The organism is Wenxinia marina DSM 24838 (assembly GCF_000379485.1).
GTDB classification, from domain to species: domain Bacteria; phylum Pseudomonadota; class Alphaproteobacteria; order Rhodobacterales; family Rhodobacteraceae; genus Wenxinia; species Wenxinia marina.
Genome location: NZ_KB902314.1, coordinates 1 through 193,930, shown reverse-complemented (window position 1 = coordinate 193,930; position 193,930 = coordinate 1). Strand labels below are relative to the sequence as shown.

The 193,930-nt window shown below is 70.7% G+C and carries 189 protein-coding genes, 2 tRNA genes and 2 pseudogenes; 108 read left to right on the top strand and 85 right to left on the bottom strand.

The window, feature by feature from the left end:
* The coding region (locus tag A37W_RS0119135) for a transposase (RefSeq protein WP_018302275.1) at positions 1–265 on the top strand (265 nt) is incomplete at its 5' end.
* Positions 266–355: 90 nt separating this feature from the next.
* Here A37W_RS0119135 and A37W_RS0119130 read toward each other — a convergent pair.
* The 3 genes from A37W_RS0119130 to A37W_RS0119120 form a co-directional block, all read right to left on the bottom strand.
* Positions 356–1,006: an outer membrane beta-barrel protein gene (locus tag A37W_RS0119130; RefSeq protein ID WP_018304666.1), complete on the bottom strand. Its 651-nt coding sequence runs from the start codon at positions 1,004–1,006 to the stop codon at positions 356–358.
* 92 nt (positions 1,007–1,098) lie between these two features.
* Positions 1,099–1,524, bottom strand: a complete 426-nt coding sequence (locus tag A37W_RS0119125) for a GFA family protein (protein WP_018304665.1) — start codon at positions 1,522–1,524, stop codon at positions 1,099–1,101.
* Positions 1,502–1,912: a GFA family protein gene (locus A37W_RS0119120; protein WP_018304664.1), complete on the bottom strand. Its 411-nt coding sequence runs from the start codon at positions 1,910–1,912 to the stop codon at positions 1,502–1,504. The genes A37W_RS0119125 and A37W_RS0119120 overlap by 23 nt, the downstream gene beginning before the upstream one ends.
* Positions 1,913–2,087: 175 nt before the next feature.
* Between A37W_RS0119120 and petA the strand changes: the two genes are divergently transcribed.
* From petA to A37W_RS0119095, 5 genes are all read left to right on the top strand, one after another.
* On the top strand, positions 2,088–2,672 hold the full coding sequence (gene petA / locus A37W_RS0119115) for a ubiquinol-cytochrome c reductase iron-sulfur subunit (RefSeq protein WP_018304663.1): 585 nt from the start codon (positions 2,088–2,090) through the stop codon (positions 2,670–2,672).
* A 13-nt stretch (positions 2,673–2,685) separates the two neighbouring features.
* Complete coding sequence (locus A37W_RS0119110; RefSeq protein WP_018304662.1) at positions 2,686–4,029, top strand: cytochrome b; 1,344 nt, start codon at positions 2,686–2,688, stop codon at positions 4,027–4,029.
* Between the two features lie 20 nt (positions 4,030–4,049).
* The gene (locus A37W_RS0119105; RefSeq protein WP_018304661.1) at positions 4,050–4,964 is read left to right on the top strand and encodes a cytochrome c1; all 915 of its coding nucleotides are present in this window, start codon (positions 4,050–4,052) and stop codon (positions 4,962–4,964) included.
* Between the two features lie 112 nt (positions 4,965–5,076).
* Entirely contained in the window at positions 5,077–5,565 is a 489-nt protein-coding gene (locus A37W_RS0119100) for a GFA family protein (RefSeq protein ID WP_018304660.1), read from the top strand.
* A complete protein-coding gene (locus A37W_RS0119095; protein ID WP_018304659.1) occupies positions 5,565–6,188 on the top strand; it encodes an FMN-binding negative transcriptional regulator in 624 nt (207 codons plus the stop codon). Before A37W_RS0119100 ends, A37W_RS0119095 begins: the two co-directional genes overlap by 1 nt.
* Here the strand turns inward: A37W_RS0119095 and A37W_RS0119090 are convergent.
* The 3 genes from A37W_RS0119090 to mutY form a co-directional block, all read right to left on the bottom strand.
* Positions 6,179–6,604, bottom strand: coding sequence for a PACE efflux transporter (locus tag A37W_RS0119090; protein WP_018304658.1), 426 nt, complete (start codon positions 6,602–6,604; stop codon positions 6,179–6,181). The genes A37W_RS0119095 and A37W_RS0119090 overlap by 10 nt on opposite strands.
* Positions 6,605–6,713: 109 nt before the next feature.
* A complete protein-coding gene (locus A37W_RS0119085) occupies positions 6,714–7,865 on the bottom strand; it encodes an alkane 1-monooxygenase (protein ID WP_018304657.1) in 1,152 nt (383 codons plus the stop codon).
* A 49-nt stretch (positions 7,866–7,914) separates the two neighbouring features.
* The gene (mutY, locus tag A37W_RS0119080) at positions 7,915–8,967 is read right to left on the bottom strand and encodes an A/G-specific adenine glycosylase (protein ID WP_018304656.1); all 1,053 of its coding nucleotides are present in this window, start codon (positions 8,965–8,967) and stop codon (positions 7,915–7,917) included.
* Between the two features lie 70 nt (positions 8,968–9,037).
* On the opposite strand from mutY, the gene A37W_RS0119075 reads away from it, so the two are divergent.
* Together A37W_RS0119075 and A37W_RS0119070 are read left to right on the top strand one after the other, a co-directional pair.
* Positions 9,038–9,541, top strand: coding sequence for a DUF721 domain-containing protein (locus A37W_RS0119075; protein ID WP_018304655.1), 504 nt, complete (start codon positions 9,038–9,040; stop codon positions 9,539–9,541).
* Between the two features lie 49 nt (positions 9,542–9,590).
* Positions 9,591–10,301, top strand: coding sequence for a DsbA family protein (locus A37W_RS0119070; protein WP_018304654.1), 711 nt, complete (start codon positions 9,591–9,593; stop codon positions 10,299–10,301).
* A gap of 20 nt (positions 10,302–10,321) precedes the next feature.
* Here A37W_RS0119070 and lpxK read toward each other — a convergent pair whose 3' ends face one another.
* The 4 genes from lpxK to hspQ all read right to left on the bottom strand — a co-directional run bounded on the left by lpxK (position 10,322) and on the right by hspQ (position 13,249).
* The gene (gene lpxK, locus A37W_RS0119065) at positions 10,322–11,341 is read right to left on the bottom strand and encodes a tetraacyldisaccharide 4'-kinase (RefSeq protein WP_018304653.1); all 1,020 of its coding nucleotides are present in this window, start codon (positions 11,339–11,341) and stop codon (positions 10,322–10,324) included.
* Entirely contained in the window at positions 11,341–12,543 is a 1,203-nt protein-coding gene (locus tag A37W_RS0119060; RefSeq protein ID WP_018304652.1) for a 3-deoxy-D-manno-octulosonic acid transferase, read from the bottom strand. Before A37W_RS0119060 ends, lpxK begins: the two co-directional genes overlap by 1 nt.
* Positions 12,544–12,556: 13 nt before the next feature.
* A complete protein-coding gene (locus A37W_RS0119055; RefSeq protein ID WP_018304651.1) occupies positions 12,557–12,799 on the bottom strand; it encodes a DUF4170 domain-containing protein in 243 nt (80 codons plus the stop codon).
* 123 nt (positions 12,800–12,922) lie between these two features.
* Positions 12,923–13,249, bottom strand: a complete 327-nt coding sequence (hspQ, locus tag A37W_RS0119050; protein WP_018304650.1) for a heat shock protein HspQ — start codon at positions 13,247–13,249, stop codon at positions 12,923–12,925.
* Between the two features lie 84 nt (positions 13,250–13,333).
* On the opposite strand from hspQ, the pseudogene A37W_RS22480 reads away from it, so the two are divergent.
* Together A37W_RS22480 and A37W_RS0119040 are read left to right on the top strand one after the other, a co-directional pair.
* Positions 13,334–14,214 (top strand): annotated as a pseudogene (locus tag A37W_RS22480) (AEC family transporter).
* Positions 14,215–14,282: 68 nt separating this feature from the next.
* Positions 14,283–14,867 carry a transglycosylase SLT domain-containing protein gene (locus A37W_RS0119040; protein WP_018304649.1) on the top strand — a complete coding sequence of 195 codons (585 nt, stop codon included), beginning with the start codon at positions 14,283–14,285 and terminating at the stop codon, positions 14,865–14,867.
* A gap of 4 nt (positions 14,868–14,871) precedes the next feature.
* Here the strand turns inward: A37W_RS0119040 and A37W_RS0119035 are convergent, their stop codons facing one another.
* Both A37W_RS0119035 and A37W_RS0119030 read right to left on the bottom strand, forming a co-directional pair.
* Entirely contained in the window at positions 14,872–15,261 is a 390-nt protein-coding gene (locus tag A37W_RS0119035) for a VOC family protein (protein ID WP_018304648.1), read from the bottom strand.
* Position 15,262: 1 nt separating this feature from the next.
* Positions 15,263–15,874 carry a LolA family protein gene (locus tag A37W_RS0119030; RefSeq protein ID WP_018304647.1) on the bottom strand — a complete coding sequence of 204 codons (612 nt, stop codon included), beginning with the start codon at positions 15,872–15,874 and terminating at the stop codon, positions 15,263–15,265.
* Between the two features lie 246 nt (positions 15,875–16,120).
* Here A37W_RS0119030 and dps point away from each other — a divergent pair, with 246 nt between their 5' ends.
* Complete coding sequence (gene dps, locus A37W_RS0119025; protein WP_018304646.1) at positions 16,121–16,600, top strand: DNA starvation/stationary phase protection protein Dps; 480 nt, start codon at positions 16,121–16,123, stop codon at positions 16,598–16,600.
* A 110-nt stretch (positions 16,601–16,710) separates the two neighbouring features.
* On the opposite strand, the gene A37W_RS0119020 is transcribed toward dps, so the two are convergent.
* The 3 genes from A37W_RS0119020 to A37W_RS0119010 all read right to left on the bottom strand — a co-directional run bounded on the left by A37W_RS0119020 (position 16,711) and on the right by A37W_RS0119010 (position 23,536).
* On the bottom strand, positions 16,711–20,004 hold the full coding sequence (locus A37W_RS0119020; protein WP_018304645.1) for a DNA translocase FtsK: 3,294 nt from the start codon (positions 20,002–20,004) through the stop codon (positions 16,711–16,713).
* Between the two features lie 13 nt (positions 20,005–20,017).
* The gene (locus tag A37W_RS0119015; protein WP_018304644.1) at positions 20,018–21,193 is read right to left on the bottom strand and encodes an aminotransferase class I/II-fold pyridoxal phosphate-dependent enzyme; all 1,176 of its coding nucleotides are present in this window, start codon (positions 21,191–21,193) and stop codon (positions 20,018–20,020) included.
* Positions 21,194–22,207: 1,014 nt separating this feature from the next.
* A complete protein-coding gene (locus A37W_RS0119010) occupies positions 22,208–23,536 on the bottom strand; it encodes an amidase (RefSeq protein ID WP_018304643.1) in 1,329 nt (442 codons plus the stop codon).
* Positions 23,537–23,621: 85 nt separating this feature from the next.
* Here A37W_RS0119010 and A37W_RS0119005 point away from each other — a divergent pair, with 85 nt between their 5' ends.
* Positions 23,622–24,836 (top strand): FAD-dependent monooxygenase, encoded by a 1,215-nt coding sequence (locus tag A37W_RS0119005; protein ID WP_018304642.1) that lies wholly within the window; start codon positions 23,622–23,624, stop codon positions 24,834–24,836.
* Positions 24,837–25,011: 175 nt separating this feature from the next.
* Here A37W_RS0119005 and A37W_RS0119000 read toward each other — a convergent pair whose 3' ends face one another.
* The 4 genes from A37W_RS0119000 to trxA (A37W_RS0118985) form a co-directional block, all read right to left on the bottom strand.
* Positions 25,012–25,473, bottom strand: a complete 462-nt coding sequence (locus A37W_RS0119000) for a hypothetical protein (protein ID WP_018304641.1) — start codon at positions 25,471–25,473, stop codon at positions 25,012–25,014.
* Positions 25,474–25,824: 351 nt separating this feature from the next.
* On the bottom strand, positions 25,825–26,037 hold the full coding sequence (locus A37W_RS0118995) for a Trm112 family protein (protein ID WP_018304640.1): 213 nt from the start codon (positions 26,035–26,037) through the stop codon (positions 25,825–25,827).
* Complete coding sequence (locus tag A37W_RS0118990; protein ID WP_018304639.1) at positions 26,034–26,678, bottom strand: LON peptidase substrate-binding domain-containing protein; 645 nt, start codon at positions 26,676–26,678, stop codon at positions 26,034–26,036. Before A37W_RS0118990 ends, A37W_RS0118995 begins: the two co-directional genes overlap by 4 nt.
* Positions 26,679–26,754: 76 nt before the next feature.
* Entirely contained in the window at positions 26,755–27,678 is a 924-nt protein-coding gene (gene trxA, locus A37W_RS0118985) for a thioredoxin (RefSeq protein WP_018304638.1), read from the bottom strand.
* Between the two features lie 136 nt (positions 27,679–27,814).
* Here trxA (A37W_RS0118985) and A37W_RS0118980 point away from each other — a divergent pair, with 136 nt between their 5' ends.
* Positions 27,815–28,453 (top strand): SGNH/GDSL hydrolase family protein, encoded by a 639-nt coding sequence (locus A37W_RS0118980; protein WP_018304637.1) that lies wholly within the window; start codon positions 27,815–27,817, stop codon positions 28,451–28,453.
* 64 nt (positions 28,454–28,517) lie between these two features.
* Here the strand turns inward: A37W_RS0118980 and A37W_RS0118975 are convergent, their stop codons facing one another.
* The 4 genes from A37W_RS0118975 to A37W_RS0118960 form a co-directional block, all read right to left on the bottom strand.
* Complete coding sequence (locus A37W_RS0118975) at positions 28,518–29,402, bottom strand: DMT family transporter (protein ID WP_018304636.1); 885 nt, start codon at positions 29,400–29,402, stop codon at positions 28,518–28,520.
* A gap of 323 nt (positions 29,403–29,725) precedes the next feature.
* Positions 29,726–30,016, bottom strand: a complete 291-nt coding sequence (locus A37W_RS0118970; RefSeq protein WP_040754367.1) for an HU family DNA-binding protein — start codon at positions 30,014–30,016, stop codon at positions 29,726–29,728.
* 129 nt (positions 30,017–30,145) lie between these two features.
* Positions 30,146–31,642, bottom strand: a complete 1,497-nt coding sequence (locus A37W_RS0118965) for an AMP nucleosidase (protein WP_018304634.1) — start codon at positions 31,640–31,642, stop codon at positions 30,146–30,148.
* A complete protein-coding gene (locus A37W_RS0118960; protein ID WP_018304633.1) occupies positions 31,639–33,477 on the bottom strand; it encodes an adenine deaminase in 1,839 nt (612 codons plus the stop codon). The genes A37W_RS0118965 and A37W_RS0118960 overlap by 4 nt, the downstream gene beginning before the upstream one ends.
* 118 nt (positions 33,478–33,595) lie before the next feature.
* Between A37W_RS0118960 and A37W_RS0118955 the strand changes: the two genes are divergently transcribed.
* The 3 genes from A37W_RS0118955 to A37W_RS23925 are packed head-to-tail and all read left to right on the top strand — an operon-like array spanning position 33,596 to position 36,238.
* A complete protein-coding gene (locus tag A37W_RS0118955; protein ID WP_018304632.1) occupies positions 33,596–34,576 on the top strand; it encodes a DNA topoisomerase IB in 981 nt (326 codons plus the stop codon).
* Between the two features lie 40 nt (positions 34,577–34,616).
* Positions 34,617–35,486 (top strand): SDR family oxidoreductase, encoded by an 870-nt coding sequence (locus A37W_RS23930; protein WP_018304631.1) that lies wholly within the window; start codon positions 34,617–34,619, stop codon positions 35,484–35,486.
* A complete protein-coding gene (locus tag A37W_RS23925) occupies positions 35,483–36,238 on the top strand; it encodes an ion transporter (protein WP_018304630.1) in 756 nt (251 codons plus the stop codon). The genes A37W_RS23930 and A37W_RS23925 overlap by 4 nt, the downstream gene beginning before the upstream one ends.
* Here the strand turns inward: A37W_RS23925 and dxs are convergent.
* From dxs to A37W_RS0118925, 4 genes are all read right to left on the bottom strand, one after another.
* On the bottom strand, positions 36,235–38,172 hold the full coding sequence (gene dxs / locus A37W_RS0118940; RefSeq protein WP_018304629.1) for a 1-deoxy-D-xylulose-5-phosphate synthase: 1,938 nt from the start codon (positions 38,170–38,172) through the stop codon (positions 36,235–36,237). The two genes, A37W_RS23925 and dxs, sit on opposite strands and share 4 nt — an antisense overlap.
* Positions 38,173–38,288: 116 nt before the next feature.
* Positions 38,289–39,164 (bottom strand): polyprenyl synthetase family protein, encoded by an 876-nt coding sequence (locus tag A37W_RS0118935; RefSeq protein ID WP_018304628.1) that lies wholly within the window; start codon positions 39,162–39,164, stop codon positions 38,289–38,291.
* Between the two features lie 5 nt (positions 39,165–39,169).
* On the bottom strand, positions 39,170–39,421 hold the full coding sequence (locus tag A37W_RS0118930) for an exodeoxyribonuclease VII small subunit (protein ID WP_018304627.1): 252 nt from the start codon (positions 39,419–39,421) through the stop codon (positions 39,170–39,172).
* Entirely contained in the window at positions 39,418–40,341 is a 924-nt protein-coding gene (locus tag A37W_RS0118925; protein ID WP_018304626.1) for a histone deacetylase family protein, read from the bottom strand. Before A37W_RS0118925 ends, A37W_RS0118930 begins: the two co-directional genes overlap by 4 nt.
* 51 nt (positions 40,342–40,392) lie before the next feature.
* Between A37W_RS0118925 and A37W_RS23020 the strand changes: the two genes are divergently transcribed.
* The 8 genes and pseudogenes from A37W_RS23020 to A37W_RS24450 all read left to right on the top strand — a co-directional run.
* Positions 40,393–40,917 (top strand): hypothetical protein, encoded by a 525-nt coding sequence (locus tag A37W_RS23020; protein ID WP_018304625.1) that lies wholly within the window; start codon positions 40,393–40,395, stop codon positions 40,915–40,917.
* 109 nt (positions 40,918–41,026) lie between these two features.
* Entirely contained in the window at positions 41,027–41,812 is a 786-nt protein-coding gene (locus tag A37W_RS0118915; RefSeq protein ID WP_018304624.1) for a ThuA domain-containing protein, read from the top strand.
* On the top strand, positions 41,809–42,864 hold the full coding sequence (locus tag A37W_RS0118910; RefSeq protein WP_018304623.1) for a Gfo/Idh/MocA family protein: 1,056 nt from the start codon (positions 41,809–41,811) through the stop codon (positions 42,862–42,864). Before A37W_RS0118915 ends, A37W_RS0118910 begins: the two co-directional genes overlap by 4 nt.
* A 134-nt stretch (positions 42,865–42,998) precedes the next feature.
* Positions 42,999–43,790 carry a hypothetical protein gene (locus tag A37W_RS0118905; protein ID WP_018304622.1) on the top strand — a complete coding sequence of 264 codons (792 nt, stop codon included), beginning with the start codon at positions 42,999–43,001 and terminating at the stop codon, positions 43,788–43,790.
* Positions 43,787–45,184: a tetratricopeptide repeat protein gene (locus A37W_RS0118900; protein ID WP_018304621.1), complete on the top strand. Its 1,398-nt coding sequence runs from the start codon at positions 43,787–43,789 to the stop codon at positions 45,182–45,184. Before A37W_RS0118905 ends, A37W_RS0118900 begins: the two co-directional genes overlap by 4 nt.
* Positions 45,177–45,578 carry a DUF6165 family protein gene (locus A37W_RS0118895; protein ID WP_018304620.1) on the top strand — a complete coding sequence of 134 codons (402 nt, stop codon included), beginning with the start codon at positions 45,177–45,179 and terminating at the stop codon, positions 45,576–45,578. The genes A37W_RS0118900 and A37W_RS0118895 overlap by 8 nt, the downstream gene beginning before the upstream one ends.
* Position 45,579: 1 nt before the next feature.
* Positions 45,580–46,350 carry an FkbM family methyltransferase gene (locus A37W_RS0118890; RefSeq protein ID WP_018304619.1) on the top strand — a complete coding sequence of 257 codons (771 nt, stop codon included), beginning with the start codon at positions 45,580–45,582 and terminating at the stop codon, positions 46,348–46,350.
* Positions 46,351–46,426: 76 nt separating this feature from the next.
* Positions 46,427–46,516, top strand: a pseudogene (locus A37W_RS24450) (chemotaxis protein MotB); the annotation flags it as partial.
* Between the two features lie 232 nt (positions 46,517–46,748).
* On the opposite strand, the gene A37W_RS22470 reads toward A37W_RS24450, so the two are convergent.
* Positions 46,749–47,090 carry a hypothetical protein gene (locus A37W_RS22470; protein WP_018304618.1) on the bottom strand — a complete coding sequence of 114 codons (342 nt, stop codon included), beginning with the start codon at positions 47,088–47,090 and terminating at the stop codon, positions 46,749–46,751.
* On the bottom strand, positions 47,083–47,355 hold the full coding sequence (locus A37W_RS23915) for a rod-binding protein (protein WP_018304617.1): 273 nt from the start codon (positions 47,353–47,355) through the stop codon (positions 47,083–47,085). Before A37W_RS23915 ends, A37W_RS22470 begins: the two co-directional genes overlap by 8 nt.
* 1,471 nt (positions 47,356–48,826) lie before the next feature.
* Between A37W_RS23915 and A37W_RS23910 the strand changes: the two genes are divergently transcribed.
* Both A37W_RS23910 and A37W_RS0118870 read left to right on the top strand, forming a co-directional pair.
* Positions 48,827–49,708, top strand: coding sequence for a flagellar hook-length control protein FliK (locus A37W_RS23910; RefSeq protein WP_157236507.1), 882 nt, complete (start codon positions 48,827–48,829; stop codon positions 49,706–49,708).
* A gap of 18 nt (positions 49,709–49,726) precedes the next feature.
* A complete protein-coding gene (locus A37W_RS0118870) occupies positions 49,727–50,398 on the top strand; it encodes a flagellar hook capping FlgD N-terminal domain-containing protein (RefSeq protein WP_026198607.1) in 672 nt (223 codons plus the stop codon).
* Here A37W_RS0118870 and ubiB read toward each other — a convergent pair.
* Positions 50,395–51,924, bottom strand: coding sequence for a 2-polyprenylphenol 6-hydroxylase (gene ubiB, locus A37W_RS0118865; RefSeq protein ID WP_018304614.1), 1,530 nt, complete (start codon positions 51,922–51,924; stop codon positions 50,395–50,397). The two genes, A37W_RS0118870 and ubiB, sit on opposite strands and share 4 nt — an antisense overlap.
* Before the next feature lies 1 nt (position 51,925).
* The gene (gene ubiE, locus A37W_RS0118860) at positions 51,926–52,678 is read right to left on the bottom strand and encodes a bifunctional demethylmenaquinone methyltransferase/2-methoxy-6-polyprenyl-1,4-benzoquinol methylase UbiE (RefSeq protein ID WP_018304613.1); all 753 of its coding nucleotides are present in this window, start codon (positions 52,676–52,678) and stop codon (positions 51,926–51,928) included.
* Positions 52,679–52,782: 104 nt separating this feature from the next.
* Between ubiE and mutM the strand changes: the two genes are divergently transcribed.
* The 14 genes from mutM to A37W_RS22460 all read left to right on the top strand — a co-directional run bounded on the left by mutM (position 52,783) and on the right by A37W_RS22460 (position 67,565).
* Complete coding sequence (mutM, locus tag A37W_RS0118855) at positions 52,783–53,634, top strand: bifunctional DNA-formamidopyrimidine glycosylase/DNA-(apurinic or apyrimidinic site) lyase (protein WP_026198606.1); 852 nt, start codon at positions 52,783–52,785, stop codon at positions 53,632–53,634.
* Positions 53,635–53,709: 75 nt separating this feature from the next.
* The gene (locus A37W_RS0118850) at positions 53,710–54,486 is read left to right on the top strand and encodes an enoyl-CoA hydratase (RefSeq protein ID WP_018304611.1); all 777 of its coding nucleotides are present in this window, start codon (positions 53,710–53,712) and stop codon (positions 54,484–54,486) included.
* 160 nt (positions 54,487–54,646) lie between these two features.
* Positions 54,647–54,910, top strand: a complete 264-nt coding sequence (gene rpsT / locus A37W_RS0118845) for a 30S ribosomal protein S20 (RefSeq protein WP_018304610.1) — start codon at positions 54,647–54,649, stop codon at positions 54,908–54,910.
* 679 nt (positions 54,911–55,589) lie between these two features.
* The gene (dnaA, locus tag A37W_RS0118840; protein WP_018304609.1) at positions 55,590–56,930 is read left to right on the top strand and encodes a chromosomal replication initiator protein DnaA; all 1,341 of its coding nucleotides are present in this window, start codon (positions 55,590–55,592) and stop codon (positions 56,928–56,930) included.
* 115 nt (positions 56,931–57,045) lie between these two features.
* Positions 57,046–58,164 (top strand): DNA polymerase III subunit beta, encoded by a 1,119-nt coding sequence (gene dnaN, locus A37W_RS0118835; protein WP_018304608.1) that lies wholly within the window; start codon positions 57,046–57,048, stop codon positions 58,162–58,164.
* 46 nt (positions 58,165–58,210) lie between these two features.
* Positions 58,211–59,308: a DNA replication/repair protein RecF gene (gene recF, locus A37W_RS0118830; RefSeq protein ID WP_018304607.1), complete on the top strand. Its 1,098-nt coding sequence runs from the start codon at positions 58,211–58,213 to the stop codon at positions 59,306–59,308.
* Positions 59,305–59,733: a VOC family protein gene (locus A37W_RS0118825; protein ID WP_018304606.1), complete on the top strand. Its 429-nt coding sequence runs from the start codon at positions 59,305–59,307 to the stop codon at positions 59,731–59,733. Before recF ends, A37W_RS0118825 begins: the two co-directional genes overlap by 4 nt.
* 10 nt (positions 59,734–59,743) lie before the next feature.
* The gene (locus A37W_RS23015) at positions 59,744–60,274 is read left to right on the top strand and encodes a GNAT family N-acetyltransferase (RefSeq protein ID WP_018304605.1); all 531 of its coding nucleotides are present in this window, start codon (positions 59,744–59,746) and stop codon (positions 60,272–60,274) included.
* 7 nt (positions 60,275–60,281) lie between these two features.
* The gene (locus tag A37W_RS0118815; protein ID WP_018304604.1) at positions 60,282–60,902 is read left to right on the top strand and encodes a LysE family translocator; all 621 of its coding nucleotides are present in this window, start codon (positions 60,282–60,284) and stop codon (positions 60,900–60,902) included.
* An 82-nt stretch (positions 60,903–60,984) separates the two neighbouring features.
* Entirely contained in the window at positions 60,985–63,402 is a 2,418-nt protein-coding gene (gene gyrB / locus A37W_RS0118810) for a DNA topoisomerase (ATP-hydrolyzing) subunit B (RefSeq protein ID WP_018304603.1), read from the top strand.
* 122 nt (positions 63,403–63,524) lie between these two features.
* The gene (locus A37W_RS24445) at positions 63,525–65,387 is read left to right on the top strand and encodes a PAS domain-containing HWE histidine kinase family protein (RefSeq protein ID WP_018304602.1); all 1,863 of its coding nucleotides are present in this window, start codon (positions 63,525–63,527) and stop codon (positions 65,385–65,387) included.
* 106 nt (positions 65,388–65,493) lie between these two features.
* On the top strand, positions 65,494–65,988 hold the full coding sequence (locus tag A37W_RS0118800; RefSeq protein WP_018304601.1) for a gluconokinase: 495 nt from the start codon (positions 65,494–65,496) through the stop codon (positions 65,986–65,988).
* Positions 65,985–67,049, top strand: a complete 1,065-nt coding sequence (locus A37W_RS0118795; RefSeq protein WP_018304600.1) for an AbrB family transcriptional regulator — start codon at positions 65,985–65,987, stop codon at positions 67,047–67,049. Before A37W_RS0118800 ends, A37W_RS0118795 begins: the two co-directional genes overlap by 4 nt.
* 39 nt (positions 67,050–67,088) lie before the next feature.
* A complete protein-coding gene (locus A37W_RS22460; RefSeq protein ID WP_156169127.1) occupies positions 67,089–67,565 on the top strand; it encodes a thermonuclease family protein in 477 nt (158 codons plus the stop codon).
* A 17-nt stretch (positions 67,566–67,582) separates the two neighbouring features.
* On the opposite strand, the gene A37W_RS0118785 is transcribed toward A37W_RS22460, so the two are convergent.
* The 4 genes from A37W_RS0118785 to A37W_RS0118770 form a co-directional block, all read right to left on the bottom strand.
* Positions 67,583–67,658: transfer RNA gene (locus A37W_RS0118785), tRNA-Thr, on the bottom strand.
* A gap of 43 nt (positions 67,659–67,701) precedes the next feature.
* Positions 67,702–69,231 carry a heme biosynthesis protein HemY gene (locus A37W_RS0118780; RefSeq protein ID WP_018304598.1) on the bottom strand — a complete coding sequence of 510 codons (1,530 nt, stop codon included), beginning with the start codon at positions 69,229–69,231 and terminating at the stop codon, positions 67,702–67,704.
* Positions 69,232–69,243: 12 nt separating this feature from the next.
* Complete coding sequence (locus A37W_RS23010; protein WP_018304597.1) at positions 69,244–70,716, bottom strand: mitofilin family membrane protein; 1,473 nt, start codon at positions 70,714–70,716, stop codon at positions 69,244–69,246.
* A 71-nt stretch (positions 70,717–70,787) separates the two neighbouring features.
* Positions 70,788–71,480 (bottom strand): uroporphyrinogen-III synthase, encoded by a 693-nt coding sequence (locus tag A37W_RS0118770; protein ID WP_018304596.1) that lies wholly within the window; start codon positions 71,478–71,480, stop codon positions 70,788–70,790.
* A gap of 99 nt (positions 71,481–71,579) precedes the next feature.
* Here A37W_RS0118770 and tsaD point away from each other — a divergent pair, with 99 nt between their 5' ends.
* The 4 genes from tsaD to A37W_RS0118750 are packed head-to-tail and all read left to right on the top strand — an operon-like array spanning position 71,580 to position 74,491.
* A complete protein-coding gene (gene tsaD / locus A37W_RS0118765; protein ID WP_018304595.1) occupies positions 71,580–72,674 on the top strand; it encodes a tRNA (adenosine(37)-N6)-threonylcarbamoyltransferase complex transferase subunit TsaD in 1,095 nt (364 codons plus the stop codon).
* The gene (locus tag A37W_RS0118760; protein ID WP_018304594.1) at positions 72,671–73,624 is read left to right on the top strand and encodes an NAD(P)H-dependent glycerol-3-phosphate dehydrogenase; all 954 of its coding nucleotides are present in this window, start codon (positions 72,671–72,673) and stop codon (positions 73,622–73,624) included. Before tsaD ends, A37W_RS0118760 begins: the two co-directional genes overlap by 4 nt.
* 4 nt (positions 73,625–73,628) lie before the next feature.
* Complete coding sequence (locus A37W_RS0118755; RefSeq protein WP_018304593.1) at positions 73,629–74,048, top strand: EVE domain-containing protein; 420 nt, start codon at positions 73,629–73,631, stop codon at positions 74,046–74,048.
* Positions 74,049–74,092: 44 nt separating this feature from the next.
* Positions 74,093–74,491 (top strand): DUF1761 domain-containing protein, encoded by a 399-nt coding sequence (locus A37W_RS0118750; protein WP_018304592.1) that lies wholly within the window; start codon positions 74,093–74,095, stop codon positions 74,489–74,491.
* A gap of 263 nt (positions 74,492–74,754) precedes the next feature.
* Here A37W_RS0118750 and A37W_RS23005 read toward each other — a convergent pair whose 3' ends face one another.
* Together A37W_RS23005 and ahcY are read right to left on the bottom strand one after the other, a co-directional pair.
* Positions 74,755–75,456: a hypothetical protein gene (locus A37W_RS23005; protein ID WP_018304591.1), complete on the bottom strand. Its 702-nt coding sequence runs from the start codon at positions 75,454–75,456 to the stop codon at positions 74,755–74,757.
* A 131-nt stretch (positions 75,457–75,587) separates the two neighbouring features.
* Positions 75,588–76,976: an adenosylhomocysteinase gene (ahcY, locus tag A37W_RS0118740; RefSeq protein WP_018304590.1), complete on the bottom strand. Its 1,389-nt coding sequence runs from the start codon at positions 76,974–76,976 to the stop codon at positions 75,588–75,590.
* 138 nt (positions 76,977–77,114) lie between these two features.
* On the opposite strand from ahcY, the gene A37W_RS0118735 reads away from it, so the two are divergent.
* Complete coding sequence (locus A37W_RS0118735) at positions 77,115–77,705, top strand: HD domain-containing protein (protein WP_040754352.1); 591 nt, start codon at positions 77,115–77,117, stop codon at positions 77,703–77,705.
* Positions 77,706–77,848: 143 nt separating this feature from the next.
* Here A37W_RS0118735 and A37W_RS0118730 read toward each other — a convergent pair whose 3' ends face one another.
* Complete coding sequence (locus A37W_RS0118730) at positions 77,849–78,058, bottom strand: hypothetical protein (protein ID WP_018304588.1); 210 nt, start codon at positions 78,056–78,058, stop codon at positions 77,849–77,851.
* Positions 78,059–78,160: 102 nt separating this feature from the next.
* Between A37W_RS0118730 and A37W_RS0118725 the strand changes: the two genes are divergently transcribed.
* Positions 78,161–79,027: a LysR substrate-binding domain-containing protein gene (locus A37W_RS0118725; protein ID WP_018304587.1), complete on the top strand. Its 867-nt coding sequence runs from the start codon at positions 78,161–78,163 to the stop codon at positions 79,025–79,027.
* 22 nt (positions 79,028–79,049) lie between these two features.
* Here the strand turns inward: A37W_RS0118725 and A37W_RS23905 are convergent, their stop codons facing one another.
* Positions 79,050–79,235: a hypothetical protein gene (locus tag A37W_RS23905; protein WP_157236506.1), complete on the bottom strand. Its 186-nt coding sequence runs from the start codon at positions 79,233–79,235 to the stop codon at positions 79,050–79,052.
* A gap of 6 nt (positions 79,236–79,241) precedes the next feature.
* Positions 79,242–79,370 carry a hypothetical protein gene (locus A37W_RS24605; protein ID WP_018304585.1) on the bottom strand — a complete coding sequence of 43 codons (129 nt, stop codon included), beginning with the start codon at positions 79,368–79,370 and terminating at the stop codon, positions 79,242–79,244.
* A 94-nt stretch (positions 79,371–79,464) separates the two neighbouring features.
* Between A37W_RS24605 and A37W_RS0118710 the strand changes: the two genes are divergently transcribed.
* Positions 79,465–80,346 carry a LysR family transcriptional regulator gene (locus A37W_RS0118710; protein WP_018304584.1) on the top strand — a complete coding sequence of 294 codons (882 nt, stop codon included), beginning with the start codon at positions 79,465–79,467 and terminating at the stop codon, positions 80,344–80,346.
* Between the two features lie 3 nt (positions 80,347–80,349).
* Here A37W_RS0118710 and A37W_RS0118705 read toward each other — a convergent pair whose 3' ends face one another.
* Positions 80,350–80,907: an ActR/PrrA/RegA family redox response regulator transcription factor gene (locus tag A37W_RS0118705; protein ID WP_018304583.1), complete on the bottom strand. Its 558-nt coding sequence runs from the start codon at positions 80,905–80,907 to the stop codon at positions 80,350–80,352.
* 73 nt (positions 80,908–80,980) lie between these two features.
* The gene (locus A37W_RS0118700) at positions 80,981–81,601 is read right to left on the bottom strand and encodes an SCO family protein (RefSeq protein WP_026198605.1); all 621 of its coding nucleotides are present in this window, start codon (positions 81,599–81,601) and stop codon (positions 80,981–80,983) included.
* Positions 81,602–81,684: 83 nt separating this feature from the next.
* Here A37W_RS0118700 and regB point away from each other — a divergent pair, with 83 nt between their 5' ends.
* The 10 genes from regB (at position 81,685) to hslV (ending at position 94,793) form a co-directional block, all read left to right on the top strand.
* Positions 81,685–83,082, top strand: coding sequence for a sensor histidine kinase RegB (gene regB, locus A37W_RS0118695; RefSeq protein WP_018304581.1), 1,398 nt, complete (start codon positions 81,685–81,687; stop codon positions 83,080–83,082).
* An 84-nt stretch (positions 83,083–83,166) separates the two neighbouring features.
* Positions 83,167–84,723 carry a PAS-domain containing protein gene (locus A37W_RS22445; protein WP_018304580.1) on the top strand — a complete coding sequence of 519 codons (1,557 nt, stop codon included), beginning with the start codon at positions 83,167–83,169 and terminating at the stop codon, positions 84,721–84,723.
* A gap of 48 nt (positions 84,724–84,771) precedes the next feature.
* Positions 84,772–85,239, top strand: coding sequence for a tRNA (adenosine(37)-N6)-threonylcarbamoyltransferase complex ATPase subunit type 1 TsaE (gene tsaE / locus A37W_RS0118685; protein WP_018304579.1), 468 nt, complete (start codon positions 84,772–84,774; stop codon positions 85,237–85,239).
* Positions 85,236–86,198 carry an aminoglycoside phosphotransferase family protein gene (locus tag A37W_RS22440; RefSeq protein ID WP_018304578.1) on the top strand — a complete coding sequence of 321 codons (963 nt, stop codon included), beginning with the start codon at positions 85,236–85,238 and terminating at the stop codon, positions 86,196–86,198. Before tsaE ends, A37W_RS22440 begins: the two co-directional genes overlap by 4 nt.
* The gene (locus tag A37W_RS0118675; protein WP_018304577.1) at positions 86,195–86,866 is read left to right on the top strand and encodes a nucleotidyltransferase family protein; all 672 of its coding nucleotides are present in this window, start codon (positions 86,195–86,197) and stop codon (positions 86,864–86,866) included. The genes A37W_RS22440 and A37W_RS0118675 overlap by 4 nt, the downstream gene beginning before the upstream one ends.
* On the top strand, positions 86,866–89,796 hold the full coding sequence (addB, locus tag A37W_RS0118670) for a double-strand break repair protein AddB (RefSeq protein ID WP_018304576.1): 2,931 nt from the start codon (positions 86,866–86,868) through the stop codon (positions 89,794–89,796). The genes A37W_RS0118675 and addB overlap by 1 nt, the downstream gene beginning before the upstream one ends.
* A complete protein-coding gene (addA, locus tag A37W_RS0118665; RefSeq protein WP_018304575.1) occupies positions 89,793–93,176 on the top strand; it encodes a double-strand break repair helicase AddA in 3,384 nt (1,127 codons plus the stop codon). Before addB ends, addA begins: the two co-directional genes overlap by 4 nt.
* Before the next feature lie 49 nt (positions 93,177–93,225).
* Positions 93,226–93,546 carry a thioredoxin gene (trxA, locus tag A37W_RS0118660; RefSeq protein WP_018304574.1) on the top strand — a complete coding sequence of 107 codons (321 nt, stop codon included), beginning with the start codon at positions 93,226–93,228 and terminating at the stop codon, positions 93,544–93,546.
* A 404-nt stretch (positions 93,547–93,950) separates the two neighbouring features.
* Positions 93,951–94,121, top strand: coding sequence for a hypothetical protein (locus tag A37W_RS24075; protein ID WP_169337595.1), 171 nt, complete (start codon positions 93,951–93,953; stop codon positions 94,119–94,121).
* Between the two features lie 111 nt (positions 94,122–94,232).
* A complete protein-coding gene (gene hslV / locus A37W_RS0118650) occupies positions 94,233–94,793 on the top strand; it encodes an ATP-dependent protease subunit HslV (RefSeq protein ID WP_018304572.1) in 561 nt (186 codons plus the stop codon).
* A gap of 153 nt (positions 94,794–94,946) precedes the next feature.
* On the opposite strand, the gene A37W_RS0118645 is transcribed toward hslV, so the two are convergent.
* Positions 94,947–97,436, bottom strand: coding sequence for an NAD-dependent epimerase/dehydratase family protein (locus tag A37W_RS0118645; protein ID WP_018304571.1), 2,490 nt, complete (start codon positions 97,434–97,436; stop codon positions 94,947–94,949).
* A gap of 134 nt (positions 97,437–97,570) precedes the next feature.
* On the opposite strand from A37W_RS0118645, the gene hslU reads away from it, so the two are divergent.
* Complete coding sequence (hslU, locus tag A37W_RS0118640) at positions 97,571–98,881, top strand: ATP-dependent protease ATPase subunit HslU (protein ID WP_018304570.1); 1,311 nt, start codon at positions 97,571–97,573, stop codon at positions 98,879–98,881.
* Here the strand turns inward: hslU and A37W_RS0118635 are convergent.
* The gene (locus tag A37W_RS0118635) at positions 98,869–99,660 is read right to left on the bottom strand and encodes a metallophosphoesterase family protein (protein WP_018304569.1); all 792 of its coding nucleotides are present in this window, start codon (positions 99,658–99,660) and stop codon (positions 98,869–98,871) included. The genes hslU and A37W_RS0118635 overlap by 13 nt on opposite strands.
* Positions 99,657–100,586 (bottom strand): diacylglycerol/lipid kinase family protein, encoded by a 930-nt coding sequence (locus A37W_RS0118630; RefSeq protein ID WP_051081073.1) that lies wholly within the window; start codon positions 100,584–100,586, stop codon positions 99,657–99,659. Before A37W_RS0118630 ends, A37W_RS0118635 begins: the two co-directional genes overlap by 4 nt.
* 128 nt (positions 100,587–100,714) lie before the next feature.
* On the opposite strand from A37W_RS0118630, the gene A37W_RS0118625 reads away from it, so the two are divergent.
* Entirely contained in the window at positions 100,715–101,941 is a 1,227-nt protein-coding gene (locus A37W_RS0118625) for an MFS transporter (protein WP_018304567.1), read from the top strand.
* On the opposite strand, the gene A37W_RS0118620 is transcribed toward A37W_RS0118625, so the two are convergent.
* Genes A37W_RS0118620 through A37W_RS0118610 form a run of 3 tightly spaced genes read right to left on the bottom strand, consistent with a single transcriptional unit; the run spans position 101,924 to position 104,216 of the window.
* Positions 101,924–102,517: a Smr/MutS family protein gene (locus A37W_RS0118620; protein ID WP_018304566.1), complete on the bottom strand. Its 594-nt coding sequence runs from the start codon at positions 102,515–102,517 to the stop codon at positions 101,924–101,926. The genes A37W_RS0118625 and A37W_RS0118620 overlap by 18 nt on opposite strands.
* Complete coding sequence (gene mltA / locus A37W_RS0118615; protein ID WP_047772178.1) at positions 102,517–103,497, bottom strand: murein transglycosylase A; 981 nt, start codon at positions 103,495–103,497, stop codon at positions 102,517–102,519. Before mltA ends, A37W_RS0118620 begins: the two co-directional genes overlap by 1 nt.
* 56 nt (positions 103,498–103,553) lie before the next feature.
* Positions 103,554–104,216: a Tim44/TimA family putative adaptor protein gene (locus A37W_RS0118610; protein WP_018304564.1), complete on the bottom strand. Its 663-nt coding sequence runs from the start codon at positions 104,214–104,216 to the stop codon at positions 103,554–103,556.
* 112 nt (positions 104,217–104,328) lie between these two features.
* Here A37W_RS0118610 and A37W_RS0118605 point away from each other — a divergent pair, with 112 nt between their 5' ends.
* Both A37W_RS0118605 and secB read left to right on the top strand, forming a co-directional pair.
* Positions 104,329–104,844, top strand: a complete 516-nt coding sequence (locus A37W_RS0118605) for an FxsA family protein (protein WP_018304563.1) — start codon at positions 104,329–104,331, stop codon at positions 104,842–104,844.
* 90 nt (positions 104,845–104,934) lie between these two features.
* Entirely contained in the window at positions 104,935–105,477 is a 543-nt protein-coding gene (secB, locus tag A37W_RS0118600; protein ID WP_018304562.1) for a protein-export chaperone SecB, read from the top strand.
* Positions 105,478–105,481: 4 nt separating this feature from the next.
* Here secB and dnaQ read toward each other — a convergent pair whose 3' ends face one another.
* From dnaQ to A37W_RS0118580, 4 genes are read right to left on the bottom strand one after another with little or no spacing between them, the layout of a single operon-like run.
* A complete protein-coding gene (gene dnaQ / locus A37W_RS0118595; RefSeq protein WP_026198602.1) occupies positions 105,482–106,174 on the bottom strand; it encodes a DNA polymerase III subunit epsilon in 693 nt (230 codons plus the stop codon).
* A complete protein-coding gene (gene coaE, locus A37W_RS0118590) occupies positions 106,167–106,763 on the bottom strand; it encodes a dephospho-CoA kinase (protein ID WP_018304560.1) in 597 nt (198 codons plus the stop codon). The genes dnaQ and coaE overlap by 8 nt, the downstream gene beginning before the upstream one ends.
* Positions 106,760–107,593: a shikimate dehydrogenase gene (locus A37W_RS0118585; protein WP_018304559.1), complete on the bottom strand. Its 834-nt coding sequence runs from the start codon at positions 107,591–107,593 to the stop codon at positions 106,760–106,762. The genes coaE and A37W_RS0118585 overlap by 4 nt, the downstream gene beginning before the upstream one ends.
* Positions 107,590–108,186, bottom strand: a complete 597-nt coding sequence (locus A37W_RS0118580; protein WP_018304558.1) for a Maf family protein — start codon at positions 108,184–108,186, stop codon at positions 107,590–107,592. The genes A37W_RS0118585 and A37W_RS0118580 overlap by 4 nt, the downstream gene beginning before the upstream one ends.
* Before the next feature lie 402 nt (positions 108,187–108,588).
* On the opposite strand from A37W_RS0118580, the gene hemJ reads away from it, so the two are divergent.
* The 7 genes from hemJ to A37W_RS0118545 all read left to right on the top strand — a co-directional run bounded on the left by hemJ (position 108,589) and on the right by A37W_RS0118545 (position 115,935).
* Complete coding sequence (gene hemJ / locus A37W_RS0118575; RefSeq protein WP_018304557.1) at positions 108,589–109,035, top strand: protoporphyrinogen oxidase HemJ; 447 nt, start codon at positions 108,589–108,591, stop codon at positions 109,033–109,035.
* A gap of 186 nt (positions 109,036–109,221) precedes the next feature.
* Entirely contained in the window at positions 109,222–110,496 is a 1,275-nt protein-coding gene (gene rho / locus A37W_RS0118570) for a transcription termination factor Rho (RefSeq protein WP_018304556.1), read from the top strand.
* Between the two features lie 27 nt (positions 110,497–110,523).
* Positions 110,524–111,771, top strand: coding sequence for a tRNA uridine-5-carboxymethylaminomethyl(34) synthesis GTPase MnmE (gene mnmE / locus A37W_RS0118565; protein ID WP_018304555.1), 1,248 nt, complete (start codon positions 110,524–110,526; stop codon positions 111,769–111,771).
* A 4-nt stretch (positions 111,772–111,775) separates the two neighbouring features.
* Positions 111,776–113,644: a tRNA uridine-5-carboxymethylaminomethyl(34) synthesis enzyme MnmG gene (gene mnmG, locus A37W_RS0118560; protein ID WP_018304554.1), complete on the top strand. Its 1,869-nt coding sequence runs from the start codon at positions 111,776–111,778 to the stop codon at positions 113,642–113,644.
* Positions 113,641–114,243: a 16S rRNA (guanine(527)-N(7))-methyltransferase RsmG gene (gene rsmG, locus A37W_RS0118555; protein WP_018304553.1), complete on the top strand. Its 603-nt coding sequence runs from the start codon at positions 113,641–113,643 to the stop codon at positions 114,241–114,243. Before mnmG ends, rsmG begins: the two co-directional genes overlap by 4 nt.
* Positions 114,236–115,036, top strand: a complete 801-nt coding sequence (locus tag A37W_RS0118550) for a ParA family protein (RefSeq protein WP_018304552.1) — start codon at positions 114,236–114,238, stop codon at positions 115,034–115,036. Before rsmG ends, A37W_RS0118550 begins: the two co-directional genes overlap by 8 nt.
* Before the next feature lie 11 nt (positions 115,037–115,047).
* Complete coding sequence (locus A37W_RS0118545) at positions 115,048–115,935, top strand: ParB/RepB/Spo0J family partition protein (protein WP_018304551.1); 888 nt, start codon at positions 115,048–115,050, stop codon at positions 115,933–115,935.
* A gap of 55 nt (positions 115,936–115,990) precedes the next feature.
* Here the strand turns inward: A37W_RS0118545 and hemW are convergent, their stop codons facing one another.
* Genes hemW through rph form a run of 3 tightly spaced genes read right to left on the bottom strand, consistent with a single transcriptional unit; the run spans position 115,991 to position 118,465 of the window.
* Positions 115,991–117,154: a radical SAM family heme chaperone HemW gene (gene hemW / locus A37W_RS0118540; protein ID WP_018304550.1), complete on the bottom strand. Its 1,164-nt coding sequence runs from the start codon at positions 117,152–117,154 to the stop codon at positions 115,991–115,993.
* Entirely contained in the window at positions 117,147–117,758 is a 612-nt protein-coding gene (locus A37W_RS0118535; RefSeq protein WP_018304549.1) for a non-canonical purine NTP pyrophosphatase, read from the bottom strand. The genes hemW and A37W_RS0118535 overlap by 8 nt, the downstream gene beginning before the upstream one ends.
* Complete coding sequence (gene rph, locus A37W_RS0118530) at positions 117,755–118,465, bottom strand: ribonuclease PH (RefSeq protein ID WP_026198601.1); 711 nt, start codon at positions 118,463–118,465, stop codon at positions 117,755–117,757. The genes A37W_RS0118535 and rph overlap by 4 nt, the downstream gene beginning before the upstream one ends.
* A 121-nt stretch (positions 118,466–118,586) precedes the next feature.
* Between rph and hrcA the strand changes: the two genes are divergently transcribed.
* Together hrcA and A37W_RS0118520 are read left to right on the top strand one after the other, a co-directional pair.
* Positions 118,587–119,654 carry a heat-inducible transcriptional repressor HrcA gene (gene hrcA / locus A37W_RS0118525; RefSeq protein ID WP_018304547.1) on the top strand — a complete coding sequence of 356 codons (1,068 nt, stop codon included), beginning with the start codon at positions 118,587–118,589 and terminating at the stop codon, positions 119,652–119,654.
* An 18-nt stretch (positions 119,655–119,672) separates the two neighbouring features.
* Positions 119,673–120,260 carry a nucleotide exchange factor GrpE gene (locus A37W_RS0118520; protein WP_018304546.1) on the top strand — a complete coding sequence of 196 codons (588 nt, stop codon included), beginning with the start codon at positions 119,673–119,675 and terminating at the stop codon, positions 120,258–120,260.
* Positions 120,261–120,374: 114 nt separating this feature from the next.
* Here the strand turns inward: A37W_RS0118520 and mutS are convergent, their stop codons facing one another.
* Both mutS and A37W_RS0118510 read right to left on the bottom strand, forming a co-directional pair.
* Positions 120,375–122,978, bottom strand: coding sequence for a DNA mismatch repair protein MutS (mutS, locus tag A37W_RS0118515; RefSeq protein WP_040754391.1), 2,604 nt, complete (start codon positions 122,976–122,978; stop codon positions 120,375–120,377).
* Positions 122,979–123,075: 97 nt separating this feature from the next.
* Positions 123,076–124,302: an MFS transporter gene (locus A37W_RS0118510; RefSeq protein WP_018304544.1), complete on the bottom strand. Its 1,227-nt coding sequence runs from the start codon at positions 124,300–124,302 to the stop codon at positions 123,076–123,078.
* A gap of 94 nt (positions 124,303–124,396) precedes the next feature.
* On the opposite strand from A37W_RS0118510, the gene A37W_RS0118505 reads away from it, so the two are divergent.
* The 3 genes from A37W_RS0118505 to A37W_RS0118495 all read left to right on the top strand — a co-directional run bounded on the left by A37W_RS0118505 (position 124,397) and on the right by A37W_RS0118495 (position 128,037).
* A complete protein-coding gene (locus A37W_RS0118505) occupies positions 124,397–124,831 on the top strand; it encodes a MarR family winged helix-turn-helix transcriptional regulator (protein ID WP_018304543.1) in 435 nt (144 codons plus the stop codon).
* Between the two features lie 72 nt (positions 124,832–124,903).
* A complete protein-coding gene (locus A37W_RS0118500) occupies positions 124,904–127,159 on the top strand; it encodes an NADP-dependent malic enzyme (RefSeq protein WP_018304542.1) in 2,256 nt (751 codons plus the stop codon).
* The gene (locus A37W_RS0118495) at positions 127,159–128,037 is read left to right on the top strand and encodes a ribokinase (RefSeq protein ID WP_018304541.1); all 879 of its coding nucleotides are present in this window, start codon (positions 127,159–127,161) and stop codon (positions 128,035–128,037) included. The genes A37W_RS0118500 and A37W_RS0118495 overlap by 1 nt, the downstream gene beginning before the upstream one ends.
* A gap of 156 nt (positions 128,038–128,193) precedes the next feature.
* Here A37W_RS0118495 and msrA read toward each other — a convergent pair whose 3' ends face one another.
* Positions 128,194–128,823 (bottom strand): peptide-methionine (S)-S-oxide reductase MsrA, encoded by a 630-nt coding sequence (msrA, locus tag A37W_RS0118490; protein WP_018304540.1) that lies wholly within the window; start codon positions 128,821–128,823, stop codon positions 128,194–128,196.
* Between the two features lie 93 nt (positions 128,824–128,916).
* Here msrA and A37W_RS0118485 point away from each other — a divergent pair, with 93 nt between their 5' ends.
* From A37W_RS0118485 to A37W_RS0118475, 3 genes are read left to right on the top strand one after another with little or no spacing between them, the layout of a single operon-like run.
* Positions 128,917–129,816 carry a D-amino acid aminotransferase gene (locus A37W_RS0118485; protein ID WP_018304539.1) on the top strand — a complete coding sequence of 300 codons (900 nt, stop codon included), beginning with the start codon at positions 128,917–128,919 and terminating at the stop codon, positions 129,814–129,816.
* Positions 129,813–130,034 carry a hypothetical protein gene (locus A37W_RS0118480; RefSeq protein ID WP_018304538.1) on the top strand — a complete coding sequence of 74 codons (222 nt, stop codon included), beginning with the start codon at positions 129,813–129,815 and terminating at the stop codon, positions 130,032–130,034. The genes A37W_RS0118485 and A37W_RS0118480 overlap by 4 nt, the downstream gene beginning before the upstream one ends.
* Positions 130,031–130,738: a sulfotransferase-like domain-containing protein gene (locus tag A37W_RS0118475; RefSeq protein ID WP_040754390.1), complete on the top strand. Its 708-nt coding sequence runs from the start codon at positions 130,031–130,033 to the stop codon at positions 130,736–130,738. The genes A37W_RS0118480 and A37W_RS0118475 overlap by 4 nt, the downstream gene beginning before the upstream one ends.
* A gap of 7 nt (positions 130,739–130,745) precedes the next feature.
* On the opposite strand, the gene A37W_RS0118470 is transcribed toward A37W_RS0118475, so the two are convergent.
* Together A37W_RS0118470 and A37W_RS0118465 are read right to left on the bottom strand one after the other, a co-directional pair.
* A complete protein-coding gene (locus tag A37W_RS0118470; protein ID WP_018304536.1) occupies positions 130,746–131,159 on the bottom strand; it encodes a DUF1810 domain-containing protein in 414 nt (137 codons plus the stop codon).
* A gap of 46 nt (positions 131,160–131,205) precedes the next feature.
* On the bottom strand, positions 131,206–132,429 hold the full coding sequence (locus tag A37W_RS0118465; RefSeq protein ID WP_018304535.1) for an argininosuccinate synthase: 1,224 nt from the start codon (positions 132,427–132,429) through the stop codon (positions 131,206–131,208).
* Positions 132,430–132,562: 133 nt separating this feature from the next.
* Here A37W_RS0118465 and A37W_RS22435 point away from each other — a divergent pair, with 133 nt between their 5' ends.
* Positions 132,563–133,387: a hypothetical protein gene (locus A37W_RS22435; protein WP_018304534.1), complete on the top strand. Its 825-nt coding sequence runs from the start codon at positions 132,563–132,565 to the stop codon at positions 133,385–133,387.
* Here the strand turns inward: A37W_RS22435 and A37W_RS0118455 are convergent.
* Entirely contained in the window at positions 133,354–133,812 is a 459-nt protein-coding gene (locus tag A37W_RS0118455; protein WP_018304533.1) for an NUDIX domain-containing protein, read from the bottom strand. The two genes, A37W_RS22435 and A37W_RS0118455, sit on opposite strands and share 34 nt — an antisense overlap.
* A gap of 73 nt (positions 133,813–133,885) precedes the next feature.
* Here A37W_RS0118455 and hslO point away from each other — a divergent pair, with 73 nt between their 5' ends.
* The 6 genes from hslO to A37W_RS0118425 all read left to right on the top strand — a co-directional run bounded on the left by hslO (position 133,886) and on the right by A37W_RS0118425 (position 142,398).
* On the top strand, positions 133,886–134,893 hold the full coding sequence (gene hslO, locus A37W_RS0118450) for an Hsp33 family molecular chaperone HslO (RefSeq protein ID WP_018304532.1): 1,008 nt from the start codon (positions 133,886–133,888) through the stop codon (positions 134,891–134,893).
* Complete coding sequence (locus A37W_RS0118445; protein WP_018304531.1) at positions 134,880–135,491, top strand: CoA pyrophosphatase; 612 nt, start codon at positions 134,880–134,882, stop codon at positions 135,489–135,491. Before hslO ends, A37W_RS0118445 begins: the two co-directional genes overlap by 14 nt.
* Entirely contained in the window at positions 135,482–136,648 is a 1,167-nt protein-coding gene (locus A37W_RS0118440) for a CCA tRNA nucleotidyltransferase (protein ID WP_018304530.1), read from the top strand. Before A37W_RS0118445 ends, A37W_RS0118440 begins: the two co-directional genes overlap by 10 nt.
* Positions 136,649–136,820: 172 nt before the next feature.
* Positions 136,821–138,671 (top strand): ABC transporter ATP-binding protein, encoded by a 1,851-nt coding sequence (locus A37W_RS0118435; protein WP_018304529.1) that lies wholly within the window; start codon positions 136,821–136,823, stop codon positions 138,669–138,671.
* Positions 138,672–138,676: 5 nt separating this feature from the next.
* Complete coding sequence (locus A37W_RS0118430) at positions 138,677–140,536, top strand: ABC transporter ATP-binding protein (RefSeq protein ID WP_018304528.1); 1,860 nt, start codon at positions 138,677–138,679, stop codon at positions 140,534–140,536.
* Positions 140,533–142,398: an ABC transporter ATP-binding protein gene (locus tag A37W_RS0118425; RefSeq protein ID WP_018304527.1), complete on the top strand. Its 1,866-nt coding sequence runs from the start codon at positions 140,533–140,535 to the stop codon at positions 142,396–142,398. The genes A37W_RS0118430 and A37W_RS0118425 overlap by 4 nt, the downstream gene beginning before the upstream one ends.
* Positions 142,399–142,401: 3 nt before the next feature.
* Here A37W_RS0118425 and A37W_RS0118420 read toward each other — a convergent pair whose 3' ends face one another.
* Positions 142,402–143,151, bottom strand: a complete 750-nt coding sequence (locus A37W_RS0118420; protein WP_018304526.1) for a sulfite exporter TauE/SafE family protein — start codon at positions 143,149–143,151, stop codon at positions 142,402–142,404.
* A gap of 140 nt (positions 143,152–143,291) precedes the next feature.
* On the opposite strand from A37W_RS0118420, the gene A37W_RS0118415 reads away from it, so the two are divergent.
* Both A37W_RS0118415 and A37W_RS0118410 read left to right on the top strand, forming a co-directional pair.
* The gene (locus tag A37W_RS0118415; RefSeq protein WP_018304525.1) at positions 143,292–144,485 is read left to right on the top strand and encodes a class I SAM-dependent RNA methyltransferase; all 1,194 of its coding nucleotides are present in this window, start codon (positions 143,292–143,294) and stop codon (positions 144,483–144,485) included.
* A gap of 81 nt (positions 144,486–144,566) precedes the next feature.
* Positions 144,567–145,064, top strand: a complete 498-nt coding sequence (locus A37W_RS0118410; protein WP_018304524.1) for a L,D-transpeptidase family protein — start codon at positions 144,567–144,569, stop codon at positions 145,062–145,064.
* Positions 145,065–145,105: 41 nt separating this feature from the next.
* Here the strand turns inward: A37W_RS0118410 and dalA are convergent, their stop codons facing one another.
* Complete coding sequence (dalA, locus tag A37W_RS0118405) at positions 145,106–145,618, bottom strand: divisome-associated lipoprotein DalA (RefSeq protein ID WP_018304523.1); 513 nt, start codon at positions 145,616–145,618, stop codon at positions 145,106–145,108.
* Positions 145,619–145,787: 169 nt separating this feature from the next.
* On the opposite strand from dalA, the gene A37W_RS0118400 reads away from it, so the two are divergent.
* Entirely contained in the window at positions 145,788–146,381 is a 594-nt protein-coding gene (locus tag A37W_RS0118400; RefSeq protein ID WP_018304522.1) for a L,D-transpeptidase, read from the top strand.
* Positions 146,382–146,562: 181 nt separating this feature from the next.
* Here A37W_RS0118400 and A37W_RS24600 read toward each other — a convergent pair whose 3' ends face one another.
* The 3 genes from A37W_RS24600 to A37W_RS0118385 form a co-directional block, all read right to left on the bottom strand.
* Positions 146,563–148,803, bottom strand: coding sequence for a calcium-binding protein (locus tag A37W_RS24600; protein WP_018304521.1), 2,241 nt, complete (start codon positions 148,801–148,803; stop codon positions 146,563–146,565).
* 145 nt (positions 148,804–148,948) lie between these two features.
* Entirely contained in the window at positions 148,949–150,007 is a 1,059-nt protein-coding gene (gene hemH / locus A37W_RS0118390; protein WP_018304520.1) for a ferrochelatase, read from the bottom strand.
* Between the two features lie 65 nt (positions 150,008–150,072).
* Positions 150,073–150,903 carry a methyltransferase domain-containing protein gene (locus A37W_RS0118385; RefSeq protein ID WP_018304519.1) on the bottom strand — a complete coding sequence of 277 codons (831 nt, stop codon included), beginning with the start codon at positions 150,901–150,903 and terminating at the stop codon, positions 150,073–150,075.
* A gap of 23 nt (positions 150,904–150,926) precedes the next feature.
* Between A37W_RS0118385 and A37W_RS0118380 the strand changes: the two genes are divergently transcribed.
* The 4 genes from A37W_RS0118380 to A37W_RS0118365 are packed head-to-tail and all read left to right on the top strand — an operon-like array spanning position 150,927 to position 153,215.
* Positions 150,927–151,649: a ComF family protein gene (locus A37W_RS0118380; protein WP_026198599.1), complete on the top strand. Its 723-nt coding sequence runs from the start codon at positions 150,927–150,929 to the stop codon at positions 151,647–151,649.
* Between the two features lie 36 nt (positions 151,650–151,685).
* Positions 151,686–151,943 carry a glutaredoxin 3 gene (grxC, locus tag A37W_RS0118375; RefSeq protein ID WP_018304517.1) on the top strand — a complete coding sequence of 86 codons (258 nt, stop codon included), beginning with the start codon at positions 151,686–151,688 and terminating at the stop codon, positions 151,941–151,943.
* Positions 151,940–152,770: a carbon-nitrogen hydrolase family protein gene (locus tag A37W_RS0118370; RefSeq protein ID WP_018304516.1), complete on the top strand. Its 831-nt coding sequence runs from the start codon at positions 151,940–151,942 to the stop codon at positions 152,768–152,770. Before grxC ends, A37W_RS0118370 begins: the two co-directional genes overlap by 4 nt.
* A 1-nt stretch (position 152,771) precedes the next feature.
* Complete coding sequence (locus A37W_RS0118365; RefSeq protein ID WP_018304515.1) at positions 152,772–153,215, top strand: MarR family winged helix-turn-helix transcriptional regulator; 444 nt, start codon at positions 152,772–152,774, stop codon at positions 153,213–153,215.
* Between the two features lie 338 nt (positions 153,216–153,553).
* Here A37W_RS0118365 and ubiG read toward each other — a convergent pair whose 3' ends face one another.
* Positions 153,554–154,312, bottom strand: coding sequence for a bifunctional 2-polyprenyl-6-hydroxyphenol methylase/3-demethylubiquinol 3-O-methyltransferase UbiG (gene ubiG / locus A37W_RS0118360; RefSeq protein ID WP_026198598.1), 759 nt, complete (start codon positions 154,310–154,312; stop codon positions 153,554–153,556).
* A gap of 60 nt (positions 154,313–154,372) precedes the next feature.
* Here ubiG and pip point away from each other — a divergent pair, with 60 nt between their 5' ends.
* The 7 genes from pip (at position 154,373) to A37W_RS22430 (ending at position 164,806) form a co-directional block, all read left to right on the top strand.
* The gene (gene pip / locus A37W_RS0118355; protein WP_018304513.1) at positions 154,373–155,356 is read left to right on the top strand and encodes a prolyl aminopeptidase; all 984 of its coding nucleotides are present in this window, start codon (positions 154,373–154,375) and stop codon (positions 155,354–155,356) included.
* Entirely contained in the window at positions 155,353–156,732 is a 1,380-nt protein-coding gene (locus tag A37W_RS0118350) for an ABC transporter substrate-binding protein (RefSeq protein ID WP_018304512.1), read from the top strand. The genes pip and A37W_RS0118350 overlap by 4 nt, the downstream gene beginning before the upstream one ends.
* A gap of 151 nt (positions 156,733–156,883) precedes the next feature.
* Positions 156,884–157,468, top strand: coding sequence for a ribosome maturation factor RimP (gene rimP / locus A37W_RS0118345; protein ID WP_018304511.1), 585 nt, complete (start codon positions 156,884–156,886; stop codon positions 157,466–157,468).
* Between the two features lie 5 nt (positions 157,469–157,473).
* On the top strand, positions 157,474–159,246 hold the full coding sequence (gene nusA / locus A37W_RS0118340) for a transcription termination factor NusA (protein WP_018304510.1): 1,773 nt from the start codon (positions 157,474–157,476) through the stop codon (positions 159,244–159,246).
* Between the two features lie 26 nt (positions 159,247–159,272).
* Positions 159,273–159,890: an RNA-binding protein gene (locus A37W_RS0118335; RefSeq protein ID WP_018304509.1), complete on the top strand. Its 618-nt coding sequence runs from the start codon at positions 159,273–159,275 to the stop codon at positions 159,888–159,890.
* A 9-nt stretch (positions 159,891–159,899) separates the two neighbouring features.
* A complete protein-coding gene (gene infB, locus A37W_RS0118330; protein ID WP_018304508.1) occupies positions 159,900–162,398 on the top strand; it encodes a translation initiation factor IF-2 in 2,499 nt (832 codons plus the stop codon).
* A 74-nt stretch (positions 162,399–162,472) separates the two neighbouring features.
* Positions 162,473–164,806, top strand: coding sequence for a transglycosylase domain-containing protein (locus tag A37W_RS22430; protein ID WP_018304507.1), 2,334 nt, complete (start codon positions 162,473–162,475; stop codon positions 164,804–164,806).
* Between the two features lie 3 nt (positions 164,807–164,809).
* Here A37W_RS22430 and A37W_RS24595 read toward each other — a convergent pair whose 3' ends face one another.
* The 4 genes from A37W_RS24595 to A37W_RS0118305 all read right to left on the bottom strand — a co-directional run bounded on the left by A37W_RS24595 (position 164,810) and on the right by A37W_RS0118305 (position 167,682).
* Positions 164,810–164,935, bottom strand: a complete 126-nt coding sequence (locus A37W_RS24595; protein ID WP_018304506.1) for a hypothetical protein — start codon at positions 164,933–164,935, stop codon at positions 164,810–164,812.
* A 141-nt stretch (positions 164,936–165,076) separates the two neighbouring features.
* On the bottom strand, positions 165,077–165,475 hold the full coding sequence (gene mutT, locus A37W_RS0118315) for an 8-oxo-dGTP diphosphatase MutT (protein ID WP_018304505.1): 399 nt from the start codon (positions 165,473–165,475) through the stop codon (positions 165,077–165,079).
* A 4-nt stretch (positions 165,476–165,479) separates the two neighbouring features.
* Positions 165,480–166,700, bottom strand: a complete 1,221-nt coding sequence (gene argJ / locus A37W_RS0118310) for a bifunctional glutamate N-acetyltransferase/amino-acid acetyltransferase ArgJ (RefSeq protein ID WP_018304504.1) — start codon at positions 166,698–166,700, stop codon at positions 165,480–165,482.
* A 4-nt stretch (positions 166,701–166,704) separates the two neighbouring features.
* The gene (locus A37W_RS0118305; RefSeq protein ID WP_018304503.1) at positions 166,705–167,682 is read right to left on the bottom strand and encodes a peptidylprolyl isomerase; all 978 of its coding nucleotides are present in this window, start codon (positions 167,680–167,682) and stop codon (positions 166,705–166,707) included.
* A 187-nt stretch (positions 167,683–167,869) separates the two neighbouring features.
* Between A37W_RS0118305 and secA the strand changes: the two genes are divergently transcribed.
* The 3 genes from secA (at position 167,870) to A37W_RS0118290 (ending at position 173,513) form a co-directional block, all read left to right on the top strand.
* On the top strand, positions 167,870–170,599 hold the full coding sequence (gene secA, locus A37W_RS0118300; RefSeq protein WP_018304502.1) for a preprotein translocase subunit SecA: 2,730 nt from the start codon (positions 167,870–167,872) through the stop codon (positions 170,597–170,599).
* Between the two features lie 155 nt (positions 170,600–170,754).
* Positions 170,755–171,945, top strand: a complete 1,191-nt coding sequence (locus tag A37W_RS23000) for a hypothetical protein (RefSeq protein ID WP_018304501.1) — start codon at positions 170,755–170,757, stop codon at positions 171,943–171,945.
* 92 nt (positions 171,946–172,037) lie between these two features.
* Positions 172,038–173,513 carry a phosphate ABC transporter substrate-binding/OmpA family protein gene (locus A37W_RS0118290; protein ID WP_018304500.1) on the top strand — a complete coding sequence of 492 codons (1,476 nt, stop codon included), beginning with the start codon at positions 172,038–172,040 and terminating at the stop codon, positions 173,511–173,513.
* Positions 173,514–173,540: 27 nt separating this feature from the next.
* Here the strand turns inward: A37W_RS0118290 and radC are convergent, their stop codons facing one another.
* The 4 genes from radC to dnaK form a co-directional block, all read right to left on the bottom strand.
* Entirely contained in the window at positions 173,541–174,314 is a 774-nt protein-coding gene (gene radC, locus A37W_RS0118285; RefSeq protein ID WP_018304499.1) for a RadC family protein, read from the bottom strand.
* 34 nt (positions 174,315–174,348) lie between these two features.
* Positions 174,349–174,975 carry a DedA family protein gene (locus A37W_RS0118280; protein ID WP_018304498.1) on the bottom strand — a complete coding sequence of 209 codons (627 nt, stop codon included), beginning with the start codon at positions 174,973–174,975 and terminating at the stop codon, positions 174,349–174,351.
* 83 nt (positions 174,976–175,058) lie between these two features.
* Complete coding sequence (gene dnaJ / locus A37W_RS0118275) at positions 175,059–176,210, bottom strand: molecular chaperone DnaJ (protein ID WP_018304497.1); 1,152 nt, start codon at positions 176,208–176,210, stop codon at positions 175,059–175,061.
* A 73-nt stretch (positions 176,211–176,283) separates the two neighbouring features.
* Positions 176,284–178,194 (bottom strand): molecular chaperone DnaK, encoded by a 1,911-nt coding sequence (gene dnaK, locus A37W_RS0118270; RefSeq protein ID WP_018304496.1) that lies wholly within the window; start codon positions 178,192–178,194, stop codon positions 176,284–176,286.
* 206 nt (positions 178,195–178,400) lie between these two features.
* On the opposite strand from dnaK, the gene A37W_RS0118265 reads away from it, so the two are divergent.
* Positions 178,401–179,012, top strand: a complete 612-nt coding sequence (locus A37W_RS0118265) for an alpha-ketoglutarate-dependent dioxygenase AlkB family protein (protein ID WP_018304495.1) — start codon at positions 178,401–178,403, stop codon at positions 179,010–179,012.
* A gap of 13 nt (positions 179,013–179,025) precedes the next feature.
* Here the strand turns inward: A37W_RS0118265 and A37W_RS0118260 are convergent, their stop codons facing one another.
* Entirely contained in the window at positions 179,026–179,646 is a 621-nt protein-coding gene (locus A37W_RS0118260; protein WP_018304494.1) for an SH3 domain-containing protein, read from the bottom strand.
* Positions 179,643–180,464: an ABC transporter permease gene (locus A37W_RS0118255; protein ID WP_018304493.1), complete on the bottom strand. Its 822-nt coding sequence runs from the start codon at positions 180,462–180,464 to the stop codon at positions 179,643–179,645. Before A37W_RS0118255 ends, A37W_RS0118260 begins: the two co-directional genes overlap by 4 nt.
* Positions 180,465–180,602: 138 nt before the next feature.
* Between A37W_RS0118255 and cysQ the strand changes: the two genes are divergently transcribed.
* From cysQ to A37W_RS0118220, 7 genes are all read left to right on the top strand, one after another.
* Complete coding sequence (cysQ, locus tag A37W_RS0118250) at positions 180,603–181,400, top strand: 3'(2'),5'-bisphosphate nucleotidase CysQ (protein WP_018304492.1); 798 nt, start codon at positions 180,603–180,605, stop codon at positions 181,398–181,400.
* Positions 181,401–181,524: 124 nt separating this feature from the next.
* Positions 181,525–182,802: a glycosyltransferase family 2 protein gene (locus tag A37W_RS22420; protein WP_047772131.1), complete on the top strand. Its 1,278-nt coding sequence runs from the start codon at positions 181,525–181,527 to the stop codon at positions 182,800–182,802.
* 102 nt (positions 182,803–182,904) lie between these two features.
* A complete protein-coding gene (gene galU / locus A37W_RS0118240; protein WP_018304490.1) occupies positions 182,905–183,798 on the top strand; it encodes a UTP--glucose-1-phosphate uridylyltransferase GalU in 894 nt (297 codons plus the stop codon).
* Positions 183,799–183,811: 13 nt separating this feature from the next.
* On the top strand, positions 183,812–184,993 hold the full coding sequence (locus A37W_RS0118235; protein WP_018304489.1) for a glycosyltransferase: 1,182 nt from the start codon (positions 183,812–183,814) through the stop codon (positions 184,991–184,993).
* Between the two features lie 46 nt (positions 184,994–185,039).
* Positions 185,040–186,050 (top strand): glycosyltransferase family 2 protein, encoded by a 1,011-nt coding sequence (locus tag A37W_RS0118230; protein WP_026198595.1) that lies wholly within the window; start codon positions 185,040–185,042, stop codon positions 186,048–186,050.
* Positions 186,047–187,750 carry a DUF5927 domain-containing protein gene (locus A37W_RS0118225; protein ID WP_018304487.1) on the top strand — a complete coding sequence of 568 codons (1,704 nt, stop codon included), beginning with the start codon at positions 186,047–186,049 and terminating at the stop codon, positions 187,748–187,750. Before A37W_RS0118230 ends, A37W_RS0118225 begins: the two co-directional genes overlap by 4 nt.
* Complete coding sequence (locus A37W_RS0118220) at positions 187,750–189,165, top strand: hypothetical protein (RefSeq protein WP_018304486.1); 1,416 nt, start codon at positions 187,750–187,752, stop codon at positions 189,163–189,165. The genes A37W_RS0118225 and A37W_RS0118220 overlap by 1 nt, the downstream gene beginning before the upstream one ends.
* 3 nt (positions 189,166–189,168) lie before the next feature.
* Here the strand turns inward: A37W_RS0118220 and A37W_RS0118215 are convergent, their stop codons facing one another.
* From A37W_RS0118215 to A37W_RS0118180, 8 genes are all read right to left on the bottom strand, one after another.
* Complete coding sequence (locus A37W_RS0118215) at positions 189,169–189,633, bottom strand: PTS sugar transporter subunit IIA (RefSeq protein WP_026198593.1); 465 nt, start codon at positions 189,631–189,633, stop codon at positions 189,169–189,171.
* A 28-nt stretch (positions 189,634–189,661) separates the two neighbouring features.
* A complete protein-coding gene (gene hpf / locus A37W_RS0118210) occupies positions 189,662–190,240 on the bottom strand; it encodes a ribosome hibernation-promoting factor, HPF/YfiA family (RefSeq protein WP_018304484.1) in 579 nt (192 codons plus the stop codon).
* A 229-nt stretch (positions 190,241–190,469) separates the two neighbouring features.
* Complete coding sequence (gene lptB / locus A37W_RS0118205; protein ID WP_018304483.1) at positions 190,470–191,222, bottom strand: LPS export ABC transporter ATP-binding protein; 753 nt, start codon at positions 191,220–191,222, stop codon at positions 190,470–190,472.
* Positions 191,219–191,701, bottom strand: a complete 483-nt coding sequence (locus A37W_RS0118200) for an LptA/OstA family protein (protein WP_018304482.1) — start codon at positions 191,699–191,701, stop codon at positions 191,219–191,221. Before A37W_RS0118200 ends, lptB begins: the two co-directional genes overlap by 4 nt.
* The gene (locus A37W_RS0118195) at positions 191,698–192,306 is read right to left on the bottom strand and encodes a hypothetical protein (RefSeq protein WP_018304481.1); all 609 of its coding nucleotides are present in this window, start codon (positions 192,304–192,306) and stop codon (positions 191,698–191,700) included. The genes A37W_RS0118200 and A37W_RS0118195 overlap by 4 nt, the downstream gene beginning before the upstream one ends.
* 40 nt (positions 192,307–192,346) lie before the next feature.
* Entirely contained in the window at positions 192,347–192,958 is a 612-nt protein-coding gene (locus tag A37W_RS0118190; protein ID WP_018304480.1) for a ribonuclease D, read from the bottom strand.
* 58 nt (positions 192,959–193,016) lie between these two features.
* Positions 193,017–193,775: an ion transporter gene (locus tag A37W_RS0118185; RefSeq protein WP_018304479.1), complete on the bottom strand. Its 759-nt coding sequence runs from the start codon at positions 193,773–193,775 to the stop codon at positions 193,017–193,019.
* Between the two features lie 58 nt (positions 193,776–193,833).
* Positions 193,834–193,920, bottom strand: a tRNA-Leu gene (locus tag A37W_RS0118180).
* Positions 193,921–193,930 lie beyond the last annotated feature (10 nt).

Sequence of the window (193,930 nt, the reverse complement as noted above, 5' to 3'; positions counted from 1 at the left end):
GGGACTGGCGCCGGTCGCGCGCGACTCCGGGATGCGCAGCCCGCCCCGCAGGATCGCCGGCGGCCGACCGGTGATCCGCTCGCTGCTCTACCTCGCCGGCCTGCAGGCCTCGCGCCGGGACCCTGCCTTCGCCGCCTTCCGCGCCCGCCTCGAGGCCGCCGGAAAGCGTCCCAAGCAGGCCATCATCGCCGTCGCACGCAAGCTCCTCACCGTCCTCAACGCCATGCTCCGCGACGCCAAGGACTACGCGACAGCCAACCCCTGAGGTTACAGTTGCCGGGTCAGGCCCGGGGCGGGAGACACTGGAGCACGCCCCGGCCTTGAGCCGGGGCCTCGCGCAACCCAGAGCCTCGCCTCAGAAGCTGAAGCTCACGCCCACGTTCACCGCGTTCGTCACGATGTCGGTCTCGAGCGTGCCGCCATCCTCGAGCTCCGCCTCGTTCATCGAGTAGGTGCCCTTGTACTCGGCGAAGACCGAGACGCTGTCGCTGACGTCGTACTCGACTCCCGCGATCGCGGCGACGGCTGGGCCGGTCATCTGGTACTCGAACGTCTCGCTGCCGTTGGACGTCAGTTCCACGTGCGGGATCGCGACGCCGACGCCGCCGCCGACATACGGCGTCAGCTGCCCCAGCGCGCCGGGCCAGCGGTAGTAGGCGTTGGCGGTGACGATGTTCAGGCCGTCCGAGAATTCCAGCCGGTCGAAGCCCGTTTCGGCGAGCGTCTCGTCGTCGGCGTAGACCTTGGTGTGGTTCACGTCGAGGCCGAAGCCGAGGCGGTCGTTCGCCCACCAGGTCGCGCGGAGGCCGTAGTAGGGCGGCGTATCGGTCGATCGTCCCTCCCACCCGGCGGTCACGTCGGTGTCGGGGACGACGCGGTCGCCCTCGACCGTCAGGCCGGAGTGGGGAGAACTCTGCAGGCCGCCATACAGGCTGAAGCTCAGCTCCGCCGAGGCGCAAAGGGGCAAGGCCCCGAAGGAAGCCGCGAGGGCAATGGTACGCAACATGGGTCCGCCGGCCGTGAGTGGTCTTGCATCAGCGTATGCCGCCTGAGCCGAGAAGCAAGAGGCGGCGCGATCACGATTCTCCGGGCGCCGCGTCACAGCCAGTAGTCGCCGACGGTCCTCTCCGGCAGCCCCTCCGGCGCCGTCCAGCTGTCCGCGCCGTCGAACAGCCGGACCCGCACGCCCCGCACCGCGGCCGGGTCCGTCGCCATCCTCAGGTTCACCGCCGCCCGGGTGCGCCCGTCCTCGTGCGGCGAGAGGCCCGTCCAATGCATCAGGCAGCCGCAGGTGGGGCAGTGATGGAAGGCCAGGCCGCTGTCCTCGATCGGCCGGACATGGGGTCGGCTGACCCCCGTCAGGGCGATTTCCTCGTCGATCCAGCCGTAGGCCCACAAGGCGCCGTAGCGCCGGCAGGCGCCGCAGTTGCAGGATGTCGCGTGATCCGGCCGGCCGCGGTAGGTCCAGCCGCAGGCGCCGCACAGGCAGCGGCCCTCAATGTCAGAGCCAGAGGTCGCGGACATGGCGGGCCACCGTCCCGGTTTCGTCCGGCACGACATCCTCCATCGAGATCGCGCCCTCGAAATGGAAGATCTTCAGATCGCGGATCGCCTGCGGATCGTCCGCCATGCGCAGGTTCACGGCGCACTTAGTCCGGCCGTCCTCGTAGGACCACCGCGCGAGGTAATGGGTGACGCAGCCGCAGACCGCGCAATGGTGGAAATCGCAGCTCTTCTCGCCGGTGGCGAAGGCCGCCGTCTCGCCCCACGGCGTCAGTTCCTGGCCGAGGTGGCCGTAGGCCCAGATCGCACCGTAGCGGCGGCAGATCGAGCAGTTGCAGATGGTCGTGCCCTCGGGATCGCCGTCCAGCCGCCAGCCGGCGGCGCCGCACAGGCATCGTCCTTCGATCATGGCTTTCCCTCGCGCTCCGTCACGCCTCCGATGTGACACAAGTGCGCGCCTTTGTCCGCTGGACGCTAGGGATATTCGTGGCTAAACAGCGCCCGACGCGCCGCGGCCCAGCCCGCGGCCCGACTTATTCGCGCGGGCCGCATGCCGGCCCGGACAGGACGGAGAGATAGGGCCCATGTCAGACGCCGACCACCCCGCAGGCACGCGCCGGGATTTCATCTTCTACGCGACCGCCGGGGCCGGCGCCGTCGTCACCGGCGCCGCCGTCTGGCCGCTGGTCAACCAGATGAACCCGTCCGCCGACGTGCGGGCGCTGTCCTCGATCCGCGTCGACGTCTCGGGCGTGACCGAAGGCACGCAGCTGACGGTCCTGTTCCAGGGCAAGCCGGTCTTCATCCGCTACCGCACCCCCGACGAGATCGAGGCCGCGCAGTCGGTCGACGTCAGCAGCCTGAGCGACCCGCTGGCCGAGAACGCCAACCTCGAGGGCGAGGCGCCGGCGACCGACGCGAACCGCTCGATGCCGCCCTTCGGTGGCGAGGCCGAGGGCGAGACCTCGCCCTGGCTGGTGATGTCGGGCGTGTGCACCCACCTCGGCTGCGTCCCCCTTGGCGAGAGCGGCAATTTCGGCGGCTGGTTCTGCCCCTGCCACGGCAGCCACTACGACACCGCCGGCCGGATCCGCCAGGGGCCCGCGCCGCGCAACCTTCCCATTCCGGTCGCGTCCTGGGTGGACGAGACCACCATCCAGCTCGGCTGAGGAGGAGCGCCCGATGGCCGGTATCCCGCACGATCACTACGAGCCGAAGACCGGCGGCGAGCGCTGGCTGCACAGCCGCCTCCCCGTTCTCGGACTGCTCTACGACACGCTGTTCATCCCGACGCCGAAGAACCTGAACTGGATGTGGATCTGGGGCATCGTCCTGGTGTTCGCGCTGGTCCTGCAGATCGCGACCGGCGTGGTGCTGGTGATGCACTACACGCCGCACGTCGACCTCGCCTTCGCCTCGATCGAGCACATCATGCGCGACGTGAACGGCGGGCACATGATCCGCTACTTCCACATGAACGGCGCCTCGCTGTTCTTCTTCGCGGTCTACATCCACATCTTCCGCGGCCTCTACTACGGCTCCTACAAGACCCCGCGCGAGGTGACGTGGATCGTGGGGATGCTGATCTACATCCTGATGATGGCGACCGGTTTCATGGGTTACGTGCTGCCCTGGGGGCAGATGTCGTTCCACGGCACCGCGGTGATCACCGGCCTGTTCGGCGCGATCCCGTTCGTCGGCGACGCGCTGCAGACCTGGCTGCTGGGCGCCAGCGCGGTCGGCCAGCCGGCGCTGAACCGCTTCTTCTCGCTGCACTACCTGCTGCCGTTCATCATCGCGGGCCTGGTGATGGTCCACGTCTGGGCGTTCCACTCCACCGGCAACAACAACCCCACGGGCGTCGAGGTGCGGCGCGGCTCGAAGGAGGAGGCGGCGAAGGACACCCTGCCGTTCTGGCCGTACTTCGTGATCAAGGACCTGTTCGCGCTGGCGATCATCCTGGTCGGTTTCGTCGCCGTCGTCGGCTTCATGCCGAACTACCTGGGCCACCCGGACAACTACGTCCCGGCGAACCCGCTCGCCACGCCGTCGCACATCGTGCCCGAATGGTACTTCCTGCCGTTCTACGCGATCCTGCGCGCCTTCACCGCCGACGTCTGGGTCGTGATCTTCGCGAACTGGATCAGCTTCGGCATCATCGACGCCAAGTTCTTCGGCGTGCTGGCGATGTTCGGCGCGATCATCGTGATGGCGCTGGCGCCGTGGCTCGACACCTCGTCGGTGCGCTCGGGCCGCTACCGGCCGATGTTCAAGTGGTGGTTCGCGCTGCTGGTGGTCGACTTCATCGTGCTGATGTGGGTCGGGGCGCAACCGGCGGAGGGGATCTACCCCTACATCGCACTGATCGGCGCCGCCTACTGGTTCGGCTACTTCCTGGTCGTCCTGCCGCTGCTCGGCGTCTTCGAGAAGCCGCTGACGCCGCCGGCCACGATCGAGGAGGACTTCGCCGCCCACTACAACGCGCAGACCGGCGGCACGCACACGCTCGCCGGACCGGCGGAATGAGACGAGAAGGACGTCCGACGATGATCAAGACGCTCACCCTGTCCGCCGCCCTGGCCCTCGGCCTCGGCGGGGCCGCGCTGGCCGCCGAGAGCGGCGGCCACGTGGAGGACTTCGACTTCTCGTTCGAGGGACCGTTCGGCAGCTACGACCAGATGCAGCTGCAGCGCGGCCTGCAGATCTACACCGAGATCTGCGCCGCCTGCCACGGCCTCGAATACGTGTCGTTCCGCAACCTCTCCGAGGAAGGCGGGCCGATGCTGCCGGAAGAGCAGATGCGCGCCTATGCCCAGTACTACGAGATCTACGACGAGACCCTGAACGACGGCGAGGGCGACTACCGTCTCGCCACGCCGGCGGACCGATTCCCGCAATCGTCGCTGTCCAACGCGCCGGATCTCAGCCTGATGGCGAAGGCGCGGGCCGGGTTCCACGGGCCCTATGGCCTCGGGATCAACCAGTTCCTCTACGGGATGGGCGGCCCGGAATACGTTGCGACCCTGCTGGTCGCCTACGAGGAAGAGCCGGAATGCGCCGCGGACGCCGGGATGGAGGGCTACTACAACTCGGCCTTCACCGCGGGCGGCTATCCCGACAGCTGCAAGATCTTCGAAGAGGTCGAGACCGAGGTCACCGACGAGGACGGCAACGTCACCACGACGACCGAGCTGGTCGAGGTCGGCCGCCAGGTGCCCGGCAGCTGGATCGCGATGCCGCAGCCGCTGTACGGCGACGACGTGGAGTTCGCGGACGGCCACTCGACCGAGCTCCACCACGAGGCGGAGGACGTCGCCGCGTTCCTGATGTGGGCGGCCGAGCCGCACCTGAACGCGCGCAAGGCCGGCGGCCTGCAGGGCGTGATCTTCCTGGTCGTGCTGTCGGTGCTGCTCTACCTCGCGAACAAGCGCCTGTGGGCGCCGCACAAGGGCAAGCACTGATCCTGCCCTGAGGGGATCGACAGGCGCCGCCCCCCGGGGCGGCGCTTTTCGTTTGCGCGGCCGCCGTCCGCCCGGCAAGGCTCGCACCGTCGCCCCCGGCTGGAGGAGCCCCATGCACGGCCGCTGCACCTGCGGCGAGGTCGCCTACCGCCTGACCCGCCCGCCGCTCTTTGTCCATGCCTGCCACTGCCGCTGGTGCCAGCGCGAGACCGGCAGCGCCTTCGTGATGAACGCGCTGATCGAGACCGAAGCGGTCGAGATCGAGGCCGGCACGCCCGAGGTGATCCGCACCCCGTCCGCCAGCGGCAGGGGCCAAGACATCGCCCGCTGCCCGACCTGCCGCGTGGCGCTGTGGAGCGTCTATGCCGGCGCCGGCCCGCTGTTCCGCTTCGTCCGCGTCGGCACGCTGGACGCGCCCGGCGCCTGCCCACCGGATATCCACATCTTCACCGCCAGCAAGCAGCCCTGGGTGATCCTGCCGGACGGCGTGCCGGCGATGGCGGAGTACTACGACCGCCGCGAGCTGTGGCCCGCGGAGGCGCTCGCCCGGAGGCAGTCGGTGCTGGACCGCGCGGCGGCGGCGGCGCAGGAGGCGGGCTGATGCACCCCAATCCCGCTTTCCGGCCGGACGACCGCACCCGCAACCTCGCCTTCGCCCGCGACAGGGCCTTCGGTCTGCTGACGGCAAACGGTCCCGACGGCCCCCTCGCGTCGCACGTGCCGTTCGCGCTGGACGAGGCGGGCGCGCAGGCTGGCATGCACCTCGTCCGCTCCACCCCGCTTGCCCGGGCCCTGCGGGACGGCCCGGTGCCCGCGCTGCTCGCCGTGTCCGGCCCGGACGGCTACCTCTCGCCGGACTGGTACGGCGTGGCCGACCAGGTGCCGACGTGGAACTACGTCGCCGTCCACCTGCGCGGCACGCTGGAGCTGCGGCCCGAGGCGGAGATGCGGACGCTGCTGGACGCCCAGTCGGCCGCCTTCGAGGCGCGGCTCGCGCCGAAGCGGCCGTGGACGATGGACAAGATGCCCGAGGCCCTCGTCCACAAGCTGATGCGCCAGATCGTGCCGTGCCGGCTGACCGTCGCGTCGGTCGAGGGCACATGGAAGCTGTCGCAGAACAAGCCGGACGGCGTGCGCCTGCGGGCGGCGGACGCCGCCGCCGCCTCGACCTTCGGCATGGAGTTGGACGCGCTCGCCGCGCTGATGCGGGCCGGTCAGGCCTGACGGGCCGCGGGAATCGGGAAGACGAGGTCGTAGATCCACCCGAAGACGAACGCGTAGACGAGGTAGAAGGCGGCGAAGCCGAGATCCATCACCAGCGCCTCGACCAGCCCGATCCCCAGCCACCACGCGATGAACGGCAGCAGCAGCGCCAGCAGCCCCGCTTCGAACAGCACGGCATGCAGGACGCGCAGCGCGGGCGTCTTGGCGGTGTGGCCCAGCCGGTGCTGCATCGCGCGGTCGAAGATCAGGTTGTAGACGTAGTTCCACGCCGTCGCCGCGGTCGCGCCGACGATGGCGACGACCCCGATCTCGTCCACCGGATGATGGAACGCGATCGCGCCCAGCGGCACGACGAGAAGAAGCCCGATGATTTCGAAGCTGACGGCGTAGCGGATTCGATCTGCGGTGCGGCGCATGGGGGCCCCTCAGTTGCCGGGCCGTCCCGCTGGCGGCTCCCGTTCCCGGGCGCGGGGCCGTCCCCGCCTTTCGGGGCCTAACTATGCGCCCCCGCCCGGGCCGCAAGGCCTAACGCGGCGGCGGGTTCAGCGCCTTGTTGTAGGGCCGCCAGTCGGTGATGTCGGGATAATGCCGCGCCCGCCACGCGCGGACGCGCGGGTTCATCACCCGTCGCCAGAGCGGCGGCACAAGCGCCGCGAGGGTCATCACCGGGTAGCCGTAGGGCAGCTGCGGCGCCTCCTCGTCGGCGTAGGTCTGCAGCAAGGGGAAGCGGCGGTCGGGCTTGTAGTGGTGGTCGGAATGGCGCTGCAGGTTGATCAGCAGCCAGTTCGACGCCTGGTGGTCGGCGTTCCAGGAATGGCGCGGCAGGACGTGCTCGTACCTGCCGTCGCCGAGGTGCCGGCGGGTCAGGCCGTAATGCTCGACGTAGTTCACCAGCTCCAGCTGGAAGATTGCCCAGAAGGCCTGCGTCAGGAACAGGAACAGCCCCCACCCCCCGCCGATCAGCAGCGCCAGCAGCAGGAAGCCCCCTTGCAGCGCCCAGTAGCGCCAGAACGGGTTGCGCCGGTGCCACCACGGCAGGTCCTTCCGCGCCAGCATCGCCGCCTCGGCATGGAACGCCGAGGCGAGGCTCTGCCGCAGGACGCGGGGGAAGAACCGCCAGAACCCCTCGCCGTAGCGCGCCGTCACCGGGTCGCGCGGGGTGCCGACATGGCGGTGGTGGACCAGCAGGTGCTCGGACCGGAAGTGCGAGTAGAGGACCGAGGCGAGCAGGATGTCCGCCAGCCACCGCTCGCCCCGGTTCCGCTGGTGCATCAGCTCGTGGCTGTAGTTGATGCCGATGGTGCCCGACAGGATGCCGATGGCGGCGAAGACGGCCCATTCCTGGAAGGCCGTCAGGTGGTCGCTGCGGCTCAGCCAGAAGAGCACGCCGTAGACGGTCAGCAGCTGCAGCGGCGTCCAGACAAGCGTGACCAGGCGGTACCAGCGCAGCTGCCGCTCTTCCGTCTGCGGGTCGAGGTTGGACGGGTTCGTGCCGAGCGCGGCGTCGAGTGCGATGAACAGCCACCAGGTGGAGAGCGGCACGAGGGCGATGAAGAACCCGCCCTTCGCGGCTGCGAGCCAGACCAGGGGGATCAGCCCCAGCGACGCCCAGAACGGCAGAGCCGCGCGGAGGCGGCCCGTCGGGGTCAGGAGGGGGGTGTCGGTCTCGACGCTCATCGCTCGCCTTTCTGCCCCGCCCCAACGTAAGGGCGACGGGGGGGCGGTTTCAATCGGGACGGAACGTCGCGCGGGCGAGGTCGTGGACCTTGCGCATCAGCGTCGGGAGCGCGGCGGGGCGGAACCGATCGTGCGGCAGGAACTCGCCGCGGGTCGGGACGGCGGAGTGGGGGAGATCGGCGACGCGGATCGCCAGCTGCAGGTGGAAATGGGTGAAGGTATGCCGCGCCTCGGCGCCGAGATCCTGCCAGTCGGCCTCGGCCGGCGGGGCGGGCTCGGGCGCGCCTTCGGCCCACGCGGTTGTCGGCCAGGCGAGCATCCCGCCCAGCAATCCCTCCGGCGGCCGCGTCTCCAGCAGCCAAGCGCCGTCGGCGCGGCGGCCGACATAGGCGATGCCCTGACGGACCGGCTTGGACTTCTTCAGCGCCTTCTTCGGCAGCTCTGCCTGCGTCCTCTCGGCGCGGGCGCGGCACGGCTCGCGCCAGGGGCAGATGCCGCAGGCGGGCGAGCGCGGGGTGCAGATCGTCGCGCCGAGGTCCATGACCGCCTGCGCGTAGTCGCCGGCCCTCTCCTGCGGCGTCAGGGCGGCGGCGAGGGCCGTCAGCTCGGCCTTGGCGGCCGGCAGCGGCGTATGGACGTCGTGCAGCCGCGCCATCACCCGCTCGACGTTGCCGTCGACCACGGTCTCCGGCCGGTCGAACGCGATCGAGGCGATCGCGGCGGCGGTGTAGGGCCCGACGCCCGGCAGGGTCAGCAGGCCCTCGCGGGTGTCGGGGAAGCGCCCGCCATGCTGCGCGGTCACGACCCGGGCGCATTTCAGCAGGTTGCGGGCGCGGGCGTAGTAGCCGAGGCCCGCCCATTCGGCCATCACGTCGGCATCGTCCGCGGCGGCGAGGGCCTCGACGGTGGGCCAGCGCTCGGTGAAGCGGCGGAAGTAGTCGCGCACGGCGGCGACGGTGGTCTGCTGCAGCATCACCTCGGAGAGCCAGACCCGGTAGGGATCGGGCGCGACCCCGGACTGCCGCGCATCCGGCGGCACCCGCCACGGCAGCGCACGGGCGTGCCGGTCGTACCAGGCGAGGAGGTCGTCGGGAAGGCTCACGGGTTCTCCACAGCTATCTCGCGGCCCCCGGCTGGCCCTGCCGCGGGGCGATGGAGTATCCTGCCCCGCGATGACAGACCAGCGCCGACGAGAGACGACCACCTACGGCTTCGCCGCCGCCTCGCGCCTGCTGGAGGGGCGGGTGCGCAAGGCGTCCGAATCGCGCGGCTTCGCCGAGAGCCGCCTCCTGACCCACTGGGCCGAGATCGTGGGCGAGGCGACCGCCGCGATCTGCCGGCCCGTCGAGGTCAGCTATGCCCGCGGCGGCATGGGCGCGACGCTGACGCTGCTGACGACGGGGGCGCAGGCGCCGATGCTGGAGATGCAGCTGCCGCAGCTGCAGGAGAAGGTGAACGCCTGCTACGGCTACCGCGCCATCGCCCGCATCCGGATCACCCAGACCGCGCCGACCGGTTTCGCCGAGGGGCAGGCGCGCTTCGCGCGGGCCGCGCCGCCGCCGCCCCCCCTGCCCGACCGCTCGCCCGAGGCGGCGGAGTTGACCGGGCACGTGACGGACACGCAATTGCGACTTGCGCTCGAGGCCTTGGGCACCAAAGTGCTGCGCAAGCCCTGACCGGCCCCTCCGGGCGCCGGCGCCGACCAGACTGACGAGGACCCGCCAGATGAAGACCTATCTCGCCACCGCCGCCCTCGGCGTCGCCTTCGCCGCCGGAGGCGCCTGGATGCTGACCCGGCCGGCCGAAACCGCGCTCGGCCAGACCGAGGTCCTGCCCGGCGCCGCGATGGCGCAGGAGGCGGACGCCGCCGAGATCGACACCTCGACCATCGAGGACATGGTCCTCGGCGATCCAGACGCGCCGGTGACGCTGACCGAGTACGCCTCCTTCACCTGCCCGCACTGCGCCGCCTTCCACGCCGAGCAGTGGCCGCAGATCAAGGAGAACTACGTCGACACCGGCAAGGTCCGCTTCGTCTACCGCGAGGTCTATTTCGACCGCCCCGGCCTGTGGGCGTCGATGGTCGCCCGCTGCGGCGGCGACATGCGGTTCTTCGGCATCGCCGACACGCTGTACGACACCCAGCGCGAGTGGGCGGGCTCGGGGGACCTCGGCTCCATCGCCGACAACCTGCGCCGGATCGGCCTGACCTCCGGCATCGATCAGGAGCAGCTGGACGCGTGCCTGAACGACGGCACGATGGCCCAGACCCTGTACACCTGGTATCAGGAGAACGCCGAGGAGTACGAGGTGAACTCCACCCCGACGCTGTTCATCGACGACGAGAAGTACTCGAACATGGCCTACGACGAACTTGCCGCGCTGCTGGACGCGCGGCTCGAGGAGGTGGGCTACGAGGAGCCGGCGGGCGAGTAGGCCGCCGCTTCGGGACCGGATCAGGGGGCGCCTTCGGGCGCCCCTTTGCGTTGCATCAGCGCGTCCATCGCCGCGCCGAAGGCGCCCCACTCCGCCACCAGCCGCACCGGCACCGTCAGCACCCGCCCCCGCGCCTCGGCCGGCAGGCGCACCGCGTCCTTCTCGGTCGTGACCAGCTGGGCGCCGACGGCGCGCGCCTCCGCCTCCAGCCGCGCGAACAGGGCTTTCGGGATCGGCTGGTGGTCGGCGAGAGGGACGGCGCGGACGATGTCTGCGCCAAGGCCGCGCAAGGTGGCGAAGGCCTTCTCCGGGTGGCCGATGCCGGCGAAGGCGAGGACGCGCATCCCCTGCCAGGGCATGCCGGTCGCCAGCGGCTCCAGCCGGCCGGTCAGGTGCGGCAGGCCGCCCATAGCGGCGCCCCAGCGGGAGGCGAAGCGGGTCTGCGCCTCGGGTCCGCCGATCGAGAGGACGGCGTCAGCGCGGGCGAGGCCGGCGGCGACCGGCTCACGCAGGGGGCCGGCGGGAATGGTCCGGCCGTTGCCGAATCCGACTTGCGCATCGACCACGACGAGGCTCAGATCCTTGGCCACCGCCGGGTTCTGGAACCCGTCGTCCATCAGGATCGCCCCCGCGCCCGCCGCCTCGGCGGCGCAGACGCCGGCCGCGCGGTCGCGGGCGATCCAGACCGGCGCGAAGGCCGACAGGAGCAGCGGTTCGTCCCCCACCTCCGACGCCTGGTGAGCCAGGGGATCGACCCGCACCGGCCCGGCCAGCCGGCCGCCGTGCCCGCGCGAGACGACGTGGACGTCCACACCGCTCTCCGTCAGGCGCTGCGCCAGCGCGATCACGGTCGGCGTCTTGCCGGTGCCGCCGGCATTGAGGTTGCCGACGCAGATCACCGGCACGCCTGCGCGATGACCCGGTCCCCGCGCCACCCGCCGGGCGGTGCCGGCGGCGTAGAGCGCGCCGAGCGGGGCCAGAAGGCGCGGCAGCAGGCCCGGCGCGGCCGGGTCGGCGGCCCAGTGCCGCGGCGCGCGCATCAGGCGACCTCGTCGAGGCTGTCCCGGATCAGGCCGAACAGGCGGTCGGCCGCTTCGGCCCCGCGGGTCGCCTCGTCCCAGGCGGCGTGGGCCAGCGCGGCGGCCCGGTCCGGCGACAGCAGCTCTTCCAGTTGCCGGCCGAGACCCGCCACGTCGGCCACGAGCCGGCTGGCGCCGCGCGCCTGCAGGCGCGCCACCTCGGCGCCGTGGGGCGCCGTGTCGGGCCCGTGCAGCAGCGCCGAGCCCAGCGCCGCCGCCTCGTACGGCGTGCGGCAGCCGCCGCCCGTCAGGGTGCCGCCGAGGTAGGTCACCGGCGCGAGGCGGTACCACAGGCCCAGCTCGGACGGCCCCTCGGCGATGTAGGCGGCGACCGTGTCGTCCGGCTCTTCGCCCTGGGCGCGGTCGGCGACGGTCAGCCCCTCGCGCCGCAGGCGGTGCGCGATGTCCTCGGCCTCCTCCGCGGTCCGGGGTACGGCGATCAACAGCAGGCGGTGCGTCCGCCCACCCGCGGCGCGGTGAGCGGCGGCGACGGCGGGCACCTCGTCCGGCGGCAGGCCGACGGCCAGCCAGACCGGCCGCGTCCCCAGCGCGTGGGCGAGATCCGCACGGTCGCGCTCGGAGCAGGGCAACGCGGGCAGCGCGGCATCGAGGGGGCCGGTCACCTGGATCCGGTCCGCCGACATTCCGGCGCGGCGCAGCCGGGCCGCCGCGCCGGCATCCGCCGCGAAGCCGCGCACGAACCCGTCGAGCAGCGCCCCCGTCAGGCCCGGCAGCCAGCTGCCCCCCTCCACCCCCACCTCGTCGCCGCGGACGTCGGCGAGGATGCGGCGGACCTCTCCCGCCTCGCTGAGGAGCGCGGGCCGCAGCTCGCCCCCCAGCCAGACGAGGAGGTCGGGGCGCCAATGGTCGAGGAACGCCCGCGCCGACGCCCGCAGATCCTGCGGCACGGCCTCGAGCCGCAGGCCCTCGGGCGCCGGCACGGGACCCGGCGGCGCGGTGACGAGGACCGAGGCGTCGAGCGCGGCCGACGCGAGCCGGGCGTTCAGCACCGCGGCGGCGGCGACGCGGCCGGGCGTCGTCGCATGGATCCAGACCAGCGGACCATCGGGCCGGGGCGGCGCGCTTCCGCCATTCTCGCCGTCCGTCCCGCCCCGGCGCAGCGCGAGGTAGGCGGCGAGAGACAGCGAGCGGGTCAGCGCCATGAGAGGAAGGGCGTCAGCCCAGTTCCTCGGTCGGCGAGGCCGGCTGCTCCTCGTCGCGGAGGCGGTGGATGTGGGCGATGAAGTAGCGCATGTGCGCGTCGTCCACGGTCCGCTGCGCCTCGGCCTTCCAGGCGGCGTAGGCGCTCTCGTAGTCGGGGAACATGCCGACGATGTGGATGTCGTCCACGTTGGCGAACGCGCTCTTCTGCGGGTCCACCAGCTCGCCGCCGAAGACGAGGTGCAGGCGCTGGGTCATGGGTGTGGCTCCGGGTCCGGGGACGTCGGGCGGAACCTAAGGGTCGGGCCGGAGGGGGGCAAGGGAGCCCGGAAAAGGCGATGGACCCGGGTGGCCGTGCAGGCCCGAACGGGGCGGCCCGCGTCAGTTCAGCTGAAGCTGCAGCGGGTAGCTGCCGTCCTCCATGGGGCCGAACAGGTCGGGCAGGTCGGGGTGATCGACCGGCTCGCCGGAATAGTCGGCGATCAGGTTCTGCTCGGACACGTAGGCGACGTAGTAGCTCTGGTCGTTCTCGGCGAGCAGGTGGTAGAACGGCTGGTCCTTGGCCGGCCGGCTCTCCGCCGGGATCGCCTCGTACCATTCGTCGGTGTTCGAGAAGGTCGGGTCCACGTCGAAGACCACACCCCGGAAGGGGTGCTTGCGATGGCGCACCACCTGTCCGATGTGAAATTTGGCGCGCGTCTTCAGCATATGGATAAGTGCCCCTCGGCCGTTCATACGCGCCGGGGGGGCCGTCTGTCCACGGTTGGGCCCGAAAAGCAGGGGAAACAGTCTGTGGACCTCGTCTGGACGGTGATTTCCGTGACGCTGCCGGTATTTCTGGTGGCCGGGGCGGGCTTCGCATGGGCACGGGCGGGCCTGGACTACCGGGTGGAGTTCGTCACGCGGCTGTCGATGACGCTGTCGCTGCCCTGCCTGATCTTCGCGGCACTGATGCAGACCGAGGTGGACCCGGGCGACCTGGCGGCGGTGTCGCTGGCCGCGCTCGCGGCGCATGGCGGGCTCGCGGTGACGATGGGCCTCCTCGTCGCGGTGGCCGGGCTGGACCGGCGGACGTACCTCGCGCCGCTGATCTTCGGCAATACGGGAAATCTCGGCCTGCCGATGGCGCTGTTCGCGTTCGGCGCGGCGGGGCTGGGGTTCGCGGTGGCGATCTTCGCGGTGTCCATCGTGCTGAGCTTCACGCTGGGCCTGTGGCTGGTCGCCGGCGGCGGCGGGCCGGGGCGATGGTCCGCGAGCCGCTGGTCTGGGCCACGCTCGCCGGCTCGCTGTTCCTGTGGCGAGGCTGGCAGACGCCCGAGCCGCTGACCCGCACGATCGAGCTGGTGGGCCAGATGGCGATCCCGATGATGCTGATGACGCTGGGCGTCGCGGTCGCGCGGCTGACGGCCGGGCGGATCGGGTGGTCGGTCGTCCTGTCGCTGATCAAGGCCGTGGCGGCGGCGGGGATCGCCTGGGCCGTCGGCCGGGCGTTCGACCTGTCGCCGGTGGCGCACGGGGTGCTGGTGCTGCAGATCGCGACGCCGGTGGCGGTCACGTCCTACCTGCTGGCCGAGAAGTACGGCGCCGATGCCGAGGCGGTGGCCGGCCTCGTCGTCGCCTCCACCGCCGTCTCTGTCGCAGGACTACCGCTGCTTCTCGCCGTCCTGCTCTGACTCAGTTTCCTCGCGGCGCGGTTTCGGCTAGGATGCCAGAAAAACATAACGCGACGAGCGAGAGGCAGATGAGCAGACTCCTTCGCGCCGCGGTCCTGATGTTGCTCGTGGCCTCGTGCGGGTCACGGAACTTCGAGGCCCCGCGCAACCTCGACGACGCCTGTTCGATATTGCAGCAGCGGCCGCACTACGCGCGGGCGTTCCGCGCGGTCCAGCGGGAATGGGGCGTTCCGACGCCCGTGCTGATGGCGATGATCTATCAGGAATCGAAATTCATCGGGAACGCCCGCACCCCGCACCAGTTCGCGCTGGGGGTGATTCCGATCGGCCGGCAATCGTCGGCCTACGGCTATTCGCAGGCGCTGGACGGCACCTGGGAAGAGTATCAGCGGATGCGGCCCGCCCCGCGGGCCCAGCGCGACGACATCGACGACGCCACCGATTTCATGGGCTGGTACATGCGGCAGACCCTGCAGGAGCTGGGTATCCCGCTGCACGACACCCGCAACCAGTACCTCGCCTATCATGAGGGGCGCACCGGCTATCGCAACGGCAGCTACCGGGCCAAGGCCTGGCTGATGCGCGTCGCGGGAGAGCTGGAGGCGCGGGCGGTGCTGTACGACACGCAGCTGAGGCGCTGCGGCCGGATCTGAGGTCTCAGAAGTCGGCCATGATCTCGACGAGGCAGCCGCCGGGCGCGCGGATGACCGCCTCGTAGTAGCCGTCGCCGGTCTCCCTCGGGCCCGAAACGAGTCGGCCGGCGGTCCGCATCCGGGCCGCCGCCGCGTCCACGGCCGCCCGGTCGCCCAGCGCCACGGCGACGTGGGCCCAGCCCTCGTCCTCGGTCGTGGCGGCCGCCCCGACCCACGGGCCGGTCATCAGCTCCAGCCGCGGCCCGTCGGGCAGGGTCGCGAAGACCGAGCGGAAGCCGGGCCTGTTCCGGCTCTCGTAGACCGGGCCGAGCGTGGCGCCGAAGACGTCGGCCCAGAAGGCCGCCTGGCCCTCCAGGTCGCGCGTCCACAGCGCCACATGCTCGACGCGGGCCACCTCAACCGTTCCAGTTGCGGGTCGCGGCCTGGATGTTGAACAGGATGTCGCCGACCGAGACGCCGGTCCGCAGGTCGTTCAGGATCACCGTCGTCTGGGTGCCGGTGTCGTCCGTGATGACCCACTGGCGCAGCTCGACCGGGTTGGCGGTGAACTTCAGCTGGATCGAGCCGTATTCGGGGTGCGCCGGGTCCTGCGCCGTCACCGTCGTGGTGGTGCCGTCCGAGGTGTGGCCGGTGACCATGTTAGCCTGCCCGAGGTTCACGTTCTGGGCGAGGATGATCGACAGCGGCGTCGTGTTCAGCGGGTAGCGCTGCGGGTTGTCGTTCGAGCGGCCGTCGAACACGGCGACCGAGCCGCCGCCGGCGACGGTCAGCGCGCGCTCGGGCGGGTTGTACTCGAACCGGACGCGGCCAGGCCGCTTGATGTAGACGGTGCCGGTGGAGATCGTTCCGTCCGCGTTGATCTGCGTGAAGCCGCCGGTCGCGGTCTGCATCCCGTTCAGGTAGGCCGAGATCTCGTTCAGCGACAGTTGCTGGGCATGCGCGGGCGCGGCGAGGCCGGCGGCGAGCGGCGCAGCCGCGAGAAGCGCAAGAAGGTGGCGTCGGTACATCGTGTCGGTGCCTTTCGGTCGTCGGGGGCCGGCCCTGCCGGCGCTGTGTCCCGGGGATATGGGGCGTCGTGCCGGAAAACCCTCGGCTAGACGATAACACCCCCGTGGCCGGGCGATAACCGTTCGTCCCTGCCGGGGTTCCGGCGCACTGCGCGCGAGCCGCGCCGGAACCGGGCGGAGCCGCCGCCGTTCTGCCCGCGACGGGGTCTCCCGCCCCGGACTGACGACAATGCAAGGAAGACCCCCATGCCCGAGAACTTTGCCGGCGGCCTGTCCGCCCAGACCCGCACCAAGGTCTGCGAGATCCTCAACGAGCGGCTCGCCGACCAGATCGCCCTGACCCTCGCGGTCAAGCAGGCGCACTGGACGCTGAAGGGGCCCGGCTTCATCGGGGTGCACGAGCTGCTGGACGAGGTGGCGGACCGCCTGCGCGAGGGCGCGGATCTGATGGCCGAGCGGGTGACGACCCTTTGCGGCTTTCCCCACGGCACGGCCGAGGCGGTGGCGGAGAAGGCGACGCTGAAGGCCTACCCGACCGAGGAGGAGGACATCGCCGTCCACGTCAGGACGCTGACCGATCTGTTCAAGGACCAGGGCGAGAAGGTCCGCAAGGCGATCGAGGCCGCGGGCGACGCGGGCGACAGCGATACCGAGGATCTGTTCACCGAGGTGAGCCGCCAGCTCGACAAGGACGCCTGGTTCATCGGGGCGAACGCCAAGCCGTAAGGTATCCGACTTCGGACGGCAGAAGGCCGGGGCAGTGTCCCGGCCTATGCCGTTGGGTGCACGGAAAATCGCGTGATTTCCGTGCACGATTTCCGCGCGGAAATCGTGGCTCAGTGCGGCTCCGGCACCAGGACCTCGCGCTTGCCGACGTGGTTCGAGGCCGAGACGACCCCCTGCTCCTCCATCTGCTCCACCAGGCGGGCGGCCTTGTTGTAGCCGATCGCCAGCTTGCGCTGGATATAGGAGGTGGAGCACTTGCGGTCGCGCGCGACGATCTGCACCGCCTGGTCGTACAGCGCCTCGTCCCCCGTCGCGCCGCCGTCGCCACCGCCGAGTCCCAGCACCGCGTCGATGTCGTTCTCGCGGTCCTCGTCCGGGCCTTCCACCACGCCGCCGACATAGTCCGGCGGGCCGAAGCCCTTGAGGAAGGTCACGATCTCCTCGACCTCCTCGTCCGAGCAGAAGGGCCCGTGGACGCGGGTGATGCGGCTGCCGCCGGCCATGTACAGCATGTCGCCCATGCCGAGGAGCTGCTCGGCCCCCTGCTCGCCGAGGATGGTGCGGCTGTCGATCTTCGACGTCACCTGGAAGGAGATCCGGGTCGGGAAGTTCGCCTTGATCGTGCCGGTGATGACGTCCACCGAGGGCCGCTGCGTCGCCATGATGAGGTGGATGCCGGAGGCCCGCGCCATCTGGGCGAGGCGCTGGATGCAGGCCTCGATCTCCTTGCCCGCGACCATCATCAGGTCCGCCATCTCGTCGACGATGACGACGATGTAGGGCATCGCCTCGGGCACGATCTCCTCGGTCTCGAAGATCGGATCGCCCGTGTCCTCGTCGAAGCCGGTCTGCACGGTGCGCTCGAAGCACTCGCCGCGGGCCAGCGCTTCCTTCACCCGGCCGTTGTAGCCGTCGATGTTGCGCACGCCCATCTTGGACATCTTGCGGTAGCGCTCCTCCATCTCGCCCACGACCCATTTGAGGGCCACGACCGCCTTCTTGGGGTCGGTGACGACGGGGGACAGGAGGTGCGGAATGCCGTCGTAGACCGACAGCTCCAGCATCTTGGGGTCAATCATGATGAGCCGGCACTCCTCCGGCGTCAGCCGGTAGAGGAGGCTCAGGATCATCGTGTTGATCGCCACCGACTTGCCCGAGCCGGTGGTGCCGGCGATCAGCAGGTGCGGCATCTTGGCGAGGTTCGCCACGACCGCCTCGCCTCCGATATCCTTGCCGAGGGCGAGGGGCAGCTTCATCTGCGTGTCGCCGAAGTCGCGGGCGGACAGGATCTCGCGCAGGACGACCTTCTCGCGGTTCGCGTTCGGCAATTCGATCCCGATGACCGACCGGCCGGGCACCGTCGAGACGCGGGCGGAGAGGGCCGACATCGACCGCGCGATGTCGTCGGCGAGGCCGATCACGCGGGAGGCCTTGAGGCCCGGCGCCGGCTCCAGCTCGTACATGGTGACGACCGGGCCAGGACGGACCGAGACGATCTCGCCCTTCACGCCGTAATCGTCGAGGACGGACTCCAGCATCCGCGCGTTCTCTTCCAGCGCCTCGTTCGACAGGTGGTGCCGCTGCACCTCGGCCGGGTCGGCGAGGAGGTTGAGGGGCGGCATCTCGTAGTCGGCGAACTTGTCCTCCAGCGGCAGCTTGGGCTGCGCCTCGGCCTTCGCGCGGGCGGAGGGGGCGGGGCGGGCGGCGCCGGTATGGACGACGGCCTTGCGCGGCTGCGCCTCGGGGGCGCGCGGCATCGGTTGCGGCGCGGCCTGCGGGGGCGGGGCCGGATCGTCCTCGGTCTCGAACAGCGGCGTGGCCGTGAGGGCCGGCTGCGGCGCCGGGTCTTCGGGCATCCAGCCATCGCCGGCGTCGAGGATGTCGTCCTCGGTATAGGGCGCGGCGTTCCAGTCCGGCGCCGGCGGCAGCGCGGCGCGGCGCGCCGGGGCGGCGCGGGACGGGCCGGTGAGCGGCGGCTCGGCGCGGGAGGCGGTCAGGGCGGGTTCGGCGCGGGAGCCGGCGAAGGTCGGCTCGGCCCGCGGCGCGGTCAGCGCCGGTTCCGTCCGGGCGGCGGCGAGCGGGGGTTCGCCGCGCAGGCGCGGGCGCGTGGTGTCGAGGATCAGCGGCCGGGGGCCCCGGGGCCGCTCCGCCACCGGAGGCGGAGGGGGTTCGACCGGCTGCTGCCGGGCGCGGATGGCGCTGGCGATCCGGTCGCGGATGCGCTCGCCGTCGGGCGCGTCGACCTGGGCGGCGCGCTCGGGGCTCTCGGGCAGTTCCGGGACCGGCATGCGCGGCCCTTCGTCCTCGCCGCGGCCGAACAGGCCGGACAGGAAACGGCGCGGCTGCGGCGCCTCGGGCTCCATCGCGCGGGCGGGCGCGGCCAGCGGCGCGGCAGGCGGCATCTTGGGCGCAGCCATGCGCGGCTGACCCGCCGGCCGCGCGGGCTGCGGCGCGGGAGAGGCCGCGCGCTCGGCGACCGGCGCCGCAATGCGGGCGGCGGGGACGGAATCCTGGGCGGCGGGCTGATAGCCCGGCGGCATGACCGGCTCGTGGCGGATCACCGCGGCGGCGCGGGACGCGGGGCGGGCCGCCTCGGCCGCCGCGGGGCGGGGACGCTCGTGCGGCATCGGCACCAGCCGCTCGGCCGCCTGCTCCTCGGCGATGCGGGCGCGGCGCTCGTCGGCGACGGCGCGGCGCTCGGCCATCTTGTCGGCGACGCGACCCTGCACCTCGCGGGCGGCGCGGCCCGACAGGTCGGCGGTGCGGCCCATGAGGCGCAGCGTCAGGTCGTAGCTGACGATGATCCCGTAGAGGATCCAGCGGACCCCCAGCTTGAGTTCGCGGTTGGTGAACCCCAGCGCGTAGGCGAGGACCGTCAGCATCGCGAGCCCGGCGATCAGGCTCATCAGCTTGGCCGCGATCCCGGCGCCGAAGGGCAGCACGGTAAGGATCACGGACAGGACGGTATCGCCGAACAGGCCGCCGACGCCGAACGAGTGCGGCCAGTCGACGCCGGGCGTCAGCGTCGCGCCGTAGACCGCGCCGAGGGCGACGGCGATCGGGGCGAAGATCACCCGGCCCAGCGCCCGCTCCTCGCCCCAGTGGCCGGCGAGGCGCACGCCCCAGGCGGCCAGCAGCAGGGGCACCAGCCACGCGGCACGGCCGACGATCATGATGAGGGGGTGGGACATCGACGCGCCGAACCGGCCGAGCCAGTTCTGCACCGGCGCGTCGGACGCCAGCAGCCAGTTCGGATCGTCCGGCGTGTAGCTGCCCAGCATCGCGGCGCAGAGGCAGGCGGCGCCGATCAGCGCCAGGCCGATCAGCTCCTTGCCGCGCTTCTCGATCGCCGCCTGCATGGAGCTGTCGATCAGCGGGTCCCGTCCCCTCGTCTGGTACGCCATCGTCGCCTCGTTCCTACCCGTATAGACAGTCGCGCAGGAGCGTCAGCCCGCGGGCCATCTCCTGCGTGGGGGCCACCATGGCGACCCGGATGAATTTCTTGCCGGGGTTGCCGTCCCCGGTGTCGCGGCCGAGATAGCCGCCGGGCAGCACCCGGACGCCGGTCTCGGTCCACAGCTTGAGCGCCGCCTGCTCGTCATCCTCCACCGGCAGCCACAGGAAGAAGCCCGCAGGCGGCGGCCGGTAGCCGTCCACGCCCTTCAGGATGCGGTCCGCCTCGCGGTACTTCTGCGCGTAGAGGGCGCGGTTCTCGGTCACGTGGCCGTCGTCGGCCCAGACCTTCTCGGCCACCTTCTGCAGCGGCAGCGGCAGCGGCGCACCCGCATAGGCCCGCAGCTGGCGCATCCGCGCGATCGACTGCGGCCCGCCGGCGGCGAAGCCCGCGCGCAGGCCCGGCAGGTTCGACCGTTTGGACAGCGAGTGGAAGACCACCAGCCGCTCGGGGTCGGCGCGCATGTCGCGGGCGACCTCCAGAGCGCCGGTCGGGGCGGCGTCGCGGTAGATCTCGGAATAGCACTCGTCGGCGAGGATGGTGAAATCGTGCCGCTCGGCGAGGGTCAGCAGTTCGGTCCAGTAGGCGGCGTCCGCGACCGAGCCCTGCGGGTTCGCGGGCGAGCAGACGTAGGCGAGCGCGGTGCGGTCGAGGACGTCCTTCGGCAGCGACGCGTAGTCGGGCAGGAAGCCGGTCGCCTCGGTCGCCGGGACGTAGACCGGCTCGGCGCCCACGGACAGCGCGCCGATGGCATAGACCTGGTAGAACGGGTTCGGGATCAGGACCGCGGGCCGGGCGCCGTTCTTGGTCTCGGGGCACAGCGCCATCGCGGCGTTGTAGAGGCCCTCGCGGGTGCCGTTCAGCACGATCAGCCGGTCGGGGCCGAGAACGACGGAATAACGGCGGGTCAGCCAGCCGGCGATCGCGGCCAGCAGCTCCGGCGTGCCCTCGTTGGGGGGATAGGCGCCGAATCCCTCCACCGAGTCGGCGAGGATGTCGCCGATCCATTCCGGGAACGGGTGCTGCGGCTCTCCGATGGTCATGGCGATCGGCTCGCCGCCCGCATCGTGGACGTCGAGCAGCTTCCGCAGTCGCGGAAACGCATAATCGGGGAGGTCCGCGAACCGGGTCGGGAACACGAGCGGGGTCCTGCTACTGCCTCTGGCGCGGGATCGTGACGCCCCGCTTTGGGGGTGAGAGTAGAGTGCCGGGGGCGGGAGTGTCCAGAAAAAGAGGCGGATTTGCGCGGGCTTGTGGCTTTCGGGACAACGGGGCGGGAGGGGCCGCGCGGCAGCGCCGCGCGGCGCATCGCGACGCACGCGCGACAGACCGGAGGGGCGGCGTCCGGCGCAGGCAGACGCCCGGACGCGGCGGCAAGGGTGGCATATTCCCCCTCCCCCGCATGACTTCGATCGTCTTCCAGGCGGCGAGGAAGCGTCTGGTCGGGGGGCGGCCAGACGCTGCCCGGGCCGCTCGCGCGGCTGTTCCGGGCGGGGGAGCCGAAACGGTCGGGTCCGGACGTACACCCGTCCCGGGCCTGACCCGGGACCCCGACGCTTCGACGCTGCGCAGGGACGACGGGAGGGCAGCGTCTGGCCGCGGGCAGACGCTCCGACGCCGCGGTAAGGGCGGTTTATTCCCCCTCCCCCGCATGACCTCGATCGTCTTCCAGGCGGCGAGGAAGCGTCTGGCCGGGGGGCGGCCAGACGCTGCCCGGGCCGCTTGCGCGGCTGATTCCGGGCGGGGTGGCTTGGCACCCGTCCCGAGCTTGACCCGGCGGACTTGCGCGGGGTTGTGACTTTCGGGACGACGGGGCGGAAGGGCCCACGAGGCAGCGCCGCGCGGCGCCATCGCGACGCAGACGCAACGGAACCGGAGGGGCGGCGTCCGGCGCAGGCAGACGCCCGGACGCGGCGGTGAGGGCGGTCGATCCCTCCACCCCCGCATGACTTCGAGCATCTTCCCAGGCGGCTGATTCCGGGCGGGGTGGCGTCGCTAGGGCTCCACCCCCCAGGGAACCCGTCCCGGGCTTGACCCGGGACCTCGCGAGTCAGAGCGCCAGAACGTCGAGGCCCCGGGTCGAGCCCGGGGCGGGTTCATCGGGGGGGGAGGCGACCTCCGTGCCTCCGACGTCCCTATCCGGACGTCGCCCTTCAGGCCAGCCCCCTCTCCGCCGCCGCCGCGAGGCGCAGCAGCCGCAGGTCGGACCCCGCCACGCCGTTCAGCATCAGGCCGCAGGCGGGCGTTCCGGTCGGCAGCGTCACCGACGGCAGGCCGAAGAGGTTGGCGAGGCGGGTGTTTCGCAGGGTCTTGAGGTTGGCGGCCTTGTAGGCGTCGCCGCCGCCGGCGATGTCCCGGACCTTCGGCGGCATCAGGGCGACCGTGGGGCAGAGGACCGCGTCCACGCCCCCGGTCGCCGCGGTCCAGTCGCGGCGCAGTTCGCGCAGGCGGTCCCACCCCGCGACGAAGTCGGCGGCACTCACTCCTGCCCCGGCCGAGACCCGCTCGTGGATCTCGGAGAACATCACGCCGGGCGACGGCTCGATCCGGCTGCGCCACCACGCCCACGCCTCGGCGGAATAGAGGATGCCGGCAAGGTCGTAGGCCGGCGCGACCATCGGCACGGACAGGCGGACGATCGTCGCCCCCGCCGCCTCCAGCCGCGCGACGGCGTCATCGAACGCCGCGGCGGGCGACGGGTCGAGGTCGTCCATCACCAGCGCCTCCGGCACGGCGAGGCGGACGCCGTCGAGGGACCCCCCGCGCAGGTCGGGCACCCGGCGCCCGGCGAGCAGGGCGAAGATCAGGCCCGCATCCTCCACGCTGCGGCAGAGCGGTCCGATCGTGTCGAACGAGGTGCAGAGCGGCACGGCGCCGGTGAGCGGCAGCGCGGCGTGGGTCGGCTTGAAGCCGACGAGGTCGGCCCAGGCGGCGGGCACGCGGACGGAGCCGCCGGTGTCCGAGCCGACGGCGGCGGGCGCGAGGCCGAACGCCACCGACGCGGCGGCGCCGGAGGACGAGCCGCCGGGCACCGCGTCGGGGTCGTGCCGGTTCGGCGGGGTGGCGGTGATGGGGTTGTAGCCGAGGCCGGAGAAGGCGATCTCGCTGAGGTGCGTCTTGCCGAGGCAGACCGACCCGCCGAGCGTCGCGGTCCGCAGGACGGCCGCGTCGGCATCCGGCACGCGGTCCTTCATCAGCGCGGTCCCCGCCTCGGTCGCGATGCCGGCGGTGTCGAACAGGTCCTTCCACGACAGCGGCACCCCGTCGAGCGGGCCGCGGCGGGTGCCAGTCCGGGCGCGGGCAGCGGCGGCCTTGGCCTCGGCGCGGGCGCGGTCGGGCGTGGCGCGGGCGTAGATGCGGGACGCCTCGGGATGGGCGCCGATGGCGTCGAGGAACGTCTCGGCCAGCGCCTCGGGATCGATCCCGCCCGCCGCGATGCCGCGGCCGAGCTCCGCCGCACTCGCCTGCCGCCACTCGTCCATCTCGCCTCTCCCCGGTGCCCGACCCAAGGCGTAGCGGCACCGCGCCCCATGGACAATCCCGGCCCCCGGACCATAGTCCGCCCCAATGGCCCATGATGCGGATATCCTGATCGTCGGCGGCGGCCTCAACGGCCCCGCGCTGGCTCTGGCCCTCGCGGGCGAGGGCCTGTCGTCGGTCGTGATCGACGCGCAGCCGGCGGCAGCGCGGGCGGCGGCGGACTTCGACGGACGGGCCTATGCGCTGGCCATCGCGTCGCGGCGGCTGCTGGCGCATCTGGGCCTGTGGGAGCGGGTCGCCGCGGAGGCGCAGCCGATCCTGGAGATCAAGGTCTCGGACGGCCGTGCCGGCGAAGGGCCGTCGCCGTTCTGGATGCATTTCGACCACGCCGAGATCGAGGAAGGCCCGATGGGCCACATGGTCGAGGACCGACACCTGCGCCCGGCGCTCCTGTCCGCGATGGAGGCCGCGCCGGACGTGACGACGCTGTCGGGCGAGACGGTGGCGTCGCAGGAGGTGGGGCCGGGCGGCGTGTCCGTGACGCTGGCCTCCGGCCGGCGGCTGACCGGGGCGCTGCTGGTCGGCGCGGACGGACGGTCGAGCGGCGTGGCGGAGCGGGCGGGCATCGGGCGCACCGCGTGGGGCTACGGCCAGACGGCGGTCGTCTGCGCGGTGGCGCACGAGCGGGACCACGGCGGAATCGCGCACCAGTTCTTCATGCCGGGGGGGCCGTTGGCGATCCTGCCGCTCGCCGGCCGGCGCTCGTCGATCGTCTGGTCCGAGCGCGAGGGCCGGGCGGCCGATCTGCTTGCGCTGGACGACGCGCCGTTCCTCGACGCGCTGCGGCCCGCCTTCGGCTCGTTCCTGGGAGAGATCGCGCCGGAGGGCGCGCGCTTCGGCTACCCGCTCGGCCTGTCGCTGGCACAGAGCTTCGCCGCTGCGCGGGTGGCGCTGGTCGGGGACGCCGCGCACGGGGTGCACCCGATCGCCGGGCAGGGCCTGAACGCCGGCCTGCGCGATGTGGCGGCGCTCGCCGAGGTGCTTGGCGCCGCGCGGGCGCGGGGCGAGGATGTCGGGGCGGAGGACGTGCTGGAGCGCTACGCCCGGTGGCGGCGGTTCGACACGGCCGCTCTTGCGATGGCGACGGACGGGTTCAACCGGCTGTTCTCGAACGACAATCCGATCCTGCGCGCGGTCCGCGACGTCGGGCTGGGCGTGGTCGGCGGGGTGCCGTGGCTGCGGCGCCTCGCGATCCGCGAGGCGGCCGGGCTGACCGGAGAGCTGCCGCGGCTGATGCGATAGGGGTCGAGACGGCCCGGCGCACATTCCGGTCGGGCCGAGATGTCCCGCGTCCTTTCCTGAAGCCACCGAAGGCCTCAAGTGCCGCCAGCCCCTCCGTTCCGGCCCCCGCCGGCCCAAGCCGATGACCAGCCCGGGCCGCGGCGTGTCGTGACGGCATCGCGCGGCCCCCGGCCGATCAGCAGCTGCGATACCCCAGCCGGATAAGCTCGACCCCGCTCACTTCGTAGGGTTGGCCGATCGAATACCGGGCCTCGGACATGAACCACTGCCGGAGAGACGGATTGTAGTGCCGCGCCATGACGTTCGAGAAGTGCTCGAACTGGCTCTGCGGCAGCGGCGTTCCGAAGCGGCTGGGCCCGTGGAAGCCGAACGTCGTCGACGGGCTGACGCAGACGTCCCGGGCACCGAGATACATGGTGCAGGACGAGATGCAGACGCTGCCCCGGATCTCCACCCGCGCCTGCGCCGCGTTCAGCTGCCGGATCTCCTGCGCCCGCGCACCGACGAAGCCGCCGCGGTCGTTGCCGACGACCAATGTCTGCTGCGCGTCGGCCCCTTCCGCCAGCGTCGCGGTTACCGCCAGGGCGAGAGCCATCGCCCGCGAAACGGCCCGCAGGCCGCGCGTGAAGGTCGTCATCGGTCGTATCCCTCTCCATCGGGCCGCGTGGTCCGGGCGGACCCGGCGAACCCCCGCGAGGCACTAGGATCGGGAGGGATTAACGGAAGCTTGCGGGCGTTCGGGGGGGGCACGCGGGAACCTGTGCCTCAGGCGGCGCTCAAGCCATTGACTTCGCTCGGCTTTACGCTCAAAGCGCAGGCGGCGGGTAGCTTCGCGTGTCTCGCATTCGACGGTCAGGTCACACGCTCGCCATCGGGAGGCGCGCAACCCGCCGGGCGGGCGCCAGAAACCGGCACGTCGGTCTGACCGCGAGGCTGCTGCCGCGCGTCCGTCCGAATCGCCGATCCCGGACCGGGGACCGGCGGCGGCTCAGTCCAGCTTGCGTGCCTCGTCGACCAGCATCACCGGGATTCCGCCGCGGATCGGGTAGGCGAGATGGGCGGCGCGGGACACCAGCTCCTGCCGTTCGGCGTCGTAGGTGAGGACGCCGTGCGTCTCGGGGCAGACCAGCGCCTCGAGCATGCGGCGGTCGAATACATCGCCGGGCGCGGGTCCCGTCGGCTCGCCGACACCGTCCGTCATTGCAGTGTCTCCTCGCCACCGGTTCCGCCGCGGAGGGCGAATTCGATCAGTGTCACCAGCGTCTCGCGCCGGACCGGCAGCGAGGGCGCTTCCAGGAGGGCCTGCTTGTCCTCCGGCTCGAACGGGCACAGCATCGACAGGGAATCGATCAGCAGCTCGTCCTCGGCCTCGCGCAGCGATCCCCAGTCGGTCGAGAGGCCCTGGTTGCGGAAGAAGCGCGACAGCAGGTCGAGAAAGTGGTCGCGGTCGAATTCCGGATCGTGCTCCACGCCGCCGAGATCGCGCGAGAAGTCGCCCCAGCGGACGGTGCAGCGGCGGTAGGGGGTGAACCCCTCGATCTCCTCCGTCACGCGGTACCGCGAGATGCCCGAGAGCGTGATCATATAGCGGCCGTCCTCGGTCTCGGAGAACGCGGTGAGCCGCCCGGCGCATCCGATGGCGTGCAGCCTGTTGGCGCCGTTGGCGGACTCGTAGGGCTGGATCATCCCGATCAGCCGGTCCCGCGTCTTCAGCACATCGTCGAGCATGGCGAGGTAACGCGGCTCGAAGATGTGCAGCGGCAGCCGCGTGCGCGGCAGCAACAGCGCCCCGGGGAGCGGAAAGACCGGGATCGTGTCTGGCAGGTCCGAGGCCTTGAGCATGATGCTCGGACCTAGTGTCCGGGGTCGGTCCGACAACCGGCGATCCGGCCCGATGCCGGGCCGGTGCCGGAGCGGGTCAGACGAAGATCATCGAGCTGAGCTTGCGGCGTCCGGCCAGGACGACCGGGTCCTTGGCCGGCAGGCTGTCGAAGATGGTGAAGAGCTGGGTCTTGGCCGCGCCGTCGTTCCAATCGCGATCGCGGCGGAACAGCTCCAGCAGTTCGGCCACGGCCTCGTCGACATGACCGGAGGCGTGCAGCGCGGTGGCGAGATCGAAGCGCGCCTGGTGGTCGGTCGGGTCGGCCTCGACCTTCGCGCGCAGCTCGGCGACGGGGCCGGCGTTGGCGGCCTGCCGGGCCAGCTGGATCGCGGCATGCGCGGCCTCCAGCTCGGGCGCCTTGGCGATGGCGGCGGGGGCGCCGTTCAGGATCGCCTCGGCCTGCTCCACCTCGCCCATCGCGAGATAGGCGCGGACGAGGCCGCCGTAGGCGGAGGCGTTCTCGGGCTCTTCCTGCAGGATCGCGGCGAAGGTCTCGGCCGCGCCGGCGGCGTCGCCCTGGGCCAGCATCTCGTCCGCGGCGGCCACCGCCTCGGCGAGGCCCGCGGCCTCGGCCCCGCCGTCGGCGAGGTCCGCCAGCTTCTTCACGAACTCATCCACCTGGCTTGGCGGCAGGGCGCCCTGGAAGGCGTCGACCGGCTGGCCCTGCCAGAAGGCGTAGACGGTGGGGATCGACTGCACGCGCAGCTGGCCGGCGTAGGCCTGGTTCTTGTCGACGTCGATCTTGACCAGCTTCACCTTGCCACGCGCCTTGGTCACCGCCGCCTCGAGCGCGGGGCCGAGGGTCTTGCAGGGGCCGCACCACGTCGCCCAAAAGTCGACGATGACCGGCACCGTCTGCGACGCCTCGACGACGTCCTGCATGAAGGTCTGGTCGGTGCCGTCCTTGATCAGGTCGGCGGCGGCGGGGGCGGCGTTGGGGCTGTCCGAAAGGCCGAGCATGGCAATGTCCTGTCGTCTGTCGTCCGCGGGGTCGGCCCCTATATGTGCGCCGCCGGGCCGAAGGCCAAGGGGCATTTCCTCCGCCCTTCGCTGCGGCTAGCGTCCCGGGCGAGGGGTTTAGGGGGAGGACAGGCCGGTGACACTTCTGCTGACGTTCGGGGACAGCAACACCCACGGCGCCCCTCCGATGACCTCGCGCACCGACCGCGCACCGCGGCTGGGGCCGGGCGTGCGCTGGCCCACGGTGGCCGCGGCGCGGCTGGGCTGGGACCTCGTCGAGGAAGGGCTGCCGGGGCGGACGACGCAGTGGCCGGACCCGGTGATGGGCGACGAGATGGACGGCCGGCCGGGGCTGAAGATCGCGCTGCGCAGCCACGGGCCGATCGACTGGCTGACGATCATGCTCGGGACCAACGACATGAAAACGCGGTTCGACCCGACGCCGGCGAGGGCCGCGGCGGGGCTGTCGGCCCTGCTCGACATCGCGCAGTCGGTGGAGTGGCAGGACCGGCACGGCGGTTTCCGGGTGCTGGTCATCGCGCCGCCGCCGGTGATCGAGACGGGGCCGCTGATCTGGGAGTTCACCGGCGCCCGGGCGCCCTCTCTGGGTCTGGCGGAGGCGTATCGCGGGATCGCCGAGGCGCGGGGCTGCGGGTTCCTGGACGCCGGGTCGGTGATCGAGTCAAGCGACGTCGACGGCATCCATTTCGGCGCCGACGCGCACGCGGCACTGGGCGAGGCGGTGGCGGAGTCGTTGCGAGGCCTCGGGGGGTAGCGCGAAGGAATTTCGACGCAATTCCCTCTGCCGCAGATGGAAATTCGTCGAATTTCCTTCGCGCTCAAGCCGGCGCGGGCACCCGTTCCGCCCGGCTCATCTGCACCGCGAGGATGCCGAAGCCGATGACGACGACGCCGATCACGTCGGTGAGCCGCAGGGACTCGCCGAGGATGATCGCGGCGATCGCGACCCCGAGGAACGGGTTCAGGAAGTGGAACGTCGCCGCCTTCACCGCGCCGATGCGGTTGACGAGGACGAACCAGACGAGCGTGGCAAGAAGGCCGGGTACCAGCGTCGTGTAGGTGAAGGCGAGGACCAGCTCGGCGTTCCAGTCCACCGCCGCGCCCCTCTCGAACGACAGCGCCGCCACGGCGAGTGCGGCGGAGCCGACGAGCATCTGCAGCCCGACGATCATCAGCACGTTCCCGCCCGAGGACGCCCCCCGCACGGCCAGCGTCGCGACGGTCAGCGAGACGACGCCCAGCGCGCAGAGGCCGAGGCCGTAGAGATCCACGCCGCCCGACAGCCGCGCCCCCATGATGAGCGCCACGCCCGCGACGCCCGCAATCAGCCCACCAACCGCCAGCGCGCGTGGGCGGTCGCCGAACAGCAGCCACCCGGCGAGCGCGACGAGCAGCGGCATGGTAGAGGCCACGATGGCGGCCAGCGAGGCCTCGATCGTCTGCATCGCGACGAAATTCAGGCCCAGATAGAGCGCGTTCTGGCACAGGCCGAAGATCACCACCGCCCGCCACTGCCGGGCGGTCAGGCGCCACGTCTGGCCCAGGGCCCGGGCGATGGCGATGCCGAGGAGGCCCGAGATCAGGAACCGCAGCGCCAGCGCCGACAGCGGCGGCGCGTGGGCGACCACGAGGCGTGCCGAGGTGAAAGCCGACGACCACATGACGGCGAAGGCGAGGCCCAGGAGAAGAGCGCGCAGGTCCATGCCGGCCCCTTTCGAGAATGTCGCGACCGTACCCTCGCGCGATGCCGGCACAAGGGGCGGCGGGGCGAGAAGGCAGCATTGCGGGTATGCACACAGCGGGTACGGCAAGGCCGGACCGAGCGGCAGGTCGTATCCGATCGGGGTCCCGGCTCGGGGGCCGGGACGTGGCCGGACAACCCGCCCCGGCCCTGAGCCGGGGCCTCCCCCAGCCTGGCGCGAGACGTCGGGCCAGTCATGCCCGACCACAAGGCGCGAATCCGATCCCCAGACGAAAAAGGGGCCGCCCCGGCGGACGGCCCCTGTCGTTTGGCGTGGCCGGACGGTCAGTCGTTGACGCTGTCCTTCAGCGCCTTGGCGACGGTGATCTTCACCACCTTGTCGGCCTCTTTCTTGATCTGCTCGCCGGTGGCCGGGTTGCGGACCATGCGCTCGGGGCGCTCGCGGCAGTAGATCTTGCCAACGCCCGGCAGGGTCACGGCGCCGCCGCCGGACACTTCGGACGTGATGATCTCGGTCAGCGCGTCGAGCGCGGCGCCGGCGGCCTTCTTGTCGTGGCCGGTCTTCTCGGCCAGCGCGGCCACGAGCTGGGCCTTGGTCATCGGTTTAGCAGCCATGTCACTGTCTCCTCTTGGCCCCCGGATGTTGGGGCTTTTCATCCGCTCCCAGCGGCATGTCGTTTACTCCCACAATCATTTGCGAGGCTTTGCAAGTGAAAAAGCCATGTTTTGTTGGCTTTTCGGGCCTCAGAGGAACGCCGTTTCCTCGAAGCTGCGCAATTTCCGGCTGTGGATCCGCTCCAGCGGCGCCTCGCGCAGCCGCTCCATCGCGCGGATGCCGATCATCAGGTGCCGCGCGACCTGCGTGCGGTAGAAGTCGGACGCCATGCCCGGCAGTTTCAGCTCTCCGTGCAGCGGCTTGTCGCTGACGCACAGGAGCGTGCCGTAGGGCACGCGGAAGCGGAAGCCGTTGGCGGCGATGGTGGCGCTCTCCATGTCCAGCGCCACGGCGCGGGACTGGCTGAGCCGCTTCACCGGGCCGGCCTGGTCGCGCAGTTCCCAGTTGCGGTTGTCGAGACTGGCGACGGTGCCGGTGCGCATGATGCGCTTCAGCTCGTAGCCCTCGAGCTCGGTCACCTCCTCCACCGCGTCCTCGAGGGCGACCTGGATCTCGGCCAGCGCCGGGATCGGCACCCAGACCGGCAGGTCGTCGTCCAGCACCTTGTCCTCGCGCAGGTAGGCGTGGGCGAGGACGAAGTCGCCGAGGCGCTGGGAATTGCGCAGCCCCGCGCAATGCCCCACCATCAGCCAGGCGTGCGGGCGCAGCACCGCGATGTGGTCGGTCGCGGTCTTGGCGTTGGACGGACCGACGCCGATGTTGACGAGGGTGATCCCCTGACCCTTCTCCCGCTTGAGGTGGAAGGTCGGCATCTGCGGCAGCTTCGCCGGCAGGGGCAGCGGCGCGTCGGGCTCGGTGATCTCGACGTTCCCCGGGCCGACGAAGGACGTATAGCCGCTGTCGGGGTCGGCGAGGACGTGGCGGGCGTAGGCTTCGAACTCCTCGACGTAGAACTGGTAGTTCGTGAACAGGACGTGGTTCTGGAAGTGGTCCGCCCGCGTCGCCGTGTAGTGCGACAGCCGCGCCAGCGAATAGTCGACGCGCTGCGCGGTGAAGGGGGCGAGCGGCTCGGCCCCGTCCGGGTAGCGGAAGCCGGAGCCGTTCACGATGTCGTCGTGGGTGGTGGAGAGGTCCGGCACGTCGAACACGTCGCGCAGCGTGAACGAGACGGCGCCTTCCTGCGGGACCGTCACCTCGGCGTCGCCCGCGACGGCGAAATGGATCGGCATCGGCGTGTCGCTGACCCCGATATGGACCGGGATCTGGTGGTTGCGGATCAGCAGGCCGATCTGCTGCTCGAGATAGGCCTCGAACAGGTCCGGCCGGGTGATCGTCGTGGCGTAGGTGCCGGGTGCGGTGACGTGGCCGAAGGACAGACGGCTGTCCGCGAGGGCGAAGGTCGTCGTGGAGAACCGCACTTCCGGGTAGAAGGCGCGGAAGCGCATGTCCGGCTGGCCGTGCCGGATCGCGGCGTTGAAGCGGTCCTTCAGGAACTCCGTCGCGGTGTCGTACAGCTCGCGCAGGCGGGCGACGGCGGCGGCGGCGTCGGTGAAGGCCTCGTGCGGGACCGGGTCGGGGGTCTCGACGCGCAGGCCGGGACCGAATTGCTGTCCATCGGCGGTCATGACGACTCCTCGATCAGGGGGACGATTTCGAAAGAGCGGACATCGACGAGGCCGAGGTCCGAGATGCGCAGCTCGGGGATCACCACGAGCGCGAGCAGCGAGTGCTGCATGAACGCGTTGTTGAGGCGGCAGCCGCAGGCCGCCATCGCCTCGCCGATGCCGCGGGCCTTTGCCGCCACCTCGGCGGCCGGGCGGTCGGACATCAGGCCGGCAATGGGCAGTTCGACGAGGCCGATCTCGGTGCCGTCCTTCCAGACGGTGACGCCGCCCCCCACCTCGCCGAGCCGGTTCGCGGCGGCGGCCATCATCGCGGCGTCGGTGCCGACGACGATCATGTGGTGGCTGTCATGCGCGACGGTGGAGGCGATGGCCATGCGGCCGGTATAGCCGAAGCCCTGGACGAAGCCGTTTGTCACCTGCCCGGTCGCGCGGTGCCGCTCGACCAGGGCGATGCGGGCAATGTCGCCCTCCGGCTGCACGGCGCCGTCCGCGACGGGCAGGTCGGCAGTCAGCGCCTTCGTCGGCGCCTGGTTCTCGACCACGCCGATGACCCTGGCGGTCACGCGGGAGGCCCCGGCTCGGGGGCCGGGGCGGGTGTCCGAGGGGAGGCGGACCACGAAATCCGCATCCGTGAGCGCGGGGCCAAGCCGAACGGTCTTCCGGGCGCTTTCGGGCCAGTCGTAGTGGGGGCACTCGGCCAGCAATGTTCCGCCTTCGGCCACCCGCCGCCCGCGCGCGAAAACCACCTCGATCGGCAGCTCCCGCAGGTCCGACGTCAATATGGCATCCGCCCGGCGCCCGGGAGCGATGGAGCCCAGCTCCCGCTCCAGACCGAAATGCGTCGCGGTGTTCACCGTCGCCATCTGCAGAGCCACGAGCGGATCGCAGCCGCAGGCGATGGCGTGCCGCACTACCCGGTTCATGTGCCCGTCATGGACCAGCGTGCCGGCGTTGCAGTCGTCGGTGCACAGGATGAAGTTCCGCGGGTCGAGGCCCTTCTCGGTGATCGCGGTGATCTGGCTCTCGACGTCGTACCAGGCGCTGCCGAGCCGCAGCATGGAGCGCATCCCCTGCCGCACCCGCGCCACCGCGTCTGCCTCGGCCGTCCCCTCGTGGTCGTCCGCCGGACCGCCGGCGACGTAGGCGTGGAACGGAATGCCCCGGTCGGGCGAGGCGTAGTGGCCGCCCACAATCTTGCCCGCCGCCATCGTCGCCGCCATCTCGGCCAGCATCTGCTGGCTGCCGTTCACGACGCCCGGATAGTTCATCATCTCGCCGAGGCCGACGATGCCAGGCCAGTCCATCGCCTCGGCCACGTCGTCAGGGCCGATCTCGTAGCCCGTCGTCTCCAGCCCCGGCGCGGACGGCGCGCAGGACGGCATCTGGGTGAAGATGCTGACGGGCTGCATCAGCGCCTCGTCGTGCATCATGCGCACGCCGGGCAGGCCGAGGACGTTGGCGATCTCGTGGGGGTCGGTGAACATCGTCGTCGTGCCGTGGGGGATCACCGCGGCGGCGAACTCGGCCGGCGTGAGCATGCCGGACTCGATGTGCATGTGTCCGTCGATCAGGCCGGGGATCAGGTAGCGGCCGGCGCCCTCCACCACCTCGGTGCCGTCGCCGATGCAGTGCGACGCGTCGGGTCCGACATAGGCGAAGCGTCCCTCGGCCACGGCGACGGCCCAGCCGTCCAGCACCTCGCGGCTCTGCACGTTCACGAGCCGGACATCGCGGATGACGAGATCGGCGGGCGCGCGGCCCGCGGCCACCGCGACGAGGCGGGGGGCGGCGTCGGCCCAGGTCCGGAGGGGTGTCGGGGAGGTCGGTCGTTCCATTGCCGAATCTGACACCAATCGGGTGTCGTCCGCAAGACAGGCGGACGCGGCGTCCCGCACTCCGCCAGCCGTGACCGGACGCGCCGGAACCGCGCACCACGGGCGGCGTTGCGCGATCATGACCCCGCCTCCCGGCCTCATCTACTACCCCGACAGCCGCCCCGGCATCTCGCGCCGGCGCGCAGGCCGCGGCTTCACCTACAAGGCCCCCGACGGCACCACGATCGACGACCGGCGCGAGCGCAAGCGGATCGAGCGGCTCGCCGTGCCGCCGGCCTACGAGAAGGTCTGGATCAGCCCCGAGGAGAAGGGCCACCTGCAGGCGACGGGCTATGACGCGCGCGAGCGCAAGCAGTACCGCTACCACCCCGAGTTCCGCGAGCATCAGGAGCGCAAGAAGTACGACGACCTCGCCGCCTTCGGCGAGGCGCTGCCGCGCATCCGCCGCGTCATCCGCGAGGACCTGCACGGCGAGGCGGGCGAGCGCGACTTCGCCATCGCCGCGGTGCTGGCGCTGATAGACCGGACGGCGATCCGGGTCGGGCACGAGGGCTACACCGTGCTGAACCGGACCTACGGCGCGACGACGTTGAAGCCGCGGCATCTGACGATGACCGAGGGCGCGCTGGAGCTGAAGTTCCGCGGCAAGGGCGGCAAGAAGGTCCGGACGATGCTGCGCGACAAGCGGCTGGCGAAGGTCCTCGGTCAGCTGCACGACCTGCCGGGCAAGGCGCTGATCTCCTGGGTCGACGAGGCCGGCGCGGCGCACTCCGTCCATTCCGAGGAGGTGAATTCCCGCCTCTCCGCCATCGTCGGGCAGCCGGGCATCACCGCCAAGACGTTCCGCACCTGGGCCGGCAGCGAGGCGGCGCTGGTCGCGGCGCTGCAGGACGGGCCGGCCACGATCAAGACGCTGTCGCAGGCGGCGGCGGAGCGGCTGTCGAACACGCCGACCATCGCGCGCAACAGCTACATCCACCCCCGCGTCATCGACCTCGCGGGGACGGAGGCCGACGAGCGGCTGGCGCTGCTGCAGGACCTTCCAGAGCGGGCGGAGCTGCGGCGGGCCGAGCGGGCCCTGCTGCGCCTGATCGGCTGAGGCCTTGCCGGCGGCGGACCGGCGGCGCATCTCTGGACCCATGGCAGGCACCCTTCTCGTCTTCGGTCACGGCTATTCCGCCACCGCGCTCAGCCGGCGGCTGGTCCCGCTGGGCTGGCAGATCTTCGGCACCACCCGCTCCGCCGACAAGGCGCCGGAGCTCGAGGCCATCGGCGTCACCCCCATCGTCTGGCCCGGCGGCGACGTCCTGCCGGCGCTCGCCGCCGCAGACCACCTCCTCGCCTCCGCCGCGCCCGACGCGGACGGCGACCCGGTCCTCGCCGCCCTCGCCCCCGAGATCGCAACCGCCGCGCCGCGCCTGCGCTGGGCCGGCTACCTCTCGACCACCGGCGTCTACGGCGACCAGGGCGGCGGATGGGTCGACGAGGAGACGCCCCCCGCCCCGTCCACCACCCGCGGCCGGCAGCGCGTCGCGGCCGAGGCGGAGTGGGCCGCGCTCGGCCTGCCTTTGCACGTCTTCCGCCTCGCCGGCATCTACGGCCCCGGACGCGGGCCGTTCGCCAAGGTCCGCGAGGGCACCGCCCGCAGGATCGTCAAGCAGGGACAGGTCTTCAGCCGCATCCACGTCGACGACATCGCGCAGGTACTGGAGGCGTCGATCGCGCGCCCCGACCCAGGCCGCGTCTACAACGTCTGCGACGACGACCCCGCCCCGCCGCAGGAAGTGATCGCCGAGGCCGCGCGCCTGCTCGGCCTGCCCGTCCCGCCCGCCGTCCCGTTCGAGGAGGCGGAACTGTCGCCCATGGCCCGCAGCTTCTACGCCGAGAGCAAGCGGGTCCGGAACGACCGAATCAAGGACGAGCTGGGGGTCGAACTGCTCTACCCGGACTATCGCAGCGGTCTTCGGGCCCTGCTCGAAGAGGAAGACCCGTCTTGCAGTCGCGATTGAGGACCATCGTCGAATCCCCACGCTTCACGCGCTTCATCATCGCGGTGATCTTGTTCAACGCAGTGATCCTGGGATTGGAGACGTCGGACGCTGTCATGGCGCTCGCGGGCGGGCCGATCCTCGCGCTCGACCGGCTCTGCCTCGCCATCTTCACCGTGGAGATCGCCGCCAAGCTGGTCGCCTGGGGACCGCGGTTCTTCCGCGACGGCTGGAACGTCTTCGACGCGGCCATCGTGGGCGTGAGCCTCGTTCCCGCCGGGGCGGGTCTCTCGGTCCTGCGGGCGCTGCGGATCCTGCGGGTGCTGCGCGTCGTCTCGGTCACGCCGCGGCTGAGGCGGGTGGTCGAGGGTCTGTTCGCCGCCCTGCCCGGCATGGCCTCGGTCTTTCTGCTGATGGGGCTGATCTTCTACATCGCCTCGGTCATGGCGACCAAGCTCTTCGGTGCGGCCTTTCCGGACTGGTTCGGCTCGCTGGGAGCGTCGGCCTACTCGCTGTTCCAGATCATGACGCTCGAGAGCTGGTCCATGGGGATCGTCCGCCCGGTGATGGAGGTCTTTCCACAGGCCTGGCTGTTCTTCGTGCCTTTCATCCTGGTCACGACGTTCGCCGTGGTGAACCTGGTCGTCGGCCTCATCGTGAACTCGATGCAGGACGCCCATGCCGAGGAAGAGGTCGCCGCGACGGATTCCTATCGCGACGAGGTGCTGACCCGGCTGCGGGCGATCGAGGAAAGGCTGGACCGGCGGGGTTAGGCGCGGCGCTCCAGCACCTTCGCGCCCATCACCTCCAGCACCTTGCGCTCGATGTCGCCGGCGTTCAGCCCGGCGACCGCGTACATGTCCGCCGGCGAGGCTTGGTCGATGAAGATGTCCGGCAGGCACATCGACCGGAACTTCAGCCCGGTGTCGAACACCCCCTCCTCCGCCAGCAGCTGCGCGACGTGGCTGCCGAATCCGCCGACCGCGCCCTCCTCCAGCGTGATCAGCGCCTCGTGCTCGCGCGCCAGCCGCAGGATCAGCTCGCGGTCCAGCGGCTTGGCGAAGCGGGCGTCGGCGACGGTGGGCGACAGGCCGCGGGCCTCCAGAGCCTCGGCGGCCTCCACCGCCTCCTTCAGCCGCGTGCCGAACGACAGCAGCGCGACGCCCCGCCCCTCGCGGACCACGCGGCCGCGGCCGATCTCCAGCGGCTCGGGCCGCTCGGGCATCTCGACCCCGACGCCCTCGCCCCGCGGGAAACGGAAGGCGATCGGCCCGTCGTCGTGCGCCGCGGCGGTGGCGACCATGCGCACCAGCTCGGCCTCGTCGGCGGCGGCCATGACGGTGAAGCCGGGGAGGTTGGAGAGGTAGGCGATGTCGTAGGCGCCCGCGTGGGTCGCGCCGTCGGCGCCGACGAGGCCGGCGCGGTCGATGGCGAAGCGGACCGGCAGGCGCTGCAGCGCGACGTCGTGGACGACCTGGTCGTAGCCGCGCTGCAGGAAGGTCGAGTAGATCGCGCAGAACGGCCGCATTCCCCCCGCGGCGAGGCCGGCGGCGAATGTGACGGCGTGCTGCTCTGCGATGCCGACGTCGAAGCAGCGCGAGGCGAAGCGCTCCATGAACCTGTTCAGGCCCGTGCCGTCCGGCATCGCGGCGGTGACGGCGCAGATGCGGGGATCGCGCTCCGCCGCGGCGATCAGCGACTTGGCGAAGACCGACGTGTAGGACGGCGCGTTCGACGCCGCCTTCTTCTGCTCGCCGGTCACCACGTCGAACTTGCCGACGCCGTGGCCGCGGTCCGCCGCGCTCTCGGCCGGGGCGAAGCCCTTGCCCTTCTTGGTGATCGCGTGGATCAGGATCGGCCCGTGCGCCCGCGCCTTCACGGTGCGCAGCACGGCGAGCAGGCTTTCCATGTCGTGCCCGTCGATGGGCCCGACGTAGGAAAAGCCCAGCTCCTCGAACAGCGTTCCGCCGACGGCGAGGTGCTTGAGGATGTCCTTCGCCCGCTTCGCCCCCTCGCGGAACGGCGGCGGCAGCAGCGACACGGCCCCCTTGGCGGCGGCCTTCAGCTCCTGGAACGGCGCGCCGGCGTAGAGGCGGGACAGGTAGGCGGACATCGCGCCGACGGGGGGCGCGATAGACATCTCGTTGTCGTTGAGGATGACGATCAGCCGCTTGCCGAGGTGGCCGGCGTTGTTCATCGCCTCGTAGGCCATGCCGGCGGACATCGCGCCGTCGCCGATCACCGCGATGCAGTCGCCGATGCCGCAGGCCGGCGTCTCGATCCCCGCGCCGCCGAGGTCGCGGGCGACGGCGAAGCCGAGGGCGGCGCTGATCGAGGTGGAGGAGTGGGCCGCGCCGAACGGGTCGTAAGGGGATTCCGAGCGCTTGGTGAAGCCGGACAGCCCGTCCTTCTGGCGCAGGGTGCGGATCCGGTCTCGCCGGCCAGTGAGAATCTTGTGCGGGTAGGTCTGGTGCGAGACGTCCCAGACGATCCGGTCCCGCGGCGCGTCGAAGATCGCGTGCAGCGCGACGGTCAGTTCGATCACGCCGAGCCCGGCGCCGAGATGGCCGCCCGTGACGGAGACCGCGCTGATCGTCTCGGCCCGCAGCTCGTCGGCCAGCTGCTCCAGCTGCTCGTCCGAGAGGGACTTGAGGTCGGCCGGCGAATGGATCCGGTCGAGGAGCGGGGTCGAGGGTCTGTCGGTCATGCGGGCCTTCCGGCAGGGGTCGCCTGCCCCGTCACCTAGGGCGTCCGGGGGATAGCGGAAGGGCCACCGTGTCGCAAGGCGGGCCCCGTGCAGCGCATGTGCAGGCGGCCCGTCGCTCAGGTGACGCGGGCGACCGCGAACCGGGCGAGGTCGCGCAGCGGGTCGGCCTCCGGCCCGAACCCCGCGAGTGCGGCGACCGCCTCGTCCGCGAGCGCCGCCGCGCGGGCGCGGGCGCCGTCGGCGCCCATCAGCTCCACGAACGTCGCCTTGCCGCGGCCGGCATCCTTGCCCACCGCCTTGCCGACCGCCGCTGCATCTCCGTCCACGTCGAGAAGGTCGTCGCGGATCTGGAAGGCGAGGCCGAGGGCGTCGGCATAGGCCGTCATCGGCGCGGGATCGGCTCCGGCGAGCATCGCGCCCGCCTCGGCCGACCAGCGGAACAGGGCGCCGGTCTTGAGGCGCTGGATATGGCTGATGTGCGCCATCGGGTCGGCCGGGCGGCCGCCCCGCTCGGCCGCGATGTCGCACCACTGGCCGCCGGCCATGCCCGCCATGCCGGACTGCCGCGCGAGGCGGCGGGCGAGGTCCACGACCCGCTCCGCCGGCACGCCGTCGATGCCGGCGACGAGGTCGAAGGCCAGCGACTGCAGCGCGTCGCCGACGAGGATCGCCATCGCCTCGCCAAAGGCGACGTGCACGGTCGGGCGGCCGCGGCGCAGGGCGTCGTCGTCCATCGCGGGCAGGTCGTCGTGGACGAGGGAATAGGCGTGCATCGCCTCGATCGCGGCGGCGGCGTCCAGCGCGGCGGCGGCGGGGACGCCGTGGATGCGGGCGCTTTCCAGCACGATGAGGCCGCGCAGCCGCTTGCCGCCCTCGACGGCGTAGCGCATCGCGCGGACGAGTTCGCCGATGTCGCCGCTTTCCTCCGGCAGCGCCGCGGCCAACCGGTCCGAGATCACCCGCGCGTCCGCGGCGCCCGGTCCCTCAGCCATCGCGATCAGCCATCGAGGGGCGCGGTCCCCGTCGGCTCGCCGCGGGCGTCGGTGGTGATGCGGGCCACCTTCTCCTCCGCCTCCTGCAGCTTCTTCTCGCAGCGGGCGCGCAGAGCGGCGCCGCGCTCGTAGAGGGCGATCGACTCGTCGAGGGCGACCTCGCCGCGTTCCAGCTGGCCGACCACGCGCTCGAGCTCGCGGATCGCCTCTTCGAAGGACATCTGGTCGACCGGCTTGGCCGCGGCCTGTTCGCTCATTGCCCCTGCTCCATCAGTACCGTCACGTGCGCCGCGGCGGCCTCGCCCAGCGCGTCGAGGTCATAGCCGCCCTCGAGCGCCGAGACCACCCGTCCGCCGCACACCCGGTCCGCCGCGTCGCAGATCGCCCGCGTCACCCAGGCGAAGTCCGAGGTCCTGAGCGCGATCGAGGCGAGCGGGTCGCGGACGTGGGCGTCGAAGCCGGCGGAGACGAGGATCAGGTCGGGTCGGAACGCCTCCATCCTCGCGAGGATGTCGGACCAGACCTGGCGGAACAGCTCGGACCCCGAGCCCGGGGGCAGCGCGACGTTCATCACCGTGCCATGCGGGCCGTCGTCGGACGGATCACCGGTGCCGGGATAGAGCGGCATCTGATGCGACGAGGCGAAGAAGATGCGCGGGTCGTCCTGCACCAGGTCCTGCGTGCCGTTGCCGTGATGCACGTCGAAATCGAGAATCGCGACCCGCTTCAGGCCGTGATGCTCCAGCGCGTGGGCCGCGCCGACGGCGACCGAGCCGAAGAAGCAGAACCCCATCGGCGTCTGGCGCTCGGCATGATGGCCGGGCGGGCGGACCGCGCAGAAGGCGTTCGCGACCTCGCCGCCGAGGACGAGGTCGACGGCCCGGACGACCGCGCCCGCGGCGCGCCAGGCGGCGGAGATCGAGCCGGGCGACAGCGTCGTGTCGGCATCCAGCGCCACGAACCCTTCCTCCGGCGCCGCGGCAGTGACGGCGTCGACATAGGGCGCGGGATGCACGCGCGTCAGGTCGTCCGCCGCCGCCATCGGGGCGGAGACGCGGACGAGGTCCATTCCCTCCAGCACCTCCAGCACGGTTTCGAGCCGGGCCACCTGCTCGGGGTGGCCCGGCGGATTGACGTGGCCGAGGCAGTCGGGGTGGGTGACGAGCGCGGTTGCCATGGGGCGGAGCAAAACGCACTCTGCCCGCGTCCACAACAACGGATCGCCGCCATGCGCCGCCTCCTCGCCCTGCTCTGCCTCGCCGCCCTGCCCGCCGCCGCGCAGGAGGCGACCGAGGTGCAAACCGATCTCGACGGCGACGGGACGATCGAGACGTGGGTTATGGAAACCGACGACGCGGGCGGCGCCCTGCTGACCGTCGATGGGCTGGACGGCATCCGCGTGTACCGGGACGTCGTGTGGTCCGGCGCGATGGCGGGCACCACGCCGTCCCTCGACGTTGCGCCGAATGGCTCGCTGCAAATCGTCTCGCAGAACGAGGCCATCGGCCGCGACCGCTGGAGGCAGGTCCTGACCGTGGCGTTCCGCGACGGCGCCTACCGCGTCGCCGGGTTCAGCTACGACTGGTACGACACCCTCAATCCGGACTCGCGCGGGCTGTGCGATCTCAACCTGCTGACGGGCCGGGGCGTCGTCATGGACGGCGATCACGAGGCGGAGGTGGACGCCTCGGTTCCGGCACTGCCGCTCGCGCAATGGACCTCGGACACCTTTCCCGGCGAGTGCCTGCCCTGACGTCGTTGCAACAGTCCGGACGCCGCCGAATTGCCCGTGTGCGGCCTTAGTTGAAAGCTGACTCTTCGGGACTAATGTCGGCGCCCGAAGGCGATCCGAGGAATATTTCATGCCGATCCGTGCCGTCGTGTGGGGCGAGAACCACCACGAACAGACGAACAAGGTCGTGGCCGACCTGTATCCCGAGGGGATGCACGGCACCATCGCCGGGGCGCTGAACGCCGACGATGGGATCGAGGCGACGACCGCCACCCTGCAGGAGCCCGAGCACGGCCTGACGGCCGAGCGGCTGGCGCAGACCGATGTCCTGCTGTGGTGGGGCCATGCCCGCCACAAGCAGGTCGAGGACGCCGTGGTGGAGCGTGTGGTCGAGGCCGTGTGGTCCGGCATGGGCCTGATCGCCCTGCACTCCGCCCACTTCTCCAAGCCGTTCAAGCGGCTGATGGGCACGCCCTGCAACCTCACCTGGCGCGAGGCGGGAGAGCGCGAGCGGCTGTGGCTGACCTCGCGCAACCACCCGATCGCCGCCGGCCTGCCCGACAGCTTCGAGCTGGAGAACGAGGAGATGTACGGCGAGCCGTTCGGCATCCCCGAGCCGATGGAGACGGTGTTCGTCAGCTGGTTCCAGGGCGGCGAGGTGTTCCGCTCGGGCGCGACGTGGAAGCGGGGGGCGGGCAACGTCTTCTACTTCCGCCCCGGGCACGAGACCTACCCGACCTACCACGACGGCAACGTCCATACCGTGCTGCGCAACGCGGTGCGCTGGGCGCACAACCCGGCGAAGCGGCTGGCCGACCCGACCAAGGCGCCGAACGTGCCCGTTGACAAGGCGCCCGAGAAGATCGAGGAGCGCGGCCCGAAGCTGCACGCCCATGGCGAAGAGGGTCTGCGTTGAGCGAGGTTCGTGTCCTGATCGTCGGCACCGGGGGCATGGCCAATGCCCACGCGAACGCCTTCGAGGAACTGCACGGCGTCCGCCTCGTCGGCGGCGTCGACCTGAACCCCGGCCGGCGGCTGGAATTTCTGGCCAAGCACCGGCTGCAGATGGGCTTCGGCTCGGTCGCCGAGGCGCTGGAGTGGGGCGAGTTCGACGCCGTGTCGAACGTGACGCCCGACGCGGTGCACCACCCGACGACGCTGCCCCTCCTCGGGGCCGGCAAGCACGTCCTGTGCGAGAAGCCGCTGGCGACCAGCTACCACGACGCCCGGCAGATGGCCGTCGCCGCCGACCGGCGCGGCGTCATCAACATGGTGAACCTCACCTACCGGAACGTGCCCGCGCTGATCCAGGCGCACGCGATGGTGCAGGCCGGCGAAATCGGCGAGGTCCGGCACTTCGAGGCCGCCTACCTGCAGAGCTGGCTGACCCAGCCGGCCTGGGGCGAGTGGCGGGAAGAGCAGAAGTGGCTGTGGCGCCTGTCCAGCAAGCACGGCTCTCTCGGCGTGCTCGGCGACGTCGGGGTCCACATCCTGGACTACGCGACCTACGCCGCGGGGCTGGAGCCGACGAACGTGTCGTGCCGCCTGACCACCTTCGACAAGGCGCCGGGCGGCCAGATCGGGGAATACACGCTCGACGCCAACGACAGCTTCGCGATGCACCTGCAGCTGGAGAACGGGGCCACCGGCGTCGTCCATGCCAGCCGCTTCGCGACGGGCCACATCAACGATCTCAAGCTGCGGCTCTACGGCACGAAGGGCGGTCTCGACGTGCGGTACGAGAACAAGGTCAGCACGCTGAAGGCCTGCCTCGGCGAGGACATCCTGACCGGGACCTGGCGCGAGGTGCACACGCCGGACGTCCCGACGAACTACGCCCGCTTCGCCGCCGCGATCCGCGCGCAGGAAAAGGTCCTGCCCGACTTCGCCCGCGGCGCGGTGCTGCAGAAGGTCATCGACACGGCGGTCGAATCGGACGCGCAGGGCGGGTTGGGACTCACGCTCTGACGCGCGTCCGGGCGCGCCGCTGGTGCGCCCGGACGACAGCCCGCTCCCGGACCATGGCCGCCGCCTTTGACTTGGGAGGACGTTTTGGCGTCCAGTGCGGTCGATGGCATTGCACGACAGGACCGGTTACGAAGATGCAGCTTTCCGTCAGTTTCGAGAATACCCGCGGCACAGAGGCGGGCACGGGTCCGGTCACGGTGGGCTGGTTCCTGGCGGACGCGAAGGCCGCGGTGATCTACTACCCGCCCGAGCGGGTGCGGTCTGCGGACCTGAACCGGCAGCACGCCAAGTCGGCCTCCCGCTGTCCGGCGGTGATCAACCTCGAAAGCCGGTATTTCCTGATCCGCTGCCCCTTCGACATCAACATCGGCTTCGTCCGCGACGACAAGGGCAAGGCCGCGATGCGCAACCTCAGCGGCGAGGCCAGTGCGATCCGGGGCAGCAAGCTGGGCGAGAAGCTGCACATGGTGTCCGAGGCGGAGTGGCGGCACAAGGACGTGCCGACGATCCAGCTCGCCCTGCCTTACGTCTTCGTCGCGGACGAGCCGGTCTACATGAGCCAGGTCTCGCCGTTCATGCATTACACCCGTGATCCGCTGCCCGGGACGATCTTCGGCGGGCGGTTCCCGATCAACGTCTGGCCGCGGCCCCTGATGTGGGCGTTCGAGTGGTGGGACACGACGAAGCCGATCCGTATCAACCGAGGCGACCCGCTGTTCTACGCCGGGTTCGAGACGATGCCGCAGGATCGCGGCGTCGCGGTGCACGAGACCGAGGTCACGGACGAGCTGAAGACGTACCTCGAGCACATCTCGGGCGCGGTGAACTACGTCAACCAGACCTTCTCGCTGTTCGAGGCGGCCGAGAGGGTGCGGCCCGAGACGCTGGTCGTACCGGTCCGCCGCCGCCGTCCGGCCGACGGATGAGCGAGGCCGGATCCCGTCCGCCGACGGTTGCGGAAGTCCGCGACGCCGCGGTCGAGGCGCACCGGGCCGGCCGCCTGGACGAGGCGTCCGAGCTGTACGCGGCGTACCTGGCGGCCAGTCCCGACGACGGCGGGATGTGGAGCAACCTGGGCGCGCTGCACCGCGTGGCGGGACGCCACGACCTGGCGCTGATCGCCCAGAAACGGGCCTACGCGCTGATGCCACGGGCCCGGTCGATCACCGGGAACCTCGCCAACATCCTCGCCGATACCGGAGAGACGGAGCGGGCGCTCGAGCTGCGGCGGCAGCTGCTGGCGGACCGGCCGGACGATCCCGAGGTCATCGCCATGATGGGCAAGGCGCTGCGGACGCTGCGGCGCTACGACGAGGCCATTTCGCTCCTGAAGGAGGCCGCGGAGCGGTATCCGGACCATGCGGAAATGCGGGTGCAGCTCGCCCTGACGCTTCTCGCCGCAGGGCGCTACCTCGAGGGGTTCGAGGCCTACGAGGCCCGCTGGCTGACCGGCGAGCTGGCGCCGCGCAGGATGGCGATGCCCCGCTGGGACGGCTCCCCCCTGGACGGCCGGACGATCCTGGTGGTGCCGGAGCAGGGTTTCGGCGACGCGCTGGCGTTCAGCCGGTTCCTGCCGGTCCTGAAGGAGAGGTGCGGCGCCGGGCGCGTCCTTCTGCTGAACAACGGGCCGGTCCATCGGCTGCTGTCGCAACCGGACGGCGTCGACGCCGCAGCGACCAGCATGGACGGCGCCGGGTTCGACACCTGGTGCTACATGATGGACGCCCTGCCGCACCACTTCGCGGCGTCGCCCGAGGTGCCGCCGCCGACCCGCCTCCACGTGCCCGACGATTCGCGCGAGCGGGCGGTGGCCCTCGCCGCGCCGGCGCGCGACCGCTTCCGGGTCGGCCTCGTCTGGAACGGATCCGTCACGTACCGTGCCAACGCCTTCCGGTCGTTCAGCCATCGCGAGTACTGGCCCCTTCTCGACCTGCCGGACACGCAGTTCTACGGCCTGCACAAGGGCCCGATGGCCGAGGAGATGCGCAAGGACGGGACCGCGACGCTGCTCCACGACGTCGCCCGGACCGAACGCGACTTCGCCGACACGGCCGCGATGATGCGGGAGCTCGACCTCGTCGTCACCACCTGCACCGCGACCGCCCACCTCGCCGGGAGCCTCGGGGTGCCGGCGTGGGTGCTGCTGCACTGGGACTCTTTCTGGATGTGGGGGGCGGACGGCGAGACGACGCCGTGGTATCCGTCGGTCAGGCTGATCCGGCAGGAGACGCCACGGGACTGGGCCGGCGTGATCGCGCGGGTCCGCTCCGGGCTCGAGCAGGAGCTGGATCGCTGGCGGAAGGCGCGCGCGCATGGATGACATCCTCGTCCCGGTCTCGGCCGGCGAACTGATCGACAAGATCACCATCCTCCGGATCAAGTCCGAGCGGATCGCGGACGAGGCCAAGCTCGCCAACGTGCGGCGCGAGCTGTCGGTCCTGCAGGCCGTGGCCGACAAGCTGCCCGACACGCCCGACCTGCCCGTGCTCGAGGACGAGCTGATGGGGATCAACACCCGCCTCTGGGTGATCGAGGACGACATCCGCGAGTGCGAGGCGCGGGGCGACTTCGGCCCCGACTTCATCGCCCTCGCCCGGGCCGTCTACCGGACCAACGACCGCCGGGCCGACGCCAAGCGGCGGATCAACGAGCTGCTCGGCTCGACCATCGTCGAGGAGAAGTCCTACGCCGACTACGGCGGCGGGGCGGACTGACGTGCCGTCGCTGGCGGACGTGCGGCGCGACCTCGCCGCGCTCGAACGGAGCCTGTCGGAGGCGCTGCAGACGGAGCGGACCCGGCGCCGCGGGGCGCTCGTCCGCGAGTTGCACGAGGTGCGGCAGATGCTGCGCGGGCCGGCCGCCTACCCGTTCGTCTCCCAGGCCGGGCAGGACATGATCGTCGACCGCCTGCTCGGCGGCCGGACGGGCGGCACCTTCGCCGACATCGGGGGCTACGACGGGGTGACCGGGTCGAACACGCTGTTCTTCGAGAAATGGCGCGGCTGGACCGGCGTGCTCGTGGAGCCGGTGGCGAAGACACGCGCCACCGCCGCGTCGGTCCGGACCTGTCCGTGCCTGCCCTACGCCGTCGACGCCGAGGACGGCACCGCCGAGTTCCTCGAGGTGACCGAGGGCTACACCCAGATGAGCGGCCTCGCCGACCGCTACGATCCCGGCCTGCTGCAGCAGGTCCGTGCCGACCCCCGCCACCGCGAGGCGACGGTGACGGTGGAGACCCGGACCCTGAGCCGCATCCTCGACGAATCGGGAGTGACCCAACCCGACTTCGTCTCGCTCGACATCGAGGGCGGAGAGGTCCGCGTCCTGGAGTCCTTTCCGTTTTCCCGCCACAATGTCGGGGTGTGGGCGATCGAGAACAACACCGGGACGAACCGCATCGCCGAGGTGATGCAGGCCGCCGGCTACGTCCTTGTCGAACTGGCCGGACCGGACGAAATATGGCGCCGTGCCGACCTTTCGGGCTGACTTGATCGGATAAGATTCCCTTAACCGCCTGATCGCTAGCCCCTGTCGCGGGGGCGAGAAAAGGACGGGTGGGCACATGTCGGCTCAGGCGAACAGACCGCTTATCATCAAGCGCAAGAAGGTCTCCGGCGGGGACGGGCACCATGGCGGGGCGTGGAAGGTCGCCATTCCATACTCCTAGGTCGGGGCGCCTTTGGCGCCCGGGTTCCATTGCCCGGCCTTCGCCGGTCGGGAGCCGTTCTGACCCATGCGGGGGCGTGTCCGCCGCCGCGCCATCCCGTGCGGGATGCGAGTGCGACCATTGCCGGAAGACGTTGACGAAACCTTGACGCCGATGGGGCACCCCCTGACTTTTTTTCTTTATGGTTAATGGCTTGCCCGGTCTCGGCGCCGCCGCGTCACGCCTTGTGCTCGACGTCGCCGCCAGCCGGCCCATGGCGCGACAGCGCCCCGTCGCGGTCGTAGGTGGTGAGAGCGGCCGCGATGCCTCGGCGCAGTTCGGCGCGGGCGGCCGCATCCCGCAGACCCGACAGGGCAGAGGCGAGCAGGGCCTGATTCCGTCTCAGTCCCGCTTCGGCCCGCCGCAGCGCCGTCCGGGAGATCCCGGCCCCGCCGAGCCGAGCCACGAGCCGCGCCTTCTCGGGCGCGAGGGCGGGCAAGACGGCGTAGTTGGCCATCAGGAGAGCCTCGCGTTCCCGCGCGAGCAGATCCTGCAGGCGACTCAGCTCGCCGTCATCCATCCGCACCACCCGCGAGCGCCCGGTAGATCGATTCGGCCAGCCCGATGCCGCCGGAGCGGGCGAGCGCCTCGGCCTGTGCGTCGCGGAGCATCGAGGCGAACTGCGCCTCCCCCGCCCCCCCGCCGAACGCGTCGGGCACGTCGCCGAGCCCGGCAGCGCCGAGCATCTCTGACAGGAAGGTCGCCTCCAGACGGATCGCCGCCTCCCGCAGCGGGTCGGGCGGCGCCGGGGCGGCGGCCGGGGGGCCGAAGGAAGTGTCGATCAAGGTCAGACCTCTCGAATGCGTCCGGCCTACTTTCGGCGATCCAGGTAAAGGATTGGTAAGCCTTCGTGGGCAATAGATCGACGCGAACTGTATGGCAGGGATGTCGATGATTCTCCCGTTTCCGTCCTCGGCAGACCATTCCGGGTTGCCCCCGTCGCGCCCCCGCGGCGAGACCGGCGCGAGCCGCGCTTCGGTGGAGGATCCGTCCGGTGAGGGCGCATCCGAGAACTTCTCGGCCTGGCTGGACGACGGCCGCCGGTCGTCCGGCAGCCGACCGCCGGAGGAAATGGTTGGTACGGCGCCGGCCCGGAGCGCGACCTCGCCTGGCCATCACGGCCAACAGGTCGAGGGCGTCGGTGCGCTCGAGCAGGCCCGCGACATCGGCCACGTGGGCCGTCATCATCCGCATCTGGACGAAGGGAAACCGGCACCGTCGTCGGACATGTCCGAAGACCGGCCCGCAGAGGTCTTTCCGACAGGCGTGGAGGTGCGCACGTTCACAGGTCCAGCAATACGTCGGCTGAACGACGATCTGCCGATCGGCCGGTCGCACCTTGACCTCGCGGGCCCCGACGAGGGTGATGGCACGCCGCTGGCAAGCGACGCAGACATTCGCGTGACGGCCCCCGCGGCCGCGGATGGCGTGACAGCGCGGACAGACCCGGGGTCGAGCGCTGACTGGCGAAACGGCAGCGAGGGCGTGCGAACGAAGACCTCGACTGCAGCCATAGATTTCGCCGGCCCGGCCGCTCAGCACCAACGGTCAGGGCAGGGCGGGATCCGAGCCGGCCTTCAGACGGGGAATGTGGCGCGACCGCGCATGGCCGAGGGCGCCCGCGGGCCTGCCTCGCCCCCCATCGCTCCGAGCCGAAAGGAGGATCCGGGCATGGTGCCGACGAGCTCTTCCGAGGAAGCCGACACCATCCCGGCGACACGCAATCCTCGACCTGACGGCTCGCCGCCGACGGGGCCGGCATCGCCTGTCCACCGCCACCGGCCGGTGCACGGCGAGAGCCAGTTGAGGGACATTCCCAGCCAGGTCGGGTCGGGTCCAGAGGGCGTCCTGCGCAAGCTGTCGGACGACGTTACGGCGGATCTCCGCACCGGCGTCGCCGCCAAGGCCGTCGGTGCCGAGCTCGGGCAGGATACCGTTCTCTTCAACCTCGGCGCGTCTCGGCCCATCTCGAGTCCACCGTCCCAGCTTCAAGGAGCGCTCACGGCTCGAACTGCCGCTCCTGCTACCTCCGGGGAAGCGACATGGCGACGTGTCGCTCGACCACCAAACGCTGCGTTACAAGATTGGGGCGAAGGCCGACCCGCGAGACAGCGCGACGACGCTATCGGTGGCGGAGCAGGGCAACCCGACCCTCGGCGGAAAGGCGCGAAAGATCGGGGCGTTCTCCCGGTGACGCCGACTGCCTCCTCGACGCTGCGGCCACCAGGCTCTGCGCGCAGTGCGGCGAGCTTCGCGATGCCCGAGGAAACGCAGGACATCGGCGTCGAAACGACACGACCTGGCAGCCCGGCGCCCCATGCCGAGCGACGCGACCCGGCGGCGCCCCTCAAGCCCGACCCGAGCCCGCCGTATCTGCCCGGCCGGGCACGCGGGTTCCTCACGTCCCCGACGGTCATGCCGCTGTCCGAAACGACGCAGGACCGCGACGAGAGCCGGGAGACCCGCGACACTCCATCACAATACGGCGCCTCGGCGTCCATAGTCGAACGCCGCGATCCGACGGCACCTCTCAGGCCGGACCTGACGGCAACGTTTCCGCCCGGCCGGGGAGAAGGGATATTCGCCCTCACGGTGGACCTGCCGTTGTCCGGAGCCAGACAAGACCGCGGGGGAGCAGAGGACGGCGGCGCCGGACCATTGCAATCTGGCACCGCGACGCCCCACGCTGAGAGACGCGACTCGGCCGCCGCTCTCAAGCCGGACCTGCCCCCACCCCCGGCGCGCCAGATCGCGCTCACCGTCGCGGATCTGCGGGAGGGGCAGACGGAGATTCGCCTTTCGCCGGAAGAGCTCGGCCGCGTCCGGCTGACGGTGGCGTCGGCGGAGGGCGCGGTCTCGATCCAGATCGTCGCCGACCGACCGGAGACGGCCGAGCAGCTGCGTCGCTCGGCGGATCAGCTGGCCCGCGACCTGTCCGATCTCGGTTACCGCAGCGTGGATGTCGAGGTCCGCGGCGACGGTGACAATGGCTCTGACGGGCGCGGCCGGGATGGTGCGCGTCCTGCGCAGGGGGACCCCGCGGGCGCGATCCGTGACAAAGCCATCGACTCCCTCCCGGCCCCGGCGGCGACTGGCCGGAGCAGCGCCGGCTCCGCACATCTCGACCTGCGACTTTGACCTGCACCGGAGACTGACGTGGAAATTTCCCCCTTAGGCACCGCCACCCGGTCCGCAGCGGCCGCCACTCCACCATCTTCACGGAGCGGCGTCATCTCGTCCGATTTCGAAGTGTTCCTCAAGATGCTCACTGCGCAGATGACCAACCAGGACCCGCTCAACCCTATCGAATCGGCGGACTATGCGGTGCAGCTCGCGACCTTCTCGCAGGTGGAGCAACAGGTTCTGACCAACGACCTGCTGACGGGCCTGATGTCGCAGATGAACCTGTCCGGCATGGCACAGATGGCGGGTTGGGTGGGGCAGGAGGCGCGGGCGCCGATCCCCGCCGGGTACGACGGCGCGCCGATCACGATCTCGCCCAATCCCGCGGCGATTGCGGACGAGGTGGCCCTCGTCGTCACGGACGAGGCCGGCGAAGTCGTGCAGGAGATCGACCTGCCGGTCTCGGCGGAGCCCTATGTCTGGACGGGCCTCGACGACGGGGGCGCGCCGCTGCCCGAGGGATTGTACAGGTTCGAGGTCGTCAGCTCCGCCGAAGGCGAGGAGCTGTTGCGCGAGACGGCCGAACTCTACCAGAGGGTGACGGAAGTGCTGTCGATCGGAGACGAGATCGTGCTGCAGTTCGCGGGAGGCCAGCAGATCCCGGCCAGCCTGATAAGCGCGCTCCGGCAGCCGCCGGCGGCCTAGAGCAGTCCGGCCGCCAGGACGCCCACCAGGGTCGCCGCCGCCCCGGTCGCGATCCACAGGAGAGGGCCGGCCCGAGACGGGCGTTGCGGCGGCGCGGGCGGAAGGCTCTGCCGGATCAGCGCCGCTTCGGCGAGGTGCGGCAGGCGCGGGCCGAAGCGGGCGAGGACCAACGCGGTCCGGCGCAGATCCCGCAGCAGCGCCTTGGGGCCGAAGAACTCGCGGATGTAGCCCTCGACCACGGGCCGCGCCGCCTGCCAGATGTTGATGTGCGGGTCGAGCGAGCGGGCCACGCCCTCGACCACCACCATCGTGCGCTGCAGCAGGATCAGCTCGGTCCGCGTCTCCATCCCGAACCGCTCGGTCACCTCGAAGAGGTAGGACAGCAGCCGCCCCATCGAGATGCGCGAGGCGTCCATGCCGAAGATCGGCTCGCCCACCGCGCGCAGCGCGCGGGCGAACTCGTCCACGTCGCGATCGGCCGGCACGTAGCCAGCCTCGAAATGCACCTCGGCGACGCGGGCATAATCCTTTCGAATGAAGCCGATGATGATCTCGGCATAGACCCGGCGGGTGTATTCATCGATCCGCCCCATGATGCCGAAATCGTAGGCGACGATGTCCCCGCCCTTCGCCACCTTGAGGTTCCCCTGGTGCATGTCGCCGTGGAAGAAGCCGTCGCGCAAAGCGTGGCGCAGGAACAGCTGCAGCACCCGCTCGGCCAGCACGCGGCGGTCGTGACCGGCGGCGTCGATGGCGGCGAGGTCGCCCATGCCGGTCCCTTCGGCCCAACCGAGGGTCATGACCCGGCGCCCCGACAGATCCCAGTGGACGGGCGGCACGACGAAGCCCTCGTCGCCGGCGGTGTTGGCGGCGAACTCGCCCGCGGAGGCAGCTTCCAGCCGCAGGTCCAGCTCGCCCATCACCACGCCCTCGAAGTGGCGGATCACCTCCATCGGGCGCAGGCGGCGCGAGTTCGGCGAGAGGACTTCGACGATGCGGGCGAGGAAGTAGAACGCGTCGATGTCGCGCCGGAACGCCCGCTCGATCCCGGGCCGAAGGACCTTGACCGCGACCTCCTCGCCGGTGCGCGCCAATCGGGCATGGTGCACCTGCGCGATGGACGCGGCGGCGACCGGCTCGGAGAACTCGGAGAACAACTCGTCCACCGGCCGCTCCAGCTCGCGCTCGACGGCGAGGCGGGCCTCCGCCTTCGGGAAGGGCGGCAGCTTGTCCTGCAGCACCATCAGCTGCAGGGCCAGATCCTCGCCCACCACGTCGGGGCGGGTCGAGAGGATCTGGCCGAACTTGATGTAGGCGGGGCCCAGCGCGGTCAGCGCCCGCGTCACCGGCGGCATGGTCGGATCGCCGGCATAGCCGAGCCAGCGGAACGGCCACGCGAGGATGCGCAGCGCGGCCCGCACCAGCGGCGGCGCGTCGAACGCGGCGAGGGCGACGGTCATGGCGCCCGTCCTCTCGAACGTGGCGCCGGTCCGGATCACCCGCAGGATGTTGTGCGGGCCGCGCACGTTACAGCTTCCACCCCGAATGGAGGCAGGCGACGCCCATCGTCAGGTTCCGGTAGGCGGCGTTGCCGAAGCCCGCGGCGCGGATCATCGACAGGAACGTCTCCTGATCCGGGAAGCGGCGGATCGATTCCACGAGGTACTGGTAGCTGTCGCGGTCCCCGGTCACCGCCCGGCCCATGGCCGGGATGACGTTGAAGGAATAGGCGTCGTAGGCGGCCCGCAGCATCGGGTTCGGCACGCGGCTGAACTCCAGCACCATCAACCGGCCGCCGGGGCGCAGGACGCGGTACGCCTCGGCCAGTGCGTCCTCGGGGCGGGTTACGTTCCGGATGCCGAACGAGATCGTGTAGACATCGAAGCTGGAGTCGGGGAACGGCAGCGCCATCGCATCGCCGACCACCCAGTCGAGGCTGTCCGCAAGGCTTTCCGCCTCGGCCCGGGCGCGCCCGGCCTCGAGCATGGAGGCGGTGAGGTCGAGAACCGTCGCCTGCGCCGTCCCGGCGCGCCCGAGAAAGCGGAAGGCGATGTCGCCAGTGCCGCCCGCGACGTCGAGGAGGCGCTGGCCGCGGCGGGGCGCCAGCCAGTCCATCATCGCATCCTTCCACAGGCGGTGGATGCCGGCGGACATCAGGTCGTTCATCAGGTCGTAGCGCGTCGCGACCGAGGTGAAGACGCCGCGGACCCGGTCGGCCTTCTCGGCCTCGGGCACGGTCTGGTAGCCGAAGTGCGTGGTCCTGTCCTGCCCGTCGGTCATCTCTCGTCCGCCTCTGGATTGGCGGCAGAAAATGCGCATTTTCTGCCTGCAGTTTCTGCGCAGAAACTGCCTTACACATCGCTCCTGCCTTTAGAAAGCGCGCAATGCCGGAATTGCCAGAGGTCGAGACGGTTCGCCGCGGGCTGGCCCCCGCGATGGAGGGGCGCACGATCCTGTCGGCCGCGGTGAACCGCCCCGACCTGCGCTGGCCGCTGCCCGAGCGGATGGCCGAGCGGCTGACCGGCCGCCGGGTGGAGCGTCTGCGGCGGCGATCGAAGTATCTGCTGCTCGACCTCGACGGCGGCGAGACGTTGCTGGTGCATCTCGGCATGTCGGGGCGGATGCTGGTGTCGGGGGTTCAGCTGGGCGCCTTCCACAACGAGCACCCGGCGCCGCAGAAGCACGACCACGTGGTGCTCGACCTCGACGGCGGGGCGCGGGTGACGTTCAACGACGCGCGGCGGTTCGGCGCGATGGATTTGATGCCGACCGAGGGCGTAGAGGCGCACTGGCTGCTGAAGGATCTGGGGCCGGAGCCGCTGGGGAACGCCTTCGACGAGACGTACCTCGCAGCGCGGCTCAGAGGCCGGCGGACGCCGCTCAAGTCGGCCCTGCTGGACCAGAAGCTGATCGCGGGCCTCGGCAACATCTATGTCTGCGAGGTGCTGCACCGGACGGGCATTCGGCCCACACGGCGGGCCGACCGGCTGTCGGCGGCGCGGGCGGCGACCCTTGTCCCGGCGATCCGGACGGTGCTGGAAGAGGCGATCGAAGCGGGCGGCTCGTCCCTGCGCGACCACCGGCAGGCGGACGGCGAGCTGGGCTATTTTCAGCACGCGTTCCGGGTCTACGATCGAGAGGGCGCGCCCTGCCCCACCCCCGGCTGCGACGGCACTATCGCCCGGATCGTGCAGTCCGGACGGTCGACGTTCTTCTGTCCGCGCTGCCAGAGGTGACGCCAAAGACGGTCTTGATTGCCCTGTCCGCTTCGTGAAGGTTGCGAAGTCGAGCCAGCCAGAAGGGGACAGCGGATGGCCTACGAGACGATCATCGTCGATCAGGTGGACGGCATCGCCGTCATCACCCTGAACCGGCCCGACGCCCTGAACGCGCTGAACCTGCAGCTGCTGCGCGAGCTGTTGCAGGCGCTGGAAGAGGCGGACCGGGGCGAGAAGGTCCGCGCGATCATCATCACCGGTTCGGAAAAGGCATTCGCCGCCGGGGCGGACATCACCGAGATGGCGGACAAGAGCTTCGTAGACGTGCTGGAAGAGGACCTCTTCGGGTCCGAGGCCGCGCGCTTCGCCCGGATCCGCAAGCCGATCATCGCCGCCGTGTCGGGCTACGCCCTCGGCGGCGGGTGCGAACTGGCCATGATGTGCGATTTCATCATCGCGTCCGAGACGGCGAAGTTCGGCCAGCCCGAGATCAACCTCGGCGTCATTGCCGGGATGGGCGGGACGCAGCGGCTGACCCGGTTCGTCGGCAAGGCCAAGTCGATGGACATGCACCTCACCGGCCGCTTCATGGACGCCGCCGAGGCGGAGCGGTCCGGCCTCGTCAGCCGGGTCGTGCCGGCCAAGAAGCTGATGGAAGAGGCCCGCGGCGCGGCGATGAAGATCGCCGAGAAGTCGACCATCGTGGCCGCCGCCGCGAAGGAGTCGGTGAACCGCGCCTACGAGACGACGATGGCCGAGGGCCTGCTGTTCGAGCGGCGGCTGTTCCACTCGATGTTCGCCACCGAGGACCAGAAGGAGGGCATGGCCGCCTTCCGCGAGAAGCGCGAGGCGCAGTTCCGCGACCGCTGACCGCCGTTCGGCCTTTCCTTCGCGGCCGACTCGCGCTATTGGCCGCGCCGACATGCGCGTGATGCCCGCTCAGGCAGGATTGCCCCCGGACGATGGACCGGGGTCGGGCCTCATCCCGCTGCCACGGATTTGAACGAGACCCGACGAGAGAGACAGTCACATGGCCAATTCGCCCCAGTCCCAGAAACGCGCCCGCCAGGCCGAGCGCCGCACCGCCGTCAACAAGGCCCGCCGCTCGCGCATCCGCACCTACCTGCGCAAGGTCGAGGAGGCGATCGCCTCCGGCGACAAGGACGCCGCCGCCGCCGCGCTCAAGGCCGCCCAGCCCGAACTGATGCGCGGCGTGACCAAGGGCGTGTTCCACAAGAACACCGCCTCGCGGAAGATTTCGCGCCTGTCCAGCCGGGTCAAATCGCTCGGGTGAGTCGCGGCCTCGCTGGCCAACCCCAGATTGTAAAGGCGGTCCTTCGGGGCCGCCTTTTTCGTCTCTGGCGGCGGGCCAGATTCTCGCCCTGCCGCCCCCCGCCCGGTCCCGGAGTCAAGCGCGCCGCGACGCCGCCCGGGGCTCTACCGGGCGGGACGTGCGCATGAAAGCCACACGAAACTTTTAAGCCTGCCGGATTCAAGGCACTGGCGGATTCGCCGCCCGCCATTCGGTGGTCAACCCGCTTTGTTCGGTTGAAGGGTTCGTGAACGCCTTGCTAGCTTCACTTCAGCGACTCGGGTCGCTCCTGGGGGAACAGGGACAGTCAGAGGCAAGCAGGTGACGAGGCCGGTGGGACGGCCACAAGATCGACACCTCTCGTGAGCCTTGACGAAGACACATGCCGTCGGTGCAGAGGCGCACCGGCGACCGGTATCTTCTCGCGTGGAGCTGCTGCGGCACCACGTCTGACATGTCGCTGTTTCCGACAACCGGAGCGATATCGACGGGGACCGCCCGGCGTAGGCTCCGGGGCGTGCCCCTCGACCAGGACGATGACGCGCCACCCATCCCGGGAAGCGGGAGGGACGGTCGCGTCGTGCCTGTCGGGCCGCGCCCTGGGGGGACCCACGGCCGCCTGCGGCCGGCGTGTCCCATAACGAGAACAGAGCGGTGGGACATGACCGAAGAAAAATGGGGCGAAGTGCGGGAAGGGTTGCGCCGGGCCGTGGGGGCCAGCAACTACAAAAGCTGGATCGAGCCGCTGGAGTTCGACAGCCTGGATGACGGCGTCTGCACGTTCCGCGTCGCGACGACCTTCCTCGGAAACTACGTCTCGACCAATTTCGGCGACCAGATCCTGTTTCACCTCAACCGGGCCGGACAGACCGTCCAGCGCCTGCGCTTCCAGACCGCCAACATCGCGCGCCCGCCGGCGAGCCCGGCCGCCGAGCCGGCAGAGCCCGCGGCCGCCACGGACGAGGTGGAGTTCCGCCCCGAGGCGCGGCTGACCTTCGATCGCTTCGTCGTCGGCAAGTCGAACGAGCTGGCCCACGCCGCCGCCCGCCGGGTGGCCGAGGGCGGCCAGGTGGCGTTCAACCCGCTGTTCCTTCACGGTGGCGTCGGCCTCGGCAAGACCCACCTGATGCACGCCGTCGCGCACGAGATCGCCCAGCGCGACCCGTCGAAGAAGGTCATCTACATCTCGGCCGAGAGCTTCATGTGGCGCTTCATCACCGCGCTGCGCGAGAAGAAGATGATGGACTTCAAGCAGATGTTCCGCAGCATCGACGTGCTGATGGTGGACGACGTCCAGTTCATCGCGGGCAAGGAGAGCACGCAGGAAGAATTCTTCCACACCTTCAACTACCTGGTCGACAGCGGCAAGCAGATCATCATCTCGGCCGACCGCTCTCCCGCCGACATCCGGGACCTCGAGGACCGGATCAAGAGCCGCCTGCAGTGTGGCCTCGTCGTGGACCTGCACCCGACCGACTACGAACTGCGGGTCGGGATCCTGCAGTCCAAGATCGACTATTACGAGGGCATCTATCCCGGCGTGACGATCAGGGACGGCGTGATCGACTACCTCGCGCATCGCATCGTCACCAACGTCCGCGTTCTCGAAGGCGCGATGACACGGCTCTACGCCTTCGCCTCGCTCGTCGGGCGCGAAATCACGGTGGAGCTGGCGCAGGACTGCCTCGCCGACATCTTCAAGGCGTCGGACCGCAAGGTGTCGATCGACGAGATCCAGCGCAAGGTCTGCGACCATTTCAACATCCGCGTCAGCGACATGATCGGGCCCAAGCGGCTGCGCGCCTACGCCCGGCCGCGGCAGGTGGCCATGTACCTGTGCAAGCAGTTGACGAACCGCTCGCTGCCCGAGATCGGCCGGCACTTCGGCAAACGCGACCACACGACCGTCATCCACGGCGTGCGCCAGATCGAGAAGCTGATGCAGACGGACAGCCAGCTGGCCGACGACGTCACGCTGCTGCGCCGCGCGCTGGAAGCTTGACCGGCGAATCGGCGGCCTCCAAGGTCCGGAACAATCGGCTTGAGTGGGAGGCGAAAACCGGTAGGTTTTCGCTCCCGGCCGCGCGTCGGGAACCGGGACGCCAGGGGACAGGGACATGAAATTCAGCATCGAGCGGGCCGTGCTGCTCAAGGCCGTCGCGCAGGCCCAGTCGGTGGTCGAGCGGCGCAACACGATCCCGATCCTCGCCAACGTCCTGATCGAGGCCGAGGGGTCCGACGTGTCGTTCCGCGCCACCGACCTCGACATCGAGGTCGTGGACAAGGCCCCCGCGATGGTGGAGCGGGCGGGCGCCACGACGGTGCCGGCGGTCCTGCTGAACGAGATCGTGCGCAAGCTGCCGGACGGGGCGCTGGTGACGCTGGCCGAGAACGGCTCCAGCGGGCGTCTGACGATCGAGGCCGGGCGCTCGAACTTCTCGCTGGCGACGCTTCCGCGCGAGGATTTCCCCGTGATGGCGTCCTCGGACTACGCCTCCAACTTCTCGGCCCCCGCGCCGCTGCTGCGACGGCTGTTCGACAAGTCGAAGTTCGCGATCTCGACCGAGGAGACGCGCTACTACCTCAACGGCGTCTACATGCACGTGGCCGACGTGGACGGGCAGCGGATGCTGCGCTGCGTGGCGACCGACGGTCACCGTCTGGCGCGGATCGACGCCGACCTGCCGGACGGCGCCGAGGAGATGCCGGGCGTGATCGTCCCCCGCAAGACGGTGAACGAGCTGCGCAAGCTGCTGGACGACGACGAGGCGAGGATCGCCGTGTCGGTGAGCGAGACGAAGGTGCGCTTCGCCACGCCGGCGATCACGCTGACGTCGAAGGTAATCGACGGCACCTTCCCCGACTATTCCCGGGTCATCCCGCAGAACAACCCCCGCAAGCTCGAGGTCGACGCGGCCGAGTTCGCCCGCGCCGTCGACCGCGTGGCGACCGTCTCGTCCGAGCGGTCGCGCGCCGTCAAGCTCGCCCTCGACGAGGACCGGCTGGTCCTGTCGGTGAACGCGCCCGACAGCGGCGCCGCCGAGGAAGAGCTGGCCGTCGCCTACGGCGACGAGCGGCTGGAGATCGGCTTCAACGCCAAGTATCTCCTCGAGATCGCGAGCCAGGTGGACCGCGAGAACGCGGTGTTCCTGTTCAACTCCTCCGGCGATCCCACCCTGATGCGCGAGGGCAGCGACACCACGGCCGTCTACGTCGTGATGCCGATGCGGGTGTGACCGGCGCCCGACTGAGCCCCTGCCCCTTTGCGAGACCGGTGCGCCAGTGACGGCGGTCCTGTCTCGCCTCGCCCTGTCCCACTTCCGCTCGCACCGGCGGACCGTCCTCGACTTCGACGGGCGGCCCGTCGCCATGTGGGGGCCGAACGGAGCGGGCAAGACGAACCTCGCCGAGGCGGTGTCCCTCCTGTCGCCGGGGCGGGGCCTGCGGCGGGCGGCGGCGGAGGATCTGGTGCGGCGGCCCGAGGCGCTGGGCTGGAAGATCGTCGCCACGCTCGCCGGGCACGAGGTGGAGACCTGGGCCGAGGCCGGGCAGGCGCGGGCGCTGCGGGTGGACGGCAAGGCGGCGACGCAGACCTCGCTCGCGGCGCTGGCGCGGGTGCTGTGGCTGGTGCCGTCGATGGATCGGCTGTGGATCGAGGGGGCCGAGGGGAGGCGTCGGTTCCTCGACCGGATGACGCTGTCGTTCTTTCCCGGACACGCCGAGGCGGCGCTCGACTACGAGCGGGCGATGCGCGAGCGAAACCGCCTGCTGAAGGACATGGTGCGCGACGCGCACTGGTATGGCGCGCTCGAGGCGCAGATGGGCGCGGCGGGCGAGGCGATCGTTCGGAACCGGGCGGCCGCCATCGCCCGGCTGGCCTACGCCGTGGCGAACGCCGACACCGCGTTTCCGGCGCCCGACCTGTCGCTGACCCATCCCGACCGCGACCTGCCGCAGGACGCGGCGGCGCTGACGGCGGCGCTGGCGGAGAGCCGGCCGCGCGACCTGGCCGCCGGGCGGACGCTGGTCGGGCCGCACCGGGCCGATCTCGACGCGGTCTGGGCGGCGAAGGGCGTCGCCGCGCGGGACTGCTCCACCGGCGAGCAGAAGGCGCTGCTGATCTCGCTGATCCTCGCCAACGCCCGCGCTCTCGCGGCGGTGGAGGGCGAGGTGCCGATCCTGATCCTGGACGAGGTGTCGGCGCACCTCGACGCCCAGCGCCGCGCGAGGCTGTACGACGAGATCGTCGCGCTGGGGGCGCAGGCCTTCCTGACCGGCACCGGGCCCGAGCTGTTTGAAGAGCTGGGCGCGCGGGCGCAGTATGTGGAGGTCGCCGAGGAAGGCGGCGTCTCGATCGCCACCGAAAGGCCCGCCCCATGATCCCGCAGCGCATCACCCTCGTCACCCTCGGCGTGAACGACCTCGCCCGCTCCCGCGCCTTCTATGCCGCGCTCGGCTGGCGGCCGGCGGAAGAGCAGGAGAGCGTCAGCTTCTACCAGATGAACGGGATGGTGCTCGGCCTGTTCGGCGTCGCGGACCTGGCCCAGGATCAAGGCCGGTCCGGCACCATGCTCGGCACCGGGGCGATCACGCTGGCGCAGAACTTCGGCACCGAGGCGGAGGTCGACGCCGCGTTCGAGGCGGCGCTGGCGGCCGGCGCCGAGGCGCTGAAGCGGCCCGAGAAGGTCTTCTGGGGCGGCTATTCCGGCTACTGGGCCGACCCGGACGGGCACGTCTGGGAAGTCGCGATGAACCCGTTCTGGCCGCTGGCCGAGGACGGCAGCCTGACCCTGCCGAACGCATGAGACGCCCGGCATGAAGATCGATCGGATTTCCGAATGGCACCTGACCGCCGCCGACGAGGCGGCGATCGCGGCGCTGCTGGAGAGCGCGTTCGATGTCGGGTTCGGGGGGCGGACCTTCTACAAGCAGCGGCATCACCTGCGGCTGGTCATGCGCGACGGGGACGCCGTCGTCGGTCACATGGCGCTGTGCTACCGCGCCGTGCGGCTGGGCGGGCGGCTCGTGGACATCGTGGGCCTCGCCGAAGTGGCGACCGATCCGGCGAGGCAGGGGCAGGGCGTCGCCTCGCGCCTGCTGCCCGAGGCGATCGCGGCGGCGCGCGAGACGCGGGCGGAGTTCCTGCTGCTGTTCGGCGACCGGCCGCTCTATGCTGGCGCGGGGTTCGTCGCGTTCCCGGACAACCCGATGCGCTGGACCGGCATGGACGGCGCGGCGACGGGCGAGACCTGCACCGGCGTGTCGGAGACCCTCATGGTCCTTCCCCTCGCCGGGGCGGCATGGGATGGAGCCGCGGACCTCGACCTCATGGGCCCGCTGTTCTGAGCCGAAGATGACGATCGCAGCCGCCGACCTCGGCCTCTATGCGCTGGCGCTGCTGGCGCTGTTCCTGACGCCGGGACCGGTCTGGGTGGCGCTGACGGCGCGTGCCCTGTCGGGCGGCTTCCAGTCGGCCTGGCCGCTGGCCTTGGGCGTCTGCGTCGGCGACGTGCTGTGGCCGCTGCTGGCGATCCTCGGCGTCGGCTGGATCGTGTCGGTCTACGGCGGCTTCCTTGAGTTGCTGAAATGGGTCGCCTGTGCGACCTTCCTGGTGATGGGACTGCTGGTCATCCGCCACGCCGGCAAGCCGATCTCGACCGACGGGCGGCTGACGCGGCCCGGCATGTGGGCAGGGTTCCTTGCCGGTGTGGCGGTGATCCTCGGCAATCCCAAGGCGATCCTGTTCTACATGGGCATCCTGCCCGGCTTCTTCGACTTCGCGCGGCTGACGGTGGCGGACATCGCGCTGATCTGCCTGGCGTCGCTCATCGTTCCGCTGGCCGGCAACCTGATCATGGCCGGCTTCATCGGCAAGGCCCGGGCGCTGCTGCGCTCGCCACAGGCGCTGCGGCGGACGAACCTGATCGCGGGCGGCCTGCTGGTCGCCGTGGGGCTGGTGATTCCGTTCACCTGAGACCACAAAATATGGGGTTTCGGGATGACATTCGCCGCGCGAAATCATATCTTTCGCCTGCAAACGACAGGACTTCTCCCGCATGAGTGATCCCGCACCGCAACTGCCGGAATACGGCGCCGATTCCATCAAGGTTCTCAAGGGCCTGGATGCGGTGCGCAAGCGTCCCGGCATGTACATCGGCGACACCGACGACGGGTCCGGCCTGCACCACATGGTCTACGAGGTCGTCGACAACGGCATCGACGAGGCTCTGGCGGGCCACGCCGATCATGTCCACGTCAAGATCCACGCCGACAGCAGCGTCTCGGTCTACGACAACGGCCGCGGCATCCCGACCGACATCCACCAGGAAGAGGGGGTGTCGGCGGCCGAGGTCATCATGACCCAGCTGCACGCCGGCGGAAAGTTCGACCAGAATTCCTACAAGGTCTCGGGCGGCCTGCACGGCGTGGGCGTGTCCGTCGTCAACGCCCTGTCCGACTGGCTGGAACTGCGGATCTGGCGCAAGGGCAAGGAGCACGTGGCCCGGTTCGAGCGCGGCGAGACGGTGGAGCACCTGCGCGAGGTCGGCGACGCCGACGGCCGCACCGGCACCGAGGTCCGCTTCCTCGCCTCGACCACGACGTTCAGCAACCTCGAGTACGACTTCGCGACGCTGGAGAAGCGCCTGCGCGAGCTGGCGTTCCTCAATTCCGGCGTCCGCATCATCCTTGAGGACGACCGCCCGGCGCAGCCCCTGCATGTGGAGCTGTTCTACGAGGGCGGCGTGAAGGAGTTCGTGAAGTACCTCGACCGCTCCAAGCACCCGGTCATGCCCGAGCCGATCCACATCGAAGGCGAGCGCAACGGCATCACGGTCGAGGTCGCGATGTGGTGGAACGACAGCTTCAACGAGATGGTGCTGCCCTTCACCAACAACATCCCCCAGCGGGACGGCGGCACGCACCTCGCCGGCTTCCGCGGCGCGCTGACCCGCACGATCCAGAGCTACGCCCAGTCCAGCGGCATCGCCAAGCGCGAGAAGGTGGACTTCACCGGCGACGACGCCCGCGAGGGGCTGACCTGCGTCCTGTCGGTGAAGGTGCCCGATCCGAAGTTCAGCAGCCAGACCAAGGACAAGCTCGTCAGTTCCGAGGTGCGGCCGGCGGTAGAGGGCCTCGTGGGCGAGAAGCTGGCCGAGTGGTTCGAGGAGAACCCGCAGATGGCCAAGGCCATCACCGGCAAGATCGTCGAGGCCGCACTGGCGCGCGAGGCGGCGCGCAAGGCGCGCGAGCTGACGCGCCGCAAGGGCGCGATGGACATGAACTACAACGCCGCCAAGCTGAAGGACTGCTCCGAGAAGGACGCCTCCAAGACCGAGATCTTCCTCGTCGAGGGCGACAGCGCCGGGGGCTCGGCGCAGACCGGCCGCGACCGGCGGACGCAGGCCGTGCTGCCGCTGCGCGGCAAGATCCTGAACGTGGAGCGGGCGCGCTTCGACCGGGTCCTGTCCAGCCAGGAGATCGGCAACCTGATCATGGCGCTGGGCACCGGGATCGGCCGGGACGAGTTCAACGTCGACAAGCTGCGCTACCACAAGATCGTCATCATGACGGACGCCGACGTCGATGGCGCGCACATCCGCACGCTGCTGCTGACCTTCTTCTTCCGGCAGATGCCCGAGCTGATCGAGGGGGGGTTCCTCTACATCGCGCAGCCGCCGCTCTACAAGGTCGCGCGCGGCAAGTCCGAGGTGTACCTCAAGGACCAGCCGGCGCTGGACGACTACCTGATCGAGCAGGGGGTCGAGGGCGCCGTCCTGCGACTGCAATCGGGGGAAGAGATCGTCGGCGCCGACCTCGCCCGCGTGGTGGGCGAGGCGCGTCAGCTGCGCCGCGTGCTCGACGCGTTCCCGACGCACTATCCGCGCCACATCCTGGAACAGGCCGCCATTGCCGGCGCCTTCGTGCCCGGCGCGGTGGACGCTGACCTGCAGGGCGTGGCCGACACCGTCGCCACCCGGCTCGACCTCATCGCCAAGGAGTACGAGAAGGGCTGGCGCGGCCGGATCACCCAGGACAAGGGCATCCGCCTCAGCCGCATCCTGCGCGGGGTCGAGGAGATGCGCACGCTCGACGGCCCGATGCTGCGTTCGGGCGAGGCGCGGCGCACCGGCAGCTTCACCCGGTCCCTGCAGGACGTGTACGAGCATCCGGCGACGCTGGTCCGCAAGGATCGCGGCCACCTGATCCACGGGCCGCTCGACCTGCTGAAGGAGATCCTCGAGGAGGGCGAGCGCGGGCTGACGCTCCAGCGCTACAAGGGCCTCGGCGAGATGAACCCCGACCAGCTGTGGGAGACGACGCTCGATCCCGAGGCGCGGACGCTGCTGCAGGTGAAGATCGACGACGTCACCGAGGCGGACGACCTGTTCACCAAGCTGATGGGCGACGACGTGGAGCCGCGGCGCGACTTCATTCAGCAGAATGCCCTCAGCGTGGAACATCTCGACTTCTGAGCGGTCGGTTTTCGCAACGGCAGCCTTCGGTCGGCCGGGGAGGCGGGCCTTCCGGTCAAAAGAGTGATTTGCACGCCGATCCGATCATCCTATGGATGACTCGAAAGGACCGGTGCCCATCCATGCGAGACGAGACCTCTAGGCTCTTCCTCGACGGCGGTGGCCGGTTGGGGGAACTGATCCGCTCGCACGACTGGGCGGGCACGCCCTTCGGCGCGACCGAGGCATGGCCGCAATCGCTTCGCTCGGCGCTGTCGATCTGCCTCCACTCCAGCTTTCCGACCGCGATCTACTGGGGCCCCGACCTCCGGCTTCTCTACAACGACGCGTGGTCGCCAATTCCGGGCGACCGGCATCCCGCGGCGCTGGGCCGTCCGGCCGCCGAGGTATGGAGCGACATCTGGGATGTGATCGGCCCGCAGATCGAGCGAGTGCTCGAGACGGGCGAGGGGTTCTCGACCTACGACCAGATGCTGCCGATGGTCCGCGGCGGCGCCCCGCAGGAGACCTACTGGAACTACAGCTTCACCCCGATCCGGGGCGAGGACGGCCGCGTCGCCGGGGTCTTCAACCAGGGGAACGAGACCACCGACATCGTGCTGGCCCGTCGCAAGGCCGAGGCGGACATCGAGCGATTCGCCTACCTGTTCGACCAGACGCCCGGTGCCATTGCGATACTCCGCGGGCCGAGGCACACGTTCGAGATCGCCAACGCGGCTTACGAGACGCTCGTGGGGCGGAGCGACCTGGTGGGAAGACCGCTGGTCGAGGGCCTGCCGGAGCTCGTCGGCCAGGGCTTCGTCGCGATGTGCGACGACGTGTACCGCACCGGCCGGCCGCAGAGCGGCCGCGCCGTGCCGGTCGAGCTGGAAAGGACCGACGGACGGGAGGTGCGCCACGTCGACTTCATCCTGCAGCCGGTGAACGACGGCGCCGGCTCGCGCTACGGGATCTTCGTGCAGGCCACCGACGTCACCGACACGATCCGGGCGGAAGAGGCGCTGCGCGTCAGCGAGGCCCGGTACGAGGCGATCGTGAACTCGATCGACCAGATGATCTGGTCGACCCGGCCGGACGGCTTCCACGACTACTACAACGACCGCTGGTACGAATATACCGGCGTCCCCGAAGGCTCGACCGACGGCGAGGAATGGAACGGCATGTTCCACCCCGAGGACCGCGTCCGCGCGCGTGCGAGGTGGCAGCACAGCCTCGACACCGGCGAGCCCTACCACATCGAATACCGCCTGCGGCACAATACCGGCGAGTACCGCTGGGTCATCGGACGCGCCCAGTGCGTGCGCGGCCCGGACGGCGAGATCGCCCGGTGGTTCGGCACCTGCACCGACATCCATGACCTCAAGATGGCCGAGGAGTCGCGGGTCCTGGTGCTGCAGGAGCTGAACCACCGGATCAAGAACCTGTTCTCGATCGTGTCGGGCATGGTCTCGATGACGGCCCGATCCGCATCGTCGGCCGCCGAGATGGGCGAGACGCTGAAGGGCCGCCTCGCGGCCCTGGGGAAGGCGCACGACCTGATCCGCATCGGCAGCTCGTCGCAGGAGGTGCAGCGCGCCGCCCCGCTGCGCCCGCTGGTGGACGAGGTGCTGCGGCCCCACCTCCTCCCGCAGGAGCCGGGGCGGGTGACGCTGACGGGTCCGGACCTCACGGTCGGCGACCGCGCCTCGACGGGGATCGCGCTGATCCTGCACGAACTGGCGACGAATGCGGCGAAGTACGGCGCACTCAAGCTGCCGGGCGGGCGGCTGGCCGTCGACTGGACGATCGACCGCGACCGCTTCGACCTGTCCTGGACCGAGACGGTTCCCGGCACCGCCCTCCACCCGCCCACGTCCCTCGGCTTCGGCAGCCGCCTGGTCCGCTCCACCGTGGAGGGGCAGCTGATGGGCACGATGGACGTCGATTGGACCGGAAGCGGCGTCTCCGTCGCCATCTCGGCGGACATGGCGCAGCTCGTGCACTAGCGCTCCCCCTCGTCACTTTCCGGGTCCGACGCCCTCTATCGGCATCCCCCGGTTTGCCCTTGCCGCCGCCGTTCGCTACCTCTGCCGGGCAAGGCGGGAGCAGGGCATGCAGCATTCGATCGTCGTCATGGGGGTCTCCGGCTCGGGCAAGAGCCTGATCGGCCGGATGCTCGCCGACCGGCTGGGCCTCGACTTCATCGACGGCGACGACCTGCACCCCGAGGAGAACGTCCGCAAGATGGCCGGCGGCCACCCGCTGGAGGATGCGGACCGCTGGGTGTGGCTCGACCGCGTCGGCGCGGAGTTGGGCCCGCCGGAGCCGCCGAAGGTCATCGCGTGCTCGGCGCTGAAGCGGATCTACCGCGACCGCATCCGCACCGCGGCCAAGCGCGAGGTCGGTTTCCTGCTGCTGCACGGCGACACGGCGATCCTGCGCCAGCGGATGCAGTCGCGCGCCGGGCACTTCATGCCGCTCAGCCTGCTCGACAGCCAGATCGCGACGCTGGAGCGACCGACCGCGGAAGAGCGGGCGGTGATCGTCGACGTGGCGCGGACGCCCGAGCAGATCGTGAACGAGGCGGCGCGGCGCCTGCGCGGATGAGGATCCTCCGGCGTGGACTCGGCTGGACCCGCCAGGGCCTCGCGCTCGCGATCGGCGTGGTCGGGGGCCTCGCCGCCAGCACGACGGGGCTGCCGCTGCCATGGATGATCGGACCGATGATCTTCGTCACCTGCAGCGCGCTCGCCCACGCGCCGATCGCGCCGCCGGTCGCGCTGCGACCGTTCGTGATCCCGGTCCTCGGCGTCCTCCTGGGGTCGGGCCTGAACCACGAGACGCTGGCGCAGGCCGTCCGCTGGCTGCCGACGCTCGCGATCCTGCCGCTGTTCCTGTCGGTGGCGGCGTTCCTGTCCTACCGGTTCTACCGCCGCTTCGGCGAGCACGACCCGGTGACGGCCTACTTCTGCTCGATGCCCGGCGGCCTCAACGACATGCTGATCCTCGGCGCGGCGGCGGGCGGGGACGAGCGCAAGATCGCGCTGGCCCACGCCAGCCGGATCCTCGTCGTCGTCTCGCTGGTGGGCGTGTTCTTCGGCTCGGTCCTCGGCGTGAGCCGGCAATCGGGGTCGAGCTGGGTGGCTCTCGGCGATCCCTCTCTCTCCGACTGGGCGATCCTCGCGGGCTGCGCCATCGTCGGGACGCTGGTGGCGCAGTGGATGCGCCTGTCGGCGGCGCCGATCCTGGGGCCGATGATCCTCAGCGGCGCGGCGCACGTGTCGGGGATCGTCTCGATCGCACCGCCAACGCTCCTCGTCATGGGCGCGCAGCTGTGCATCGGCACCATCGTCGGCGCCCGGTTCCTCGGCACGCAGGTGCGGGACGTTGGCCGGGACCTTGTCCTTGCGTTCGGATCGTCGGCGCTGATGCTGGTCGCCGCACTGGCGAGCGCCCTGGCCGTGTCGCGGATGGCCGGCCTGCCGATGGCGCAGGCGTTTCTCGGCTTCTCCCCCGGGGGACTGGCCGAGATGGGCCTCCTCGCGCTCGCGATGGGGCAGGACGTGGCCTACGTCTCGGTCACGCACCTGGTGCGGATCGTCCTGGTGATCGTGTTCGCCAAGCCGATCTTCGACCGGCTGCGGATGGGACGCGCCGGGCCGCGCTGACGCCACACTCCGGCCCCACGGGTCCGCCACCCTCGCCCCATGGGACAGGTCGTTCGATTCCGCCGCACGCGTCGCCGGCGCAGCCGCCTGCTGCCGGGACGGGTGCTGCTGCTGCCGCTGGCGGCGCTCGCGCTGTGGCTCGCCCTGCCGCCCGATCCCCTGCCCGCGTCCGACCGGCCCTCGATCCCGGACGGCGGCGGCGCCTGGACGCCCGTGGGAGCGCGGGGCGGCGACCTGTCGGCCCGCGTGACCCACATCCGGGACGCAGACACGATCGAGGTGGGCGGCGTGCCGGTGCGCATCGCGAACCTCGACTGCGCCGAGGCGGGAACGGCGGAAGGCGACCGGGCGACGGACAGGGTCCGCCAGCTCCTCGTTCGTTCCGCGGTCTCGTGCGACCTGGAAGGTCGCCGCAGCTACGACCGCGAGGTCGGCACCTGCCGCATGGCGGACGGGCGGGACCTGGGAGAGGTGCTGATCGCCGAGGGGTACTGCGCCCGCTGGCGCTGGAACTGACCCCCGGAGGGGTCAGGTGGTGCCGGTGAAGGGACTCGAACCCCCGACCCCATCATTACGAATGACGTGCTCTACCAGCTGAGCTACACCGGCCACGGGGCGGGGCAATAGCACCCCTGCCGCCGGGGCGGAAGCGCTAATTTGGCGGCCTTGCCTCTTCGTCAGGCGATGCGGCGACGGTCTCGTCCACGCGCGGCGTGGAGGGGTCGGCCACGGCCTCGGCCGGCGGCTCCGCCGGCGCGGAGGTCGCGGGAGGCGTGTCGGGCACGGCGATCGCGGTCCCGGCGCCCGCGCCCCCGACGACCAGCGGCAGCATCTCGGTCGAGGCGGGCATCGCCACCTCGGCGTGGGGCGGTCGGCGCCAGCTGAGCGTGTCGAAGCCGTGGCAGTTGCTGCAGACCGGCATCCAGTTCGCGTGCACCTGCTGACAATTGTCGCAGATCCATTGCGGCCCGCGCGGCGCAGTCAGCGCCCGGGTCAGCCAGCCGCGCACCACCGCCTCGTCGGCGCCCATCCCGCGCTCGATCGCCGCCATCAGCGTCAGGCTGCGGGCGGTCGGATCGGTCTCGTTCAGGTCGCCCAGCGCCCGGCGCGCGGCAGGGAAGTCCTCGGCCGCGATTTCGAGTTCGGCCGCGAGCATCCGCGTCTCGGGGTTCGCCGGATGCAGGCGGGTGAGGGCCTGGAACCGGCTCTTGCGCGCCGCTGCACTCTCGTTCGGGGCGATCTCGGCGAACGCAGCGGCGAGGTCGGGGTGCGGCTGCACCTCCCACGCCTTCTTGAGGATGCGGGTCGCGTAGCGGGTGTTGCCCTTCTCGATGTAGCCGCGGGCGGCCATGACGGCGCCGGGGATCAGGTCGGGCGACAGGCGGTTCGCCTCGATCGCCTCCTCGCGGGCCTCGATCGTCGCGCCCTCCTCGAACACCTCCTTGGCCTCGGACAGGGCGAGCACCGCGTCGCGGCGCTTGTAGACGTCCTTGGGCAGGGTGCCGTGCTTGAGCTTGGCGCCCAGGGTGCGGCGCGCGCCGGCCCAGTCGTGGCTCTCGGCCTGCAGGCGCATCAGCGTGTCCTGCGTCTCGGGGTGCGCCGGCTTCAGCTCGAACGCCTTCGCGGCCAGCTTGAGCGCGGTGACGTCGTCGCCGTCGGCAAGCTTGTGCTGAAGGATGCCCCGGATGCCGACGAACCGGGTGCGGTCCTCGGCGATCAGCGCCTTGTACGCCGCCTCGGCCCGGGCGCGGTCGCCGATCATGTCGGCGGCCTGCGCCTTGAGCAGGTTCGTGGCGCTTGGCCGGTCGAGCAGCCGGTCCGCCCGCTCGGCCTTCAGCAGGGCCACGTTGCCCTCGCCCGCGGCGAGCGCCAGCATCCCGTCGGCCAGCGCGTCGATGCCCTTCCGCTCGCGATTGCGGGTGAAGTAGCGGGACAGCGAAGTCTCGTCGCCGTTGATGAACCGCAGCAGCGCGACGAGGAAGCCCAGCACCTTGAGCGCGATCCAGACCAGGATCACCAGCACGATGAAGCCGATCACCAGCTCCAGCGGGCCCAGCGTGAACTCGAGGCCGGCGACCTGCACCACCGCCCCGCCGTCGAGCGTGGTCAGGTAGATCGCGCCCAGCGTGACGGCGATGACGACCGCGACGAAGACCAGGATTTTCAGCAGGGACCACAACATGGAAGGTTCGCCTCAGTTCTCGGCCAGGGCCTGGGACAGGGTGTCGGCGGCGGTAACCGCGTCGATGCGGGTGCGGGCGGCCTCGGTCCAATCCGTCATCGCGGTGGCCACGGGGCCCGGCAGCGCCTCGACCTCGGCCATTGCGTCGGAGAGCCGGCCCTCGCGCATGGCGGCCTGGGCCCGCGACAGGATCGCGTCGGGATCGTCGCCGGGGCGAGGCTCGGTCGAGCGGACTTCGAGGGACGACCGGAGGAGGGCGGTGAAGCGGTTGCCGCCCTCGTCGGCGAGACCCTCGGCGCGGGCGGCGGCAAGGGCCGCGCGGGCCGCCTCGGGGAAGCTCTCCTGCAGGGCCGCGAGAGTCGGCACGCCGGCCTCGGCCGGGCCGGACAGGCCGGCCGGGATCTCCTGCTCGGTCATGTCGTCCAGCTGGGTCAGCGGGTCGGCATAGGGCTGCCCGGTCTCCAGCGCGGCCTGCACCTGCGACAGCGCGGCGCGGGCGGCGGTGCGCTCGGCCACGGCGGCGGCGTCCTCCTCGGCGGCCGCGGCCTCTTCGGCGGCGGCGCGGGCGGCGGCGGCTTCGTCGCTCAGCGTCTGGACGGTCGTCGCCTGTTCCTCGATGCGGGCGCGCAGCGCGGCGAGTTCCTCCTCCCACGCGGCGGCGGTCGCCTCGGAGATCGAGCCGTCGTCGTTAGGCGCGCGCTCCAGCGCACCGATCCGCTCGTCGAGGGCAGCGACGCTCTCCTGCACGCCGGAGAGGGCAGTGGACAGTTCGTCGATCTGCGGCTGCAGGGCTCCGGTGGCGGCGTCGGTGAGCGCGGCCTCGTCCGGGGCGGCCGGCAGGGACGACACCTGCGACTCCAGCTCGGCGATGCGGGCCTCCTGCGCGGCCAGGGCCTCCGGATCGACGCCGGAGCCGCCCTGCCCGAGGAGCCACCAGACGGCGGCGCCGCCGATGAGCGTCGCGGCGATGCCGGCGAGGAAGAGGCCAAGGCCGCCGCCGCGTCCGGCCGTCCGGTCCGAGCCGCTGGCATGCGCAGGGTCGCGCGGCGGCTCGGACCGGGGCGCCTCGAGCTCGGACGGGCGCAGGTCCGTGTCCTTCGACCCGGTATCGGCGTCGGGGGTCGCCTCGACGGAACTCGTCCCTGCCTCCTCGGCCGCAGGCTCGGGGTCATTGACGGGATCGGGAGACACCTCGCCCGCGGTCGTGTCCAGGGCGGGGGCGTCGGCTGGCGTCTCGTCGGCCGGCGTGCGGGTCGGGCCCTCGGGCGTGTCGGCCAACGAACCGTCGGCGGGCGTTCCGGAAGGGGAATCCGGTGCGTCGGGGGTCGCCTCGACCTCGCTCGTCCCGTCCGCGCCGGGCTTCGGCGTCGCCTCGGTGTCGGCGTCAGGGGTCGCCTCGACCTCGCTGGTTCCGGGGACGTCGTCGTCCTTCGGGGTCGTCTTTCCCGTGGTCTGGGGGGTGTTGGGTCTGGTCGTCCGCGCCAATGTCCGCTCCCTGCCTGTCGGTCCGCCCCGCACGGGGCCACGGGACAACCTAGCCCGCCCCTTGGACCCCCTCAAGGCGAGAGGGCCAGAACGGTTCCCGTGACCATCGCGTCGAGGTCGGGGCGTGCAGCCGTGACGACCGCCGCCGAAAGGGTATGCACCTCTGCCGCGACGGCGGCGCTGAGGCAGACGAGCGTGAGCGCCGCGGCGAACGGCCCCTGCGCCGCGAGGAGGGTTCCGGTGCGGGGCGAGAACACCGGCGCGACGACGGGACCGGGCGCGGCGAGACGGGCGGTGGCGTCGGCCGACAGCGGCTGCGCCTCCTGCCGGTAGCAGACCGCCTCCTCGCATCGGAGGCCGCCCTCGGCGAGCCGCCGCGCCACGGCGCCGCGGCTGTCGGCGCCGCGGAGGTGGAGCAGCGGGCCCGGCGGCCGTTCGTGCAGGAGCAACGCCACCAGCGCGTCGGCATCGCCCCCGGCTGACCGGGCCGCGTAGCCATCCTCCGCCGCCACCTGCGCGGTCCTGTCGCCGACGGCCCAGATCGGGCGCTGCCGGTCGACGCCGAGCCGCGCCAGGGCGGCCGCGCCGTTGGCCGAGGTGACGACGACACCGGCGACGCCCTGCGGCAGGGGCGGGGTGAGCGGCACGATCCGCAGCAGGGGCGAGATCACGGCCTCCACGGGCCGGCCAAGCGCGCCTTCGACCGCCGCGAGGAAGCGCCGCGAGTCCGCCTCCGGCCGGGTCAGCAAGAGGCTGGGGCTCATCCGTGTCTCCGTTCGGCCGCCATTGTCCGGCCTGGGGCGGAATGTTACCTGCGGACGGCCCGCGCGCAACCGAGCCCGGGCCGCTGACAGAGGGGCCGCATGGGCCGGACGATCACCCTCCTCGGGCTCGAATCGAGCTGCGACGACACCGCCGCCGCGGTGGTGCGGGACGGCCCGGGCGGGCCGGCGACCCTGTCCTCCGTCGTGCGCGGCCAGGCGGCGCTGCATGCCGGCTTCGGCGGCGTGGTGCCCGAGCTCGCGGCGCGCGCCCATGCCGAGGTGCTGGACCACTGCGTCGAGGCGGCGCTGGAGGAGGCGGGCGTCGCGCTCGCCGACGTCGACGGGATCGCGGTGACGGCAGGGCCGGGGCTGATCGGCGGCGTGCTGTCGGGCGTGATGTGCGCCAAGGGGCTGGCCGCCGCGACGGGCCTGCCGCTGATCGGCGTGAACCACCTCGCCGGGCACGCGCTGACGCCGCGGCTGACCGACGGGCTGGCCTTTCCCTACCTGATGCTTCTCGTCAGCGGCGGGCATTGCCAGCTGCTGACGGTGGAGGCGCACGACCGCTTCCGCCGGCTCGGCGGGACGATCGACGACGCGCCGGGCGAGGCGTTCGACAAGGGGGCGCGGCTGCTGGGCCTGCCGCAGCCGGGCGGACCCGCGATCGAGGCGGCGGCGCAGGGTGGCGACGCGGAGCGGTTCGCCTTTCCACGCCCCCTGCTCGACCGGCCCGACTGCGACCTCAGCTTCTCGGGCCTCAAGACGGCGCTGCTGCGCGCCCGCGACGCGCTGGTGGCTGGTCAGGGTGGCCTGACCGGGCGGGACCAGGCCGACCTCGCGGCCTCCTTCCAAGCGGCGATCCGGGACGTGCTGGCAGAGAAGACGCGGCGCGCGATCAGGGTCTATCTCGAGACGAATCCGCCTCGGCCCGCCCTCGCGGTGGCCGGCGGCGTGGCTGCGAACGGGCCGATCCGCGCGGCGCTGACGGCGCTCTGCGCCGAGGCCGGGGTCGCCTTCGTCGCGCCGCCGCCGGCGCTGTGCACCGATAACGCCGCGATGATCGCCTGGGCGGGGCTGGAGCGGCTGCGCGCGGGGCAGACCGACGACATGACCCTCGCCGCCCGCCCGCGCTGGCCGCTGGACGAGACGGCGGACGCCATGCTGGGATCGGGCCGCAGGGGGGCCAAGGCATGAGCATCACGGTCGCCGGCGGGGGCGCGTTCGGCACGGCCCTGGCCATCGCGCTGAGCGGGCTGGGGCCGATCGACCTGTTCGTCCGCACCGAGGATGCGGCCGAGGCGATCCGCCGCACCGGCGAGAGCCCGCGCCTGCCCGGGCGCCCCTTGCCCCCGTCCGTCGTGCCGACGGCCGATGCCGCCGCGCTGGCCGCCGACATCGTCTGCCTCGCCATCCCGGCGCAGAAGCTGCGCGGGTTCCTGTCGGACCATGCGGATCACCTCGGCGGCGCCCTCGTCGCCTGCGCCAAGGGCATTGACCTCACGACGCTGAACGGCCCGACCGCCAGCATCGCGGCCGTCCTGCCGCAGGCGACGGCCGCCGTCCTGTCCGGCCCCAGCTTCGCCGACGACATCGCGCGGGGGCTGCCGACCGCGCTGGTCCTCGCCTGCGCCGACGACGACGCGGGACGGCGGCTGCAGGAGGCGCTGTCGACGCCCGTCCTCCGGCTCTATCGCACGACCGACGTGACGGGGGTGGAGCTGGGGGGCGCGCTGAAGAACGTCGTCGCCATCGCCTGCGGCGCGTCCATCGGCGCCGGCTTCGGCGACAGCGCGCGGGCGGCGTTGATGACCCGCGGCTTCGCCGAGATGACGCGCCTCGCCGCAACGATGGGCGCCCGGCCCGAGACGCTGGCGGGCCTGTCCGGCCTCGGCGACCTCGCGCTGACCTGCACGTCGGACCTGTCGCGCAATTACCGCTTCGGCCTCGCCCTGGGGCGGGGCGAGACCTTCGCGGGCGACGCCACGGTCGAGGGCGTCGCGACCGCCCGCGCCGCCCTGCGCCTCGCCGAGGAGAAGGGTCTCGACCTGCCGGTGACGGCCGTCGTGGCGCGCCTCGTCGCGGGCGAGATCACCACCGGCGAGGCGCTTCGCGCGCTGCTCGACCGGCCGCTGAAGGAGGAGTGAAGCGATGGCCTACTGGCTGTTCAAGTCCGAGCCCGACACCTGGGGCTGGGACGATCAGGTGGCGAAGGGCGACGCCGGGCAGGAATGGGACGGCGTGCGCAACTACCAGGCCCGCAACAACATGAAGGCGATGCAGGTCGGCGACCGCGGCTTCTTCTACCACTCGCAGAAGGGGCTGGAGATCGTCGGCATCGTCGAGGTCTGCGCCCTCGCGCACCCCGATTCGACCAGCGACGACCCGCGGTGGGAATGCGTGGACATCCGCGCCGTGCGCCCCTTCGCCCGCCCCGTCTCCATGGCCGAGATCAAGGCGGATCCGGCCCTGTCGGAGATGGTGCTGGTGAAGAACTCGCGCCTGTCCGTCCAGCCGGTGACCGAGGATCAGTGGCGCCGGGTCTGCGAATTGGGCGGGACAGAGGCCTGAGCTTCGAATAGGTTTCATGCAGGGAACTCTCGGGGAGACCGGCGATGATGATCGTGGGCGTTCTGGCCGCGGCGGCGGCGGGATGGCTGTTCGGCGCGGCGTGGTACATGGCGCTGGCGAAGCCGTGGATGGCGGCCGCCGGAGTGAAGGCGGGGCCGGACGGGCGCCCCGAGGGGAACGGCAGCGCGATGCCGTTCGTGTTGTCGGGGATCGCGATGATCGTGGTCGCCGGCTTCATGTGGCACGTCTTCGTCATGTCCGGGATCGCCACCTTCGGCGCGGGTCTCGTCGGCGGGCTGGGGATCGGGCTGTTCTTCATCTCGCCCTGGACGATGATCAACAACGCCTATCCCGGGCGGCCCTTCACGCTGACGCTGATCGACGGCGGCTATGCCACGTTCGGCTGCGCCCTGATGGGGGCGGTGCTGTCGTTCTTCCTGTGAGGGATGCCGGCAGGGAAGCAGGGGAGGCGCCGGCGCGGATGCAGCACGGCTCCTCCCCTCTCTCACCCGCGCACTCCCGCGCGTGATCCTGAAAATCGGGCAGGGCCGTTCTGGACGCCTGGCGCTCTTCTACTGCGGCGGAGCCGGCGGGCATAGCGGAATGACCGCGGCTTTCGTCTCGAATGATCGGCATTCCGGCGACGATTGAGGGCCGCGACAGTCGCCGCGGCCCTCGCGCCGTCCGGGCGCACGTCCGGGAAAGGTCAGTTGCCTGAGTCTTCCTCGGTGTCCTCGACCGGCTCTTCGCTGTCCGCCGACTCTTCGGCCATCGCGTCGTCCGTCATCGCGTCGTCGGCCATCGCGTCGTCGGTCATCGCCTCGCCATCGTCCGCCTCGGGCACCGCGCCGTCCTCGGCCGTCGGGTTCTCGGCCGCCGTCTCGGGATCGGTATCGGCCGCAGTTGCGGGCGCGTCGGCAGCCGTGCCGGCATCCATGCCCGCCTCGGCCATCAGATCGCCGACCACGAGTTCGGACGGCAGGCTCTCGAGACCCGATTCATCGATCTCCGGCTGGCCTTCCAGCGCCTCGCGAGTCGTGTCCAGCACGAAGGCGGAGAAGTCGGCGTTCAGCTGGAAGTCCTCGAGCGGGAGGGCGACGGTATATTCGCCGAGGCCGAGGAAGCCGCCGATGCCGATCACGGCCTCGAGCCCCTGTTCGCCGTCGATCACGTAGTCGATTTCGCCGATCGACTCGCCGGCCGGGTCTTCGGTGCGCATGCCGATCACCTGCCCCACGGTCATTTCCTCGAGGCTGGTGAAGCTCGGCTCGGCCGTCGCGGCCATGTCGCCCATGGCAGGATCGCCCTCGGGCATCGGCGCCGGTTCGGTGGTGGTTTCCTGGGCGAGCGCGCCCCCGGCCAGGAGGGCGGAGGTGGCGGCGCTCATCAGAATGGTACGGATGGACATTGCTTCTTCTCCTTCGTCAGTCGGAGGAAGAAGCCCGGGCCCGCGCTCGCGGTTGCCGGCCCGCACGACGCTAGGCCGGATCCGGCGCAGGGGCGGCTCTGCGGCGGGCCGGTTCCCGCCGCAGCGCTGCGTCAGTACCGGTAATGGTCCGCCTTGAACGGCCCTTCCACAGTCACGCCAATATAGTCGGCCTGCTCCGGGCGCAGTTCGGTCAGCTGCACGCCGATCCTCGCGAGGTGCAGCCGCGCCACCTTCTCGTCGAGGTGCTTGGGCAGGATGTAGACCTTGTTCTCGTACTGGTCGCCGTTCCTCCACAGCTCGATCTGCGCGAGCACCTGGTTGGTGAACGAGGCCGACATGACGAAGGACGGATGGCCGGTGGCGTTGCCGAGGTTCAGGAGGCGCCCCTCGGACAGCAGGATGATCCGATGCCCCGACGGCATCTCGATCATGTCCACCTGCTCCTTGATGTTGGTCCACTTGTGGTTGCGCAGTGCGGCGACCTGGATCTCGTTGTCGAAGTGGCCGATGTTTCCGACGATCGCCATGTCCTTCATCTCGCGCATGTGCTCGATGCGGATGACGTCCTTGTTGCCGGTCGTGGTGACGAAGATGTCGGCGGTGGAGACGACGTCCTCCAGCCGGACCACCTCGAACCCGTCCATCGCGGCCTGCAGGGCGCAGATCGGGTCGATCTCGGTCACCTTCACCCGGGCGCCGGCGCCGCGCAGCGAGGCGGCGCTGCCCTTGCCGACGTCGCCGTAGCCGCAGACGACCGCGACCTTGCCGGCCATCATCGTGTCGGTCGCGCGCCGGATGCCGTCGACGAGCGATTCCTTGCAGCCGTACTTGTTGTCGAACTTCGACTTGGTGACGCTGTCGTTCACGTTGATCGCCGGGAACGGCAGGCGGCCTTCCTTCTGCAGGGCGTAGAGGCGGTGGACGCCGGTGGTGGTCTCTTCCGAGACGCCCTGGATCGCGTCGCGGGTCTTCGCGAACCAGCCGGGGCTCTCCTTCATGCGCTTCTGGATCTGCGCCTTGATGACCTCCTCCTCTTCGGACTGCGGAACGGACAGGACGTCCTCGCCCGCCTCCATCCGCGCGCCGAGGAGGACGTACAGCGTCGCGTCGCCGCCGTCGTCGAGGATCATGTTCGCGCCCTCGGGGAACTGGAACGAGCGGTCGAGATAGTCCCAGTGCGCGGTCAGGGTCTGGCCCTTCACCGCGAAGACCGGCACGCCGGCCTCGGCGATGGCGGCGGCGGCGTGGTCCTGGGTCGAGAAGATGTTGCACGACGCCCAGCGGACGTCGGCACCGAGGGCAGTCAGCGTCTCGATCAGGACGGCGGTCTGGATCGTCATGTGCAGGCTGCCGACGATGCGCGCGCCCTTGAGCGGCTGGCTGTCGCCGTATTCCTCGCGCAGGGCCATCAGGCCCGGCATCTCGGTCTCGGCGATGTCCAGTTCCCTGCGGCCGAACCCGGCGAGCGAGATATCCTTGACGACGTAATCCGTGGCCATGGTGGCAGGATCCTTGTTCAGAAGTCGATTGCGCCGCGACTACCACTCTGCGATCCGTCTCACAACGCCGGGCAGGATTAACGGTACGCGGCGCGCAGATCGCGCCGCCGGCCCGGATCGGACTGACGGGCGGCAGGCATGAAACAGAAGCGGGCATGGCAGAGGATGCTGTCGGGGCGCAGGCTCGACCTGCTGGACCCGACGCCGGTCGATATCGAGATCGCCGACATCGCCCACGGCCTCGCCTTCGTCGCCCGCTGGAACGGACAGACCCGGGGCGACTGGCCCTATTCGGTGGCCGAGCACTCGCTTCTGGTGGAGCACATCTTCGGCGTGACCGACCCGGCCGCCGAGGCGCGGTGGCGACTCGCCGCGCTGCTGCACGATGCGCCGGAATACGTCATCGGCGACATGATCTCGCCGGTCAAGGCGGCGGTCGGGCCGGATTACGGGCGGCTGGACGAGAGGCTGGCGGCGGCAATCCACCTGCGCGTCGGGCTGCCGGCGGTGCTGCCCGTGGCGGTGAAGAAGGCGATAAAGCGGGCCGACAATGTCTCCGCCTGGCTGGAGGCGACGCGGATCGCCGGCTTCACCGAGGCCGAGGCCGACCGGTTCTTCGGCCGACAGAACCCGGACCTGACGGGCGCGTGCGACCTGCTCCTGCGTCCCCCGCGCGAGGTGCGCGAGGCGTTCACCGCCCGGTGCGACGCGCTGATGGCGGCGCTCTGATCGTCCGGCAGGCCGCGCCCGACGATGCCGTTGCGCGTTCTGCGTGCTGAACCCACGACATCGCGACGCCGCTCGGCCTGCCCTGCGCATCGCGGCGAAGGGATGGCGCGCTCGCGTCCGGGCGCTGGGGCGGCAGGCCCGGATCATGGGGTGATCCGCGACCGGTCGGCGCGTGACAGGGTGCGCACGGCGTTCCACATCGCCGCCCAGCGCACTTGACGCAGGGCGCGCCGCTCGCGGGCGAGATCGGATTCTGCCTGACGGATCAGAAGCTCCGCTTCGCCGAGGGCGAGGTCGTGCAGTCGGTGCCGCGACCAGGTCTGCAGGTGGGAGGGGTGGATGACGGGGGGCATGGCAGGCTCTTTCCATGGGATTCGATGTCGTCCTAACTGTCGCACGACCCTTCCCGGTGCGGCCAACCAGCAATCCTTGCCAAAGCAAAGCCCAGCTTATCCATGACCGATCCCGACTGGCGCCATCTCCCCCCGCTCTCCGCCCTTCGCGCGTTCGAGGCGGCGGCGCGGCTCGGCAGCTTCGCCGCCGCCGCCCGGGCGCTGAGCGTGACGCCGCCCGCAGTGGCGCAGCAGGTCCGCGGGCTCGAGTCGGGGCTCGGCGTGCCGCTGTTCCGCAAGGCGGGGCGAGGGCAGGCGCTGACCGAGGCGGGCGAGCGTCTGTCGCGGGCGCTGAGCGAGGGATTCGCGACGATCGCGGCGGGAGTCGAGGATCTGCGGCAGGGCGAGCGGCGACGGGGCCTCCGGATCTCCACCACGCCGGCCTTCGCGCAGATCAGCCTGCTGCCGCGGCTGTCCCGGTTCTGGGCGCGGCACCCGGACATCGCCGTATCGCTGGTGCCCGACGCCCGACCGGTGGAGCTGGAGCGCGAGGGTTTCGACCTCGCGGTTCGCACCGGGCCGGGCGACTGGCCCGGCGTGAAGGCGATCCCGCTGCTGCGGAGCCGGATGCTGGTCGTCGCCGCGCCCACGCTCGCCGCCCGGGGGCTGGCCCTCGGCGAGTCGCCGTGGCTGTTCGATGCCGGGAACGGGATGGAGCGGGGATGGCTGCGCGGCGCCGGCCTGGATCCCGACCGGCTGCAGATCCGAGGGCTGGATGATGCGGGCCTGACGGCGGCGCGGTCGGGCTACGGCCTGTGCTTCGCGTCGGAGGAGGTGGCGGGCCCGGACCTCGCGGCGGGGACGCTTGTCGAGGTGCCGTTTCCGGGCCTGCCGGTGTTTCGCTATTGGGTCGTGCTGCCGGACGGACCCCGCCGACCGGCGGTCGATACCTTCGTCCGGTGGCTGACGGCGGAGTTCGCCCGCGACTGACGCCGGACGACATCCCTTCCTCTCATTCCGGGCCGGTATCGCGCGGGGTCAGTGGCGCGCGCCGGACCTCGGCCCGCGGTTCGGGCGGGGGCCGCCGCGCCGGGGCGCGGTCGAAGCCGGCCTCGCGCCAGTGCGCCGGAGCGTCCCAGCGCGCCTGGCGGGTCGCTATGGCGAGGGTGTCCGAGAAGATCGAGAACATGGCGGTCATCCTTCTCTATTCGTAGGCGCGGGAGGAGAGGCGGCGCAGGTGCAGCCGGGCTTCCTCCTCCGACTGGGTGCGCTGCCGCGGCGCGCGATCGTCGCGGCTGGTGTGCTTGAGGACCTTGGCGAGGAACGAGGACATGATCGTCTCCTTGTGCTGCTGACGATCAAGCTAGGCGGGCGCCGTCCCTCAGGCGACTCTTGAATATTTCAGTGTTGTTAGTCAGTCTTACATCATGGACTGGCGCGAGGTCCCTTCCCTGTCGGCCCTGCGGGCGTTCGAGGCGGCGGCCCGGACCGGCTCTCTCAGCGCCGCGGCGCGGGAGCTGAACGTGACTCACGCCGCCATCTCGCAGCATGTCCGCACGCTGGAGGCGCATTTCGGCCGCGCCCTTATCGGCCGCGACGGACAGCGGATGGTGCCGACGGCGGAGGGGGCGGAGCTGGCGGGGGCGCTGGGCGAGGGGTTCGGACGAATCGCAGCGGGCGTGCGGGACCTTCTCGCGATCGACCGGCTGCGCCCGCTGCGCGTGGCGCTGACGCCGTCGCTCGCGGCGAACTGGCTGCTGCCGCGGATCGGCCGGTTCTGGGCCGCGCATCCGGACGTGCACGTGGAGTTGCTGCCGTCGCCCGCGCTGGTGGACCTGACGCGCGACGACGTCGACGTCGCCATCCGCTACGGCAAGGGCGGCTGGCCGGGTACGGACCCGAAGGTGCTGATGCCGGTCGGGCACGCGGCAGTCGCGGCGCCGGGCTACGTGCGGACGAAACCGAAGGGTCTCGCCGACCTCGCCGGCGTGACCTGGCTGCTGGACGGCCAATCGTCGGAAGAGCGCCTGTGGGCGCAGGAGCAGGGTCTCGACATGGCCGGCGAGACGGTGAAGACGTTCAACAGCCTCGACCTTGCCCGCGAGGCCGCGGTCGCCGGCCTCGGCGTCACCATCCTGCCGATGCTGTACCTGGAGACGCCGCTGAGGCAGGGCGCGCTGGAGCTGCTGGTGCGCGAGGAGGTGAGCCCAATCGCCTACCACATCCTGACGCGGCCGGGTCCGCCGAACCCGGGACGCGATCCGTTCATCCGGTGGCTGCGCGAGATGGCGGCGGAGACGCCGGTCTAACGGTCAGCGCGGGCTGCGCTTGGCGAGGATGCGCTGCAGGGTGCGGCGGTGCATGTTCAGGCGACGCGCCGTCTCGCTCACGTTGCGGTCGCACTGCTCGTAGACCCGCTGGATATGCTCCCACCGGACGCGGTCGGCGCTCATCGGGTTCTCGGGCGGCGGCGGCAGGCCCTCTCCGGTGGAGAGGAGCGCGTGGGCGACCTCGTTGGCGTCGGCGGGCTTGGACAGGTAGTCGGTGGCGCCGATCTTGACCGCGGCGACGGCCGTCGCGATGGCGCCGTAGCCGGTCAGCACGACGATCCGGCTGTCCGGCCGCCGCGCACGCAGCGCCTCGACCACGTCGAGGCCGTTGCCGTCCTCCAGCCGCAGGTCGACCACCGCGTAGGCCGGCGGCCGGGACGTGGCGGCCGCGCGACCCTCGGCGACGGACTGCGCCAGCTCCACCGTGAAGCCCCGCTTCTCCATCGCCTTGCCGAGCCGGCGCAGGAACGCCTCGTCGTCGTCGACGATGAGCAGGCTAGGGTCGTCGCCCAGGGGCAGGGCCTCGCTGTCGGTCTCCATGGGGCTGGTCCGTCCTTCCGTTGCGGCACAGCTAGGCCGCGCCCGGGGGCCGGTCAATTCGCGGCACGGCGCGTCACTCCGCCGCGCGGGCAAAGCAGGCGAGCCGGTCGGCCAGCGCCTCGGGCGCCTCGTCGCGGCGGACGACGTCGACGAAGCCGACCTCTGGCAGGACGATGTAGGAGAACGCCGTGTGATTCACGGTATAGAACTCCGGGTCGTCGTCGTTGGCGGAGTACAGGACGCGGTAGGCCTGCGCCGCCTCGCGCACCTGCTCCTCGCTGCCGGTCAGGCCGAGCATCCGGTCGTGAAAGTTGGCGGTGTACTGCGCCAGCACCTCGGGCGTGTCGCGGGCGGGATCGACCGAAATGAAGACCGGCTTCACCTCGATCCCCTCGGCGTCGAGCATCTCGACCGCCTGCGCGTTCCGCATGGCATCGATGGGGCAGACGTCCGGGCAATAGGTGTAGCCGAAGTACAGCAGGGACGGCCTGTCGATCACCTCCTCCGAGGTCACCGTCTCTCCGGTCTCCGACACCAGCGTGAAGGGCCCGCCGAGCGAGCCGCCCGCGACCGCGCCCCCGCGGCACTGGGCGAAGCCGTCGCCGCCGGGCTGCGTCAGTCGGATGGCGAGCCAGGTGCCGCCAAGGCCGACGACGGCCACGAGAACCGCCGCAAGGGCGAAGCGTCTGTCCAGTCCCACGGCCGCTCTCCGATTGCTGCCTGCGCGGCGGACACCTAGCATCGTCGGGACGGGCCGCACCAGCGGCGAGAGGACGCATGGCATCGGCCGAGGACGACATCTTCCGCGACCACCAGCGCAGCAACTGGCTGCGGCTGCGGACGCTCCTCCTGCTGCGGTGGATCGCCATCGCCGGGCAGATCGCCGCCGTCCTCGTCACGGTATCGGTCCTGCACCTCGACCTCGCGACCGGTCCGATCGCCGTCACCATCGGCGCGTCGATCATCGCGAACCTGCTGTCGACGGTGCTGTTTCCCGGCAACCGCCGCCTGACCGGCGAGGCGGCGCTGGTGATTCTCGTCTTCGACGTGCTGCAGCTGGGCCTGCTGCTGTTCCTGACCGGCGGGCTGAACAATCCGTTCGCGATCCTTCTGCTTGGGCCGGTGACCATCGCGGCGACGCTGCTGCCGCTGCGCCAGGCGGCGGCGCTGGCGGTGCTCGGGGTCGCGGTGGTCCTCGTCCTGTGGCGCTGGTACCTGCCGCTGGTGACCGAGGACGGCACGCCGCTGGTGCTGCCGCCGCTGTTCCTGTTCGGCTTCTGGCTGGCACTGTCGATCGGTCTCGTCTTCCTGTCGCTCTACACGCGTCAGGTGACGACCGAGACGCATGCGATGCGCGAGGCGCTGGTGGCGACGCAGCTGGCGCTCGCCCGCGAGCAGAAGCTGACCGATCTGGGGGGCGTGGTGGCCGCGGCCGCGCACGAGCTGGGAACGCCGCTGGCGACGATCAAGCTGGTCTCGGCCGAGCTCACGGCCGAACTGGACGGTCATCCCGATCAGCAGGAGGATGCCCGCCTGATCGGCCAGCAGGCCGACCGCTGCCGGGATATCCTCCGCTCCATGGGGCGCGCCGGAAAGGAGGACCGCCTCGTCCGCCGCGCCCCTCTGGAGCAGGTCGTGCGCGAGGCGGCGGAGCCGCATGTCGGCCGGGGCATCGCAGTGGAGATCGGCTGCACGGCCGAGGTCGAGAGCGGGCCGGACCAGCAGCCGATCGTCTGGCGCCGGCCCGAGGTGGTCCACGGACTGCGCAACCTGATCCAGAACGCCGTCGACTTCGCGTCGGCAAGCGTCGACGTCGAGGTCTCGTGGTCCGCCACCGCCCTCACCGTCCGGATCGAGGATGACGGGCCCGGCTTCCCGCAGGGTGTGCTGGCGCGGATCGGCGATCCTTTCGTGCGCCGGCGGCGGGGCGAGGAACCGCGGCGCCGGCCGGGCTACGAGGGCATGGGCCTGGGTCTGTTCATCGCCAAGACCCTGCTGGAGCGGACCGGCGCCCGCCTGACCTTCGCCAATGCGGGCGGGGGCGGAGGCGCCGTCGCGCTGGTCGAATGGTCACGGGCGGCGCTGGAGGCGGGCCAGGGAGAGGCGGCCGTCGGCGGGCTTGGTCCGAACCGGCGGCTGGAAGAGATCGGCCCCGACGGAGAGCCGGCGGCGTAGGCGGCGGCTCCGTCGGGCTCCTTGCGCTTAAGCTTTCCTTAACCCTTTCCGCGCAGCCTCCCTTGGGTCCTGATGGAGGTTCCATTGAGCGGATCGCTGGGCCTGATCGGCGCCTTTCTCGCCTCCCTCCTCGTCGGGGCCGCCGCGGTAGTCGCCGTGCCCCGGTTTCGAAGGCCCGAAGCAGTCGCCCCGGCGCCGCAGGCCGAGGGCGAAGGCACGTCGTTCCTGTTCTGCGACGGTCTCCTGGCGCACGCCACGCCGGCGGCCCTGCGCCTTCTGTCCGATCTGCCGCCCGGCCGCGGCAGCAGCGACCTTGACGATCTTGTCTCCGGACTGGAGCGGCTGTTCCCCGGACTTGCGGCCAAAACGAAGGGGGTGAGGGCCCCCGGCCGGTGCCGTGTGGCGGGGCGCGACGGCGACGTCGGGCTCGACCTGGAAAGCTGGGGCGACATGACCCGGCTGACGATCTCCCGTGGGGATATGGTCCCGGTCCATCCTGTCACGCTGGACCTGATGGAACAGGACGCCGCCCTTCTCGGCCTCGTCGCCGAGGCGGCGCCGCTGATGATCTGGTGCACCGATGCGGAGGGGCGCGTCTGCTGGGCCAATCACAGGTACCTGGAGCTTGTCGACGCCTGCGCCGGACCGGGCGACGACTCCGCCTGCTGGCCCCCGCCCTCGCTGTTCCCCGTCGATTCGACGGCCGAGCCTGCCGGGCGCGTCGAGATACGGGCCCGGGACGGCACCCGGCACTGGTTCGACCTGCAGGCGCGGGACACCCCGGCGGGACGGCTGTTCACCGCCTCGGACGCGAACGACCTCGTCGCCTCCGATCAGCTGGCCGCGTCCTTCGTGCAGACCCTGTCCAAGACCTTCGCCGAGCTGGCGGTCGGCCTCGCCATCTTCGACCGGGGCCGGCGCCTGGTCATGTTCAACCCGGCCCTGACGGATCTGTCCGGCCTGCCCACCGACTTCCTCGCCGGGCGGCCCTCGATCCGAAGCTTCTTCGACGCGCTGCGAGCCCGAGACAGGCTGCCGGAGCCGAAGGACTACGGATCGTGGCGCGCGCAGGTCGCCGCGCTCGAGGCCGGCGCCGAGATCGGCAACTACACCGAGACATGGACCCTGACCGGGGGCGAGACCTTTCGCGTCACCGGGCGGCCGCACCCCGACGGCGCCATCGCCTTCCTGTTCGAGGACATCAGCGCCGAAGTCGCGCTGGCCCGTCAGCACCGGGCCGAGGTGGCGACGCGCACCGCGGCGCTCGACCTGGTGAGGGACGCGGTGGCGGTGTTCTCGGGCGGCGGGCGTCTGCGGATCAGCAACGCCGGCTACGCGGACGACTGGGGCCGGTCGGCGGACGGCCTCGACGACATAAGGCTCGTCGACGAGGTCGAGGGGTGGCGCGCCGCCTGCGCCCCGAGCCCGGTCTGGGATCGGCTGGCCGGCGGCGTGCCCGGCCCGGACCTGCACTCGCCTCATCCTCTGCGCCGCCTGGACGGCCGGTCGGCCGAGCTGCGCGTGTCGCGGCTGCCGGGCGGGGACCTCGCCGTCTGCTTCCGCTTCGGGGGAGCGGACAAGGCCGAAAGCGCGCCGCAAGGCGGCGACCGCGGCGGACGACCGCGCGCGGCTGCGGGGTGACGGCACTTCCCGGTTCCGTCCGCCAACCGGCCGCTCTAGACTCGGCCCATGAGCGAGAGCCTGACCCTCAATCTGCCCGACGAGGCCGCGACGCGGGACCTCGCCGCGCGCCTCGCCGGGGCCGCGCGGCCGGGCGACGTGCTGCTGCTGTCGGGGCCCGTCGGGGCCGGCAAGACCGCCTTCGCCCGCGCCTTCATCCGCGCCCGCCTGCGTTCGCCCGGGACCGAGGTGCCGTCACCCACCTTCACGCTGGTGCAGACCTACGACGACGGCAAGGCCGAGATCTGGCACGCCGACCTCTACCGCCTGTCGCACCCGGACGAAGCGCTGGAACTGGGCCTCGGCGACGCGTTCGAGACGGCGATCTGCCTCGTGGAATGGCCCGACCGGCTGGGATCGCTGGCGCCGGAGGATGCGCTGCACCTGCACCTGTCCGCCGACGCGGACGGCGTCCACCGCGTCCGTGTCGCGCCGGGCGCCCGCTGGGCCCCGCTGATCGGGCCCGAGGCGGCATGATCGACGTCGAGGCCTTCCTCGCCGCCGGACCGACGCGCGGCTGGACGCGCACGCCCCTTGCCGGCGACGCGTCCGCCCGCCGGTACGAACGTCTGACGGCGCCGGACGGCCGGACCCGCGTGCTGATGATCGCCCCCGCGGGCGATGCCTCGACCCATGCGTTCGTCCGGGTGACGGCCCACCTGCGCGACCACGGCCTGTCCGCGCCCGAGATCCTGGACGCCGCGCCCGAGAGCGGGCTGCTGCTGCTCGAGGATCTGGGACCGACGCACTGCGCGGCGCACCTGTCCGGAACGCCGGACGACGAGGTGCGGATCGCCGACGCGGTCGCCGACCTCCTCGCCGCACTCGACGCGCTGCCCGTTCCCGAGGGGCTGGCGCGGATGACGCCCGAGGTGGCGGGCGCGATGCTGGCGCCGCTGGCCCACCACGCGCCCCGGATGCCGGTCGGACTGCTGGACGAGATGGCGGCCGTGGTCGCCGACGCGGTCGAGGCGCAGTGCGGGCCGGCCGACCGGTTCAGCCTGCGCGACTGCCACGCCGAAAACGTGATCTGGCGCCCCGGGCGCACCGGCCACGCCCGGCTGGGGCTGCTGGACTACCAGGACGCGGTCGCCGCGCCGCGGGGCTATGACCTCGCCTCGTGGATCGCCGATGCGCGGCGGGACGTGCCGCCGGCGGTGGCGCGGCGGATGACCGAGCGGCTCGCCTCGGCGCTTGGCATGGCGCCGCAGGACCTGGCCGCCGCCGTCGCGGTCCTGCAGGTGCAGCGCAACCTGCGGATCCTCGGGATCTTCGCCCGCCTCGCGCGGGAGGAGGGCAAGCGCCGCTACCTCGCCTTCCTGCCCCGCGTCCGCGCCCACGTGGAGGCCGGCCTCGCGCATCCCGCGCTCGCCGAGCTGCGGCCGCTGGTCCACGAGGCCCTCGCGACCGAGCTGGAGCGATCGGCCCCGGCATGAGTGGACTGCCGCTGCTGATCTTTGCCGCCGGCCTCGGCACCCGGATGGGCGCGCTCACCGCCGACCGGCCGAAGCCGCTGGTCGAGGTGGCGGGCCGGCCGCTGATCGACCACGCGCTGGACATCGCCCGGACCGCGGGGGCCGATCCGATCGTCGTGAACACGCACTACCGTGCGGCGCAGCTGGAAGCGCATCTCGGAGGCACCAGCGTTCGCCTGTCGCACGAGCCGCTGCTGCTGGAGACAGGCGGCGGGCTGCGCCGCGCGGCGCCGCTGCTGGGTCCGGGGCCGGTCTGGACGCTGAACAGCGACGCCGTCTGGGACGGCCCGAACCCGCTGACCGCGCTGACGGAGGCGTGGGGCGGGCACCGCATGGATGCGCTTCTCCTCCTCCTGCCGCGCGAGGCCGCAACCGGCCACACGGGGAGCGGCGATTTCGTCCCCGGCCCGGACGGCCGCCTCGCGCGCGGGCCGGGCCTCGTCTATTCCGGAGCGCAGATCGTCCGGCCCGAGGCGCTGGACGGGATCGCGGCGGAGGCCTTCTCGATGAACGTGGCGTGGGACCGGATGATCGCGGGCGGCCGCCTGTACGGCGTGGCGTGGCACGGCCGGTGGTGCGACGTGGGCCGCCCCGACTCCATCCCGCTGGCCGAAGCGCTGCTCGCCTGATGTTCGCGCCCTCGCCCGTCCCGCGGCTCTTCGCGCTGCCGCCCGGCGCCGACTTCGCGTGCGAGGTCGCGCGCGGGCTGGCGGACCGGCTGGCGGGCGCCCCGCCCGAGGACTGGGCGCGCGTCACCATCTTCGTCAACACGGCACGGATGCGGCGGCGGCTGACGCAGGCCTTCGATGCCGGACCGGCGCGCCTGCTGCCGCGGATCCGCCTCGTCACCGACCTCGCCTTCGACCCGATCGAGGGCGATCCCCGCCCGCCGGCGCCGCCGCTGCGCCGCCGGCTGGAGCTGGCGCAGCTGATCGGCGCGCTGCTCGACCGGCAGCCGGACGTGGCGCCGCGCGCGGCCCTCTACGACCTGTCCGACAGCCTCGCCCGGCTCATCGACGAGATGCATGGCGAGGGCGTGGGGCTGGACGCGATCCGGGGCCTCGACGTGGGCGACGCGTCGGGGCACTGGCAGCGCACGCTCGCCTTCCTGCAGATCGTGGGCGACTGGATCGACCCCGAGACCGCCGCCCCGGCGGCCGAGCTGCGCCAGCGCCGCGTGGTCGAGGCGCTGGCCGAGAAGTGGATCGCGGACCCCCCGCAGGGCCCGGTGATCGTCGCCGGCTCCACCGGCTCGCGCGGGGCGACGGCCCTGTTCATCGAGGCGGTGGCGCGGCTGCCGCAGGGCGCGACGATCCTGCCCGGCTTCGATTTCGACACGCCGGAGGAGGTCTGGCGCGGGCTGGACGAGGCGAAGACGGGAGAGGATCATCCGCAGTTCCGCTATGCGCGGATGATGCACCGTCTGGGCCTCACCGCTGGCGAGGTGCAGGCCTGGACCGACGCGCCGCCGCCGCGGCCGGCGCGCAACCGGCTGGTGTCTCTGTCGCTGCGCCCGGCGCCGGTGACGGACCAGTGGATGCGCGACGGCCCGACGCTCGGGCCGATGGACGCCGCGACCGAGGGGCTCACGCTGGTGGAGGCCGAGTCGCCGCGGGCGGAGGCCGAGGCGATCGCGCTGCGCCTGCGGCAGGCGGTGGAGGACGGGCAGCGCGCGATCCTCGTCACGCCGGACCGGATGCTGACGCGCCGGGTGGAGGCCGCGCTCGACCGCTGGGACATCGTCCCCGACGACAGCGCCGGCACGCCCCTGCCGCTCACCGCGCCGGGACGGTTGCTGCGGCAGGTGGCCGAGCTGTTGGGGACGCGGCTGACGGCCGACGCATTGCTGGCGCTGCTGAAGCACCCGCTCGCGGCCACCGGGGCGAAGCGGGGCGACCACCTGCGCTGGGCGCGCGAGCTGGAGCTGCGGTTCCGCAAGGACGGCGCGCCGTTTCCGACCCGAGCCGACCTCGCGGCCTGGGCCGCCCTGCGCAAGGAGGACGACGGCCGCGCCGCCTGGGCCGCGTGGGTCGCCGACCTGCTGGAGCCGCTGGCCGATCCCGCGCCGCGCCCGCTGGCCGAGCACCTCGCCCGGCACCGCGCGGCGGCAGAGGGGCTCGCGGCCGGCTTGAACGGCTCCGGCAGCGGCGGGCTGTGGGACGAGCGGCCGGGGCGCGAGGCGCTGGCGCGGGTGACGGAGTTCGAGCGGCACGCGGACGTCGGCGGCACGGTGTCGACCTTCGACTACCGGACCCTGTTCGACGGCGTCCTGCGGGGCGGCGAGGTGCGCGACCGCGACGAGGGCCACCCCCTCGTCCTGTTCCGCGGCACGCTGGAGGCGCGGATCGAGACGGCGCCGCTGGTGATCCTCGGCGGCCTCAACGACGGCATCTGGCCGCCGGTGCCGGCGCCCGACCCCTGGCTGAACCGCGCGCTGCGGCAGGAGGCAGGGCTGCTCCTGCCCGAGCGGCAGATCGGGCTGTCGGCGCACGACTACCAGCAGGCCATCGCGGCGGACGAGGTGTGGCTGACCCGCTCGGTTCGCTCGGCGGAGGCCGAGACGGTGCCGGGGCGCTGGCTGAACCGGCTCACGAATCTCGTCGCCGGCCTGCCGGATCAGGGCGGCCCGGCGGCGCTGGAGGCGATGCGCGACCGGGGCCGCCTGTGGCTTGCCCGTGCGGCGGCCGGGGATGCGCCGGCGGAGCGGACGGCGCCGGCGAAGCGCCCCTCGCCGCGCATCCCGGCCGAGGCGCGGCCGGCAACCTACACCGCCAGCGACATCGCCACGCTGATCCGCGATCCCTATGCCCTCTACGCCCGCAAGGTCCTCGGCCTCTACCGGCTGGACCCGCTGCGCCAGGTCCCCGACGCCGCCCAGCGCGGCACCGTCCTGCACACGGCGCTGGAGCGCTTCGTGAAGGAGGGCCCGCCCCCCACCGATCCCGACGCCCGCCGCCGGCTGATGGCCACCGTGGCCGAGGTGCTCGAGGCGGAATGCCCCTGGCCGACCGTCCGCCACGTCTGGGCCGGCCGGTTCGAGCGCGTCGCCGACTGGTTCCTCGAGACCGAGGCGGAGCGCCGCGCGAAGGGCACGCCCGCCCTGTTCGAGGAGAAGGGCGAGGTGCCGATCGCGGGTCTCGGCGTCACCGTCACCGCCAAGGCGGACCGGATCGACGACGACGGCGCGGGCGGGGCGCTGATCTACGACTACAAGACCGGCAAGGCCCCCTCGCAGAAGCGGCAGGCGACGTTCGACAAGCAGCTGATGATCGAAGCGGCGATCCTCGACCGCGGCGGCTTCCCCCGGATGCAGGGCCACCGGACGCGGGAGGCCGCCTATATCGGCCTCGGCGCCGACCCGAAGGTGGAGCCGGCGCCCCTTTCGCCCGAGACGTGGGACCGGCTGGTGGAGCTGCTCGCCTCGTGGCGGTCGCCCGACCGCGGCTACACCTCGCGCATCGCGCCGGCCTTCATCAGCTACGACGGCGACTACGACCAGCTCGCCCGGCGGGGCGAATGGGACGACACCGACGATCCGGCGCCGGAGACGCTGACATGATTCGCGACGCCGCCAGCCAGCGGCAGGTTCAGGCCGCCGATCCTGCCGCCTCGACCTGGGTCGCGGCGAATGCCGGGTCGGGCAAGACGAGGGTGCTGACCGACCGGGTGGCGCGGCTGCTGCTGCGCGGGGTCGATCCGCAGAACATCCTGTGCCTGACCTATACCAAGGCCGGCGCGAGCGAGATGCAGAACCGCCTGTTCCGCCGCCTCGGCGGCTGGGCGATGCTGCCGGAGGACGCGCTACGGGACGAGCTGCGGACCCTCGGTGTCGAGGATGCGCTGGGCGCCGCCGCGCTGGCCGACGCCCGGCGCCTGTTCGCCCGCGCGATCGAGACGCCGGGGGGCCTGCGAATCCAGACGATCCACTCGTTCTGCGCGTCGCTGCTGCGGCGCTTCCCGCTGGAGGCGGGGATCTCGCCGCAATTCGCCGAGATGGAGGAGAAGGCGTCGATCCTGCTGCGGCTCGACACCGTGGACGAGATGGCGGCGGACCCGGAGGCCGCGCCGCTGGTGGACGGCTTCGCCTCGCTGGTGCGGGGCGACGAGATCGCGGCGGCGCTCGGCCAGATCTGCGACGCCCGCCGCCTGTTCGAGCGGCCGTGCGAGGAGGCGGAGCTGCGCGCGGCGCTGGGCCTGCGTGACGGGCTGGACGGCGCGGGCCTGCTGGCCGAGATCTTCGGGCCGGGCGACCGCGCGATGCTGGACGGCCTCGCCGCGCTCTGCGCCGCGGGCAGCGCGGCGGACGTGAAGGCCTCGGTTGTCCTGCGCGCCCTGTCCGACCCGCCCCGGATCGGCGATCTGCCGGCGCTGGAGAGCCTGCTGCTCTACGGCGAAAAGGCGCAGGCCGGGCCCTACACGGCCAAGGTCGGGGCGTTCCCGACGAAGAAGACCCGCACCGCCGCCGATCCGGACACCATCGACGCCCTCGAGGCGCTGATGGAGCGGGTGGAGGCGGCGCGGCCCGACCGCCAGCGCCTCGGCACGCTGCGCAAGGCGCTGGCGCTGCAGGCCTTCGCGCAGGAGTTCCTGCGCCGCTACGACGCCGCCAAGCTGCGGCGCGGCGTCCTCGACTTCGACGACCTGATCGGCAAGGCCCAGCGCCTGCTGACCGACCCGCTGATCGCGCAGTGGGTGCTGTTCCGCCTCGACGGCGGCATCGACCATATCCTCGTGGACGAGAGCCAGGACACCAGCCCGACCCAGTGGGTGGTGATCGAACGCCTCGCGGCGGAGTTCGGCGCCGGCATCGGCGCCCGGGCGGACCGCGAGCGGACGCTGTTCGTCGTGGGCGACCGCAAGCAGTCGATCTATTCCTTCCAGGGCGCCGACCCGGCCGAGTTCGACCGGATGAAGGCGCATTTCGGCGAGCGCCTCGCCGCGGGGGGCGAGCAGCTGGTCTCGCTCGCCCTCGAACATTCCTTCCGCTCCGCGGCCGAGGTGCTGCGCATCGTGGACCGCACGTTCGAGGCCGATCCCACCGGCCTCGGCGACGCGCCGATGCACCTGGCGTTCCATCCCGACATGCCCGGCCGTGTCGACATCTGGCCGCCGCAGGAGCCGGACCCGGCAGTGGCGGACGATCGCAAGTGGTACGAACCGCTCGACCTGCCCTCACCCGCCGATCCGCAGGTGATGCTGGCCGAGAAGATCGCGGCCGAGATCCTGCGGATGACCCGGGAGGAGACGATCCCCGAGCGGCGCGACGGCGTGTGGAGCCGGCGCCGCGTGACCGAGGGCGACGTCCTGATCCTGTTCCAGCGCCGCTCGCCGCTGTTCCACCACGTGATCCGCGCCTGCAAGCGGGCCGGTCTGGACGTCGCGGGCGCGGACCTGCTGGAACTGTCCAAGGAGCTGGCGATCCGCGACCTGACCGCGCTCCTGCGGGTGCTGACCCTGCCCGAGGACGACCTGTCGCTCGCCACCGCGTTGAAGAGCCCGCTGTTCGGCTGGACCGAGCAGCAGCTGTTCACGCTGGCGCACGGCCGGCCCGGCTACCTGTGGCAGCGCCTGCGCGAGCGGCGGGAGGACCACCGGGCGACTTGGGACATCCTCCAGGATCTGCGCGACCGGGCCGACTACCTCCGGCCGTTCGACCTGCTCAGCCGCATCCTCGGGCGCCACGACGGGCGGGCGAAGCTGATCGCCCGGCTGGGGCCGGAGGCGGAGGATTCGCTCGACCAGCTGCTGTCCCTGTCGCTGAAGTACGAGCAGCAGGGCGTGCCGGGCCTCACTCACTTCCTCGAATGGCTCGAGACCGAGGAGCCGGAGGTGAAACGCCAGGTCGACAGCGCCGGCGGGCGGCTGCGGGTGATGACGGTGCACGGGGCCAAGGGCCTGGAGGCGCCGGTGGTGATCCTGCCGGACACGGTGAAGCGGCAGGCGCGCGGCGGTGACGGCATCTACGACATGGACGGTCTGCCGCTGTGGGCGCCGAACAAGGCCGACATGCCGCCCGAGATGCTGGCCCGGCGCGACGGTCTGATCGAGGCCGAGGGAGAGGAGCGGCGGCGTCTGCTCTACGTCGCGATGACGCGGGCGGAATCGTGGCTGATCGTGTGCGCCGCGGGCAAGGCGGGCGAGGTCGCCGAGGGGACCGACAGCTGGCACGCCCAGATCATGGCCGCGATGGACGCCGAAGGGGTGCCGCACGCATTTCCCACCGGCGAAGGCCGCCGCGTGGCGCGGGCCGAATGGGATCGCCTGCCGCTGGTGGAGCGCCGCGTCGCGCAGGCAGTCACCGCGGCGCCGCTGTCCTTCGGACCCGCCGAACGGCCCGTCGATCCGCGGCCGCTGTCGCCTTCGGACCTGGGCGGCGCCAAGATCCTCCCGGGCGAGGCGTCCGGCGGCACGCAGGAGGAGAGCATGGCCCTCGGCAGCGCGGTGCACCTGCTGCTGGAGCATCTGCCCGGTCTGCCGCCGGAGCGCCGCGCCGAGGTCGGTATCTCGCTGCTGCAGGCCCTGCCCGATGCCGCGCTGAACACCGGACACGAGGAGATCGTCGCCGACGTCATCGCCCTGCTGGGCCGGCCCGAACTTGCGCAGGTCTTCGCGCCCGAGACGCTGGCCGAGGTGCCGCTGACGGCGGAGGGACCGCAGGGCCGGCGGCTGGTCGGCATCGTCGACCGGCTGATCGTGACGCCCGGCAAGGTCACGGCCATCGACTTCAAGACGAACCGGATCGCCCCTGACCATCCCGACTCCACCCCCGAGGGTCTGCTGCGCCAGATGGGGGCCTACCGCCACGCCCTGCTGCAAATGTGGGCGGACCGGGAGGTCGAGACGGCGATCCTGTGGACGGCGACGGGCCGGCTCATGGTATTGTCGCCAGATATTGTGATGCCGGCGTGGCAGAGGGCGAGCGCTGGGTTGACGCCCTAGGGAAGCGTACATAGCTTCCGGCCCTGACCTTTTGCCAAGGAGCAACCTCATGGCAACCCATGCCGTCACCGACGCCACCTTCGACACCGAGGTGCGCCAGTCCGACATTCCCGTCGTCGTCGACTTCTGGGCCGAGTGGTGCGGCCCCTGCAAGATGATCGGCCCGGCCCTCGAGGAGATCTCGCAAGAGATGGAGGGCAAGGTGAAGGTCGTGAAGGTGAACGTCGACGAGAACCCGAACTCGCCCGCGCAAATGGGCGTCCGCGGCATCCCGGCCTTGTTCGTCTTCAAGGACGGCGAGGTCGTCTCGAACCGGGCCGGCGCCGCGCCAAAGGCCGCGCTCGCCGACTGGATCAAGTCGTCGATCTAACATCATGTGGTAGAAGCTCCACCCGAGCTTCCAACATGTTGTTGATGTTCGATTCTTTTTTCTTGCAAACGGCGAAGGTATCGAGTCTAAGTCCTGTTGCTAGGCCTGATTCGAATTGCCGAATTAGGAAAAGGGCTCCGAAGCTGCTTCAGTTTCGGAGCCCTTTTTGTTTGGAACCAAACTCTTGAACGAATCACTTCACGCTTGATTCGGTACCAGACCTATAGTAGCCTGGCTCTAGCCCCCCAACATCTTGCGGTAGGCCGGCGTTTTTCGGTTGACCTTGGTCTCAGGCGCCGCTAGTGGTGGATTGCCGCGTCAAGGGCGCGGTGGAGCGGCAATTCGTATCAGGCCTAGCAACCGAAGCGATGAGCCGCTCCTTCACTCGAAGAAGGAACACCCTCATGGGTATCGCGACCATTGGAACTACCGCGCGCACCGGTGAAATCTGCCCCACCAGCGGGGTCTGGAAGTCGATGGACAATCCCTCGACGACCGCGCCCATCGCCAAGGGCAATCGGATGCCGCCGCACAACGGCAAGGCTGTCACCTGGAAGTTGATCCAGCTGGCCTAAAGCCAAAGACTTCGAAAAGGGCGCCTTCGGGGCGCCCTTTTTGATGCGCTGGTTGCGGGCCGCAGGGGCCGTCCGCATATAGCGCGCAGCGAACGACACCCGGAGGCGACGATGGCGAAGGACGAATTCCCCGGCTGGCACGGCACCACGATCATCGGCGTCCGCAAGGGCGGCGAGGTGGTGATCGCCGGCGACGGTCAGGTCAGCCTCGGCCAGACCGTCATCAAGGGCACCGCCCGCAAGGTGCGGCGCCTCTCCCCCGGCGGCCGCGACGTGATCGCGGGCTTCGCCGGGTCGACCGCCGACGCCTTCACCCTGCTTGAACGGCTGGAGAAGAAGCTCGAGGCCGCGCCGGGGCAGCTGCAGCGCGCGGCGGTGGAGCTGGCCAAGGACTGGCGGACGGACAAGTACCTGCAGAAGCTGGAGGCGATGCTCATCGTATCGGACGGGGCCGAGCTGTACGTCATCACCGGCGCCGGCGACGTGCTGGAGCCGGAGCACGACGTGACCGCCATCGGCTCGGGCGGGAACTACGCGCTGGCCGCGGGGCGGGCGCTGATGGGCTCGGACCTGTCGGCGGAAGAGATCGCGCGGCGGGCGATGCAGATCGCCGCCGACATCTGCGTCTACACCAACGGCAACCTGACGGTGGAGACGATCCGGGCGGGGTGAAGCGTTTCCCGCCCCGGCCTTGAGCCGGGGCCTCGCATCGTTTTGCGGAACCCGTCGAGGTCCCGGGTCAGGCCCGGGACGGGAGTTTCTTCGATGGGACCGGAATGCCCGCCCCGGCCTTGAGCCGGGGCCTCGCGCGATCCCGCGCCGACCTCACACGATGAACCGCCGCCAGTCGTCGTAGTTGCCTTCGACGTTGCCCTTCGGGATCGACAGCGCGATCAGCGCAAGGGCGAAGGCGAAGGACGCGAAGGTGGCCAGCCAGCTGCTTTCCACCATGAACGGCGCGAACAGCAGGACCACCCCCAGCAGCGCGTTCATGAACCGCGCCGCCCGCGCGACGACGGCCAGCGCGGTGACCGAGAAGGTCAGAACCAGCGCGCCGACGACGTGGTTTACGGCCGACAGTCCGCTCTCCCACGTCAGGACCAGCGGCGACAGCATCAGAACGACACCCAGCGCCGCCGACGCCGCGAGGGTCCACGGATAGGTCATCCCGCCCAGGACCATCTCCTTCACGATCGCCCTCGGCGACTGTTCGAAGTCGTCCACATCGCGCGGCTCGTCCGGCCCCTCGTCGGTGTCGCCGGTGAAGAAGACCCGCAGCCAGGGCTGGCCGGCGCGGTGGCGACGCTTGAGGAACTGGTAGGTCGCGACGATCTCGTCGATGGAATAGGGGATCTGGAACAGCATCGCCGCCGCCGCGATCAGGCAGAGGGTGCAGTAGGTGCCAAGAAGGATCGGCTGGATCACGATGAAGAAGATCGATACCGCGCCCAGCGGCACGATCATGATCCCGAACAGCACCACCAGCCACGGCATCGTCCGCCAGCGCGCGGCGCTGCCGACGACGCCCACCACGATCTCGAGCGCGTAGGTCAGCGCGCCGACCCCCGCGTCGGGGACGGGCCAGGCCTCGCTCACCGACGAGGTGATGATCGCCTCGGTGCCGTTCAGCGGCGGGCGGTCGCTGCCGAAGAACGGCTCCCACACGCCGGGGATCGTCTCGAGCTGGTAGGCGCCGAGGTAGCGCGAGACCAGAAGCCCGACGACGGCGAGGATGATGACGGGCAGGCGCTGGAACCACTCGGACGGGGAATAGTCCCAGCCTTTCGGCGTCGTCGGGCCGGTGACCGCGGCGGTGGGCGAGATGCCGGGCGGCGGGCCGACGGCGACGGCGAGGGCGGTGACGATCAGGCCGACGAGCGTGCCGTTGAGGTAGGCGGAGCCGGTATCGCTCCAGAAGATCAGCGGCGCGAACATCAGCCAGACGCCGACGGCGGCGCAGACCCACCGGGCCGGAGCGAGGCGCCAGGACAGCGACGCCATCGCGGCGAGGAACAGGACCAGGCCGGCGAGGACGTCTGTCACGCCCAGCCACACCTCGTCGTAGCCGAGGAGCGGCGGCGAGGTCATCATCCAGATGCCGAAGCCGGCATTCGCCCAGTGCGCCCACAGGGCGCCGCGGTGGCCGGCGCGGTACCGCTCCAGATGCCTCTGCCGGATCTCGTCCGGCCGCTCGCCCCGCTCGGCCGCCGAGGTCATCCAGGGCGGCGGAGTGATCCCGTTCGCCTTGTACCAGCCGATCGGATCGCGCTTCAGCGCCGCCACGATGTTCGTCAGCCCGTCCTCGATCCGATGATCCGGCTGCCAGTCCAGCAGTTCCCGCGCGCGCGAGATGTCGAGCGCGTAGTGGTCGCTGGAGAGGTCGATCATGAAGGGCCGGATGAACGGCTTCTCGCCTTGGTCGAAGGCATCGGGAACGACCGGCTCGCTCTTCGTCTCGGCCCAGGCGGCGGCCTTGGCGAGAGCCTTGGGCACGGTGATCGTGCGCCAGGCCGGCTCGTCGTGGATCAGGTCGGCGAGCCGGCGCTGCAGGGCGTCGTAGCCGATGGCGTGCTCTTCGCCGATCAGGATCGTTGCCCGGTCGGGCAGCTCCTCGCGGCGGTCCACGGCCTTGCGGAAGGCGGCGACGAGGTCGTCGATGTGCACGAAGCTCTGACCGGCGGAGAGGTCGCCGGAATAGAACCGGCTCTTCAGGCCGCGCTCGTAGATGCGGGCGATCTGGTGCGACAGGGTCGGCACCGCGGTCTCGTCGTCGTAGAGCCCGGCGATGTGCAGGAACGTGGCCTTGGCGTCGCCCGCCGTCTCGCGGATCGCCTCCTCGGTCCGGGCCTTGGACTGCGGATAGGGCCAGGACGGGTCTATCGGCGCGTCCTCGTCGATCGTCTCGCCGGGGCGTGCGGCCTCGTGCACCAGCATGGTGCCGGAGTAGACGACCTGCTCGACGTCGAAATCGTCCAGCGCCTCCAGCAGCTTGCGGGTCCCCTCGACGTTCACCGCCTGGTAGGCCGCCTTGTCCTCGCCCGAGAAGTCGAAGAACGCGGCGAGGTGGATGACCGACGCGACCTCGCGGCCGTAGGTCTCCGCCACCTTGTTCAGCGCCAGCTCGAGCGAGGCGGGGTCGGTCAGGTCCGCCTCGTAGCTGTCGCACGGCGCGTCCTCCTCCACCGTGCGATCCAGGCCGACGACGCGGTAATCGTCCGCCAGAGCGGTGCAGAGGCGGCGGCCGATGTTGCCGTCCGCGCCGGTGATGAGGATGAGGGGCTTCTCGGCGGCGGGGGGCGTGTGGTCTTGCGGCATCGGGGTCCTTCCGTTCGGGACTGGAACGGCTGCCTCCGGGGCCGGTTCCCGGTACGCCTGACGTTAGGGGACCGCCGCCTTGGCAACCGCTCCCCTGCCCCATATGTCGGCGCGGACGCCGAAAGGACACGCGAATGACCGACCTGACCCCCCGCGAGATCGTCTCCGAGCTCGACCGGTTCATCATCGGGCAGAAGGACGCCAAGCGCGCCGTGGCGGTCGCGCTGCGCAACCGCTGGCGCCGGCGTCAGCTGGGCCCGGACCTGCGCGAGGAGGTCTACCCCAAGAACATCCTGATGATCGGCCCCACCGGCGTCGGCAAGACCGAGATCAGCCGCCGCCTGGCCAAGCTGGCCCGCGCGCCGTTCCTCAAGGTCGAGGCGACGAAGTTCACCGAGGTCGGCTATGTCGGTCGGGACGTGGAGCAGATCGTCCGCGACCTCGTCGACATCTCCATCGCCCAGACCCGCGAGTTCATGCGCGAGGACGTGAAGACCCGCGCCCGCGAGGCGGCGGAGGATCGCGTCGTGTCGGCCATCGCCGGCAAGGACGCCCGCGAGGGCACGCGCGAGATGTTCCGCAAGAAGCTCCGCTCGGGCGAGCTGGACGGCACGATGATCGAGATCGAGGTGACGGACACCTCGAATCCGTTCGGCGCGCTGGAGATGCCGGGCCAGCCGGGGATGATGCCGGGCGGCATGAGCCTCGGCGACATCTTCGGCAAGGCGATGGGCGGACGGAAGACGAAGAAGCGCGTCACCGTCGCCGACAGCTACGACCTGCTGCTCGCCGACGAGGCGGACAAGCTGCTGGACGACGAGACGGTGACGAAGGCCGCGCTGGAGAGCGTGCAGCAGAACGGCATCGTCTTCATCGACGAGATCGACAAGGTCTGCCGCAACGCCGAGAGCAATCGCGGCGGCGACGTCAGCCGCGAGGGCGTGCAGCGGGACCTGCTGCCTCTGATCGAGGGCACGACCGTCTCGACCAAGCACGGGCCGGTGAAGACCGACCACATCCTCTTCATCGCATCGGGTGCCTTCCACGTCGCCAAGCCGTCGGACCTGCTGCCCGAGCTGCAGGGCCGCTTGCCGATCCGGGTGGAGCTGCGGGCGCTGACCGAGGGGGATTTCATCCGCATCCTGACCGAGACGGACAACGCTCTCACCCGTCAATATGCCGCACTTCTCGGCACCGAGGAGGTGAAGGTTGAGTTTACCGAGGACGGCATCGCCGCCCTCGCCCGGATCGCGGCGGAGGTGAACCAGAGCGTCGAGAACATCGGCGCCCGGCGCCTCTACACGGTGATCGAGCGAGTGTTCGAGGACATCTCCTTCGACGCACCCGACATGTCGGGGCAGGAGGTGACGATCGACGGCGCCTTCGTCGAGAAGCATCTGGGCGATCTCGCTCGCTCGGCCGACCTCTCGCGCTACGTCCTCTGACGCCACAGCCCGTCGTCGCGGGACCACTCGGACCGGTCGACGACGGAGAATTCAGGGGTCTCGCCGGCGGCGTACCGCTCGATGACGGCGCCGGTGGGCGTGACGTCGAGCACGTTGAAGCTGTTGTCCTCGCCCCGGACCCGCGTCGACAGGCCGGTGCCCGCCTGCACGAACAGCAGGCCCGGCGCCGCCTCGAACGGCGCGGCGGACGCGTTGTGGAGGTGCCCCGAGAGGGCGATGTCCGCGCCGGCGTCGGACAGCGCCGCGAGCGCCTTGCGCGACCCCTTCATCAGCTGCTTGTCCACGTCGGGCGAGTGCTCCAGCGGGTGGTGCATCACCGCGACGCCGACGTGGGAGTCGCGGACGGCGCCCAGTTCGCGCGACACGCGGCGGCGGGCGTGGCCGGCAAACATCCCGCGCTGCCAGTAGAACGGGTTCACGGTGTTGATGCCGACGACGCGGACGCCGTCGTCCTCCCAGCACGGCTCGAGATCGGGGTCGATATGCCGCTTGTAGCGCGACCAGGGGCGGGTGAAGCGGACCCACAGATTGTCGAGCGGGGTGTCGTGGTTGCCGGGCACCGACAGCGTCGGCGCCGCGATCCGGTCGAGAAAGGCGCGGGCGGCGCGGAACTGGCTATTGCGGGCGCGTTGCGTGAAGTCGCCGGACACGATGACGAGGTCGGCCTTCAGCCGTTCGATCGTCGCCAGCAGCGGCCGCGTGAGGTCCGCCCGGACCCGCCCGAAATGCAGGTCGGAGAGATGGATCAGCCGCGTCACGGGACGACGACGTCGATCACGTTCTTCTTCATCTCCACCGTCACCGGCGAGGGCAGGCGGAACTTCTCGCCGTCGCAGGCGACGAGGACCGTGCGGCGGCGGGTGTCCACGCGCACCCGATCCGCGGGCAGCAAGTCGAAGTCGCGGCCCTCCTTCATCGTGCCCCGCAGCAGGTGCCAGGCCTGCAGGAACAGCCCGGCCCGCCCGGTGCGCGAGCCGACGAAGATGGCGAGGCGATCCCGCTCGACCTCTGACTTGCCGGGGAGGTTGAAGTGCTCCAGCTGGAAGGCGGAACGGGCGACGAAGATCAGCGGCGTCACGTAGCGGCGCTGGCGGCCGTCGACGTCCAGCGTCACCTTCAGCGGCGCCTGCGCCTTGAGGAACGTCTTGACCACCGACCAGTAGGCGGCGAGGCGGCTGCGGCCCCAGGATTTGTAGACCGCTTCCCGCTCCTGCAGGATCGCGGGATAGATTCCCATCGAGACGTTGTTGAGGAAGAGCTGTCCGTCAACGGCGGCGAGGGACATCGGCATCCTCCGACCCTGCGACAGGACGCGGGCGGCCTCTTCCGCGTCCTCGGGCAGGCCGAGGCCCCGGGCGAAGAAGTTGAACGTGCCCAGCGGCAGCACGCCCAGCGCGGCGGAACTGCCGGCAAGGCCCTGCGCGACGCCCATGATCGTGCCGTCGCCGCCGGCGGCCGCGACGATGGCCGCACCCGACTTCGCCGCCTCGCGGGCCTTCGCGCCGATATCGTCTCCGGGATCGACCTCGACGACTTCGGCCCGGTCGCCGAGGGTGCGGATCGCCGCCTCCAGGCTCTCGCGGGCCGCCTCGCCGAGGCCGGACATGCGGTTGCGGATCACGACGATGCGGTTCGCCTCCACGGACCCGTCCCTGGCCGCTGCCATCTCATCTACGTCCTTCATCGAGAGGGGTCCCCTTTCCGCCGCAACGCGGGCCGGCCCGTTCCGGTTCACCGCGATTTCGCTTTGACCTTTCGGGTCCGGGGCGCGAGATCCGGCATCGGGCCGCGATTGGCCCCGCGGGGCCCCCGATGTCGTCTTACCTCCGATTCCTGAAGGAAAACGCCCCCTGGCTTGCGGCGGGGGCGCTGCTGTCCTTTCTGTCCTCGTTCGGGCAGACCTTCTTCATCTCGGTCTTCTCCGAGGAGATCCGCGCCGCGTTCGGCCTCAGCCACGGCGGCTGGGGCCTGACCTACACGGTCGGCACCATGACCTCGGCGGCGCTGGTCCTGTGGCTGGGCGGCCTCGCCGACGTGTACCGGGTGCGCGTCATGGGAACGGTGGTGCTGACCGGCCTCGCGCTGACTCTGCTGGCGATGAGCGTCAACGGCTCCGCCCTGCTGCTGCCGGCGCTGATCCTCGGCCTGCGCTTCTTCGGGCAGGGCATGTCGAGCCACCTGTCCTTCGTCGCGATGGCGCGCTGGTTCGTCGCGACGCGCGGCAAGGCGCTCGCGGTCGCGACGGGCGGCTTCGCGCTGGCCGAGGCGATCATGCCTCTGGGCGTGGTGGCGCTGAAGCGGGTGATGGACTGGCGCATGATCCTGGTCCTCGGCGCGGTCGTCTGCCTCGCCGCGATCCCGCTCCTCTGGGCGCTGCTGCGGCGAGAGCGGACGCCGCAGGGCGATGCCGAGACTTCGGCTTCGGTCGGCATGGGCGGCCGGCACTGGACGCGGATGGAGGTGCTGCGCAGCCCGCTGTTCCTCGCCCTCATCCCGGCGCTGACCGCCTTTCCGGCCTTCAGCACGGCGTTCTGGTTCCACCAGATGCACTTCGCCGAGCTGAAGGGCTGGGTGCACCTCAACTTCGTCGCGACCTTCCCGATCGGGACCGCGTGCTTCCTCGGCTCCACCGTCGCCTACGGCTGGGCGATCGACCGCTGGGGGACAGCGCCCCTGTTGCCGTTGTACCTGCTGCCGCTGGCGGGGGCGTTCCTGATCCACGCGATCTCTCCCACCATCCCGTTCGAGATCCTCGGCATCATGCTGATGGGCGTGGCGGGCGGCGGACAGGCGACGCTGCCGGCGGCCTGCTGGGCGGAGTTCTTCGGCACGCGGCACATCGGGTCGATCAAGGCGCTGGTGGCGGCGATCATGGTGCTGGGATCCGCCCTCGGGCCGGGGATCGCGGGGGTGCTGATCGACGCGGGGATCGACCTTCCGGCGCAGTACCTGTTCTACGCGGCCCTGTTCCTCGGATGCTCCGCCATGATCGCGCCGGTGGTCCGGCGGGCGAAGGCGGCGCTACCGGCGGCGGCCTAGGTAGACGTAGTAGGCCCCGTCCCCGCCGTGGCGCCGGTGCGCCGGCGTCACCTGCAGGACCGCGCCGGCCAGCGGCGGCAGCGACAGCCAGTGCGGCACCTGGTGGCGCAGGGCACCGGCCCGGGCGGGCATCGGCGCCGCGTCGTCCCGCACCCGGCCCTTGCCGGTGATGACGAGGACCAGCCGACGGCCGGTCATCTGCGAAGTCAGGACGAAGGCGTTCAGGGCCGTGTGCGCCTCGGCCAGGGTCATGCCGTGCAGGTCGATCCGCGCCTCGGGGCGCAGCTTGCCGCGGGTCATCTGCTTGTGGGCGCGGGCGTCCATCCGCACGGGCCGGGCGGCCATCCCCTCGGCGAGACCGGGGAGCAGGTCGTCGCTGCCGCGGTGGTCGACCTTCGCGCCGACGCGGAACCTCGGCAGCGGCGCGGCGGGGGGCGCGGCGGGTGGTTCTGGCGCCTTCGGCGCCTCCGGCTCGGCCGCTGGCGGCGCGCGCCGCGGATGCATCGGCGCGGCGGTCTGCGCCACCCGGTCCCAGAGCGCGCGCTCCTCCGGCGACAGGTGCCTGGGCCTGCGCATCAGCCGCTCGCCAGCCGTTCCGGCAGCAGGGCATAGGCGCGCTGGATCGGCAGCAGGACGACCATCCGCCCGCCGTCGCGGATGCGCCCGGCCTGCCGGCCCGCCTCGCGCCCGGTGCCGAAGAAGATGTCGGCGCGCTGGGCGCCCTTGATCGCGCTGCCGGTGTCCTGCGCGACCATCAGCCGCTGCATCGGCGTGGCGCCCGCCTTCTCGATCCAGACCGGCGCGCCGAGGGGGTAGTGCGCCGGATCGACGGCGATGGACCGCAGGGTGGTGATCGAGCGGTTCATCGCGCCCAGCGGCCCGAGCTCGGCCGGGACCTCGCCGATGTCGCGGAAGAAGACGTAGGACATGTTCTGCCACAGCAGCGCGTCGCGCTGTTCGGGGTTGCGGCGCACCCACGAGCGGATCACGTCGGCCGACACTTCGTGCGGCTCGAACTCGCCCCGCGCGACCAGCGCCGCACCGATCGAGGAATAGTCGTAGCCGTTCGCCCCGGCATAGCCGAGGCGCAGCACCTGCCCGCCCGGCAGGCGGATGCGACCAGATCCCTGGATCTGCAGGAAGAACAGGTCCAGCGGGTCGTGCACCCAGGCCAGCTCCAGCCCCTGCCCCTCCAGCGCGCCCTCGTCGATCTCGCGCCGGGTCGGCCAGCCGGTCGCGGGCGGGTCTGGCATGCCGTAGACAGGGACGGAGTAGTAATCGCTGGGGAAGCGGTCGCCGCGGATCTCCGGCTCGAAATAGCCGGTGAACAGCATCGGGTCGCCGTCCTCGATCAGGACGGGCCGGAACGCATGTTCGAAGAAGGCGCGGGGGTCCGCCGCAGCCGGACCCTTCGCCAGCGCGCAGAGGGCGCGCCAGTCCGCTTCGTCCATGTCGCCGCAGGTGCCGGCAAAGACGTCCAGCGCGAAGCCATGGTCGTCGTCGGCCCAGCCCGACAGGTCGTCGAACTCCAGCAGGGTGACGCGCGTGTCGGCCATCGCGGGCAGGCTCGTCAGCGACAGGGCGAGGAGGACGTGCCGCAGCACGGCGCCCCTCACTCTCCCGTCGCGACGAGGATCCAGTTGGGATCGGCGCTGCCCATCGCGCGGGCGAAGGTCCAGACGTCGCGCTGCCGCTTGATCGCGTTGGGGTCGCCCTCGACCACGTCGCCGGCGTTGTCGCGCACGGCCTGCGTCAATTCGCCCACGAAGCGGACGGTGATCTCGGCTTCCTTGGTCGCCTCGTCGAAGTCGGCGTCCTTGATCCCGATCTCGGCGAGGCCGACGAACGTCGCCTCGACCTTCAGGCCCTTGCGCTCGCGTTCTTCGACGACGGAGGCGAAGGCGGCGTAGATGTCGTCCGAGATGTAGGGGCGGACCGAGGCGAGGTCGCCCTTCTCGAACGCCATCAGGATCATCTCGTAGGCGCCTCGGGCCCCCTGCAGGAATTCGCCCACGTTGAAGGAGGGGTCGGTCTGCTTCATCCGGCCCAGCGCCTTGGCGGAGTCGCTGCCGGCGGGCACGTGGTCGACGATATCGTGATCCGGTCCGCCCTCGATCACCTCGAGCTCGGGGCGCGGGGCGCCGCGCCGTTCGGGCGGGAGCTTGGCCGGCGGCTTCTCGAACCCGTCGCGCGTTCCCAGCACGCTGCGCAGGCGCAGGATCAGGAACACGGCGATCCCGGCGAGCACGAGCAGTTGGAGAATGGGAGAGTTCATCGGATCCTCGTTGCGGGAATGGCATGGCCGCGGGTCCGACCCTATGTAGGTCGGGCGGCGGGCCAAGTCTACCGGCCCGCCCGTCCCGAAAGGTAGTTCCAAAGGGCGCGCCATGTACCTCTTTCTCGCGTTCGTCGCGGTTCCGCTCATCGAGATCGCGCTGTTCATCACCGTGGGCGGCTGGATCGGCCTGTGGCCGACGCTGCTGATCGTGGTGCTGACGGCGATCGCCGGCACCGCCCTCGTCCGCAGCCAGGGGGCCGAGGCGATGCGCCGCCTGCGGGCCAGCATGAACGAATTGACCGACCCGACCGAACCGCTGGCGCACGGCGCGATGATCCTCTTCTCGGGCGCGCTGTTACTGACGCCCGGCTTCTTCACCGACGCGGTCGGTTTCGCGCTGCTGATCCCGCCGGTGCGCGACGCGGCGATCCGCGCGGCGCGCAAGCGCGTGACGGTGCAGTCCTTCTCGATGGGCGGCGCTCCCGGCGGGCCGGGGCGCGAGCGGCCGACGCATCGGCCCGGTGGTCCCGGCGACCGCGTGATCGACGGCGAGTTCGAGGACCTGACGGCGGAGCCGCCGCAGCGCCCCACCCACCGTCCGCCGTCCGGCTGGACGCGCCACTGACCCGGCCGATCGCCGGCCGGCTTTCGATTGAGGCGCCGGGGTCCGGCTGCTAGGTAGCCTCCCGAAGCCTGTTCAGAGGGAGATTTTACCATGACCGACAATCCCGATCCCACCGGCGCCGGCGCCCCGGCCGGCGCCGAAGCCACGCAGTCCCGGCCGACGACGAAGGTGCTGACCCAGTACATCCGCGACCTGTCGTTCGAGAACGGCCTCGCCACCAAGGCGATCACCGGCGAGGTGAAGCCGCAGATCGCCGTCCAGGTGAACCTCGACGCCCGCCGCCGCGGCAACGAGAACCAGTACGAGGTCATCACCAAGATCAAGGCGACGTCCAAGAACCAGGGCGGCGACGAGACGCTGTTCGTGTGCGAGCTGGAATATGCCGGCATCTTCCAGGTGGAGGGCGTCGCGCAGGAGCAGCTGCACCCCTACCTGCTGATCGAGTGCCCGCGCCTGACCTTCCCGTTCGTGCGCCGGATCCTCAGCGACGTGACGCGCGACGGCGGCTTCCCGCCGCTGAACCTCGACCAGATCGATTTCCTCGAGATCTACAAGCAGGAGATCCAGCGTCGGGTCGCGGCCGGTCAGGGCGGCGAAGGCGCCCCGGCGAACGGCGCGGCGACCGACGCCTGAGACCTCAGCCGAACGACCCCCAGAGAGCGCCCTCGCCCAGCCGCCCGACGAAGGCGGCGTGGGCGGCGGCCTCTTCTGGCGTGACGCGCGGCTGAAGCGGCCGCGGCCGCGGGCCGGGGCGCCAGTCGGCCGCGACGTCGTCCGACCCTCGCGCGCGGGCCGGACCGGCGAGGACGAGGTCGGGCTGCCGCCCGCCGATCAGTTCCAGATAGACGTCGGCAAGGATCTCGCTGTCGAGGAGCGCGCCGTGAAGGGTGCGCGACGAGTTGTCGATCCCGAAGCGGCGGCACAGCGCATCCAGCGACGCGGGCGCGCCCGGAAATCGCCGCCGCGCGATCGCCAGCGTGTCGAGCGCGCGGTCGGCCGCCAGCGTCGGCTTCTTCGCCCAGCGCAGCTCGGCATTCAGGAATTTCATGTCGAACTCGGCATTGTGGATGACGAGCTTCGCATCCCCCACGAAATCGAGGAAGGCCTGCGCGATCTGCGCGAAGAGCGGCTTGTCGGCGAGGAACTCGTCGCCGAGGCCGTGCACGTCGAACGCTTCCTGCGGCATGGCGCGCTGGGGGTTGATGTACTGATGGTACGTCCGGCCGGTGGGAACGTGGTTCAGCAGCTCGACCGCGCCGATCTCGACGATGCGGTCGCCGGTCTCGGGCTCGAAGCCCGTCGTCTCGGTGTCGAGAACGATCTCACGCATCGCCTGCCCCTTCGCCAATCATCTCGTCGATGATCCGCCTTACCTGAATCAGGGCGCCCTCCAGGGTCAAGGTCTCGATCACCCAGTCGGCGCGGGCACGCTTCTCGGCGTCGGGCATCTGCCGGGCGAGGATGGTGTCCAGCTGCTCTGCGGTCATGCCGGGGCGGGACAGGACTCTGGCCCGCTGGATGTCGGCGGGGACGGAGACGACGGCGACCCGGTCGCAGAGGACGTCGCCGCCCGTTTCGTAGAGGAGCGGGATGTCGAGGACGACGAGGGGTGCGTTCGTGGCGGCGAGGAAGGCGGCCCGGTCGGCGGCGACGAGGGGGTGAACGATGGCGTTCAGCCGGTCGAAGCCGGACGGGTGGGCGGCGAGGCGCTCCTTCAGAAGCGGGCGGGAAATGGCGCCATTCTCCGTCACGCCTGGAAACGCCGCTTCGACCGGCGCGACCGCGGCGCCGCCGGGCGCGTAGAGGCGATGCACCGCGGCGTCGGCGTCCCAGACCGGCACGCCCTCGGCCGCGAACATCGCGGCGGTGGTGGACTTGCCCATCCCCACCGAACCGGTGAGCCCCAGGATCCGCGTCACCGCAGGACCGCCGCCCTGGCCGCCTCGTCCACCTCGGGACGCATCCCGAACCACCGCTCGAAGCCGGGGACAGCCTGATGCAGCAGCATGCCGAGGCCGTCGACGGTGGTGCAACCCGCCGCCTCGGCCTCGCGCAGGAGGCGCGTCCGGAGCGGGTTGTAGACCAGATCCATGACGACGGTCCCGGGGACCAGCCCGTCCAGCGGGACGCGCAATTCGGGTTGGGCCGTCATGCCGAGGGAGGTCGTGTTCACCACCGTCGCCGCCTCTTCCATCACGTTGCCGGCCTGGATCCAGTCGACGACGCGGATGCGCGTGCCGAACTCGCCGCGCAGGGCTTCGGCCTTGGGCCGGGTGCGGTTGGCCAGCAGGATCTCGGGGACGCCGGCCTCGAGCAAGGCCGACAGGATCGCGCGGCTCGCGCCGCCCGCGCCCAGGACGACCGCCGGCCCCGACGCCGGGTCCCAGTCCGGCGCGCCCTGGCGGAGGGCGGAGAGAAAGCCGACGCCGTCGGTGTTGTCGGCGTGGATCAGTCCGTCCTCGCGAAAGATCAGCGTGTTCGCGGCACCGATGAGGATGGCGCGGTCGCTGACATGGTCGGCAATGTCGAGAGCGGCCAGCTTGTGCGGGATCGTGACGTTGGCGCCGACGAACCCCATCCTCGGAAGTGTCCTGATGACGGATCGCAGGTCGTCCTCGGCCACCAGCAACGGCACGTAGTCGCCGCGCAGGCCGTGGCGCTTCAGCCAGTGCTTGTGCAGCCGGGGCGACAGCGAGTGCGCGACGTGGGTGCCGAGGACGCCGGCGAGCGGAACGGTGGGACGGGTCATGAGGAGAGAACGTTGCGGAGCGTGAGGTAGGTGAGCACTTCGAGGAGGGGCAGGCCGAGGATGGCGAAGTAATCCCCCTCGATCCGGGAGAACAGACGGATCCCCTCCGCCTCGACCTGGTAGCCGCCGGCGCAGCCGGCGATGGACGGCCAGTTGCGGGAGACGTAGGCCGCGATCCAGTCGTCCGACCGGTCCGCCATCGTCAGCCGCACGGTGGTGACGTGGCGCCACTGCACCTCGCCCCCGAGGGCGATGGCGGCGGCGGTCTGCAGGCGGTGGGTCCGGCCCCGCATCTCGCGGATCCGGGCGACAGCCTCGGCCTCGTCCTCCGGCTTGCCGACGGCCCGGCCGTCGAGGTCGAGCACCTGATCGGAGCCCAGGACGAAGGCCTCCGGCCGCCGGGCGGAGATGCGGAGCGCCTTGGCCTCGGCCAGCGCGTTGGCGATTTCGCGCGGACTTGCGCCGCCGGCGGCGAGACTGTCGCGGATCGTCGCCTCGTCGAGGCGAGGTACATCGACGTCGAACGTCACGCCCGCGCGGGACAGGAGGTCGGCGCGGGTGGGGGAGCCGGAGGCGAGGACGAGGTCGGGCACGGGCTGTGGAGAATTCTCTGGAAAGGAGCGGGACGGCGACGGGGCGGAGTGTGGAGCGGCGGGGCCGGAAGGTGAAGCCCCCGGACAGGTCGGGAGAACGGCGCCCCGCCGGCCGGGTTATCCCGTGTGGGCATGGAGGAATCGACGCGGTGGAGAAGTCGGTGTCGGCGGCGTTGTCAACGGCCGCCGGCAGAGGCAGCTCACACTGTAGATTTCTCCAATTATCTGTTTCATAACGATTTTCATGAACGCAAGCGGGGATTTTCGGTCCGGCGCCTTCCGGCCGGTCTGGGGATAAGTCGGGGGACGATATGCCGAGGAGGACTTCTCCACAGTACTAACAAATACAACTTCTTTTCTTTTCAATCTTATTGAGAAAGGAAGGGGGCGAAGGAGAGCCTCGTGGACCTGATCGTCGTCCTCTATCCGTGGATCAAGGCACTGCACGTGATTGCGGTGATCGCCTGGATGGCCGGCCTGTTCTACCTGCCCCGTCTGTTCGTCTACCATGCCGAGCAGGCGACGGTGGGCGACCAGCTGGACGGGACGTTCCGGGTGATGGAGGACAAGCTGCTGCGCCTCATCATGCGGCCGGCGATGATCGTCGCCTGGATCGCGGGACTGGTGATGGTTGCGGCGGGGGCGTTCGACTGGGGCGCGGTCTGGGCCTGGGCCAAGACGGCCGGGGTCATTGGGATGACGGCGATGCACGTCTGGCTGGCGCGGCGGCGGAGGGAGTTCGCCGAGGGACGGAACACACGAAGCGGGCGGACCTATCGGCTGATGAACGAAGTCCCCACGCTGCTCCTCGTCGTCATCGTGGTCGCGATCATCGTGCGTCCCTTCTGACGCGGAAACGTCCCGGCGGGCGGGCGGCGCCGTTGACTCGACGGGCGCCGCTCCTTATCTCCGCGCCAAGCCCGCCGTCCGGCGGGGCGATTCCACCTGATCACAGCGCGCGACGCGCACCCTGACCGACCCCCCCAGCGCCGCCCGGTGCGCGGATCGACCGCGCCGTCCGGCCGAAGGATACCCATGACCCTGGACCGTCTGAACCTCGCCGACCTGAAGGCGCAAAGCCCGAAGGACCTCCTTGCCCTCGCTGAGGAGCTGGAGATCGAGAACGCCTCGACCATGCGCAAGGGCGACATGATGTTCGCGATCCTGCGCGAGCGGGCGGACGAGGACTGGACGATCGGCGGCGACGGCGTGCTGGAGGTGCTGCAGGACGGCTTCGGCTTCCTGCGGTCGCCGGAAGCGAACTACCTGCCCGGTCCGGACGACATTTACGTCAGCCCGGACATGATCAGGCAGTACTCGCTGCGCACCGGTGACACGGTGCAGGGCGTCATCAAGGAGCCGAACGACAACGAGCGGTACTTCGCCCTCGTCTCGGTCGAGTCGATCAACTTCGAGGAGCCGGAGCGGGCGCGGCACAAGGTGGCGTTCGACAACCTCACGCCGCTCTATCCCGACCAGCGGCTGAAGATGGAGATCGAGGAGGATCCGACGATCAAGGACCGCTCGGCCCGGATCATCGACCTGGTCTCGCCGATCGGGAAGGGCCAGCGGGCGCTGATCGTGGCGCCGCCGCGGACCGGCAAGACGGTGCTGCTGCAGAATATCGCCAAGTCGGTCGAGCTGAACCATCCCGAGTGCTACCTCATCGTGCTGCTCATCGACGAGCGGCCCGAGGAGGTCACGGACATGCAGCGCTCGGTGAAGGGGGAGGTCGTGTCGTCGACCTTCGACGAACCGGCGACGCGCCACGTGGCGGTGGCCGAGATGGTCATCGAGAAGGCCAAGCGGCTGGTGGAGCACAAGCGGGACGTCGTGATCCTGCTCGACTCGATCACCCGCCTCGGCCGCGCTTACAACACGACCGTGCCGTCCTCGGGCAAGGTGCTGACCGGGGGCGTCGACGCGAACGCGCTGCAGCGGCCGAAGCGGTTCTTCGGCGCGGCGCGGAACATCGAGGAGGGCGGGTCGCTGACGATCATCGCGACCGCGCTGATCGATACCGGCAGCCGGATGGACGAGGTGATCTTCGAGGAGTTCAAGGGCACCGGCAACTCGGAGATCGTGCTGGACCGCAAGGTCGCGGACAAGCGGGTCTTCCCGGCGATGGACATCCTCAAGTCCGGGACACGGAAGGAGGACCTGCTGGTCGACAAGAACGATCTCAGCAAGACCTACGTCCTGCGCCGCATCCTGAACCCGATGGGGACGACGGACGCGATCGAGTTCCTGATCTCGAAGCTGAAGCAGACCAAGACGAACTCGGACTTCTTCGACTCGATGAACACCTGATTCCTTGTTCTAAAACAAGGGCTTGTCATGGATACGATCTTTGCCTCGGCAACTGCGCCGGGCCGCGCCGGCGTCGCCATCGTGCGGCTGTCGGGGCCCGAGGCGCTGAGCGTTGCGCAATCGCTGGCCGGCGATCTGCCGGAACATGGGCGGGGCCTGCGGCGGCTGGTCGACGGTGACGACGTTCTGGACGAGGCGCTTGTCCTGACCTTCGCGGCCGGGCGGAGCTTTACCGGCGAGCCGGTGGTGGAGTTTCACCTGCATGGCAGTCCGGCCGTGGTGGCCGCGCTGCTTCGGGTCCTCGGGTCGCGTCCCGGCCTGCGGATGGCGGAGGCCGGGGAGTTCACGCGGCGCGCGCTGGAGAACGGGCGGCTGGACCTGGCCGAGGTGGAGGGGCTCGCCGACCTCATCGACGCGGAGACCGAGGCTCAGCGGCGGCAGGCCCTGCGGGTGTTCTCCGGTGCGATGGGCGGGAAGGTGGAGGCGTGGCGCCGGATGGCCATCCGGGCGCTGGCGCTGATCGAGGCGACGATCGACTTCGCGGACGAGGACGTGCCGGTGAACGTGATGCCGGAAGTTCAGCAGACGGTCGACCGGCTGGTCGAGGAGCTGGAGCGCGAAGTGGCCGGCGTGGCGGTCGCGGAGAGGGTTCGGTCCGGGTTCGAGGTCGCGCTGATCGGTGCTCCGAACGTCGGGAAGTCCACCTTGCTGAACCGGCTGGCCGGGCGCGAGGCGGCGATCACGTCGACGATCGCCGGGACGACGCGGGACGTGATCGAGGTTCGGATGGACCTGCGCGGGCTGCCCGTGACGCTTCTGGATACGGCCGGCCTTCGTGAGGCGACGGACGAGATCGAACGGCTGGGGATCGAGCGGACGCTCGAGCGCGGCAAGTTGGCTGACTTGCGTGTCCGGCTGGTTGAAGGGCCGGAGGAGGCCGGTGACGGTGAGCTCGTGGTTCTCGCCAAGGATGACGACGGTTCGCGCGGTGGCGTCAGCGGACGGACGGGTGCCGGCGTCGACCGACTGGTCGATGCTGTCGTCGACCGCCTGGCGGGGCGGCTGTCCGCCATTGGGGTGGCGATGAGGGAGAGGCACCGTTCGGCGATGGACCGCGCCCTGCATCATCTTTGCGCCGTCAAGGGGCAAGCGGAGATGGAGATCGTCGCCGAAGAAGTCCGTCTTGCAGTCCGGGCCATTGACTCGCTGGTCGGTCGTGTCGATGTGGAGGACGTTCTCGGCGAGATCTTCGCAAGCTTCTGCATCGGAAAGTGACGAGGTGTTTCACGTGAAACAATTCGACGTCATCGTCGTGGGCGGCGGGCATGCCGGCGCTGAAGCGGCTGACGCCTCCGCACGAATGGGTGCGACGACGGCGTTGGTCACGCTGAGCCGCCAGGGGATCGGCGCCATGTCGTGCAATCCTGCGATCGGTGGTCTCGGGAAGGGCCACCTGGTCCGCGAGATCGACGCCCTCGATGGTGTGATGGGGCGGGTGGCCGACCATGCCGGCATCCAGTTCCGCCTGCTCAACCGTCGGAAGGGGCCGGCAGTCCAGGGTCCGAGGGCGCAAGCCGATCGGAGGCGGTACCGGGCCGAAATGCTGCGCTTGCTGTCCGCGCGGGATGGTCTGACGATTCTCCAAGGAGAAGTCGCGGATTTCGTGATGGACGCCGGCGCGGTGCGTGGCGTCCGTCTTGCAGGCGGAGAAGAGATTCAGGCGCACTCGGTGGTCTTGACGACCGGGACGTTCTTGCGCGGCGTCATCCACATGGGCGACCGCAGTCGTCCGGGCGGGCGGATCGGCGAGGCGCCCTCGGTGAGGCTGGCGGAACGGATCGCCGATATGGGCCTTCCCCTCGGGCGGTTGAAGACCGGAACGCCGCCTCGCCTGGACGGTCGGACCATTGACTGGGACCGGCTGGAGATGCAGCCCAGCGACGACGATCCCACTTTCCTGTCCCTGCTGACCACTGACCTTGCTTGCCGTCAGATCAGCTGCGGAATTACCCATACGAACGAAGCGACACACGATATCATCCGGGCCAACCTCCGACGCTCTGCCATGTACGGCGGGTACATCGAGGGCGCCGGACCTCGCTACTGTCCCTCGATCGAGGACAAGGTGGTAAGGTTCGCCGAAAAGGACTCCCACCAGATCTTTCTGGAGCCGGAAGGCCTGGACGATCCGACCGTCTATCCGAACGGCATCAGCACCTCTCTGCCCCCCGAGGTGCAGGAGGACTACGTCCGAACCATTGCGGGGCTCGAGCGGGCCGTCATCACTCAACCCGGCTACGCGATCGAGTACGATTACGTCGATCCGCGCGCTTTGACAGAGCAGCTTCGGGTACGGGATGTCGATGGCCTCTACCTCGCCGGCCAGATCAACGGCACGACCGGGTACGAGGAGGCGGCGGCCCAGGGGCTTGTCGCGGGGCTGTCGGCCGCCTCCGCTTCGCTCGGCCGGGAGGGACTGCGATTCGATCGGGCCTCGTCGTACATCGGCGTGATGATCGACGACCTCGTGAGCAAGGGGGTCAGCGAACCCTATCGCATGTTCACCTCGCGAGCGGAGTTCCGGCTGTCGTTGCGGGCGGATAACGCGGACCAGCGCCTGACGGCGCTGGGCGTCGAAGTAGGATGTGTGGGCACGGCACGTGCAGAAGCTTTCGCACGGAAGACGGAGGCCTTGGAGTCGACGCGCGCTCGACTGAACGCCATCCCGATCAAGGCGCGCGATCTTGCGGGACAAGGCGTCCGGATCAACCCCGAGAAGGAGACCCGCAGTGCGCTGCAAGCGCTGTCGCTGACCGATGTTGACTGGGTGACGCTGCAGGCCATCTCGCCGCATATTCCATCGGCCGACCGGGAGATCCGCGCTCAAGTCAAGAGGGACGCGCTCTACGCGTCGTACCTCGACCGACAGCAGCGGGACATCGTCAGCCTGCGAGCGGGAGAGGCTGAACAGATCCCTCCGGACTTCGATTACGGGGCGATTTCCGGCCTGTCCTCCGAACTGCGAAGCAAGCTCGAATCGCGTCGGCCGCCGAGCGTCGGCCACGCCAGCCGGATCGAAGGGATGACGCCTTCCGCTGTCGTCCTCATCCTTGCCCGCCTCCGCCGTGATCAGAAACTCTCGGCATGATGGACCTCGACCTTCCGGGGATGGATGTTTCACGTGAAACGAGGGAGCGCCTGCTCGCCTACGTGGAACTCCTCCGCAAGTGGACGAAACGCATCAATCTGATCGCGCCCTCTACGGCGGGGGACGTATGGCAGCGCCACATCCTCGATTCGGCTCAACTTGCAACGCTGCATCAGGGGGGACGTACTTGGGGCGATCTCGGAAGCGGCGGCGGCCTTCCCGGGCTGGTGGTCGCTATACTGCAGCCCGGCTGCCGCGTGACGCTGGTGGAAAGCGATGCGCGCAAGTGCGCCTTCCTCCAGACCGCCCGCCGGGAACTGGGACTTTCCGTCGAGATCCTGTCCTGCCGGATAGAAGATCTTGCTCCGTTGGGAGCCGACGTCGTGTCCGCCCGGGCCCTCGCGCCCCTGACGGACCTGATCGGATTTGCCGCGCTCCACCTGGCGCCCGACGGCATCGCCCTCTTCCCGAAGGGCCGGCAGGCCGCAGCCGAAATTGCCGCTGCCCGTGCGTCGTGGGACTTCGCCTTGACCGAGTTTCCCAGTATGACCGATCCCGAAGCCCGCATCCTCAAGATCGAGAGGCCCCGCCGTGTCTGACTACCTGCGCTATCGCGGCCCGAAGATCATGGCCGTCGCGAATCAGAAGGGAGGAGTCGGAAAGACCACGACGGCGATCAATCTCGGCGCGGCCCTTGCGCGGGAGGGTCGCCAGGTCCTCCTGATCGACCTTGATCCTCAAGGAAACGCCTCGACGGGCCTTGGCCTCTCACCGGACAGACGAGAAGTCACGACCTACGATTTCATCCTCGGCGATGCCTCCGTCGATGATGCCATCCAGGCGACGAACGTCGCGAACCTGTCCCTCATCCCCGCGACGCAGGACCTCAGCTCGGCCGATATAGAGCTCATCGCCAACGAGAAGCGCAGCTTCCTGCTGCACGACGCCCTGCGCGATCCACGGATCGAGAAACGGTCCCTCGACTACATCTTGATAGATTGTCCGCCAAGCCTCAACATATTGACGGTCAATGCCATGGTTGCCGCGCATTCCGTCGTCGTCCCGCTGCAGAGCGAGTTCTTCGCGCTGGAAGGCCTGTCGCAGCTGATGCTGACGATTAGGGAGGTGCGGGCGAACGCCAACCCCGATCTTCGGATCGAGGGCGTGGTCCTCACGATGTACGATCGTCGCAACAACCTGTCGCAGCAGGTCGAGGCCGACGCGCGCGACAACCTCGGCGACCTCGTCTTCTCGACGCTGATCCCCCGCAACGTGCGCCTCAGCGAGGCGCCGTCCTTCGCGATGCCGGTCATCGACTACGATCCGACCTCGACCGGAGCGACCGCCTACCGCGACCTCGCGGCCGAACTCATCGCCCGCGAACGCGCCTGAAGGAGACGACGATGGCAGAGAAGCCCAAGCGCGGCCTCGGGCGGGGCCTGTCCGCCCTGATGTCGGATGTCGGCCCGGAACGCACACCCGAGGGCGCCGAACGTCCTCGCCGCCCGGACACGCGGATCCCGATCGAGGCGATCCGTCCCAACCCCGACCAGCCCCGCCGCTCCTTCAACGACGAGGCTCTGGACGAGCTGGCGTCGTCGATCCGGGAGAAGGGCGTGATCCAGCCGATCATCGTCCGCCGGGACCCGGCCGACGAGGGCCGCTACCAGATCGTCGCCGGTGAACGGCGCTGGCGCGCGGCGCAGCGGGCGCAGCTGCACGACATGCCGGTCCTCGTCCGGGACTACAGCGACACCGAGGTCCTCGAAGTCGCCATCATCGAGAACATCCAGCGCGCCGACCTCAATCCCGTCGACGAGGCGCAGGGCTACCGGCAGTTGATGGACCGGTTCGGCCACACCCAGGACCAGCTCGCCTCCGCACTCGGCAAGAGTCGCAGCCACATCGCCAACCAGATGCGTCTGCTCGCGCTGCCACCCGAGGTGCTGGACCACCTGACCGAGGGCCGTCTGACCGCGGGGCATGCCCGCGCACTGATCGGCCACCCGGACGCGCCGGCACTCGCCGCGAAGATCGTGAAGAACCGCCTCTCGGTCCGCGATGCCGAAAAGATGGCCCGTGCCGCAGGCACCGACGCCCCGCCCCGGCCCCGCGCGTCACGGGGCGAAAAGGACGCCGACACGCGACAGATCGAGGGCGAACTCGCCGCCGCACTCGGCATGGGCGTGTCGATCGACCAGGATCCCGGCGGCGAGGGCGGGCGCCTGACGTTGCGCTACCGGACGCTGGAGCAGTTGGACGATCTGCTGCGCGCCCTTTCGGGCGGCTGAGGCCACTGCGCCACGGCCCTCGGCGCAGGACGGGTTTCCTTCCATCTTCAAGGGCTTAGGTGAGGAGTTCCCGCAATACGGCGTTCAGGACCGGGCGCCCCGTGACGGTCGTTCGCAGGCGGCCGTCGACACGCTCCAGAAGCCCGAGCTCTTCAAGCCCGCCGATCCGCCCCTCCAGCGCAGCTGCCCCCAGCGGCTCCACCCGCCCCAGGTCGATTCCCTCCCGCAACCGCAAGCCCATCATCAGCAGCTCGGCCAGCCAGTTCTCGCGCGACACCTCCTCGCGCAGCGACTCGCCCGAGCCGGCCTCCTCGACCCGCGCCAGCCACTCCCCCGGCGCCAGCGGCGTCTCCGTGGCGATCCGCCGGCCGTCCAGCGTCAGCCGCCCGTGCGCGCCCGGACCGATCCCGACCCAGTCGCCGCCGCGCCAGTAGATCAGGTTGTGACGGCTTTCCGCCCCCTCCCGCGCGTGGTTCGAGACCTCGTAGGACGGGAGTCCCGCCGCCGCGCACGCCGCCTGCGTCGCCTCCCACAGGTCCGCCGCCCTGTCCTCGTCCGGCAGCCCCCGCAGTCCGCCCGCGGCGGCCCGCGCGCCGAAGGCGGTGCCGTCCTCGATCGTCAGCTGGTACAGCGACAGGTGGTCGGCGGCCATCGCCAGCGCCTCGGCAAGCTCCTCGCGCCAGTCCTCGACACTCTGGTCCTGCCGGGCGTAGATGAGGTCGAACGACACCCGCGGGAACACGTCCCGCGCGACCGCCACCGCCGCCCGCGCCTCCTCCGCCGAATGAAGCCGCCCCAGCCGCCGGAGGTCGTCGTTCCGCAGGGACTGGAGCCCGACAGAGACCCGGTTCACGCCCGCCGCCGCGTAGCCGCGGAAGCGCTCCGCCTCGACCGACGTCGGATTCGCCTCCAGCGTGATCTCGATGTCGTTTGCCGCGGGCCAGGCCGCCCGCGCCGCAGCAATGGCGCGGTCCACCACCTCGGGATGCATCAGGCTCGGCGTGCCGCCGCCGAAGAACATCGACCGCAGCACCCGCCCCTCGGTCTCGCGCGCCGCGCGCGCGATTTCGGCCTCGTAGGCGTCAGCCCAGCGGTTCTGGTCGATGCGCGACACCACGTGCGAATTGAAGTCGCAGTACGGGCACTTGGCCTGGCAGAACGGCCAATGCAGGTACAGCCCGAAGCCGCCCCCCTCGTCGAACCGCGTGACCTCAGGCAAAGCAGCCCGCCACCAGCCTCTCGAAGGCCCGGGCGCGGTGGCTGATCCGGTTCTTCTGCCAGCGGTCCATCTCGCCGAAGGTCACGTCGAACCCGTCCGGCTGGAACACCGGGTCGTAACCGTGCCCCTGCTCGCCCCGCGGCGGCCAGACGACCTGCCCCGGCATCCGCCCCTCGAACACCTCGTCGTGCCCGTCCGGCCAGGCCAGCACCAGCGTGCAGTTGAAGGCGGCGGTGAACGGCGCCGTGGCCCCGCTGGCGCCGATCTCGCGCCACGCCCGCTCCATCGCCATCCCGAAGTCGCGCCCCTGCCCCGTCTCGGCCCAATCCGCCGTCCGGACGCCCGGCGCACCGCCCAGCGCGTCGATGGTGAGGCCGCTGTCGTCGGCCAGCGCCGGCAGGCCGGTCGCCCGCGCCGCCGCGTGCGCCTTGATCCGGGCATTGCCGGCGAACGTGTCCTCGGTCTCCTCCGGCTCCGGCAGGCCGTGGTCGTCGTTCGAGGTCAGCGTCACGCCGTAGGGCGCGAGGAGATCGGCGATCTCCTCCAGCTTGCCGCGATTGTGCGTCGCGACGACCAGCTGAGCGCCCTCGAACCGCCGCGTCACGCCACCGCCGCCCGCTGCGCCGCCGCCAGCTCGGCCGTGCCGGCCGTCGCGAGGTCGAGAAGCGCATCCATCTGCTCCCGCGCGAAGGTCGCGCCCTCGGCCGACATCTGCACCTCGATCAGCCTGTCGCCGGTCATCACGAAGTTGCCGTCGACCCCCGCCTCGCTGTCCTCGGGATAGTCGAGGTCCAGCACCGGCTGGCCGGCATAGATGCCGCAGGACACGGCCGACACCGGGTCGACCAGCGGGTCGGTCGTGACGAGGCCCGCGCGCATCAGCTGGTTCACCGCCAGCTTCAGCGCCACCCAGCCGCCGGTGATCGCGGCGCAGCGGGTGCCGCCGTCGGCCTGGATCACGTCGCAGTCGATGGTGATCTGCCGCTCTCCCAGCGCCACGCGATCCACGCCGGCGCGCAGGGACCGCCCGATCAGGCGCTGGATCTCCACCGTCCGGCCGCCCTGCTTGCCCGCGGCCGCCTCGCGCCGGGTCCGGCTCGTGGTGGCGCGCGGCAGCATGCCGTATTCGGCGGTGACCCAGCCGAGACCGGAATTGCGCAGGAACGGCGGCACCCTCTCGTCCACGCTCGCGGTGCAGATCACGTGCGTGTCGCCGACGCGGATCAGGCACGAGCCTTCGGCATGACGCGTGATCCCGGTCTCGATCGAGATCGTCCGCATCTGGTCGGTCTTCCGTCCCGAAGGTCGCATGCCCATGTTCCTTGCCGCTGGTTCGGGCGCGGTCCTATCCCCCGGCCCCTCGAAATCCAAGGTCCGATTGACGGCGGGGGCCCGCTCGTTCTAATTGGGCCGCTTTGCCGCGACATCGCTCATGCCCGACCGCACGCCCAATCTCGACGAACTGAACGACCGCTCCCGCGAAGTGTTTCGCCGGGTGGTCGAAGGCTATCTGCAGACCGGCGCACCCGTCGGCTCGCGCACCCTCACCCGCACCCTCAGCGAGCAGGTGAGCGCCGCGACGATCCGCAACGTGATGCAGGATCTCGAATTCCTCGGCCTCATCGGCTCCCCCCACGTGAGCGCGGGCCGGATCCCCACCCAGGCGGGCCTGCGCCTGTTCGTCGATGGCCTGCTCGAGGTCGGCGATCTCGATACCGAGGACCGCGCCAAGCTGGACGAGACGCTGGGCGACCGCGGCGGCGACGTGGCGAGCCTGCTGGACCGCGTCGGTTCCGCCCTCTCCGGCGTCACCCGCGGCGCCAGCCTGGTGCTCGCGCCCAAGCACGAGGCGCCGATCCGGCATATCGAGTTCGTGTCGCTCGCCGCCGACCGTGCCCTCGTCGTCCTCGTCTTCGCTGACGGCCATGTAGAGAACCGCCTGTTCAGCCCGCCGCCGGGCCAGACGCCCTCTTCCCTGCGCGAGGCCGCGAACTTCCTGAACGCTCTGGCCGAGGGCCGGACGCTGTCGGAGCTGTCCACCGTCGTCGGCCGCGAGATCGCCGCCCGCCGGCAGGAGCTGGACACGCTCGCCGCCGACCTCGTCGAGACCGGCGTCGCCGAATGGATCAACCGCGGCGAACAGACCGAGAGGCTGATCGTCCGCGGCCGCGGCAACCTCCTCGGCGAGGGCGGCGAGGCGGATCTGGAACGCATCCGCGAGCTGTTCGACGATCTGGAGCGCAAGCGCGACATCGCCGAGTTCCTGGAACTGACCGAGCGGGGCGAGGGCGTCCGCATCTTCATCGGCTCCGAGAACAAGCTCTTTTCGCTGTCGGGTTCCTCTCTGGTCGTTTCTCCTTATATGAACGCCGACCGCAAGATCGTGGGCGCGGTCGGGGTCATCGGCCCCACCCGCCTGAATTACGGGCGAATCGTGCCCATCGTTGACTACACCGCGCAGCTGGTCGGACGGATGATCGCCGACCGGGGCGCCAGCTGACCGACCCGAGGTAAGAGCATGGCCAAGAACAAGACCGAACCGCAGTCCCTGGACGACCTCGCCGCCGAGGCCGAGGCGATGGAGGCCGAAGGGCTGGACCCGACCGCCGAGGCCGTCGGCGCCGCGGCCGAGGGCGAGGACGCGATCGCCGCGCTGACCGCCGAGCGGGACGAGTACAAGGACCGGTTCATCCGCGCCCTCGCCGAGGCCGAGAACGTGCGCAAGCGCGCCGACCGCGACCGCCGCGAGGCCGAGAATTACGGCGGGTCGAAGCTCGCCCGCGACCTGCTGCCGGTCTACGACGCCCTCGCCCGCGCGCTCGACGCCGTGCCCGAGGAGAAGCGCGCCGAGACCGGCGGCCTGATCGAGGGGGTGGAGCTGACGATGCGCGAGCTGCTCAACGTGTTCAAGAAGCACGGGATCGAGTCGCTCGCGCCGGAAGTGGGCGAGAAGTTCGACCCGCAGCACCACCAGGCGATGTTCGAGGCGCCGGTGCCGGGGACCAAGGCCGGCGAGATCATCCAGGTCATGGCCCGCGGCTTCCTGCTGCACGACCGCCTGCTGCGCCCCGCGCAGGTCGGCGTGTCGTCGACCCCGGCGAATTGAGTGACACCCACGGATCGAGTGCATACCCGCCCCGGCCCTGAGCCGGGGCCTCGCAGGTCCGGGCGAAACACCAGCTGATCGAGACCCCGGCTCAAGGCCGGGGCGGATCCTCTCTCACTCGCGCACCAGCCCCCTCAGCTCGTACACCAGCTCCAGCGCCTCCCGCGGCGTGAGGCCGTCCGGATGCACCTCCCGCAGCCTCGCCTCCACCTCCGGCGGCGCGCTCTTCGCCGGCTGCGGCGGCGGCGCGGCCGAGAACAGCGGCAGGTCGTCCACCAGCGTCTCGCGCTTGCCGCCCCCTTCCCGCTCGCCCTGCTCCAGCGCGTCCAGCACCACCCGCGCCCGTTCCACGACCGACGCCGGCAACCCGGCCAGCCGGGCCACCTGCACGCCGTAGGACCGGTCGGCCGTGCCGCGCCGGACCTCGTGCAGGAAGATCACGTCGCCCTCCCACTCCTTCACCGCCACCGTCGCGTTGGCGACCCCGTCCAGCCGGTCCGCCAGCCCCGCCATCTCGTGATAGTGCGTGGCGAAGATCGCGCGGCAGCGGTTCACCGCGTTCAGATGCTCCAACGTCGCCCAGGCGATGGAGAGCCCGTCGTAGGTCGCCGTCCCCCGCCCGATCTCGTCGAGGATCACCAGCGCCCGGTCGTCGGCCTGGTTCAGGATCGCCGCCGTCTCGACCATCTCGACCATGAAGGTCGATCGCCCCCGGGCGAGGTCGTCCGCCGCGCCCACCCGGCTGAACACCTGGCTGACGAGGCCGATCTCCGCCTCCGCCGCCGGCACCCAGGCGCCGGCCTGCGCGAGGATCGCGATCAGCGCGTTCTGCCGCAGGAAAGTCGACTTGCCCGCCATGTTCGGCCCGGTCAGCAGCCAGATCGGGCTGTCGCCGAGGTCGCAGTCGTTGGCGATGAACGGCTCGCCCGCCTTGCGCAGGGCTTGTTCCACGACGGGATGCCGGCCGCCCACGATCCGGAAGGCGCGGCCGGTGGACAGGTGCGGCCGGCACCAGTCCTCGCCCCGGGCGAGATCGGCGAGCGCGGCCGCGAGGTCAATCTCGGCGAGTGCCCGGGCGAGCGCGGAGAGCCGTGCCGCCTCGGCGATAATGGCCTCCCGTAGGCTGGAATAGAGCCGCTTTTCCAGCTCCAGCGCCCTGCCCCCGGCGTTGAGGATCCGTGTCTCCAGCTCCGACAGGTCGACCGTCGTGAACCGCACCTGCCCCGCCGTCGTCTGGCGGTGGATGAAGGTCTCCGACAGCGGCGGCGACATCATCTTCTCGGCGTGGGTCGCCGTCGTCTCGATGAAGTAGCCGAGGACGTTGTTGTGCTTGATCTTCAGGCCTGGCACGGCCGCCGTCTCGGCGTACTTCGCCTGCATCCCGGCGATCACCGACCGGCCCTCGTCCCGCAGCTGCCGCGCCTCGTCCAGTTCGACGTCGTGCCCCGCGGCGATGAAGCCGCCGTCCCGCACCAGCAGGGGCGGCTCCGCCACCAGCGCCGCGTCCAGCAGGTCGTGCAACGCGTCGTGCCCCGTCAGATCCTCCGCCGCCCGCGCCAGCACCTCCGGCAGGTCGCCCCCCAGCCGCCCGGCCAGGTTCTCCGCCACCGCCAGCGTGTTGCGGATCGCCGCCATGTCCCGCGGCCCGCCCCGGTCGAGCGCCAGCCGCGACAGCGCCCGGTCGATGTCGTGCGCACCGCGCAGGCGGTCGCGCACCGCCTCGCCCGCCGCCCGGTCTTCCACGAAATGCGTCACCGCCGCCTGCCGGGCCAGCACCGTCTCCAGCTCGCACGACGGCGCGGACAGCCGCCGCTCCAGCAGCCGCGCGCCCGCGGCCGTCACCGTCCGGTCGATCGCGCCCAGCAGAGAGCCGGCCCGGCCGCCGCCCATCGCCGCAGTCAGCTCCAGCGAGCGGCGGGTCGCGGCGTCGATCTGCATGGCGCCGCCCGGCCGCTCCTGCACCGGCGGGCGGAGCAGCGGCATCCGGCCCTTCTGCGTCAGGTCGAGGTACTCGGCCACCGCCGCCATCGCGCCGATCTCGGCCCGGCTGAAGGCGCCGAATCCGTCCAGCGAGCCGACCGAGAACAGCGCGCACAGCCGCCGCGCTCCGCCCTCGCTGTCGAACGCGCCGCGCGCCAGCGGCGTGGCGGAGGCGCCCGAGTCAGAGACGACTCCGGCCCAGTCCCGCTCCGTCTCTTCCGCCAGAAGCACCTCGCGCGGGGACAGCCGCGCCAGCTCCCGGGACAGCCGCGCCGGCGGGCAGGCCAGCACCGAGAACGCCCCGGTCGAGATGTCGACCCAAGCCAATGCCCCCTCGTCCCGGACGGTGCACCAGGCGGCGAGGAAGTTGTGGCGTCGTGCGTCCAGCAGCGACTCCTCGGTCAGCGTGCCGGGCGTGACCAGCCGCACGACGTCCCGCGCCACCACCGATTTCGACCCGCGCTTCTTCGCCTCGGCCGGGTCCTCCATCTGCTCGGCGATGGCGACGCGGAATCCCTTGCGGATCAGCTGCAGCAGGTACCCCTCGGCCGCGTGGACCGGGACGCCGCACATGGGGATGTCCTCGCCCAGATGCTTGCCGCGCTTGGTCAGGGCGATGTCCAGCGCCTCTGCCGCCGCCACCGCGTCGTCGAAGAACATCTCGTAGAAGTCGCCCATCCGGTAGAACAGCAGCGCCCCTTCGTGGGCGCGCTTGATCTCCAGGTACTGCGCCATCATCGGCGTGACGGCAGCGGCCGGCTCGCTCACCTCTCTGACCCCCTCGGACGTGGCGGGGGGACGCTACCGTCTGGGGCCGCCGAACGGAAGGGAGCGTTCAGGCGGGAACGGGCACCGCAGCCGGCTTCGGGAACGGCCGGAAGGTCATCGCGACGAGGACCGCGCCGAGGCCGAGGGCGAAGCTGGTGAGGTAGAGGCCGCCGTAGCTGCCCGTCCGGTCGAAGATCCAGCCGCCGAGCACCGGCCCGATCGCCATCCCGAGGCCGCCGCCGAGGCCGGTGCCGCCCATGATCGTGCCCATCATCCGCATCGGGAAGCTCTCGCGGATCAGCACGTTGTAGAGCGGCATGATCCCTGCGTAGATGAAGCCGAAGGTGGCGGCGACGACGTAGAACGCCCAGAGGTCGCGGACGAAGTAGTAGGCGAGCGCGCCGCAGGCCTGCGCCAGAAGGCCGATGACGAGGATGCGCTTCGCCCCCCAGCGGTCGGCGGCGACGCCGAAGCCGATGCGGCCGCCCATCCCGGCCAGTCCCTCGACCGAGTAGATGGTGACCGCCGCGCCCAATGCGATGCCGCACAGCTGGGGGTAGCTGACGGTGTGGAAGATCGGCCCGGCATGGGTCGCGCAGCACAGGAAGTTGGTCAGCACGATGACGATGAACTGCGGCGACATCAGCGCCTGTCGCACGTTCATGCCGGCCGTCGGCACCGGCGCCACGGCGCCGTCCGTCCCGGTGAGCGGCGCCACCTCGCCCTGCGGCGGCGGGCGGCGCAGCAGCATCGCCAGCGGCAGCGTCGTCGCGACGAGGATGATCGCCAGGGTCACGATCACCTGCCGCCAGTCCATCCGCTCGATCAGCCGCGCCACCAGCGGCGACATGGTGACCGGGGCGAGCCCGATCCCGGCCGACACCAGCGACACGGCGAGGCCGATGCGCGTGGTGAACCAGCCCGTGACAGTGGACATCATGGGCGCGAAGAAGGCGCCGACCGCGATGCCGCAGCCGGCCCCGAAAGCGGCCTGGAACTGCCACAGGCTTGTCGCCTGCGACGCGGCCAGCAGGCTCGCCCCGAACAGCAGCGATCCGGCCGCGACCACGGGTCGTGCGCCGAAGCGGTCGGACAGCGCGCCCCAGACGATGGAGGTGAAGGCCATGGCGAGGAACGCGACCGTCATCGCGGCCGAGATGCCGGTGCGGGACCAGCCCGTCGCCTCGGTCATCGGCGTCAGCAGCACGGGCAGCGAGAACAGCGAGCCCATCGCGATGCAGCCCATGATACCGCCTGCGGTCAGGACGACCCACCTGTAAGCCGGCTCGCGCATGTCGTAGCTCCCTGCGACGGGTCGCCGCAGCGCCCGCGATTCGATTGCACCGTCGCAGTTGGTTTGATATCAATCTATCGATATGTCAACGCCCGTGCCCGCCCCCCCGATCGAGACGGTCCGCGAGATCCGCGACCGCTGCCTGTGCCTCGCAACCCAGCGCGCCGCGCGCCGCCTCGCCCGCCGGTTCGACCGGCTGTTCGCGCCGCTCGGCATCACCAACGGCCAGTTCTCGCTGATGGTGGCGCTGTGCGGCGAGTGGAGGCCACGGCTGGGCGAGCTGGCCGATTTCCTGGCGATGGATAGCACCACGCTCACCGCCGCGACCAAAGCGCTGGCGAAGCGCGGCCTGCTGACGATGGAGGTGGACGAGACCGACGCGCGGGTGCGCCGGCCGCGGCTGACGGACGAGGGGCGGACGCTGGTCGCGCAGGCGGTGCCGCTCTGGAAGGCGGAGCATGCGCGGCTCGACGCCGAGTTGCCGGGCGACCCGCAGGCGATGGCGCGGAGCCTCGCCGACCTCGGCTAAGGCGTTGCGCCGCGCCGCAATCCTTCGCTAAACCGTCCTTCGGCCCGGAAAAGTCCGGGAAGGGAGGACCACATGGCCAAGCCCCGCTTCACGCGCGAGGACGCGCTGCAGTTCCACATGCGCCCGACGCCCGGCAAGTGGGAGGTGCAGGCCACCGTCCCGATGGCGACGCAGCGCGACCTGTCGCTCGCCTATTCGCCCGGCGTCGCGATCCCTTGCGAGGAGATCGCCGCCCGACCCGAGACCGCCTACGACTACACCAACAAGGGCAACCTCGTCGCCGTCATCTCGAACGGGACCGCCGTCCTCGGCCTCGGCAATCTCGGCGCACTGGGGTCCAAGCCGGTGATGGAAGGCAAGTCGGTGCTGTTCAAGCGCTTCGCCGACGTGAACTCCATCGACATCGAGCTGGACACCGAGGACCCGGACGCCTTCTGCAACGCGGTGCGGCTGATGGGGCCGACCTTCGGGGGCATCAACCTCGAGGACATCAAGGCCCCCGAATGCTTCATCATCGAGCAGCGCCTCAAGGAAGAGATGGACATCCCGGTCTTCCACGACGACCAGCACGGCACCGCCGTGATCTGCGCCGCCGGGCTGATCAACGCGCTGCACCTCAGCGGCAAGAAAATCGAGGACGTGCGCATCGTCCTCAACGGCGCCGGCGCGGCGGGAATCGCCTGCCTGGAGCTGCTGAAGTCGATGGGGGCGAGTCACGACAACTGCATCATGTGCGACACCAAGGGCGTCATCTACCAGGGCCGGACCGAGGGGATGAACCAGTGGAAGTCGGCGCACGCCGCCGCGACCGACCTGCGCACTCTGGAAGAGGCGATGAAGGGGGCCGACGTGTTCCTGGGCGTCTCGGCCAAGGGCGCCGTGACGCCCGAGATGGTGGCGAGCATGGCCGACAACCCGGTCATCTTCGCGATGGCCAATCCCGATCCGGAGATTACGCCGGAGGACGCGCATGCCGTCCGCGTCGACGCCATCGTCGCCACCGGGCGCAGCGACTACCCCAACCAGGTGAACAACGTCCTCGGCTTTCTTTACCTGTTCCGCGGCGCGCTCGACATCCACGCCCGGGCGATCAACGACGAGATGAAGATTGCCTGCGCCCGGGCGCTGGCCCTGCTGGCGCGCGAGGAGGTGCCGGACGAGGTGGCGCTGGCCTACGGGCGCAAGCTGTCCTTCGGCCGCGACTACATCATCCCGACCCCGTTCGATCCGCGCCTCATCCACCGCATCCCGCCCGCCGTTGCGAAGGCGGGGATGGCCACCGGCGCGGCGCGCCGGCCCATCGTCGACATGGAAGGCTACGAGGCGAGCCTGCGCGCGCGGATGGACCCGACCGCGTCGATCCTGCGCGGAATCCACGCCCGCGCCCGCGCGGCGCAGGCGACCATCGTCTTCGCCGAGGGCGACGATCCGCGCGTCCTGCGCGCCGCGGTCATGTACCAGCGCGGCGGCTTCGGCCGGGCGCTGGTGGTGGGCCGCGAGGCCGACGTGAAGCAGAAGCTCGAGGCCGAGGGCCTGGCCGACGCCGTGCGCGAGCTGCGGGTGGTGAACGCGGCCAACACCGAGCATCTGGAGACCTACAAGTCGTTCCTGTACGAGCGCCTGCAGCGCAAGGGCGTGGACCAGCAGGACGTCCACCGCCTCGCCGCCCGCGACCGCCACGTCTTTGCCGCGCTGATGCTGGCGCACGGGCACGCCGACGGCATGGTCACCGGCGCCACGCGCAAGAGCGCGCACGCGCTGGAGCTGATCAACCACGTCTTCGACGCCGGCCCGCATGACGGCGCCGTCGGCGTGTCGGTCGTCATGCATCGCGGCCGGATCGTCCTGATCGCGGACACGCTGGTGCACGAATGGCCCGACGAGGAGGACCTGGCCGACATCGCCGAGCGGGGCGCGGCCGTCGCCCGGCATCTCGGCCTCACGCCGCGGGTCGCGTTCCTGTCCTTCTCGACCTTCGGCTACCCGGTCAGCGAGCGGTCCGAGAAGATGCACCGCGCGCCCGTCGTCCTGGACGGGCGCGGCGTCGATTTCGAGTACGAGGGCGAGATGACCGTGGACGTCGCGCTGAACCCCAAGGCGGCGGAGGCCTATCCGTTCTCGCGCCTGACCGGGCCGGCCAACGTCCTCGTCGTGCCGGCGCGGCACTCCGCCTCGATCAGCACCAAGCTGATGCAGGAGATGGCGGGCGCGACGGTGATCGGACCGATCCTCACCGGCATCGACCGGCCGATCCAGATCTGCTCCACCGTCTCGACGGCGAGCGACATCCTCAACATGGCCGTCATGGCGGCCTGCGAGATCAACTGATGGCGGTCTGGAACCTCGGCTCGATCAACGCCGACATCGTCTTCGCCGTCCCGCGCATTCCGGCGCCCGGCGAGACCCTCGCCTCGCGCGGGCGCAGTCTCTATCTCGGTGGAAAAGGCGCGAACATGTCCGTCGCCGCGGCCCGTGCCGGGGCACATGCGGTCCATGTCGGCGCCGTCGGCGCGGACGGGCGATGGGCTGTCGAGCAGCTGACGGAGTGGGGCGTCGATACCCGCTTCGTCCGGGTTCTGGACGAGGATACCGGGCAGGCGATCATCCTGGTCGACGACGATGGAGAGAACGCCATCGTCCTGCATCCCGGCGCCAACAGGGCGATCCCGGCGGCGCTGGTGGAAGAGGCGCTGAGCGGGGCGGCGACGGGCGACTGGTTCGTCTGCCAGAACGAGACCAACGGCCTCGCCGAGGCGGCGAAGCTGGCAAAGGCGATGGGCCTGAAGGTCGCGCACGCCGCCGCGCCGTTCGAGGCGGAAGCCGTGACGCCGCTGTTGCCGTCCCTGGATCTCCTCGTCCTGAACGCGGTGGAGGCCGCGCAGCTGGCCGAGGCGACGGGCCGGGCGCTCGGTGAGCTCGGCGTCGCCGACGTGATCGTGACGCTGGGGGGCGACGGGAGCGAGTGGCATCACGGCGCACGGACGGAACGATTCGCGCCCGTGAAAGTGGAGCCGGTCGACACGACGGGCGCCGGCGATACGTTCACCGGCTATCTGCTCGCCTCGCTCGACCGCGGCATGGCGATGGACGAGGCGCTGCGGCTGGCGAGCCATGCTGGCGCGCTGATGGTGACGAGGAAAGGGACGGCGGACGTGATACCGGACCTGGCAGAGGTGCTGGCATTCCGGAAGGAGCGGGGGACGTAGGGGATTCGGGACACCAATCGGTCGGGCGTTCTTGCCCCGGCCGCGCGGAGTCCCGGGTCAGGCCCGGGACGGGCTCCCTCGGACGCGCCGCTCCTACGAGGCCACCCGCCCCGGCCCTGAGCCGGGGCCTCGCGCGGCAAACGCGCCGCCCGCCCCTCAATGATCCGCGAACGGCGTCGCGTCGCCCCACAGCTGCTCCAGCCGCGCGTCCCGCCCGCAGCGCTCGCGGTAGCGCTCGTAGGCCACCGACTTCGGCACCGCGAGGCCGACGCTCGAGATCGCGATCCGGTCGTCGCTGCGGTAGTAATCCTGGTGGTATTCGTCCGCCGCGTAGAACGGCCCGGCCTCGAGGATCGGCGTCACGATCTCCTGGCCCAGCTGCTCCTGCGCCGCCGCCTTGGCCGCTTCGGCCGCCTGCCGCTGCTCTTCGGTCTCGACGAAGATCGCCGTCCGGTAGCTGTCGCCGCGGTCGCAGAACTGCCCGCCCGCGTCGAGCGGGTCGATCGACAGGAAGAACAGGTCGTACAGCTGCCGCAGATCGACCTCGGCCGGGTCGTACTCGATCTCGGCCGCCTCGTAGTGGCCGGTGCCGCCACGGACCACCTGTTCGTAGGTCGGATTCTCCACCGTGCCGCCGGTGAAGCCGGATACCACCTCCGACACGCCGTCGACCTTCTCGAAGTCGGCCTCGACGCACCAGAAGCAGCCGCCGGCGACGGTGATCGTCTCGGCCTGTGCCGCGAGCGGCGCGACGCAAACGGCGAGGGCGAGGGTCAGGGTTCTCATGCGGTATCCTCCATCTGTTGCCCTACATACGAGCGCCGGTGCGCGAACGGTCCACCCTTCACACCGTGTTGAGGCGCCGCTAGCGTCGGCGCCATGATCGACACAGTCACTACCCACCAGGCCGAGGAAGACATCCGGAACGAGACAGTCCTCGTCTGGGTGGACGGCCGCCTCGTCCCGCGCGCGGAGGCGAGCGTCAGCGTGTTCGACAGCGGCTTCATGCTGGGAGACGGCGTCTGGGAAGGCCTGCGCCTGTACGACGGGCGCTGGGCGTTCCTGGACGACCACATGGACCGGCTGTTCGAGGCGGCGACGGCGATCGACCTCGACCTCGCCCGGACGCGCGAACAGATCGTCGCGGCGCTGGAGGAGACGCGAGCGGCGAACCGGATGGAGACCGACGCCCACGCCCGCCTGATGGTGACGCGGGGCGTGAAGTCGCGGCCGTTCCAGCATCCGTCCCTGTCCCGGCGCGGACCGACGATGGTCATCATCATGGAATACTCGCGCCCCCGCCTGCCGCGGCCGATCCGCCTCGCCACGGTCCCGCACATCCGCGGCCTGCCGATGAGCCAGGATCCGAAGCTGAACTCCCATTCCAAGCTGAACTGCGTGCTGGCCTGCATCGCGGCGGAAAAGGCGGGCGCGGATGAGGCGCTGATGCTGGACGTGCATGGCTTCGTGAACACGACCAATGCCTGCAACTTCTTCATCGTGCGCAAGGGCGAGGTTTGGACCTCGACCGGGGACTACTGCATGAACGGGATCACGCGGGGCAAGGTGATCGACCTGTGCCGGGCCAACGGGATCCCGGTGTTCGAGAAGAACTTCTCGCTGGTGGAGACCTACTCCGCCGAAGAGGCGTTCCTCACCGGCACCTTCGGCGCCCAGACGCCGGTGGCGTCGATCGACGGCCGACGGATCGGCACCGGCGAGTTGGGGCCAATGACCGAGAGGCTGCGGGAGCTCTACAAGGCGCTGGTCGCGGCATGAACGACGGCGAGCGTCGGGGCAGGGCGCGGGTGGCGTTGCTGGTGATGGTGCTGACGATCCTGCTTGCCGCGGGGTGGGCCGTTCGCGCGGTGGAGCTGTGGCCGGTGCGGGTCGCCGTCTGCGTGGCCGCGATCTTCGCCCTGATCGCGGCGGCGCGCGCCGTCGCCGCGGCCTATGCGCGGGCGGCGCCGGGTGAAACGCTGTGGGGTCGGCGGTGAGGATCGCCTGCTGGTCCGGGCCACGGAACCTGTCGACGGCGATGCTGTACGCCTTCGGCAACCGGGCGGACTTCGCGGTGCTGGACGAGCCGTTCTACGCGGCCTACCTCGCCGCCACGGGCCTCGATCATCCGATGCGGGAAGAGGTGCTGGCAGCGCAGCCGACCGACCCCGCGATCGTCGCCCGGCAATGCGGATCAGACCCTGTTCCGGGCAAAAAGCCCCATCTCTACATGAAGCACATGGCGCAGCACATGCTGCCCGGCTTCCCCCTCGACTGGACTGCGGCCTGCACGAACGTCCACCTGATCCGCCACCCCGCCCGCGTCGTCGCCAGCTATGCGGCGAAGCGAGAGCGCCCGACGCTGGACGACATCGGCTATGCCCGCCACGCCGCCCTGTTTGAGCGGTTTCCCGGGCCGGTGCTGGACAGCGCCGACATCCGCGCCGATCCGGAAGGCATGCTGCGGCGCCTGTGCGCCGAGATCGGCCTGACCGACGACCCGGCGATGCTGTCCTGGGCGGCGGGGCCGAAGCCGTGGGACGGCGTCTGGGCGTCGCACTGGTACGGCGCCGTCCACCTCTCCACCGGGTTCTCCGGCGCAGAGGGCCCCCTCCCGACGCTCGACGGAGGGGACGCGCGGCTGGTGGAGGAGGCGCTGCCGTTCTACGAGGCGATGCGGTCGCACGCGCTGTGCCCGTGAGGGTGCATCAGCCGATGGCCTTGCGCGTATGCGGGCATCTTTCGCTGGAATAGAGCCTGTCCAGCACCTGCGAGAAGACCGGCGGCGCATCCTCCACCGCCTCGAACAGGGTCATCGACGAGCGCACCTTCATCGCATCCGTCTCGCCCAGAATGGCGACGGGATCGCCGACCTCGCTGTCCAGCAACAGCTGCGCCGCCTGCTCCAGCCGCGCCCGCAGGAGGGGATGGGCGAGGTAGTTCCGCGCCTCGTCCAGCCCCGACAACCCGTAATGCTGCGCCATCGGCGAGCGGCCGAGCGAGTCCAACTGGGGAAAGACGTACCAGATCCAGTGGCTGGTCTTGCGCCCCGACCGCAGCTCGGCCTCGACCTCGGGCCAGACCTTGTCCTGCGCGTCGATGAAGTCCTGCAGCTCGGCCATCCGCGTCCTCCGTTTCGCTCGGAAACGCGGACGGCCGGCGCGGGGTTCACTTCAGCCGGCGCGCCCGCGTCGCCAGCAGCTTCAGCCGCAGGGCGTTCAGGCGGATGAAGCCGGCGGCGTCCTTCTGGTCGTAGGCGCCGGCGTCGTCCTCGAAGGTCACGTGCGCCTCGGAGTAGAGCGAGTGGTCGGACCAGCGGGCGACGGTGCGGGCGACGCCCTTGTAGAGCTTCAGCCGGACGGTGCCGGTCACGTGCTCCTGGCTCTTGTCGATCAGAGCCTGCAGCATCTCGCGCTCGGGCGAGAACCAGAAGCCGTTGTAGATCAGCTCGGCATAGCGCGGCATCAGCGAGTCCTTGAGGTGCCCGGAGCCGGAATCGAGCGTGATCTGCTCGATCCCCCGGTGCGCCTCCAAGAGGATCGTGCCGCCGGGCGTCTCGTAGACGCCGCGGGACTTCATGCCGACGAAGCGGTTCTCGACCAGGTCGAGGACGCCGATCCCGTGCTTGCCGCCGAGTTCGTTCAGACGCGTCAGGATCGTCGCGGGCGACAGACGCTCGCCGTCAATGGACACCGCGTCACCCTGCTCGAATCCGATCTCGATGAACTCGGGCGCATCGGGCGCCTGCTCCACCGGCGTGACGCGCTGCATCACGTAGTCGGGCGCCTCCTCAGCCGGGTCCTCCAGCACGCGGCCCTCGGACGAGGTGTGCAGCAGGTTCGCGTCGACCGAGAACGGCGCCTCGCCGCGCTTGTTCTTGGCGATCGGGATCTGGTTCTGTTCGGCGAACTCCAGCAGCTTGGTCCGGCTGCTTAGGTCCCACTCCCGCCAGGGCGCGATCACCTTGATGTCGGGGTCGAGGGCGTAGGCCGCCAGCTCGAAGCGCACCTGGTCGTTGCCCTTGCCGGTCGCGCCGTGGGCGACGGCGTCGGCGCCGGTCTCGTGCGCGATCTCGACCAGCCGCTTGGAGATCAGCGGCCGGGCGATGGAGGTGCCGAGGAGGTACTGGCCCTCGTACACCGTGTTGGCGCGGAACATCGGGAAGACGAAGTCGCGCACGAACTCTTCCCGCACGTCCTCGATGTAGATGTTCTCGGGCCTGATCCCCAGCATCAGGGCCTTCTCGCGCGCCGGTTCGAGCTCTTCGCCCTGGCCGAGGTCGGCGGTGAAGGTCACCACCTCGCAGCCGTACTCGGTCTGCAGCCACTTGAGGATGATCGAGGTGTCGAGGCCGCCGGAATAGGCGAGAACGACTTTCTTGGGCGCGGTCATCGGCTTGGCTCCTGCGGCGCGGGCGATCGGCGCGTGGCATAAGGGCAATCGCGCGCGGTCACAAGCGGGCGGGCGATTGACGCGCGCCGCCGCGGCCCCGACCTTGGCGGGGCAATGGGAAGGGGAGGCCGCGATGGGGTGGCGCATCGTTAGGCACAGCATCGTGCTGCTGTTCCGCAATTTCGGCGCGGCGCTGGCCGTGTCGATCGGGCCGCTGGCGATCGCGCTGATCGGAATCATCCTCGCCGGCCTGGCGCTGGGCTTCTCGCCGGCGGGGGCGCTGGTGGCGCCCTACTCGTTCTACGCGATGGCGACGCTGCCGACCGACTCCGACCCTGAAGCGGCGGCGATGATGATGCGGGTCGGCATCCTGCTGTTCGTCCATCTCGCGGTGATCCTGCTGGTCTCGGCCTGGATCGCGGTGGCGTGGCACCGCTACGTGCTGGTGGAGGAGGCGCCCGGCCTCGTGCCGCCGGTCCGGGGCGGCACGATCCTCGGCTATGCGGGGCGGACGATCCTGCTGGGCCTGCTGGTCGTGCTCGCGGCAATTCCGTTGTCGATGGTCCTCGGCCTCGTCGCGGCGCCGGCGCTGCAGCGGCCCGACAGTCTTGTCTCGCAGATCGTGGTCTTCGCGCTCAGCGTCGTCATCCCGGCCGTCCTGTCGTGGATGTGGCTGCGCCTCGGCCTCGTCCTGCCGGCGCGGGCGGTGGGGCAGGCCTTCGGCCTCGGCGACAGCTGGCGCGCGACGCAGCCGGCGGCGGGGCCGATCTTTGCCGCGGCGCTGCTGCTGGGGCTGATCGCGCTCGGCCTGTCGCTGGTCGTGCCGGCGGTGTTCGGCAGCGGCTGGCCGGGCCTCGCGCTGCAGCTGGCGGCGAACTGGTTCAGCCTGATGCTGGGGATCTCGATCCTGACGGCACTCTACGGTCATCTCGTCGAGGGGCGGGACTTTCCGGCCTGAAGGGCCTGCAGGAAGTGCCGGCCGAGGCGCGGGTCCAGTTCGCGCGCCGCGTCAGCGAGGGGCATCCAGACCGCGTGATGTCCCGGCTCGGTCGGCGGACCGACGCGGCGGACGGGGCGGGCGAGGTAGACCTGGCAGATCTTCTCGGCCCATCGGCCGTAGTCCGGCATCCAGTTGAAGCGGCGGAACGCGCCGAGGCGGCGGGGCGCGGCGATGCTCCAGCCGGTTTCTTCCATCACCTCGCGGTGCAGGGCGGGCAGAACCTGCTCGCCCGGGTCGATGCCGCCGCCGGGCAGCTGAGGCACCGGATCCTCCCCCTCCTGCAGGGTCAGCAGCACGTCGTCGCCGCGCAGCAGGATCGCGTAGGCCCCGGGCCGCCTGCCGTAGCGGATGTCCGGCCGCACGCTCTCGCCGATCCGTCTCATGCCTCTTCCGCCCGTTCCTTGCTGCCCTATATGGGCTCGGGTATCCAATAATCCCGACATCACAGGCAACGCCATGACCCTCGGCTCCCGTATCGCCTGGGACGACACCGTCCTGCCATTCCAGCTCGACGCCTCGGACATCCGCGGCCGCATCGCCCGTCTCGACGGCGTGCTAGAGCGCGTGCTGCGTCAGCACGACTACCCGCCGGCGATCGAGGCGCTGGTGGCCGAGGTGGCGCTGCTGACGGCGATGATCGGGCAGACGATCAAGCTGCGGTGGAAGCTGTCACTGCAGGTGCGCGGCGACGGGCCGGCGCGGCTGATCGCGACGGACTACTACGCCCCGGCCGCCGAGGGCGAGCCGGGGCGCATCCGCGCCTGGGCGAGCTACGACGAGGAGCGGCTGGATCCGACCGGTCCGGGCTTTCCGCAGATCGGCAAGGGCTACTTCGCGATCCTGATCGACCAGGGCGCGGGAACGACGCCCTACCAGGGCATCACGCCGCTGTCCGGCGGGTCGCTGTCGGCCTGTGCCGAGACCTACTTCGCCCAGTCCGAGCAGCTGCCGACCCGGTTCGAGCTCGCCTTCGGCGAGGCCCGCTCTCCGGGCCAGGCCGAGGCGTGGCGCGCCGGCGGCGTGATGCTGCAGCACATGCCCAAGGCCTCGCCGCTGATGTCCGGCGGCGGGTCGGGCGAGGGCGGCCTGCTGGGCGCCTCCGACGTGCTGAGCGGCGAGGAGGGCGAGAACTGGTCGCGGGCCAACCTCCTCCTCGATACCGTCGACGCGCTGGAGCTGGTGGGGCCGACGGTGCAGCCCACCGAGCTGCTGGTGCGTCTGTTCCACGAGGAAGGGCCGCGCGTGTTCGATCCGCAGGCGGTGGAGTTCGGCTGCACCTGCTCGGCGGACAAGGTCCGGCAGAGCCTGTCGATCTACTCGGCCAAGGACATCGGCCACATGACGACCGACGACGGCATCGTCACCGCCGACTGCCAGTTCTGCGGAGCGCATTACGAGTTCGCGCCCGAGACGCTGGGGTTCGAGGCCGAGAACGGCGGCCTCGGCCCCGATGCCGACCAGTGACGACCAGCTGAGCCTCGTCCGGGCGGCCCTCGCGCTGCCCGGCGAGGACTCGTCGGACTTCGATCTGAACCCCGGCATCGCTGCGCCCGAAGGGCGGGCGCTGCGCTCCGCCGGGGTTCTGATGGCGCTGGCGGAGGGGTCGCAGGGCCTGGACGTCTACCTCACCAAGCGAGCCAACCACCTCAAGCACCATCCCGGCCAGATCGCCTTTCCCGGCGGCAAGCAGGAGCCGGGGGACGGTTCCGCCGTAGCCGCCGCGCTGCGCGAGGCGGAGGAGGAGATCGCCCTGCCGCGGGACGCGGTGGAGGTGCTTGGCACCCTGCCGCCGCACGAGACGGTGACCTCCTTCACCGTCACGCCCGTCGTTGGCCGGGTGATCCGCCCCTTCGACCCGCGGCCCGAAATCGGCGAGGTGGAGGAGGTGTTCCGCGTGCCGCTCTCCTTCCTCATGGACGCCGCGAACTACCGGATCGAGGGTCGGCGCTGGCAAGGCCGGCGGCGCCACTATTTTGCGGTGCCGTACGGGCCCTACTACATCTGGGGCGCGACGGCGCGGATGCTGCGGGGGCTGGCGGACAGGATGGCGCGATGCGGGTAGAGGCGGAGTGGCTGACCTCGCGCGGGGCGCTCGCGGTGATGCGGGCGCTGGTCGGCGCCGGGCACCAGGCGTTCTTCGTCGGCGGCTGCGTGCGCAACGCCGTCCTCGGCGCGGCGGCGACAGACGTCGATATCGCGACGGACGCGGTGCCCGAGCGGGTGATGGAGGTTGCAAAGGGCGCCGGGCTGAAGGCGGTGCCGACGGGAATCGAGCACGGCACGGTGACGGTCGTCGCGGACGGGCAGGGGTTCGAAGTCACGACCTTTCGCCGCGACGTCGAGACGGACGGGCGGCGGGCCGTGGTGGCGTTCTCCGGCTCGCTGGAGGAGGATGCGCGGCGGCGCGACTTCACGATGAACGCGCTGTATGCCGACGCGGACGGGCAGGTGACGGACCCGGTCGGCGGGCTCCCCGACCTCGCCGCGCGGCGGGTGCGGTTCATAGGCAATCCGCACGACCGGATCTGCGAGGATTACCTCCGCATCCTGCGCTTCTTCCGCTTCCACGCCTGGTACGCCGACCCGGAGGGCGGGATCGAGGCGGAGGCTTTTGCGGCGTGCGCCGAACTGGCCGAGGGGATCGAGACGCTCTCGCGCGAGAGGATCGGGGCGGAGATGCTGAAGCTGCTCGCCGCGCCGGACCCGGCCCCGGCGGTCGCGTCGATGGCGGCCTGCGGCGTTCTGCTGCGCGTCGCGCCCGGCGCCGGGGCGCTGACGCTGGCGCCGCTGGTGCATGTCGAATCGCGCCTCGGCCTGCCGCCGGACCCGATCGCCCGCCTCGCGGCGCTCGGCGGCGAGGATCTGCCGGACCGTCTGCGGCTGTCGAAGGCGGACGCCAGGCGTCTGGCGCGTCTGTCCGAGGCCGCCGCCTCGGGCGCCGGCGCGGCGGAGCTGGGCTATCGGCTGGGGGCCGAGGACGGACTGCGGGCGCTGGCGCTGGACCTCGCGATGCGGGGGGCCGAACCAGACCCTGTATCAGGCGAAACCGTGCAGAACGGCGCCGCGCGGACCTTCCCCGTTGCCGCCGCCGACCTGCCGCCCGACCTGCAGGGCGCGGCCATCGGCGCGCGTCTGGCGCAGCTGGAGCGGGCGTGGATCGACAGCGGCTTCACCCTGATCCGCGAGCGGCTTCTCGCCCTGCCGGATGAAGATGCGTGACAAGCGCAATCAACTCGTCTAGGGAAGTCGCGTGAACCTTGGAGGGCACACGATGGATCAGCTCAGGATCGCCTACCCGCGCGGCTGACCGCGCCGATCCTGCTGAAGGACGGCCGGCCCCCGCGCCCGCCGTCATCCGTCATGCCCAATCCCGCCATTTCCGGGGCCTCCAATGTTCCGCTTCTTCGAGACTCTCGTCGACCCGTACGTCCGTTATGACGAGGTAGACACGCCGCCCACGCAGCTGTGGCCGTTCCTCCGCCAGTACCTCGCGCCGTTCCGCGGCGTGTTCCTGGCCGCGATCCTGTTCAAGGCGGCGGTCGCGTTCGGCGACGTCGCCATCGTCTGGTACGTCGGCCGGCTGATCGACCTCCTGAACGGCGGCACGCCGGCCGAGGTGTGGGCGACCTACCGGGGAGAGTTCATCCTCGTCGCCGCGCTGATCCTGATCGTCCGGCCAATCGTGGCTGCCGTCGATGTCGGCCTGCTCAACAACTCCATCACGCCGAACCTCGGCACGCTGATCCGCTGGCGGTCGCACCGGCACGTGCTGCGCCAGCCGGTCGGCTGGTTCGAGAACGACTTCGCCGGTCGGCTGGCGAACCGGATCATGCAGACCCCGCCCGCAGCGGGCGAGGCGGTGTTCCAGGTGCTGGACGCCGTGACCTTCGCCGTCTCCACGCTGATCGGGGCGGTCGTGCTGCTGGGCGGGGCGGACCCCATCCTGCTGGTGCCGCTCGCGATCTGGACCGTGTGCTACGCCCTGCTGATGCGCTGGACCCTGCGGCGGGCCGGACCGGCCTCCACCGCCGCGTCCGAGGCGCGCTCTGTCATCACGGGCCGGGTGGTGGACAGCTACACCAACATCCACTCGGTCAAGATGTTCGCCCACCACGACCGCGAGATCGAGTATGCGCGCGAGGCGATCGAGACGGCGCGGCATGCTTTCTTCCGCGAGATGCGCATCCTGTTCCGGATGGACGTGACGCTGACCGCGCTGAACGGCGCGCTGATCGTCGGCTCCATCGGGCTGGCGCTGTGGCTGTGGTTCGTCGGCCAGACCACCATCGGCGCGGTGGCGGCGGCGTCGGCGCTGGTGCTGCGGCTGAACAACATGACCTACTGGATCATGTGGGCGGCCACGAACCTGGTGCAGAACCTCGGCGTGATCCGCGAGGGGATGATGACCATCGCGCAGCCGCTGTCCCTGACCGACGCGCCCGGCGCGCGGCCGCTGAAACTGACCCAGGGGCGGATCGACGTGCGCGGGCTGACCCATCGCTACGGCCTGGACCATGGCGGGATCGAGGGGATCGAGCTGTCCGTGAAGGCGGGCGAGAAGCTGGGCATCGTCGGCCCGTCCGGCGCGGGGAAATCGACCCTCGTCAAGCTGCTCCTGCGGTTCTACGCGCCCGAGGCGGGCCGGATCGAGATCGACGGCACCGACATCGCCAGCGTCACGCAGGACAGCCTGCGGCAGGCGATGGGGATGGTGCAGCAGGACACGGCGCTGCTGCATCGCTCGGTCCGCGAGAACATTCTCTACGGCCGCCCCGACGCGACCGAGGCCGAGGTGATCGCCGCCGCGCAACGGGCCGAGGCGCACGACTTCGTCCTGCAGCTGGAGGACAGCGACGGCAACCGGGGCTACGACGCCCGCGTCGGCGAGCGCGGGGTCAAGCTGTCGGGCGGCCAGCGGCAGCGGGTCGCGCTGGCGCGGGTGATCCTCAAGGACGCGCCGATCCTGATCCTCGACGAGGCGACGAGCGCGCTCGATTCCGAGGTCGAGGCGGCGATCCAGGACACACTCTACCGGATGATGGAGGGCAAGACGGTGATCGCCATCGCGCACCGGCTGTCCACCATCGCCCGGATGGACCGGATCGTGGTGATGGAAGCGGGGCGGATCGTCGAGGACGGCAGCCATGACGCGCTGCTGCAGCGCGGCGGCCTCTATGCCCGCCTCTGGGCGCGGCAGTCGGGCGGGTTCCTCGGCGACGACACGGCCGAAGCGGCGGAGTGACCGACATGCTGAAGCGACTGAACGACAGGCTCTACGCCTGGATCGAGGCCCGCGTCGATCCGTTCGCCGACGTGCCCCGCACGCCCCCGAAGAAGAGCGCGATGGCGTTCCTGATGGAGCATCTGCGGCCGTTCCGGACGATCCTGATCCTCGCCGCCCTCGTCGGCACCGTCGTGGCGGCGCTGGAGCTGGGGCTGATCTGGTACGCCGGGCGCATCGTGGACCTGATGGCGGCCGGGCCGGAGACGTTCTGGGCCGACCACGGCGGCGAGCTGGTGCTGGCCGGCGTCCTCCTCCTCCTGCTGCGGCCGATCGCGGTGGGACTGAACGGGGCGATCCTGTTCTCGGGCATCTCGACCAACATGCTGCCGCAGTCGCGGTGGCGGTCGCACCGCCTGCTGCTGGCGCAGCCGGTCGGATTCTTCCAGTCCGATTTCGCCGGGCGGCTGGCGAACCGGGTGATGAACACCGGCGTCGCGGTAGAGGACACGTCCTTCATCCTCTTCGAGGGGTTCTGGCAGGCCATCGCCTTCGCCGCCGTGACGCTGATCCTGCTGGCGGGTCTCGACTGGCGGCTGGCACTGCCCCTCGCCCTGTGGATCGCGGCCTTCGTCTGGTTCGCGCTGTGGCTCGCGCCGCGGGCGGGCAAGCTGGGCGAGAAGTTCAGCCACTCCAACTCGATGGTCACGGGCCGCGTGGTCGATGCCTACACCAACATCGAGACGGTGAAGCTGTTCGCCCATGCCGAGCGGGAAGAGGCCTTCGCGCGTTCCGGCATGGTCCGGATGCGGCTGCGCTTCGGCGCGCTGATGCGGCTGTTCGGCGAGATGCAGGGCGCACTGGCGGCGTTCAACTCCGCCGCGCTGCTGGCGGTCGTCGCTCCCGCGCTGTGGCTGTGGTCCGCCGGCACGATCACCATCGGCGAGGTGGCGGCGGCTGTGGCGATGGCGCTGCGGCTGAACACGATGACCGTGTTCATCATGTGGATGACGGTGCGTCTGTTCGAGCATATCGGCACAATGCGCGAGGGGCTGGAGAGCATCGCGGTGCCGCTGACGGTGACCGACAAACCGGGCGCGCCGGCGCTGAAGGTGGACAAGGGCTCGATCCGCATCCGCGGGCTGACCCACCACTACGGGCGCGGCTGGGGCGGGCTCGACGGCATCGACCTCGACATCGCGCCGGGCGAGCGTGTGGGCCTCGTCGGGCCGTCCGGGGCGGGCAAGTCGTCGCTCGTCAACCTGCTGCTGCGGTTCCGCGACGCCGAGGCGGGCAGAATCGAGATCGACGGGCAGGACATCGCGACCGTCCGGCAGTCGAGCCTGCGGCAGGCGATCGGCATGGTGACGCAGGATTCGAGCCTGCTTCACCGCTCGGTCCGCGCCAACCTCCTCTACGGCCGGCCCGACGCGACCGAGGCGGAGATGATCGCGGCCGCCGAGAAGGCGGAAGCGCTCGACTTCATCCGCACGCTGGAGGACCCCAAGGGGCGCACCGGCTTCGACGCCCATGTGGGCGAGCGGGGGGTGAAGCTGTCGGGCGGTCAGCGGCAGCGGATCGCCCTCGCTCGCGTGATCCTGAAGGACGCGCCGATCCTGATCCTAGACGAGGCGACGAGCGCCCTAGATAGCGAGGTCGAGGCCGCCATCCAGGAGACGCTGTACGAGATGATGGAAGGCAAGACCGTCATCGCCATCGCGCACCGCCTGTCCACCATCGCGCACATGGACCGGATCGTGGTCATGCGCGCCGGGCGGATCATCGAGGACGGGCCGCACGACGCGCTGCTGGCCGAGGATGGCCTGTATGCGCGGCTGTGGCGGCGCCAGTCGGGCGGCTTCCTGGCGAAGGAGGCGGCCGAGTGAGCGAGGTCGCCGATCCGCAGCGCACGGGATTGAAGCGGCTGGCCGGGCTGATCCCGGCCTTCGCGTCAACGGACCGCGCGCCGCCGGGCCAGCTGTGGGCGTTCTTCGCCTGGGCGCTGGCGGGGTCGGGGCGGGGGCTCTTCGTCGCCGGCATCGTGTCGGCCATCGCGGGCACGGCCGAGGTGATCTCGGCCTTCTTCCTCGGCCTCGTGATCGACAGCGCCCTCAGTAGCGGCCCTGATAGAATGCTGGCCGAGAACGGCTGGCTGTTCCTCGGCATCGCGGTCTTCCTCATCGCGATCCGGCCGCTGACCTTCGGCCTGTCCTCGGCGATCCAGTCCCTCGCGCTGCAGCCGAACCTGACGACGCTGGTCCTGTCGCGGCTGCACCGCTGGACGCTGGGGCAGGCGGTCACGTTCTTCGACAACGACTTCGCCGGGCGGATCGCGCAGAAGCAGATGCAGGTCAGCCGCGCGATCACCGAGGTGGCGACCGAGACGATCAACACGGTCGTCTTCGCGCTCGCCTCCATCGTCGCGACGGCGGTCCTCGTCCTGTCGGTCGATCCGGTGGCGGCCGGGCTGCTCACGGTGTGGATGGTCGGCTACGTCCTGTTCATCCGGTTCTTCATCCCGCGCGTGCGGGTCCGGGCCGAGGCGCGGGCGTCGGCGCGGGCGGTGGTGACGGGGCAGGTGGTCGACACGATCACCAACATGCGGACCGTCAAGCTGTTCGCCCACGCCGACCACGAGGACGAGGCCGCCATCGGCGCGATGCGCGGCTACCGCGAGCGGACGCTGGACTTCGGCACCGTCGCGACCGGCTTCCGGCTGTTCCTGTCGGTGATCGCGGGCATCCTGCCGGTGATCCTCGTCGGCTCCACCCTGTGGATGTGGAGCAACGGGCAGGCCAGCGCGGGCGACATCGCGGCCACCGGCACCGTGGCGCTGCGGATCGCCCAGATGACCGGCTGGGTCAGCTTCACGCTGATGGGCATCTACGCCAACGTCGGCGAGGTCGAGGACGGGATGCGCACGCTGTCGCCCGCCTGGACGCTGACCGACAGGGCGGACGCGGTGGAGCTGACGGACGCCGCCGGTATCCGGTTCGACCATGTCAGCTTCAGCTACGGCCGGCACGAGGGCGGGATCGAGGATGTCGACCTGACGATCGCCCCCGGCGAGAAGGTCGGCGTCGTCGGCGCCAGCGGCGCGGGCAAGTCGACGCTCGTGTCGCTGCTGCTGCGGCTCTACGACGTGGAGAAAGGGCGCATTCTCGTCGGATCGCAGGACGTGCGCGACGTCACGCAGGAGAGTCTGCGGCGGCAGATCGCGATGGTCACGCAGGAGACGGCGATGTTCAACCGCTCGGCCCGCGACAACATCCGCTACGGCCGGCCGGACGCGACGGACGCCGAGGTCGAGGCCGCGGCGGAGCGGGCCGAGGCGCACGACTTCATCCTGTCGCTGAAGGACCACAAGGGGCGCACCGGCTATGACGCGCATCTGGGCGAGCGGGGGGTGAAGCTGTCGGGTGGCCAGCGGCAGCGGGTCGCGCTGGCGCGGGCGTTCCTCAAGGACGCGCCGATCCTGGTGCTGGACGAGGCGACCTCCGCCCTCGACAGCGAGGTCGAGGCGTCGATCCAGCGCGCGCTCGAGGGCGCGATGGAGGGCAAGACGGTGATCGCCATCGCGCACCGCCTGTCGACGCTGGCGCGGATGGACCGGATCATCGTGCTCGAGGACGGGCGCATCGTGGAGCAGGGGACGCACGAGGACCTGCTCGCCTCTGGCGGCGTCTATGCCCGCTACTGGAACCGGCAGTCGGGCGGGTTCATCCCGGCCGCCAGCGCGGCGGAGTAGCCCTCACCACAGGCCCGTCGCCTCGGCCAGCAGGCGCAGCGACAGGATGCCGAGAAGGCCGAGGACGATCCGGTCGAACGCCGCGCGCGACACGTGCCGCGCCATCCAGGCGCCCACCGGCATCGCCCCGAACAGCGGGATCATCGCCAACAGCCCCAGCAGCGCGACATGCGGCGTCAGCAGGCCGTAGGCGCTGAGCAGCGGGATCTGCACCAGGCACATCGCCATGAAGAAGAGCGAGATGGTGCCGATGAACTCCTCCCGGTCCAGCCGCATGGCGTTGAGGAAGGTGATCGAGGCGGGGGCCGAGATGCCGGCCGCCCCCTGCAGCACACCGCCCAGCAGCCCCGCGGGCACGGCGAGCCGGCGGCCGGTCTCGCGCGGGAGCGTCCAGTCCGGACGCGCGATGCGAAAGCCGATGTAGAGCAGGACTGCGAGGGCGACGGCGCCGATCAGCAGGCCGGAGGGCAGGTTCACCAGCATCACGGTCCCGACGCCGGCGCCGACGAGGCCGCTGGCCGCGAACAGCAGGGCGAGGCGGCGGTCGGTGACGGCGGCGCGGTAGGTCCAGCCCTGCCACGCGTTCGAGCAGAAGTTGGGGATGACGAACAGCGCCACCGCGAACTGCACGTCATAGAACAGCGCCAGCACCGGCACCGCCACGACCGGCGCCCCCGCGCCTGTCGCGCCCTTCAACAGGCCGCCCGCGATCATCGCGGCGACCACCGCCGGCAAGGCCGTCCAGTCGATCAAGGTTCGTCTCCGTTCCGGGTCCGCCGGCACCTTTGCCCCATCCGCCCGGCAAGTGCCACGCGCCGGGACCACCGGTATCGCCAATCCGTGCCATTGCGCCCACGATTGACAGCGGCGCCCGCCCGGGGGACAGGCGGGCCATGCTCGTCCGTTCCCTCACCCGGCAGGCCCTCGGGCGCTGCGACGACGGCACGCTGGTGCCGCGTGTCCTGCCGGGCGAGGACGTCGCTCTGGCCGAAGATGTCGTGCGGATCGTCACGCCTTCGCCCGACCGCGTCGCGCCGCCCTGCCGGCACTACCGCACCTGCGGCGGCTGCGCACTGCAGCATGCCTCCGACGCGTTCGTCGCCGACTGGAAGCGCGAGGTCGTGGTGCGGGCGCTGGCGGCGCGGGGGATCGAGGCGGAGGTCGGCGCGACCCTGACCTCGCCGCCCGATTCGCGGCGGCGGGCGCGGTTCGCCGGGCGGCGGACGAAGTCCGGCGCGATGGTCGGCTTCCACGCCCGCGGCTCTGACACCGTGATCGACACGCCGGACTGCCGCCTCGTGCTGCCGCAGATCGTCGCCGTGCGCCCGGCGCTGGAGGCGCTCGCGCGCCTCGCCGCCTCCCGCCGCGGCGAGGCGGGCCTGACGGTGACGTGGAGCGAGGGGGGCGCCGACATCCTCGTCGAAACGGAGAGGGCGCTGGACGACACCCTGCGCTCGGACCTCGGCGCGCTGGCCGAAGCGCACGACCTCGCGCGGCTGACCTGGGGCGACGAGCCGGTGGCCCAGCGCCGCCCGCCGGCGCAGCGGATGGGCCCCGCCCTCGTGGTGCCGCCGCCGGGTGCGTTCCTGCAGGCCACGCGCGAAGGCGAGGTGGCGCTGGTGGCCGAGGTGCTGGACGCGACGAAGGGCGCGCGCCGGGTCGCCGACCTGTTCGCCGGGTGCGGGACCTTCACGCTGCCGCTGGCGGAGGCGGCCGAGGTGCACGCGGTGGAGGGCGCCGCGCCGATGCTGGCCGCGCTCGACCGCGGCTGGCGCGAGGCGCCGGGCCCGAAGCGCGTGACCACCGAGGCGCGGGACCTGTTCCGCCGTCCCCTGTTGCGGGACGAGCTCGGGGCCTTCGACGCCGTCGTCCTCGACCCGCCCCGCGCCGGGGCCGAGGCGCAGGTGGCCGAGATCGCGGCCGCCCGGGTACCGCACGTCGCGATGGTCTCGTGCAACCCCGTCACCTTCGCGCGCGATGCCGAACAGCTGGTCGCGGCAGGCTACGCCTTGGGCCGGGTGCAGGTCATCGACCAGTTCCGCTGGTCCGACCATGTGGAAATCGCGACACGCTTCACGATCCAGTGACGGATAACCGGCTATGCCGGAGGCGCGATTTTCGCTATCGAGTCGCACCAACGAGGGAACGCACCGAGGCAGTGCAATAACATGAACATCTCGCGCAGGGCGCTCGTCGCCGGCGGCCTTCTGGGTCTCGCCGGCTGCAGCAGTGGCAGCAAGTTTCTGGAGTATAACGGGCCGACCGTGACCAGCCTGATCGCGCTGAAATCCCAGCGCCAGCTTCTGCTGTTCAACGGCCAGACCGCGCTCAAGGCGCTGCGGTTCGAGCTGGGCTTCGCGCCCGTCGGCCACAAGCAGGTCAAGGGTGACGGCAAGACGCCCGAGGGGCAGTACTGGATCGACCGGCGCAACCCGAACTCGGCCTATCACCTGTCGATCGGCATCTCGTACCCCAACGATCGTGACCGCGCCCGCGCCCACGAGATGGGCCGCGATCCGGGCGGCGACATCTTCATCCACGGCACCCCGACCGAAATGGTGGGCAAGCGCGACTGGACCGCCGGCTGCGTCGCCATCCAGAACGACGAAATCGAGGAAGTCTACGCGATGGTGAACGACGGGACGCCGATCTTCCTGTACGCCTGACCGCCCGACGACGGGTCGGGAGCGTCCGCTCCCGATCGCCCTCAGCTGCCGATCACCATCGTCCACCAGATCTTGCCCGCCGGCTCCTGGAACCACGACACGCCGAGCCTCCGGGCGGTCGGGTCGAGCACGACGTCCCGGGTCAGCGGGTTTTCCATCCAAGCCGCCAGCGTCTCGAGTTCGGTCTCGTAGGTCTCGGCGATCGCCTCGCCCACGAGGCCGCCCTGGTAGCCCACGCGCCGAATCCGGTCGAGCGCGGAGGACCCGTCCGAGCCGAAGTTCCACGGCCGGTTCTGCCGCGCCATGTCCTGGCTGTGGGTCGCCGCGGCCGCGGTCAACTGCGCGTCCAGCGACAGCGGAGACCGGCCCGCGGCCTGGCGCAGCGTGTTGACGCCGTCCAGAACGCGGTACGGAATCTGCTGCTCGTCCTCGGGGGTGATCCGGTAAACCTGCCGCACCGGCAGACCGTCCGCGCCGATGCGCCCGGCGGGCGCGCCACAGGCCGCAAGGATCGAAAGGGCAGAAAGGCCGGCCAGAAGCTCGCGTCGCCGCATCGTCGTCACCTCGTGAAAACCGCGCCCTCCATAGCGCCGGCCTTGCGGCACTTCAAACACGGAACGGCGGCGATGCGCCGACATGACGCGGGTTTGAATTGCGCGCGCGGGGGGCGCATCCTACCAGACGGCAATCCCGATCCTCCCCCTACATCCGGAGCGTCCTTTCATGGCCCCATCCGACCCCTCCCGCCTCAACCGGCGTCTCTTCCTCGCCGCCGGCGCCGCCACGCTCGCCGCGCCTGCGATCGCGCAGCAGGCCAATTCGACCGAGTTCGAATCGGACCTCGACGCGGTCCAGCGCAACGTCTCCGGCTTCCGGATGCTGAACTGGCGCGACCATTTCGACACCCTGCAGGGCGGCGTGATCCTCGTCGACATCACCTGCCGCGCGCTGCACTACTGGTCCGAGGACGAGAGCATCTACCGCCTCTACCCGACCTCCGTCCCGCTGACCGAGGAGCTGACCCGCCGGGGCCGCACCGAGGTGACGCAGAAGGTCGTCGCGCCGCCGTGGCGTCCGACCCCGTCGATGCGCGAGCGCAATCCCGAATGGCCGGAATTCGTCGAGGGCGGCGATCCGATGAACCCGCTCGGCCCCTACGCCCTGTACCTGTCGTGGCAGTACTACCGGATCCACGGCACCCACGACACGCGCAAGATCGGCCGCCGCTCGTCCAACGGCTGCATCGGCCTCTACAACGAGCACATCACCGAACTGTTCGGCTTTGCCAACGTCGGCACGCAGGTGCAGCTGATCTGACGGGGCTGCCTGGCGGATCGACCCGCCGATGGCCTGCAGGAGCGGGCCAATCGCTCGGCCCGATTGCTGCGACCGCAGCCATTGCCGGATCGACCGACTCCGGTCCAGGTCGATCTGATCGTTGCTCGTGACGGCGGTTGGAGGGTCGGGGCGGCACCTTTCGGACCGCCCCGCCCGTTCGTCAGCTCTCGAAGAAGCCGAAGTCTGCCTTGGTGAGCGCGGTGATGCCAAGCAACGTCGCGATCAGAACCGGGTCCTGGTTGGTGTCGATGATCCCGTCGCCATCCGTGTCGATCCCCTTGCCGTCGGCATCGAACCATAGCCGCGAGTCGTCGGTCTCGAATACGAAGGTCGGGCCTGTCGCGGTCGAGATCCCCGTCGTGTTGTTCTGAAGCTTGAACGTAATCTCGTCCACGCCGAAGGCGGTCTCCAGTACGGCGAGCTTGTCCGTCCCCCGGGTGAAGTCGGTGAACGTGTCGTGCGGCCAGTACGTCTCGAACGCCAAGGCATTGTGCTCCAGCACGAACAGGTCCGCACCGGCGCCACCCGTGACCTCGTCGGCGCCGCCGCCCCCGATCAGGATGTCGTCGCCGCCGCGCCCGTCGAGACGGTCGTCGCTCCCGCTGCCGTCCAGCGCGTTCGCTCCGCCGTTGCCGAACAGCTGGTCGTCGTGCAGCGAGCCGATGATGCGCTCGATCGAGTTCAGGCGGTCGCCCACGGCAGAACCGGCGTTCTTCGACTGGTTCGACAGGTCGATCACGACCGAGGCATCGGCATCGATGTAGTTCGCGGTGTCGTAACCGCTCCCGCCTTCGACCCGGTCGCCCAGGTAGTCCTCGTCCCGCAGGTACGCGCCCATGTAGAACAGGTCGTTCCCGCTGTCCCCGAACAGGGAATCCGCACCGGTGCCGTCGTGGAAAACGTCGTCCCCCGCACCGCCGTACATTGTGTCGGTGCTGCCGGGTGCGCCGTACTCGTCGTAGTCCTCGAACGTATCGTCGCCGTCGCCGCCGTACAGCGTGTCGCGGCCCGGCCCGCCCTCGAGCCAGTCCGACCCGCCGAGACCCCGCAGGACGTCGTTGCCCAGGCCACCGTAGAGCCGATCTTCCAGGCTAGCGCCCGTCACGTTGTCCTGACCGGCCCCACCGTGGAAGACGAGCCGTTCGATCTCGCCGACGCGGGTTCCATTGGCCAGCGTCACGATCGTCTGGCCCTGCGTCGACAGGTCGTAGGTCACGCCGGTCGCGTAGTGGGCATGGCTGGGGGCGAGCCAGTCGAAGTTCAGCTGGGCGAGGTCGATCGTCCCGACATGGGTGCCGCCCGCGACGTAGTCGCCGACGCCGGCCCACATCTCGTCGCTCCCCGCGCCGCCGAACAGGCTGTCCACCGACACCTCCTTGTCCTCGCCGAGGAAGCCCTCGGAGAAGAGCCGGTCGTCGCCGTTCTCGCCGTACACCTTGTCGGCGCCAGTGCCGCCCATCAGGGTGTCGTTGCCGCCGTCGCCGTCGACAAGGTCGTTACCTTCCTCGCCGTACATCGCGTCGTTGCCGTCGCCGCCGTACAGCGAATCCTTGCCGGCGCCGCCGGTGGCATAGTCGTTCCCGAGGCCGCCGTAGATCCTGTCGTTGCCCTCGACCCCGGTCTCGCTCCAGTCGTAGTAGCCGGTGTCGTCGCCATACAGCTCGTCGTCGCCCGAACCGCCGAAGATGGTGTCGTTGCCGTACGCCCCGTACAGGGCGTCGAAGCCCGCGTTCCCGGTCAGCCGGTCGTCGCCCTTGCCGCCCATCAGCGTGTCGTCGTGCTTCCAGCCGGTAATGACGTCGGCAAAGTCGGTTCCGCGCACGTGGAACTGCTCGATCCCGGACACGACGATGTTCCCGGGCAGAGTGATGACGGACTTGTAGTCCTGCTGGGTGACGATCAGCGCCGCGTCGGCAAGCTTGTAGTCGAGCCGGAGCTGGTCGGTTCCGGCGCCGCCGTAGACCCGGTCGTTGGTCATCTGGGCGAAGGTCCCGAGCTCGAAGACATCGTCCCCGTTGCCGCCGTCCATCAGGTCGCCGCCCGAGCCGCCATAGAACCGGTCGGAGCCGTCGCCGCCGTACAGCGAGTCGGCCCTGTCGCCGCTGACGTCGCCGTACCAGCCCGCACCCCAGAGCCGGTCGGCCCCGGCCCCGCCGAAGATGGTGTCCGACCCGGCGCCGCCGACGAGTTCGTCGTCGCCGTAATCGCCGCGGATGGTGTCGTTGCCCGCGCCGCCGTCGACGAAGTCGTTGCCGTACCCGCCGTCGATCGAATCGTTCCCGCCGTAGCCATAGGCCGTGTCGTTGCCGCCCAGCAGCCTGATGACATCAGCGGAGCCGGTCCCGTAGATGAAATCGCGATCATCCCAGGCCCAGCTATCCTTCCCGATGAAGGTAGCCATTTGATTTTTCCCGAAAAACCGGCCCCTTGGCCGGCGATGGCGCTCTATCCTCCACCTGCGTCATTCTGTCCAGATCTATTGTTGACCGGCGGATCAACAACAGGGTCGGGTTTTCCTTACCGCAGGTCGGACGACCGCGCCGCGCTCAGTCCAGCCAGCCGCGCAGGTTGTCCCGGATCACGCCCGACAACGCCTCGATGTGGGCCGGGTCGTCGTTCAGGCACGGAATGTAGGTGAAGTCCTCGCCGCCCGCATGGAGGAAGCTCTCGCGGATTTCCTCGTTGATCTCCTCCAGCGTCTCGATGCAGTCGGCCGAGAAGGCCGGCGCGCAGACGGCGATGCGGCGCAGGCCGTCCTTTGCGAGGCGGGCGACCTCCTCGACGGTGTAGGGCTTCAGCCATTCCTCGGGGCCGAAGCGGCTCTGGAACGTGGTGCCGATCTCGGCGTCGGTCCAGCCGAGCCGCTCCTTCAGCAGGCGCGTCGTCTTGCGGCACTGGCAATGGTAGGGGTCGCCCTGGTGCAGGTACCGCTCGGGCAGGCCGTGGTAGGAGCAGATCAGCTTCTGAGGCTTGCGCTCCGTCGCCGCATAGGCGCGCTCCACCGACTGCGCGAGCGCGTCGATGTAGTCGGGGCGGTCGTAGTAGGGCGGCACGACGCGCGCGGTCGGCTGCCACGTCTCGTCCATCAGCGCGCGGAAGAACTGGTCGTTCGCGGTGGCCGAGGTGGCGCCGGCATAGTGCGGATAGAGCGGGAAGAAGAGGATGCGGTCGCAGCCCTGCTCGACCATGGCGCGCACCTTCGACGCTGTTGAAGGGTTGCCGTAGCGCATGCAGAAGTCGACGACGACCGCGTCGCCGTGCTGCGCCTTCAGGCGCTCGGCCAGGGCGGCGGTCTGCTCGCGGGTGATCGTCATCAGGGGCGACTCGTTGCGCTCCTCGTTCCAGATGGAGCGGTAGGCGCGGCCCGAGGTGAAGGGACGCTTCGACAGGATCACCAGCTGCAGCAGCGGCTGCCACTTCCAGCGCGGGTAGTCGATGACGCGGCGGTCCGACAGGAACTCGCTGAGGTAGCGCCGTATGGAGCGGTAGTCGGTACCGTCGGGCGTGCCGAGGTTGGCGAGGAGGATGCCGATGCGGCGGCGGGGCAGGGCAGGGTGGTCGGCCGGGGCGTGGCTCGGGCGCTGGGCAACGGTCTCGTCGCGCATGGCAGTCAGGCTCCTCTGATCCGGGTGGGAGGTATCAGGCCAGGCCGTCCCGTCAATTCCTGCGCTCAATGGTCGCGCGGCAGCTTTGTCTCCGGCACCCGCAGCGCGTCGGCCAGGCTGTGCCGGGCGGAGCCGGGGCGAAGCGGCTGTGGCTGGTCCGGGGCGGGGGCCCAGCCGGTGAGGGTGACGATCTCGTACCGCGCCGTAACGCGACCGTCCGCAGTGCCGAACGCCTCGGCATAGCGGCGCGCGGCGTCCAGCAGGACGGTGCGGCGGGTGGGTCGTCTTAGTCTCTGATCCAGCGCGTTCGTCTCGCCCATCGCGCGCAGGTCGCGCATCAGCGCGAAAGGATCGGCGTAGCTCACCTCCACCACCTGTGCGTCCGCCACCGGCAGGGCGAGGCCCGCCCGCTGCAGGAGGGCGCCGAGGGCGCGGATCTCGCCCATCGGCGCGACGCGGGGGGAGAGGCCGCCGGTGACGGAAGCCTCCGCCTCGGCCAGTGCGGCGCGCAGGCCCGACAGCGTCTCGCCGCCGAACAGGGTCGCGATCAGCAGGCCGTCGGGGCGCAGGGCGCGGCGGCACTGGATCAGCTGGCCGACGGGATCGTTGCTCCAGTGCAGGCAGAGGGCGTGGACGATCAGGTCGTGGCCGTGTTCGGCGAGGTCGAGGACGTCGTCGTCGGGGAGGATCGTCGCGGCGGGCAGGGCGCCGCGCCAGACATCGGGCCACGGCGTCACCACGACCGGCGACGTGAACGTCCTGTTAACCTCTTCCAGCCTCTCCTGCACCTCGTCCGCGACCCGTTCGTGCAGGAACAGCGCGGGGCCGGAGGCCGCGGCGCGGGATCGGTGCCGGGCCAGGGCGGCGCGGTCGAACAGGGGGGCGGGCGTCGTCATCCCGCCGGAGATAGGGGGACCGGGTGTCGTTGCAAAGCGTTCTCGCCGCGATCTACCCGCCGGCCTGCGTCCACTGCGGGACGGCGACGGAGGCCGACTTCGCCCTGTGCGGCCCGTGCTGGCGGGACGCCTGGTTCATCGGCGGCACCGCCTGCACCGCCTGCGGCGCGCCGCTTCAGGGGGAGCCGGAGGAGGGCGGCGCGGCGTGCGACGACTGCCTTGCGACGGCGCGGCCCTGGTCGCGCGGCGTCGCGGTGATGGAGTACCGCGACGCCGGGCGGGCGCTGATCCTGCGACTCAAGCACGGCGACGGGGTGGAGCTGGCGCGGACTTTGGGGGCGTGGATGGCGCGGGCGGCTGCTGCGGTCCTGCCTGACGAGGCCCTCATCGTCCCGGTTCCGCTGCACTGGACCCGCCTCTGGCGGCGCCGCTACAACCAGGCCGCCCTGCTCGCCCGCCGGATCGGGGCCGAGACCGGACGCGAGGTCGCGGTCGACGCGCTGGTCCGCTCGCGCCGGACGCTGGCCCTCGACGGCCATTCCCGCGAGGCGCGGTTCCGGGCGCTGGACGGCGCCATCGCTCCGCACCCTCGCCGGGGCATGGCGCTGCGGGGGCGGCCCGTCCTTCTGGTGGACGACGTGATGACCTCCGGCGCGACCCTCGCCGCGGCGACGGACGCCGCCCTGGCGGCGGGCGCGGCGGCCGTGAACGTCCTCGTACTGGCGAGAGCGACCCGCGGACCCTAGATTCCCCTCGAATCACGGACATCCGCGGAGGCCCCGATGGCTCAGGTCGAAATCTACTCCTCTCCCTTCTGCGGCTTCTGCCACGCCGCCAAGCGCCTGCTGACCCAGAAGGGCGTCGACTTCGCCGAGGTGAACGTCATCGAAGAGCCGGAGCGCCGCTCCGAGATGGTGCAGCGCGCCAACGGCCGGACGACGGTGCCGCAGATCTTCATCGCCGGCGAACATGTGGGCGGCTGCGACGACCTCTACGCGCTCGAGCGGGACGGACGGCTGGACCCGCTGCTCGCGGCGTGAGGGCCGCCCTCCTGCAGCTGACGTCCGGCGACGACCCGGCGGCGAACCTGCCGCCGCTTCTGGCGATGGTGGACTCGGCGGTCGCGGGCGGTGCCGGGTTCGTGCTGACGCCGGAAGTGACGAACTGCGTCTCCGGCAGCCGGCCTCGGCAGGTGGAGGTTCTGCGGGGAGAGGACGAGGATCCGACCCTCGCCGCGCTGCGCGAGGCGGCGGCGCGGCACGGCATCTGGCTCTCCGTCGGCTCGCTGGCGCTGAAGACGGACGACCCGGACGGGCGCTTCGCCAACCGGTCGTTCCTGATCGGCCCGGACGGCGGGATCGCGGCCCGCTACGACAAGATCCACATGTTCGACGTCAACGTGTCCGAAACCGAGACCTATCGCGAATCGGCGGGCTACCGACCCGGCGGCGAGGCGGTCGTGGCCGACACGCCGTTCGGCCGCGTCGGCCTCACCGTCTGCTACGACGTGCGGTTCCCGCATCTCTACCGGGCGCTGGCGCAGGCGGGGGCCGGGATCCTGCTGGTTCCCGCCGCCTTCTCGCCCGTGACCGGAGCGGCCCACTGGGAGCCGCTGCTGCGCGCCCGTGCCATCGAGTGCGGCGCCTGGGTGCTGGCGGCGGCGCAGACGGGAACGCATCCGACCAGCACCGACCGGGTGCGGCGCACCCATGGCCACAGCCTCGCCGTCTCGCCCTGGGGCGAGGTGGTCGCGGACGGCGGGACGGAGCCGGGGATCGCTTACGTCGATCTCGACCCTTCGGCGGTGGCCGATGCCCGGCGGCGCGTGCCTTCGCTGAGCCACGACCGGCCGTGGGACGGACCCTGAGGTGGCGGGACAGAGCGACGGGCTGGCGGTATCGCTGTTCAGCGAGATCCTGACGATCGACCAGCTCGCCCGCAATACGCTCGCCAGGGCGCTGCCCAAGGGGATGGAGCTGAGCCAGTTCTCGGTCCTCAACCATCTCGCCCATACCGGGGCCGAACGGACGCCGGCGCAGCTGGCGCGGGCGTTCCACCTGACGCGCGGGGCGATGACGAACACGCTGTCGCGGCTGGAGTGGGCAGGATGGGTGCATGTCCGCCCCGACTGGGACGACGCCAGGCGCAAGCTGGTGTCGATCAGCCGGCCGGGGCTGGAGGCGCGCAACGCCGCGATTGAGTCGATCCAGCCGATGATCGCCGAGGTGGTGGAGCAGATCGGGCCGGAGCGGGTGAGGCAGATCCTGCCGGTGCTGCGCGAGATGCGGGTCCAACTGGGGGAGAGCGAGTAAGGAAAGTGCGGGCGCGCGGGCAGAGATGGGTTGGAACCCACCTACGGGTGCACTGGGGCTAACGGGGAATGCCCGCCCCGGCCCCGAGCCGGGGCCTCGCGGAGGCATGGGCACGCTCCAGCGGATCCAGGTCCCGGGTCAGGCCCGGGACGGGTGGTTCTGTGGGGCTGGCGTGCCCGCCCCGCCGCGGCGCGCGGGACCGGTCCGGAAGTCCCGCCCCGGCCCCCCGCGGAGGCCTCGAAGGGACCGGGCGGGTGCCTTGGGGATCGAGGTCCCGGGTCGGGCCCGGGACGGCCGGTCACAGGAGCGGCCGGCCTGTCGGTTCCGCAGTAGGCCGCCTACGCCTCCGGCTTCACCGCGGCGGTCACGTAGTTCACCGACAGGTCGCGGTCCGACAGGCTCCACGTCCATTGGACAGGATTGAAGACCATGCCCGTGCGGTCCACCGGGGTCAGCCCGGCGCTGCGCAGCAGGGCGGACAGCTCGTCCGGCGTGATGAACTTCTGCCAGTCGTGGGTGCCCTTGGGCAACCAGCGCATGACCCATTCGGCCCCGACGATCCCCATGACGAAGCTCTTGGCGTTGCGGTTCAGGGTCGAGCAGATGTGCAGGCCTCCCGGTCGCAGCAGGGCCGAACAGGCGGCGAGGTAGGCGGGGGGGTCGGCGACGTGCTCCACCACTTCCATGTTCAGCACCACGTCGAAGCGCTCGCCCGTCGCGGCCAGCGCCTCGGCCGTGCCGACGCGGTAGTCGATGGCCAGGCCGGACTGCGCGGCGTGGATTTCGGCCACGGGGATGTTGCGCGGGGCCGCGTCGACGCCGACGACCTCGGCTCCGAGGCGCGCCATCGGCTCGCACAGCAGGCCGCCGCCGCAGCCGATGTCGAGAAGGCGGAGCCCCTCGAACGGGAGGCGCGACGACAGGTCGCGGGCGAAGTGCCCGGCGATCTGCGCGGTGATGTAGTCCAGCCGGCAGGGGTTCAGCATGTGCAGCGGCTTGAACTTCCCCGAGGGATCCCACCATTCGGCCGCCATCGCCTCGAACTTGGCGATCTCGGCGTCGTCGACCGTGCCGCCGCGCGGGTTCGTTTCCGACATCGTCACAACCTTCCGTGCTCCCCTGTGGCCCCGTGGCCCCCGCGCCTATATAGGACGCTCATGGACAAGGTCTCCGGCCACAAGCACGCGGCGGCGAATCTGTACCCGCCGATCGACCCGTTCGACCAGCGGATGCTGGACGTGGGCGACGGCCACCGGATCTACGTGGAACAGTGCGGCCGCCCGGACGGCCTGCCGGTCGTGGTGCTGCACGGCGGCCCCGGCGGCGGCTGCTCGCCCGCGATGCGGCGCTACTTCGATCCCAGCGTCTACCGGATCATCCTGTTCGACCAGCGCGGCTGCGGCCGCTCGCGGCCTCACGCCAGCATCGAGGCGAACACGACCTGGCACCTCGTCCGCGACATCGAGGCGATCCGCGAAGCGCTGGGCCTGCGGCAGTGGCTGGTCTTCGGTGGCAGCTGGGGCGCGACGCTCGCGCTCGTCTATGCGCAGGAGCATCCGGACAGGGTGCAGGCGCTGGCGCTGCGCGGCGTGTTCCTGATGACGCAGCCGGAACTGAAATGGTTCTACGGCGGCGGCGCGGGCCTGTTCTGGCCCGACCTCTGGGCGCGGTTCACCGGCCTCATTCCCGAGGACGAGCGGGGCGACCTGATCGCCGCCTACAACCGGCGCCTGTTCTCGGGCGACCTGATGACCGAGACGCGTCACGCCCGGGCCTGGGCGGCGTGGGAGAACGCGCTCGCCTCGATCGACAACGAGGGGTTCGGCGGCGAGGGGCCGGCCGACTACGCCCGCGCCTTTGCGCGGCTGGAGAACCACTACTTCATCAACGGCGGCTTCCTCGGCGCCGACCGGCAGATCCTGGCGCCGCACCGGATGGAGCGGATCGCGAACGTGCCTGGCGTGATCGTGCAGGGCCGCTACGACATGATCTGCCCGCCCGCCTCGGCGCACCGTCTGGCGGCGGCCTGGCCGCGCGGGCGGCTGACGATGGTCGGCAAGGCCGGGCATGCGCTCTCCGAGCCGGGGATATCGACCGAGCTGGTGAGGGCGATGGACGGCTTCGCGAGGCTGCTGGCATGAGCGGGATCTCCCGACGCCTGCTGATGCGCGGCGGCGCCGCGGCGGGCCTGCTGGCGATGGCCGCGGGGGCGCAGGGCGCGACGGCGCAGGCGACGGGCACGTTGCGGCTGGGTCTGCCCGCGCTGCCTGAGGGGTTCGGCGGCGCGGGCTGGACGGGCCTGCCGGCCGAGGTTTTGGGCGCGGGGTGCGTCTTCGACACGCTGACCGCGATCACCGCGCGGGGCGAGCTGGTGGGAGAGCTGGCGACCGGCTGGCGCTCCGACGCGGACGGCCGGCGCTGGGTGCTGACGCTGCGCGAGAGCGTGGCGTTCCACGACGGGACGCGGCTGGCGGCGGAGGACGTCGTGGCCTCTCTTGTCGCCGCGCGGGACGGGGCGGGGGCTGGCCTGCTCGCCGACGTGACGGCGGTGGAGGCGCGGCGCGGCGAGGTCGTGCTGACGCTCGCGGCCGCTAACCCCGAACTGCCGTTCCTTCTGTCCGATCCCGCATTGGTCATTGCCCCCGGCGGGGACGTGGCTTCCGGCATCGGCACCGGGCCCTACGCCGTACACGCGGCCGACCCGGGCCGCCGCATGCTGCTGGAGCGGAGCGACCGGGCCTGGCATCCCGCCGGCGACGGCTTCGCCCGGGTGGACGCCCTCGCGATCCCGGATCCCGCCGAGCGGGTGGCCGCCCTGCGGGCCGGCCGGATCGACGCGGCGCCCCTCGATCCCGCGCAGGCGGGCGAGGCGCGGCAGATGCGTGGGGTCCGGGTCGTGCAGGCGACCGGCAATCGTTACGTCCTCCTCGAATGCCGCGATCCGGCGCTGGCGCGGGTGTTCGCCCACGCCATCGACCGTCCGGCGATGGTGCGGGACGGGTTGGCGGGCCTCGGCCGGGTCGCCGCGGACTGTCCGGTCGAGGCGGGTGTCGAGGCCGTGTGCCACGACGGCTTCCGCGCCCGGGCGCTGGCCGCGAAGTCGCTCGCCGGGGCGGACCTCGCCCTCGCGGTGGCGCCCGGCGTGCCGGAGGCGGTGACGCGACAGGTGTCGCTCGCCGCCCGCGACGCGGGCCTGAGACTCATCCCGGCGACGGAGGGCGGGGCCGATCTCGTCCTGTCGTTGCCCTCCGGGCGGATGACCGCCGACTGGACGCTCGCCGCCGACCACGGCGCCGGGCCCTTCGGCGACGCACTGCGGGCCATGCGCATGGCGAACGATCGCCCGGCCGCCTACGTAGCCCTCGCCGCACGGCTGGCGGAGGAGGGCACGGTGGTCATCCCCGCCTTCGCCGACTGGATCTTCGCCCATTCCGTGCGGATCGCGCCCGGCGGACCGGTCGGCGCCCGCTTCGACCTCGACGACGGGCGCATCGCCCGGCGGTGGCGCCCGGCCTGAACCCGCCGGCGGCCCGCGGAGGCCGCTTGCATTCGGGGCGCGATTCTCCTATTTGGCCTTCAACAGCGGCGCGCTGGCCTCCACCCCCAGCGCCCACCGGACAGTTTTCGGCGGGCCGCACGGCCCGCTTTTTCGTTTCTGAAGGACCCCCATGACCGATCTCGTCGCCAAGGCCGCCATCGACCGCCGCATCGCGGAGATCGTGAAGCCCGTGGTCGAGGACATGGGATTCGAGCTGGTGCGCGTCCGCCTCCTCGGCGGCAAGACCAAGACCGTACAGATCATGGCGCAGAAGCCGGACGGCACGATCGAGGTCGACGACTGCGCCCGCATCTCGACCGCCGTGTCGGCGGTGATGGATGTCGAGGATCCTGTGGTCGAGGCCTACACGCTGGAAGTCTCGAGCCCCGGCATCGACCGGCCGCTGACCCGGCTCAAGGATTTCGACCAGTGGGACGGCTACACCGCCAAGCTGGAGACCGACGAGCTGATCGACGGCCGCCGCCGCTTCAAGGGCGAGCTGCGCGGCACCGAAGGCTCCGAGGTGCTGATCGAGATCGAGGAGAACGGCGAGTCGATGACCATCGGCCTGCAGTTCGACTGGCTGTCGGACGCCAAGCTGGTGCTGACCGACGAATTGATCCGCGACGTGCTGAAGGGGCGCAAGGACGCCGGCACGATCGACGAGAAAGAGTACGACGAAGTTGAAACCCTGATGGACGGGGACGAGGAGTAACACGCATGGCCATCACTTCCGCCAACCAGCTGGAGCTGTTGCAGACCGCCGAGGCGGTGGCGCGCGAGAAGCAGATCGACCCCTCGCTGGTGGTCGAGGCGATGGAGGAGAGCCTCGCCCGGGCCGCGAAGAGCCGCTACGGCGCCGAGATGGACATCCGCGTGAAGATCGACCGCCGCACCGGCCGCGCGTCCTTCACCCGCGTCCGCACCGTGACCGAAGCCGACGACATCGAGACGATGCAGGCGGAATCGACGGCCGACCAGGCGGCGACCATCGTCAAGCAGGCCCGGACCGGCGTCACCGTGGTGAAGGGCAGCCGCAAGATCACCAGCCCCGAGACCGGCGAGAGCCGGACCGAGGCGAATCGCCGCTTCCTGATGCGCGCCCCGACCGAGGCGGACCGCGCCCTGATGGTCGAGGACCAGTCGACGATGCCGACGCTCGGCGACGAGATCGTGGACGAGGTCCCGCCGGTGGAGCTGGGCCGCATCGCCGCGCAGTCGGCCAAGCAGGTGATCCTGCAGAAGGTCCGCGAGGCGGAGCGGGACAAGCAGTTCGAGGAGTTCAAGGACCGGATCGGCCACATCATCAACGTGGTGGTGAAGCGCGAGGAGTACGGCAACCTCATCGTCGAGCTGAACCCCGGCGAGGGCGTGCTGCGCCGGAACGAGAAGATCGGCCGCGAGGCCTATCGCCCCGGCGACCGCATCCGCGTCTACATCAAGGACGTCCGGCGCGAGCCGCGCGGCCCGCAGATCTTCCTGTCCCGCACCGCGCCGGAGTTCATGGCCGAGCTGTTCAAGATGGAAGTGCCCGAGATCTACGAGGGCATCATCGAGATCAAGGCCGTCGCCCGCGATCCGGGCAGCCGCGCCAAGATCGCCGTCATCTCCTACGACAACTCGATCGACCCCGTGGGCGCCTGCGTCGGCATGCGCGGCTCGCGCGTGCAGGCCGTCGTGAACGAGCTGCAGGGCGAGAAGATCGACATCATCCCGTGGAACGAGGACATGCCGACGTTCCTCGTCAACGCGCTGCAGCCGGCCGAGGTCAGCAAGGTCGTGTTCGACGAGGACAGCGAGCGGATCGAGGTCGTTGTGCCGGAGGAACAGCTGTCGCTCGCAATCGGCCGCCGCGGCCAGAACGTGCGCCTCGCCTCGCAGCTCACCGGCCTCGACATCGACATCCTCACCGAGGAGGAGGAATCGAAGCGCCGGCAGGCGGAGTTCGAAGAGCGTACGAAACTCTTCATGGACACCCTTGATCTGGACGAGTTCTTTGCCCAACTGCTGGTGGCAGAGGGGTTCACCAACCTCGAGGAAGTCGCCTACGTCGACCAGGACGAGCTTCTCGTCATCGATGGCGTGGACGAGGGCACCGCGACCGAACTGCAGGCCCGGGCCCGGGACTACATCGACGCCCAGAACAAGGCCGCGCTGGACAAGGCGCGCGAGATGGGCGCCGAGGACAGCCTCATCACCTTCCCCGGCCTGACGCCGCCGATGGTGCTGGCGCTGGCCGCCGACGGTGTGAAGACGCTGGAAGACTTCGCCACCTGCGCCGACTGGGAGCTGGCCGGCGGCTGGACGACGGACGCCGCGGGCAACCGGACCAAGGACGAGGGCCTGCTCGAATCGTTCGACATCAGCCTCGAGGAGGCGCAGGACCTGGTGATGACCGCCCGCGTGGCGCTCGGCTGGGTCGACCCGGACGAACTGGCCGCGCAGGAGGCCGCCGCGGCGGCCGAGGCCGAAGAGGAGGCGGCGGCGGGCTGAGGCCCGCCCCGTAGAAGGGACTGAAGATGACGCGCGGCGGACGGCAGAAGGACCGCGAGACGTCCGAGCGGCGTTGTATCGTGACCGGAGAGACCCAACCCAAGGAGGGTCTCGTCCGGTTCGTCGTGGGGCCGGACAACGAGGTGGTCCCCGACATCCTGGAGAAGCTTCCGGGACGGGGCATGTGGGTGACCGCCGACCGCGACGCCCTAGACAAGGCCGGCAAGGGCCAGTTCTCGCGGGCGGCGAAGGCGCCGGTCACGGTGCCGGACGGACTGGCCGACGAGGTCGAGCGTCAGCTCGCCCGGCACGTGACGGACCTGATCGCGCTGGCCCGCAAGTCCGGGCGCGCGGTCGCCGGGTTCGAGAAGGTGAAGGCCGCGCTCGACGCGGGAGGTGTCAGGGTTCTCCTGCAGGCCTCCGACGGTTCGGAGCGCGGGAAGCAGAAGCTGTGGACCCCGACCGGGGCGCGCTGGTTCGGATGCCTGACCTCCGACGAGCTCGGGTTGGCGTTCGGCCGGCAGAGTGTGATACACGGTGCGCTCTCCGCTGGCGGACTCAGCGACCGTGTTGTAGAGGAGGCCGCGAAACTCCGCGGCCTGCGAGAGAAGCACGGCGACAATGCGGTCGCCGGGAAGGATTAGATAGGTTTGATGAGCGATACCGACGGCAAGAAACCCCTTGGTCTGCGCGGCTCCGGCCGCCCCGGTCAGGTGAAGCAGAGCTTCAGCCACGGCCGGACCAAGAACGTCGTGGTGGAGACGAAGCGCAAACGCGTGGTCGTGCCCAAGCCGGGGCAGGCCGCGCCCGGGGCGGCCTCGTCCGGCGGCCCTGCCAGGGGTGGCGACCCGGCCAAGCGGCCGGCCGGCATCTCCGACGCCGAACTCGAACGCCGGATGAAGGCGCTCGCGATGGCCCGGGCCCGCGAGGCCGAGGAGTCCGCGCAGCGCCAGGCCGAGGAGAAGGCCCGCGAGGAAGAGCGCGAGCGTCGCCGTGCCGAGGTCGAGGCCAAGGAGCGCGAGGACCGCGAGCGCGAAGAGGCGCTGAAGGCCAAGGCCGAAGAGGAAGAGCGCAAGCAGCGCGAGGCCGTGGAACGCGCCGCCCGCAAGGCGGCCGAGGCCGCGCAGCCGGCCGCCGACGGCGAGGACCGTCGCGGCGGCGCCAGCACCGGCCCGCGCAAGACCGACCGCGAGCGTGACGCCGCCCGCACCGACAAGACCGCCAAGCCGACCCGCGGCCGCGAGGGCGATGGCCGTCGCGCCGGCAAGCTCACGCTGAACGAGGCGCTGGGCGGCGGCGAAGGCGGCCGTCAGCGCAGCCTCGCCGCGATGAAGCGCAAGCAGGAACGCGCCCGCCAGAAGGCGATGGGCCAGTCCGGCGAGCGCGAGAAGGTCGTGCGCACCGTGCAGCTGCCCGAGGCGATCACGGTGGCGGAACTCGCCAACCGGATGTCCGAGCGCGTCGCGGACGTCGTGAAGTCGCTGATGACCAGCGGCATCATGGCGACGCAGAACCAGACCCTCGACCAGGACACCGCCGAGCTCATCATCGAGGAGTTCGGCCACCGGGTGCAGCGCGTCAGCGCCTCCGACGTCGAGCAGGTGATCGAGACGGCCGACGACCGGCCCGAGGATCTGCAGCCGCGTCCGCCCGTCATCACGATCATGGGCCACGTCGACCACGGCAAGACGTCGCTGCTGGACGCGATCCGGCACGCCAACGTCGTGTCGGGCGAGGCCGGCGGCATCACCCAGCACATCGGCGCCTACCAGGTGACCACCGATGGCGGCGCGGTGCTGACGTTCCTCGATACGCCCGGCCACGCCGCCTTCACCTCGATGCGTGCCCGTGGTGCGCAGGTGACGGATATCGTGGTGCTGGTCGTGGCCGCGGACGACGCGGTCATGCCGCAGACGGTCGAGGCGATCAATCACGCCAAGGCTGCCAAGGTCCCGATGATCGTGGCGATCAACAAGATCGACCGCCCGGCCGCGAATGCGCAGAAGGTCCGGACGGACCTGCTGCAGCACGAGGTCGTGGTCGAGGAATTCTCGGGCGACGTGCAGGACGTCGAAGTCTCGGCCGTGACCGGCCAGGGCCTCGACACCCTGCTCGAGGCGATCGCGCTGCAGGCCGAGATCCTGGAACTGAAGGCCAACCCCGACCGCGCCGCCAGTGGCGCCGTGATCGAGGCCAAGCTGGATGTCGGCCGCGGCCCCGTCGCGACCGTCCTGGTCGAGAACGGCACGCTCAAGCGCGGCGACATCTTCGTCGTGGGCGAGCAGTGGGGCAAGGTCCGCGCGCTGGTCAACGACAAGGGCGAGCGCGTCGACGAAGCCGGCCCGTCCGTCCCGGTCGAGGTGCTGGGCCTCAACGGCACGCCCGAGGCCGGCGACGTCCTGAACGTCGTCGAGACCGAGGCGCAGGCCCGGGAGATCGCCGAGTATCGTGCCAACGCCGCCAAGGAGAAGCGCGCCGCCGCCGGCGCCGCGACGACCCTCGAGCAGCTGATGCAGAAGGCCAAGGACGACAAGGACGTCTCCGAACTGCCGATCCTGGTGAAGGCCGACGTGCAGGGTTCCGCCGAGGCGATCGTCCAGGCGATGGAGAAGATCGGCAACGACGAGGTGCGCGTCCGCGTGCTGCACTCGGGCGTCGGCGCCATCACCGAGAGCGACATCGGTCTCGCCGAGGCGTCGGGCGCGCCGGTCTTCGGCTTCAACGTCCGGGCCAACGCCCCGGCGCGGAACGCCGCGAACCAGAAGGGTGTCGAGATCCGCTACTACAGCGTGATCTACGACCTCGTCGACGACGTGAAGAACGCCGCCTCGGGCCTGCTCAAGGACGAGATCCGCGAGAACTTCATCGGCTACGCCGAGATCAAGGAAGTCTTCAAGGTCTCGAACGTCGGCAAGGTCGCCGGCTGCCTCGTGACCGAGGGCGTCGCCCGCCGGTCCGCCGGGGTGCGTCTGCTGCGCGACAACGTCGTGATCCACGAGGGCACGCTGAAGACGCTCAAGCGGTTCAAGGACGAGGTGGCCGAGGTCCAGTCGGGCCAGGAATGCGGCATGGCGTTCGAGAATTACGAGGACATCCGCGCCGGCGACGTCATCGAGATCTTCACCCGCGAGCAGGTCGAGCGGTCGCTCTGACCGGCAGATAGCCGGGCGAAAATGCAGAACGCGTCGCCATTGGCGGCGCGTTCTGCCGTTCTAGCTCACGCTCGATGAGCGAAGAGGACGACAGACCCGACGACTGGAGGACCGCAGCCAGCGAGAGCCGCGCGGCGTTTGCGCATTTCGGCCGGGCGATCAGCCTCGGCGGGCGCGCCCTCGGTCGCAGGATCGGGCATGGCGCCCGGTCGCTCGGTCAGGCGACGCGGGCCGGGCTGCGCAGTGCCGGAGGGGGCCTGAGGGTCGGACTTCCGGCGGCGGGCCGCGCCGGCGGTGCCGTCGTGCGGGGCGCCGGGCGCGCCGCCCGGGCGCTTCCGCGCAATACCCTGCGCCTGACGGGCCTCGTGATCGCCGGCGGAATCGCGGGTGTCTTCGTGGCGACGGCGCTGTGGCTGGGCGCGATCCTGTGGCAGCTGCCCCCCACCGACGAGATCATGGCCGACGCCGAGACCATCCTGTCGCTGGAGGATTCGACCGGCGCGCCGCTGATGACCCGCGGCGCCGTCCCGTCGGACTATGCGCCGCTCGATACGATACCGGCGCACGTGATCGACGCCGTCCTCGCGATCGAGGACCGCCGGTTCTACGAGCACGAGGGTGTCGATTGGCGCGCCGTGTCCCGCGCGGCGTGGGAGAACCTGACGGCTGGCGGCATCCGGCAGGGCGGGTCCACCATCACCCAGCAGCTGGCCAAGATCCTGTACCTGACGCCGGACCGGACGCTGACCCGCAAGATGCAGGAAGCGCTGCTGGCGAGACGGCTCGAGGGGGAGCTGGGCAAGGACGGCGTGCTCGAGCGGTATCTCAACGTCGTCTACCTCGGCAGCGGCGCCCGCGGGCTGCCCGCGGCCGCCTCGGTCTATTTCGATCGTGACGTGGCGGACCTGACGGTGGCCCAGGCGGCGGCTCTCGCGGCGACGATCCAGTCGCCCAGTTCGGTGAATCCGTCGGCCGACCTGCCGGCCACGCAGCAGCGGGCCCGCCTGGTCATCGACCTGATGGAGGCGCAGGGCCGGCTGGAGCCCGGCGCAGCCGATGCCGCGCGGGCGGACCTCGTCACCCTGGCGACCGACCGACCGGTGGCGCGCTACGGCTCCTGGTTCGCCGACTGGGTGGTGTCCGAGGCCGAGGCCATCGCGGACGATTTCGACGGGGTGGTTACGCTGCGGACCTCGCTCGACCCCGCCCTTCAGCGCCACGCCGAGGAGGTGATCGCCCGTCACCTGCCCCCCGGCGGGCCCGAGGCCGCGCTGGTCGCCCTGCGCGGCGACGGGACGGTGGCGGCGATGGTCGGCGGCCGCGACTATGGGGCGAGCGAGTTCAACCGTGCGACCGCGGCGCTGCGCTCGCCCGGGTCCACCTTCAAGACCATCGTCTTCCTGGCAGCTTTGGCCGAGGGCTACGGGCCGGACACGATGGTGCCGGACCGGCCGATCGAGATCGACGGGTACGCTCCCGAGAACTTCGATGGCCGCTACCTTGGCGACATCACGCTGCGCGAGGCCTTCATCGAGTCGCGAAACGCCGCGGCGGTCGCCCTCGGACAGCAGCTCGGCCCCGAGCGGATCGTCGAGGCGGCCCGCGCCCTCGGGATCGAGGCGGAGCTGTCGCCGACGCCGGCCATCGCGCTGGGCGCCGATGGCGTCCCGTTGATCGACATGGTGGAAGCCTACGCCGCCATCGCGGCAAACCGGGCACCGATCACCGCGCGCGGGATCTCGGGCTTCGTGTCGACCGAGACGGGAGAGTTCCATCCGTTCCGCTGGCCCCGACCGCAGGCCGAGGGCTACGCCGCGACGCTGCTCGCGCAGCGCCAGCCGATGCTCGATCTGCTGCAGGGCGTTGTGACCGACGGCACCGGCCACGAGGCGGCGCCGGGTCGCCCGGCGGCGGGAAAGACGGGGACCGGGCAGGATTACCGCGACGCGCTGTTCATCGGCTTCGACGAGCATCTCGTCGTGGGCGTCTGGGTCGGCTACGACGACAACCGCCCGATGGACGACGTCACCGGCGGGTCGCTGCCGGCCGCGATCTGGCGCGATTTCATGCTGGGTCTTTCGCCCGAGGGGCGCGACCGGGTCATGGCCGCGCCGGCCGACGACGTCGCGGCGGCGACAGTGGCCGCGCCGGAGCCGGAGCCGGAGAGTGCCGAGGATGTGGAGGCGGCGCTGTCCGCGATCCTGGCCGAAGCGTCGGACGACGGGCCTGCGCCGGTGGACGACACGCGGGCCCTGCTGGAGCTGATCCTCGATCAACTGGAGATCGGGCCAAGCAGCGGGCCGGCATGCAATGTGGATGCATGCCGACGCTTCTATCGATCATTCCGCGAGTCGGACTGTACGTTCCAGCCCTACGGCGGCGGACCCCGCCGATTGTGCGAGCGGTAGCGGTCAGGCGACCGGCAGACCCTCGTACATGCGCTCGCCGACGCGGACGACGATCCGTCCGCCGTCGAGCGCCTTGACGAACAACCCCTGAACCGAAACGCAGCTGCCGACGATGATGGTGCGAAGCATGTCAGATTCCCCTTTGGCCCCATTGCCATCCAAGATACGCCTTAAATGGTGGCACCAAAGAGTAAAATCGCAGTTAGGCTGCTCAAATCCGACGCAATTTTTGTCTCGAAGCCGTGAAACTCGGGTGAGATCCGCCCTCGATCACAGCCAGTCGCGCAGAACCGGGATGAGGGGAACGTCCGCAGGGGGCATCGGATAGTCGCGAAGCGACCCCGGGCGAACCCATTTGAGGGTCTGGCCTTCGCGGGCAACCGCGGTTCCCTGCCAGCGGCGGCACGCGAACAGCGGCATCAGCAGGTGGAAGTCGTCATAGGAGTGGCTCGCGAAGGTCAGCGGGGCCAGGCAGGATTCCTCGGTGTCGATGCCCAGCTCCTCCCGCAGCTCGCGGATCAGGGCCGCCTCGGGTGTCTCGCCGGGCTCGACCTTGCCACCCGGAAACTCCCACAGGCCGGCCATCGACTTGCCCTCCGGACGCTGCGCCAGCAGCACGCGCCCGTCGGGGTCGATCAGCGCGACCGCGGAGACGAGGACGACCTTCATGACCCTACGAGCGGTAGTCGGCGTTGATGTCGATGTAGCCGTGGGTCAGGTCGCAGGTCCACACCGTCGCCCGCCCCTCGCCGAGGCCGAGATCGACGCCGATCGTCAGCTCGGGCCGCTTCATGTAGGCCGACGTCTCCTCCTCGGAGTAGGAGGGCGCGCGCCAGCCGTTCTCGGCCACGACGATGTCGCCGAAGCGGATCGACAGGCGGTCGCGGTCGGCGGTGGCGCCGGACTTGCCGACGGCCATGACGACCCGGCCCCAGTTCGCGTCCTCGCCCGCGATGGCCGTCTTGACCAGCGGCGAGTTGGCGATGGCCATCGCGACCTTGCGGGCGTCGGCGTGGCTGGCGGCGCCCGCCACCTCGACCGTGACGAACTTCGTCGCCCCCTCGCCGTCACGGACGACCTGGTGGGCGAGGTCCAGCATCACCGCCTCCAGCGCCTCGGCGAAGGCCGCCTCCTCCGAGACGTCGGCGCCGCTGGCGCCGGTCGCGGCGCACAGCAGCGTGTCCGAGGTGGAGGTGTCGGAATCGACGGTGATGCAGTTGAAGGTCCGGTCCGCGATCTCGCCGACGAGGGCCTGCAGCGGGCCGCGTGCGATCTGCGCGTCGGTGAAGATGTAGACCAGCATCGTGCCCATGTCGGGCGCGATCATGCCCGAGCCCTTGGCGATGCCGGCGATGCGGACGGGCGTGCCGCCCACGTCGATCTCGGCCGACGCGCCCTTGGGGAAGGTGTCGGTGGTCATGATCGCCTTCGCCGCCGCCTCGATTCCGGCAGGGTCGAGGGCGCCCGACAGCTCGGCCAGCTTCGCCGTGATCCGCGCGTGCGGCAGCGGCTCGCCGATGACGCCGGTGGAGGAGGTGAAGACGCGGGACGCCTCCACGCCCAGCGCCTGCGCCACGCCGTCCGACAGGGCGGCGACCGCCTCGGTCCCGTTGCGGCCGGTGAAGGCGTTGGAATTGCCCGAGTTCACGAGAATCGCGGCCCGCCCCTCGGACGGGCCGCCGATCTTGTCCTGGCAGTCCAGCACGTTGGCCGACCGGGTGGCGGAGCGGGTGAAGACCCCCGCCACCGCCGTCCCCTCGGCCAGTTCGGCCAGCATCACGTCGGTGCGCCCCTGGTACTTCACCCCCGCCTGCGCGGTGGCGAAGCGGACGCCCGGGATCTCGGGCAGCGCCGGAAAGGACGCGGGCGCCAGCGGCGACACCTTGTGAGCCATCTGCTTACTCGTCCAGCAGGGAGAGGTCGCTCAGGACGGCGGGATCGAACGCGCCCTCTTCGGGCATCTCGATCTCGGCGGCGTCCGTCAGCTCGGTCAGGCGGGCCTGAAGCGCCTCCTGCTGGATCTGGCCGGCGATCTCGCCCGACACTTCCTCGAACGCGGGCGGCTGCTGGTCGCGGGTCTCATTCAGCATGACGACGTGCCAGCCGAACTGGGTCTCGATCGGCTCGGACGTCTCGCCCGGCTCCAGCGAGGTCACCGCCTCCTCGAACGGGGCGACCATCATGCCGGGGCCGAACCAGCCCAGGTTGCCGCCGTTCTGGCCCGAGCCGGGATCCTGGCTCAGCTCGGTCGCGAGGTCGCTGAACGCCTCGCCGCCCTCGAGCCGGTCGAGCACGGCCTGCGCCTCTTCCTCGGTCGGGACGAGGATGTGGCTGGCGTTCCACTCGGTCGCAGGCTCGGCGCTGGCGAAGGTCTCGTCGTAGCGCTGCTGGATCGCCTCGTCGCTGATGGCCGACGTCATCAGGTCGTTTACCGCCTCGCCGGCGAGAAGGGCGCGGCGCTCGTTCTCGACCGCGTACTCGACGCGGGCCGGGACGTTCTCGATCGTGTCGGCCATCAGCTGCTGCTGGATCAGCTGGTCGAGGACGCCGGTGAACAGCACGTCGTCCGGCAGCTGCTGGTACTGCGGCGGCAGCTGGCTCTTGGCGATGATCATCTGGCCGAGGGTGATATCGACGCCGTTGACGGTGGCGACGACGGTGGCGGCGTCGACGTCGGACATGGCGGCGTCCGCGGTCTCGTCGGTGGCGGCCTCGTCCGTGGCGGTCTCCTCGACCGGGGCCGTCTCCATCGGCGCACCTTCCGAGGGGACCATCTCGTCGGTCGCGGTGTCGTCCGTCGCGTCCTGCGCGAACGCGGGTGCGCACAGCAGGAGCGCAAGCGCCGTGCCGGCCAGAAGGCGGGTCTGTTGAGCCATTGTAACCTATCCCTGAAGGGCCGCGCCGGGGCGCGACGTTGACAGCATGGAAGGCGCCCCTTACATCGCCGCAATGGCTTTTGAGGGCCTCTCGATCGGCCCTCTTTCTATGCGCCGCGACACGGGGCAGCAAGCAAGCTGCACGGGGCCGTGAGCCAGCGTCAGCGAACGGCCGGAGAGACCGCACATGCTCGGATTGGGAAAGATCGCCAAACAGGTGTTCGGCACGCCGAACGACCGCAAGATCAAGGCGGCCCGGCCGATCGTCGAGAAGATCAACAGCCTCGAGCCCGAGTTCACGAAGCTGTCGGACGAAGGGCTGAAGCAGAAGACCGAGGAACTGGCGCAGCGGGCGATGAAGGGCGAGAGCCTCGACGACCTGCTGCCCGAGGCCTTCGCCAACTGCCGCGAGGCGGCGCGCCGCGCGCTGGGCCTGCGCGCCTTCGACGTGCAGCTGATGGGCGGGATCTTTCTGCACCAGGGCAACATCGCCGAGATGAAGACGGGCGAGGGCAAGACCCTCGTGGCGACTTTCCCGGCCTATCTGAACGCGCTGACCGGCAAGGGCGTCCACATCGTCACGGTCAACGACTACCTGGCCAAGCGCGACGCCGAATGGATGGGCAAGGTCTATGGCGCGCTCGGCCTGACGACCGGCGTGATCTACCCGCAGCAGCCGAACGCCGAGAAGGGGCCGGCCTACAAGGCCGACATCACCTACGGCACCAACAACGAGTTCGGCTTCGACTACCTGCGCGACAACATGGAGCCGGACCTCGACCGGGTCCGCCAGCGCGGCCACAACTTCGCGATCGTGGACGAGGTGGACTCGATCCTCATCGACGAGGCGCGCACGCCGCTCATCATCTCCGGCCCCGCGCAGGACCGGTCCGATCTCTACAAGGCGATCGACGTGGTGATCCCGTCGCTGTCGGACGCCCACTTCGAGCTGGACGAGAAGACCCGGCAGGTGACCTACACCGACGAGGGCAACGAATTCCTCGAGGCGCAGCTGCGCGGCGCCGGCCTGCTGCCCGACGGCCAGTCGCTGTACGACCCCGAATCGACCACCATCGTCCACCACGTGAACCAGGGCCTGCGCGCCCACAAGCTGTTCACGCGGGACAAGGACTACATCGTCCGCGACGGCGAGGTCGTGCTGATCGACGAGTTCACCGGCCGGATGATGGCCGGCCGCCGCCTGTCGGACGGCCTGCACCAGGCCATCGAGGCCAAGGAGAACGTCGACATCAAGCCCGAGAACGTGACCCTCGCGAGCGTCACGTTCCAGAACTACTTCCGCCTCTACGGCAAGCTGGCCGGGATGACCGGCACCGCGCTGACCGAGGCCGAGGAGTTCATGTCGATCTACGGTCTCGGCGTGGTCGAGGTGCCGACGAACCGGCCGATCGCGCGTCAGGACGAGCACGACCAGGTCTACCGCACCGCGCGCGAGAAATTCGCCGGCATCGTCGAGGCGATCAAGGAGGCCAACGCCAAGGGCCAGCCGATCCTCGTCGGCACCACCTCGATCGAGAAGTCCGAGATGCTGTCGGCCCTGCTCAAGCAGGAGAACATCCCCCACAACGTCCTGAACGCCCGCCAGCACGAGCAGGAGGCGCAGATCGTCGCCGACGCCGGCAAGCCGGGCGCCGTGACCATCGCGACCAACATGGCCGGCCGCGGCACCGACATCCAGCTGGGCGGCAACGTCGAGATGAAGGTGCTGGAGGCGCTGGCCGCCGATCCCGAGGCGAACCCCGACGAACTGCGCCAGCGGATCGAGGCCGAGCACGCGGCCGACAAGGAGAAGGTCCTCGCGTCCGGCGGTCTGTTCGTCCTCGGCACCGAGCGGCACGAGAGCCGGCGGATCGACAACCAGCTCCGCGGCCGCTCCGGCCGGCAGGGCGACCCGGGCCGCTCGTCGTTCTTCCTGTCGCTGGAAGACGACCTGATGCGCATCTTTGGATCCGAGCGGCTGGACAAGGTCCTGTCCACGCTCGGCATGAAGGAGGGCGAGGCCATCGTTCACCCGTGGGTGAACAAGAGCCTCGAGCGCGCGCAGGCCAAGGTCGAAGGGCGCAACTTCGACATCCGCAAGCAGCTCCTCAAGTTCGACGACGTGATGAACGACCAGCGCAAGGTGATCTTCGGCCAGCGCCGCGAGATCATGGAAGCGCAGGAGATCAGCGAGATCGCCGCCGACATGCGCCACCAGGTCGTCGAGGACATCGTCTCGACGCACATGCCGGCGCGGGCCTATGCCGACCAGTGGGACATCGAGGGCCTCAAGGCCGACACCAAGGAGAAGCTGGGCCTCGACGTCCCGGTGGACGAGTGGGCCGCCGAGGACGGCGTCGACAACGAGATCATGGAAGAGCGCCTGCAGGAGGCGTCCGACAAGCTGATGGCCGAGAAGGCCGAGGCGTTCGGACCGGACACCTTCCGCAACATCGAGAAGCAGGTCCTGCTGAACACCATCGACCGCAAGTGGCGCGAGCACCTGCTGACGCTCGAACATCTGCGCTCTGTCGTCGGCTTCCGCGGCTACGCCCAGCGCGACCCGCTGAACGAGTACAAGACCGAGAGCTTCCAGCTTTTCGAATCGCTGCTCGACTCGCTCCGCTCGGACGTGACGCAGCAGCTGTCCGCGATCCGTCCGATGACCAAGGAAGAGCAGGACGCGATGATGCAGCGCCTCGTCGCGCAGCGGCAGGCGCAGGCCCAGGCGGCCGCCGCCCCCGCGGCGGCACCGTCGCCGGCCCTCGTCGGCGCCGATGGCGAGGATGTGACGCCGGGCACGCCAAAGGACGGGTTCGTCGAGGACGATCCCTCCACGTGGGGCGATCCGGGCCGGAACGACCCCTGCCCCTGCGGGTCGGGCAAGAAGTTCAAGCATTGCCACGGCCGCATCTGACGGGCGGCCGGGCGGCCCCGGCCGCAGACACAATTCCAGCTTAACGCCCCTCGGACGCCAGATTCGCGCCGCCCGAATACCTTGGTGGCCCCATCCGCTGACCACATTCCGCGGCCAGTGTTCAGGCTGACTTGCTGGAACACGGGGAGCGGACCATGAAGGCCAGGGCGCGCAAATACCTGATCGTCGGAGGCACCTTCTCGGTCGCGCTCGGCATCGGGTTCGTCATGCAGAACGGAGACGCGCTGGCGGCGCGGTTCGGCGCCGAGGGACGGCCCGGTCCGGTCGCCGTCGACGATGCCGCCCGGGTGGTGCCGCGGAGCGGGGTCCAGGTGACCGAGGTCGCCCCCAGCGCGGTGCCCGAGGCCGGGGCCGAAACCGAGGTTGTCGCCGAGGTGCCGGCCGTGCCGCCGACGCCGGACGTTCCGACGCTGACCGCGTTGCAACTCCCCACGCCGCTGAGCGACGGGATGACGGACCTGCGGCTGCCGGTCCTGCTGACCGACTTCGCCACCGATACGCTGGACGCGCTGTCCGAGCTGAGCCTGGCCGCCGCCACGGGCGTGTCGCGCCTCGGCGAGCGGACGGCCGCGGAAGACGTCGCCGTCTATGCGCCGGCCGCGGACCGGCCGGCGGACATCGTTCCCGCCTCTGCCGATGCCGAGAGCGACGCCTGCGAGATCGACATGCGCGCGACCGCGGCGCCGGCGGCGATGGTGACGCTCGCGGTTTCGGCTCCGTGCCACCCGCAGAGCGAGCTGACGATCCACCACCAGGGCATGATCTTCAGCGCGATGACCGGGGACGACGGCACCGTCTCCCTGAGCGTCCCCGCCCTCTCCGAGAACGCGATCTTCATCGCCGAGATCGAGGGCGACGGCGCCGCCGCGTCGACCGACGTGCCCGACCTCGCGACCTTCGAGAGGGCGGTCCTGCAGTGGCAGGGGACGTCCGGCCTCGGCCTTCATGCGCTGGAGGACGGCGCGGGCTACGGCCAGCCGGGCCACGTCTCGGCCACGACGGCCCGCGGCGCCGAGGCCGCGTTGACCGGCACGGGCGGCTTTGTCACGGCGTTGGGCGATGCGGCGGTTCCCGACGCCTACCACGCCGAGATCTACACCTATCCCGCCGCAATGACCGCGGACCACGACGTGATCCTGAACGTCGAGGCAGTGGTCCTGCCCGACAATTGCGGCCGGCCGATCGCGGCGCAGACGATCCAGATCGCCCCCGGTGTCCCGCCGACGGCGCACGACCTGACGATGACCCTGCCGGGCTGCGAGGCGGTGGGCGAATATCTGGTGTTGTCAAACATGCTGAGGGACCTGACACTCGCGATGAGATGACGCGGGCCAGGGTAGTGTTACCGATTTCCGGTGCGGCGCTCGGCGCCGCACTTTTTCTTTGCGCGCCCCCCGCGGCAGGGCAGGAAGTGAGCATGCGCCTCGGCGGGATGGAGGTGACGGGCGAGGCGCTGGGTTTCGACGGGACATACCTGCGCGTCATGACCGACGCCGGCGAGGTGACGCTGGACTACCGCGGCGCCGACTGCGAGGGGCCCGGCTGTCCCGACCCGGCGACCTGGGTGCCCGAGCTGCGGCTGTCCGGCGCCGCGCGGCTGGGAGAGCTGATCCTGCCGGCGCTGGTCGAGGGCTATGCCCGCTCGCGCGGGTTCCTCGCCACGCGCGACGCCAGCGTCCCGGACGAGGTCGATTATGTTCTCAGCGACGGCGAGGGCGGCCCCGCCTTCGCCCGGTTCGCCTTTCGCCTGACGACGACCGAGGACGGGATCGCCGACCTGATCGCGCGCGAGGCCGACGTGGCGATGGCGGCGCGAACGCTGTCGCCGGACGAGCTGCGACACGCAGGGGCGGCGGGGCTCGGCGACCTGTCGCGGCCGGGGCGGGTCCGGGTCCTGGCGCTCGACGCGCTGGTGCCCGTGGCGGGGCAGGGCCAGGCGCTGTCGCGGCTCTCGTTGGGCGACCTGGCGGACATGCTGTCCGGCGCCGTGGCGGACTGGTCCGAGATCGGTGGCACACCGGCCCCGGTGCGCCTGCACGTCGCCAGCGACGATAGCGGGCAGCTTCAGGGGGTGGCCCGGCGTCTTCTCGGCCGGCAGGGCCGGATCGGGGCCGAGACCGTGCCGCATCCCGACGTCGCCGCAGCCGGCGCCGCGGCGGCCGGCGATCCCGGCGGGCTGGCACTGCTGCCGTTCGAGGCGCCGGGGCTCGGCCGGCCGCTGACGCTGGAGGGGCGGTGCGGGATGACGATGCCGCCCCGGTCCGACGCGATCCGCGCCGAGGATTACCCGCTGGCGACACCGCTGATGCTGTTCCTGCCCGAGCGGCGACTGGCCGAGCCGTTCCAGGACTTCCTCGCCTGGCTACATACGACCGACGCGCAGCTGGTCCTGCGGCGCGCCGGCGTCCTCGGCCTGCAGGCGGTGCCGGTGCCGGTCGCCGAGCAGGGCGAGCGGCTGGCGGCGGCGGTGGCGTCGGCCGGGCCGGAGGTGAGCCTGTCCGACCTGCAGTCCCTCGTCGGCTTCATGAGCGGGCGGGTACGGCTCACGCCGACCTTCCGCTTCGAGGGGGGGCGGGCCGAGCTGGACGCCGTGTCCCGCAGCCAGGTGGTGAACCTCGCGCAGGCGATCCTCGATGGGGCGCACGACGGCAGGCCGCTGTGGCTGGTGGGATTCAGCGACGCGGTCGGGCCGGCGGCGGACAACCTGGCGCTCGCCCTGGACCGGGCCGAGGCGGTGCGCCGCGCCGTACTTCAGGCGCTGGGCGGCTCGCTGCCGGAAGGCGTGGTCGTGAACGTCCTCGCCTTCGGCGAGGCGCTGCCGATCGCCTGCGACGACAGCTCGTGGGGGCGGGCGCTGAACCGCAGGGTCGAGCTGTGGACGGGGGCGGAGTAGGCCGATCTTCCCCGCCGGTCGGTGTCGCTAGAGCAGACCCTCGGTCCGGAAGCTCAGTTCCCGGGACCGCCCGATCACCAGATGGTCGTGCACCGTCAGTCCCAGCGCCTCGGCCGCGCGTGCGATGGCGGCGGTCATCTCGATGTCGGCCTGGCTGGGCGTCGGATCGCCGGAGGGGTGGTTGTGGACGAGAATCAGGGCCGACGCGTTCAGCTCCAGCGCACGCTTCACCACCTCGCGCGGGTAGACGGGCACGTGGTCGACGGTGCCCTGTCCCTGCGCCTCGTCGGCGATCAGGACGTTCTTGCGGTCCAGGTAGAGGACGCGGAACTGCTCGGTCTCCCGATGGGCCATCACGGTGTGGCAATAGTCGACCAGTGCTTCCCAGGACGAGACGACGTGCCGTCCGATCACCCGCGCCCGGGCCATGCGGTGCGACGCCGCTTCCACCAGCTTCAACTCGCAGATCACCCGGTCGCCCACGCCGTGCATCTCGCCCAGCCGGGCGCGGGGGGCGGAGAGGACGCCGTTCAAGTCGCCGAACGCGTCGATCAGGCGCCGGGCGAGCGGCTTCACGTCCTGCCGGGGGACCGCGCTCATCAGGATGAGCTCGAGAAGCTCGTAGTCCGGCATCGCCGATCCGGCATCCCGCATGAAGCGCTCGCGCAGACGCTTGCGATGGTCGGCGATGTAGGACGGCAGTCTCTGATCCCGCCTGAGCGGCGCGGGCGCCTCGTCGTCGGCGAGAGACGGGGCGTCGGGTCGGAAGGGCGTGGCGGCATCGAAGAGGTCGGGCGGCATGGCCCGACCTTCGCCGCCCGGCATTAAGGGCGCGTTAACGGCTGCTTTCGGCCTGCTGGCCCTGCTTGCGGCGGTCGTAGGTCGCGACACGCCACAGGTAGATGCCGATGATGCCGATCACGACGGCCCACGAGATCGGGTCGAGCCACGACGACACCGCCTCGTACCCCGATTCCAGCCAGTAGCCGAGCAGGGCGAGGAGGGTCGTCCACAGGGCCGTGCCGACGGCGCTGTAGGCGAGGAACTTGCCCAGCGGCATCTCGGCCATGCCGGCGGGGACCGAGATCAGGGTCCGCACGGTCGGGATCAGGCGGCCGATGAAGACGGCCGCGCCGCCCCGCCGGTCGAACCAGTCCTGTGCCGTCTCGATGTCCTCGGGGGTGATCGCCGTCCAGCGGCCGTGCTTCTCGGCAAAGCGCATCAGGCGGTCGCGGCCGATCTTCTGGCCGATCCAGTACCACAGGTACGCCCCGGCGAGCGATCCGATGGAGCCGGCGATGATGACGAGGACCAGCGACATGTCGCCCCGCGCCGCATTGAACCCGGCGAGGGGCATGACGAGTTCGGACGGGATCGGAGGGAAGACGTTCTCGATGAACATCAGCAGCCCGACGCCGAAGGCGCCCATGCTGTCGATCAGTCCGGTCATCCAGTCGAACATGTCGCGGCCCCTTGTTGCCTTGCCCGGTCAACCGCCGGGCAAGGCGAGGGTTCCGTTCGGCGGGACGGTTCGCACCCGCCGGCTCAGCCCTTCATCGAATCCCAGAAGTTCCTGACCGACGAGAAGAAGCTGCTGCTCTGCGGATTGTTCTCGGCCGAGATCTTCTCGAACTCGCGCAGCAGATCCTTCTGGCGGCCGGTCAGGTTCACGGGGGTCTCGACCGACAGCTCGATGAACATGTCGCCGACGTCGCGCGCGCGGATCGCGGGCATGCCCTTGCCGCGCAGGCGCATCTGCCGGCCGGCCTGGGATCCTTCGGGGATCTTCACCCGCGCCTTGCCGCCGTCGATCGTCGGCACCTCGATGTCGCCGCCGAGCGCCGCCGTGACCATCGAGACCGGCACCTTGCAGAACAGGTTGGTCCCCTCGCGCTGGAACAGCGCGTGCTCGCGCACCTCGATGAAGATGTAGAGGTCCCCGGTCGGCCCGCCGCGCAGGCCGGCCTCGCCCTCGCCCGCAAGGCGGATGCGGGTGCCCGTCTCGACGCCGGCGGGAATGTTGACGGAGAGCTGCTTCTCCTTCTCGACGCGGCCGGCGCCGTGGCAGGTCTTGCAGGGGTTCTTGATCGTCTGGCCGAGGCCGTTGCAGGTCGGACAGGTCCGCTCCACCGTGAAGAAGCCCTGCTGCGCGCGCACCTTCCCCATGCCCGAGCAGGTGGGGCAGGTGACGGGCTCGGACCCGCCTTCGGCGCCCGAACCGTCGCAGGCGCCGCAGGTGACGGCCGTGGGCACGGTGACGGTCTTCTGCAGGCCCTTGAACGCCTCCTCGAGGCTGATCCGCAGGTTGTAGCGCAGGTCGTTGCCGCGGGTCGCGCGGGACCGGCCGGCGGTGCCGCCACGGCCGCCCATGAAGTCGCCGAACAGGTCGTCGAACACGTCCGAGAAGGCCGAGGCGAAGTCCTGCTGGCCGCGGAACCCGCCCGCGCCACCGCGCGCCGCGCCCATGCCACCGTCGAAGGCGGCATGGCCGAACCGGTCGTAGGCGGCCTTCTTCTGCTCGTCCTTCAGGCAGTCGTAGGCCTCGTTCACGTCCTTGAACGCGGCCTCGGCCTTGGGGTCGTCCTTGTTGCGGTCGGGGTGCAGTTCCTTGGCCTTGGTGCGGTAGGCCTTCTTGATCTCTTCGGGGCTCGCGCCCTTCGCCACCCCGAGGACGTCGTAGTAGTCTCGTTTCGCCATCTGAGGTCGTCTCCTTTCACGCAGAAACCGGCCCGGTGGTCGTCGGGCCGGTTTCCCGCAGGTCCATCAGGCCTCAGCGGCCGCGCTTGTCGTCGTCCAGGTCCTCGAAGTCGGCGTCGACGATGGTGTCGTCTTCCTCGTCCGCCGCGCGGGTCTGCGGCTCGGCGTCGCCGCTGTCCTGGCTCGACTTGTAGATCGCCTCGCCGAGGCGCATCGCGGCCTCGGTGACGTTCTGGATGCCGCCGCGGATCTTGCCCACGTCGTCACCCTCGACCTCGTCCTTGAGCGCGGCGACGGCCAGCTCGATCGCCTCGATGGTGGAGGGATCGACCTTGTCGCCATGCTCCTCGACCGACTTCTCGGTCGAATGGATGAGGCTCTCGGCCTGGTTCTTGGCCTCGACCAGATCGCGCCGCTTCTTGTCGGCGTCGGCGTTGGCCTCGGCGTCCTTGACCATGCGGTCGATGTCCTCGTCCGACAGGCCGCCCGATGCCTGGATGGTGATCGTCTGCTCCTTGCCGGTGCCCTTGTCCTTCGCGCTCACGGCGACGATGCCGTTGGCGTCGATGTTGAAGGTCACCTCGATCTGCGGCATGCCGCGCGGCGCCGGCGGGATGTTCTCGAGGTTGAACTGTCCCAGCAGCTTGTTGTCGGCCGCCATCTCGCGCTCGCCCTGGAAGACGCGGATCGTCACGGCCGACTGGTTGTCCTCGGCGGTGGAGAAGATCTGCGACTTCTTGGTCGGGATCGTGGTGTTGCGGTCGATCAGCCGGGTGAACACGCCGCCCAGCGTCTCGATGCCGAGGGAGAGGGGCGTCACGTCGAGCAGGACCACGTCCTTGACGTCGCCCTGCAGGACGCCCGCCTGGATGGCGGCGCCCAGCGCCACGACCTCGTCCGGGTTGACGCCCTTGTGCGGCTCCTTGCCGAAGAACTTGGTAACTTCCTCGACCACCTTCGGCATCCGGGTCATGCCGCCGACGAGGACGACCTCGTCGATGTCGCCCTTGCTCAGGCCCGCATCCTTCAGCGCCGCTTCGCACGGCTTCATCGACTTCTTGATCAGGTCGCCGACGAGGCTCTCCAGCTTGGCGCGGGTCAGCTTCATGACCATGTGCAGCGGCTGGCCGCTGGAGCCCATCGAGATGAACGGCTGGTTGATCTCGGTCTGCGTGCTCGACGACAGCTCGATCTTGGCCTTCTCGGCGGCTTCCTTCAGGCGCTGGAGCGCCATCTTGTCGTTCGTCAGGTCGACGCCGTGCTCTTTCTTGAACTCGTCGGCGAGGTAGTTGACGATCCGCATGTCGAAGTCCTCGCCCCCGAGGAACGTGTCCCCGTTGGTCGACTTCACCTCGAACAGGCCGTCGTCGATCTCGAGGATGGTCACGTCGAACGTGCCGCCGCCGAGGTCGTAGACCGCGATCGTCTTGGTGTCCTTCTTGTCGAGCCCGTAGGCCAGCGCGGCGGCCGTCGGCTCGTTGATGATGCGCAGCACCTCGAGGCCGGCGATCTTGCCGGCGTCCTTGGTGGCCTGACGCTGCTGGTCGTTGAAGTAGGCGGGGACGGTGATGACCGCCTGCTCGACCTTCTCGCCGAGATAGGCCTCGGCGGTCTCCTTCATCTTCTGCAGGATGAAGGCGGAAATCTGGGACGGCGAATATTTCTCGCCCCGGGATTCGACCCAGGCGTCGCCATTGCCGCCGTCGATGATCTTGTAGGGGACGAGCTTGCGGTCCTTCTCGACCTCGGCGTCGGTGGTGCGACGGCCGATCAGGCGCTTGACCGCGAAGATGGTGTTGCTCGGGTTCGTCACGGCCTGCCGCTTGGCGGACTGGCCGACGAGACGCTCGTCGTCGGTGAAGGCGACGATCGACGGGGTGGTGCGGGCGCCTTCGGAGTTCTCCACGACGCGGGGCTGCGAGCCGTCCATGATGGCGACGCAGCTGTTCGTGGTTCCGAGGTCGATCCCGATGACTTTGGCCATTTTCAAATCCCTCTCTCAGGCGGTTTGAACGGACGGAGCCCCCGATCGGGGCACCCCGTCCTCTGGTGGATGGGGGCGCGGGGCGGTGCGGTTCCGGCCCGCGGATTGGAGCGTATATAGGGAGGGGGTTTTGGCGCTGCAACCGGGGCGCCGGGGCGTTTTGTGACATTTATGCCGCGGCTGCGCGCGGCGCGTGAGAGGGGTCGATGACCGAAGGCAAAGCCGTTGAAATCCGGGGCGTCCGCCTCTTCCCCGGCTGGCTGGACCGCGCCGCGCAGGAGGCGATGCTGGCCGACCTGCGGCAGGTCGCGGCCGCCGCGCCGTTCCAGCGGTACGAGACCCGCCGGGGCCAGAGGATGAGCGTCGAGATGACCGCCGCCGGCCGGTTCGGCTGGGTCTCGGACCGGCGCGGCTACCGCTACGAGCCGCGTCATCCGTCGGGGGTGCCGTGGCCGCCGATCCCGGCGTCGGTGCGGGCGGTCTGGGACGCGGTGTCGGAATCGGCGCGGGCGCCGGAATGCTGCCTGGTGAACCTCTACCGGGGCAGCGCCAGGATGGGCCTTCACCAGGACCGGGACGAGGCGGATTTCGGCGAGCCGGTCGTGTCCATCTCGCTCGGCGACGAGGCGCTGTTCCGCATCGGCAACGAGGAGAGGGGCGGCCGCACCGAGAGCGTCTGGCTGCGCTCGGGCGACGTCCTCGTGATGGGAGGGGCGGCGCGATTGCTGCACCACGGGATCGACCGGATCCGGGAGGGGTCTTCGACCCTGCTGGACGGCGGGGGCCGGATCAACCTGACGCTGCGGGTGGTGACCTGAGGGCGGGGTGCCGCTACAGCCCTTCGAGGGTGCAGCAGCCCGAGAGCAGCCGATCCTCTCCCCGACCGCGCAGGACGAGGTCCAGCCGCAGACCGAACTCCCTGTCCGACATGCCGTCCGAGCACGTCCGCGCGGTGACGATCCCGGTCCCCTCCGACCCGTCGCCCAGCGAGAACGTCAGCGCCTCCACGTCGACGCGATTGGCCGGCGGCAGGCGTTCCTCGATCGTGCCGGCCAGCTCGCCCTCGGGCGTCGACCAGCGCAGCGAGCTGCCCTCCGGCATCAGGTCGAGGATCCAGAACGGCTCGGTCCCGTAGCAGCTGGCCAGCGGACGCAGGTTACCGGCCCACTGCCCGGCCTGCCGCGCCATGTAGCGCATCGAGACCCATCCCGCCCGCTCCTCCACGTTGACGAGGCCCCACCCTTCGTCCGGCGTCACGCGGATCACCTCGATCCCGGTCGCGTCGGGGGCGAGCGTGCCGAGGATGTCGGACCCGGCGTTCGGCGCCGCCCGGACGTTCAGGACGTCGTCCGCCGCGACGCCGGCGACGTCGTACAGCGCCGGCCAGTCGTCGATCGTGGCCCGGGCGGGCAGGGCGGCGAGGCACAGGAGAAGGACGAGGCAGCGGATCATCGGGCGGCTCCCCAGCTGCGCGAGGCGTGACGGCGGGTGACGAACTCTCCCATCATGCCCACCACCAGAAGGCCGATGCCGACATAGACCGGGTAGGTCGACGAGGTGAAATGCGGGTTGTAGTTGATGAACACGTAGCCGCGCGCCTGGTCGATGATGTGGAACAGCGGGTTCCAGTCGAACAGGACCAGCAGGTAGCCGGGCAGCGAGTTGGCGACGAACATCTTGCCGCTGAAGATCATGTTGGCGCGGCTCCAGACCGACGAGCCGATGGTCGTGAACTCGGGGAGCCACGGCTTGATCGCGACGAAGATCAGGCCGATGCCGACGCCGGTGAACCATGCCGCCAGCAGCATCGCCATGGCGCCGATCGGGCGGTCGATGATGACGGGCGTGATCAGGACGTGGTACAGGAACAGGACCACGGTCAGCGACAGGATCTGGATGTAGAGCGCGCCCAGCGCCGCCGCGGCGATGGTGATCGCGCTGTTCAGCGGCAGGTGCTGCATGATCGGCGAGGTCGGCCCTTCGGCCTTCACCACCGCGCCCATCGCCTTGATGTGGGTCAGGAACAGGAAGATCCCCGACATCAGGTACAGCAGGAAGTCCCCTCGCACGCTGTTCCCGCGGGCGCCGAGCAGGGTGAACATCAGGTAGAAGGCGAGGACGAACGTCAGTGTCTGCACGACGTTCATCGCCAGTCCCGCCAGCGCGTTGCGGTGGCTCTTGCGGACGTCGCGCACGGCGGAATGGTAGATGAGGTCGAGAACGCTCAGCGCCGAGCGGGTTCGCGTCGTCTGTCGTCTGGCCTCAAACATCCGCCGTTGCCTCGCTCGACCGTCGCCGCCCGGAATCGGCAGGTTATTCTTGCCGATCCCCTGGACGGCCAGCATAAGGACCGCGCCTCGGGCGGGCAATCTGCCCGGCGGCCTGCCTGTCATAACCGTGAGGACGCCATGGATTTCGACAAATTCGAGGAAATCTCGCGGCGGCTCGCGATCCAGGCCGGCGCGGAGATCATGCAGGTCTACGGCGCCGACGACTTCGACGTCCGCAGCAAGAGCGACTCCAGCCCCGTGACCGAGGCCGACGAGCGGGCCGACGCCCTCATCTCCGCCGGCCTGCGCGCGGCCTTTCCGGACGTGCCGCTGGTGACGGAAGAGCAGGCGGCGACCCACGGCCAGGACGTGTCCACCTTCCTCATCGTCGACCCGCTCGACGGCACCAAGGAGTTCGTGCAACGCCGCGGCGACTTCACGGTGAACATCGCCTACGTCGAGAACGGCGTCCCGGTGCGCGGCGTCGTCTACGCGCCCGCCAAGGCGCGCCTGTTCTACACCGAGGCGGGCGGACGTTCGGTCGAGGAGACGGGAGAGCACGCGGCGGACCGCAAGGGCGAGGTGCGGCCGATCGCCGTCTCGGCGCCCGACAATGCCGCGCTGATGGTCGTCGCCTCCAAGTCGCACCGGGACGCGGCGACGGACGCATACATCGGCAAGTACGCCGTGCGCGACATGACCAGCGCCGGGTCGTCGCTGAAGTTCTGCCTCGTCGCGACGGGCGAGGCCGACCTCTATCCCCGCCTCGGGCGGACGATGGAGTGGGACACCGCCGCCGGCCACGCGGTCCTCGCCGGCGCCGGCGGTCACGTCGTCCGGTTCGACGACCACACGCCGCTGACCTACGGCAAGGGCGGGTTCGAGAACCCCTTCTTCATCGCCCACGCTCCGGGCGTCGCGCTGAAGCCGGCCTGATGGCGATCGCTGTCCGGGGAGGGGCGGTCCGGCGCCCCGGGCCGCCCCGGCGGCGCCTCGGACGGCCCGTCAGGGGGGCCGACCGGCACGGCCGCCGGACCACCGCGATCGCGATGCACCTGCCGTGACCGATGCGCCACGCGCGAGCGTGGTCGTGGTCAGCCGCGGCCGCCCCGACGCGCTCGTCCGGTGCCTGCGGGGGCTCTCGCAGCTGACCTACCGGCCGTTCGAGGTCGTGGTCGTTGCCGATCCTGCGGGCATGCAGGCGGTATCCGCGGCGCCCTGGGCCGCGCGGGCGCGGCTGGTGCCGTTCGACATCCCCAACATCTCGGCCGCACGGAACGCGGGCATCGAGGCCGCCGCAGGCGAGATCGTCGCCTTCATCGACGACGACGCCGTGCCTGAACCGACGTGGCTGACCGCCCTCGCAGCGCCGTTCGCGGAGCCCGCCGTCACGGTCGCCGGCGGGCCGGTGCGCGGCCGGAACGGCATCTCGTGGCAGTGGCGCGCCCGCGACATCCTCGCCACGGGCGAAAGCGTGCCGAGAACGGAGCCGGGCGGCGTGGAAATCCTCGCCGGCAGCGCCGGGCGGGCGCCCAAGACCGAGGGCACCAACATGGCGGTGCGCCGCCAGACTCTGGCGGCCGCCGGGGGCTTCGACCCGGCCTTCCGGTTCTACCTCGACGAGGCGGACCTGAACCTGCGTCTGGCCGCGGCCGGGGGTCTGACCGCCTGGGTCCCGGCTGCCGAGGTGCACCACGGCTATCTCGCCAGCGATCGCCGCGGCGCGGACCGGACCCCCCGCGACCTGACCCAGATCGGCGCGAGTCTCGCCGCGTTTCTCCTGCGGCACGCACCGCGAACGGACCTTGCCGCCGCCCATGCGTCGGAACGGCTGGCGCAGCGGCGGCGGCTTCTCGGTCACATGGTCGCCGGGCGGCTGGAGCCGCGGGACGTGGCACGGCTGCTGGCCGGGTTCGATGCCGGCTGGGCCGACGGTGCGACGCGGACGCCCGTCCCGCGCCCGGCGCTGGCCGGCGCTGCCGGCCCCTTCCGTCCCTTCCTCGACGGGCCGCCCCGACCGCCGCGGATCATGGCCGGCCGGTCCGTTCGGGCACGGGCGCATCTGTCTCGCGCCCGCGCTGTGGCGGCGGACGGAACGCCGGTCAGCCTCTTCCTCTTCTCGCCCACGCTTCGCTACCACACCGTCCGCTTCGATCCCGCCGGGGTCTGGATCCAGCAGGGCGGTCTGTTCGGCCGCGCCGAGCGGTCGGAACAAGTCTGGAAAATGTGGCGTTTCGGATCCAGACTGTCGAAGGAAGCGGCGCGCGTCGCCAGGGTGCGGGGTTTGGCCCTCTCTGACGGCAGTGAGATGACCGAACGTCAGAAAGAGAGCGATTGACGCCATTTTTCTGACATGCGGCCCATCTAGCCGAAGATTGTTAACCGGCCGGGCGGGTGGCGGATGGGCGCTGGCGCCGCGGTCGGGATGGAGAGGGCACAAATGAACAAACGCGTCACGAAAGCCGTATTTCCCGTCGCCGGGATGGGCACGAGGTTCCTTCCGGCCACCAAGGCCGTTCCGAAGGAGATCATGACCCTCGTCGACCGGCCGCTGATCCAGTACGCCATCGACGAGGCCCGCGCCGCCGGCATCAGCGAATTCATCTTCGTGACGTCCCGCGGCAAGTCCGCTCTCGAGGACTACTTCGACCACGCGCCCGAACTGGAGCAGAAGCTGCGCCGCGACGGCAAGGACGAGCTGCTCGAGACGCTGCAGACCACCAACATGGATTCCGGCGCGATCGCCTACATCCGCCAGCACAAGGCGCTGGGCCTCGGACACGCCGTGTGGTGCGCCCGCCGGCTGATCGGCGACGAGCCCTTCGCGGTGATCCTGCCCGACGACGTCATCGCGGCGGAGCGGCCCTGTCTCGCGCAGATGGTCGAGGCGCATGCCGAGAGCGGCGGCTCGATGGTCGCGGCGATGGAAGTGCCGAACGAGAAGACCTCGTCCTACGGCATCCTCGACGTGAAGGACGACAAGGGCGACCTCGTCTCGGTCAGGGGCATGGTCGAGAAGCCGAAGGGCGGCGACGCGCCGTCCAACCTCGCCGTCATCGGCCGCTACATCCTGACGCCCGAGGTCCTGAAGAACCTCGACAGGATCACGCCGTCCGCCGGTGGCGAGCTGCAGCTGACCGACGCCATCGCGATGGAGATCCAGCAGGGCCGCGACGTGTTCGGCTACCGCTTCCGCGGCGAGCGCTTCGATTGCGGCTCCAAGGCCGGCTTCCTGCAGGCGACCGTGGCGTTCGGCCTTGCCCGTCCGGATCTGCGCGACGAGTTCGGCGCGTTCCTGTCCGAGATGACGAACGTCCGCAAGGCGGCCGAGTAAGGCCAGCCCGCGATTGACCGCGCCGGCCCGCTGCCTCGACCTGACGCGCCTCACGGCCCGGGCGGGGCGGGCTCTGACCGGCGTGGATCGGGTCGAACTGGCGTATCTCGACAGGTTCCTCCGGTCGGACGTGCCCCTGTGGGGGCTCGTCCGGACGCGGATCGGTTTCCTTGTTCTGGATCGGCGCGGCCTGCGAGAAGCGCGGCCGCGACTCGCCGGAGAGGTGGAATGGCCAACGGCAGACCTTCTGTCCCGCCTCAGCTGGCGGCACGCTCCGGCCCGGGCCCGGTCCGAGGCCGGCATGCGGCGGCTGGCGGTCGCCCGCCCCTCGCGGGCGGGGCTGGGGCGCCGGCTCGCGGCGCTGATGTCCCCGGGGACCGCCTTCTTCCAGACCGGGTTGATGAACGTGACGCCGCGAACCCTCGCGGCCTTCCGCCGGGTGCCGGAGGCGAAGGTGGCGGTGCTGGTGCACGACACCATTCCCCTCGATCTCCCGGACTATGCGCGGCCGGGGGCGGGCGCGCGCCTGCAGGCGCTGCTGGACGTCGCGGCCAAGGCGGACCTGATCCTCTGCCCGTCCTCCGCGGCGGCAGGCTCGATCCGGAGGCACCTGCCGTCCGCGGTGCCCGTCCGTCCCGCGCCGCTCGGCCTGACGCCCGCGAGGGCGGATCCGTCCGCCTTGCCAGCGGGCCCGGATCTCGCCGCGCCGTATTTCGTCGCGGTGGGCACGATCGAGGCGCGCAAGGACATCGGCCTTCTCCTCGACGTGTGGGAGGCGCTGCCGGAGCCCCGGCCGCACCTCTACCTGTGCGGCGCCCGGGGCTGGCGGGTGGAGGCGGAGACGGCGCGGCTCGATGCCGGCGTACCAGGCGTGACCGAACTGCCGGGACTGACAGATGGCGCGGTCGCGGCGCTTCTGCAGGGCGCGCGGGCGCTCCTCTTCCCGTCCCGGGCCGAGGGGTTCGGCCTGCCGCCCTTCGAGGCGCTGGCGCAGGGCACGCTGCCGGTCTGCGCGGATCTCGCCATATGGCAGGAGCATCTCGGCGACAGGGCCGTGTACCTTGCGCCGGGAGACCGCGATCTCTGGCGGCGCACGGTCGAACAGCTCGCAACCGCGCCGAAACGAGACGTCCCCGTCGGAGCCTTGCCGGACTGGGACACCCACTTCAGCCTCGCGTTAACCGCCGGATGGTAGGCGGGATCGAGAACCTGCGCCCCGCGGGACGGCTGGAGATGTGGCGGTGAGCGTCTGGCAGCAATACCGCCTCCGGCTGGAGCGCAAGCGATGGCGCGTGCGGGCGTGGCGCAAGCGGCGCGAGCTGACGGCGGTGGAGGACCGGACGGCCCGTATCGCCCCCGGCGACATCCTCGTCTTCTCGACCTTCCGGAACGAGGACGTGCGCCTGCCCTGGTTCCTCGACTATTACCGCCGACTCGGCGTCGGGCACTTCCTCATGGTCGACAACGCCAGCGACGACGGCGGGCGCGAGTTCCTCGCGGGTCAGCCCGACGTGTCGCTGTGGACCACGGACGCCAGCTACAAGCGGTCCCGCTTCGGCGTGGACTGGCTGAACTGGCTGCTGCGCCGGCACGGGCACGGGCACTGGTGCCTGACGGTCGATCCGGACGAGCTGCTGATCTATCCGTTCTGCGACACCCGTCCCCTCCGCGCGCTGACCGACTGGCTGGACGCGTCGTCGATCAAGTCGTTCTCGGCGATGCTCCTCGACATGTACCCCAAGGGCCGGCTGGACGGGCAGCCGTACCGGCGGGGGTCCGACCCGCTGGAGATCGCCCAGTGGTTCGACAGCGGCAACTACGCCATCGAGCGCAACCACCGCTTCGGCAACCTGTGGATCCAGGGCGGGCCGCGGGCGCGGGTGTTCTTTCCCGAGACGCCTGCCTTGGCGCCCGCCCTGAACAAGATCCCGCTCGTGAAATGGGACCGCCGCTATACCTACGTCAGCTCGACCCACATGCTGCTGCCGCGCGGCCTGAACCTCGTCTACGACGAATGGGGGGGCGAGAAGGCCTCGGGCCTGCTGCTGCACACCAAGTTCCTCGACACGTTCGGCGGCAAGGCGGCGGAAGAGCTGTCGCGGGGCCAGCATTACGGCGCCAGCCGGGAGTACCGGGCCTATGCCGGCCTCGGCGCGGACAGCCCGGATCTCTGGTGCAAGTGGTCCGAGAAGTACATCAACTGGCGCCAGCTCGAGATCCTCGGTCTCATGTCCAAGGGGAACTGGGCATGACCTCCACCCTCGGCGTCGTGATGCTGATCCACACCGCCTTCGACCGGGCGGAGCAGGTTATCCGGCAGTGGGCCGCCGCCGGCTGCCCGGTCGTGGTGCACGTGGACGCCCCGGTGCCGGCCGAGCGGTTCGACGCCTTCCGCGCCCGCGTCGCCGACCTGCCGGACGTGCGCTTCTCGCCGCGCTTCCGCTGCGAGTGGGGAACCTGGGGCATCGTCGCCGCCAGCCAGTGCGCGGCCGACCTGATGCTGGGCGAGTTCCCCGACGTCCGGCACGTCTACCTCGCCTCGGGCTCGTGCCTGCCGCTGCGGCCGGTGGCCGACCTCGTCGCCTATCTCGACGCCCGCCCCAACACCGACTTCATCGAGAGCGCGACGACGGCCGACGTGCCCTGGACCGTGGGCGGCCTATCGGAAGAGCGCTTCACGATGCGGTTTCCGTTCTCGTGGCGGCGGCGGCGGCGGCTGTTCGACTGGTATGTGCGGGTGCAGCGCCGCCTCGGCCTGCGGCGGACGATCCCGGACGGCATCGTGCCGCACATGGGCTCGCAATGGTGGTGCCTGACGCGCCGCACGCTGTCGGCGATCCTGACGGCGCCGGAGCGGCCGGTCTGGGACGGCTACTTCCGCAAGGTCTGGATCCCGGACGAGAGCTACTTCCAGTCGCTCGCGCGCCTGTTCTCGGAACGGATCGAGAGCCGGTCGCTGACCCTCGCCAAGTTCGATTTCCAGGGCAAGCCGCATATCTTCTACGACGATCACCTGCAGCTGCTGCGCCGGTCCGACTGCTTCGTCGCCCGCAAGATCTGGCCCCACGCGGACCTGCTGTACGACACCTTTCTCGGCACCCAAGGGTCCGCCATGGCCTCGGGAGAGCCGAACCCGGGCAAGATCGACCGCATCTTCGCCAAGGCAGTCGACCGCCGGACGCGGGGCCGGCCCGGTCTCTACATGCAGTCGCGCTTTCCGAACCCCAACTGGGAGAACGGCCTGACGACCGCCCGGTACTCGGTGTTCGAGGGCTTCTCCCACCTATTCGAGGATTTCGAGACCTGGCTCGCGCGGGCCACCGGCACGCGGGTGCACGGTCATCTCTTCGCCCCGGAGGGGGTGGAGTTCGAGGGGCGGCAGCCGACCTTCTCGGGCGCGCTGCCCGCCGACGCGGCGCTGCGCGACCGCAATGCCTGGATGTTCCTGACCAGCCTGATCTGGAACACCCGCGGCGAGAGGCAGTGCTTCCAGTACGGACCGATGGACAATCAGGACGTCTCGTGGCCGATCGCCAAGGATCCGAACGCCGACGTCTCGGTCATCTCGGGCGCATGGGCCGTTCCGCTGTTCCGGTCGAACCTCGACTTCGCCGAACTGCGGGTCCAGGCGGCGCGCCTGCAACGGATCGAAGCCGAGCATATCAAGGCGCTGCGCTCGTCCTACGCCAAGGCGCGGGTGCGGATCTGGACGATGGCCGATTTCGTCGAGGCGCCGATGGAGGCGCTGCAGGGCATCGTCGACGAGATCGGGCAGAGCAGCCGTCGCCGGCTGGCCGAGGTGCCGCGCATGGTCGATCTGGGCGGGTTCGGCCAGTTCCTGCAGAATCTCAAGAACCAGGGAATGCACCCCTATCTCATGGGCGATTTCCCCGTGGCCGGCGGCAGCGGCGGGACCCAGCCGCCCAAGCGCAAGCCCTACCTGGTGAAGTGATGGCCTTCGCGTACTTCGTCGTTCTCGCCGGGATGCGGACCGGCTCCAACTTCCTCGAGGCGAACCTGAACGCGCTGGACGGGGTGGAGTGCCACGGCGAGGCGTTCAACCAGGCATTCATCGGCTATCCCAACCGCACCGAGATTCTCGGCATAAGCCGGGAGGCGCGGGATTCCGATCCGACGCGCCTTCTGTCGGCGGTGAGGGACCAGCCGGGTACGCTCGCCGGTTTCCGCTATTTCCACGACCACGATCCGCGGGTCCTGCGGCCGATCCTCGACGATCCGGCCTGCGCCAAGATCGTGCTGACGCGCAACCCGATCGAAAGCTACATCAGCCGCAAGATCGCGTCGGCGACGGGCCAGTGGAAGCTGACGAACGTCAAGCACGCGCGTGCCGAGCAGGCAGAGTTCGACGGCGCCGAGTTCGAGGCGCACCTGACCGAGGTGCAGGGCTTCCAGGTGGAGATCCTGTCGCGCCTGCAACGGACGGGGCAGACAGCGTTCTACGTCGACTACGAGGATCTGCAGGACCTCGAGGTGATGAACGGCCTCGCCACGTGGCTCGGCGTGCCGGCGCGGCTGGATGCCCTCGACCGCAAGCTCAAGAAGCAGAACCCCGAGCCGATGGAGGGCAAGGTCGCCAACTTCGCCGGCATGGCGGAGGCGCTGGCCCGGCTGGACCGATTCAACCTGAGCCGCACCCCGAACTTCGAGCCGCGGCGCGGGCCCGCTATTCCGACCTACCTCGCCGCGGCGCGGACGAGCCTGCTGTTCCGGCCGCTCCGGTCGGGGCCGGAGGCCGCGGTCGCGGCCTGGCTGACGGAGCTGGACGGGCAGGCACCCGTGGGGAACTTCACCTATCGCACCTTGCGGCAGTGGATGGCCGAGCGGCCGGGGTACCGCAGCTTTGCCGTGCTGCGGCACCCGCTCGCCCGGGCGCACGCCGCCTTCTGCGAGCGGATCCTGGCGCGCGGGCCCGGCAGCTTCCCCGAGATCCGGCGCAATCTCGGCCGGACCTTCGGGCTGGAGCTTCCGGACGATCCGGCCGACGCGGGCTACGGTCCGGCGGAGCACCGGGCCGCCTTCGCGACGTTCCTGACGTTCCTCAAGGCCAATCTCGGCGGGCAGACCAACATCCGCACCGACCCGGCGTGGAGCAGTCAGGCGGCGCTGCTGGAGGGGATGGCGGGCTTCGTCCCGCCGGATGCGCTCCTGCGGGAGGACGAGCTGCCCGAGGCGCTGCCGGCGCTCGCGCGGCAGGTCGGCCGGGAAGACGCGCCCGCCTTCGCGCCGCCGGTCGACCCCAACCTGCGGCTGCTGGCGGCCATCCGGGACGACGAGATCGAGGCGCTGGGCCGGGCGGCGATGGCCCGCGACTACCTGTCCTTCGGCTTCGGCCCCTGGCGGGGCTGAGCCTCAGGCGGCCTGGTTCGCCGGCGCCTCGGTCAGGATCGCGTGCAGGGTGCTGGGGTCCGAGTTCGCGCGCAGCTTGGCGCAGGTGTGCGAATCGCGCATCGTCCGGCTGACGAGGGCGAGCGCCTTCAGGTGCTCGACCCCCGCGTCCGCCGGCGCCAGCAGGGCGAAGACGAGGTCGACCGGCTGGCGGTCGACCGCGTCGAACTCCAGCGGCTTCTCGAGCCGGACGAACAGGCCGCGCACCCGGTCCAGCCCCTCCAGCCGGGCGTGCGGCAGCGCGATGCCGTCGCCGACGCCCGTGGGGCCGAGGCCCTCACGCTCCATCAACGCCTCGGCGACGCTGTCGGCCTTCAGCCCGAAGAGGGCGGCCGCCATGTCGCCGAGGTCGTGGAAAAGGCGCTTCTTGCTGCTGGTGGCGCCCAGAATCCGGACGCCGTCAGCGCGCAATAGCTCTGCAAGTTGCATCGACTGTCCTGTTCGTCGCCTGCCCGGCTCAGTTCGTGGTCCGCGGGTCGATCCAGCCGATGTTGCCGTCGTCGCGGCGGTACACCACGTTGATCCCGCTGTGCTTCTCGTTCCTGAACACGAGGACCGGCGAATGCGCCAGCTCCATCTGCATCACCGCCTCGCCGACCGAAAGGGAGGGAATCGTCGATTCCGTCTCGGCCACAATGATCGGCGTCCAGTCGGTGTCGCCCTCGCCTTCACCCTCGTCTTCCGTCGGCGCGAGGATATAGGAGCCGGCCGCCGAGAGTTCAACCGGCCCGGGACGTACCTTGTGATGGTCCTTCAGCCTGCGTTTGTAGCGCCGCAACTGCTTGTCCATCTTCTCGCAACAGGCCTCGAACGCGGCGTAGATGTCGGGCGCGGCGCCCTTGGCCTGGGCGGTCAGCCCGGTCGACAGGTGCACCACCGTTTCGCAGACATGCTCGTGCCCCGACTTCGAGAAGACGACGGTCGCCTCGGTCGGGCGTCCGGCATATTTCTCTAGCGTCTGGCCCAGCTCGGTCTCGACATGGGTCGAGAGCGCCTCGCCGATGTCGATCTGCTTGCCGCTGATCTGGTAACGCATGGCTCCTCCGTGAAAAAAGCCCGGGTTCGGGCCGTCGTGCCGCCGCCGTCGGGCAACGGAATCGGTGGTGCGGAGAGGGACGTCCCGCAGGCCTCCATGACCGGCGCGGACCCTTTGTGCGGGGCCGCGGCGTCGGTCGGGGCGCTGGGCGGGATCGTCATCCCCCTCATTCGGCCCGAAGGCCGGCCGCCTGTCAACTCGCGCATCGCGGGAGGGGCGGGGTGCGTCATCAGTGCACGCGAAAGCCCTGGCCGAGGTAGACGCGGCGGACGTTCTCGTCCCGCACGACCTCGTCCGCGGTGCCGGACATCAGAACCGCGCCGTCGTTCAGGATGTAGGCGCGGTCCACGATCTCGAGCGTCTCGCGCACGTTGTGGTCGGTGATGAGGACGCCGATTCCCCGGTCCTTGAGGTCGTGGACGAGGCCGCGGATGTCGCCCACCGCGATCGGGTCAACACCCGCGAACGGCTCGTCCAGCAGCACGAACGACGGCCCGGCAGCAAGGCAGCGGGCAATCTCGCACCGACGTCGCTCGCCGCCGGAGAGCGCCAGCGCGGGGGCGCGGCGCAGGTGCCCGATGGAAAAGTCCGACAGCAGCTCCTCCAGCCGCTCGCGGCGGGCGTGGGGGTCCTTTTCGGCGACCTCGAGAATCGCGAGGATGTTGTCCTCGACCGACAGGCCGCGAAAGATCGACATCTCCTGCGGCAGGTATCCGATGCCCAGCCGGGCGCGGCGGTACATCGGAAGCGCGGTGACGTCGCGGCCGTCGATCAGGACCTGCCCGCCCTCGGGCTGGATCAGGCCCGCGATGCAGTAGAAGCACGTCGTCTTGCCCGACCCGTTGGGACCCAGCAGCGCCACCACCTCGCCCCGGTCCAGCGACAGCGACACGTCGCGGATCACCGGCCGCTTGCGATAGCTCTTGCGCAGGCCGCGGATCGCGAGGCCGCGGTCCCCTTCGGTGACGGAGAAGCCGCTCACGGGGTCCCCTGCGGGGCGAGAACGGTTCGGACCTGCCCGTCCAGCTGCGCGGTGCCGGTCGTCAGGTTCACGACCATCCGGTTCGCCGACAGCGCGTTCGCGCCCTGGGTGAGCAGGACCTCGCCCGTCAGCGTCAGCGTGCCGGCCGTCAGGTCGTAATCCGCCGCCTGCGCCTCGGCCGCCTCGGTGGGGGTGACGAAGGTCACGCCGCCCGAGGCGCGCAGTCGCGCGATCTCGCCCGACGCTTCGGAGTAGACGACGATCACCTCGGCCGCGGCGAGGCGCAGGTCGCCCTGGCCGATGACGACGTTGCCCGAGAACCGCGCCTCGCCGGTCTGCTGGTCCACCGACAGGGATTCGGCGGTGACCTCGACGGGCAGCGAGGGGTCGGCGTCGATGCTGCCGAGGTTCAGGTTCGTCTGGGCGGCCGCGGCCTGGCAAAGGGCCAGAAGCGAGAGGAAGGCGAAGGCGCGGATCACGGGCGGTCTCCTGTCCGGTCGGGTCTGTATATAAGGCGCACGCCGCCGCTGAACATCAGGCGGGGCCCGCCTTCGGCATTCTCGACGCTCATCCGCGCCGCCGTCAGTTCGCCGAACGGCGCATGCACCTCCAGCGGGCCGAGCGACCGCAGCGTGCCGGCGCCGAGGTCGGCCTCCAGGCCCGCCGTCTCCATGCTGTAACCGTCCGAGGTGTCGACGCGGGCGAGGCCGGTCAGCTGCGCGGTCCGGGTCGCTGCGTCATAGGCGCCGGTCTCGGCCGACAGCTCGAACCGGCGGCCGTCGGGCATCGACATCTCGGCCGCGAGCTTCGTGGCGGTGAAGGACTGGGTGTCGCCGTCGACGGGACGCATCTCGCCCGCCCGCATCGAGATCACCGCGCCGTTGCGGCCGATCCCGGCGAAGGCGGGGGCGGTCACCCGCGGCTCGCGCGCGATCGCCTCGACGTCGGAATAGCGGATGTCGGGGTCGGGGCCGCCGGTGCGGGCGAACAGGAACAGGGTCGACAGCAGCGCCAGCGCGACCAGCGGCAGCGCCACCTTGGCGGCGGCCACGACGCGGGTATGGGCGTCGCCGGCCTGCGTCACGTCGGGCCGCGCCAGCGCGCGACGGGGAGGCGGCGCGCCATCAATGCGAGAAGATGTCCTCGTCCGGCCAGCCGGCGAGGTCGAGTTGCGCCCGGACGGGAAGGAAGTCGAAGCAGGCCTGCGCGAGTCCCAGCCGGCCCTCCCGCTGCAGCATCCCCTCCAGCGCGTCCTTCAGGCGGTGCAGGTACAGCACGTCCGACGCCGCGTAGTCGAGCTGCGCCTCGGTCAGCTCGGCCGCGCCCCAGTCGGACTGCTGCTGCTGTTTCGAGACGTCGACGTCGAGGAGGTCGGCCAGCAGGATCTTGAGCCCGTGCCGGTCGGTGAAGGTGCGCGTCATCTTGGACGCGATCTTGGTGCACCAGACCGGCTGCGCCAGCGCGCCGAAGGTGTGATACATCGCCGCGATGTCGAAGCGGCCGAAATGGAACAGCTTCAGCACCGAGGGGTCGGTCAGCATCCGCGCCAGGTTCGGCGCCTCGGTCTGGCCCGGCGCGACCTGCACCAGGTGGCAGTTGCCGTCGCCGCCCGACATCTGCACCAGGCACAGCCGGTCGCGGTGGGGCCGCAGGCCCATCGTCTCGCAGTCGATGGCCACGACCGGCCCGAGGTCCAGCCCGTCCGGCAGGTCGCCCTTGTAGAGATGGTTCGCCATCCGGCCCTCCGTTGGTCGCCCCCCTGTCTCACAGCAGGGGTAAAGGAACAATGCCCGGTCAGAGCTGCCCCTCGGTCTCGATGTGGATCACCGTGCCGCAATGCTTGCAGTGGACCGCGTCGTGGTCGTGCAGCTTGAGCCCGCAGACCGTGCACTCCTGATGCACCTTGTTCGGCCGGAACAGGACCTGCGCCAGCCGCAGGAACAGCGTCACGCCGACGATCATCACCACCACCGACAGGAGGCGCCCGCCTGTCCCCTCGAGCGTGATGTCCCCGAATCCCGTCGTCGTCAGCGCGGTGACGGTGAAGTAGAGGGCATCGGCATAGTTCGAGATGTCGGGATTGCCGCGGTGCTGCGTGGCGTAGATCAGCCCCGTCATCACGAACAGGAAGACCAGCAGGTTCACCGCGGCCAGCACCACCTCCTCGTGCCGCCAGAAGCCGGGGACGTCCCGGCGCAGCCGGTCGAGCAGCTGGTAGGTGTGCAGCAGGCGCAGGGTGCGCAGCACCCGCAGGAACCCGAACCCCTCGCCCGCGATCGGGGCGAGGAACGAGACGATGGCGACGATGTCGGTCCAGGTCGACAGCCGCAGAAGCGTCCGCCGGTCCCCTTCGACCCACAGCCGCATCAGGAAATCCGCGAGGATGACCGTTCCGAAGACCAGATCCACCGCCTCGATCCAAGGCTCCGAGGGGACGAAGCTCGTGACGACGACGAACAGGATCGTCAGCAGATCGAACGCCAGCAGCCCGTAGCGGAAGCGGTGCGCGCGGTCAGAGTCGCCGGTATAGAGGGTGCGGATGGTCCCGAGCATGCCGCCGATCCTAGCCCGAAGGTCGGGGCGGCAAAGGCCGATGTGATCTGCGGGGGAGTGGTGCCCAGGAGAGGACTCGAACCTCCACGTCCTTTCGGACACTGGCACCTGAAGCCAGCGCGTCTACCAATTCCACCACCTGGGCAGGTCGTGTG

Bases quoted from the DNA above. Each gene is read 5' to 3' on its own strand.
- secA (WP_018304502.1), top strand. From the start codon at position 167,870: ATGCTCGGATTGGGAAAGATCGCCAAACAGGTGTTCGGCACGCCGAAC.
- A37W_RS23015 (WP_018304605.1), top strand. From the start codon at position 59,744: ATGAAGATCGATCGGATTTCCGAATGGCACCTGACCGCCGCCGACGAG.
- dnaJ (WP_018304497.1), bottom strand. From the start codon at position 176,210: ATGGCGAAACGAGACTACTACGACGTCCTCGGGGTGGCGAAGGGCGCG.
- A37W_RS0119085 (WP_018304657.1), bottom strand. From the start codon at position 7,865: ATGAGCGTCGAGACCGACACCCCCCTCCTGACCCCGACGGGCCGCCTC.
- hslO (WP_018304532.1), top strand. From the start codon at position 133,886: ATGACCCTCGGCTCCCGTATCGCCTGGGACGACACCGTCCTGCCATTC.
- A37W_RS0119090 (WP_018304658.1), bottom strand. From the start codon at position 6,604: ATGCGCCGCACCGCAGATCGAATCCGCTACGCCGTCAGCTTCGAAATC.
- A37W_RS0118900 (WP_018304621.1), top strand. From the start codon at position 43,787: ATGAGCGAGGCCGGATCCCGTCCGCCGACGGTTGCGGAAGTCCGCGAC.
- A37W_RS0119095 (WP_018304659.1), top strand. From the start codon at position 5,565: ATGCACCCCAATCCCGCTTTCCGGCCGGACGACCGCACCCGCAACCTC.
- rimP (WP_018304511.1), top strand. From the start codon at position 156,884: ATGACCGATCTCGTCGCCAAGGCCGCCATCGACCGCCGCATCGCGGAG.
- A37W_RS0118225 (WP_018304487.1), top strand. From the start codon at position 186,047: ATGACCTCCACCCTCGGCGTCGTGATGCTGATCCACACCGCCTTCGAC.
- A37W_RS0118430 (WP_018304528.1), top strand. From the start codon at position 138,677: ATGCTGAAGCGACTGAACGACAGGCTCTACGCCTGGATCGAGGCCCGC.
- addB (WP_018304576.1), top strand. From the start codon at position 86,866: ATGTTCGCGCCCTCGCCCGTCCCGCGGCTCTTCGCGCTGCCGCCCGGC.
- A37W_RS0118305 (WP_018304503.1), bottom strand. From the start codon at position 167,682: ATGGCTCAACAGACCCGCCTTCTGGCCGGCACGGCGCTTGCGCTCCTG.
- A37W_RS0118825 (WP_018304606.1), top strand. From the start codon at position 59,305: ATGATCCCGCAGCGCATCACCCTCGTCACCCTCGGCGTGAACGACCTC.
- mutT (WP_018304505.1), bottom strand. From the start codon at position 165,475: ATGAAGGTCGTCCTCGTCTCCGCGGTCGCGCTGATCGACCCCGACGGG.
- mnmE (WP_018304555.1), top strand. From the start codon at position 110,524: ATGGATACGATCTTTGCCTCGGCAACTGCGCCGGGCCGCGCCGGCGTC.
- A37W_RS0118260 (WP_018304494.1), bottom strand. From the start codon at position 179,646: ATGATCCGCTGCCTCGTCCTTCTCCTGTGCCTCGCCGCCCTGCCCGCC.
- A37W_RS0118290 (WP_018304500.1), top strand. From the start codon at position 172,038: ATGCGCCTCGGCGGGATGGAGGTGACGGGCGAGGCGCTGGGTTTCGAC.
- A37W_RS0118485 (WP_018304539.1), top strand. From the start codon at position 128,917: ATGATCGACACAGTCACTACCCACCAGGCCGAGGAAGACATCCGGAAC.
- A37W_RS0119110 (WP_018304662.1), top strand. From the start codon at position 2,686: ATGGCCGGTATCCCGCACGATCACTACGAGCCGAAGACCGGCGGCGAG.
- A37W_RS0118760 (WP_018304594.1), top strand. From the start codon at position 72,671: ATGAGCATCACGGTCGCCGGCGGGGGCGCGTTCGGCACGGCCCTGGCC.
- A37W_RS0118385 (WP_018304519.1), bottom strand. From the start codon at position 150,903: ATGACGACGCCCGCCCCCCTGTTCGACCGCGCCGCCCTGGCCCGGCAC.
- A37W_RS22430 (WP_018304507.1), top strand. From the start codon at position 162,473: ATGAGCGAAGAGGACGACAGACCCGACGACTGGAGGACCGCAGCCAGC.
- galU (WP_018304490.1), top strand. From the start codon at position 182,905: ATGAACAAACGCGTCACGAAAGCCGTATTTCCCGTCGCCGGGATGGGC.
- A37W_RS0119020 (WP_018304645.1), bottom strand. From the start codon at position 20,004: ATGGCGTACCAGACGAGGGGACGGGACCCGCTGATCGACAGCTCCATG.
- A37W_RS0119120 (WP_018304664.1), bottom strand. From the start codon at position 1,912: ATGATCGAAGGACGATGCCTGTGCGGCGCCGCCGGCTGGCGGCTGGAC.
- nusA (WP_018304510.1), top strand. From the start codon at position 157,474: ATGGCCATCACTTCCGCCAACCAGCTGGAGCTGTTGCAGACCGCCGAG.
- rph (WP_026198601.1), bottom strand. From the start codon at position 118,465: ATGCGACCTTCGGGACGGAAGACCGACCAGATGCGGACGATCTCGATC.
- A37W_RS0118780 (WP_018304598.1), bottom strand. From the start codon at position 69,231: ATGTTGTGGTCCCTGCTGAAAATCCTGGTCTTCGTCGCGGTCGTCATC.
- dps (WP_018304646.1), top strand. From the start codon at position 16,121: ATGCCCGAGAACTTTGCCGGCGGCCTGTCCGCCCAGACCCGCACCAAG.
- infB (WP_018304508.1), top strand. From the start codon at position 159,900: ATGAGCGATACCGACGGCAAGAAACCCCTTGGTCTGCGCGGCTCCGGC.
- A37W_RS0118435 (WP_018304529.1), top strand. From the start codon at position 136,821: ATGTTCCGCTTCTTCGAGACTCTCGTCGACCCGTACGTCCGTTATGAC.
- dnaN (WP_018304608.1), top strand. From the start codon at position 57,046: ATGAAATTCAGCATCGAGCGGGCCGTGCTGCTCAAGGCCGTCGCGCAG.
- A37W_RS24075 (WP_169337595.1), top strand. From the start codon at position 93,951: ATGGGTATCGCGACCATTGGAACTACCGCGCGCACCGGTGAAATCTGC.
- msrA (WP_018304540.1), bottom strand. From the start codon at position 128,823: ATGAGAACCCTGACCCTCGCCCTCGCCGTTTGCGTCGCGCCGCTCGCG.
- A37W_RS0118620 (WP_018304566.1), bottom strand. From the start codon at position 102,517: ATGCGCAGGCCCAGGCACCTGTCGCCGGAGGAGCGCGCGCTCTGGGAC.
- A37W_RS0118510 (WP_018304544.1), bottom strand. From the start codon at position 124,302: ATGCGCGAGCCGGCTTACAGGTGGGTCGTCCTGACCGCAGGCGGTATC.
- A37W_RS0118280 (WP_018304498.1), bottom strand. From the start codon at position 174,975: ATGTTCGACTGGATGACCGGACTGATCGACAGCATGGGCGCCTTCGGC.
- hslV (WP_018304572.1), top strand. From the start codon at position 94,233: ATGGCGAAGGACGAATTCCCCGGCTGGCACGGCACCACGATCATCGGC.
- A37W_RS24605 (WP_018304585.1), bottom strand. From the start codon at position 79,370: ATGTCCTCGTTCCTCGCCAAGGTCCTCAAGCACACCAGCCGCGACGAT.
- A37W_RS0118185 (WP_018304479.1), bottom strand. From the start codon at position 193,775: ATGCTCGGGACCATCCGCACCCTCTATACCGGCGACTCTGACCGCGCG.
- A37W_RS0119060 (WP_018304652.1), bottom strand. From the start codon at position 12,543: ATGGCGCTGACCCGCTCGCTGTCTCTCGCCGCCTACCTCGCGCTGCGC.
- dnaK (WP_018304496.1), bottom strand. From the start codon at position 178,194: ATGGCCAAAGTCATCGGGATCGACCTCGGAACCACGAACAGCTGCGTC.
- tsaD (WP_018304595.1), top strand. From the start codon at position 71,580: ATGGGCCGGACGATCACCCTCCTCGGGCTCGAATCGAGCTGCGACGAC.
- A37W_RS0118455 (WP_018304533.1), bottom strand. From the start codon at position 133,812: ATGAGACGGATCGGCGAGAGCGTGCGGCCGGACATCCGCTACGGCAGG.
- A37W_RS0119100 (WP_018304660.1), top strand. From the start codon at position 5,077: ATGCACGGCCGCTGCACCTGCGGCGAGGTCGCCTACCGCCTGACCCGC.
- A37W_RS0118770 (WP_018304596.1), bottom strand. From the start codon at position 71,480: ATGAGCCCCAGCCTCTTGCTGACCCGGCCGGAGGCGGACTCGCGGCGC.
- A37W_RS0118970 (WP_040754367.1), bottom strand. From the start codon at position 30,016: ATGGCTGCTAAACCGATGACCAAGGCCCAGCTCGTGGCCGCGCTGGCC.
- lpxK (WP_018304653.1), bottom strand. From the start codon at position 11,341: ATGCGCGCGCCGCGGCACTGGGCCGCCGACCCGGCCGCGCCGGGCCTG.
- A37W_RS0118725 (WP_018304587.1), top strand. From the start codon at position 78,161: ATGACCGATCCCGACTGGCGCCATCTCCCCCCGCTCTCCGCCCTTCGC.
- A37W_RS0118730 (WP_018304588.1), bottom strand. From the start codon at position 78,058: ATGCCCCCCGTCATCCACCCCTCCCACCTGCAGACCTGGTCGCGGCAC.
- A37W_RS0119070 (WP_018304654.1), top strand. From the start codon at position 9,591: ATGAAGACCTATCTCGCCACCGCCGCCCTCGGCGTCGCCTTCGCCGCC.
- A37W_RS0118735 (WP_040754352.1), top strand. From the start codon at position 77,115: ATGAAACAGAAGCGGGCATGGCAGAGGATGCTGTCGGGGCGCAGGCTC.
- A37W_RS0118750 (WP_018304592.1), top strand. From the start codon at position 74,093: ATGATGATCGTGGGCGTTCTGGCCGCGGCGGCGGCGGGATGGCTGTTC.
- secB (WP_018304562.1), top strand. From the start codon at position 104,935: ATGACCGACAATCCCGATCCCACCGGCGCCGGCGCCCCGGCCGGCGCC.
- A37W_RS24445 (WP_018304602.1), top strand. From the start codon at position 63,525: ATGCGAGACGAGACCTCTAGGCTCTTCCTCGACGGCGGTGGCCGGTTG.
- A37W_RS23910 (WP_157236507.1), top strand. From the start codon at position 48,827: ATGCCCGAGGAAACGCAGGACATCGGCGTCGAAACGACACGACCTGGC.
- A37W_RS0119075 (WP_018304655.1), top strand. From the start codon at position 9,038: ATGACAGACCAGCGCCGACGAGAGACGACCACCTACGGCTTCGCCGCC.
- A37W_RS0118850 (WP_018304611.1), top strand. From the start codon at position 53,710: ATGGCCTACGAGACGATCATCGTCGATCAGGTGGACGGCATCGCCGTC.
- ahcY (WP_018304590.1), bottom strand. From the start codon at position 76,976: ATGGCCACGGATTACGTCGTCAAGGATATCTCGCTCGCCGGGTTCGGC.
- A37W_RS0118895 (WP_018304620.1), top strand. From the start codon at position 45,177: ATGGATGACATCCTCGTCCCGGTCTCGGCCGGCGAACTGATCGACAAG.
- A37W_RS0118480 (WP_018304538.1), top strand. From the start codon at position 129,813: ATGAACGACGGCGAGCGTCGGGGCAGGGCGCGGGTGGCGTTGCTGGTG.
- dnaQ (WP_026198602.1), bottom strand. From the start codon at position 106,174: ATGCGTGAGATCGTTCTCGACACCGAGACGACGGGCTTCGAGCCCGAG.
- A37W_RS0118610 (WP_018304564.1), bottom strand. From the start codon at position 104,216: ATGAACTCTCCCATTCTCCAACTGCTCGTGCTCGCCGGGATCGCCGTG.
- A37W_RS23005 (WP_018304591.1), bottom strand. From the start codon at position 75,456: ATGTCCATCCGTACCATTCTGATGAGCGCCGCCACCTCCGCCCTCCTG.
- A37W_RS0118960 (WP_018304633.1), bottom strand. From the start codon at position 33,477: ATGGAACGACCGACCTCCCCGACACCCCTCCGGACCTGGGCCGACGCC.
- A37W_RS0118585 (WP_018304559.1), bottom strand. From the start codon at position 107,593: ATGACCCGTCCCACCGTTCCGCTCGCCGGCGTCCTCGGCACCCACGTC.
- A37W_RS0118915 (WP_018304624.1), top strand. From the start codon at position 41,027: ATGCCGATCCGTGCCGTCGTGTGGGGCGAGAACCACCACGAACAGACG.
- trxA (WP_018304638.1), bottom strand. From the start codon at position 27,678: ATGCTCGGCCTTTCGGACAGCCCCAACGCCGCCCCCGCCGCCGCCGAC.
- A37W_RS0118415 (WP_018304525.1), top strand. From the start codon at position 143,292: ATGCTCGTCCGTTCCCTCACCCGGCAGGCCCTCGGGCGCTGCGACGAC.
- hspQ (WP_018304650.1), bottom strand. From the start codon at position 13,249: ATGCTGAAGACGCGCGCCAAATTTCACATCGGACAGGTGGTGCGCCAT.
- A37W_RS0118470 (WP_018304536.1), bottom strand. From the start codon at position 131,159: ATGGCCGAGCTGCAGGACTTCATCGACGCGCAGGACAAGGTCTGGCCC.
- A37W_RS0118755 (WP_018304593.1), top strand. From the start codon at position 73,629: ATGGCCTACTGGCTGTTCAAGTCCGAGCCCGACACCTGGGGCTGGGAC.
- A37W_RS0118220 (WP_018304486.1), top strand. From the start codon at position 187,750: ATGGCCTTCGCGTACTTCGTCGTTCTCGCCGGGATGCGGACCGGCTCC.
- A37W_RS0118215 (WP_026198593.1), bottom strand. From the start codon at position 189,633: ATGCAACTTGCAGAGCTATTGCGCGCTGACGGCGTCCGGATTCTGGGC.
- A37W_RS0118925 (WP_018304626.1), bottom strand. From the start codon at position 40,341: ATGGCAACCGCGCTCGTCACCCACCCCGACTGCCTCGGCCACGTCAAT.
- hrcA (WP_018304547.1), top strand. From the start codon at position 118,587: ATGCCCGACCGCACGCCCAATCTCGACGAACTGAACGACCGCTCCCGC.
- A37W_RS0119030 (WP_018304647.1), bottom strand. From the start codon at position 15,874: ATGTACCGACGCCACCTTCTTGCGCTTCTCGCGGCTGCGCCGCTCGCC.
- cysQ (WP_018304492.1), top strand. From the start codon at position 180,603: ATGGATTTCGACAAATTCGAGGAAATCTCGCGGCGGCTCGCGATCCAG.
- A37W_RS0119130 (WP_018304666.1), bottom strand. From the start codon at position 1,006: ATGTTGCGTACCATTGCCCTCGCGGCTTCCTTCGGGGCCTTGCCCCTT.
- A37W_RS0118800 (WP_018304601.1), top strand. From the start codon at position 65,494: ATGCAGCATTCGATCGTCGTCATGGGGGTCTCCGGCTCGGGCAAGAGC.
- A37W_RS0119105 (WP_018304661.1), top strand. From the start codon at position 4,050: ATGATCAAGACGCTCACCCTGTCCGCCGCCCTGGCCCTCGGCCTCGGC.
- A37W_RS0119125 (WP_018304665.1), bottom strand. From the start codon at position 1,524: ATGTCCGCGACCTCTGGCTCTGACATTGAGGGCCGCTGCCTGTGCGGC.
- A37W_RS0118710 (WP_018304584.1), top strand. From the start codon at position 79,465: ATGGACTGGCGCGAGGTCCCTTCCCTGTCGGCCCTGCGGGCGTTCGAG.
- A37W_RS0118335 (WP_018304509.1), top strand. From the start codon at position 159,273: ATGACGCGCGGCGGACGGCAGAAGGACCGCGAGACGTCCGAGCGGCGT.
- hemH (WP_018304520.1), bottom strand. From the start codon at position 150,007: ATGCGCGACGAGACCGTTGCCCAGCGCCCGAGCCACGCCCCGGCCGAC.
- A37W_RS0118410 (WP_018304524.1), top strand. From the start codon at position 144,567: ATGAACATCTCGCGCAGGGCGCTCGTCGCCGGCGGCCTTCTGGGTCTC.
- A37W_RS0118440 (WP_018304530.1), top strand. From the start codon at position 135,482: ATGCGGGTAGAGGCGGAGTGGCTGACCTCGCGCGGGGCGCTCGCGGTG.
- A37W_RS0118445 (WP_018304531.1), top strand. From the start codon at position 134,880: ATGCCGACCAGTGACGACCAGCTGAGCCTCGTCCGGGCGGCCCTCGCG.
- dalA (WP_018304523.1), bottom strand. From the start codon at position 145,618: ATGCGGCGACGCGAGCTTCTGGCCGGCCTTTCTGCCCTTTCGATCCTT.
- A37W_RS0119000 (WP_018304641.1), bottom strand. From the start codon at position 25,473: ATGACGACCTTCACGCGCGGCCTGCGGGCCGTTTCGCGGGCGATGGCT.
- A37W_RS0118545 (WP_018304551.1), top strand. From the start codon at position 115,048: ATGGCAGAGAAGCCCAAGCGCGGCCTCGGGCGGGGCCTGTCCGCCCTG.
- A37W_RS0118605 (WP_018304563.1), top strand. From the start codon at position 104,329: ATGTACCTCTTTCTCGCGTTCGTCGCGGTTCCGCTCATCGAGATCGCG.
- A37W_RS24600 (WP_018304521.1), bottom strand. From the start codon at position 148,803: ATGGCTACCTTCATCGGGAAGGATAGCTGGGCCTGGGATGATCGCGAT.
- A37W_RS0119005 (WP_018304642.1), top strand. From the start codon at position 23,622: ATGGCCCATGATGCGGATATCCTGATCGTCGGCGGCGGCCTCAACGGC.
- A37W_RS0118965 (WP_018304634.1), bottom strand. From the start codon at position 31,642: ATGACCGCCGATGGACAGCAATTCGGTCCCGGCCTGCGCGTCGAGACC.
- ubiE (WP_018304613.1), bottom strand. From the start codon at position 52,678: ATGACCGACGGGCAGGACAGGACCACGCACTTCGGCTACCAGACCGTG.
- A37W_RS0118400 (WP_018304522.1), top strand. From the start codon at position 145,788: ATGGCCCCATCCGACCCCTCCCGCCTCAACCGGCGTCTCTTCCTCGCC.
- A37W_RS0119055 (WP_018304651.1), bottom strand. From the start codon at position 12,799: ATGACCCAGCGCCTGCACCTCGTCTTCGGCGGCGAGCTGGTGGACCCG.
- A37W_RS0118975 (WP_018304636.1), bottom strand. From the start codon at position 29,402: ATGGACCTGCGCGCTCTTCTCCTGGGCCTCGCCTTCGCCGTCATGTGG.
- A37W_RS0118350 (WP_018304512.1), top strand. From the start codon at position 155,353: ATGAGCGGGATCTCCCGACGCCTGCTGATGCGCGGCGGCGCCGCGGCG.
- mutM (WP_026198606.1), top strand. From the start codon at position 52,783: ATGCCGGAATTGCCAGAGGTCGAGACGGTTCGCCGCGGGCTGGCCCCC.
- A37W_RS0118905 (WP_018304622.1), top strand. From the start codon at position 42,999: ATGCAGCTTTCCGTCAGTTTCGAGAATACCCGCGGCACAGAGGCGGGC.
- dxs (WP_018304629.1), bottom strand. From the start codon at position 38,172: ATGACCGACAGACCCTCGACCCCGCTCCTCGACCGGATCCATTCGCCG.
- A37W_RS0118255 (WP_018304493.1), bottom strand. From the start codon at position 180,464: ATGTTTGAGGCCAGACGACAGACGACGCGAACCCGCTCGGCGCTGAGC.
- A37W_RS24595 (WP_018304506.1), bottom strand. From the start codon at position 164,935: ATGCTTCGCACCATCATCGTCGGCAGCTGCGTTTCGGTTCAGGGGTTG.
- A37W_RS23000 (WP_018304501.1), top strand. From the start codon at position 170,755: ATGAAGGCCAGGGCGCGCAAATACCTGATCGTCGGAGGCACCTTCTCG.
- A37W_RS22460 (WP_156169127.1), top strand. From the start codon at position 67,089: ATGGGACAGGTCGTTCGATTCCGCCGCACGCGTCGCCGGCGCAGCCGC.
- A37W_RS0118265 (WP_018304495.1), top strand. From the start codon at position 178,401: ATGACCGAAGGCAAAGCCGTTGAAATCCGGGGCGTCCGCCTCTTCCCC.
- hpf (WP_018304484.1), bottom strand. From the start codon at position 190,240: ATGCGTTACCAGATCAGCGGCAAGCAGATCGACATCGGCGAGGCGCTC.
- A37W_RS23930 (WP_018304631.1), top strand. From the start codon at position 34,617: ATGGCAGGCACCCTTCTCGTCTTCGGTCACGGCTATTCCGCCACCGCG.
- argJ (WP_018304504.1), bottom strand. From the start codon at position 166,700: ATGGCTCACAAGGTGTCGCCGCTGGCGCCCGCGTCCTTTCCGGCGCTG.
- A37W_RS0118675 (WP_018304577.1), top strand. From the start codon at position 86,195: ATGAGTGGACTGCCGCTGCTGATCTTTGCCGCCGGCCTCGGCACCCGG.
- A37W_RS0118955 (WP_018304632.1), top strand. From the start codon at position 33,596: ATGACCCCGCCTCCCGGCCTCATCTACTACCCCGACAGCCGCCCCGGC.
- ubiG (WP_026198598.1), bottom strand. From the start codon at position 154,312: ATGTCGGAAACGAACCCGCGCGGCGGCACGGTCGACGACGCCGAGATC.
- radC (WP_018304499.1), bottom strand. From the start codon at position 174,314: ATGCCGCCCGACCTCTTCGATGCCGCCACGCCCTTCCGACCCGACGCC.
- grxC (WP_018304517.1), top strand. From the start codon at position 151,686: ATGGCTCAGGTCGAAATCTACTCCTCTCCCTTCTGCGGCTTCTGCCAC.
- mutS (WP_040754391.1), bottom strand. From the start codon at position 122,978: ATGATGGCGCAGTACCTGGAGATCAAGCGCGCCCACGAAGGGGCGCTG.
- A37W_RS0118500 (WP_018304542.1), top strand. From the start codon at position 124,904: ATGGCCAAGCCCCGCTTCACGCGCGAGGACGCGCTGCAGTTCCACATG.
- A37W_RS0118630 (WP_051081073.1), bottom strand. From the start codon at position 100,586: ATGAAGGACGTAGATGAGATGGCAGCGGCCAGGGACGGGTCCGTGGAG.
- A37W_RS0118495 (WP_018304541.1), top strand. From the start codon at position 127,159: ATGGCGGTCTGGAACCTCGGCTCGATCAACGCCGACATCGTCTTCGCC.
- A37W_RS0118705 (WP_018304583.1), bottom strand. From the start codon at position 80,907: ATGGAGACCGACAGCGAGGCCCTGCCCCTGGGCGACGACCCTAGCCTG.
- gyrB (WP_018304603.1), top strand. From the start codon at position 60,985: ATGAGTGATCCCGCACCGCAACTGCCGGAATACGGCGCCGATTCCATC.
- dnaA (WP_018304609.1), top strand. From the start codon at position 55,590: ATGACCGAAGAAAAATGGGGCGAAGTGCGGGAAGGGTTGCGCCGGGCC.
- mltA (WP_047772178.1), bottom strand. From the start codon at position 103,497: ATGGCCGACACGCGCGTCACCCTGCTGGAGTTCGACGACCTGTCGGGC.
- A37W_RS0119010 (WP_018304643.1), bottom strand. From the start codon at position 23,536: ATGGACGAGTGGCGGCAGGCGAGTGCGGCGGAGCTCGGCCGCGGCATC.
- A37W_RS0118190 (WP_018304480.1), bottom strand. From the start codon at position 192,958: ATGGCGAACCATCTCTACAAGGGCGACCTGCCGGACGGGCTGGACCTC.
- A37W_RS0118520 (WP_018304546.1), top strand. From the start codon at position 119,673: ATGGCCAAGAACAAGACCGAACCGCAGTCCCTGGACGACCTCGCCGCC.
- A37W_RS0118465 (WP_018304535.1), bottom strand. From the start codon at position 132,429: ATGACCGCGCCCAAGAAAGTCGTTCTCGCCTATTCCGGCGGCCTCGAC.
- rpsT (WP_018304610.1), top strand. From the start codon at position 54,647: ATGGCCAATTCGCCCCAGTCCCAGAAACGCGCCCGCCAGGCCGAGCGC.
- pip (WP_018304513.1), top strand. From the start codon at position 154,373: ATGGACAAGGTCTCCGGCCACAAGCACGCGGCGGCGAATCTGTACCCG.
- A37W_RS0118645 (WP_018304571.1), bottom strand. From the start codon at position 97,436: ATGCCGCAAGACCACACGCCCCCCGCCGCCGAGAAGCCCCTCATCCTC.
- A37W_RS0118990 (WP_018304639.1), bottom strand. From the start codon at position 26,678: ATGCTCAAGGCCTCGGACCTGCCAGACACGATCCCGGTCTTTCCGCTC.
- A37W_RS23020 (WP_018304625.1), top strand. From the start codon at position 40,393: ATGCGCCGCCTCCTCGCCCTGCTCTGCCTCGCCGCCCTGCCCGCCGCC.
- A37W_RS0118995 (WP_018304640.1), bottom strand. From the start codon at position 26,037: ATGACGGACGGTGTCGGCGAGCCGACGGGACCCGCGCCCGGCGATGTA.
- A37W_RS22435 (WP_018304534.1), top strand. From the start codon at position 132,563: ATGGGGTGGCGCATCGTTAGGCACAGCATCGTGCTGCTGTTCCGCAAT.
- A37W_RS0118625 (WP_018304567.1), top strand. From the start codon at position 100,715: ATGTCGTCTTACCTCCGATTCCTGAAGGAAAACGCCCCCTGGCTTGCG.
- A37W_RS0118930 (WP_018304627.1), bottom strand. From the start codon at position 39,421: ATGAGCGAACAGGCCGCGGCCAAGCCGGTCGACCAGATGTCCTTCGAA.
- A37W_RS0119040 (WP_018304649.1), top strand. From the start codon at position 14,283: ATGAGCAGACTCCTTCGCGCCGCGGTCCTGATGTTGCTCGTGGCCTCG.
- A37W_RS22440 (WP_018304578.1), top strand. From the start codon at position 85,236: ATGATCGACGTCGAGGCCTTCCTCGCCGCCGGACCGACGCGCGGCTGG.
- tsaE (WP_018304579.1), top strand. From the start codon at position 84,772: ATGAGCGAGAGCCTGACCCTCAATCTGCCCGACGAGGCCGCGACGCGG.
- trxA (WP_018304574.1), top strand. From the start codon at position 93,226: ATGGCAACCCATGCCGTCACCGACGCCACCTTCGACACCGAGGTGCGC.
- rho (WP_018304556.1), top strand. From the start codon at position 109,222: ATGACCCTGGACCGTCTGAACCTCGCCGACCTGAAGGCGCAAAGCCCG.
- A37W_RS0118795 (WP_018304600.1), top strand. From the start codon at position 65,985: ATGAGGATCCTCCGGCGTGGACTCGGCTGGACCCGCCAGGGCCTCGCG.
- hslU (WP_018304570.1), top strand. From the start codon at position 97,571: ATGACCGACCTGACCCCCCGCGAGATCGTCTCCGAGCTCGACCGGTTC.
- A37W_RS0118815 (WP_018304604.1), top strand. From the start codon at position 60,282: ATGACGATCGCAGCCGCCGACCTCGGCCTCTATGCGCTGGCGCTGCTG.
- petA (WP_018304663.1), top strand. From the start codon at position 2,088: ATGTCAGACGCCGACCACCCCGCAGGCACGCGCCGGGATTTCATCTTC.
- A37W_RS23905 (WP_157236506.1), bottom strand. From the start codon at position 79,235: ATGACCGCCATGTTCTCGATCTTCTCGGACACCCTCGCCATAGCGACC.
- regB (WP_018304581.1), top strand. From the start codon at position 81,685: ATGGCATCGGCCGAGGACGACATCTTCCGCGACCACCAGCGCAGCAAC.
- addA (WP_018304575.1), top strand. From the start codon at position 89,793: ATGATTCGCGACGCCGCCAGCCAGCGGCAGGTTCAGGCCGCCGATCCT.
- rsmG (WP_018304553.1), top strand. From the start codon at position 113,641: ATGATGGACCTCGACCTTCCGGGGATGGATGTTTCACGTGAAACGAGG.
- A37W_RS0118935 (WP_018304628.1), bottom strand. From the start codon at position 39,164: ATGGCTGAGGGACCGGGCGCCGCGGACGCGCGGGTGATCTCGGACCGG.
- A37W_RS22470 (WP_018304618.1), bottom strand. From the start codon at position 47,090: ATGGATGACGGCGAGCTGAGTCGCCTGCAGGATCTGCTCGCGCGGGAA.